Annotated in this window: 124 protein-coding genes, 3 tRNA genes and 1 pseudogene; 38 read left to right on the top strand and 90 right to left on the bottom strand. The window is 41.6% G+C overall.

Going from position 1 to position 180,456, the window contains the following annotated elements; translation table 11 throughout:
* Nucleotides 1–217 precede the first annotated feature (217 nt).
* The 9 genes from hisIE to NBH14_RS13895 all read right to left on the bottom strand — a co-directional run bounded on the left by hisIE (nt 218) and on the right by NBH14_RS13895 (nt 7,507).
* Complete coding sequence (gene hisIE, locus NBH14_RS13855; protein ID WP_007657448.1) at nt 218–814, bottom strand: bifunctional phosphoribosyl-AMP cyclohydrolase/phosphoribosyl-ATP diphosphatase HisIE; 597 nt, start codon at nt 812–814, stop codon at nt 218–220.
* A 13-nt stretch (nt 815–827) separates the two neighbouring features.
* Nucleotides 828–1,583 carry an imidazole glycerol phosphate synthase subunit HisF gene (hisF, locus tag NBH14_RS13860; protein WP_128134327.1) on the bottom strand — a complete coding sequence of 252 codons (756 nt, stop codon included), beginning with the start codon at nt 1,581–1,583 and terminating at the stop codon, nt 828–830.
* A gap of 20 nt (nt 1,584–1,603) precedes the next feature.
* Complete coding sequence (gene hisA, locus NBH14_RS13865) at nt 1,604–2,323, bottom strand: 1-(5-phosphoribosyl)-5-[(5-phosphoribosylamino)methylideneamino]imidazole-4-carboxamide isomerase (protein WP_128134326.1); 720 nt, start codon at nt 2,321–2,323, stop codon at nt 1,604–1,606.
* A 6-nt stretch (nt 2,324–2,329) separates the two neighbouring features.
* Nucleotides 2,330–2,920, bottom strand: coding sequence for an imidazole glycerol phosphate synthase subunit HisH (gene hisH / locus NBH14_RS13870; RefSeq protein WP_128134325.1), 591 nt, complete (start codon nt 2,918–2,920; stop codon nt 2,330–2,332).
* Nucleotides 2,921–3,132: 212 nt separating this feature from the next.
* A tRNA-Asp gene (locus NBH14_RS13875) sits at nt 3,133–3,209 on the bottom strand.
* 31 nt (nt 3,210–3,240) lie between these two features.
* Nucleotides 3,241–3,314: transfer RNA gene (locus tag NBH14_RS13880), tRNA-Asp, on the bottom strand.
* 181 nt (nt 3,315–3,495) lie between these two features.
* Complete coding sequence (locus NBH14_RS13885) at nt 3,496–4,533, bottom strand: NHL repeat-containing protein (RefSeq protein ID WP_128134324.1); 1,038 nt, start codon at nt 4,531–4,533, stop codon at nt 3,496–3,498.
* Between the two features lie 28 nt (nt 4,534–4,561).
* Nucleotides 4,562–6,640, bottom strand: a complete 2,079-nt coding sequence (locus NBH14_RS13890; RefSeq protein ID WP_186958912.1) for a hypothetical protein — start codon at nt 6,638–6,640, stop codon at nt 4,562–4,564.
* Nucleotides 6,641–6,754: 114 nt separating this feature from the next.
* Nucleotides 6,755–7,507: a GNAT family N-acetyltransferase gene (locus tag NBH14_RS13895; protein WP_186958913.1), complete on the bottom strand. Its 753-nt coding sequence runs from the start codon at nt 7,505–7,507 to the stop codon at nt 6,755–6,757.
* A gap of 145 nt (nt 7,508–7,652) precedes the next feature.
* Between NBH14_RS13895 and NBH14_RS13900 the strand changes: the two genes are divergently transcribed.
* The 5 genes from NBH14_RS13900 (at nt 7,653) to NBH14_RS13920 (ending at nt 13,765) form a co-directional block, all read left to right on the top strand.
* The gene (locus NBH14_RS13900; protein ID WP_186958914.1) at nt 7,653–10,103 is read left to right on the top strand and encodes an outer membrane beta-barrel protein; all 2,451 of its coding nucleotides are present in this window, start codon (nt 7,653–7,655) and stop codon (nt 10,101–10,103) included.
* Nucleotides 10,104–10,116: 13 nt separating this feature from the next.
* The gene (locus tag NBH14_RS13905) at nt 10,117–11,154 is read left to right on the top strand and encodes a sensor histidine kinase (protein ID WP_186958915.1); all 1,038 of its coding nucleotides are present in this window, start codon (nt 10,117–10,119) and stop codon (nt 11,152–11,154) included.
* A gap of 1 nt (nt 11,155) precedes the next feature.
* The gene (locus NBH14_RS13910) at nt 11,156–11,860 is read left to right on the top strand and encodes a LytR/AlgR family response regulator transcription factor (protein ID WP_186958916.1); all 705 of its coding nucleotides are present in this window, start codon (nt 11,156–11,158) and stop codon (nt 11,858–11,860) included.
* Nucleotides 11,861–12,735: 875 nt separating this feature from the next.
* Entirely contained in the window at nt 12,736–13,050 is a 315-nt protein-coding gene (trxA, locus tag NBH14_RS13915) for a thioredoxin (protein ID WP_472464446.1), read from the top strand.
* Between the two features lie 55 nt (nt 13,051–13,105).
* A complete protein-coding gene (locus NBH14_RS13920; protein ID WP_186958917.1) occupies nt 13,106–13,765 on the top strand; it encodes a suppressor of fused domain protein in 660 nt (219 codons plus the stop codon).
* 72 nt (nt 13,766–13,837) lie between these two features.
* Here NBH14_RS13920 and NBH14_RS13925 read toward each other — a convergent pair whose 3' ends face one another.
* From NBH14_RS13925 to NBH14_RS14020, 20 genes are all read right to left on the bottom strand, one after another.
* A complete protein-coding gene (locus tag NBH14_RS13925) occupies nt 13,838–14,602 on the bottom strand; it encodes a BFO_2992 family lipoprotein (RefSeq protein WP_186958918.1) in 765 nt (254 codons plus the stop codon).
* A 41-nt stretch (nt 14,603–14,643) separates the two neighbouring features.
* Nucleotides 14,644–15,900 (bottom strand): porin family protein, encoded by a 1,257-nt coding sequence (locus NBH14_RS13930; protein WP_186958919.1) that lies wholly within the window; start codon nt 15,898–15,900, stop codon nt 14,644–14,646.
* Nucleotides 15,901–15,909: 9 nt separating this feature from the next.
* Complete coding sequence (locus NBH14_RS13935) at nt 15,910–16,437, bottom strand: RNA polymerase sigma factor (protein ID WP_007657421.1); 528 nt, start codon at nt 16,435–16,437, stop codon at nt 15,910–15,912.
* A 187-nt stretch (nt 16,438–16,624) separates the two neighbouring features.
* Nucleotides 16,625–16,957, bottom strand: a complete 333-nt coding sequence (locus NBH14_RS13940) for a cation transporter (RefSeq protein ID WP_007657419.1) — start codon at nt 16,955–16,957, stop codon at nt 16,625–16,627.
* A gap of 37 nt (nt 16,958–16,994) precedes the next feature.
* Nucleotides 16,995–19,205 (bottom strand): TonB-dependent receptor, encoded by a 2,211-nt coding sequence (locus NBH14_RS13945; protein WP_186958920.1) that lies wholly within the window; start codon nt 19,203–19,205, stop codon nt 16,995–16,997.
* A 302-nt stretch (nt 19,206–19,507) separates the two neighbouring features.
* Nucleotides 19,508–19,945: a hypothetical protein gene (locus tag NBH14_RS13950; protein ID WP_186958921.1), complete on the bottom strand. Its 438-nt coding sequence runs from the start codon at nt 19,943–19,945 to the stop codon at nt 19,508–19,510.
* Between the two features lie 47 nt (nt 19,946–19,992).
* Nucleotides 19,993–21,471: a glycoside hydrolase family 10-like protein gene (locus NBH14_RS13955; RefSeq protein WP_186958922.1), complete on the bottom strand. Its 1,479-nt coding sequence runs from the start codon at nt 21,469–21,471 to the stop codon at nt 19,993–19,995.
* A gap of 42 nt (nt 21,472–21,513) precedes the next feature.
* Nucleotides 21,514–22,467, bottom strand: a complete 954-nt coding sequence (trxB, locus tag NBH14_RS13960) for a thioredoxin-disulfide reductase (RefSeq protein WP_007657412.1) — start codon at nt 22,465–22,467, stop codon at nt 21,514–21,516.
* Between the two features lie 54 nt (nt 22,468–22,521).
* Nucleotides 22,522–23,196, bottom strand: a complete 675-nt coding sequence (lolA1, locus tag NBH14_RS13965; RefSeq protein ID WP_186958923.1) for an outer membrane lipoprotein periplasmic chaperone LolA1 — start codon at nt 23,194–23,196, stop codon at nt 22,522–22,524.
* Nucleotides 23,197–23,220: 24 nt separating this feature from the next.
* Nucleotides 23,221–25,737: an FtsK/SpoIIIE family DNA translocase gene (locus tag NBH14_RS13970; RefSeq protein WP_186958924.1), complete on the bottom strand. Its 2,517-nt coding sequence runs from the start codon at nt 25,735–25,737 to the stop codon at nt 23,221–23,223.
* A gap of 207 nt (nt 25,738–25,944) precedes the next feature.
* A complete protein-coding gene (locus tag NBH14_RS13975; protein ID WP_186958925.1) occupies nt 25,945–27,396 on the bottom strand; it encodes a sulfatase family protein in 1,452 nt (483 codons plus the stop codon).
* A gap of 5 nt (nt 27,397–27,401) precedes the next feature.
* Nucleotides 27,402–29,108: a RagB/SusD family nutrient uptake outer membrane protein gene (locus tag NBH14_RS13980; RefSeq protein ID WP_186958926.1), complete on the bottom strand. Its 1,707-nt coding sequence runs from the start codon at nt 29,106–29,108 to the stop codon at nt 27,402–27,404.
* Between the two features lie 10 nt (nt 29,109–29,118).
* Entirely contained in the window at nt 29,119–32,532 is a 3,414-nt protein-coding gene (locus NBH14_RS13985) for a TonB-dependent receptor (RefSeq protein WP_186958927.1), read from the bottom strand.
* Between the two features lie 211 nt (nt 32,533–32,743).
* The gene (locus tag NBH14_RS13990; protein ID WP_186958928.1) at nt 32,744–33,727 is read right to left on the bottom strand and encodes a FecR family protein; all 984 of its coding nucleotides are present in this window, start codon (nt 33,725–33,727) and stop codon (nt 32,744–32,746) included.
* A 77-nt stretch (nt 33,728–33,804) separates the two neighbouring features.
* A complete protein-coding gene (locus NBH14_RS13995) occupies nt 33,805–34,356 on the bottom strand; it encodes an RNA polymerase sigma-70 factor (RefSeq protein WP_186958929.1) in 552 nt (183 codons plus the stop codon).
* A 280-nt stretch (nt 34,357–34,636) separates the two neighbouring features.
* A complete protein-coding gene (locus tag NBH14_RS14000; RefSeq protein ID WP_222622089.1) occupies nt 34,637–35,686 on the bottom strand; it encodes a mannonate dehydratase in 1,050 nt (349 codons plus the stop codon).
* 28 nt (nt 35,687–35,714) lie between these two features.
* Nucleotides 35,715–38,036, bottom strand: a complete 2,322-nt coding sequence (locus tag NBH14_RS14005; RefSeq protein WP_250817584.1) for a hypothetical protein — start codon at nt 38,034–38,036, stop codon at nt 35,715–35,717.
* A 293-nt stretch (nt 38,037–38,329) separates the two neighbouring features.
* Entirely contained in the window at nt 38,330–39,088 is a 759-nt protein-coding gene (locus tag NBH14_RS14010) for an SDR family NAD(P)-dependent oxidoreductase (RefSeq protein ID WP_186958931.1), read from the bottom strand.
* Nucleotides 39,089–39,118: 30 nt separating this feature from the next.
* Nucleotides 39,119–39,811 carry an RraA family protein gene (locus NBH14_RS14015; RefSeq protein ID WP_186958932.1) on the bottom strand — a complete coding sequence of 231 codons (693 nt, stop codon included), beginning with the start codon at nt 39,809–39,811 and terminating at the stop codon, nt 39,119–39,121.
* A gap of 24 nt (nt 39,812–39,835) precedes the next feature.
* Nucleotides 39,836–41,074 (bottom strand): NRAMP family divalent metal transporter, encoded by a 1,239-nt coding sequence (locus NBH14_RS14020; RefSeq protein WP_186958933.1) that lies wholly within the window; start codon nt 41,072–41,074, stop codon nt 39,836–39,838.
* Between the two features lie 139 nt (nt 41,075–41,213).
* Here NBH14_RS14020 and NBH14_RS28810 point away from each other — a divergent pair, with 139 nt between their 5' ends.
* Nucleotides 41,214–42,083 carry an AraC family transcriptional regulator gene (locus NBH14_RS28810; RefSeq protein ID WP_186958934.1) on the top strand — a complete coding sequence of 290 codons (870 nt, stop codon included), beginning with the start codon at nt 41,214–41,216 and terminating at the stop codon, nt 42,081–42,083.
* A 41-nt stretch (nt 42,084–42,124) separates the two neighbouring features.
* On the opposite strand, the gene NBH14_RS14030 is transcribed toward NBH14_RS28810, so the two are convergent.
* From NBH14_RS14030 to NBH14_RS14145, 24 genes are all read right to left on the bottom strand, one after another.
* Nucleotides 42,125–43,459, bottom strand: coding sequence for a hypothetical protein (locus NBH14_RS14030; protein ID WP_186958935.1), 1,335 nt, complete (start codon nt 43,457–43,459; stop codon nt 42,125–42,127).
* 28 nt (nt 43,460–43,487) lie between these two features.
* A complete protein-coding gene (locus tag NBH14_RS14035) occupies nt 43,488–45,878 on the bottom strand; it encodes a glycoside hydrolase family 88 protein (RefSeq protein ID WP_186958936.1) in 2,391 nt (796 codons plus the stop codon).
* 82 nt (nt 45,879–45,960) lie between these two features.
* Nucleotides 45,961–46,932: a DUF1735 domain-containing protein gene (locus tag NBH14_RS14040; RefSeq protein WP_186958937.1), complete on the bottom strand. Its 972-nt coding sequence runs from the start codon at nt 46,930–46,932 to the stop codon at nt 45,961–45,963.
* A 26-nt stretch (nt 46,933–46,958) separates the two neighbouring features.
* Entirely contained in the window at nt 46,959–48,779 is a 1,821-nt protein-coding gene (locus tag NBH14_RS14045; protein ID WP_186958938.1) for a RagB/SusD family nutrient uptake outer membrane protein, read from the bottom strand.
* A 13-nt stretch (nt 48,780–48,792) separates the two neighbouring features.
* Nucleotides 48,793–51,942, bottom strand: a complete 3,150-nt coding sequence (locus NBH14_RS14050; RefSeq protein ID WP_186958939.1) for a SusC/RagA family TonB-linked outer membrane protein — start codon at nt 51,940–51,942, stop codon at nt 48,793–48,795.
* Nucleotides 51,943–51,968: 26 nt separating this feature from the next.
* Nucleotides 51,969–53,819, bottom strand: coding sequence for a RagB/SusD family nutrient uptake outer membrane protein (locus NBH14_RS14055; protein WP_186958940.1), 1,851 nt, complete (start codon nt 53,817–53,819; stop codon nt 51,969–51,971).
* A 14-nt stretch (nt 53,820–53,833) separates the two neighbouring features.
* A complete protein-coding gene (locus tag NBH14_RS14060) occupies nt 53,834–57,271 on the bottom strand; it encodes a TonB-dependent receptor (protein WP_186958941.1) in 3,438 nt (1,145 codons plus the stop codon).
* A 147-nt stretch (nt 57,272–57,418) separates the two neighbouring features.
* Nucleotides 57,419–58,588, bottom strand: coding sequence for a FecR family protein (locus NBH14_RS14065; RefSeq protein WP_186958942.1), 1,170 nt, complete (start codon nt 58,586–58,588; stop codon nt 57,419–57,421).
* Between the two features lie 87 nt (nt 58,589–58,675).
* Nucleotides 58,676–59,263 (bottom strand): RNA polymerase sigma factor, encoded by a 588-nt coding sequence (locus NBH14_RS14070; RefSeq protein WP_046145180.1) that lies wholly within the window; start codon nt 59,261–59,263, stop codon nt 58,676–58,678.
* Between the two features lie 230 nt (nt 59,264–59,493).
* On the bottom strand, nt 59,494–59,886 hold the full coding sequence (locus NBH14_RS14075) for an A1S_2505 family phage non-structural protein (protein ID WP_186958943.1): 393 nt from the start codon (nt 59,884–59,886) through the stop codon (nt 59,494–59,496).
* Nucleotides 59,887–59,896: 10 nt separating this feature from the next.
* Nucleotides 59,897–60,205: a hypothetical protein gene (locus NBH14_RS14080; RefSeq protein WP_186958944.1), complete on the bottom strand. Its 309-nt coding sequence runs from the start codon at nt 60,203–60,205 to the stop codon at nt 59,897–59,899.
* A complete protein-coding gene (locus tag NBH14_RS14085; protein ID WP_186958945.1) occupies nt 60,202–60,678 on the bottom strand; it encodes a hypothetical protein in 477 nt (158 codons plus the stop codon). Before NBH14_RS14085 ends, NBH14_RS14080 begins: the two co-directional genes overlap by 4 nt.
* Before the next feature lie 122 nt (nt 60,679–60,800).
* Nucleotides 60,801–61,316, bottom strand: a complete 516-nt coding sequence (locus NBH14_RS14090) for a hypothetical protein (protein WP_186958946.1) — start codon at nt 61,314–61,316, stop codon at nt 60,801–60,803.
* Between the two features lie 49 nt (nt 61,317–61,365).
* Nucleotides 61,366–61,872, bottom strand: coding sequence for a hypothetical protein (locus NBH14_RS14095; RefSeq protein WP_186958947.1), 507 nt, complete (start codon nt 61,870–61,872; stop codon nt 61,366–61,368).
* A gap of 106 nt (nt 61,873–61,978) precedes the next feature.
* A complete protein-coding gene (locus tag NBH14_RS14100; RefSeq protein ID WP_186958948.1) occupies nt 61,979–62,593 on the bottom strand; it encodes a GIY-YIG nuclease family protein in 615 nt (204 codons plus the stop codon).
* Nucleotides 62,594–62,719: 126 nt separating this feature from the next.
* Nucleotides 62,720–63,250 (bottom strand): Imm26 family immunity protein, encoded by a 531-nt coding sequence (locus tag NBH14_RS14105; protein ID WP_186958949.1) that lies wholly within the window; start codon nt 63,248–63,250, stop codon nt 62,720–62,722.
* Between the two features lie 32 nt (nt 63,251–63,282).
* The gene (locus NBH14_RS14110) at nt 63,283–63,972 is read right to left on the bottom strand and encodes a hypothetical protein (protein ID WP_186958950.1); all 690 of its coding nucleotides are present in this window, start codon (nt 63,970–63,972) and stop codon (nt 63,283–63,285) included.
* 32 nt (nt 63,973–64,004) lie between these two features.
* Nucleotides 64,005–64,493, bottom strand: coding sequence for a hypothetical protein (locus NBH14_RS14115; RefSeq protein ID WP_186958951.1), 489 nt, complete (start codon nt 64,491–64,493; stop codon nt 64,005–64,007).
* Nucleotides 64,494–64,534: 41 nt separating this feature from the next.
* Nucleotides 64,535–70,501 (bottom strand): FG-GAP-like repeat-containing protein, encoded by a 5,967-nt coding sequence (locus tag NBH14_RS14120; RefSeq protein WP_186958952.1) that lies wholly within the window; start codon nt 70,499–70,501, stop codon nt 64,535–64,537.
* 32 nt (nt 70,502–70,533) lie between these two features.
* On the bottom strand, nt 70,534–71,010 hold the full coding sequence (locus tag NBH14_RS14125; protein WP_186958953.1) for a hypothetical protein: 477 nt from the start codon (nt 71,008–71,010) through the stop codon (nt 70,534–70,536).
* 7 nt (nt 71,011–71,017) lie between these two features.
* Nucleotides 71,018–72,181 (bottom strand): tail fiber domain-containing protein, encoded by a 1,164-nt coding sequence (locus NBH14_RS14130; protein WP_186958954.1) that lies wholly within the window; start codon nt 72,179–72,181, stop codon nt 71,018–71,020.
* Nucleotides 72,182–72,239: 58 nt separating this feature from the next.
* Nucleotides 72,240–72,656 (bottom strand): DUF3244 domain-containing protein, encoded by a 417-nt coding sequence (locus NBH14_RS14135; RefSeq protein WP_186958955.1) that lies wholly within the window; start codon nt 72,654–72,656, stop codon nt 72,240–72,242.
* Between the two features lie 144 nt (nt 72,657–72,800).
* Entirely contained in the window at nt 72,801–74,477 is a 1,677-nt protein-coding gene (locus NBH14_RS14140; protein ID WP_186958956.1) for a tetratricopeptide repeat protein, read from the bottom strand.
* Between the two features lie 3 nt (nt 74,478–74,480).
* Nucleotides 74,481–75,080, bottom strand: coding sequence for an HU family DNA-binding protein (locus NBH14_RS14145; protein ID WP_186958957.1), 600 nt, complete (start codon nt 75,078–75,080; stop codon nt 74,481–74,483).
* 378 nt (nt 75,081–75,458) lie between these two features.
* Between NBH14_RS14145 and NBH14_RS14150 the strand changes: the two genes are divergently transcribed.
* The 4 genes from NBH14_RS14150 to NBH14_RS14165 are packed head-to-tail and all read left to right on the top strand — an operon-like array spanning nt 75,459 to nt 79,178.
* The gene (locus NBH14_RS14150; RefSeq protein WP_186958958.1) at nt 75,459–76,004 is read left to right on the top strand and encodes a DUF5063 domain-containing protein; all 546 of its coding nucleotides are present in this window, start codon (nt 75,459–75,461) and stop codon (nt 76,002–76,004) included.
* Complete coding sequence (locus NBH14_RS14155; protein ID WP_007657374.1) at nt 76,001–76,585, top strand: 3'-5' exonuclease; 585 nt, start codon at nt 76,001–76,003, stop codon at nt 76,583–76,585. Before NBH14_RS14150 ends, NBH14_RS14155 begins: the two co-directional genes overlap by 4 nt.
* 2 nt (nt 76,586–76,587) lie before the next feature.
* Nucleotides 76,588–77,772: a class I SAM-dependent rRNA methyltransferase gene (locus NBH14_RS14160; protein ID WP_186958959.1), complete on the top strand. Its 1,185-nt coding sequence runs from the start codon at nt 76,588–76,590 to the stop codon at nt 77,770–77,772.
* Nucleotides 77,773–77,786: 14 nt separating this feature from the next.
* Nucleotides 77,787–79,178: a family 10 glycosylhydrolase gene (locus NBH14_RS14165; protein ID WP_186958960.1), complete on the top strand. Its 1,392-nt coding sequence runs from the start codon at nt 77,787–77,789 to the stop codon at nt 79,176–79,178.
* A 100-nt stretch (nt 79,179–79,278) separates the two neighbouring features.
* Here the strand turns inward: NBH14_RS14165 and NBH14_RS14170 are convergent, their stop codons facing one another.
* The 9 genes from NBH14_RS14170 to NBH14_RS14205 all read right to left on the bottom strand — a co-directional run bounded on the left by NBH14_RS14170 (nt 79,279) and on the right by NBH14_RS14205 (nt 92,408).
* Complete coding sequence (locus NBH14_RS14170; protein WP_186958961.1) at nt 79,279–80,613, bottom strand: NADP-specific glutamate dehydrogenase; 1,335 nt, start codon at nt 80,611–80,613, stop codon at nt 79,279–79,281.
* A gap of 162 nt (nt 80,614–80,775) precedes the next feature.
* Entirely contained in the window at nt 80,776–80,958 is a 183-nt protein-coding gene (locus NBH14_RS28815) for a hypothetical protein (protein ID WP_224263285.1), read from the bottom strand.
* A 13-nt stretch (nt 80,959–80,971) separates the two neighbouring features.
* Nucleotides 80,972–81,370 carry a putative signal transducing protein gene (locus NBH14_RS14175; RefSeq protein WP_186958962.1) on the bottom strand — a complete coding sequence of 133 codons (399 nt, stop codon included), beginning with the start codon at nt 81,368–81,370 and terminating at the stop codon, nt 80,972–80,974.
* A gap of 35 nt (nt 81,371–81,405) precedes the next feature.
* Nucleotides 81,406–82,779: a protoporphyrinogen oxidase gene (gene hemG / locus NBH14_RS14180; RefSeq protein WP_186958963.1), complete on the bottom strand. Its 1,374-nt coding sequence runs from the start codon at nt 82,777–82,779 to the stop codon at nt 81,406–81,408.
* Between the two features lies 1 nt (nt 82,780).
* Nucleotides 82,781–84,148, bottom strand: a complete 1,368-nt coding sequence (gene hemN, locus NBH14_RS14185) for an oxygen-independent coproporphyrinogen III oxidase (protein WP_186958964.1) — start codon at nt 84,146–84,148, stop codon at nt 82,781–82,783.
* A gap of 2 nt (nt 84,149–84,150) precedes the next feature.
* Nucleotides 84,151–85,356, bottom strand: a complete 1,206-nt coding sequence (locus NBH14_RS14190; RefSeq protein ID WP_186958965.1) for an MFS transporter — start codon at nt 85,354–85,356, stop codon at nt 84,151–84,153.
* A gap of 93 nt (nt 85,357–85,449) precedes the next feature.
* Nucleotides 85,450–87,522 (bottom strand): TonB-dependent receptor, encoded by a 2,073-nt coding sequence (locus NBH14_RS14195; protein WP_186958966.1) that lies wholly within the window; start codon nt 87,520–87,522, stop codon nt 85,450–85,452.
* Nucleotides 87,523–87,795: 273 nt separating this feature from the next.
* Nucleotides 87,796–90,117, bottom strand: coding sequence for a TonB-dependent receptor (locus NBH14_RS14200; protein WP_186958967.1), 2,322 nt, complete (start codon nt 90,115–90,117; stop codon nt 87,796–87,798).
* 419 nt (nt 90,118–90,536) lie between these two features.
* Entirely contained in the window at nt 90,537–92,408 is a 1,872-nt protein-coding gene (locus NBH14_RS14205; RefSeq protein ID WP_186958968.1) for an OTU domain-containing protein, read from the bottom strand.
* A gap of 304 nt (nt 92,409–92,712) precedes the next feature.
* Between NBH14_RS14205 and NBH14_RS14210 the strand changes: the two genes are divergently transcribed.
* Nucleotides 92,713–92,874: an AAA family ATPase gene (locus NBH14_RS14210; RefSeq protein WP_222622090.1), complete on the top strand. Its 162-nt coding sequence runs from the start codon at nt 92,713–92,715 to the stop codon at nt 92,872–92,874.
* A pseudogene (locus tag NBH14_RS14215) lies at nt 92,826–93,210 on the top strand (AAA family ATPase); the annotation flags it as partial. The gene NBH14_RS14210 and the pseudogene NBH14_RS14215, both read left to right, overlap by 49 nt.
* Nucleotides 93,211–93,317: 107 nt before the next feature.
* On the opposite strand, the gene NBH14_RS14220 reads toward NBH14_RS14215, so the two are convergent.
* The 12 genes from NBH14_RS14220 to NBH14_RS14275 form a co-directional block, all read right to left on the bottom strand.
* Nucleotides 93,318–93,902, bottom strand: a complete 585-nt coding sequence (locus NBH14_RS14220) for a LuxR C-terminal-related transcriptional regulator (RefSeq protein ID WP_129698312.1) — start codon at nt 93,900–93,902, stop codon at nt 93,318–93,320.
* A 9-nt stretch (nt 93,903–93,911) separates the two neighbouring features.
* A complete protein-coding gene (locus tag NBH14_RS14225; protein ID WP_186959017.1) occupies nt 93,912–94,601 on the bottom strand; it encodes a helix-turn-helix transcriptional regulator in 690 nt (229 codons plus the stop codon).
* A 24-nt stretch (nt 94,602–94,625) separates the two neighbouring features.
* Nucleotides 94,626–95,567, bottom strand: a complete 942-nt coding sequence (locus NBH14_RS14230; protein ID WP_186958969.1) for a sugar phosphate isomerase/epimerase family protein — start codon at nt 95,565–95,567, stop codon at nt 94,626–94,628.
* A gap of 4 nt (nt 95,568–95,571) precedes the next feature.
* A complete protein-coding gene (locus tag NBH14_RS14235) occupies nt 95,572–96,960 on the bottom strand; it encodes a Gfo/Idh/MocA family oxidoreductase (protein WP_186958970.1) in 1,389 nt (462 codons plus the stop codon).
* A 47-nt stretch (nt 96,961–97,007) separates the two neighbouring features.
* Entirely contained in the window at nt 97,008–98,591 is a 1,584-nt protein-coding gene (locus NBH14_RS14240) for an SUMF1/EgtB/PvdO family nonheme iron enzyme (protein ID WP_186958971.1), read from the bottom strand.
* A gap of 158 nt (nt 98,592–98,749) precedes the next feature.
* Nucleotides 98,750–101,848: a beta-galactosidase, LacZ type gene (gene lacZ / locus NBH14_RS14245; RefSeq protein WP_186958972.1), complete on the bottom strand. Its 3,099-nt coding sequence runs from the start codon at nt 101,846–101,848 to the stop codon at nt 98,750–98,752.
* A 30-nt stretch (nt 101,849–101,878) separates the two neighbouring features.
* On the bottom strand, nt 101,879–103,045 hold the full coding sequence (locus NBH14_RS14250) for a Gfo/Idh/MocA family protein (protein ID WP_128133740.1): 1,167 nt from the start codon (nt 103,043–103,045) through the stop codon (nt 101,879–101,881).
* Nucleotides 103,046–103,336: 291 nt separating this feature from the next.
* The gene (locus NBH14_RS14255; RefSeq protein ID WP_186958973.1) at nt 103,337–104,437 is read right to left on the bottom strand and encodes an iron-containing alcohol dehydrogenase; all 1,101 of its coding nucleotides are present in this window, start codon (nt 104,435–104,437) and stop codon (nt 103,337–103,339) included.
* 96 nt (nt 104,438–104,533) lie between these two features.
* A complete protein-coding gene (locus NBH14_RS14260; protein WP_186958974.1) occupies nt 104,534–105,232 on the bottom strand; it encodes a flavodoxin in 699 nt (232 codons plus the stop codon).
* Nucleotides 105,233–105,241: 9 nt separating this feature from the next.
* Nucleotides 105,242–106,912, bottom strand: coding sequence for an alpha/beta fold hydrolase (locus NBH14_RS14265; RefSeq protein WP_250817587.1), 1,671 nt, complete (start codon nt 106,910–106,912; stop codon nt 105,242–105,244).
* Nucleotides 106,913–107,465: 553 nt separating this feature from the next.
* Nucleotides 107,466–109,400 carry a RagB/SusD family nutrient uptake outer membrane protein gene (locus NBH14_RS14270; RefSeq protein ID WP_186958976.1) on the bottom strand — a complete coding sequence of 645 codons (1,935 nt, stop codon included), beginning with the start codon at nt 109,398–109,400 and terminating at the stop codon, nt 107,466–107,468.
* 12 nt (nt 109,401–109,412) lie between these two features.
* Nucleotides 109,413–112,460 carry a SusC/RagA family TonB-linked outer membrane protein gene (locus NBH14_RS14275; RefSeq protein ID WP_250817589.1) on the bottom strand — a complete coding sequence of 1,016 codons (3,048 nt, stop codon included), beginning with the start codon at nt 112,458–112,460 and terminating at the stop codon, nt 109,413–109,415.
* A 558-nt stretch (nt 112,461–113,018) separates the two neighbouring features.
* Here NBH14_RS14275 and NBH14_RS14280 point away from each other — a divergent pair.
* The gene (locus NBH14_RS14280) at nt 113,019–113,354 is read left to right on the top strand and encodes a helix-turn-helix domain-containing protein (RefSeq protein WP_186958978.1); all 336 of its coding nucleotides are present in this window, start codon (nt 113,019–113,021) and stop codon (nt 113,352–113,354) included.
* A gap of 99 nt (nt 113,355–113,453) precedes the next feature.
* Here NBH14_RS14280 and NBH14_RS14285 read toward each other — a convergent pair whose 3' ends face one another.
* Nucleotides 113,454–114,887, bottom strand: coding sequence for a CCA tRNA nucleotidyltransferase (locus NBH14_RS14285; protein ID WP_186958979.1), 1,434 nt, complete (start codon nt 114,885–114,887; stop codon nt 113,454–113,456).
* 79 nt (nt 114,888–114,966) lie between these two features.
* Here NBH14_RS14285 and NBH14_RS14290 point away from each other — a divergent pair, with 79 nt between their 5' ends.
* Nucleotides 114,967–115,803, top strand: coding sequence for a hypothetical protein (locus NBH14_RS14290; RefSeq protein ID WP_186958980.1), 837 nt, complete (start codon nt 114,967–114,969; stop codon nt 115,801–115,803).
* A gap of 75 nt (nt 115,804–115,878) precedes the next feature.
* Here NBH14_RS14290 and NBH14_RS14295 read toward each other — a convergent pair whose 3' ends face one another.
* On the bottom strand, nt 115,879–118,386 hold the full coding sequence (locus NBH14_RS14295; protein ID WP_186958981.1) for a DUF6383 domain-containing protein: 2,508 nt from the start codon (nt 118,384–118,386) through the stop codon (nt 115,879–115,881).
* A gap of 425 nt (nt 118,387–118,811) precedes the next feature.
* Between NBH14_RS14295 and NBH14_RS14300 the strand changes: the two genes are divergently transcribed.
* Together NBH14_RS14300 and NBH14_RS14305 are read left to right on the top strand one after the other, a co-directional pair.
* On the top strand, nt 118,812–120,242 hold the full coding sequence (locus NBH14_RS14300) for a RapZ C-terminal domain-containing protein (protein WP_122327163.1): 1,431 nt from the start codon (nt 118,812–118,814) through the stop codon (nt 120,240–120,242).
* Nucleotides 120,239–120,973 carry a nucleotidyltransferase family protein gene (locus tag NBH14_RS14305; RefSeq protein WP_128133745.1) on the top strand — a complete coding sequence of 245 codons (735 nt, stop codon included), beginning with the start codon at nt 120,239–120,241 and terminating at the stop codon, nt 120,971–120,973. The genes NBH14_RS14300 and NBH14_RS14305 overlap by 4 nt, the downstream gene beginning before the upstream one ends.
* Before the next feature lie 52 nt (nt 120,974–121,025).
* Here the strand turns inward: NBH14_RS14305 and NBH14_RS14310 are convergent, their stop codons facing one another.
* Entirely contained in the window at nt 121,026–121,610 is a 585-nt protein-coding gene (locus NBH14_RS14310) for an RNA polymerase sigma-70 factor (protein ID WP_186958982.1), read from the bottom strand.
* Nucleotides 121,611–121,791: 181 nt separating this feature from the next.
* Between NBH14_RS14310 and NBH14_RS14315 the strand changes: the two genes are divergently transcribed.
* The 8 genes from NBH14_RS14315 (at nt 121,792) to NBH14_RS14350 (ending at nt 134,215) form a co-directional block, all read left to right on the top strand.
* Nucleotides 121,792–122,808: a FecR family protein gene (locus tag NBH14_RS14315; protein WP_186958983.1), complete on the top strand. Its 1,017-nt coding sequence runs from the start codon at nt 121,792–121,794 to the stop codon at nt 122,806–122,808.
* 247 nt (nt 122,809–123,055) lie between these two features.
* Nucleotides 123,056–126,373, top strand: a complete 3,318-nt coding sequence (locus NBH14_RS14320) for a SusC/RagA family TonB-linked outer membrane protein (protein ID WP_186958984.1) — start codon at nt 123,056–123,058, stop codon at nt 126,371–126,373.
* 11 nt (nt 126,374–126,384) lie between these two features.
* Complete coding sequence (locus NBH14_RS14325; RefSeq protein WP_186958985.1) at nt 126,385–127,947, top strand: SusD/RagB family nutrient-binding outer membrane lipoprotein; 1,563 nt, start codon at nt 126,385–126,387, stop codon at nt 127,945–127,947.
* A 90-nt stretch (nt 127,948–128,037) separates the two neighbouring features.
* A complete protein-coding gene (locus tag NBH14_RS14330) occupies nt 128,038–129,069 on the top strand; it encodes an endonuclease/exonuclease/phosphatase family protein (protein ID WP_128133749.1) in 1,032 nt (343 codons plus the stop codon).
* Nucleotides 129,070–129,080: 11 nt separating this feature from the next.
* On the top strand, nt 129,081–131,126 hold the full coding sequence (locus tag NBH14_RS14335; protein ID WP_186958986.1) for a BNR-repeat neuraminidase N-terminal domain-containing protein: 2,046 nt from the start codon (nt 129,081–129,083) through the stop codon (nt 131,124–131,126).
* Nucleotides 131,127–131,149: 23 nt separating this feature from the next.
* Entirely contained in the window at nt 131,150–132,220 is a 1,071-nt protein-coding gene (locus tag NBH14_RS14340) for a metallophosphoesterase (protein WP_186958987.1), read from the top strand.
* Between the two features lie 83 nt (nt 132,221–132,303).
* Nucleotides 132,304–133,206 carry an alkaline phosphatase family protein gene (locus NBH14_RS14345; protein WP_186958988.1) on the top strand — a complete coding sequence of 301 codons (903 nt, stop codon included), beginning with the start codon at nt 132,304–132,306 and terminating at the stop codon, nt 133,204–133,206.
* 13 nt (nt 133,207–133,219) lie between these two features.
* Nucleotides 133,220–134,215, top strand: a complete 996-nt coding sequence (locus tag NBH14_RS14350) for a metallophosphoesterase family protein (protein WP_186958989.1) — start codon at nt 133,220–133,222, stop codon at nt 134,213–134,215.
* Nucleotides 134,216–134,253: 38 nt separating this feature from the next.
* On the opposite strand, the gene NBH14_RS14355 is transcribed toward NBH14_RS14350, so the two are convergent.
* Entirely contained in the window at nt 134,254–136,575 is a 2,322-nt protein-coding gene (locus NBH14_RS14355; protein ID WP_186958990.1) for a sensor histidine kinase, read from the bottom strand.
* A gap of 249 nt (nt 136,576–136,824) precedes the next feature.
* Nucleotides 136,825–139,782 (bottom strand): PEP/pyruvate-binding domain-containing protein, encoded by a 2,958-nt coding sequence (locus NBH14_RS14360; protein ID WP_186958991.1) that lies wholly within the window; start codon nt 139,780–139,782, stop codon nt 136,825–136,827.
* Between the two features lie 260 nt (nt 139,783–140,042).
* On the opposite strand from NBH14_RS14360, the gene gdhA reads away from it, so the two are divergent.
* On the top strand, nt 140,043–141,377 hold the full coding sequence (gene gdhA / locus NBH14_RS14365) for an NADP-specific glutamate dehydrogenase (protein ID WP_007657303.1): 1,335 nt from the start codon (nt 140,043–140,045) through the stop codon (nt 141,375–141,377).
* 64 nt (nt 141,378–141,441) lie between these two features.
* Nucleotides 141,442–141,924 carry a ferritin gene (locus NBH14_RS14370; RefSeq protein WP_186958992.1) on the top strand — a complete coding sequence of 161 codons (483 nt, stop codon included), beginning with the start codon at nt 141,442–141,444 and terminating at the stop codon, nt 141,922–141,924.
* 72 nt (nt 141,925–141,996) lie between these two features.
* On the opposite strand, the gene ruvC is transcribed toward NBH14_RS14370, so the two are convergent.
* Entirely contained in the window at nt 141,997–142,557 is a 561-nt protein-coding gene (gene ruvC / locus NBH14_RS14375) for a crossover junction endodeoxyribonuclease RuvC (RefSeq protein WP_186958993.1), read from the bottom strand.
* Complete coding sequence (locus NBH14_RS14380) at nt 142,554–142,868, bottom strand: DUF4286 family protein (RefSeq protein WP_007657297.1); 315 nt, start codon at nt 142,866–142,868, stop codon at nt 142,554–142,556. The genes ruvC and NBH14_RS14380 overlap by 4 nt, the downstream gene beginning before the upstream one ends.
* An 82-nt stretch (nt 142,869–142,950) precedes the next feature.
* Here NBH14_RS14380 and NBH14_RS14385 point away from each other — a divergent pair.
* From NBH14_RS14385 to NBH14_RS14430, 10 genes are all read left to right on the top strand, one after another.
* Nucleotides 142,951–143,024: transfer RNA gene (locus NBH14_RS14385), tRNA-Ala, on the top strand.
* Between the two features lie 105 nt (nt 143,025–143,129).
* The gene (locus NBH14_RS14390) at nt 143,130–143,696 is read left to right on the top strand and encodes an RNA polymerase sigma factor (RefSeq protein WP_128133761.1); all 567 of its coding nucleotides are present in this window, start codon (nt 143,130–143,132) and stop codon (nt 143,694–143,696) included.
* A complete protein-coding gene (locus tag NBH14_RS14395; protein WP_186958994.1) occupies nt 143,693–144,160 on the top strand; it encodes a hypothetical protein in 468 nt (155 codons plus the stop codon). The genes NBH14_RS14390 and NBH14_RS14395 overlap by 4 nt, the downstream gene beginning before the upstream one ends.
* 12 nt (nt 144,161–144,172) lie before the next feature.
* Nucleotides 144,173–145,273, top strand: a complete 1,101-nt coding sequence (locus tag NBH14_RS14400; protein WP_186958995.1) for a hypothetical protein — start codon at nt 144,173–144,175, stop codon at nt 145,271–145,273.
* A gap of 107 nt (nt 145,274–145,380) precedes the next feature.
* The gene (locus tag NBH14_RS14405; protein ID WP_250817591.1) at nt 145,381–145,950 is read left to right on the top strand and encodes an RNA polymerase sigma factor; all 570 of its coding nucleotides are present in this window, start codon (nt 145,381–145,383) and stop codon (nt 145,948–145,950) included.
* Between the two features lie 55 nt (nt 145,951–146,005).
* A complete protein-coding gene (locus tag NBH14_RS14410; protein ID WP_186958997.1) occupies nt 146,006–146,974 on the top strand; it encodes a FecR family protein in 969 nt (322 codons plus the stop codon).
* Nucleotides 146,975–147,159: 185 nt separating this feature from the next.
* Nucleotides 147,160–150,564 carry a SusC/RagA family TonB-linked outer membrane protein gene (locus NBH14_RS14415; protein WP_186958998.1) on the top strand — a complete coding sequence of 1,135 codons (3,405 nt, stop codon included), beginning with the start codon at nt 147,160–147,162 and terminating at the stop codon, nt 150,562–150,564.
* Nucleotides 150,565–150,575: 11 nt separating this feature from the next.
* On the top strand, nt 150,576–152,513 hold the full coding sequence (locus NBH14_RS14420; protein WP_186958999.1) for a RagB/SusD family nutrient uptake outer membrane protein: 1,938 nt from the start codon (nt 150,576–150,578) through the stop codon (nt 152,511–152,513).
* A gap of 93 nt (nt 152,514–152,606) precedes the next feature.
* Nucleotides 152,607–155,666, top strand: coding sequence for a glycosyl hydrolase (locus tag NBH14_RS14425; RefSeq protein ID WP_186959000.1), 3,060 nt, complete (start codon nt 152,607–152,609; stop codon nt 155,664–155,666).
* Between the two features lie 45 nt (nt 155,667–155,711).
* The gene (locus NBH14_RS14430) at nt 155,712–158,885 is read left to right on the top strand and encodes a glycosyl hydrolase (RefSeq protein ID WP_186959001.1); all 3,174 of its coding nucleotides are present in this window, start codon (nt 155,712–155,714) and stop codon (nt 158,883–158,885) included.
* Between the two features lie 99 nt (nt 158,886–158,984).
* On the opposite strand, the gene NBH14_RS14435 is transcribed toward NBH14_RS14430, so the two are convergent.
* A complete protein-coding gene (locus tag NBH14_RS14435) occupies nt 158,985–161,444 on the bottom strand; it encodes an alpha-L-rhamnosidase C-terminal domain-containing protein (RefSeq protein WP_186959002.1) in 2,460 nt (819 codons plus the stop codon).
* Between the two features lie 128 nt (nt 161,445–161,572).
* Here NBH14_RS14435 and NBH14_RS14440 point away from each other — a divergent pair, with 128 nt between their 5' ends.
* The gene (locus NBH14_RS14440) at nt 161,573–162,514 is read left to right on the top strand and encodes an AraC family transcriptional regulator (protein WP_186959003.1); all 942 of its coding nucleotides are present in this window, start codon (nt 161,573–161,575) and stop codon (nt 162,512–162,514) included.
* A gap of 27 nt (nt 162,515–162,541) precedes the next feature.
* Here the strand turns inward: NBH14_RS14440 and NBH14_RS14445 are convergent, their stop codons facing one another.
* The 8 genes from NBH14_RS14445 to NBH14_RS14480 form a co-directional block, all read right to left on the bottom strand.
* Nucleotides 162,542–163,612: a uroporphyrinogen decarboxylase family protein gene (locus NBH14_RS14445; protein WP_186959004.1), complete on the bottom strand. Its 1,071-nt coding sequence runs from the start codon at nt 163,610–163,612 to the stop codon at nt 162,542–162,544.
* A gap of 28 nt (nt 163,613–163,640) precedes the next feature.
* Nucleotides 163,641–164,351, bottom strand: a complete 711-nt coding sequence (locus NBH14_RS14450; RefSeq protein ID WP_186959005.1) for a vitamin B12 dependent-methionine synthase activation domain-containing protein — start codon at nt 164,349–164,351, stop codon at nt 163,641–163,643.
* A gap of 11 nt (nt 164,352–164,362) precedes the next feature.
* The gene (locus tag NBH14_RS14455; protein ID WP_186959006.1) at nt 164,363–165,364 is read right to left on the bottom strand and encodes a uroporphyrinogen decarboxylase family protein; all 1,002 of its coding nucleotides are present in this window, start codon (nt 165,362–165,364) and stop codon (nt 164,363–164,365) included.
* A gap of 11 nt (nt 165,365–165,375) precedes the next feature.
* Complete coding sequence (locus tag NBH14_RS14460) at nt 165,376–166,044, bottom strand: cobalamin B12-binding domain-containing protein (protein WP_186959007.1); 669 nt, start codon at nt 166,042–166,044, stop codon at nt 165,376–165,378.
* A 29-nt stretch (nt 166,045–166,073) separates the two neighbouring features.
* Nucleotides 166,074–168,566 (bottom strand): alpha-L-rhamnosidase-related protein, encoded by a 2,493-nt coding sequence (locus NBH14_RS14465; protein WP_186959008.1) that lies wholly within the window; start codon nt 168,564–168,566, stop codon nt 166,074–166,076.
* Between the two features lie 786 nt (nt 168,567–169,352).
* On the bottom strand, nt 169,353–170,939 hold the full coding sequence (locus NBH14_RS14470; protein WP_186959009.1) for a sulfatase family protein: 1,587 nt from the start codon (nt 170,937–170,939) through the stop codon (nt 169,353–169,355).
* 25 nt (nt 170,940–170,964) lie between these two features.
* A complete protein-coding gene (locus tag NBH14_RS14475) occupies nt 170,965–172,827 on the bottom strand; it encodes a RagB/SusD family nutrient uptake outer membrane protein (RefSeq protein WP_186959010.1) in 1,863 nt (620 codons plus the stop codon).
* 12 nt (nt 172,828–172,839) lie between these two features.
* Complete coding sequence (locus NBH14_RS14480; RefSeq protein WP_250817593.1) at nt 172,840–176,037, bottom strand: SusC/RagA family TonB-linked outer membrane protein; 3,198 nt, start codon at nt 176,035–176,037, stop codon at nt 172,840–172,842.
* 274 nt (nt 176,038–176,311) lie between these two features.
* Between NBH14_RS14480 and NBH14_RS14485 the strand changes: the two genes are divergently transcribed.
* Nucleotides 176,312–180,280, top strand: coding sequence for a hybrid sensor histidine kinase/response regulator transcription factor (locus NBH14_RS14485; protein WP_186959012.1), 3,969 nt, complete (start codon nt 176,312–176,314; stop codon nt 180,278–180,280).
* The last annotated feature ends 176 nt before the right edge of the window (nt 180,281–180,456 follow it).

The following is a 180,456-nucleotide window of genomic DNA, read 5'->3' on the forward strand; positions in this document are numbered from 1 at the left end:
TTGAAATTATGCAGAGCAATGCAATGTGTAGCTGAACTTCCACTACTATATCGTTACCTGCATCTTTATAAAAACACTTTTAATCGCTGATTTATAAAAGATTAAAACGAACTACACTCTTTTACAAGGTAAAAGAGGCATCGTGCAATATGACATTTTCATCGCGGCAGATTTCTACGCCATCCAGTCTGAGCAGTGTTGTATCTTCCATAGTAATTTATCCTTTATGTCTTTTCTTTAATTCGCGTGCCAGGTCTTCCAGACGAAGTCCTTTGCTGGTCAGTAATACGATCAGATGATAGATCAGGTCGGATGCCTCGTAGATAAAGCCGTCTTCCGTTCCGTTGGTCGCTTCGATCACAGTTTCAACCGCTTCCTCTCCCACTTTCTGGGCCATACGGTTCACACCTTTCAAAAACAGGGAGGTCGTATAAGAGCCTTCCGGCATTTCCTGGCGGCGCTGTTCGATAAAGTCCTGCAAATATTTCAGGAACATGATATCTTCCACATTCTTTTCGCCGAAGCAGGTATCAGCACCTGTATGGCAAACCGGACCAGCAGGATTGGCTTTGATCAGGATCGTATCATTGTCGCAATCCACCATCATGCTAACCACCTGCAAGGTGTTGCCGCTGGTTTCGCCTTTCATCCATAAACGGTTCTTTGTACGGCTGAAGAATGTCACCTTACCGGTTTCCTTTGTTTCTTCATAGGCTTCTTCATTCATAAAACCCAGCATCAATACTTTGTTGGTATTGTTATCCTGAACGATTGCCGGGATAAGTCCGCCCATTTTTTCAAAATCTAATTTCATCTTATTCTTGTAATTATATTCTTACATTGATTCCTTCCCTGTTCAGATACTGCTTCAGGTCGGCTATGCCGATTTCACCGAAATGAAATACGCTGGCAGCCAATGCCGCATCGGCCTTACCTGCCGCGAATGTATCACGGAAATGTTCCATCTTTCCGGCACCGCCCGATGCGATGACCGGGATATGCAGGTTGTCCGCCAGAGTCGATAACGCCTCGTTTGCATAACCGTCTTTCACACCATCGTGTGTCATGCTGGTAAACAGGATCTCTCCGGCTCCCAGGTTTTCGGCTTCGGCCGCCCACTGGAAAAGATGTTTCTCAGTCGGGATACGTCCGCCGTTCAGATAACAGATCCAGTCGCCATTCTCATAATTTGCATCGATGGCTACGACACAGACCTGGCTTCCGAAGTTCTTCGCGATCTCTTCGATCAACGAAGGGTTGCGCAGTGCCGCCGAGTTGATGGATACCTTATCGGCACCGGCACTCAACAGACGGTCTACGTCTTTCAATTCGTTAATACCGCCGCCCACAGTAAAAGGGATGCTGATATTTGCAGCTACTTTTTTGACCAGTTCGGTAAAGGTCTTGCGTCCTTCATGCGAAGCGGTTATATCCAGGTAGACAAGCTCGTCGGCTCCCTCCCGGCTGTATTGTGCTCCCAACTCCACAGGATCCCCTGCATCGCGGAAGTTTACAAAATTAATACCTTTTACTGTTTTTCCATCTTTGATATCCAGACAGGGCACTATTCTCTTGGCTAGCATACGTTGATTTCTCCTTTGTTTCACGTAAAACGAAGCAGATCTTTCAAATCGATCTTTCCTTCGTAGATGGCTTTGCCGAAAATTACCGCCGGTATTCCCGCCTCAGCCAGTTTTTCTATATCTTCAATCGAACTGACACCGCCGCTGGCTATGATATATATAAAAGGCAATGCTTCCCGTATTTCCTTATATAATCCGACAGCCGGTCCCTGCAACATTCCATCCCGGCTGATATCCGTACAGATCACTTTTGTGATTCCTTTGTCGTAATACCCCTCGATGAAAGGGATCAGTTCCTTATCAGTAGTTTCCTCCCACCCGCTGATAGCAATCTTTTTATCTTTCGCATCAGCGCCTAATATAATTTTTTCGCTTCCGAACTTGGTTATCCAGGAAGTAAAAACTTCCGGGTTCTTCACTGCGATACTTCCGCCGGTCACCATCTGCGCACCGCTTTCAAAAGCAATCTCCAGATCATCTTCCTGCTTCAGTCCGCCGCCGAAGTCTATCACCAAAGCGGTCCGTGTCGCCAGTCTTTCCAGCACACGGTAATTGATGATCCGCCCCTGACGGGCACCGTCCAGATCCACTACATGCAAACGACGGATGCCATGCGCTTCGAACATCTTCGCCACTTCCAGCGGATCTTCGTTGTACACCTTCTTGGTATCGTAATCGCCTTGCGTCAGGCGGACACATTTGCCATCTATCAAATCTATTGCAGGGATAAGCTCGATCATATTTTCTTACAGTTTTAGAAAGTTCCTCAGAATTACTTCACCGACCGAACCACTTTTCTCCGGATGGAACTGCGTTGCATAGAAGTTATCCTTATGCAGCGAAGCACTGAACGGTAATATATAATTAGTGGTAGCAGCCGTATATTCATTTACGGGTACATAATAACTATGTACGAAGTAAACAAATTTGTTCTCCAATTGTGCGGTAAATAAACCGTCTTTAACCTGAGTTATAGTATTCCATCCCATATGGGGCACCTTATCCTCATGACGGTGGGGAATGAACCGCTTTACTTCCGTGTCAAAAATCCCCAGGCACTCTGCATCTCCTTCCTCAGAATGACGACACATTAATTGCATACCCAGACAAATACCCAATACGGGTTGTTTCAGATCCCTGATAACAGCATCCAGTTTATGTTCCTGCAGATGAGCCATTGTCGTTTGTGCCTCCCCTACACCCGGGAAGATCACTTTATCTGCTTTACTTAATAGCTCCGGGTCCGCTGTTATCACAGGACTTACGCCCAATCGTTTCAGTGCATAATTCACTGAGTAGATATTTCCGGCATTATACTTAATAATGGCGACGTCCATTTTTCTTTCTCCGTTTTCTTTTTTATATTGAGTTGCAAAAGTAACAAATTATCATAACATATCACCGTATGGTTTATGAAAAGTTGCCAAACAGTGTAGATTTGTAACAAACCTGTTTTCTAAAGATGTAATTGGAAAATAAAAAAAGCCATAACACATGAAACACCAATATATAAAAAAAGTCTGCTAATCTAACGACTAACAGACTTTACTGGCGGTCCGGACGGGACTCGAACCCGCGACCCCATGCGTGACAGGCATGTATTCTAACCAGCTGAACTACCGAACCAAATAATAAAAAAAACATTATTCAAAAGAGGCGGTCCGGACGGGACTCGAACCCGCGACCCCATGCGTGACAGGCATGTATTCTAACCAACTGAACTACCGAACCTCTTCTTGGATAATCAATCTCTCTCGATTGCGGTGCAAAGGTAGATATTATTTTTAATTCTGCAATACTTTAAGCAAAAAAAATACACCAATATTTCAACCATACCTGATAGACAACAAATTAGAAAGCACATATTTTTAAGAAAATATCCACTAAACACATGCTTGTCACGCTTAGATACTTACTCGCGTATCTCTCCTTTATGCACAATCATTTTTACCAATGTCTGCATCGACTTATGTGTATCCGAAACCCACAACACCGAATCGTTCTGCGCATAAATACGAACAGGCAGTAAAAAAGAGTATCCTTTGATGGTCTTTATTTTTTTCACCCATTCACCTTGTTGGCTATCATATATATTGATAGCATCGTTATCGCCGGTTGCATACCAACGTTCGTTACACAAAGCAAGCGTCTTAGGTTTAAAATCGAGAGAAAGAGACAGTTCGTCCATATCAATGGAAGTTCCGTTTACCAAATCATCATTTACCAATGTCGGATCGAGCACACGTATTTTCTTTCCCTCATAATCTGTAAGCAGAATATTCCCTTCCGCATTGAACTGCATATAGTGGGGAGCAAAACCATTGTTACCCGGACTGTTATTTCCGGAAACTTGCCAATGACGGTTTATCTTCTGATAATTTTCTTGAGTAACATCCGACTCTTTATAAATACTGACCTTTCCGTTCTTGTCGCGTGCAAAGATAAGGCCATCTTTCACCGCAAGCGCTTGTGCCTGAAATACCGGACCACTCCATTTTCCATTCCCAATGCAAGTGACATAAGTCAGATCCGGTAGTTCGAACACATGAATGCGCGACTGCCGCTCAGCAACATATAATCGATTTCCTGCCGGAACAATAGCTTCGATCGAACTCCCGAAATTCTTTTCCTCATTGTCGAATTGCCATGATTTCACCACATCTAGCAATCGCCCCTCCTTTGTATTGAATACCAACAAACTGTTTCCTTCCTTTCCTATGTTAGCAATAAAAAGAGTATCTCCCAAATGTGCTACAGTATAAGGAGAGAAGTCTTCCAAGGCTTCCATTCCTAAAGTTTCCGCATTAACTAACTGTGCAGCCTCATAAGAATAATACCAATAACTATCATATTCGGGCGAACCCTCCTCCGGGTTCCCTATATCATCACTGCTGCACCGAATGGTCAGCATACCCAACAATACCAACCAGATATAAACATACATTTTCATATTCACTTTCATTTTTTATGGGATCAACTTAGTTTAATTCATTCATAGGGATTGCATAGATACACGCTCCGCTCTTTGTACGGTCTATAATAAACAAGGTATTACGGCGAATACAGAATTTTTCCGGGACCTGCAAGGTGACATCTCCAACAACCGTGTAATCTTTCAAGATTTCGCCTGTCACCGGATCGACTTCGCTAAACTTCTCCTTGCCGTTTGAACTAACAAACAACCGACCTTCATAAAAATCCAAGGCATAAGGAATATTTGCATACGTCAGCTGATCGACACGTTTAAACGTTACTCCTTCACGAATAACATCAGGAGTAAAGATATCTATGCGTTTGGACGGATGAGTGGAATACAACAGTCCGCTCTGTTCATCTACTGCCATTCCATAAGTACCGGCGGTTTCACCCAAATGTTCGGAACGGATATAGATACGCGGAGCCTTTTTCCCCGGTTCCAAAATTCGTTCTTCCACAATATCGATATAACGTTTATCATGAATCATAATCAGTCCCTTATAATATAGCACATCAAAAGCATGAACAGTCTGCGAAGGCCCTGTTCCCCAACTACCGGTACCGATACAAGTAATAAACTGATGGTCTGCCGCATCAAAAATCTCCGTTCGGCTACCCTCATGAGTAACGTAAATCTTTCCGTTAGCACGTGTAACCCCATTCGGTCGACCTGCAAATTTTTCCTGAGTATCCTCCCAGGTCCATTCTTTGATACTTTCCAAATGCTTCTTACCACCGTTTGCTATACTGAATACTTCCAGGCTATAGTTATTATCGGCATCATTCACGACATACAACGTATCACCATATGCAAACACATCTTTCGGACGGAAAGTAGCTGCTGTTGCTCCCGGTACATCTGAATAATCCAGCTTGAAAGTAACAGGTTCTCCATCGTTTCCCTCAGAAGTATTCTCTTCGCGTAACGGTGACAACCCACCATCGAGGGCATCCAGTTCCGGATCTTCAATAATATATTTAGAAGCTACATAGATATCGTCAAAATACCTGTTTTTACTCCGGCGGGTATGTAAGAAACGGCGAGAATAAACCGGCAGTTCTTTCTCCAGCGACAAATCTACATATACATTATTACACAAAGTAGGCCAGCCTGGTCCGGTTTGTTCGTATGTCATGTTTCCGGCATGGCCATATCCGACACAGTGTGCAAATTCGTGAAAGATAGTCTCCGTAATACTTTTATCGTCGGCATAATGCTCCAAATAACACACCTCATGCATACCGAAGGTAGTTCCTCCCCCCAGCCCCATGACTCCTGTCGTATATCCGAAAACCAGTCCTGCATGATTAAGCACTTTCGTCAACAAGGCGCTTTTGTCGATCTCCACCCTGTCATTGTTACTATGCAACGGTCCAAACTCATACAATGCTTTCTCGAACTTTTGCGAAGAGAACATATAACTCATGTTCAGCGCAATAGCTACAGCTTCACGTGTATGCGAAGCCTTCATTTTATATTTCCAGCTAGCCTGAGTGTCGCTATATCTGCCAAAAGCGATGCGCCATTTGCAACGAATAGATTGCAACCTGTCCCAATAAGGATCGTCAGACTCTACCGTGAAAGAAATGTTTTCTCCCGTCAGATACGGGTTTGCCATGATACGGATCTTTTTTCCGCTACGGGTATAAGCCGTCAAGTCTTGAGTGGCAAACGGAATACATACCCGAAGTTGCTGAAACGGCAGCACCTTTTCGAGCGACATAAACATGAACTCTTCATCATATCCATCAATAGTCGCCCAGATGGTTACGTTTTTCAACGCTCTGGGGCTATAAAAGCGGAGTTGGAAATTGTGATCGTCGTCCAATTGAATCTGCAACGGCTGAGTGACATAGAAACTGCGCTGGCTCGAATCGAAATAAATATCCGGCGATTCTTCATCGTTCAGCAAATAATACGTATTATCCTCATTATAGGCAGCTTCCGTCATCCTGACGGGCAATTCTTCAATTACAAGACCACCTTCATCGGGTAGGGATACTTCATCATCTTTACAGCCAACCAGCTGCAAAAGCATACCAGCCAACACAAACAGGCTAGCGGGAAATAATCTTTTCATCGTCTGTCTTTGTTTAGAATTAAATATAATACTCTTCCGAAAAAGGGTGCAAAATTAATTATTTTCGATGTGTTTTACCAGTATTCTTATTGCAAGGAAGTCAAAATTGTACTTTCATTTCTTAAGTATTCTCTCCAGGTGGGTAACGTCTTGTATTAAATTCACCGTTTCAAATTTTCCTTTATAAAACACAGCCCAGTTATTGAAAACACAAGGCAAATCTTTCGCTTTTTGTAATGTATCTACCAGAATCAATGATAGAGGAACATCATTCATTTCACAATATTGTTTAACAATCCCAATTTTTTGATCGATATAAGGACACTGCATATCATAATAAATTGTCAACTCCTTGCTTTCTATTTCCAGCTTTTTCGCATTTTGTGCAAACTTCGGCATTGTTCCGTCAAAAGAAAGTGCGAGCAATTCATATCCGTTATCGGTAGTATCGACCACCTCAAAGCCGAACTTTTTCGCAAATGACTGGTCGGAAAGCCAGGATTTTTGTTTTTCTGCCCCGAGCATACAAATACCGGATTTACCTTTTTCTTGGGCATCGGCAATGCAATACTCCATCAATGATTTTCCATATCCCTTCCCTTTGTAACTGCCCAAAGTCCATAAACAATAGAGGTAATAATAGTTATCCCCAATTATGGGAACCCAAGCTGTTTCCAAAGGAGCATATTCGATAAAAACCGTTGCCTTCGCATTTAACTTTCTAAAGACATGACCTTCACTTAGCCGGTCAGAAAGCCATTGACGCTTTGCCTCAACACCGGGATGGGGCTTTTTAGTACGGATAATGCAGCATAAATGCTCATCGGCAAGATTTTCTGTTGTTATGTTTATAAAATCAGTATCCATGTGTATCTTCGTTTCAATAGTGTAAATGTAGTGAACTTATATGAATTCTGCAATTCACCTCAAAAAACCAGCAATTCGTCAATCTTATTTGAAACCCGCTTTCCCACCCCATAGCTTTGCCGATAAATTATTAAACAACAAAAATATGAAGACGAGAAAGATCATTCAGATACTGCTTTTAGGGTTACTGGTTTATCCTTTATATGCACAGCAAACAGAAATCAAAGTTTCCGGTAAAGTGACAGATATCAATAATGAAACATTGGAGGGAGTAACCATCTTGCTTAAAAGTACTATTGACTCCGCCTATATTAGCGGAACCATCACAGACACTTGTGGAGTGTTTGTTCTTCCTAAGGTGAAACCGGATAAATACCTGTTGGAGTTTTCAATGCTGGGATATAAAAAGCAATACCTTACCATACAAACTAAAGAAAGCCGGCCCCTTCCTCCTGTCATAATGGAAGAGGATGCTCAACTACTTTCCGCTGTAACAATAACCGGTATGCGAAAACTGATGACGATGAAACCCGGTACGACCATTTTCGATATGGACGCCATGGTACTTGGCTCTCAGGGCAATGTGCTGGATGCATTAAGAAGTCTCCCGGGCGTAATGGTTAATGAAGATGGCAGTGTGATCCTGAACGGACAGACCGGCATTCAGGTGTTGGTCAATGGTAAAAGCACTTACCTGAGCGGAGACAAACTGGTCAATTATCTACGCTCAATGCCTGTTTCATCCATAAAAAATATCGATCTGATCACCAGCCCTTCCGCAAAATATGATGCTGCCGGCAAAACAGGGCTGATTGATATCCGAACACAAAAGGTTACCGTTGAAGGCTGGACCGCCCTGGCTAATACAAGCTACCAGCAATCAGCCGATGGCAAATGGAACGTCGGAGGACGCCTGACCTACCAAAAGAATAAACTCGGACTTTTCCTCGATTATTCTCATTACCAGGGGAAATATAAATCGACGCTGGATATCTTCCGCGAATACAATTTGCAAAATACAGCATCCTCTCCCATGATGAACATCAACCAGAATTCAAGAATGAAAGATCGTAATCAGGGAGACTGGGCCCGCCTGGGAATGAACTACGATATAAACGACAACTTCTCTTTTGAGGTATCCACCAACGGAACATTGTTCAATAAGCGCATACCCGGCAGCACCGATACATACATTCAAAAATCCGGCAGTCCTGTCGACTCCTCTCTTCATACCCAAAGCCAGACTTATACCAAACAACGGGCCATTTCCGGCGGCTTTCTTCTAAACTACAAAAACGACAAGGACCAGACAGCCGACCTTTCATTCGATTATCTGCTGCATAAGCATAAACAAACGCTTTCCATGTTGAACGAAATGCGAAACCCGGAAGAACAGATATTAAACAGAGACACATTAAAAGGAGATATGAGCAGTAACATACGCATGTATTCCGCACAAGCCAACTGGAGTATGCCTTTACCGGCAAAATTCAAGTTCTATTCCGGACTGAAGTTCACATGGGTAGATTTAGATAACAGTGCATTATATGCTAACCTGATGACCGGCCAGTGGCTTCCCGACAACAGCCTGAGTAACATGTATAAATATAATGAAAATATCAACGCCGCCTATATCCAGATAAACGGACAGGTTGGAAAATTCAACCTGGAAGCAGGTTTACGCCTGGAGCAAACCCGTATCAGCGGAACGCAATATTCACCGGACATAAACCTGAAAGACTCTTCCTATACGGACAACTATATCCACCTGTTTCCAACGCTGACCATACAATATAATATACCGGAAACATCCAACAGTATCTCCTTTTTATATAACAAAAGGATCATCCGTCCAAACTATGGCGACCTGAGTCCGTTCAATTATATATGGGATGATTATACACGTTCAACCGGTAACCCCGACCTGAAAGCCGAGCTCACGGATAATATAGAATTCGCTTATATTCACCAGAAATTATACCGGGCAACCCTGTTTTTCTCTTATACAAACGCCCCCATCATGCAAAATATAGAAGTTTCGGATGATAATGTGACTATCGTCTACCCGGAGAATTTCAAAAGTAACTCAAGAATAGGACTCCGGTTGGATGCTGGCGATCTGATACAAAAGAGATGGTGGCGAATAAGTGCCAATGCTACCCTGTTTTATAGTTTATACAAATGGAAAGAATCAGAAAAAACAATCGAAAAGAAACTGTTTACTCCCTCTGTTAGCATCAACAACCAGTTCATACTTCCGGCCGGATTGAATGCCGAAGTGTCGGGCTTCTATAACGGACGTATGGCTCTCGGACAAGCTACCGTCAATCCACACTGGTCTGTATCGATGGCTATACAGAAAAAGGTATGGGACGATAGGCTCACACTCCGTTTATATGCCAACGACGTGTTCCAAACGAACAGACAAGATCTTGACCTCGATCTGTCCGGAAATATCGGCAAGGCATCGACCAAACAGTTCAACGACTATCGCTGCATCGGAGTATCTGTCTCAATTAATTTAAAACAAGGCAAACAATCTAAAAAAAGTAACCGTGATACAAGCATAGATCAAAGTAAAAGAATAAATTTATAGTTTAAAATCAGATATGAAGATAAAATACAACTTCCTGAGTCCGTTGCTTATGACCATGCTGGCAATCTGCTGTTTGTGGATTGTCACCGACATGGCCTATGGTGTCCGTATGTGGGAACTCACTACATCGGCATGGTTCGACCGCATAAAAGCACTTGCCCTCATATTGATAAACATTGTTTTAGCCTCTCTGTTTTTCAAGCGTTTGGCAAACATCTTTTTCGACAGGAATAAAGAGAACAAGCTCTTTCCGAAAGTAATAGAATACTTCTTGGTTATCCTGTTTATCGTTATCACACTCAATATCAGCCTGTATATAATAATCATTTTCATCAATGAGACGACTTACCGCTGGGGAGAAGCTCTCTTGATCAATGCCACCGCCTTACCCATATTTCTTTTTTATTATACTTCGATCAGGAACAATATCCTGACCGGGCATTATACGGAAAAGATCATCCAATTGGAGAAGTTAAAGGTCGACCAACTGGAAACCGAGCTGAAGTTATTACGCTCGCAGTATCATCCGCATTTTCTATTTAATGCCCTGAATACCGTCTATTTTCAGATTGACGAAGAAAATGAGGCAGCCATCGAATCGATCGAACTACTTTCCGACCTGCTCCGTTACCAATTATATGATATAAATACGAAAGTAACGATCAAACAGGAAATCGATTACTTGCAGACTTACATACAATTTCAGCAGCTTCGCATGACGGATCGGCTGAAATTTGAATCTTCCTTCGATATGAATCTGAAAGAGCAGAAAATACATCCGCTACTGTTTCAGCCTTTATTGGAAAATGCCTTTAAATATGTAGGAGGAGATTACCTGATACAAGTTCAAATGCAACAAGAAGATTCAGCCATTCATTTTATGGCTAGAAACAGCATTATACCTGACACAGACAAAAAAGGAAGAACCGGTATAGGGATCGAGAACCTCCGAAAAAGATTAAATTTACTTTATCCCAATAAACACCGGTTAGATATTACAAACGACGGGACCTATTTCACCGTCAATTTATTCATCGACTTATCAGAATAATATGGAAATAAAATGCATAATAACAGACGACGAACCTATCGCCCGGAAAGGATTGAAGCGATACATCAACAAAGTTGATTTTCTGACAATAGCCGGAGAATGCGAGGATGCAGTACAACTCAATAACATGCTAAAGACTGTTCATGCAGATTTGCTTTTCTTGGACATCGAAATGCCTCATCTGTCAGGACTGGATCTTTTAGCCGATCTGCAAACCCCGCCCCACGTAATTATCACCTCAGCCTACGAGCAATATGCCTTGAAAGGATACGAGTTCGATGTTGTGGACTATCTACTGAAACCAATTCCATTTTCCCGCTTCCTGAAAGCGGTTAATAAAGTACATACAATGATAGAATCCGAATCGAAAAAAGAGGAGGATATATACATCTTTATAAAAACAGAGAAACTGCTAAAGAAAATCTATCTCAAAGAAATACTCTTCATCGAAAGCATGGAGAATTATATTATCATCCACACTCCTACCACCAAAGATACAGCCAGCATCCGGTTAAAATCCATACTCGACACACTCCCTGCAACTTCATTTATGCAGGTACACCGTTCATTCATAGTAAATCTTTCCCATATACAAGCTATTGAAGGAAATCAGTTAATTATCGGAGAACATAAAATACCCGTATCCCGCCCCATGCGTGAAGAGGTGTACAAGGCGATTATCAATAATCAGCTAATTACAAAATAGCTCGTTTAATAGAAATTTCATTAGCTCCCTCATGCGAGTTATGAAGCAAATCGACTTTTAAGATGAAAAAGATAACAGCTATATATTGTGCTAGCTTTGTGGAAAAAGACAGTACTGACAACTATATAAATAAAATCCGAAATACACTATCATACTATCATTTCTTGAGATAATCAATTATACAACAGACCATTACATTATGATAGTAAGCATTTTCAACTATCATTTATCTATCACTAAACTATCATACCCTGCTTAAAAAGCAGGGAAGACAGTATGCTATTTTAAGTAAGTATATAACTAATTTTCAGCAAGATAATGAAAACTATTGTTTGACACCCGGGTCTTGATATCATCGACACCCGGGTGTAGGCATCGTCAGGATGGGGGTGTAAAACCAGGTGAGACAGGCATCCTGGCAACAAAAAGTCTTTATCCGAGTGAAGTTAAATCATAGTTTTGGTATAAAAAGCTAGTAGGCCGACTAATGATAAGGTACCGTATACAGCAGTAATGAACAGCTTTTATAGTTAAAAAAGACTAACCGTCAGTTAAAACTCTGTTAAAATGACAGTTAAATGATAGATAAGTGATAGTTAAAAGCATCTACTATCATACATTAATCAACTGGAAAACAATATCATACACTAGAAAATGATAGTATGATAGTACATTTAATGAATTAAACCTAATGTATAAACTTTCACCCGACATTTACCTATAACGCAGTTTATTCATACAAAGTTAATAAAACTCACCTATTAAACACTCTTCACCTACCGATGTCTTTCGTCATAGCTCTACTACACTGACTAATGAACAACCACTACAAGGTAACTGTTATAAATGAAGACAAATAATTGTTTGTTGCAATCATAAATACTAGCAATATGGAAACTTTCAAAGATATCATACATGGAGATAAACCGGTTTTGGTTGACTTCTTTGCCACTTGGTGTGGTCCCTGTAAAGTAATGAGTCCGACTGTGGAAGCGTTAGGCAAGGAACTGGTCGGCCAGGCACGTATTCTGAAAATCGATGTCGATAAAAACGAAGCTGTCGCCAACCTGTACCGGATTCAGTCCGTTCCGACTTTAATTATTTTCAAAAAGGGTGAAATAGTCTGGCGTACTTCCGGAGTAATGGAAAAAGGAGTCCTTCTGGAACAAATCAAGAAGTTTATTGACTAAAATCTTTATTCCCGGAAACTATTTCTATCTTTGTTCATAACAAACACATACGGTTATGAACAAAGAAGAATATAAAAAATATGCAGAGGAACATGAAGACTGGGCTCCCGGATGGGATGCCATCGACAAATATTTCGAAAAACTTTATCCCGGACAAGAGCCGGAACATTTCGGCACCAACATCATTTCCAGAGCGATGATGGGTGGTGACGAGTATCTTGACGGATACAGTATCTACACCTCCCCCAACGGCTACAAACATCTTGTCACCTATGGCATGAGCGAATTATATTCCAACGAAGAAGCACTGGAAAACGAATTTAGTAAATGGGGATACGAGATGACCATAAAACTACCGGTCAAAACGAGTGAAGAATGTCAATGGGCCATCAGCATGATGAGCAACCTGGCTCGCTACACTTTTACTCAGGAACGTTGGTTCGAGCCACTGCAATTCATAGCAGGTAACGGACAATCCATTAATTGGGATGTCGAATCAGCCATTACAGCCTTACTGATTGTAAATGACACAGAAGTCCCCGGCGTAAATACAATCCACGGAAAACTGGACTTTATGCAGCTGGTTGGTATCACAGAACAGGAATTACAAGCAATAAAAACCGATCCGTCAAAAGCATCGGTATTAATAGAGTTAATGAGAAAGGATAATCCAATGCTCATTACAGATCTTACTCGTACTATAAATTACCTCTAAATATATACAAACAAAAAGGGATCGCCCTTTATTTATTAGACAATCCCTTTTTTATTATAATCGCAATCTTTTTTAATTAGTTTCTTTCAGTATCTGAGTTTGGAAAATCTGAGACTTACCCCATGTTGCAGCGGTTGTATCCTTATTAAACTCTTTGATATAGTTAATACGGATATTCAACGTCTCATTTCCTGCTGCTGTTTCTCTTGACTGTAAAGTTTTAAAATGACCATTTGTTTTAAACGCATAATAAAAAGCGTTATTACCTACGACACCTTTACCATCAGCATTCTTCACAACACGCAAAAAGAAATCATAAACACGTTTTCCATCTACGGTCTGAGGCTCTTGACTTGGATTATATTGCAAAATATATCGATTATCCTGATCTGTTGCTGATTTTTCATGACTTGAACCCAAAAACATAAAGTTTTTAAGAGTAAATGAATATTGAGTCCCGAACATGAGAGTTGCATCCAAAGCTGCTATCTCATTAGGCATTATATTTGCAGTATCAACGATATTATTAAATTCACCTTTCTCTAATTTATTTGTGACCACAGCATTAGAAACCGTTGCATATTTATTCGAACCATTATTCGCTGGATCATCAGAACTGTAAGTACTAGTAAAATAAATACAATCTTCTGGTTGATAATCTTTGAACACAGGAGAATATACAGGAGTATAATCATCTATATAAGCCACAGTTCTAAAATCATCCGAATAATCTATAACTCCAAAACCGTTTAAACTACTCTCATTATTACCATCCAAACAAGAGGTCAACAAAATAGTTGCTGCGGCAACCACCCCTAAAGATTTTAGCTTCTTCATTTTCTGTTTTTAATTTTTATGTTATTAGTATTTGTTTCTTATTAAAAGCCAAACCGGAAACCGGCCTGCAAATTTACATTAAATGGTTTTTCGGAACGGACAGTTTCAATCGAACTGCCATTATCGAAATAATAATCTGCCCCTACTTCTGCATAAAGGCTTACAAAACGAAGCAATGGATAGCTTACACCGGCACGGGCATTCACAGACCAAAACCATTCTTTCATACGAATATGATCAGCTTCCTTTTCGTATAATTCATTATGCATGTATTTTTTCGTAACCAATTTACCCGCCACATTCACTTCTGTCATGACTCCCGCTGCCGCATAAACCTGGAAACGTTTCCATTCAGCTATTCTATATGTCAAAGACAACGGAATACCTATAAAATGAAGTTTCTGACTCGTTTTATTATGGTATGCATCGGATGTTTCCCAGGAAGAAGATAATAAGGAATAATTCAAACCGGTTACTAAAGCAAACCGGTTATTTAAAGAATAACTCACTGACATCCCCAAAGAAACCGGTGTCTTATGTTTTACATTTGTCTTTCGCGCTGAATTCTCAAAATTAGCAGAATTCAAAAACAATAACTCCTGATCCGTAAGCGATGTATTCTTCAAAGCATATGTGTTCAGTGAATTACTTGTTCCGGCAGTCACACTTCCGCCTCCCATGCCAAATCCCCATCTGCGTGGAGATACTTCTTTCTCTTTCTTTCCGACAGGAGCCGCATCCGCTATCAACGAACGGGTATCATCAGCAGAACCCACTTCCGGATAATCCTGCACAACTTCTTCTGTTTCAACAACAGCAGTATCATCCGGTAGTGTTATAACTTCTGCATTCTCCTCCATATCATCATCTGAAGAAATAACGGCAGGTTCATTTTCAGCAACCTTTACAGTCGCCTTATATGTTGCCTGCATCACCGGCTGTTGCACTGCTGCAACCGGTGACACAGTAATTCTTTCCTCGACAGGCTGTACCTGAGTAACAGACGCTTCTGTCTCTTTTGCCAGTTCCGTCTCTATTTTCTTTGTTTCCTGTTCGATCTTTTCAGCCAAAGGAGTCGCTTCCTTCTCTGACTTGAATAAATAAACGCCACTTGTTATCATCAACAGCGAAACTACGGCTGCCGCAGCCCAGTAGCGTAATGTCCGGCGGAAAGGTACCGGCGCTTTTACCGGCAAACGATCGGCTATGGCCTCCCAGTCCCCCGGCATTGTATCCACCTCAAAATCCTGCAATTTCGAGCGGAACAAATCATCAAATGTATCTCTTTCCTTTTCCATTCTTTCCTCTTAATACAATGCGTTAATCCTCTTTTGTAACATCTGTTTGGCGCGCGTAAACTGTGAACGTGACGTACTCTCCGTTATATTCAACATGTCGCTGATCTCCTTATGCGAATACCCTTCAATTGCGAACAGGTTGAATACCGTACGGAAACCGGCAGGTAACTCCTGTACCAGCTGCATCAGTTCAGCCGCCGACATATTGGAGATAGCCGATGCATCCGGTTGGATCAGTTCAGCCGTATTATCCAGATCAGTCGATTCGCGCAGCACATCTGATTTACGCAAATATTCCAATGCACAATTTACAAAGATCTTTCGCATCCACCCCTCGAATGAGCCAATTCCCGAATAGGAGTCCATACTGGTAAAAACTTTGACGAATCCATCCTGCAGCAAATCACGAGCAGTCTCCCTGTCGTTCACATAACGCAGACAAACTCCCATCATTTTGCGGGAATACCTCTCGTAAAGCTCTTTCTGAGCCAGCCTGTCTCCCTTCCTACAACCATTTATCAGTTGTGTCTCATCCATTCAGTGTGTGCCTTCTCACCTCTTACGAGGCCGTACAAATATTATGATGTTATTCTCGTGCAAAACGCTGCATGTTTTACGAACTTTTTTTCATAAAAGAGGCGGACACATAGATCCGCCCCCTACAGGTATGCTTTGCAAAGATAAGATGTTCTAACGAATTTCCGTGTTAACGGATATAGACTGCTTACTTTTTTTTCGCAGGATCGACAGGACATCCGGCTCCATCGTCCACAGGCACAGCCTCCATACCGATCTTTTTAAAGGCTGATGCCAGTTTGGTTTTCGAGGTTTTATCCGGTTTGTAAGTGACAACTACCGTACGGGTAGTCAGGTCACATTTCATATCGGTCACTCCTTTTTCGAATGAGATATTCTTTTCTACTTTTTTCTGGCAATTGGCACATTCCATCCCTTCAACGAAGAAAGTAACGGTGTCTTTTTTCTTTTTTGCATCCTGTGCATAAACCGTAGAAAGAGTAAAAACGGCACAAATCAATGCTACTACTAACTGTTTCATAATGTATCTGTATTAATTGGTAAATATTTTCTGTTATTTAATCACGGCTGATGTTGAAACGCAGGCCGGCATATATCTTCCGTCCGTGAACCGGTCCCCAGACCATCGAACCGTCAAAATTGTCTCCCCGCGGATTTTCCGCATCTATGATCGGATGAGATTGCTTATAGTCAAACAAGTTCTCCGCGCCGATATAGACGGACCATCTGCGAAAATACTTTGTAATTTGCGCATTCACAACTGTATAGGCATTAAAGTTTGGCTTCCACAGCGGATTTGTCGCATCCGGTGTCGGCATCCGGCCTCCTCCGTTGAACTGCCCGGTCAAATCGAACTGCCATTTCTTCAGCGGGGTTTGATAAGATGCTGTTGCCAATGCTTTGTAATCGCTTACCAGCGGTTTCTTCAAACGCTGTGTCACACCCTCTGCATTCCGGTAATCGGTTTTAGCATCCGTATAACGGTAGGCGGCAGTCAGTGTAAACCCACGGAAGAAAGGATAGGTCGCTTCCACCTGGAAACTGTTTGAATAGGATTTACCGTCCAGGTTATAAAAACTGACGGCATGGGCATCGCTATCCATATCGACAACTACCTGTTTCAGGAAGTCGGTATAATACCATTCTCCAGTCAGCGTCAGTTCTTTTCCAAACAGAGGAATGTAGAATGACAAATTAACGCCAGTGTTCCAGGCTTCTTCCTGATCCAGATTATCCGCAATATTCATTTTACGGCTACTGGATAACAGAAAATTGTTTTCTGCAAGAATATTAGCCGTACGGAACCCCTTACCAGCAGAAGCACGGACATGAAACCAGTCGAACGGATTATATTTAATATGTACGCGAGGCGTAACAAAGAAATCATACAAAGAACTGTAATCTGCCCTGATGCCACCTAATAGTATAAGTTTATCATTCAGGTTGTAAGTATATTGTACATAGGCACCCGGAACAACTTCCGTACGGTCGAATACTTTACGCACATCATTCTGCAACAGGTTCTCGTTAAAACCGTCGTAGTTCATGCTCAAACCGGTACTCAGGCTATGGGCCGGAGAAAATTCCTTTTCATAGAGCAGACTCGCATAGACATTGTTCTGATATACATTATAAGGAGTACGGTCATACATGGACTTTTGTTCATGATAAGAACCGGACAGGATCAAGGCTACGCTCTCCACCTTTTCCTTATCGATGATATAAGCCTGTTTGGTATATAACTCCGCCCGGTTCGTATTTAACTGCACACGATACGGATCCGTAAAATCATGATGTTTGGTAGCCTGCCCTCCCGTACGGCTTTCGTGCAGATAACGAACTCCATACTGGGCTACATAGTTATCCAGTTTGTGATACCAGCGGTTCATCAGGTTGACCTGTTCTCTTAAAGGTGTATCCAGAAAACCGTCATCATTACCATCATGCTGTTTCTTATCATTCGAATAATGCACTAATAAACCGGTCGAAACCTTTTCATTGATACGCCAGGAGGCATCCGCATTTCCTTCGTAGCGTCCGGCATCACTACCGAACAGGTTTACAGAAAAAATATCAGCCGTAGGCGGTTTCTTAAATTCAACATTGATCTGCCCGGCTAATGCCTCGTATCCATTTTTTACAGAAGAGGTACCTTTGGATACCTGAATACTTTCCATCCATGCACCCGGAACATAATCCAAGCCGTATAAGGAAGCTGCTCCACGGAAATTCGGATAGTTTTCCGTCAGCATCTGCACATATGTTCCGGCCAATCCCAACAGCTTAATCTGGCGGGCTCCGGTAGCAGCATCGGCATAAGACACATCCACGGAAGGATTTGTCTCAAAACTTTCCGCCAGATTACAGCAGGCTGCACGGCAAAGTTCATCATAGGTGATCTTTTGAGTCTGCAACACACTGGTCCGCGAAGCGATTGTTCCTATTTTACGCTCGCTGATCACGACTTCCTCCAAGGCTACTTCGCCTTTCAGTTTTATAACCAGAGGCTCATCTGTATTCGTTACCGGCATGACAAACGTTTCATAACCGATATAACTTACGACCAGTTTGTTTGTACTTTTTCTTGTTTTCAGTTCAAATGCGCCGTCTACATCGGTAGTCGTGCCTTGCTGGGTCCCTTCCCAATAAACATTCGCTCCGATGATCGGCTGGTTGTTATCATCAAACACATGCCCTTTTACTTCCTCCGCCTGAGCAAAAACTGCGCAGAAAGTCAATATTATAATAAGATAGAGTTGTTTCAACATTACTTTATATTTTGATTCAGTAGATATTCCGGTAAAACCAGAATTGGGAGTTTCTATTATTATCAGATTTAAGCTAATTATAGTGACTGGTTGTAACTCGCTCCCCTCTTGAGAGGGGGAAGGGGGTGTGTCATATCCTCACCTATATAACCACCACAATCATAGCTACTTGGCAAATGAACCTGTAACAAAGCCTGTTTTATTGACTGGCTTTAACACACCCCCTACCCCCTCTCAAGAGGGGAGACAGGTACAACCAGTCACTATAAACCGATAACTCAATTATTTCTAATAAAGACCTGCTAAATCAAAAGTGTAGTCAATAAATTCAAATAAATACGGGGACAGACAATGGGTGGTCCATCCTGATTCTGTGCTATAAATTCTTTTATGGAAGGAACCGGCACGAGTGAGGCAAAGGAAGAGCCAAACGACAAGAGGTCGATCACTACCGGCTGTAATTCTACAATGGGGTTATTAAAACTGCTCCAGTCAAAACTGATGCGTTCCAGGTCACAACAGTCATCTTCACAACAACCGGAAGAACATGCGGATACTTCTGCCGCCTCATCACAACAGCCATGACCATGCACTTCACAGCAATTATCATTCAATAAAACTGCAACACCTTCCGTACGGCAATCGCCACAACAGTAGGTAATAAAGTTCACTCCGGCCCCTCCATAAAAAATAAGAGACGCCAGAAAAACGATAAACAAATATGTTACAGCTTTTTTCATTCAGCACAAAGATAGTGCTTTCGTAAATCCGCTCCTAATCGTTAATATTATTTAGTAAATCTGGAAAGGTAATAATACGTTTCCGGAGACGGCAGGCTCTCTATATGATAGCGGGTAGAGGCCGAGACACTGAAACTATATCCTCTTTCTTCATTCGGACCGACAGGCAAATACAGAACCGTATCCCTTATCCCTGTCGCCAGCATACATTTGGCCGATGCCGTATCGATCGAATCCGTTAATGAATAATAAACCGTATAGGTTAAATCCTCTTTTTCTTCCGACGGTTTCTGCCAGGATAATATCAATTCATCCCCTTCCCGGTCCACACGAATTTCACCCGGAGCAACAGGAACACGGTCATTCAGCCAGGTCAGCGGAAATAACTGAGCAGGATATTTATAATAATTATCTTTCAGTTCATTATACAGTCCTTTTGTATTATCCAGAACATTCTCACAACGGAAAAAAGTTGCACCGGCACCACCATAATAACGGCTGTAATCTATCTGGTCTGTGATATCATTTACCGTCCAGTCTGCCTCCGACTTATCCATCCGGTAAGCTCCCAAACCTGGAACAACCAAACGTCCGTTACAATTTTCCACCCAGTTATCCACAAAGGGGAAAAAGTTATCATGCAGGTAATACATCATCGGGACAATCATATCCTGCTTCCCTTTCTCCATCCACATTTTAGGGTCCTGGAAAACACTTTCGTACGCCGTCCATCCGGCATTAGGAACCCGTTCGATACGGTTGTATTTACCCAACGGCGAACTGCTGACCTGGACCCAGGGTTTTGCCAGCTTTACCCAGTCATAAATACGGTATACCATTTTATTGATATTCTCACGCCGCCAATCCGCCAAGCGGGTAGACTTGCCATACTTCTGATGAACTGCTTTATCCGGAAACGTCTTTGCCTGCTCCGGATAACGGATATAATCGAACTGGATACCATCGATATCATATCCGTTTACCAGCTCTTTCACCAGCGACAAAATATAATCGGCAGTCTCCGGCACCCCCGGATCAAGATACCATTCGCCATTATGACGCTTGCACAGTTTGGGTTTGCGCTTCACAACGGATAGTTTCCCCTGTTCCTTCACAGCCTTATCCGTACCAACAGGAAATGTCACAAACCAGGCATGGCATTCCATCCCCCGTTTGTGACATTCTTCTATTGCAAATGCCAGCGGATCATATCCGGGCATCGTTCCGTATTTTCCTGAGAAAGTTTTGGAAGCTGGTTCAATAGCCGAGCGATAAATAACATCCCCCCTCAGACGAACCTGCAAAAACACTGTATTGAAATTGGCATCAGCCAACTTATCCAGCATAGAACATAATTCCTGTTGCTGTGCTTTTCTTCCCGCTTCCGTTGTAGCCGGTTTCTTCGGCCAATCGAGACCATAGATGGTAGTCAGCCAAACCGCACGGATTTCGTGCTTCGGAGATTCAACCGCTCCAATCGCTTGAAGCAGGAAAAAGACCAGAAATAACAGGCAATACTTTCTCATTTCCACTTATTTATTGAGTGGCGCAAAGGTACTACTTTTTCGTTATTTTCCAATTTCGGATAAGTAGCGCTCCGCTTCTATAGCAGCCTGGCAACCAGTCCCGGCAGCTGTAATCGCCTGGCGATAATGCGGATCAGCCACATCGCCCGCAGCAAAAACTCCCGGAACTTTCGTGCGTGGCGTACCGGGTACGGTTTTGATATATCCCACTTCATCCGTATCGATCCACGGTTTGAAAATATCGGAATTCGGCTTATGTCCGATAGCCAGGAAGAAACCGTCAATAGCGATATCCACCTTTTCTTCATCCGATTCGCCCATGCGTTTTACCAGATGGGCACCTTCCACCCCGTTCTCACCAAACAGACCAATTGTATTATGTTCAAACAAAACCATAATATTCGGCGTGTTAAATACACGTTCCTGCATAACCTTCGAAGCACGCAGAAAAGGCTTACGGACAATCAGATAAACCTGTTTTGCCAATCCGGCCAGATAGATAGCCTCTTCACAAGCCGTATCACCGCCACCGACAACAGCCACCACTTTCTTGCGATAGAAGAAACCATCACAGGTTGCACAGGCAGATACACCCATTCCAGCATATTTATTCTCATCCGGAATACCCAGGTATTTAGCTGTTGCCCCGGTTGCAATAATTACCGTTTCCGCTTCAATAACCTTTTCCCCGTCAATCGTAATTTTGTATGGAGCAGCCGAAAGGTCTGTTTCCGTTGCAATACCAAAACGAATATCTGCACCGAAACGAAGCGCCTGCTGTTTCAGGTCTTCCATCAGTTCCGGACCGGTGATTCCTTCGGGATATCCCGGAAAATTTTCCACTTCTGTTGTTGTTGTAAGCTGACCGCCCGGCTGAATACCTTCATACAACACCGGAGACAAGTTTGCACGGGAAGCATAGATTGCTGCTGTATATCCTGCAGGACCGGAACCTATTATAAGGCAACGAACCTTTTCATTTATTGAATCGCTCATACTTTTTATGTTAATTGAATATTGATAATTGGCTGTTATTTCATCGCTTCTATTTTACCGGAGGTCTATCACCTCTGCATCCGGATATTCGCTTTCTTTAAAAACAAAAAAGTCATCCGGTTGGTTTATCCCTGTCTTCAATTGGCTGATATGAATCGTGTTGCTGACTCCGTTCTTCGTTTCGATCCTGATCGATGCAGGGAAATTGGAGAACTTTTCGATTTGCAACACGACTTTGATGATATCGCCTTTTTTCTTCGGTGTCAGTTCGATATCATAAGCTGTTTTTCCGTTCGACGCAGTGCTTTCCCCGATATACTTAGGAGTAAACCCTTTCTTATATACACGTAACAACAAAGCCGGATTGGTAAATTGTAATTCCTCTCCGCTCGGCGTGCTTACATTCACCTCATCATTCCGTTCCACATAAGTCCACTGGGTAGTCCCGTCGAACCAGGTAATCATGTCGGGAGTGACCAACGTAAATTTATCACCCTTCATATTGATCGTCCCTTCAAAACTTTCCGAGACTTTCTGTACATCCGAACGGGTATTCAGTTCAAAAGAGGCTGTAATACCATTCGAGTTTTCGTAAGCAGAAGCCGCTTTATCGAGGATAGATACCGGATTCTGAGCCTGGCTTATCACTCTTGTTCCAAAAAGAAGGCACAACAGAAATCCCACAAACGCGATTCCCCGCCATATTCTTATTTTTCTCTCTCTTTCCATAAACTACATTTACTAAAGGACATATTATTTCAGAGAATTCAGTAACTGTTCCAGATTATACTCATCCTGAATCAGGACCTGACGGGCCTTACTACCCTCAAACGGTCCGACGATTCCGGCTGCCTCCAACTGGTCCATCAAACGACCGGCACGGTTATAACCGATGGCAAACTTACGCTGGATCAGAGATGTTGAACCTTGCTGCTGAATCACAATCAGACGGGCAGCTTCATCAAACAACGGATCACGGTCTGACAGATCCACTGATCCCGGAGCCTTATCTTCACCCCCTTCACCTACATATTCAGGCAACAGGAAAGCAGTCGGATAACCGGCCTGACCGGAGATAAAATTGACGATTTGTTCCACTTCCGGAGTATCGACAAACGCACATTGCACACGATTTGTATCGCCACCCTGTGAGAACAGCAAGTCACCACGACCGATCAACTGATTGGCACCCGGTGCATCCAGAATCGTACGCGAATCGACCATCTGCATCACGCGGAATGCCATACGGGCCGGGAAGTTTGCCTTGATAATACCGGTAATGATATTAGTAGACGGACGCTGCGTTGCAATGATCATATGGATACCGACGGCACGTGCTTTCTGGGCAATACGGGCGATCGGTGTTTCAATCTCCTTACCGGCCTGCATGATCAAATCACCGAACTCGTCGATGATCACCACGATAAACGGCATAAATTTATGTCCCTTCTCCGGATTCAGATGGCGGGAAATAAATTTGGCATTATATTCCTTGATATTACGCACATGCGCTTTCATAAGCAATTCATAACGGTCATCCATTTCCTTACAAACGGAATTCAGCGTCATAATAACCTTTGTACAGTCCGTAATTACCGCTTTGTCCGCATCCGGCAATTTCGCCAGATAATGACGTTCCAGATCGGAATAGATACCAAACTCTACCATCTTCGGGTCGACCATGACAAACTTCAGTTCCGACGGATGCTTCCTATACAATAAAGAAGTAATCACGGCATTCAACCCGACGGACTTACCTTGCCCGGTAGCACCGGCCACCAGCAAGTGAGGCATCTTGCAAAGGTCGAACATAAAGATTTCGTTCGTAATCGTCTTACCCAGCACAACCGGCAGGTCATATTTCGATTCCTGGAATTTACGTGAAGCAACAACCGACTGCATGGATACGATCTGCGGATCCTTATTCGGCACCTCGATACCGATCGTACCTTTACCCGGCATCGGGGCTATGATACGGATACCCAAAGCCGACAGGTTCAGGGCAATATCGTCTTCCAGATTCTTAATTTTTGAAATACGGACCCCGGTATCGGGAATCACTTCATATAAGGTAATAGTCGGACCGACGGTTGCTTTGATAGAAGCAATGCTGATACCGAAACTTTCCAGCGTCTGCTTGATACGTTTCTGGTTAGCCATCTGTTCTTCCATATCGACCTGATGGTCGCTTACATCATATTTTTTCAGCAATTCGATCGGTGGATTACGGAAGTTGGACAAGTCTAGTTTCGGATCGTATTCACCCAACGAAGAAGCATCATACACTTCATCGTCTCCTGCCGGGACTTCCACCGTAAAACGAGGATCTCCGGGAAGATCTTCCGGATCATCAGGTTGATTTTCCGCATTCGGAGCATCATACACTTCTTCTTCCTGCGGCACTGTCACTTCAAAAGCATCATCATGGGAGATCGTTGAATAAACCTCTGTCTTCTTCCGGCTCTCTTCCTTGCGGGCTGTTTCTATCTCTTTTTCAGTATCGAAAACAAATTCTTCTGTTTCCGGGCGTTCGTCCGGCTGGTCTGTCACTACCTGATCTGCTACCTCTTCCTCATCATCTTCATTGATATCCTCTTCTTCCGATACTTCTTTTTTCTCCCTCTTCAAACGGTTCTTCAACCATCCGAAAGAAAGGACACTTTGCAAGAACGGTATCGTCCGTTTGCTGGAGAATATGGCGATGATCAGAAACACCCCCGCCAACAACAGTATCGTTCCGGGAATACCGACATTCGTGATCATCATCTCCGACAGGTAATATCCGTGCTGTCCTCCCAGATAAATGAAAGTATCTTCATATCCGCTGATAAAGACAAAGGCAAAAAACATAGATCCCCAAATCAGCATGGCTGCACAAAACAAAAACCGTTTCAACAGCGATACCCGGCGCAGGTTCATTAATTTAGCTCCTACCGACCCCAGGAAAAACAGAATCATAAAAGAAGATATCCCAAACCACCGGTTCATCAGCAGGTCTGCCAGGACAGCTCCCCGCACTCCCGTCCAGTTCTCTACAGAACCTCTGTTGGTCAGCAAGTCTGCCAACGGAACGTTTTCTATCTTACTCTGATCGGCCCCTCCCGTAAAGAAGAAAGAAATAAGAGCCAATCCTATATAAATGGTAATAATAGCTATCACCAACCCTGTAATGAAACGGGTACGTTCATTAGTGAAAAACATTTTCATCATTGCGAACTTCCCCGGTTCATTATTATTATTTTGTTTTGTTGTAGTTGCTTTCTTTGCCATATAAATCCTCGTGATATAAGGTCCGGACTAACTTTTCCGAACATGTTCTTACATATTTATAACTTGCAAATATACGGGATTATCTTCAGATTGCCACACAGAGATCAGAAAAATAAAAACCGTACGTTTTCTAATTTGACAACATAAATATTGTCCAAAGAAAACATACGGCTTCATTCTATAAAAGAATAAAAAAGAGATCAATGATCAATAGACATACAATTTAGAGGCTTCACTCCACGGCATTTTGCCGGGTTTTCCTATCCAGAAATGTTGATCCAGATTACAGAAGTCATTATTCTTTTTCATTTCTTCTTTCAAGACCCGTTTGTAAGCCTGCTTTTTGAATTCATATTTTGCATCGTATGCCAGATTCACCATTTCATCGGGATCCGCCTGCAAATTGAAAAGCTGTTCCGTAACGGTACCGTCTACATTGTAAATAATATATTTCCACCCATCTTTTACCAATGCACGCTGGAAACTACTATACGCCAGAAACAACTGGTCTCTATGTTTCCCTGAGCCATTCAGAACAGGAACTAAAGATTTCCCGGTCACAGACTCTGCCGGTGCGATCTTTAACAGATCACATAATGTAGGATAGATATCATACAAATAGCAATCCACATCTTTCCGGATTCCTTTTTCTGTCCCGGGTATCACCATCGCCATCGGAACACAGACACTATGTTCATACAGATTTTGTTTCCCCAGCAAGCCATGCCGACCGACAGCCAGTCCGTTATCGGACGCAAATACGATGATCGTGTTATCCAGTTCCCCTTTTTCTTTCAGGGTATTAAGAATACGTCCGATCTGGTAATCGACTTCACTGACCATTCCGTAATAATCAGCCAGATCTTTCTTTACCATTTCCTCCGTCCGCGGAAAAGGCAATAAAACCTCATCACGAATCTTTAACTCTCCGTTATCAAACGGATGTTGCGGCAAATAATTTACAGGCAACTCTATATCATCCGCCTTATAATCATGTCCGTAATCCGGATGCTGCATACGCGGATCATGGGGAGAAGTAAAAGCGACAAAAGCAAAGAAAGGTTTATCCTTTTTACTCCTCTTGTTCAGATACCCGACTGCCGCATCGGCAAACATCTCAGAAGAAAACTTTTCTCCGGTAAACGGCTGGTCATATTTACCTTCGGGATCATAGTGATTCAGACGGGGCGAAACATGGCCATTCGTTTCGTAGGAATGCATTCCTCCGAAAAAGATATTATCCCCCATAACAAACGAACGGTTAAACGATTTCTTATCCGCATGCCATTTCCCCGTGGCAAATGTTTCATAGCCGTTATTCCGTAATAATTCCGGTAATGTCACATGTTGTTCAGGGATCACGGCACCATCCCCGCTCACCTGATAAACACCCCGGCCAGTCATTATCATGGCACGGCTAGGCATTGACAATGCTCCTCCTAAAGAACCATTCGTATAGGTATGCATAAAAGAAACACCCTGATCGATAATTCCATCGATATTAGGCGAAACAACCTGATTATTACCATAGGCATGAATACAGGTTTTCTGCATATCATCTACCAATAGAAACAAAATGTTTTTTGCTTCTTTCCCTTTTGCCCACAGCGAACAACTTAATGAACTCAGAGCCGCAATAGAATAAAATACTTTTCTCATACTAATTACCAACCCGGATTTTGTTTTAAGTTCTTATTAATGACGAGTTCTTCAGTCGGAAGCGGGAAATAATAATGTTTTGCTTCATTGAAAGTCCTGCCGTTCGGTAAAATATTCCAATAAGGCAAAATAAAACCTTCACTATCCACATCTATATGCTTACCTATAACGACAGACGGATACTGGGACTGGACAAATTTCATTCCTCTGACCGTTTTCTCCAGCAACTTGCCGGCTTTCCATCTCATCAGGTCGTCATAACGCATATTTTCTAAAGCAAATTCCACGCGCCTTTCTCTTCTGATCTCATCGATCAGAACCGGTAAAGACGGAAAATCAGACATCGGATCCTTCACCAGCTGGTCGATCTTCATATCCGGCATACCTGCACGTTTACGCAACAGGTTGACAGACAAATCCAGATCAGCCTGCGTACATTCACCCAACTCCGCTTTTGCCTCCGCATAAACCAGCAGAGCTTCCGCATAACGAAATACCGGAGCATCCAAAATACCGTTCTGGTAACGTAAATACTCCGCCGGATCATCTACCCAGTATTTGATAATCTGGTAACCTGTTGGAATGTTAGAGGTAGAAATATTAGACCCCGGAATAGCCGGCTTCTTCGTATCTCTTTGTAAATCTTCACCCGGATAACAGATAGTCTGACACAAGCGGGGATCACGATGCAACATTTCAGCCTGAATGCTATCATGCCCTAGAAAATGTTCTTTGCAAAGAGATATAGGTTTACCGCATTCACAGAGATAAGCATCAATTAAAGATTTTGTTACGCTAAATCCAAGCGTAGACTCCCCTCCTTCTAAAAGGTTACTTGTTCTGTTACCCAATAATCCTTCTTCATAGACTTTATAATAAATCATTTCCGGGTTATCCTTCAAATCAAGAGAACAAAAAAGCGTACGATAATCAGATTCGGGATTACCGGTATCGTAGAGCCGGTAATTTCCCTCTTTCATCAAAATCTGGCTAGTTTCAACAGCTTCTTTCAGAAACTTTTCAGAGTTATCAATCTGATGATACTTTCTGAAAGTTCCTTCATGCAGACAGATCCTCGTCTTTAAAATCAGTGCAATATCCCTGTTGATGCGTCCTGCTACAGCTTTTTGTTTAGCCGGCAACTTATCTATTGCCCAATCAATGCAAGCCAATACCGAATCCACCACCTCAACCCGTGGATTCCTGGAAGCGAACAGCTCTTCCGACTCTGCTGTCAAATCTTTTGTTAACCAGGGTACATCTCCATACCGTTTCACTTTTTCAAAATAATCCCAGGCCTTAAAGAAATAGACTTCAGCAGCATATGCGTCTTTTTCTTCCTGATTAATCTCCGCCCGTTCATAACGAGCCAGAAAATAATTACACTTCCGGATGAATGTCCAATTCCATTCATTATCGTTAGAACTTTCCGGCACAATATGTTCTCCGGCAGCGACTTTGTCATAATCCTGAGGGGCCATGTTATCACTTTGATTATCCCCGGACAGCATCGGACTTTTTTCATGACCTGTGCCATGACCTTTAATATATGTATACAACCCATTACAATACAATTCCATATCCCGGGTGGAATTCCAGAAATTCTGGTCACTGATATCAGTTGTCGGATAACGATCCATAAAATCATCATTACAAGCAACCATCGTTGCCAACATGATGCTACCTGCAAGTAATATTTTAATTGATTTCATAATGTTTTAATTATAATGATAATTGTAAACCGAATAAAATTGAACGCTGAAGCGGATAAAACTCACCGACTTTCCCTACATTCGAACTTGAATTCTTATCATCTACATTTCCGATAAGTTCCGGATCGAAATTTCCTCTCATATTAGTGATCTCGAATAAGTTCTGGCCGGAAAAATAAATGCGGACTTTATTCAGCCGAACCTTTCTGGTTATATCTGTAGGGATCGTATATCCAATCGTGAAGTTCTTCAAACGTGCATAAGCCCCACTCTGCAAATAACGTGTCTGTGTTCTTACATTATATCCCATAGATGATGCTTTCCACATCGGATAAAAAGCTCCGGGATTATCTTCTCTCCAGGCATTTTTATACACTTCATACGTACCGACAGCATTGGCATTATTGATATGTCCCCAGAAGTAATTACCGATCGGAAAGAAATCACGTTTACCTACACCCTGAATAAATATATTACAGTCAAAACCTTTCCAGGCCAGATTGGCTGTAATACCAAACTGATAACGCGGAGTTGTATTACCAATCACCTTGGTATCACCCGGATTGTCAACCGTCTTATCCCCCCAATCAATCACTTTATCTCCATTTAAGTCAGCATAATGTGTATCGCCAGGTCCCCATTTATCACCATTACCCAATTTACTCTGATTAGCTGATGCAACAACTTCTTCTTTCGACTGGAAAATACCAACAGTTTCATATCCCCAAATCTCACCGATCTTTTTACCTACATAATAATCATCATACAATTTACTCGGATTATTATCAAATTTGGTGATTTCACTTTGGTAATCAGACAAAATAAGACCTAAATCATAAGAAAAACCATTTGCCAGCTGATCTCTCCAGTTGATCGACAATTCCCAACCGGTCGTTTTCATATCGGCATTGTTGCGTCTTGGCACATCCGTTCCCAAAACAGAGGGGAGTTTATCTCCTTCTGTCAGCATATTGATTGTTTTCCTGTTAAACCAATCAAAGCTTGCACTTAAACGGTCCAGAACCGTCACATCGATTCCAAGGTTCAACGATTTCACAGTTTCCCATGTCAGGTCTGAAGATACTAACCCCGGAGCCGCCACAGAAATAGGCAAAGAACCGTTAATGATAAAAGGAGTCTGCTGAGTCACTCCGAAGGTGGAAATATAGGGATAATAACCATTTACATTCTGATTACCCAGACTACCATAGTTAGCCCTTACCTTTAAATCGTTCAACCAGGATTGTGTCGATTCCATAAAAGATTCCGAAGAAATACGCCATCCTACAGAGAATGAAGGGAAGAAACCATAACGGGAGTTATGAGGAAATTTGGACGTTCCGTCATACCGGCCATTCATTTCAAACAAATATTTATTCATATAGTCATATTTCAAACGCATAAACATCCCGCGAATCGCCCAACTATATTCTTCATCTTTTGTTGTCACTTTTCCGGTTCCCAAACTGATCGAAGGAATATCACTTGAAACTAATTCTTCCTGTTTCGTGTAATCTTTCCGAAAACTTTCCCACTCCTGATTGAAGCCGGCCAACACTGTAATATTATGTTTTTCATTGATCGAAGTCAAATACTCACCATATATATTTGCTGCAAAATAATTGCTTCGTGAGTTTTGGGCAACAATAGAGGACGGAAAAGTCGCACTATTCTGGGTAGTCCAGGAATCACGGATATAATCAAATTCCTTTTGTACATCTTTTTGCCTGTCATTTGTGCCCCTGTAACTAAAATCACCTTTAATCTTCAGACCTTTTATAACATCCCATTCCGCATTTCCCATCAAGAGAGTCAAATCATTATTTGTTACATTTCTGGAACCGCTGGTCAGAAAATTATAAAAATGTTCTGTCGGAATCCCACCTCCAACCGGTGAATCATCAGGAGTTGTGATCGGGAACAGTATCTGCGGTTCACCACGTGTCATTTGTTCCCACCAATTTGTTCCTTTTGTCGAATAGGCATGGGGAGCATCATACACCGTATGCGTATAAGCAGCTTTAAAGCCTACACGAAAATTCGATGTCAAATCAGCAGATATATTACTCAGGAAATTATATCTTTTAAATACATCCGTCGCATCTTTAAACATACCTTCCTGATTCATGTAGCCGGCTGAAGCATAAAAACGAATGGCTTTGCTGCCACCGCTGATATTAACTGTATGTTTATGAGTGGGCGCCCACTTCTGAAGCATTTGTTTATAATTATTATTATTGGAGTTCCAGAAAATTTTACCATTTTCCATCATATGATAAACCGGATTATTCACCGGATCATTATAATAATCTTTCACCCATTGCACCTGTTCCGCCGAATATTTGTCCTTACCGGTATTATTGAATGAAGACTCATTCATTGCATCCATATAATCCGGAGCACTCAGCATATCAGGCAAATAAGTATGCGTATTCAGTTGGATACTCCCGGAATATTCAATCACGGGTTTACGATCTGTTTTCCCTTTCTTGGTCGTGATCAGAATTACTCCGAAAGCCCCGCGTGCACCATAGATTGCCGAAGAAGAAGCGTCTTTCAAAACCGATACACTTTCCACATCTTCCGGATTGACCATATTCATATTCATCTGAACACCGTCAACCATTACCAAAGGTGAACTTCCTTCCCCACTGATAGAAGCGAGACCGCGAATATTCATTTTTACCTCCGCATTAGGATCGCCTCCGTCAAAAGAGATATTCAGGTTTGGAACAACTCCCTGAAGCCCTTGTCCCAAATTCGTTATCGGGCGATTCTCCAAAACTTTGGAAGTTACCTGCGATACGGCTCCTGTCAAATTCACTTTCTTTTGTGTTCCATAACCCACAACAACCACTTCTTCCAGCGTCTCTGTATCCTCTTTCAATGTAATCGACAGATTTTGTTTGTTGCTTACGGGTACTTCCATCGTCGTATAACCGATATAAGAAACCACCAAAGTAGCATCCGTCGCAACATCAAGAATAAATTTTCCGTCCATATCCGTGATGATCCCGTTCATCGTTCCTTTTTCTACCACGTTGGCACCAATAATAGGCTCTCCACTCTGGTCAAGCACGACACCTTCCACTTTTTTCGTATTTTGTTTAACATGGGTAGCTTCTGCTTTTGACAATATGATATAATTATTTACAAACTCATATTTCAAACCATGTCCTTCCAGAGCTTCATCCAAGTATTCCGATACTTTAGCTTTCTTCTTTGTCAGTGACAAATCAAAATTTGAACGGACTCCGCTCGTACTATACACTACCAGATAATCCGTTTGTTTCTCAATCTCTTTAAACAACTCTTCGATAGAGAGTTTATTCGATTTTAATTCAATAATGGTATTTTGCGCTTCAGCTTTAGCTGCGAACAGCTGATACACACAAACAAACATAATAAATAAGGATATTTTCATAATTCTATATGCCTTTTTGAAGTTTTTTGGACACAAGAAATGCGTTAACAAAGGATTTATTTTCATATCTTTGTTTTGTTAAGTAAATACTATTTTTTTTGATCACAAATGGGTTTGCTTTTCGCTAAATCGGTAGGTACGCCAATACCTGCCGATTTTTTTAATTTGTCATGGGCTCATACATATTACATTTAAAGGTTAATACTTCTTTTTACTTGCTCAGAACGATCTGATTCAACTCATCATCTTTTTTAATATTAAATTTATGTATCCGCTGGATCAACCGGAGTATTTCCAGCACGCCATCCCTTTGACGGAACTTTCCGACATATTCATAATTTAATATTTCCGGGTCTTTCACAATTATTTTTACATCATAATATAATTCGAGTTTCTTTATGATGCTTCCTAACTTTTGCCTTTTAAATGTATAAATACCTTGGCGCCACAACAATTCATCCGGGTCCATGGTGGAAAGTTCCAATCTCTTTCCTTTCTGAACCAAATATTGCTCTGGAGAGAGTATAATTCCTTCCGACTCTGAAGAGGGGAAATAAGCTTTCACAGATCCTTGCTGAAGATAAACACCGGTATAGTCACTCCCCGGGTAACAGAACACATTGAACTGAGTACCCAAAGCCTTTACATCGATCGTTCCGGTAGAAACAATAAAAGGTACTTTTTCGTTTTTAGCCACATTGAAAAATCCTTCCCCCGATAAAAAAACCTTCCGTTCCTTTTCAAAAAAAGAAGGATAAGATAATTTCGAACCGGCATTCAGCCATACTTTCGTTCCGTCAGGTAACGTCAGTTCCGCACGCTGCCCGGCAGGGACAAGCAGTTCCTGCTGAAAAGCGATCAATTCTTTCTGTTCTGCCAGATTCCCCGAAAAATAGTAAGAGGCCAGCATCCATGCAGAAACAAAAGCAATTACAATGATCGCAGCATACCGGCTGAAAGATATCAGCATTACTTTCCGCTTTTGAGCATTAACCAGCTTTCTGAAACAAGCATAATTTATCCGACCCTGTTCCTTGTCCATCCGTTCGGGAGTCAATTCGAGCAAGCTATGTAAATGTTGATAATCTATTATCCGGGATTTCAGCACAGGGTCTTTGTAGGCTTCTTTCAGAAGCTGATCCTGTTCTTCTTTTGATAAATTTCCCTGACAATATTTTATTATTTTTTCATCCATCGTGTACGATTCTTTATATAGTAAACGAACAGGAAAAATAATCCCCCTAAATAAAATCAAACTTTTTTCTGTTTATCTCAATTTTCCCAGGAAGATAAAAGGAACAGGAGTAGCGGTAAGTGGTTTTTCAATTCCTCCCTCAACTTCTTATAGGCTATAGTCATTTGGCTTTCAATGGTTTTCACAGACACATTCAATTCTTCTGCTATTTCTTTCTGTTTTTTCCCTTCTATTTTACTCATTACAAAAATCTCCCGGCACCGTTCGGGTAACGTATCAAGTACTTTCTCTATGATGTCTTTTATATTGTCTTCAGAAAGGCCTTCCAGATTGAAAGCCTCCAATGAATCAAATTTCATACGGAAAGACAGATCGAACTCCTCCTGCATTTTAACAGCAGCTTCCTGTTCCATCAACCTCCGCCGTAAATAATCGATACATTTATTTTTCACAGAGGTAAATAAATAGGCAACCAGGTTTATATGGAAACCCAGCTCCTCCCTCTTTTGATAGAACTCCAAAAAAACATCCTGTGCGATATTTTCAGCCTCCTCATCAGAAAGGACATAGTCGCGTGCAAAATATTTGACACGCGAATACCATGTTATGTAAAAATTCTCAAAATCCATCAATCCATCCGATATCTCGTAACAAACTCCTTATCATAACAAAATTATGATAAAAACATTACATACACAACCCTCTATAGCTTTTTAGAAAATAAATTATTCGTCTTATCCGTCAGCCACTGGCTAGTAGATTTCTACAAAATGACACACTGATACAAAAATAAAATCGGACCAGTTTTATTGCATTGAAAACCAGTCCGATTTTTGTAATACCTAAATTAACAACAGTGTTTACTTTATATCTATATATAAGCAAACTAACACATAGAGTTCTTCTACTTCATATTAAAGCCTTTAAATATCCCATCGCATAAGCCATTCCTGCATGCCAGGGAGCATCACAAGCCATTAAAGGTGTATGGTCCGGAATAATAACACCCTCATAATTAATCTCATTCAATATTTTTATAATACGTTTCACATCCAAATCACCTTCATCAATAAAAGTTTCCCGATACATAGGCACTTTTCCTTTTACATTTCTTAAATGAATATATGCCAGTCGATTATCACGAGCATACATCTCAGTATATTCATAAATATTCCCTTCTGTCATCTCGGTTAAAGTTCCTAGACAATATTCAAAACAATTATTCGGACTTGGATTTATATCTCTTAAACGCCCATAGAGTGAAGGTTGAATTACCAGTCTTGGAGTATTCCGTAAAAAAGGGACAGGAGGATCATCCGGATGAGCAGCCAACCTTACACCTGCCTCTTCCGCAACCGGAAGAAGCTGATTCAAAAACCAACCTACTCTATTCCATAACTCTTCCGATGTACAAACTGGCTGCTGTTTATTTTCTTTATTCTCAGCATATCTCATATTCCATACAACACCATCCGGAAGCGGACTATTATCAATATCCTGCATTCCAACGGAAATCGCACCTCCGCGGGCAAATGGTCCCTCTATTCTACCCGTAACTCCCGCCAAAGAAAAATTATAGCCCATCACCGGAATGCCAACCTTTCCCATATTCCGAACGATCTGTTTCAAAAAATCCATCTGCGTATTTTTCAAAGGTCCGTCCAATAAAACATCATACCAATCATAGGGATTAAAATTTTCTATTCCATAAAAGATTAGGCCTTCTTCCTCTATTTCTTCTTTCAGCTTCTGTAATGACTCTACACTCCATATACTCCGATCTGACTGAACATCTCCCCAACCTGAGGAATCTCCCACAGGTTGGTTTGTGCCGGAATTACAATTTCCGAAATAATCGACCAGATGAACAATTATATGAGTAGCTCCACACTGACGTGCAAATGAATAATAAGCAGGATTCAACATATGTCTATACAATCCAAATCCTAAATGTATCATCTTCAATTGATATTTTATCGTTTATTTTTCAATTAATCTTTACTATACTCATCTGCTCCATCTTCATCTCTTTTTTAGGTAGAAGTTCAAGCCGGGACTTTTCATCTTGCAGATTAACTTTAAACCGGATTTGATTTTTCCCGTTCACAACTTCCGAAATGTATTCTAGTTTCGTTTTAATATCTTGTCCGGTAATATGAAAAATATCCAGTGGAACAAGATTTTCGGAAGAAAGGGTACTAATCAATATTTCATACTCACCGGATGGCAAGGTATGATTGAATATAGAAATCAAATTAAGCTCAATTGCTTTATCAAAAGATATATGATTTTCAGATTCACGAACATTTTCTCCTATTTCCTTTTTTCCCAACACACGCCATAAATCCTTTTTATCATCAATAAACCAGGTCAAATATCCGGCTCCCTGAGCTAATTCATCATGTTTCGTTCTGCCAAATCTGAAATTCACAGGAATCGTCCCTGCTTGCTGCTTCAAATCAAAAAAATGTGGATAATAACGTGTTCCCATTGAGAACACAATAGCCTTTTCCCCTATCGTTTTAGGACCATTTTTAATAGCTTTCGCATAAGATTCAATCACTTTCTCCGGTTCTGTCTGCAACATTTCTTTACCTGCTTCAAGAGTTTTATGTTGCTTGAGTAATTCATATGCTCTATTAAAATGTTTCTGATTTTTGAAAATTTCAATGTAGAAACGTTCCATATCTTTTGTATACTCAAACAAAGAGGGATTTTGACTGGTCACTTTTTTATCTACAGATTCCAACAAGGCCAGTCGTTCTTTTGCTTTTTCTATGATATCATCGCATGAACCAAATTCTTTAGTTATCAAATTAAATTCATTATGTCCCAAAAAAGAAGCTCCCGTCTCACGTCCGAACATCGGAGCTTCCGTACTCCATTTATAGAAATATTCATTCAATGCAAAGTTATCTGCCTTCCATTCATTTCGGACAAAACTTTTGATCGTTGTTTCCAAACTTTCATTCCGGCTATCCTTCCATATTTGTCTGCACAAATTTTTAAAAAACAAGTCATGAGGTGAATTAGTCCAATGAATAATACCAAATCCGGAAGCATTTTTTGTCTTTAATACATCAAAAAAACTTGCATAAGGACGATAAGAACGACCGATATACCGATGGTCATCGTGATGAGCCCACACTATAGGGATCAACTTACGTCTGTCACCTATTAAGGACAGTTGATGTTGGGTAAAGGGTTGGTTCAATACATAACTATAGTCCAAAGGAATAAAAGTAACGTCTTTCGGCATTGTATAATTAGCCACATTCACAAATTTCCAATGCCATGTTCCGAGCATAACTTCCACATCTCCGCGTCCCAGCTCTTTTAATGCTTTTTGATAAGCTTTGACCATTTTAGCCAAAGCAAATGCACTGGAGGTACGAACATCATTGGTAACCCGGCCTTCATTTCTTAGAAACTCTTCATACTCTCTACCCCATCTCTTAGGCATATTTGCCGGAGTTAAAGTTCGCCATGAAGAATTCTCTTCTCCACGTACCCATAAAGCGAGCTTATCAATCTCCGGATATAACGTAATCAAATCTGAAACCAGTTTCTTATAATAGCTATATCCTTCCGGTTCTTCCGGATTTACCAGCCATGCATCTTTCGCTTTAAAGCGAGCCCTTTCCGGCAAAGAAAGAACTATTTCCTGCGGACTAGCCGCTTTTGTATCACAATCTAATGCAAATATCACCTTCATACCATTCTTTTTAGCATCACGAAAAACATTCTGCATCAGTTGAATCGTAGCATCCACCCGCTGCTCGTCCGGAACTTTTGCCACATCAGCACCAAAAACCGGACCATCAAAAATATCTCCTTCGGGGAGTAAACGCACATCATTTACATGTTGTCCTCCCCAATCTCTACCGGAGCTAGAGGTATTCATATATCCTACCGGCTTTTTTATACCATTCATTTCAAACCGGAACATCGGGTTATTAGCATAAGCATGTACCATAATTGAATTATATCTCATTTTTGATGATTGCTCAATCCAACTTTGCCAATCCGAATAATTCCACCCGGTACATCCACTTAGGAAATTGTGCCAGTTAAAGACAATGCGATCTTCTACCAACGGGTTATCCTGACAATCCCATCCGGCATAATCAAGTTTCTCTTTCTTTAGAGGTTTAGTTTCGTGAGTAAGATAAAAACCATATCCTAACTTTTCTAAAAGTGCATATACTCCGTCAAGTGTAGAACGTGGATCCGAGCCAATAATAAATTTCTTCACGGAGTCATTTCCTTTCACTGAAGTGACGATAAACCCGCCATCCAAAGGTTTCACCACATTACTCAGATTAAAGTTTTCCCGTAACTGATCATAACTACCAACAACAATTTTCGGAGAATTTGATAACTGGTCGGTTGTTAGAAAACGGCGCTGGGGATATATGTCAGTCAGATACCGACACAACTCTTCGGCAGCCTTAACCTCCACTGGTTCACCATTCTTTGTATAATAAACAAAAACATCTTCTGTTGCTTTCAATGTCCCGATAAAAAAGAAAAAGCAATATAAGCTAAATAGAAATATTCTTGATTTCATTTTCCAATTATGATTTGAGGTTATAAACTAAATTAAAAACTATGCGACATACCGCCATCGACAGGCAGTATAACTCCTGTCACATAACTGGCCGCATCAGAACACAGAAATAATGCAGCTTTACCTATATCTTCCGGGAGCCCCCATCTGTCCAATAAAATACGCTGCTTCACTTTCTTTTCACGTTCCGGGAATTTCTTCATTATGTCAAGCATCATCTCGGACTCGATAAAACCCGGTGCAATCGCATTTACCCGTATTCCCTGCCGGGAAAGATCCGCTGTCAGTCCCAAGATTAAACCTTGTAATCCGGCCTTCGACGCAGCATAGGCGGTAACTCCATCCAATGCTACTAAGGCTGACATAGATGAAATCAATAAAATATTACCTGGTTGATTCCGACGAACGCAATGTCTGGCAAATTCTCTTGAAAAAGCAAAAACAGTATTCAGGTTCAACTCTATTACTTGGGCAAACTGCTCATCTGTAATATCAAGAACTTCCTTTTTTAAATGTCTCCCGGCATTATTAACCAATATATCAACTGGTGCAACCTCTTTTTCGATGGATGACAAAAGATTGTCAATAGAAGATAATTGAGTCGCATCATGCACAAAATAGTAAGCAGAATTACCTAATTTACAAACTGCTTCTTTGAGAATATTTTCTCTTCGACCAGTAATAACAACCTTTGCCCCAGCTTTAACAAACTGTTCAGCGATGCCTAATCCAATACCTGTCCCTCCACCGGTAATCAAAGCTGTTTTTCCTTTTAATGTAAATATACACATACTTCAATAAGTTAAGTTTATCATTTTAAATCACATCACTTTATATTTCCGGAAAGCATCGACAGTACTCATGCCTTCTTCCAATGCTTTCTTCACTTGATTTTCTTTTCTGGATTTTATAATTGCTCCTGAAAATGCTTCTTCCACCGCCTTGTCCGGTATAATTAGTACTCCATCCCGGTCTCCGAAAATCAAATCTCCCGGAGAAACCCTGATTCCTTCTATTTCTATAGACGTATAATAGTCTATTACTTTACCTCTAACTCCCTGATCTTGCGCATAAGAACCTATGGAAAATGTTGGGAATCCCAATTTAAGAATCTCATTTGTATCACGAGAGTATCCGTTAACCACTGCTCCTGCTCCTTTCAAAAACATAGCACGCGTACTCATCAATCCCCCCCATAAAGCGTAAGAAGGAGAAGAACCGGAACAAATATACACTTCATCTTTTTTCAAACTATCTAATGCCTCAAACATTAACCCAAATGGTTTTCTCATTAAATTTCCTCCATTTTTAGAAGACTTCTCTTCATATACATCAGCTTCCAAAACTGGCATTGCCCGCCCAATCGTTACCATTTGAGGTGATAAGGGTTTTATTGCAGCCGGTAGAAATTGATGAACCAACCCCATTTTATCCAGAATATCACCTACCAAAGCAGTAAACAACGTCTGCTTTGCTATGAGGAATAACTCCTCATCCGAGTCCCATAACTTCATGATTATATCTATTATAAATATATATTAAACAATATCTTTAATAAGACCGACAAGTCCTAACCCTCCGATAAATAATGTGAACAGAAAAACGATTCCTAGCAAGATATTATCTTTCAAATTATTTCTATCATCTTTCATTATTTTATTATTCATCAGATAATAAATACAGCCGACAGTTAACGGCAAAAGAACAGCCAAAAGTCCCTGGGACAGAAGCATTATAAATACAGGCTTCCAATGAAATACCGGAGTCAGCACACCTATAAAGGTTAAAAAAATCAATAAACACCGATTCTTTGTATTCTTCATATCAAAAATCACGGATTTATAATCGCTTACAACCCAGGGAATAACCATTATATTAGGAATATGAGAAGTTATACCCGCTGCCAGAATTCCTATAGACATAAAGACAATGGATGCCTCTCCCACAATCGGTTTTAATAATAATATCAGGTCGACAGCACTATTAACTGTTAAATCATTTACATACAAAGTTGCTGTTGCAGAAACCAATATCGCAGCACTAATTAAAAAAACTCCGATTGCACTTAACAGTGCATCTTTTTTCTGTTGCCTATAATAACTAAAATCCCAGTTTGCCTCTTTAACAAGACTACTCCTGATTATAAAAGCTATAGAGGAAACAGTCGTTCCCACCATACCGGCCATAATAAGAAAGGTTCCATTATCACTCCCGGCTATATCTTCGGGAATTGTAGGAATAAGCCCTTTGAAAAAAGTACTAGCTGGAGGAAAAGCATAAAAAAGATTCGCAACAAACGCAAAGAAAATAATAACTACAATCCCACTTAAAATACTTTTTATCTTTTCCGTTGTTCCCAATAAGAAAAATATAGCAACTAAAGAAGCCAGAACAAATCCCCAAACAGAGCTAGAGATCTTTCCTGTTCCCCAGGAAACGGACCATTCACTCAATACATCGCACATAATACCCATCAGTCCCATCAAAGCCGGAAAGATAATCAAACAAATTGCCCCGATAATAAAAAGAGACACCTTACGGCTTATATGCTTTTTGACTGCATAAAGAAAAGTTTCTCTCGTCACCATTGTGTATTTACTGAACACCGAAACCAAATAATAATAAATAACAGAAGACAACAATACAATCCATAGCAAAGAGCAACCATATAATGCTCCCGACTTTGACATCATCGTAACAGAACCTATCCCGACATTATAACTGACTAAAAACAAGCCGGGCAAAAATGACCGTAATAAACGAGAATACTTATTCATGGCTTAGAATTTTTTGTAAAAGTATATTGAAAAGAAACCTTTTTCAATACTATATTAATAAAAATGCACACTATATACATATAATAAAAAATAATCTTCTATTTTTGCTTATTGAACAGATAAAATAACAGTAAGATTTGTGAAAAGGCCTTCATTAATACGAATTAAACACTCGCTGGCAACCCTTGATGTTGCTAACGATGAAATACCTTTATTCTATAATCCGCTGCACTATCATCCGGAACTTGAATTAACTTTTGTCGAAAAAAGTTCAGGTACAAGAATCATTGGAGACAGTATTGAATCTTTTATGCCGGGTGATTTAGTGTTGGTCGGAGCCAACACACCTCATATCTGGAAAAATGAAGTCTGCTATGATCCGGAAGGCAACCCAATACCGGCAAAAGCCATAGTCATTAAATTTTTACCTGATTTCGCCGGAACATCGTTCTGGGAAATACCAGAAATGATACATGTAAAGCGACTCATCTATGAAACTTCCGTACAAGGAATAAAGATGGAAGGGAAATTGCAACATAATATAGAAAAGAAGATGAAAACAATGCTCCATGAGCCTTCTTCCAATCAGATCATTTGTCTGTTAGAAATTCTGTTATTGATATCGCAATCTAACGAATACCGGTTGCTGTCAAATCTACCCAACAATCAAAAAAACGATATCCGTATCAGTAAAATAATATCTTTTTTACAAACGAATTATCATAAAGAGATTGACTTAGAAACAATTTCCACCATTATTTTCATGCATAAAAACGCGATATGCCATTTTTTCAAAAAAAAGACCGGCAAAACAATTTTCGAAATATTACATGAGATCAGAATAAAAAGAGCATGTGATTTATTGATAAATACAACAGATCCTATCGAAGTTATCGGTTCAACGGTAGGATACTTCAGTCAGTCTCTCTTCAATCGAAAATTTAAAGAAATCTGTAAAATGTCTCCTACCGTCTATCGAAAGAACTGGATCAATGTAAATAACGAATAAAAAATAAATTCCGTTTTACACCAAAGAACGCTTGCACCCTACTAATTATGTAACCACCATCCTAAATATCCCCAGGCAATATGCGATCCAAACCATTCTTCCCGCGATGGAAATTTATCTTCCTTTATATCCTGATAATATTGCCCTGTAGTATCACGGTCAAGCATAGAGATCATTTCTTTGTTACGAGCTGTTGCCCATTCTATCGCTTTTACAGACGAACCACGATCCCAACCGAACAGAGATGCCATAATATCCATCAACCAATAATTAGCCTGCCTTTGTCCACCCCAATCATTTCCTTCCGGAAAATAAATCAAAGGAGAGGCTTTTCCGTCAGGAGTTTTCTGATACATTGTTCTGCCATTAAATAAACGCTCGGTTAAAGCGTGATAAACAATATCACCATTATACAAAGAAGACTGTAAAACCTTCTTTCCTGCCAGTTCATAAATCCACACATTTATTGCATTATGCATAAATGCCGACATATAATCGGGATGCATTATATTATGATTGATGACAGTTCCATCCGAATTCATATTACTGCCTTTCAATATCTTATTCAATTGTACACTGTCAATGACGGTTGTTTTCTCAACATCTTCAGGCATCGCATAAGCAGAAAGCTGTAATTCTATATTTTTCCGCATCCAACCATCATAATGATTATGTTCAGGCATCATCGCCGTAGCTATTGTCAAAATGTTTGAATTCCAGGCATTTTCTTCAGCCTTAGTATCCCCTTTTGAAAGTATCTTGCCGGTTATGTCCCGATAATAAGGAACCTTGTAATTTAGGAAACGATCCGCTTCATGCACCATCATACGACAAACCAACTCCTGATCCGATGCTGATAATTCATTCCATATAAACCATGCGCCTTCAGCTATTTGTGAAGCCCATAATGCACTCTGCCATTGATCTCCCCACCCTTCTTCTCCGATATTCGATTTATACCGATAAGCTACTGAGCGAATTAACTTGATAACAAATTCCGATGCCTTTTCCTCGGAAACATGAGTGACAGCAGAATCATACACATGTAATTTCAAACAAAGAGCCAAAGTAAAGATATGGTGGGAAACGGGACGAATAAAATGCTCCGTCTTCCCGCCAAAATCAAAATATTCCCCGGTTTGTTCTTGAAATCGTTTTATTTCACGAGACCATTTATTCAATGTATATTTATTATTCTGCCTCAACATATACTTCATATCATCCGAAACCTTCCCCTTCGGAGAGGGGCGGTTCCATATCTCCACTGATATCGGATGAACCTGTTTTCTTAAAAAAGACCCATCCTCAGCCGAAACTTTTTCCAGACAAAGCAATAAACAACAGGATATAGTCAAACAAATACTGATGTATCTCATTTTATCTTCTATTAATAACTTACAATTGTTATTCTGTCAATTTATACATTTCACAAGCAGCCATCAGAAAACCTCCGGTCCCATACACCTGTGTCATTCTTTTTTCGATTCTCTTCGGAGCCTGCCCTACCGGTTGTACCCAACAGACTTTTCCTTCCGTATCTACTGAAGCGACAAGCGCTTTCCAACCTTTTGTCACCACTGGTAAAAATTTATCTTTAGGCAGATATCCCTGATTTATACCATAAGCCAATGCATAAACAAACAATCCCGTACTACTCGTTTCCGGATCCGGATATGTTTCTATATCCAGCATACTTGTCCGCCAAAAACCATCTTCACACTGCAACTCAGCTACCCGGTCACTCATTTCACGGAATAATTGCAGATAATACGGACGATATTTTTTATCCCTTGCCGGTAAGGTTTTCAATATTTCAGCCAGGCCACCCATAACCCAACCATTACCACGCCCCCAGAAAACCTTCTTTCCGTTAGCCTCACGTTTATCCAGATAATTCCCATCACGGAAAAATAACTTCTCTTCTTTATCATATAAATGTTCGTAAGTCGCTTTGAATTCCTTATCGGCAAATTTCATAAACGCCCTATTGCCGGTAATCGCATACAGACGGGAATAAACTGCCGGAGCCATATATAAAGCGTCACACCACCACCAACGGTCACTTTTACCTTTCGATATATCGATATTTCCTTCTGGTTGGTGTTCGAGTACCCATTCCGCACGTGCCAATGTTGGAATTAACATATTGTCCTTCTTGTACTTTACATACATATCCAAATAAGCCTGAGCCACACAAATATCATCCGCATTATACATACGGTTACCTACCTGCCAATATTCTTTATTGAAGATATTCTCCAAATACTTAAAATATTTATTATCACCGCTCAATTCTGCCCAGTCGAACATTCCGTTATATAGAACTCCATTCCTCCAGCCACGGGCGACACCACTACTAAACGGCGCTGTTTTATAATCACGAAGCTGCCAATCCGCAACCTTAGCGGCAACTGTTTTAATCGCTTCTTTATTCAGGCCGCTATCGAATCCTTTCGCCTTTTGATTCACGCGGATAGCACTTTCATAAGACTTAAAGCCTGGATATTTATAATTATAAGCCCATAAGACATTCGGTTGATCACCGGAATAATTACGAACAACAAAAGGACGAATATTGTCACGTTCCGAATCCCGGGTTACCGCCTCTGTCTTCCATTTATCCTTTCCTCCAACAAATGTCCATTTCTCTATTTCAAATACATTATTAATGGGCCGCGAGGTATAAACAACCGAAGGATTCTGATGGTCCAGATAAACTCCTCCCGAATAATTCTCTTCGGTTTCCATATAATTTTTATTATTATAATCATTACGCATAAAACACTGAGCGGCATCCGTTATTTTATGATTCTCCCATTCTTTCCCATTCCAACGGGCATACCAATAAGAATGAGTACTTCTGGCATGAGAAAAACGGGCATAGACCAGGACCGGCTTCTCTTCCTGATCGAAAGCCACATCCCAAATCCAGGCCTTATCGAATGTTTTTGTTGCATCGTAAACTTTATCGGTCTGACTTGGCATCACGGGCTTATCAAAGCTATCCGAAATAATTTCGCCGTTTGCTTTAGTCAGTTTCCCTTTTTCATACATCATAAAATAAATCGAATTCGTTGCTCTATCACGAGGATGGGCATCTGTAAAAGCAAAGAAAATTTTATCTTTATGATTAGTCGTAACTTTCATATAAGGACGGCCACTCTCTCCAAAAATCGTATCATTGACTACAATCGTTACCGGATCACTCCAGGTTTTAAAATCATCTGTCGCTATAAAAGTCGGTTTAAAATTACGTCCTCTAAAGAAGAGATACGTCCGGTTATTTTCTGAAGAAAGCATTGCCGGATTGGAATAACAAACACCTAATTTCCCGGGCATATCAGGATCGACTTGCTGTAATTCATTCCATGATGATATATCGGCCGGATTTTTCGATATCGCATAATAAATGGGAGAATTCTTGGTTCCGCCGTGAGCAGAGAAAAAAATGGCAATTCGATTGTCAGGAAGTGCCATAACCGATGGATTCGCATGGTCATCGTAATCAAACTTATCTTTCAGTTTATACTGCCGTCTTTCCTGAGTTGCAGGATCATAACTAAAAGCCCAGATACTTCCCTCTTTATCTACAAATCCGCCAATCATCTTATCATTGACATAAATCGCACGGGGATCAGAAAACCAACACCAGGCACCATCATTTGTGATAAAGGCATAATCTTCAGCATAAGGAGGCGTGTCCCATTTATATTGTTGGGCATTCACACCTCCTGCTAATAAACAACACGCCAGAAAAGCCGTATTACAAACTTTTCGTACATTTCTTGTAATCATATAGTTTCTTGATATTAAATATTATAAAACAGTGTCTTTGCTTAAAGACACTGTTCTTATAAAAAAACACAAATTAAAAAATTCACTCATAGTTTCCCGGATTTTCATCCTGCCATTCATTCACTCCATCTCTTACACGGTTTCTGAATGTTAATGTATCCGTTACATAAGAGATAGTACCATCGCCATTATCGTATTTATACTTAAGGAATATTTTTCTATCCTGAAGCAGTTTGGCCTGATTAAAACGGGATTCTCCGTCCGGCAATACATTTATGTCAGAGGAAGAAGATTTTCCCACCGTAATAGTCCCGTCCGAATTTAAAGTCAACTTCATAGAACCTTTATCCGCATCATCTGCCAGACCGTTTGTCTCCAGTTCGAAAGGAGCGACTGTAGATAAAGTCCAGACTTTAGATTCCGGCTGTGGTATCTGGGTATAGTAAGCAACCGTATTCAACGTATTACCAACCGCATCCTTTACAACCCGAACTCCTCCATGCCAATAATTACCGAAAAGCATATTTTCATATTTCAATCCGATCACAGCATACCGCATGGGCTCTATGATAGAATCCGCATCAGCCGACTCTATATAAAAAGGTAATGCATAAGCTGCTTTCAATGTCTTCGGATCAGAAAGAAATTTAGCAGAATCCGCATAGACAGTAACTATTCCGCCATGTGAACCCTTACGAATCACCATCTCTTCCGAATTACTTAATGAATAATAATCTGCTGGCATAGGCAACAGTTCATTTACACCCGCGACAGAATTCTTTATATAATTCTGTCCGCTTTTCATCCGTGCCAAAGCATCCGGTGTCACCAGATCATTCTTTATCTGATAACGAACAACACGGTCCTTATTATTTTCCAAAACCCCGGCCAATACAGCCCCTACATCGATCTTCAACCCCTCGCCAACGACAAAAGTCCTGACATTCTCCTGATAAGGAAAATAAACCCCATCATAATCATAGTCTTTCACATATTCATCATAGCAAGAAGTCAAAGCCGCAGCCAATAATATAAAAACTCCTATCTTTTTCATGCTTTTATGTTTTTATTTAATTCATTTTACTGCCAGTTATCCCAGCCTTTATTCTGCTCCAATTTATCCATCCGTAAAATATCATCATAAGGCAACGGAAGATAAGGTGATGTATAAATTCTATTTTCTACAACATCCTTATCATAATCAAAAGTATTCTCCGCATTCTTCAAAATTTTTGCTTTATAGACAGGTTGATTCAACATTTCAATACTCCCATCTTTCGACCATCTCCTAAGATCATAAAAACGCATACCCTCGAAACAAGTTTCCAGACGCCGTTCATTCTGTATAAACTTTCTGAACTGATCTTTTCCCATTGTAGCTACCTCGTCCAGATAAGGATCATCGTCCGTATAAAGCTCTTTCCCATCATAAGTTTTTCTGGTACGCAAATATTTCATGGCCTCCTTTGCCGACAATCCGTCAATCGTATGATTAGGTCCTCCAATTTCATTAGCTGCTTCTGCGAAGTTCAGAACCATATGGGCCCAACGAATATAGAAACGGGAATGCGGCATCTTCTTTACAGTCGCATCACTCCAGTTTAGTCCCATATAAATATATTTCTTTATATGATAGTTCGTACGGCTGGTCGCTTTATTTCCTGCGGCATCTTTTCCCAATGCATCTTGATTTTCCCAACATTCAAAAGTATACATAGGCTTTGTCTCATTATTATCTCTGTTGGCTTTCGAATTATTATAAAAAATCACACTGTAAAAACGAGGGTCGCGATTGGCATACGGATTTTTCGGGTCATATAGTTTTGCTCCTTCCGGATGATCTTTCGGATAACCGTTCTTCATTGGAAAAGCATCCACCAGGTCCTGAGTAGCCCCTAGCGCACCATTTCCCTGGAAACCACCCGGATACAAAGCACGTTCCATTGCATCATTATTATTATCATAGCGAGAACCATAAACTATACCCGGAAAATTCGGATCAGTCCAATCAACTCTATTTACCGGATTAAATCCGTTTTTTACATTATCCACATTTAGTTTAAAGTCGATCACCTGTTTGGCATATATAGCTGCCTTCTCCCAACGTGTCATATCATTCTCCGGATTAAACAGCGGACTGGCATATGTAAGATACATTTGCGATTTGAGGGCAGTCATTGTGATACCGTCTAAACGGCCCCAATAACGAGAACCGGCATAAACCAGATCGCCCGCATTTTCCACTAAAAAATCGCGATGCGCGATCGGCAAATAAGCGTATGCGGAATCGCAATCACTCTCTATTTGTTTTACGCACGCGGCATACGTATCTCGTGCAAGGTTCACATCGTCCTCAAAAACATTTACCGGTTCGGTAATAATAGGGAACCCCAGCAACTCGCCACTCTTTATACCGATACCACCATAGCGACGAAGCAAATCCCACTGGAACCAGGCACGCAACCCAAAAGCTTCTCCCTGTAAACGATAACGTACCAGATCGTTAAAATGGGCATCTACCATAAAACGAGTATTAAACCCATGTTGATCTTTCAAGAATTTGTTGACTAAAGCGATACCTTTATAATCCTCTATCCAATAAGCCTCAAAAGGATCCTTTGACGGAGTTAAAGCTCCGGTAGCCAACTTTGCCATCGCATGTGTAGAGCTCGTTACTACCGCATCATCGGTCGCCCCATCCAGAAAAAAGCCATTATTATGGTTATAATTACGCTGCATATAGTCATAGCACTGTCCAACTAATCCTTGTACAGCATCCTGTCGCTCCCAAAAATCCTCTTCCGATAATCTGCCGTAAGGATAAGGATCCAGAAAATCCGCACAGGATGTGCTCATCATAACTACTACTGCAAAAAGACTTGTTTTTACTATATTTTTCATCTTACTCTTAATTTTAGAAGGTTAATTTGACTCCGCCCGTAAACGTTCTATTCAGCGGATAACGATCTATCCCCGAGGTTGCAGATTCAGGATCAATATCTTTTATTCCGGAAATTGTTGCCAAATTAGCACCGCGAACAAAGAAACGAGCCTTACGGATACCCATGAAAGCGGAGGCTGCCAAAGGTAGATTATAAGCTATTTCAATATTCTGAATTTTAAAATAATCACCTTTTTTCAACCAAAATGTAGATGCCTGATAATTGTTTTCCACTTTATAATATGTCTGCCGAGGTAACTTATCAGTACCCACATTCTCCACTAAATATTTTGAATAATTATTATCACCCCAACCGTTATGGAAATATTTGCTGGTCAAGGGAATATCAAAACCAGAACGGCCGTCTCCGATAATCGTTAACTCGATATTTTTATAAGCCAGATTAATATTCAATGCATAAAACAAACGAGGAGATGTATTCCCTATCTGTTTCATATCATTACCATCCACAACTCCGTCATTATTCAAATCTGCATATTTAAAATCTCCAGCTTTCAATTTTTCATCGAACAGTTGAGGTATTTTATTTGCTTCTTCATCCGAACTAAACCGTCCCTGATGAACCAATCCAAAATAAGCATCTGTCGGTTTTCCGATACGACTTTGGTATTCATTACGATAATCAGGTTGATCGAATTGGATGCGCTCAGTTCTCGGTAAAGTAGCCATCGCACCGATTGAATACCGGAAATCACCTATTTTATCTGTATATTTTGCAGAGAGTTCCGCTCCGTAATAACGCGTTTTATTAAAATTCACATAAGGTGTTGCCAGCAAACCGATAGCCAACGGATACCGGTTAGTCGGTTTCACCCATTCATTAGAACGAAGAGTATTATAATAACTAACACTGACAGACAATTTACGATCCAACATAAGAGCATCCAAACCGACACTAAACTCTTTACGTGTTTCCCAATTCAAATCAGGATTACCCAGTTTGTTATAGGTCGAACGGTAAATATTGTTATCCGTATTACTTCCAAACCACTGATTATTCGTATGAGGTCCAAATGCAGTTCCGGTATTATTCACTCCCCATTTATCTTCATACATGTAAAGCGTCGGATTCAATGACTGATAACCCAGTTCTCCATATTCAGCCCGCAATTTAAGAAAATCAATAAATTTCAAGTTTTTCATAAACTGCTCATCCGAGATGATCCAGCTGGCACCAACAGATGGGAAGAACTGATATTGATATGAACTTATCAAGCTCTGCGTTCCGGCAAAAGTAACAGCCGCTTGCAACGTATACTTATTATCATAGGTATAACTACCCGTCCAGTTCACATTCTGTTGACATAAAGGATTCTCTACCTGGTTACGCGTCAATTTAGAAATATGATAAGTCAATGCAGTGTTGATCCCATGTACTTCATTAAACAGGCGGTCATAAGAAAATGTCTGATAGCCGGAAAACTGCTGAAAATAATAATCATGCAATTTTGCCTGTCCGGACATTTCCGTCAAATCCCACACTTTTTCCAAAGTTACATCTGTTTTATCAGCATTCGGGGTGGCAATATAAGCTGCAAACTGTTCCGCCTTTCCGATACGGGTCAGGTTATAAGCATTAAACCCGACATACGTTCTGGATTTCAGCCCCTTAACCAAATGATTCATATCATAGTTCAAAGCTACATTAGCAGCGCCCAAACGCCCCGTTTCATTATAGTAACCATTATCTACCAAATGACCAATCGGATTTCTTTTAAAAGTGGAACTTACTCCATACCAAGGTAAACCCGATTCTTCATCAAAAGCCGCATATACAGGAAATGCATTGGGAGCAATTGTCGTCGCATCTTCTATAGCCGAATTAAATTCAAAAATATCCAGTTCCGCATCATCACTATTATCCTTCCCATAATCTTTATCATATCCATAGTTGGGAGAGCGGCGAATTGTCAGTCCTCCGAAAAATCCGAATTCCACATTAATAAAATCATTCACATTCATATCCAGATTGGCACGGGCGTTCAGCCGGTTATAATCTGCATTACTTCCAATCTTGAAATTATCACCTTCACCCGAATATCCCAGATAAGCATAATACTTAATAAAGTTATTACCACCCGAAGAAGATACATTTGCCCGTTGATAAGATTTCAGATCATTAAACATCATATCCTGATAGTTAACAGCCGGATATATTTTATCATACGGATCATTTCTATCATAACCGGCAAGTGCTGCGTCATCATACAAAGGAGACAAACCATCATTTATACGTGCCTGATTATTCAAGCGGGCATATTCTCCGGCTGTCGCCCATTTCGGGAAACGATCTACCGTGCTGACCCCGCCTTCTACATTTACATTCAATATCCGGTCATTAGCCTGTCCTTTTTTAGTCTTGATAAAAATAATTCCATTTGCTGCCCGCGGTCCGTACATTGCTTTACCAACCACATCTTTAACAAATGTAACCGTTTCTATTTCTGAAGGATCCAACTGCATTTCCGTAATATCAATCTGCATATCGTCTATGACATAAATCGGACTGAAACCACGCATATTAGCAGAAACTTTCGTCTTTACCCCGAACTGGCCGCGTGTTTCTTCCGCACTCGTACCGGTCGATCCTTCCCCTTCTGTTATCATTAATCCGGGAATCAGCCCAACCAACGCATTACGAAGATCATTGGAAGGATATTTTTCCAATTCCTTGCCTGTAATAACAATATAATCGCCCGTTGTATTCCTTTTAAAGTTATAGGTGTACGGTAACTGAATACGATCATCTTCCGAACGATAAAGTATGGAATGCTTTAAAACTACCGACGGATCATTATTCAATTGAGTCATTGAAGTAAATACTTTTTCAAATCCCGGTTTAGAAACAGAGATAAAATCGGTTGACTTCGCTTTTAGTTTATATTCACCACTCTGGTCTGTTATCCCATGGATAAATCCTTCACCAACTACTATTTCTGCATCAGAAACAGCCATATCAGCCTCATCCACTACTTGTATGGTGAGTTCTAACACTTTCGATTTTTCTTTTTCCTGGGCAGACAGATTACCATAGCCGGCCAGAAAAAGTAAAATCAGACCTACGCATTTTTTTATGACATATAGTCGTTTATATAGATTCATATATTTCTTCTTTTTTATGGTTCTTATCACCAAATTGGATTCAAACTGGTATCAAAGTTTTTCAATTTATAATAATCATCCGAATGGAACGGGAAATAATACATAGCATCGTGCCATCTGACCTGACGTCCTTCTTCCAACGGCTGCCGTGTATACTTGAATCCGGTAGGATATTCAGCACTTATCTGCACTTTCTCAATATCCATTCCATATAATTTTGTCGACATGATTACCGGAGCATCTTTCCAGCGTCGGATATCAAAGTAATGATGACCCTCACCGTATAATTCGATTGTACGTTCATTCTTAATATGCTTTCTGAACGTTTCCGTATCCTTCGTATAAATTGATTTAACCGGAACCATATCAACACGCTCTCTAATCAGGTTGATAGCATCTATGGCAGACATAGAAGCCCCTGGGGCTTTTCCGGACGGGCCATACGCTTCATTTGCTGCCTCGGCATAATTAAGATATAATTCAGTCAAACGAATCAACGGATCTGTCGTCAAAGTATTTACCTGATTCTGAACACTCATATCGCCAAAATATTTCCGGGTATAATACCCTGTATGACTAACACCGGCATAACTCTGATCTAAAAGTGTAGAATATTTAAATTTTCCATTATCATTCTCGTAATAGATATTTGCCTTATTTTTAACTTCTCCATCTGCCACTTTCGCCCATATTATATTTGCCTGATTGTAAATAACACAATGGTAAAAACGAGGATCACGACTTACATAAGGATCTTGTTCATTATAATGTCCTAATTTGATTGCCTCTTTTCTGTCCTCTTCCGTATTTAAAGGGTCTCCCCACTGTGTTTCAAACATATCCACAAAATTCTGTGTAGGATTTTCACCGGAGACGATTGTTTTCTTATTAGAGAATATTCCATTTTGTAATGCAGTCGGAGCATTTCCATAATTTTTATTTCCCGCATGCCAGGCCCATATCTGCTCATTAGTATATTTTACACCATACATATTATCCGTATACCTATCTCCGTCAATCAAGGCATACTGATATTTTTGTGCTAGTTGGATTGCCTCCCAACTGGCAACAGCTGCCTCCTCCCAATCTTTCGAACCATTCGCATTATTCAACGGACTTGCCGCATACAATAACACCCTGGCTTTCATCGCTTTTGCTGCCACCCCATTAGGTTTTTCCAAATCCGGATCATTCAAATGTCCCGGTTCCCCCGGTCCCGGATCGCGACGTATTTTTTCAGCTTTCTCGAAAGCGACAAAAGCTGAATCCATATCCAAAGCAACACACCTCAGACTTTCATTTTTGGAAAGACGTGGAATATCCCATTCATCATAAGCACCGATCGACTGATTTAGATATGGCATTGGGCCCCAATAACGATTTAACACAAAGTGTGCATATCCTCTTATAAAATAGGCCTGCCCTCTTAAATCTTCAATATCTTCAGGTGTTGCATCTTTAATCATATCAACTTTCTCCAATGCGATATTCGAGACCCGTATCACTTTAAACATAGCATCAAGAATAGGCCTTCTGGTTGCCGAAGTCTGATAAGTAAAATAATTTATATCTGTCCCCATTACACCACCTTTTATCCTTTGACCACCAAGTAAACGCCCATTATCTGCCAGTTCAGTTAATGCCTCTAACCCAAAGCGCTGATCCCAGTTAGCAATGCTCAGGGCATGTGCACATGTAATATTCTTATTCTCCTTACCTCCATAAACAGTATAAAAGAATTTCTTAAAATTAGCATGTTTACTAAACACATCTTCTTCTGACAAACCTGATTCCGGAGCTTTGTCTAAATAATCGGTACAAGAAAACTGTGTTGATAAAACAATTGCTGCAATAAATAATAATATGTATTTCTTCATATTGATTTAAGTTTTTAAAAAGCTACTTTCAAACCAACTTTATAAGTACTCATCTGAGGATAAAACCCACGAGCGAAATCTTTTCTTTCCGGATCACCTTCTAACAGACTCGTAATCGTAAAAAGATTATTTCCCGAAGCATATACGGTAACAGCAGAAATACCGACCCATTTCTTCAAATATTTCGGTTTTATGTTATATCCCAGATAAACCTCTTTCAACCGTATATAATCGGCTTTTCGCCAGAAACGATCTTTAATCTTTATGCCATATCCAGACCAAGCATCACCTCCACCCCAGGATAGCAAGGGAGGATTCCCTTGGCCCACATAATGTAAAGTCGAATGATTCGCATTTGGATTGGTCGGTGTCCAATAATCTAATTGAGACTCATGAACTCGGAGAGAGCCACTGGTAAACTCTGCCTCAAATGCTTCATTATACTCAACATACTTTCCGGAATTACCTTGGAATAAAATACTAAAATCAAAGTTTTTATAGGAAAATCCTCCGGATAAAGAAAAAGTTATCGGTGGATAAAGAGTTCCGTCAATTGCATATTTATCAGAAGTATTTATTTTTCCGTCTGCCATATAATCCAGAAATTTATAATCACCCACATTTATTTTATCAATAGTTGTCGGAGCGGGATTATTGTGAATATCATCGACAGACGTGTAATATCCGGAACCCGTTAATAAAGCCCCATCAAGTTGGGCTCCATAGGGTTTTCCGGCTGCCTTTTTATATTCCGGAGAATAAGGTAAATCATCTTTATCTATAATCCGGTTTTCATTGAAGCCGAAGATTCCTTTCAAATTATAACTCAATCCATACGAAGTCGTTTTATTAAACCCCAGTTCTACTTCCAGACCATGCTTTTTCATTGAACCTTTGTTTAATTGTTTAAACCCGTTATTACCAATCAACATGGTATTACTTTGAGGATTTAACAACATATGTGTTCTTTTTTCATCGAAAAAGTCAACTCCTACAGTTATCATATTATCTAAAAAAGCCATTTCAATACCCAAGTCTCTTTTTCTGGCCTCTTCCCACTGAGCATATATATTAGGTACTTTATCCTCGTAAATATAGTTTCCGTTAGCACTATATTCGCCAATGTAAAGCCATCGTTCACTAGCTGAATCACTACCTACTTTCCCATCAGAATAACGGAATTTCAATTTGTTCATCCAGGAGATATTATCTTTAAAGAACTTTTCTTCCGAAACAACCCAACCGACAGCACCGGAAGGGAAAAAACCAAAACGATTAGACGGAGCAAACCGTTCAGAACCAGTGTATCCAATATTAACCTCCAATAAATATCTTTTATCAAAGTTATAAGTAGCACGACCGACCCAGCTTTCATTGTAATAGGCAAAATCTGTTCCTGAATTTTTCTGATGACGGCTCATCAATGCCAGTGCCGTCACATTATGTTTTCCAAACGAACGTTTATAATCCAAAGAAAACTCATAATACAAATTACTGTAATAACCATCTTCCAAGTCACCCACATTGATATCCAACGGAGGCTGTGTCCAACTTTCATTTCCTTCGCCTTCTCTGAACCAGGGATTCATACCTGTCCCTATTTTATCAAAATTAAGCGTATACTGAGGAACTGACCAATTAGCTGTCAGAGATTTATTTTTATAATACGTACTTAATGACACTTTTGCCTGAACGGACAGTCCTTTCGTTACCATATCCAAATTCTGTTTAAGAATAAGATCGGTAAATAATTTAGAAGATGTATATTCATTAAATTTCCCCTGGTGAAGAGCGGAATAAGGATTTCCTCTTGCATCATTCTGTGCTGCCGCCAGGCGATCTCCGGACGCATCCGGATAATCCAGATCCGGAACCTGCTCCAAAACCCATGCCGGATAATAAGCTGGATATAATGTTGTACTAGCCTGATAAACCGGCCTCCAAGGATCTTCACCCGGCGTATTCTGTATACTGATATCTCCTCCGATATTAAAGGATAGAACAGTCGACTTTGTCAAATCAAAATCCAGATTTCCACGAAAATTAAAACGATCATACTTATATCTCGTATCGCAATAACCTTCATTCAAAGAATTAAAGAATGAACCTTGATGATAATATCCTAAAGAAGCGAAGTATTTCACAAAATTCGTACCGCCGCGTATGTTAAAATTGGCATTCGTTACTGGCGCAAAATCACGAGCCAGCACATCAAACCAATCGACATCCGGATAACGAATTGAATTCAAAGGGGTAGAAGGGTTCCTATACTCGTTAAGAACAGCTTGGGTAGTCAAGTCCTGAAAAGTCCCGGCATTCATCAATCCGACATTATACATACTCATTGTCGTATAAGAATCGATATGTTTAGGGATACGGGTTGGAAGTTCAATGCCGTAAGAGGCAGAAAAATCCAACTTGGGTTTAGATTCCACGCCGCGCTTAGTTGTTACCAAAATAACTCCATTAGCCCCTTTTGCACCGAAAACAGCTGTCGCCGATGCATCTTTCAAAACAGAAATCGTATTGATTTCATTCGGGTCGAGATCTGCAAAATCACGTTCCACTCCGTCCACCATAACCAAAGGTTTAGAGCTGTTCCAACTGGAAACACCACGAATAATAATATCATTCGTTGTCTGTCCCGGTTGACCAGATTGCTGCATAGTTAATACACCGGATAGTTTACCGGCAATTGCAGCAGTCACATCAGACACTCCAGATTGCACCAAACTCTTATTTCCAACCTGTGTGATCGCACCCACAACACTTTCTTTTTCTTGGACTCCGTATCCAACGATCACTACTTCTTCCAGATGTTCCGTATCCTCTACCAGTTCTACAGAGACATGATTCCTTCTACCCGGTTTTATCTCTACCGTTTTATATCCGATAAAAGAAACAACCAACGTACTGTTAGCAGGCACTTTCAATATAAATTTACCATCGACATCCGTTATTATACCCATTGTCGTTCCTTTAACCAACACATTGGCTCCGATAACAGGTACTCCTGTCTCATCCACCACAACACCCGTCAATTCAATCGGTTGTTGTTGTATGGAAGGAGCTACGGATCTATCCATTTTCTGTTTAATAATAACCTGCTTTTCGTTAATTTCAAAAGTCAGATTAGAATTTACAAAAAGAGGCTTTAAAATATCCTCTATAGAACCGGAGGTAGTCTTTAGAGTAACTTCTTTCTCCAACTCAGCTTTTATGTCTTCCGAATAAAAGAATATATACCCGGTCTTTTCCTTTATCGTTTTAAAGACATCCAACATGGTTGTTTTTCTAGCTTTAACTAGTTGTTCTATCGATACGAAAACATGATCCGTGTGAGCATGAATATTAGTAGCTCCTAATAATAGAACTACAATAAATCCCACACTTTCAAACATTTTAAGAAGAGAACGTAACCGATTTGTATTGTTACGACTTACTTTTTTCATACATTTGTATACATTTTAGGTTTTTCAATTTACTACTGGAAAATTTAAATTCAATCAAGCCTGGATAATTGCCGTTATCCGGGCTTATTCTTTACTGATTAACAATGACTCTCTTTACATTTTACATAGGCTTTTCATTTTTAGTTATTATTCAATTATAATAGTCTCCGATTCAAACCGATAAGTAAATTCATATAACAAAGATAGAGACTTCATCACCTGATTTACATCATCAAAAAGAATCAACTCACCACCACATCGCCTGCCGGCCACTGATGGATCACACTTTATCTCTACATTATAATAACGGCTCAACCGTTTCAATACTTCGGCAACTGTTTCTCCCTTAAACTGAAGAATTCCATCTTTCCATGAAGTGTAGTCGTACACATCGACTGGTACGACTTTATTCTTATGATCGTTCATCTCTAGTTTTTGATTAGGAATTAATTTTATTTCTTCATTCATCTCTGTTTTTACAGCGACCTGTCCTTTAACCAAAACGACAGACTGAAGTTCTTCATCAGAATAAGCAGAGACATTAAAACTCGTCCCCAGCACATTGACTGTAAATTTAGGAGTTTGCACATAAAAAGGTTTCGACTCGTCTCGGACCACCTCTATATAAATTTCACCCTGCACTTGAATCATTCGCTTTTCAGAAGCAAATGTCGAGGGGAAACGTAAAACAGATCCGGCATTAACCCATACTTTCGATCCGTCCGGCAATTGCAATGAGGAACGTTTTCCACGGGGAACGACTAAGGTATTGTAAACCATTTTTTCCTTCGGGTCCACCTTCGATTCTGATAAATAATTTTTCTGCCCTTTGGCATTCTGTACATAAACAGTTGAATCGTAAGCAATAATAGCATTATCTTCAATCTCAATTGTTTCCGCTCGATCTGTGATTAAAGTAACTTCCGTATGAACAGTATCGCTTACCGGGAGAACAGCCAAACTATCTTGACCGACAGATGAATCATGACTCATATAAACCGGAATCAAAAACAAAACTCCGATCAGGCAGGCTGCAACCAGTGCCCCATATAAATAAAGGTTATGTTGTTTTTTCTTTTGTGCATTATGGCTTCTATAAACCTTGTCCAATAATTCCTTTTGCTTTTCCCCCGATAAAGAATAATTGTTCAATTGTATTTTTTCAAAATCATGGCACGCTTCTTTATAAAGTTCCTGCTTATCAGGATGTTCCTTCAAATAGGCTTCCCAATATGCAGTAGATTCTTCATCCGACAACAGTCTGTTACGGACAAAGCGCTCATCTTGCCAAAAATCATTTTTTACTTTCTTTTTCATATAAGAAAACAAGTGTTGTTACTATTAAGACAACCTCACTCATTTTTTGCCCCCACAAAAATTCAAATAATTTAAAAAAATGATTTTTTATATCCAATCAGAAGGAAAGATTATCAAAAATAGCGGAATAACAGATGAGGTTGCCTCCTCACGCATATGTTCAATTCCCCTCGCCACCAACTTTCGTGCACCTTTCTGGGTCAGGTCTAACATATCTGCAATCTCATCATAGGAAAGTTTTTGCATATACCTTAAATAGATGGCTTCCCGTTGCCGATCCGTTAAAGTATCCAGCAGAGATTTTACTTTCTGTACTCTCATAGCAGCTTGTTCACGGTCTATCAGTTCATCCAGTAAATCGACCTCAACAACAAATAAATGTTCACACTGTTCTACGTCACTATATTCATAGGGGATTTTTAAGACATTTAAAAGTCTGTTCTTAAAACAAGTAAACAAAAAAGATTTTATATTTCTAACGCCTTCAAAAATTTTCGTATTAGATAACAATGACAGGAAAAGATCATGAAGAACATCATACAATTCATCGTCCGAAAGACCGAACCCTTTCCCATAAGCATACAAATTATTCACATAACAAGTATAAATATAGTCAAAACTCTCTCGATCTCCCTGAACTAATTTTTTTATAATATCTTCTTCAGCTACATTCATAAAAGCATTAATAGACTAACCTGTGTCTACCTCACCTGGTTAACTTCAGCTTCCAAATATAGCCATTTTTTTATTATATGCTTTTTTATTGAGCAAAAAGCATATAATACTTACCTCATAACAAACAAATACTCCATATGCAGTTCATACTTCCAATACAGATAGCCACAATTCGGAAAACGAGCACAACCAATGGTATATTATTTGTTTTTACTATGTTAATCAATCTACTAACTCATCAAAACCTTCCAAAACCTTTCCGGAAGATAAATGTTTCCGACCAAAATAGCCTCATTAAACAAAGGAGCAATTTCTTCCGGAAGAAAGCCAGCAATTCCACAACCGATTTCTGTTACCAGAAAAGTCATTTCCGGATGTTGCTTTGCAAAACAGATAAAATCCTTTACATAAGGATAGATTTTATCCACACCGCCATGCATCGTTGGTATAGCATACGTTTGTCCCTGTAAACCGATACCTTGTCCCCATACGGCTCCCCATTTACGATAAGCCAGGAGAGCGGCACCTCCACCATGAGCCCCAGCCAAATTACTTCCAAATACAAAAATCTCATCCGGCTTCAAGTCCTGTATCCGATTGTTTGTTATGCGCTGTTTATACATACTTTAATTATTAGGTCTGCTTTAACAATACATCCATATATTCATCACCTCCTAGATCTTTTGACTTACCTACCTTGTACCAAGCATTATTTACAATACCTGCCCGTAGAACTGTATGTGCATAAAATTCCACCTCATCTTTCACAATTTCATCACAAACAGGCTTATGATCCATCGGATAATGGGTTTTAAACACTCGAATCACAGAACTATTCAACATTTCCATATCATTTACAATATACTGGAAATATCTTTTAAATTTATCATCAATCTCTGCGCAAAAGACATTACCGATTTTTGTTACTATTCGTTTTTTCATATTAAATCAAGAAACATATCCAAATGACCTATATTATTCTCTATAATCAACTGTCGTTCGAATAAATTATCAAACCCCTTATCCTCTTTAAGCAAAAGATCGCTCCCCTTTTTAAAGATATTATCTTTAACTATAACATTTCCTTCAAACTGACAATCGAAAAAGCTAAAAAAACCATTAAAAAGATTTCTTTCCAAAACAAAATCTGTGATATTATGCCCTCCCATTTGATAATCAATATCAGAAAGAACAATATTATCAACAAAATTCAGTCCCCCTTCAAACCAACTTGAATGAATTACAAACTTATCAATTATACACTTAGAGATACAGACTTTCTTCGAAAATATCAAAGATGCAAAATTTATCTCATCTATAATTGAGTTAGATATAATAATCTCCTCACTATTATCTATCGAATTTAAATCAATCAAACGAGAAGAAACATTATTTATATTAATCACATCTTTCATTCATCATTATATAATCACCTAAATTCATATCAAACAAAGATTATACTTCCAAATAAATAGTTAGTACAATCTTTGTTTGACAATAAGTTTTTATTTAACCTCATCATATCTCCTTTTACAGATTAATATCCTGGAAATTTATTTGTATAATGTCCATATCTAAGCCTATCAACAATAGAAATATAAGACATTACCGGCCCCATCTCAACATGCCGATATTCTTCTGTAAGCCTTCCGATACGAACACTTGGCTCATTTATATGCCAAACATACCAGTTCTCTACCGGATCTACCCATTTTATATTTGTAGGAGAATCTCCCATACAGGCTTGTGCTATTCCAAACAGTACATCCATATATTCATCACCTCCTAGATCTTTTGACTTACCAACCTTGTACCAAGCATTATTTACAATACCTGCCCGCAGAACCGTATGTGCATAAAACTCAACTTCATCTTTGACAATATCATCAATGATCGGCTTATAGTCAATCGGATAATGTAATTTAAATACCCGTATCACAGAACTATTCAATTGCTCCATGTCATTTACAATATACTGAAAATATCTTTTACACTGATTATCAATATCCACACAAAAGACATCTCCTATTTTTGTTACTATTCGTTTTGCCATAATTTTTTCTACAAATAAAAAACATGCTTTTATGATTCATTTTGATATTCTATACTTTAAACGTATAATACCCATATCGCATACGATTTATTATCTCTATATAAGGCATTACACTATCTCTCTCTACATGCTGATATTTTTCAGTAAGCCTCCCAATGCGCACTCGTGGCTCATTTATATGACCAACATACCAATTTTCAGCAGGATCAACCCATTCTATTTCTGTAGGTGAATGAACTATACAATTTTGTGATATACCGAACAATACCCCCATATACTCGTCTTCCCCAATATTATTAGACTTACCGACTTTGTACCAAGCATTATTTACAATACCTACCCGCAAAACTGTATGCGCATAAAACTCAACTTCATCTTCAACAATTTCATCACAAACAGGCTTATGCTCCATCGGATAATGAGTTTTAAATACCCGTATCACAGAACTATTCAACATTTCCATATCATTTACGATATATTGAAAATATCTTTTATATTGATTATTAAACTCTACACAAAACACATCACCAATTTTTGTTATTATACGTTTTACCATATTGTTTACTTTCAATTATATTCACATCACTAATGTACAAATATAAGATTTACAAATAGGAATTCCTCAATATCATTAAACAATATAATTTTTTTTTGTCTTTGAACTATGGTTTTTTTATTTTATACTGTTCCCAATACCTAGGACTTATTGAATTTATTTTATTATATAACTGTCCTCCATCTTTCTGTAAACCAAATTTATTTATCAAATTTTGTTCCATTATCCGAGCATCCAATTTATTTAAAGATTTCTCTATTGGAATATATCGAAGAGTTCCTCTTTCTGTACCAGAATTGAAATGTTCATTAAACCTTATTTCAGGTTCTCTTTTAGTTATCCCCACATATCTAGTATTACCTTCTTTATCTAATCCTTGATATACCGAATATGTATTCTCGTCCTTAGACACAACTTTCCCCTCTCCTACATTATTTTTTATTGTAGAAGTTGTATTAGTTGGCATCAATCCACGATTTGTAGCTTTGCCAGTCCAAAAGTCACGTCCATGCTGTAACGCCTGGGCCCCTCCAATCAATCCACCAGATAATCCTCCGAAAATACCACCGGTTAGACCTCCCATTAGTCCACTCTGCAAAGCTCCACCAAATCGATCGCCATCCACCAAACCATTCCCTGTGTTTAACACAAAGCCACTTGTAGCACCACCAGCCGCACCGATGGTAGCCCCCGGTATAAATCCTGTGGACACAGCAGCCATTTGAGCTGCATTCTCTTACGACTTCCTGCCAAATCCCCCTTGGCGCTGGTCAATCCCCAACCGATGAGTTTAAGAAAAAATTAACACGTGACACAGTTTATTTTACAGACCTATCCCCCAACTTTTTCAAGTGGACTCATTTTTATATCCTTTATATTTGAATGTATACTGACCATATCGCATGCGATTGACAATATCCATATATGAAAGTACAGAACCTATTTCTATGTGTTGATATTTCTCTGTAAGTTTTCCTATCCGCCTAGTTGGCTCATTTATATGCCAAACATACCAATTTTCTGCAGGATCCACCCATTCTATTTTTGTAGGAGAATGAGCTATAAATTCTTGAGATGTACCAAACAAAATCTTTTGATATTCTTCACCTCCTATGTATTCTGATTTACCGACTTTATACCACGCTCCATATAAAATTCCAAATTTTAAAACTGTATGAGCATAAAATTCTATCTTATCTTTCACTATATTATCCATTATAGGCTTATAATCCATTGGATAATGAGTTTTGAACACACGAATCACAGAACTATTCAATTGCTCCATATCATTGACAATATACTGAAAATATCTTTTACATTGATTATCAATCTCTACACAAAAGACATCTCCTATTTTTGTTACTATTCGTTTTGCCATATTAGCAACTATTTTAACACAAAAAATGAATTTCACAATAAGATATGACCGGATCTCAATTTTGAAATCTTCACATCAGACATATTCTGGCTAATTTGCTCCATAAAAGCATCTCTATTTTCAATCTTTTCAAAAAGTTTCATACGCCAATCTATAACCTTGCCGTACTTCCACTCAAATAATTTAGGATTCCAGGTATCAGATATCCTCTCAATATCAGACTTTACACTTTTTATCATACACATATCATTCATATAAATAGATATGAATAATTTATATTCCAAAATCTTTGCTTGAGCAACTGGACTACTTTCAATTAATGCATCTCTAAATAATAATTTAAAAAATCTGAGAAGATCTTTTACATACACAGTTTCGTTTAATAAGACGCCTACTTGCATTTGCGTACATTTAAAAGCCTCAACAACATCCCTTTGCTCTGTTTTATAAGGGATATTAAACTGAATATCATTTTTGCCATGTATCTCAAAGAGAAATATTGGTTCATCCAAATTCTCTTTATTATCTTTTTTCCATAGAGGATAACAAACAAGTAACGGTCTGTATTTTTCACACCTTGGTAACCTTATTAATGATAACCCAATAAGAGCCAAGTCCAATTTCATTAATAAGACTGAAGGTGAATACATTGAAAGATTGGGAAAATATTTCCCCCAATCTTTCAATACTTCTTTTTTTTCATTTGATGAAACACTCCTCATCTACGAAACATTAAACAATTCATATTCAGTCATCAATATCCAGGATACTTACTCATATAATCCCCATACTTCAACCTATCAAGAATAGAAGTATAGGACATTACACCTCCTCTTTCCGCATGCTGATATTCCTTCGTCAACTTACCAACATAAACATGTGGCTCATTAATGTGCCAAACATACCATCTTTCAGATATCATTTCACCATTTCCTGCATCTGCAGACGATCGAAATAAGACTTTCGAAAAATCACCAAACTCTTTTGATGTACCAACCTTATACCAAGCATCATAAAGAACACCAAATTTCAAAATTGTATGTGCATAAAACTCAACTTCATCTTTGACAATATCATCAATGATTGGCTTATAGTCAATCGGATAATGTAATTTAAATACCCGTATCACAGAACTATTCAATTGCTCCATGTCATTTACAATATACTGAAAATATCTTTTACACTGATTATCAATCTCTACACAAAAGACATCTCCTATTTTTGTTACTATTCGTTTTGCCATCTTAATTAAAAGTTTAATCATCCGCATACAAATATAACGGATCAAGGTTTTTTAATATTGTATTGCTTCCAATATTTAGGACCTATTGAATTTATCTTATTATATAATACTCCTCCATCCTTTGACAAACCATATTTATTTATTAAATTTTGTTCTTGTATCCGGGCATCCATTTTATTTAGTTTTGTTGCATCATCAATCACATAATATTCCAAATTAGCCCTATCTGTTCCAGAACCCAAATGCTCACTAAACCTTATTTCAGGTTCTCTTTTAGTTATCCCCACATATCTAGTATTACCTTCTTTATCTAATCCTTGATATACCGAATATGTATTCTCGTCCTTAGACACAACTTTTCCCTCTCCTACATTATTTTTTATTGTAGAAGTTGTATTAGTTGGCATCAATCCACGATTTGTAGCTTTGCCAGTCCAAAAGTCACGTCCATGCTGTAACGCCTGGGCCCCTCCAATCAATCCACCAGATAATCCTCCGAAAATACCACCGGTTAGACCTCCCATTAGTCCACTCTGCAAAGCTCCACCAAATCGATCGCCATCCACCAAACCATTCCCTGTGTTTAACACAAAGCCACTTGTAGCACCACCAGCCGCACCGATGGTAGCCCCCGGTATAAATCCTGTGGACGCAGCAGCCATTTGAGCAGCAGTAACGCTCATCATTCCACCAAATCCTACGGCTGCCGCTACGCCTGCTGCTGCACCTGCTCCGGCAGCAACTCCTCCTACAACAAAATAACCGGTTCCTTTCCAAAAACCTTTCCAACCGCCAATAGCTTTTATTTCCTTCCAATGTGTTGCTACATTCGTTATCGCTCCAATTATCGCAGCTCCGCCAACAATAAACCAAAATAACTCCCCATCTTCATCCACATAAACCAATGGATTATTGAGACAATAACTATATCGGTTAAAGTTTTGTGAAAAATCAGGCATTTGTACAAACGGATCAGGAGACAGAAAACGTCCTATGGCCGGATCATATAGACGAGCATTCATATTTACCAAGCCGAATTGTAACAAATGTTCATGCCCGGTATAACCTCTACCTAAAAATAAGGTAGGTTCCTGCCCCGGCAAATAAGCAATTCGGGTAGCCGGATCACGTAAACGCCCCCAGGCGTCAAAACTATTTTCCTGCACGACAGCTCCACTACTGTTTATCACATGCGTTATGCTACCCAGATAATCACGGCAAATATAATACAATGCCCAAGAACTACCCTGTTTTACATAAGCTGCCGGAGCTGAATAAGCATCTCCTCCAATATACAATATTTGCTTATCCAATGTGCTCTTGTAGTCAGCTTCATAACGGTCACCTAAATAGTAGCGCTCTAGTTGTACATTCCCATTATATTTCAACTGCATTTTCTTACGACTTCCAGCCAAATCATAAATAAATGAGGCTTGATAACTATTCTCGGTAATAGTTGACGGGCGCTGAAAAGATGTATAACTCACCGACTGACTCCTCGGAGGAATTGCATTCTTTCGAGCAGCATCCACTTTTGATACTGCGTAAGGTTTATTGGGTGTATTATAATGAAAAAGATTGCCAACATCTTCCTTTTGAGTAATATTTCCTTTTATATCATACGCAACTACAGCACCAGCAAATTGTGTTAAACGGTTCAGATTATCATAAGTGAAATTTTCAGGTATTCCCCTTGTATTATCTGTACGAGTTGTGAGGTTTCCATTTGAACGATTGAAAGTATAAGTATCATTTTGTAATATCCGATTATTAGAGGCAGAAGTCGTTCTACCTGTCGGAATACCATACTCATCAAAAGAATAAGAGCGTGTTAATGGTCCTGTTACTACAGACACAGGCTGCCCCATATCATTCTCCTCTCTCAATTTCCAAACACTGGTTGAACCAAATTTCACTTCACTTTTATGCCCATTTGAATATACGTAAGATTCTGTACCGATAGCCCCAGTTTGCGATGTGAAATTAATGGAAGACAAATTTCCGGAGGAATATGAATAAGTCTTTTCCAACCACATTCCATCGGGACCATTATCTCTCTCTTTAGTGAGACGACCATACATACCGCTATCATATTGATACGTATGTGAGGTTCCATTAGTAGAAGTTACAGAACTCAATAAATCTTTTTCATAATTATACGTTGTTTTGAATTCATTCTGAAACTCCTTCGATATAATACGCCCATATGCATCATATAAATATATTTTTTTTCTATTGTCTGCATCGGTCTCTTCTTTCAAGTTTCCGGCTTCATCATAAGTAAAAGTTTTTCTACCTGCACTTGGATCAACAATCGCTTTCCTTCTGCCATATTCATCATATTCAAAAGCCGTTGTTATATCTCCTGGAGCCACAACACTTGAAAGTTGACCATCAGGACGCAGATTATAAGTTATTTTTCCAGCGGGGTCAGATACAGAGACCAATTCTCCCTTCGAATTATATTTTTGTTCCGAAGAAATGCCATTTTTAGTCAACGTTATGCTCGTACCGGAATAAGAATATGTATCTGATTTTCCTGAGGCATAAGCTAAACGTATCAATCGTCCATAATTATCATAATTATAAATATTCCATTTCGTTGCAGAACTTCCTTTAAACGGTAGAGAAACCTGAGAAATACGGCTGGCATTATCGTATTTCTTATCATATTTTCTTTCGGAACCATCAAATTCTATTATACTACTTCTTAGCTCTCGCTCAAAAGCATCATAAAATTTTTTCGTAACCAGACTACCAGGAGTACTCTCTGTCACACAATAAACGGCATTTGTCGGCGAATCACTCCATGTTAATATGGTAGTTGAAAATGTATTATCAGGAAAAATAGTTTTAACCAAATCCCCCATACTATCGTATTCATACGTTGTTGTTTTCTTTAAAGGGTCTGTGCTCAATTCGATTTGTCCCAGTGAATTATATCTCCACGTAGTCTCTAACAATAATGGATCTGTCTCCTTTGTTAAAAAAACTCCATCCGAAGAATACTCATATTTGGTTATCAACTCATTGGAAGAAGAATAATTTTTAATTGTTTTCTTTGTTATATTTCCAAATGTATCATATCCAAAAATATTCTCTAATACCTTCTTAGTCCCATCCGAAGTATATTCAATCGACTTTCCCAGCAAATATTTGTCATTATACTCAAATGTATGCTTTTCTATCCAACTATCACTTCCCCTTGTTATTCGCTTCGTTTGAGAAAGAGGCAAACCAAATATCCATACATTTTCCGTTCCACTATTCAAGTAAGTATTTGTTACTGTTTCTGTTAGATCATTACCATACTTAGTAATAACAGTTAATGGATTTCCCCAACTATCAGTAGACGTACAATCAACAGTTTTCACAGTACTTGTCAAATGATCCGTCTCCGTCAACTTTCTTATATAAGGAGTTACACGTTTATTCCCTTGGTATACATAAGAGTTTTCATAGACTGAAGTAGATACATTTGCTCCTGCTCTTGTTGTTACCTTTTGTTCTTGAATAAAAGGATAATAATATTCATTATAACCATAAAGAGTTGTTATCTTTCTATCTTTATTATAATTTTCCGCCTCAATACTACCAAATCCTAAAAAGCCTTTTCCCTGTAAATGAATCCGGGGATTTTTATAACGATAATATATATTCTCACTATATCCATTCGCATTCTGAACAACATTAGTGACTACATATAAAGGAACTCTATTACCTGATACCGGATAAGAATTATTATTGCTACTAGAACAAACACTCTCCTCTGTTATTGGAGCATATTGAAATGATATCTGTGCACCAAGTCCATTAGTGATTGTTTTTGTTAGTAAAGTCTGATTATCTGTAAAAGAATGAATTATATAACTATCCACATATCTCGCACAACAAAATTCCCCTCTACCGTCTCCATCAAAATCTTCAACTTGTAAAAGATAATTGTCATATTCATCAGGAACAAATATTTGGGAAGGTGTCAAAGATGTTGAATAATAAGCAGTAGTAAAATTTGCGCCGTTAAAAGTACCAACTTTCATCCTTACCGAATTGTTCACTACTTCCATATGGAATATATCAGACTTTCCGTCTCGATTGAAATCAGCCACTCTAACTTTTGCTTTAATATCAGCATTTAATATTTTTTGCTTAATAAATCCTTTTCCAGTGGAAAATAAGATAAATACATCATCAAAATTACCTGAAGTATAATTTTGAACTAAAATATCAGTATAACCATCACCATTAAAATCTCCAAAATACGGAAAATAATAATTTTTTACTTCAGGCGTATTAAAAGTACTTAACCGAACAAAAGTTCTCCCACTTAGTTCATACACCCAACCTCCAGAAGCATTCATTACAAGTATATTGGCTTTACCATTTCCGTTAAAATCACAGAGATATCTATTATTAGGATAATAGTTTTCAATATATTCACTGCCCCAATCATCAATACCCCCCGAAGCTATTTCCTTCCCATCACCATCAAAAACCTTCTGGTTATTAATAATCAATACCTCTTGTTTTCCATCACCATTAAAATCACCTACAATCGCCTCATTACTATCTGTATTAAATCCTTTGTAATCATATGTAAGCTTCTCTCCATCATACATATAATAATTATAACGATAAGTTCCGTTTAAAGCCTTAGATATATTAACAACATCTGCACATCCATCTCCATTCAGATCCGCTAAAAGAAAACCCTGAAACACTCCAGATGAAGACTGAATAGGAATAGTACACTTTTTAACAAAGTCTACACTTCCATAAACTTTCTGTGCTATAAATAAAGTAGCTACATCTGAAGTCGTATACGAATCTTTTTCCGGATATGAAAGAAAATCGGCCTTTCCATCTCCATTAAAATCTGCAAACAGGGGTTTATTCCCTTCCCTTTTTTGTGACAAACTTGAAAAATATTCATTCTGTTGAGCTTCACTACTCCCATAATTTATAACAGTTGAATTGTACTGTTTACTATTTTGCCCAACCTCTATCAATTCAATTAATTTAGAATAGAAACCATCATTCGTATAGTTAAATTGATACTGTCTGATCCTGGTTTGGCCTATATATGTAGAAATACTTTTCAGTATTTTATTATTATTTATCTGTACACCGGCAAAATATGTCTTTTGCTTATCGCTTCTTATTTCATAAGCAAATTCTAAACTGCGGTTTCCAGCATATTCGATCTTTGTAAGATAAAACTCACCATTGTTTACTATTTCATCATACTTATAATTTATTGTATTACCATTCTTATCTGTCACTTTTGATAATACCCAAAATAATGTACTTCCACTCGAAGCCTCTATGTTCGAATCAGAAGTGGAACCGAAAACTTTTGTCATTCCATCTTTTGTCCTAACCACAAAGCACAGAACTGAATTTACTACTTTATATGTAATTTCTGTAAATGGATCATATTCCATCCTATACTTGGCTCCATCTACAAGATTTTGTCCCGAAATCAATAGTAAACGTTGCCCATCAAGCATCAGATTATCGGAACTGGAGAGTTGAGGTGCTTCAGTTACATTATCATAATAATATGATTTACCACAACGAGATATTGCTGAAAATGCAGCCACATTCCATCCATACCCCATTAAACCATTAGCAAACTGGCTGTTATAATTAATTGAAACTGCTGGTTCTAATCCCGCTATTCCCTTTGGTACTTCTATTGGAATTACATAGTTGGCGCTACCAGTTTCTGTAATATCGACTGTGCCGACAATCGTTCCAACCTCTTTACTTTTATCTACAGAAAATGTAGCCACATTCGGTTGTTCCAACTCCTTATTGTCGTCTTTCGTACGGGAATCCAATAGTTCTTTAAGTGAAGAAGGCATCAACTCTGTTTCAATTCTTATCGTGTCCGATAATTTATTATCATAATTGCCTAAAGTATGGACTTTCAGATTCGTTTGTCCCAATATTTTTAATGCAACAAAAAGTAATACGATTGTTGATATACTTATTCTTTTCTTCATAACATGTCTTTTTAATCCCTGATTTACAAAAATTAATCTACATTAGACAATTTTACGGAATTTGCACTACGCATTTTTCTATTTCCAGAATTATCGTATCCATAATCGAAAGTCCATTGAGTTAACTCACTTTTTATATTCAAGAGGCCTCCTAGCTTCACTTCAAATAAACCATTTATCAAAATAGCATCCGGAGCAGATAGTGTTAAATCTCCGTTAGAGGATACTGTCACATTTTGTAATGTAAGAGTGTTACATCCTTGAACTGAAAGTTTTGAAGAAACCGTCTGGTTTTCAAAAGTATTAACACAGGAACTTGTAGCAAATACAGAGATGCTATCTGATTGTTGTTCTATTCTCACACTATCAGATACAAGCAGATCCGAAGTTCTATTTGATTCTTCTGCGATTTTAAAGCTTTTTGAATATACTGAATCTACAAAGTCAAACAAAAGGAAAAACATCATACATATTCTCATGTATGTATTAAGTATATTATATCTTTTCATAGCTAAATCAATTTACAAATTTCTTCAACGTATCCGCTTTCTGTCCATCCACAAACAAGGCATAGACAAACGTTCCGTAACCAATTTCGGTAGGATTAATTTCTACAATGTCATTAGCAACAGTCAGTGTAATTTTCTTTACCGCCCTTCCAGAGATATCGAACACCTGCAAATACGCATTACTAAAAGTAGACGGCAACGTATAAGAAACAGATGCACCGGCTCTATTATATAATTTTGCACCTTCTACCATATCTGGATTGTCAGTAGATGCTGAACGCAATGTAGATTTCGTTTCTACAGACAGTAAACTTTGTAACATCTCTATCTCATTTTGTTGTTCCTGGATAGTAAGTCGCATTTCGTTGATACTTTCAACCAATAAAGGAATAAAGCCAATATAATCAATAGATTTTACACCATCTTCATCCGTTTTAACCAATTCAGGCAATACTTTCTCTACATCTTGAGCCAAAAAACCTATTCTCTTACGAGATGCCTCTTCTGCTTCCTTGCGGTCAATCACATTTTGAAGCTGTTTGTCTCTGTTTGCTTTCTCAATGGAGGCTGCATCCATGGATGTTTGCATATCTGATGCATTTTCTTGTATACTTTGTTCCTCAGTAAACTTCAATTTATCAGGTTCACGATATTTGTTTATTTCGGAAAGCTTATAATTATAAGTCACCCCACTCACATGAGACAGAAGATCCAACGGATTTTGAAGCGACTGAACATTTTCTTTCAACCGGGCATCAGAAGTTATATCGACTCCGTTCACACGGAGATTTGTATTAAATACAAAATTACTGTTGGAAGCCGGATTATAATAAGCAATAATATTACTGGCCTGTCCGCCTCTGGTTAAATAGATACCGTTTTTACCATGCAACCACAGTTGATCAGAATCAGTAGTGCCATATTCTCCTATAAAAACATTCCAACCATTATATGGAAATTGTCCAAAATCACCAAATGTCAATTTCGAACCTGCTCGCATATCACCATAAGAACCAAAAATTTGCATAGTCGTCACATTTTGAGCATCTTCACCTTCTAATTTCAAGGTACCCACTTGCACACGGCCATTTTCCAATAATCTCAATTGAGCATTTGAGGTAAAACAAAGACAAGTAATCAAAAAGGTTAATAGGTAAATTTTCTTTTTCATATCAATATAATTTATTTATGTGATTTGTTATTTGTACAGTTATAATAGGAATGATTTATCACTTAATATTTATTAATCCGGACAATTCTTCACCCTCAACATTTTTTAATTTAATCGTATAATTTCCAGAACTAAAATCATTCAATCTTATAAGGGTTTGAGTTGATTTAGAAATAGACACTTTTTTCGAATATACAATAGACCCCTGTTCATTACTAAGAGAGATTTCTATTTCCCCCAATTCACATAAATAATAAATCATCAAAGTTTTATCTTCCTGAAAGACTTCAATCGGTTGGAAAACACTTCGTGTTGTAGGAGTAGACAAACTACCTTTCAAATATACTTTTGAAGAGCTTACAACATTACACAACTCATTACTACCGGATGCAAAAATCCGAGTTTGAATACAAGGGATAAAGGAATATCCTGCCGTTACTATCAAAATACCGAATAATGTTTTAGTCAAATTCATAAATTCACTCTTTATAAATTATTAATCATGGAGTAAATTTAGTCACTATTCACTATCACACTTCAGGCATATAACTTTTACCCAAGCGCAAACACAATAAAATCATTAATAATCAAGCAAATAACAAACCCAATATATAACTTTTCAATTATTAGTTAAAGGTCTATTTTTCAATCTCTCATCCAGAAAGTCACACAAATTAGCAAAAGGAGCAATACAGAGACTTTTACGTATAGCCGAACGCTTAGTATTAATTGTATTTATACTCAAGTTTAAAATAATTGCTATTTCCTCTGTTGAAAAGCCAGAATAAGTCAAACAAATAATCCGAAATTCGACTTCTTTCATTTGTGGATATAACTCTTTTAGTTTGATAAAAAATCCATTATGTAACTTATTCATTATGTCATATAAAATATCCCAGTTTAAAGTATTCTGACCATAGACAATTTCGTTAAATTTTTTTATCCAAAATTCATCTTTATGGGATTTTTCTTTATTCATATAAATTTCCAAACCGGACACCTTCTTTAAAACATTAAAATGTTTAAGTAAATAAGACATAAATGTTTTTTCGTTTTCATCATACTTTTCAGACATCCTTTTCAACTGCGATATTTTTTCTTCTAATTCCAATATTCGTTTTTTACGTTGTCTATACTTTCTAATTAAGAATAATATTACAACACCTATTAACAAAGAAACTGATACAAAACCAATAAAGATATTCGTCTTTTCTAATTTTAAACGAATATTATGTGAACGAACTTTTTCATAATCGTATTTTTTCTGAAGTTCAAGTAAACTCTTATCCAAATTTGTTTCGATTACCTGTAAAAGACTCTCAGCATACATTTTATGATATTCTAAAACTCCCGAATCTTTTTCCTGAAGTTCTGCCTTCTCTGAAAGGATTCGGTATAATTTGGCTCTTACATATATATCTTCTACACTATCTTTCTTCTGTACTAAATGATTCATATAAACATTTGCCGAATCTATCTGATGATTAGCCGTATATAGATCTAACAAAGACACGTATATTTTTATTTGATCATCTTGACTGAATGTATATTCCAATGCTTCTTTTAGAATTTGAATTGCTTTTGCTAAATCTCCTTTTTGAGCATACAATATACCTAAATTCTGCCTGACATTAGATTGTTCCCGATACAAACTCTCTCCATCAATCAGATGCAGACACTTCATATAATAATGTAAAGCACTATCCGGTTCCTCTAAATACTGAAAACAATCTCCAATTTGTATATAAGAAATTGCCTCATTTTTCAAAGACCCTGCAAGTCTGTTAAAAGCAGCAGATTCACGAAAACATTGTATCGCTCCTTCACAATCTAATTGATCCAGCAAAAAGACTCCGATCGCATTCCGAATCAGTCCTCTCAAACCATAATCATCGCATTTTTCCGCATACTCACCAGCCTCCAGAAAAAACCTCATCGCATTATTTTTGTCTCCACACTCTTTATAATAACAACCACAATAATATGATGACAAAGCAATATTATGATCATCTTTCTTTTTTAAATAATAATCCCGTACAGCAAGAATAGTCGAATCAGATGTTATATCTTGATAGGATTTATATTCTGCCTGAATTTTCAATAAAACATAACGATTGTATTCTTCTTTGTTCAAATCTTCCGGATAAAGGATTGCATTCAATATGGTCAAAGCACTATCCGGATCGGATTCAAGTAAAGATTCCGATTCGGAGAATATCATTTTATTTCTTTCCCGGTCACAAGAAAAACATAAAATCATTATAAACAAAAAGATAGGCAATAAACATATTTTCATATATTATTCTTCCTGCTTATCCGCCGCCAACAAATACATCACCTTATTCCGATAGCCTACCTTGACGAGTACGCCTTCCTCCACGAACTTCTTCAGATCTATTTCCGCCCGGTAACGGCTACAACCAAATTCTTTAGCATAAGCACGCGGAGTCACACTTTCCCAATGTTTCATGTATTTCAACAATTTATCTTTTAGTGTCTCCCAGTTATCAAGTATCTTTTTATCTTTTTCAAACTCCAAATCGATTTTCCTTAACTTTTTTCGTAGAGAAGTGGAACAACGGTAATTAATTCCATCTACGTAAACCGTTCCCTTGTTTCCGTTTTCTTTATTCGGAGTAGTTTTCAATGATGGCGAGAAATACCCCAGATCATCCAACTCGATATGGCAGCCGTCCTCCAGGGCCAGTTCGACCACCCAGGCAAATGAATCCAATACACTTTTGACTTCTGCCGACGACACAGCAGAACGTTCGCTTATCAACCTGCAAACTTTTTCCAGATTATAAGTTCCCCTGCTGATCGCACGGGCATGTGTCAACCGCATGCCTTTACGTCCATTCGGCTTCGGCGTGTAGTAAGCTTTAAATTTTATTGACATGGTATTATTTATTTGGTTACATACTCTTTTCATCTATATGCCTTACTAATTTGAATTAGTACGGCAGGTAATCAATGGTTGATAATCCTCGGCCGTTTGGCTCACAATTATCGACCGATTGGCACATAATTATCAACCAAACGGCCGACAATTATCAGCCGCTAAATCCATTAGCATCAAAGATACAACAGAAAGGGAGAAATTATCCTCCTGAACGCTTATATTTTATTGTTTCCCGCGTATTATCTTCAACACACATGAAAATTTTCTCATCGACATCCTCTTATTAGACCTTAATAAGAATTAATAATTCTGATTATCGCAATATATTTCTTACTTTTGCAAGTTAGAAATCATAGGTATACTATAAGAAGTAGCATGGAAAAGGAGAATAATCCCATATATGAACGCAATACGCTGGAGTTTGTAACTGTAGCGTTGGAATTTTGTACATTTGTTGAAACAGCCGGACAAAACGGCCTTTTTGATTTTATAGATAAAGGAATCAAGCTGTTACCTCTGCTCTATCTGAAAGCGACACTATTGCCGGAAGCGGAAGTGGACGATGAAGATGACGAACCGGAAATGACTGTTACGGAAGATATGTACGAAGCCGTGCGGACCCGTATTGCCGCCCTGCTGGGAGAAAAAGACTCTTACCTGGAGACATTTCATCCGGATATGCAATACAGCGACACGCCAATCGCTGCATTTATCTCGGAAAACCTGGCGGATGTTTACCAGGACACAGGAAATTTTGTTTCACTTTTCCGACAGGGAAATGAGGAAGTCATGCTTCAGGCTATTGCTTTATGCCGCGCCAATTTCCAGGAGTTCTGGGGACAGCAACTCTTAAATGCACTGAAAGCGCTTCACGCTATCCGTTACAGCGATGAAGAAATTATTGAAACGAACGAGGAATGATGACACAATATACACACACAATAACAAAAGAAGAGATATCACTTCTTGAAATAGAAGAATTTCCGGGACGGATCCTTGTTATCGACACCGAAAAGGATGCCGATAAAGCCGTCAGCTATTTAACCCAGTTCGAAGCGGTTGGCTTCGATACGGAAACACGTCCCAGTTTTAAAAAGGGGACACGCTATAAGATTTCGTTGATGCAGATTTCGACAGACGAGGCTTGCTTCCTGTTCCGGTTGAACAGAATCGGTATTCCGCAATCGCTTGAAGATTTTCTGGTTAACGATAAAATATTAAAAATCGGGTTATCCCTGCGCGATGATTTCGGTGCCATGCGGAAGCGGACGGATATCAAACCGGCTAACTTTCTGGATTTGCAGAATTATGTGGGACAGTTCGGCATCGAGGATGCCAGCCTGCAAAAGATCTATGCGATCCTTTTCGACAAGAAAATATCGAAAGGCCAGCGCCTGAGCAACTGGGAAGCTGATGTGCTGACCGAACAACAAAAGAAATATGCAGCCCTGGACGCCTGGGCTTGTCTGAAAATTTACAACCAATTGAATCAAGATAAATAAGAATGAACTATTGTAAAATCTTTCTCAAACCGAAAAAGGAAGAATCGTTGTTGCGCTTCCATCCGTGGGTGTTCTCCGGAGCTATCCAAAGCATTGAAGGGGATCCTGAAGAGGGCGACCTGGTAGAGGTGTACGGAACGAACCAGCGTTTTCTGGCTATCGGCCATTATCAGATAGGCAGCATCGCCGTACGTATCTTATCGTTCAAACCGATTACGATCGATGCAGATTTCTGGGTAGAACGTATCCGCGTGGCTTATGCTATTCGCCGCGAACTGGGACTGGCAGGTGTGGAAAACAATAATACTTTTCGCCTGATTCATGGGGAAGGAGATAATCTTCCGGGACTCGTTATCGACATGTATGCCCATACGGCTGTTATGCAGGCGCATTCAGTCGGTATGCATTATGCCCGCCACGAAATTGCCGAAGCGTTAAAAACGGTACTGGGAGATACTTTACAGAACATTTATTATAAATCGGAAGCGACTCTTCCTTATAAAGCCAATCTCGGCAGTGAGGACGGTTACCTGTATGGCGGAGAAGTAGAGGATATTGCGACAGAAAACGGACTGAAGTTCTGTGTGGACTGGCAGAAAGGACAAAAGACCGGTTTCTTTGTGGACCAGCGCGAAAACCGTTCTTTGCTGGAACGGTATGCCAAAGGTCATTCGGTGCTGAACATGTTTTGCTACACTGGTGGATTTTCGTTTTATGCGATGCGTGGCGGTGCCGAAGTGGTTCATTCGGTAGACAGTTCGGCCAAAGCGATTTCGCTGACAAATAAAAATGTGGAATTGAACTTCCCTGGCGACCTGCGACATAAAGCTTTTGCCGAAGATGCCTTCAAATATCTGGAAAAAATGGGAAGCAATTACGATCTGATCATTCTGGACCCACCGGCCTTTGCCAAGCATAAGAACGTGCTCCGCAATGCTTTGCAAGGATACCGTAAACTGAACGCGATCGCTTTTGAAAAGATTAAACCGGGAGGTATTTTATTTACTTTCTCCTGTTCGCAGGTTGTCAGTAAAGAGAATTTCCGTCTGGCCGTATTCAGCGCCGCAGCACAATCCGGACGTAGCGTCCGGATCCTGCATCAGCTGACGCAACCGGCCGATCACCCGGTAAACATCTATCATCCGGAAGGGGAATATCTGAAAGGACTTGTATTATATGTAGAATAAAAAACAGTACTATTATGAAACCACTAAGATTATCAATTTTGCTGCTTGCGCTTGCAAGCAGCCTGGTCACAGTATCCTGTACACAGCAAAAAGCCGAAAAGGCAACCGATTATCCGATGTTCTGGACCTGGATGGACTATCGTCCGGGAATGAATTTCGATTCGATCTGCACGGTTATGAATGAAGTGGGGATCGACGGGGTAATGCTGAACGCACCGACCCCGGATGATTACCGGGTTGCCATTCCGATAGCACACAAACACGGTATTGAAGTCTATGCCTGGCTGTGGACAATGAATACCGAACATGACCGTGACAAACTATTAAAGGAACATCCTGAATGGTTCAGTGTGAACCGTGAGGGGAAAAGCCTGGCGGACACGACCGCTTATGTGGGCTACTATAAATTCATGTGCCCGGCTTTACCGGAAGTGCGTGAACATATCAACAATAAAATTAAAGCCTATTGCGAAGTAGAAGGACTGAATGGTATTGCTATCGACTACCACCGTTTTGTCGACGTAGTCCTGCCTACCACTCTCTGGCCCAAATACGGTATCGTGCAGGATCGTGAATATCCTCAATGGGATTTCGGTTATCATCCGGCAATGATCGAGCTTTTCCAGGAGAAGTATGGTTATGATCCGCGCGAACAGGAAGATCCATCCCAAGATGAACAATGGTTACAGTTCCGTTGCGACCAGATCACCGAAGTGGCGAACATGATTGCCGAAACCGTGCACTCTTACGGAAAGAAAATGGCAGCTTCCCCCTTTCCTACTCCGGCAATGTCCAGAAAGATGGTTCGCCAGGACTGGGGCAAATGGAATCTGGATATTGTCTTCCCGATGGTGTACCACACATTCTATACCGGTGACGTAAGTTTCATTTCGGACTGTACGATCGACAATGTGAAACAAAAGAATCCGATGACAACTCTGTATTGCGGCATGACAGCCTCCAACGATTCAACGATGTTCCTTTGCATGGATGAAGCGCTGAACAACGGCGCCGAAGGGATTGCCATCTTCACGGTCAACGGCCTGCGTTCACCGGAAATACGGGCACAGTTCAAGGCATACACAGACAGCGTAAAAGAGCTTCGTAGCCAGTCAAAAATAAATCCGGCTGCCACCGGACGCACGACTGTCAATATCAATCCGTTCGAAAACACGGGTATTATGAAAGCGATCGATATGCGGATGAAGGAATATATCGGCTCGACAGAGACACTAAACTTAGATGAATACAAATTAACCGACCAATACGGTGCCACCAAATGCTATCAGGTTACTGACCGGAACAGTGGTCTTACTTTTGATGTCAACTTCTATTTTTATGGCAACGTTATTTCCGGATGGAGTGTCATCCCTGAAAAGACTTCTTATGAGAAGTTTCTCAAATAAAAGGTATATAAAGTAAAAAAGGGAGTTAAAAAAACTCCCCTTTTTACATGACCAAATAACCATAAAATGTTCATTTGGCAAAACTTATATTTTTTGCTGATTACAGGATACCCTGAGCCATCATAGCTTTTGCAACCTTCATGAAGCCGGCAACGTTAGCACCCTTCACGTAGTTTACAACGCCGTCAGACTGTGTACCGTATTTTACACATTGTTCGTGGATAGACTTCATGATGCCTTTCAGCTTTTCGTCTACTTCTTCTCTTGTCCAGCTCAGCTTCATTGCATTCTGAGTCATTTCCAGACCTGATACGGAAACACCACCGGCGTTAGCAGCCTTACCCGGAGCATACAGGATCTTAGCTTCCAGGAATGCATCGATAGCTTCCGGAGTAGAAGGCATATTTGCACCTTCCGATACAGCGAAACAACCGTTAGCCAACAGCGTCTTGGCATCGTCACCGTTCAATTCGTTCTGAGTTGCACTCGGCATGGCGATATCACATTTTTCACCCCAAGGACGGCCACCCTGAACATATTTGCAGCCATATTTTTCTGCATATTCGCGGATACGTCCACGATACAGGTTCTTCAATTCCATTATATAATCCAGTTTCTCACGGTCGATACCATCCGGATCATAGATATAACCGTCAGAGTCAGACATAGTAACCGGTTTAGCACCCAGTTCGATCAGTTTTTCAACCGTATACTGAGCTACGTTACCTGAACCTGAAACAGCAACCACTTTACCTTTAATGTCGATGTTACGAGTCTTCAACATTTCCAGCAGGAAGTAAACGTTACCGTAACCTGTTGCTTCCGGACGAATCAGTGAACCACCGAATTCGATACCTTTACCAGTAAATGTACCTGTATTTTCGCGGGCCAGCTTTTTGTACATACCATACATATAAGCTACTTCACGTCCGCCAACACCTATATCACCGGCAGGAACGTCTGTGTCCGGACCAATGTGACGCCACAATTCCATAACGAAAGCCTGGCAGAAACGCATGATTTCAGCATTTGATTTGCCACGCGGGCTGAAGTCGGCACCACCTTTACCACCACCCATCGGCAGTGTAGTCAATGAGTTCTTGAAAGTCTGTTCGAAAGCCAGGAACTTAAGGATCGATTGATTTACAGAAGCATGGAAACGGATACCGCCTTTGTACGGGCCGATCACGTTGTTATGCTGGATACGGTAACCCATGTTTGTCTGTACCTGTCCTTTATCGTCTACCCATGTTACACGGAATGAGAAAATACGATCAGGAATACAAAGACGTTCGATCAGGTTGCTCTTTTCAAACTCAGGATGTTCGTTATAGGCTTCTTCAATTGTGCCTAAAACTTCAGCCACTGCCTGATGATACTCGGGTTCGTTAGGAAATCTTCTCTTTAAGTTGTCTAAAACTTCATTTGCCTTCATAAGAACTGTTTATTTAGAATGTTATACCAATTTGCTAGTTAGCGTTCTTCTTTTAAGAACGTCGCAAAGGTAAGCCATTTTTTCAAACCGGCAAATATTTGAAAGAAAAAATGATAAAAAAATATCGAAATGATATTTTAAAGAGGCAAACGTGACTAAATGTCACTCATTTCTACGTTTTATGTTTTTATAGACAGGAACGAACACAATGATAGCGGACGCTACCAGGGCAAAAATCACATCAAAGGTTATCTTTTCACTGTAAACAAGCAGCATGTAGGCCAAAACACCCCATAAAAGAGTGAGACACACCGCCTGACTATTTGTTATCTTTCTACGGGCCATCGGTTACATTTTTTTAGTTAGACGAGATTTGTGATCCAAAAAAGATCAATAATACCAAAAACACAGCAATAATCACAAATAAGATGACAATTTGCTTCTCTAACGTGTAATTACGAAGAAAAGGGATATGACGGGCCCATCCGGCTACGACCCGTATCTGCTCAGCTTCTTCATCCTCCGCAGGAATGTCGTACCCGCCGGTTTCCATCACCTCCAACGCCCGGGGCACATCGCTTTCAAGCACCTCTACACGGGCACCGCCAACATCTATATAACCCGCCATCAACTGACTGCTATATTCGTTCCTCAAATAACATTCGATATCTTCCGACCTGAGCAAAGCGATCAGTGTCTGGGCCTCTGCCGGATATTGAAACCGGGCTATTTCGACCATTTTATCCGTATCATCCATGAATAGATCTTTTCTGCAAAGAAAGTGATTTTGACTTACATGAGCAAGTTTTCAGCAATACCAGTTGCCTGCCGGATACGGTCAGCCATGCCGATGCCACCTTTCATATTACCGGCCAGTATCAGTCCGGGATAACGTGCCTCCAGCTGATCGATCGTAGCGAAACGTTCGCCGCTGCTCAGGCCATACTGCGGTATTGCATGCTGGTGGCGGAAAATACGGATCATATCCGGTTGCACCTGAATCGGGAATTTCAGCATTGCATGAAATTCATGTGTGATCAGTCCCTTTAGTTCATCATCGCTTAAACGGGTCAGTTCCGTCCGCTTGACACCACCGATAAAAAAAGAAAAGAGGGCTCCTTCTTTCGGTGCACGATTATCGAAACAGGCAGCCGGGAAAAGAATCCCCAGCACATCTTTCTTTTCGCAGGAAGGGACCAGTCCGCCAAAAGCGTTAAAACGCAAGCTCCCGGTATTACGAATGCCGACACTCACCTGTACTACCGGAGCATATTGCAGGTTACTGATCTTATCCATATCTTCCCGGGGAATGAACGGCAGCAGATCAGGCAAGGTATAGGCACCGCTCGTTGTTACGACCTTATTGGCATGCATAAGTTGTTCTCCTTCGGAAGTCGTATAAGTTGCCAGCCAGCCTTTTTCAGACGGACGGACCGTCACGCCGGAAGCCGACAAGGTGATATTTCGGAAACCGATAGCATTCGCCATCGCTTTTGCCAGATTCTCCAAACCACCGGCAGCAGAGAAAACCTTTTTGGTTGCCAACCGGTCACGGGCTGTTTTGGGTTGCCGGGCTTTGGCAATCGTGCCTTTGATAAATCCTCCGTATTGCTGTTCCAGGTTATACAATTTAGGTAAAGCATAGCGGGTAATGAGTTTCAGCGGATCGCCGGCATAAACACCGGAGAGGAACGGGTCTACGGCATAATTCAGGAATGACTTTCCCAAACGGCGGGCAGCCAGTTCACCGACCGATTCATCCGGATTCGTACCTTTTGCCCGGAAAGGTTCGCCCAGGATACGGAATTTATCGCCGAGGGTAAACAATGGAGTTGTCACTGCACTAAGCAAGCCGGAAGGCAATGCACGGAAAGAGTTTCCTTTCCAGATCAGGCGGCGTTTGGCCTCTTCATGGGCTGTTTCCAATTGGCAGGCAGGCGACAAGGCTTCAAATAGTTCGGCTACTTCGGGATAGGATACTACTCCGGTATTCGGTCCGCTTTCAAAAACGAACCCGTCTTCACGGAACGTATGTATTTGCCCACCAACCCGGTTACTGCATTCCAGGACATGTACCTGTTTTCCCCCGCGGGTCAGTCGAAAGGCGGTAGTCAAACCGGTCAGCCCGGCTCCGATGACCAGAATATCCGTATTATGTTGTTCCATATCAGACAGGTTTTGAAAATGATTTATTGGAATGAAGCATCAGTTTATCCAGCGAAGCGGCAACGTTACGGACAAAGAGAGCTCCGCCGGAAGTCATACGGATATGATTGTCGTCATACTCGATCAGGCCGTCGGCAGCAAACTCATTCAGACGATTGTCATTATAGGCGGTTGCCGATTTTATCTCTTCCGCAGAAAGGGAGAAACGGGCTGCCATCTCCTGCCAGTCCAGGGAATAGTTGCACATCAGTGTTTCGATCACCTCACGGGTAATCTGTTCGTCCCGGCTCAACTCATATCCTTTCGATACGGCAAACGTATCGTTTTCGATCCGTTCCATATATTGATTAATATCCTTGCTGTTCTGGGTATAGGCAGTATTCAGCTGGCTGATTCCGGTCACACCGAAAGCATACACCTGTCCGGTTGTACGGCGGGTACAATAGCCCTGGAAGTTACGATGCAAGCGGCCGTTCTTCAACGCCGTATACAATTCATCGTCCTGCCGGACAAAATGGTCCAGACCGATCGTCTTGTAACCGGCTGTTGACAAAAGTTTCTTTGCCGATTCATACATGCGGCTTTTTTCTTCACTGGGCGGCAATCCGGCTTTTTCCAGAATAAGCTGCTGTTTGTTCACCCAAGGGACATGGGCATACGAAAATGTAACCAGGCGGTCGGGACACAGAACTGCCGCCCGCGTAATGGTTTCCGCAAAACTTTCGGCCGTCTGGAACGGCAAGCCATAGATAAAGTCCATATTGATGCGCGCCCCTTTGCTACGAAGAATCTGAAAGATCATCTCCGCCGGCAACAACGACGGGCGGCGGTTGACCGTCTTCAACACCTTTTCATTGAAATCCTGCACCCCGAGGCTGAACCGATTGAAACCCGCCTCCGTCAGCGACTGCCAAGACTCTTCATCCAGATATCCGGGATGGCACTCGACCGCTATTTCGGGCTGGTCGATCGTTTCAAAGCCTGCCAACAAATGTTCGTTCAGTTCTCTCAGATAATACACGGGCATGGATGTCGGACTTCCCCCGCCATAATGAATCTGGGAAATCTTACGTCCGGGAGCCAGCCGCGTCTTTACCAGTTCTATTTCCCTATGCAACGCTGAAAAATAACGTTCTATCACGCCTCGCTTCATCATCGGGAATGAATTACACCCGCAGTAATGGCAAAGATGGCGGCAGAACGGGATATGCACATAAAAAGAGATATGCTCGGGCCGTGCCGTATTGGAAGCCTCTATGGCCGACTCGTATTCCTTATTGGCAAACGCTTCCGTAAAATAATTTGCCGGCGGATAACTGGTGTATCTCGGCACCGGCACATTATATTTTTGTAATAAATCCTGTATCATAATTATACTGTTTCTTTCTCTTTCCTGAATACGATCAATATATAAACCAACGACAAGGCCGCCAGGCTGACTTCAAAGAAAAACAAGCCGTGGTAGCCGGTATGGTCGGCAATCTTTCCACTCAATATCGCCATCACCATCCCGCTCAGATGGGTTATGACCGTCTGTATCGTAAAATCCGTGCCTTCCCGTCCGGGACGTACACAATCCATCGCCGTTGTATAGACCACGATCGTCGCCATCCCATAGCTGCCCCAAAGCAGGGCGATGCCGGCATGCAACAGTCCGAGTGTCGGAGTGACATAAGACAGTCCGAGGAAATAAAGCGTGGCAAGCAGCACAAACACGGCAAACAGGATGCGTGCCCAATGCCGTCCGATGCGACGCACGATAAAGCCTCCGATAAAAGAAAAGATGAAACCGAAAGAGGTCCCTATCACACCGCTCATCACCCCGATCTCTTTCATCGAATATCCCAGATCGACCAGGTAGGGCTTCAACATCGCCAACGTACCGATCAGGCCGGAATAATAAAGGAAAAGGAAACCGATCTGTTTCCATATATTCTTTTGGGTAAAGAAGTAAAAGACATCTGCCTTCTTCGCCCGTTCATGCGTATCTTTCGGTGCAATCTCCAGTCCGCGGTTGAACAGTAACGGCAATAAAGCGACAATCACGAACAAGGCGACACAAGGCAACAGGCTGTTCCATCCCAGCTGTTTAAACAACAGCAGCAACACGCCTCCCCCAATCATCGAGCCGCCGAAACTGCCCATCGACTGCATGCTGTTCACCAGGCTTTTGTCTTTCCGGCTAAAGGAAAGGACAGCCAGCGCATCGGTCGCAATATCTTGGGTGGCAGAGGCTACGAACGATACGATGATCAGGGCGATAATGGTATAGAAATCCGTTTTAAAATCGAGGAAAGCGACGGCAAAGATCAGGACGGCATAGATCAGTTCGGACGAGAATATCCATCGTTTATAATCGCCCGTTGTCCGGGCATGGCGGTCCACCATCGGCGACCAGAGGAATTTCAGTATCCAGGGCAGCTTGATCAGTTGCAGCAAACCGATGGCAGATAAAGAAAAATTCTCCTGCCGCATCATTACCGGAATGACGGTAGAGAAAAAACTCATCGGAATGGTCTGCGCAATGTAGAGGCAGAAGAAGGTCCCGAGATTGAATATTTTATTTTTTTGTTCCATTCGTTTTCTTTGTAATATGGTATCCCACGTTGGGAAAGCATTTTTCATCCTTGTAAAGCCGTTTCCCAAGCTGCGAAAGCATTTTACACCCGATTAAAATGCCACCGCTACACTTCCTCCGATCGTGAAAGGGCGACCCGCTTGTGCCAGACCTTTTCCCATCTCAAAATAAAAAGCGGTATATTGCGTGTTGGTGATATTCTTAGCCCAGATCGCAAAGGTAGCAAATCCTTTCGTTGCAGAAACCTTTCCGTTCAATTGTCCGTAAAAAGGTTGGGAAACAACGTTATCTTCTTTCCAGTATATCCGGCCCGCACCGGTAAAGTTCGCACTGATCAGGATGCGGTCGATATGGGAGCATGGATTCGAAATGGTATAATCAGCCCCGGCAGAGAAGGTATGCGAAGGGACCAGCGGCAGATAATTGCCCGAATAGTCATACACCTTGTCTTTCTTCTTGTCTGTATAATCCTTGAATGTGGCATGGGTAAACCCGTAATTCAGCTGTACCATCAGTCCGTTGACCGGATTTCCCTGCAAACTGACTTCCACCCCTTTGCTTTCGCTCCGTCCCGCATTGTTCAGCATGGAACCTACCGTAAGCGACTGGCTGATCTGCTGGTTTTTCCAGTTGATCCAGAAAAAAGCGATCTCGGCACGCAGGCGGTTATCGAGGAAAGGATGCTTGCCTCCCACTTCATAATTCCAACTGGTCTCCGGTCGGAAAGATCGGTCTTCTTCCCGCTCGAAAGAGGTGTTGAAGCCACCGGTCTTATATCCTTTCGTTACAGTGGCGTAGATAATCCCGGAAGAGGGAAACATATATTGTAAGGCAAATTTAGGTGTAACCTGACTGAATTTTAGTTTGCTGTAAAAGGCATCCAACTCCTTACTCTCCTCCTCCGTATCTTTGAAGCTAAGATAATCGGTAGAAGCACGTTCGTAATCATAACGTATGCCGATCGTTGCAGAAAGGCCGTCGACCAGCAGGTCATCGAAGGTAGACTGATGATAAAAGGCTATTCCGTAGGTGGGTGTGTCGTACAACTTACGCGAACTGTAGGCAGCCGACAGATAATCCATTATCACCGTGTTATCTATTCCCTGCCAGAAACCGAAGGCGCCGAACAGCCATTTATACCGCCCGTCTGTCGTCGATTTTATATTAAACTCTTCCGAAAACATCTTCTGTTTCTGATCCTGTTTGGCAAAATAAATACTTGCCGGAGAAAAGTCCTGGTCGATCCCCTGATGATCCGACAGGTACTGGAAAGCCGTTTTGCTGCTGAGACTGTATCCCGTACCTTTATATTCCACCGTCAGGCCGGTGGTAGACATGGCCCGTTTATAAAAACTGTAATCGTTGTAGTTGACATCGCCCGGCCGGTGTGTCACCGAATCGCAGACGGCATATGGATAACCTCCTTGTCTGGAATTGTCATACGAACTCATCAAGCCGAGCGACAACCGTTCCGTCGGCTGCCATTCCAACCGGATACGTCCGGAGCCGCTTTTCAGGTCATCCGCTTTCTTGTCGGTAAACAGATTGGTAAAATATCCGTCATTCCTGTTATAATTGGCGGAAAGGGAGTAGCCGAACTTCTCCCCTATTTTCGCATAGCGGGAAAGGGCATACTCGCGGGCACCGTAAGTACCGTTAGAGATCGAAGCATTCGTTCCCTGAAACTTCAAGGGGGATTTGGTATAGACATTGATGATTCCCCCCATCGTATTGCGTCCGTATAGAGTTCCCTGCGGGCCACGCAACACTTCGACACGATCGATCTCTGCAAAATCGAAATCGAACGCTGACTTTTCAAAATAAGGGATACCGTCCACATAAAGCCCGACGGAAGGCGCATTGATCTTCGAACCGATCCCACGGATATACACAGGCGAAGTCAGCTTCGACCCATAATCAGGCATAAACAGGTTCGGAATAAAGGAACTGAACTCCTTAATTCCTGTAATATTCTTGTTTTGTATGGCTGTGCCGGTAACGGAGGAAGCCGACAGCGGTTCCAGGCGCAAATCCCTGTTTTGTTTAAACGACCGGACAACTACCTCGTTTAGTTCCACCTGACGAACTTTCGTTGTATCCAGGTCGTCCGCTTTGACCGGGAAAACAGAGAGTAATAAACAACAGAATAAAAACAATGCCTTCATATTTGTTATTTTAGAAATAATAGAACCTGTCAATAGTTGTATGGACCCGAAGGGTTCAATTGTGAATAGCCCCCGGTGAAGCCGGGGGATCCCGATATATGCCGGATGGTGCGTCCCTGGAAGGGGCGAATAATACGCTGTGATTGAACCCTTTCAGGGCTCATCGGCTGGATGCCATTCCCAATCCCCCGGCTTCACCGGGGGCTATCCACAGTTAGTCCTTTCAGGACAAGCAACGACACTTAACTAGTTCAATCCTGATAAATACTGAATTTAAAACGTTACAGCCACTTCCGCCCCGATCTGGAAAGGTTTGCCTTTTTGTATAAATGAATTATCGAATGATTCGAAATAAAATGCCTGGTAGTCAGTGTCAGTCATATTGCGGCTCCATATATTCAGGTTCACAATTCCCTTACGTACTCCCACTTTGCCATTCAACACACCGTAAAAGTCCTGACTGATATCGTTCTTTTCGGTCCAGAAGATCTTCCCGGCTCCGGCATACTGGACGGAAGCGGTAAACTGGTCGAGCCAACTGTTCCGCAACAGTTTGGTATAGTTCAATCCCAGACTGACGGTGTGGCGCGGAGTGTACGGGATGAAGTTATCCTTGTAATTTATCTCCGTTTCGTTTTTATCCAACGTCTTATAATCGCGGAAAGTAGCACGGGTGAAACCATAATTCAAATCAGCCGTCAGACCCTCGGCAATACGGCTGCGAAGGCTTACCTCCACCCCATAACTGTCGGCCTTGCCTCCATTGGTGATCATACGTCCGCTTCCCCCTTTGGCAAATGTCGTCAACTGGATATCCTGAATATCCATATAAAAAAGCGTCAGTTCGGCATGCAGACGGTCCTTGATCAATTCGCTGCGGATGCCCATTTCATAATTCCAGCTGTGCTCCGGTTTATAGGCAGCCACTTCTTCCACCTCTGCCGGCTTCTTTGCCTGGTTGGGCATAAACTTCGACATCAGGTCATACCGGGCATACTCCTGCACCAGGTCACCAAACATCTGCACATTGTAGCCTCCCGTCTTATATCCTTTGGCAACCGACACATACGTAAACGTACCCGGCGAACATTGATACCTCACTGATACCTTAGGCAGCACCTGCAAAAAGTCCTGCGATGTTTTACCTTCCAATCTTGTCTCGACAGGCAGAACACCCATTGGACGTCCTCCCATAGATACACCTATCTTCATACTATCTACCGAAGAGTCGTAATTCAGCTTTGCCTTTTCATAATCCAGCCGGATACCTGCCGTTACAGACAACCCGTCCGTAAATAAGTTGTTATAAGTGGACTGGTGGAAGACAGCAAAACCGAATGTCGGCGTTTCAAAATATCCAGGGAAATAAATCTGATTCTTATCATCACCGTATACGGTCAATTGCGGAGCCTTGGGATAAGTAACCAACATCTCATCAAAGGCTTTCTGCAAGACATCTTTCAGACCATCCTCCTTAAACATCACCGGGCCATCTGTTTTCAGGCTATTATAAAAGCCGTATGCACCGAAGCTCCATTGATAATTCTTCTGGTGATTCGACCGGATCGCCACCTCTTCACTCCAGGCATATTGCTTTTGTTTCTGGTTCAGTGTAAAAATAGACTTCTCCGTATAATCCTGGTCCATCTTCATATCGTCTTTCAGATACTGGTAGGCGGTAGTAGAGGACAGTAGGAATTTGTCCGTTTTCCACTCATAATAAATACTGTTATTCAGCATCCGCCGCCAATAGGTGCTGGGATCATTTATGCGTACAGGTTCCACCTTTCCTGTCTCCCTGTTATATTGTCCGTAAGGGAAAGCACCCTGGTCGACATAATCATAATTGAATGCATATTGCAGTTTCATTGCCGGATTGATCAGCCAATCCAGTTTAAAGCGTCCTCCGGCAGACTTCTCCTTATCTGCCTTCGTATCGGAATATTCGTTCATGAAAAAACCGTCATTCCTGTCGTAGTAACCGCTAAGGGAAATACCTACGTGCTCGCTCAGTTTTCGATAATGGGACGCTTTGATCTTAGAGGCACCATAGTTGCCCGTCGACATCGAAAACTTCGTTCCCTGATAATTGAAGGGTGACAATGTATAAATATTCACAATCCCTCCCATCGCATTACGGCCGTACAAAGTACCCTGCGGACCACGCAACACTTCCATGCGCTGTATATCATTCAATTCAAAATCAAAGGTACTCTTATCCAGATACGGCACATTATCGACATAAAGTCCGATCGACTGTCCGCTGCTTCGTGCACCGATACCGCGGATATAGATAGCCGAAGTCATTTTGGAGCCGTAATCCGGCATATACAGGTTGGGAACAAACGAACTGATATCTTTCAACGCATCGATCTGACGTCCTGATATCGCTTGGGGGGAAAGGATGGAAACAGAACCGGGCAATAACCGTAAGTCATTCGTTTCCTTTGTAGAAGATGTTATAATGACCTCATCGATATTATACGTCTTGATGGTGTCATTTTCATTCACATTCACTTTTACTTCATCAGCCATCAACGGTTGTAATCCAAAGACAGCCCCTGCAACCAGAACAAACAAGTAGCGTTGTTTCATCGTATTTTCACTATTAGTAATTACGATTGCAAAGGAACAGGAAAGAAACAAGGCGATCAATCACTAGATGTAGTGATTTTAACAAAGAGGCAGCTCTATCATCCTGGGCTAGACCAAGGAGCTCATACTTAACTAAGTTACTTTCGTGGCATCGCCAATAAACACAGTGATCAATACTAAACGAGGCGATTTACGCAGGACGTCATGCAGCCGTCGGTCATATTGTTACTGCAATCTTCCACATCAGTGATATACATCACGTCAGTTTTTCGCCTTCTATGACGATTTCTGTCTTTGCGATCTTTTCGCGAATTCCTTTATCCTGGATAATAGAGATGTATCACAAACTTTGTCTATTATTAAGTTTATCTAAACCATTTTGAAATCCGCCTTCTTCAGTATATAATTGAATAGGTCTGCTATTGTGTATGGTATCGACCGGTAACTCTACGCCAATGATCATGAGTTTTGTAAAGAACAATAGATTCATTCTCCCATACCTCATCCGGTATTTCATCAATTCTCCGACTCTCACCTTCCTCATAACAAAACATAGTCCCATTTTCGTCTATCACATACACGATTTGATGACCCAATCGAGTAAATGCCAAAATTTCCATATCCCCACCCCATGTACCTTGGAATGCCATAAGTTTATGATAGGCTTCAATGGGAATATTCTGTTTATGAATTGCTTCAACCGACAGATCTCTAAGTTCGGGATAGAGGCTGTTTTCTAACATACCCATAAGGTTGGCATCTACAAATCCTTTCTGTACCAAACCCGCCTCTTGTTCTTCTATTACTATCTCCTGACGCAATTTTAAGAATACCTCAGGATCTGAAGAAGCCGAAAGGGCACGGAACAAACAATCACCACCTCCTCCGTAATCTACTATAATCCAATTCTTTTCTGCTACATATTGGGCTTCGGGTATCATTTTTCTTTCGGGATCTGACGCTGCCGGCATATCGAGCCTCCGGAGTTCTTCAGGAGTAAGGTCCGGCACATCCGGATATACTTGTTCGTCTTCATCAGCGGATTGAAGCATTGATCGTATCTCAGAGGCAATGACTGAGACAACGGAAATTTCATCTTCGGATTGGGGTATTTCTGGCGGAACCTGCGTTACAGGTTGGGATTCTTTTGACGGAGTGGCATCAGGTGTTTGTTTCTCTGGTTGCGGAATGTCAGATTCGGCAGATATCGTTTTGTCGGTAGCTTTTTCCGAGTCATTCACATCAGCCTTCACAAAATCTATTTTTTTCTTTTCCAGAAATGTTATCTTTCCATTGATATTATAAGCTAAAACACCTATTTGCGGTATATCAATCAGACTCATTAAATTTTCAACGCATTTTTTGCTTTTCGTCGGATTGTTGCTGGAAGGCAATGAAAAGCTGAATTTTGCATCGCCATGGTCTTCCGATTTTATTCCAACCTTTTCTCCCGTCTTGTCCTTTGCTTCGTTTTCTGAAAAATTACTTGAATGCTCTACATCCAAAAGAACTTTAGACATTGATTTTATATTATAAGCGATCTTAGAAGGGAAGCCTATGAGATTCGGGGAGAACAAATTTGCTTCCCGACCTCTCTTTATGGGGAATTCAACCAACACTTTGATCGGAACATCAGAACTTTTTAAATATAAATATTCTACTGCCTCTTTAAAATCGCCCAAATGATTTTTCAACGATGATGGCTTCCCTTTCAACCCTTCCCATTCAGCCAAAGACATCGTTCTGTAAATGCATAGCTGATCTTCTGCCAGTTCTTCTTTCGTTGCCTGTCTTCTTGGTACAACTGATTTTCCTTCTTTCTCTAACAATTTCCTATCCCATCCGCTTTTAGTTAGATATTGTTGATGCAAGGTCTGGGGTTCAGGAGCAAATCTAATATGCCGTATATCAAAAGCTAACGTTTGTTCAAACCGGGTCCTATCATATTCTCCCGGCTTAAGATCCTGAAGACTCTGGCTAATATAACCAATGCAATCGTCTTCAGAACATTCATACTTTTTCATGATTTGTGCAATAAAAGCCATTCTCTCTTTGGCTGGTAGATCCTTCACTTTCTTTAGGTTTTCCTGTGCTCTTTTTTTCTTCTCCCCTTTTTCTATCTTCTCTTTCAGTATTCGGTCATGCTCAGATTTAGGACTATTATCCACATGAGTTGGTTCTTCCTTTTGTGTTTGACCTTTGGCCTTATCTTTGGGTTTCCCTTTTTGGGACGAGACACTTCTACCTTGTGTTCCACCCGGCTTTCTTTCTTTTGCTTTTTTTTTGCCCATAGCAGTAAATACTATTTTACAATTACCCAAAGCTAAAGATTGTAGAATGATTATGCAATTTATTTCCACAAACGACAGGCATTGTTTGCAAACGACATTACTTTGCCAATAACCGACATAATCTTATACCGCAGAGGAAGTAGGTATTGGTAGAAAAAATATGGCTGGCGACTTGGCACGGAGAACTTGCTACATATATAATGTATAAGGATGACAGTGCTTGTATCCCGGATTCGGTGAAAAGGCATATTATTAGGAATAATTCTCAACCTTTGTGAAAGTATCATTTTCAATCAGGTTAATTATGACACAGCTTTATCCCATCGGCATACAGAACTTCGAGAAAATCAGAAAGGATGGTTTTCTTTATATTGATAAAACGGAATTGATCTACCAATTGGTCAAGACAGGCAGTTATATTTCGTGCCCGACAGTCCAGGAATATATAATCCGTTCAGTCTGTTAAATACATTCAAGTACATGCAATTCGGAAGTTACTGATTTGAAACAGGTACGCCAACTTATTTGGTTATGTTGCTTAAACGTTCCAACTACAATCTCTATAACATGGCTCATACGGAAACCGACGCAGACGTGTTAAACAGTATTGACTCGACTTCTACGAACCCAATACCAGTTATCTATCAGAGCGGATACCAGACTATCAAAGATTATGATCGTCTCTTTGGTATTTTACCGGCTAGGATTTCCCAACCGCGAAGAGGAAGATGGATTTATGAAATTCCTGTTACCTTTTTATGCCAATACGGACAAGGTGGATTCACCTTTCCAGAAGAGAAAGGTTATGCACATCCCTTCGCCAGCGACACCCGCAAATTATTCAAAATAGGCACGAACTTCAGTAACAAAACACGGAATATAGAGACGTGGAAGGTGGTGGAAGGAAACTTATAACTCAATATCATCCCCCGAAATAATTCCGTTCATGATGGCATAGAATGTTAAACCTGAGACGGTCTTGATGCCTAGTTTGGCTGTGATATTCTTGCGATGGGTCAGGACAGTGTTCAGGCTGATATTCAGTTTGTCGGCAATCTCCTTATTCGTGATACCTTTGACGATCAGTTGGAGGACGTCGGTCTCGCGGGAAGAAAGGTCCTTGCTATTTTCACCGACTGTGTAAGCGGAACTGTCGCTGGTAAACAGTTGCTGCAATTGCTCGATGATAATCTCCTGCGATGCCTTGATGGTTATATGGTTGGTGGTGGAAATACCGCCGATGCCCTCTCCCCCATCGATCAGTACCGTGGTTTTGCTACGGCGGGGAAGGAAAAAGTCGGCGTTCAACACCATGATGTCCGGAGAGGTAAAATAATAATCGAACGCATCGTTGCCACCTGCCGCATTAAAAATCTCGAACGCAGGGAAATAGCAGACCTCAACCGGAGGAAAGTAGTCGGTCAGCAGACTCTGAAGACCTATACTTTGTAGAGTGTCGGGTAAGATTATTGCTATTTGTTTGTTCCGGTGCATCGACAGGGGTTATTTACATAATTTCTCCATGGCAGAGACCATCGGAGTCAGGATACGGTAACGGATACGGTTATGCTGCTTGATATCTTTTTCAAGGCTGCTGATCCCAAAGATCACGGCATAACACAGATTCTCGTTGTAATCGCCGGAAAGATGCTTGATCATGATGCCTTTCAGGTCGGACAACAATGCTTCTATAGCATCTTCCGAACGCTGCTCGTCGCCCAGATGGAGTGCCTCTTTTTCATCGGAATTACAGCCCCCTTTTATTTTTTCACTCAACGCCAGACAGTAAGGGAACCATTCCTTATCATCATGTTCGATGCGTGCCGTAAGCTCTTCCTTGAAAGAGGAGAAGAATTTGCCGATCAAGTTCAACGTATTGTTTCCCGGTGTGCTCATAGAGATGAAAGAAGTAAGGTGCCGCTCTATGTTCGGCAACTGGTAACGCTGGTAGTAAAGATTAGTCTTGGTCAGGTAATCGATAATCTGTGTCGTATGGAATGTCTGTAACTTCCTTTCCGGGAAGTATTCCTCGTTCAGGAACGTGTTGATTACAGTCAGCAGGAAATCGGTATCCAACTGATATTCGTCACAGATCGTCTTCACCGATTTATCGCCCAACCCGAGGCGGATACCGAACCGGTTGATTACAGGAATGAGTGAGGGATGTTCTTCCACCACCTCACTCATTTGCATATTTGGATATACTAAAGGCATAATTTATGCTTCTTCCCATTGTTTGCGCAAGAGTTCTACCGCGGCAGGGACAACGATATTACGATCGCCCTGGCATCCGCACTCGAAACTTACGTATTTGTCATAACCCAGCATCTTCAGGCCCTTAAAGCCGTCTACGTAGTTATCTGCTTCCCCGTCTTCACCCGGCATGCTGCGACGTTTGCGGCTTGCCACGTGTACGTGCTGCAAATAGTCTCCACCTGAGATAAAGGCTCCCATATCGGACGTTTCTTCCCAGGTCATATGCCAGAAGTCACCCATGCAACGTACTCCCGGATTGTTGATATCCCGGCATACGGAAGCGGCGTCAGCCACCTGGCGCATATAGAAACATTCTTTACGGTTCAAAGGTTCAAAGATCACGGTCGTTCCGTTCTGAGCGGCATGGTTTCCCATTTCGGTGAACTGCTCGCACAGGAAGTCGCGGGTTTCCTGATTATGAGGAAGCGCCGGTACCTGCCCGTTGAAAGCCGGAACGATGATAACCCCTGTCGATCCCAGTTCGCCGGCTGCGGTGATAATCTCTTTCATCGTATCCATACATTTCTGACGGATAGCCGGATCAGTAGAGAGGATAAAACCTTCAAACCCTGCACAAATGGCACTGACTTTGATATCACGACCGCTCAGGGCTTCTTTGATTTCCTTTACACGGTCTTTCAGTCCGCGGCCTCCCGGTTCAAAACCGACAATACCCAGCTTTTCCATATAGTCCAGCTTCTGGTTCAGGTTTTCACCCGGAGCGATGCCTTCCTGGAAAGAGAGGTTCAGTTTCGCCTTGGTGTTGCAGCAAGACTTCGTTTCCGGACATTTCTCATCCGAAGAAGCCTTCGATGCACAGGATGCCAACGTGCCGGTACTTACGGCTGCTATCGCAGCACCAGACAAGGTTGTTCTTAAAAAGTTTCTTCTGTTTAATGTCATATCTTTATTTATTTTGATCACGAGGTTTTCCCGGAACCGGAACAGTAAATGTGCTCATATCCATCTTACCCAGATTCAGGTCTTTCGGAGTATAATCCAACGGAGAAGCAGTCATAGCATCCCAGGTCGTCTCAGCACCGGAATAAGCCGATTCACGTCCCATAATAGCTGCCATATTCGATATTGCTGTTTCGGAAGCCTGCTGAAGCGGTTTGTTACCACGGATACTATTGATCCAGTTTACATGCTCCAAGGTATACGGGTCGGTCTGTTTGAAGTTTGCTTTTTCTGCTTCATAATCGTATTTCCATACCACATTACCGGCAAGGTCTTTGATCTCCATCGTAGAACTGTCCCATGAACCTTTGGATCCCTGAATAAATTCACTTACATTACTAACGCAACCATCTATCTGGCGGCACATACTGTGCATATGAATACCGTTCTCCATGGTAAAGTCGATACTGAAGTTATCATACTGGTCACCGGTAATACGACGCTGGCGAGAACCGAAGCCCACAGCTTTAACCGGTTTCAAACCGCTGAACCAGGTAAACACATCGATGTTATGCACATGCTGTTCAACAATATGATCACCCGACAGCCATTTCCAGTTCACCCAGTCCTTGATCATATATTCGCAATCATTCCATTCTTTCTGACGTTCACGGAACCACAGCATACTTTGATTCCAGTAAACAGTACCACCTGTAATCTCTCCGATCATTCCTTCCATGATCTTTTTATAAGATTCTACATAAGAACGCTGGTGGTGACGTTGCGTTCCGGTAATCACACGCAAATTCTTTGCTTCCGCCTGTTTAGCTGTAGCCATGATCGTACGATAACCAACCGGATCCACGCAGATCGGTTTTTCAAGGAATGAATGTTTCCCTTTTTCTGTCGCATACTGGAAATGTACCGGACGGAACACGGGAGGAGTCGCAATGATCACAACATCCACGCCACTGTCTATTACTTGTTTATATGCATCCAGACCTGCAAAGCGTTTGTCGGCAGGAATATCTATATTCTTATCTTTTTTCAGCTTACCGGCCAGTTCGTCAACTCTTTCCTGGAAAGTATCACCCAACGCAACAATAGTCACGCCATTTGCTGCATTCAGGAAGTTGAAAGCGGCACCGGAACCACGTCCGCCACAACCGATAACACCGGCTTTCAGCTCTTTCCCGTCGGTTGCCAGATCCGGCAATTCCGGAATATAATAAGTGCCCGGTTCTTTCAGCGGTTTCAAAGCAGCGGCTTTTTCTCCCCCGCCGCATGAAGTCAGAACCACACTTGCTGCACTACCTGTACCGATTGCACCCAGTGCACCGGCCATCGCTGAACTTTTTAAAAATGATCTTCTACTGATACTGTTTTCCTTTTTCATGATATAGCAAATTTAAAGAATTGATATAATTTTTACACTAGTCTACTTTATTGAATGGATGAATCCGGCTCGCATACCACACGGAAGCCAATGCCACGTATGTCAGAGTACCACCAGATACTTTTAGGTTGCTGCGGGTCGGTCTTTAACCACGCTTCATGTTTGGTATAGTCGCGGGCTGCCGAACGAAGGTCTGCCGCGTCAGAAGTATAATTACCTCCGCGCACTACCCATTCCGTTCCTTCGGTTACCAACGGATTCGTAACAGACTCGCCCCCCTTGTTATAGGCTTCGGGATCATACTTGTCTGCACAATATTCCATGACGTTACCCAACATATTCTTTAATCCGAACGGATTGGCTTTCACCAGCTCCGGTTCCTGTGTCTTATTCTTACTGTTCTTGCTGTAAATGACAAACGAGCTGATACTGTCGGTTTTTGCATCAAAGAACTTACGCCAGAATCCCTGATCGGAGAAGTCTTTCGGGCTGCCGCTGAAGAAGTAAGGAGTTTCCGTACCTCCGCGGGCTGCATATTCCCATTCGGCTTCGGTCGGCAGACGGTATTTCTTGCCGGTCTTCTTTGATAACCACTGGCAGAATGTTTCAGCTGCATAATGTGTCATTGTGATAGCCGGACGATCGCCGCCACCCCATCCCTGGTCGGGGAATCCGAACGGAGGTGTCGGACCGGAAATAGCATCCACATCCGGATTGCTGTTATTCGCATAAACCGTTTCAGGAGGAGTACGTCCCTCGCTCATCGTATTTCCATAGAACGACCAGTACTGGTCCCAGGTAACTTCCACCTCAGCCATAAAGAACGGGCTGACCGTTACATTGCGTACAGGTGCTTCGTCCGGTTTATGGAACGGTTCCTTGCTGGTACTACCCATTTTGAACGTACCGCCCGGCACGGCAACCATTTTAAAAGACACCGGTGTTCCGGGTATCTGTTCTATATAATCGGCAAAACTTGTTACCTGTGCAGGTTCCTTGAAATAAAGACTTGTATCGACCGCCGAAGATCCGGAAGCCACGCCAGGAATTCCTGTCAACTTGGAATGGTTGTAGTTGGGATTATAATGCCCGGCATCCAGGTGACAACTGATACACTGCAAGTCCAGTTTCTTTTCATTTTCATCATAATAAAGGTGTGCTGTAATACCGTCGTTCGTAATTCCTTCCGGAAACAAATTCTGGTGACATTCTTTACATGATTCGTTCGGGATATATTTAACGGCATGATCCAGTTCTGACTTCACATCCCAGTCAAAATCGGCACTGTCTTTGGTCATAAAAGACCAGACATCTTTTAAGCCCAGTTTTGCTTTTGCCGTATAATGGTTCCAGGTATCGTTTTTAGGCGGAAGGTGGCAGTCCACGCAATGCACTTTCACACCACTACCGTTATTTACGTGCTTGGATAGTTTCCAGCTGCCTTCCACATGCGGATGCACATGACACATCATACAGGATTCGTCACTGGAAAAATAAACGGAAGTATTATAAGCCAGAATCATTACCCCGGCACCAAAAATTACGCCCAAAAGAAGCATAAAGGTCTTTCCTTTAAAAAAATTCTTCTTCAGGCCTGATGAGTATCGATTAGAATTCTTGTTAGTAGCCATCTGTTTTTATGGTATTCAATATTTACACTTAGTCTGAGAATTAGATTTAAAAATCGGCAATAAAAGTAGCATTTTCCTTAATATAAAGAAAGCATAACCCACCTATTTAACGTAATAAGTAAGCAGATTATGCTTTTTTTAATTATTTTCAGTATCCCTTAAAGATTTGACTGTACCGGCGTCATAATGAAAGTAAATTCATAATCACCGTAAGGCAAACGATATTGCTCCAAAGGCAATGCGCCCCAGCTGTTCACACATCCCAGCCCCATCTGTACCTTGTCGATACAAAGGTTGGTATAGTCTGCTTTCGGGACTAATTCTGAATGTCTCTGGTCTTTCTGCACACCGTCGTCCAGTGATTCGATCGAGTAGTTCAATGCAGAAGCAGAGAAAGGAGCCTCGGCAACAAACATCAGACCGTTGCCACCCTTGTTTGTCTGTTTCCACCAGCGGATATCCGTTTTTGTACCGGTTTCCTGCGGACGGATATAAGAGTAGAATTGCTCATCCACTGTCTGGCAGAATTTACCCAGATCGGTCACATTGTTACGGTCTGAATAGTTTTCCCACGGACCACGGCCATAATATTTGATCAATGCCATTTCTTTCGGCATCTGCATCTGCATACCGAAACGGAACATATCCGATACTTTAGCCGACTTGTCGGCAATCATCTTCTGTGTTACTTTTACGGCACCTTCATTATTAATGGTATAAGAAACGGACAACTTAGCCGATACGGCTTCCATTGTATATTCAGCATTTACTATCGCCTGGCCGTTTTCCATCTTATTTGTCAAAGAGGTCAGTTTCAGTCCCGGCTTTTTCCATACTGCATATCTGTTCTGCAAACCGGCTCCCATATCGTTATCGGTCGGGGCACGCCAGAAGTTTGGAGTCAGCTTACCACCTTCATCGATCAAAGCCTGGCCTTTTACATCATATTTGCAAAGGAATCCGTCGTGTTTATTGAACTCGATACGGAAGTTTTCACCTGTAACGATCAGATAGTTGTAATCGTTTTCTGTGATTACCGGAGTTACCGTGGCAACATTTACTTTTTCAACATTTGCCAGTTTCAATTCCGGAGCCTTATACGGGCGGACAACCAACTGATTTTTAGCAACCGTATATCCCGCCGGAAGCATTGTTTCCGCTTTTTTCAGTTTGAATGCGACATTCAACAGCAATTCCTTGCATTTGCAGATTCCGTCCGTAGTATAACTCAACTTTACAGATTTGGTCTGTTGCGGAGCCACTTCCAGATCTTTGACCATGCCTGTCTGAACCACTTCGCCGTCAGCCAGCAATTCCCATTCTGCATAATAACCGCTCAAATCACGGAAGAAGTTCTCGTTATAAACATTCACGACACCGCTTGCCAGGTCCGAAGGAGTTACCCAGATCGACTGGTAAATATGTCCGACCTCATGCATATGAGGATTAGGCTTACGGTCCGGACTGATCAAACCATTGTCCAGGAAGTTATTATCAGATGCATCGTAGCGGTTAAAGTCGCCACCGTATCCATAATATTCCACACCTTCCTTATTTTTCATACGCAATGACTGATCCACAAAGTCCCAGATGAAACCACCCTGATATTTCGGATATTTACGGACAAGATCCCAGTATTCCTTGAATCCCCCCTGTGAATTACCCATTGCATGCGCATACTCGCACTGGATAAGCGGTTTGTCGACATTACTATTACAATAGTCTTCACAACCTTTATACCCCAGATACATCGGGCAATAGATATCGGTAAATTCATTCTTTCCTGCCTGCTCATACTGAACGGCACGGCTCTTATCTTCATTCTTGATCCAGGTGTAACATGCTTCAAAGTTCGGTCCGAAACCGGCTTCATTACCCAATGACCAGAAAATAATAGACGGATGGTTGAAACCACGTTGTACATTACGCTGGTTACGTTCCATATGTGCTTTTGCATATGCCGGATTCTTAGCCAAGGTTTGTTCGCCATACCCCATACCGTGAGATTCCACATTAGCCTCGGCTACGACATAAATACCGTATTCGTCACACAAATCATACCACAGGTTTGCATCCGGATAATGACAAGTACGAACCGCATTAAGGTTGTATTCCTTCATCACCTTGATGTCCTGTAACATACGTTCACGGGAAACCACATATCCGCCGTCCGGATCCATTTCATGACGGTCTGCTCCCTTGAACAATACCGGCTGTCCGTTAACCAGGATCTGGCTATTTTTCAGTTCTATCTTACGGAAGCCAACTTTCACCGGGATAACTTCCAGTTCTTTATTGCCTTCTTTCAGCGTAGCGACCAGTGTATACAGGTTAGGCGTTTCAGCCGTCCATTTCAACGGATTGGAAACAGCGATATCCGCAGACACTCTGCCTGAGCCTTTCAGCGTAGTTGTTGCAACTGAATTACCTTGTTTATCCAACAATTTCACATCCACAACGCCACTACCTTTCAGGTTAACGCTTACATTTAATGTTGCATCCTTATACTGTGCATCCAGATCCGGAGTTACGCGGATATCCTGGATATATTTAGGATTACGGGTATACAGATAACAATCACGTCCGACACCGCACAGACGCAGAAAATCCTGGTCTTCCAGATACGTACCGTCGCACCAGCGGAATGTCTGGAATGCAATCAGGTTCTTGCCGGGTTTCAGGTATTTGGTCAGATTGAATTCCGCTTCGAGTTTGCTGTCTTCGCTATACCCTACATACTGCCCGTTTACCCAAAGATACATATTGGATGTTACCGAACCGAAATGAGCAAATATTTCTTTTCCTTTCCAGTCTGCCGGAATAACGATTTCTTTACGGTATGAACCGACATGGTTATTTTCTACCGGCACTTCCGGCGGATTATTCCTGAACTGATTTCTCCAGGCATATCCCACATTCACATAAATAGGATCACCGAAACCATTCAATTCCCAAATACCGGGAACGGGCATATTCGCCCAACCTTTATCATTAAATCCTACTTGATAAAAATCTGTCGGACGGGCATCGGCATCCTTCACCCAGTTAAATTTCCAGGTCCCGTTCAAAGTCATAAAATTGACTGACGATTCTTTGCATCCCTTCAACGCCGCATCCTCTGTTTCAAACGCAAAGTAGTTGGTATGCATCGGGGCACGGTTAACTTCATTTACGTTTGGATCTTTCCACTCATTTTTTTGAGCAAATGCTGTCACTCCCAGCAAGGAACAACAGCAAGCTAACATTTTTAATTTCATTCCTATAATTGATTTACTAATGTGCGATCATCAATCCACCCACTTCTGCCACTTTACATTTTCATTATACCCGGCTTCCACCATCGTTTCAATGAACTGCATGCCTCTTACGCCGTCATAAACAGTCGGGAAGTCCAGACATTCCTCACATGGCTTCTCTCCTTTCTTGATACTCATGACAGTATGGGCAAAGTTCCTGTAAATATTGGCAAAAGCTTCGATGAAACCTTCCGGATGGCCACCCGGAGTACGGGTATTCATTTTGGCCATATCACCGATAAAGCCGTTATTTCCCATACGGATCACTTCTGTCGGTTTATTCGACCATTTAGCATATAAAGTATTCGGTTCTTGCTGCTGCCATTCCAAACCACCTTTATCTCCGTAAATACGGATCCGAATATTATTTTCTTCTCCGACAGCAACCTGCGATGCGGTTAAAGTTCCGACCACACCGTTCTCATAACGAAGGAATGCTGCGCCATCATCATCGATCGGACGTCCGGGCACAAAGGCATTCAGGTCGGCACAAACTTCCAGCACCTTCAAACCAGTTATATATTCACTCAGATGCCAGGCATGAGTACCGATATCTCCGATACAACCGGCTTTTCCGGAGCGTTTCGGGTCTGTACGCCATCCGGCGTTATTGCCCCCCTGTAGTTCGATCCGGTCGGAAAGCCATCCCTGGAGATATTCCACATAGACACGGCGGAGCGTCCCCAGTTCACCTCTGGCGATACGTTCTTTGGCTTCTTTTACTGCCGGATAGGCAGAATATACATGGGTCAGAGCCAGAATCAGTCCTGTTTCTTCCACTTTCTTCTGAAGTTGTTTGGCTTCTTCCAGCGAGAAGGTCATCGGTTTGTCCACTACAACATGGAATCCTCTTTCCAAAGCCATCATAGCCGGTTCAAAATGCCAGCGGTTAGGTGTCACGATAGTCACAAAATCCATCCGTTCACCTTCCGGCAACGTCATTTCATGCTCGAACATTTCCTGATAAGTACTGTAAATGCGGTCTTCCGGCAAGTAATAAGACAGACCGGAACTCTTAGAAATTTCAGGGTCTACACTAAAACATCCGCATACAAGTTCGATCTGATTGTCCATAAAAGCCGCACGACGATGGATTGCACCGATAAAGGCGTCACTTCCACCGCCTACCATGCCCATTCTTAATTTTCTGTGTTTCATGATACTATTATTTTTACAATTACGAATTGAGACCCTAAAGATAGGATTTATTTCGTTATATAGACAAATGATAAATCCGATTTAATGCAAATCGCTCAACAAAAGCCTGAATAAAGTACCGTCTATACCCTAATACAAAGACAGTACTTTATAAAAAAAGAACTTGTAACTTATTTAATTTTCATAACCTGGATTTTGAATTAAATTGGGGATAGCTTTCAATCTGACAACTTTGAGAACCCCTCCAGTCCGAATATTAAAAACCGCCAATAAAAAGTGGTGTCATCATAATTATTTGCGAATTAACCCATTCATCATTTCAAAGATTTCATTTTCGTCGAGTTCCGTATCACAAGGGATACAACCGACTTGTTCGCGGCTAATCGTAGCATCGTAATACATATCCACCCCGAAATCGGAAAACAGTTCTACCAATTTTCTCGAAGATTCCTCTATGGACGAGTCGAAACCGAATGCGTCGAAATAGTATTTTCTGATATCCTCTGCATGATGCCTTCCCATTGCGTCGAGGAATCTCGGAAAGACGGATGTCAGACTCCTGCGATATGAACTGCCGAATAGTTTTTCCGGGAGAAATTCCAATTCGTAAATGTCGTATGCGTAAGTCTCCTCTTTTCCTATTCCCATTCTGGATGAAGTGGAAAGAGAAGCACCCATCATGATGACTCCCCTCGCATCGAGGTCATTCGGATTCTTCTGCAAAATTTTTGTTGCTTCGAGTACATTTCTGATGTAGGAGATTCCCGCATCATACGACATTCTGTTTTTGTCGCCTAAAATACACGCCGACAGTTGAACTAGTGTAACAAGTCCCGTATAGGTAGTCATCTCTTTATCCAAAGTCAGGGAATATTTGGGACAAAGGATGGCATAGTCGGCCGGTATGCCGTATGCCGTCCCGAAATCATCTGTTCTTGAATCGACAGATACAGCCCCAAGTCCGTTCTCGGAACCACTGGAAGGATAAGTTGGTATTAACACAAGCGGAAGTCGTTTCAGACCGTAAGAAGGTTTCCCTTTCAGGTAATCCCATAAATCGGATTCATGGTAAAAGCCGAAAGCCATCAATTTGGCACTATCCATCACACTTGCACCTCCGGCTCCGACAATCATGGTCACTCCGTTGGACTTTGCAAACTGAATACCCTCCTGTATTTTGGAAAACTCCCTTGAAGAATCTCCATATTCAACAAAAGGAATATCGACATCGGTCAATGTTCGAATAATATCATCGTAGCATCCGTTCCGTTTTACGGAGCCACTACCGTAAACGAACATCACTTTATGCCCTTTAGTCACTTCTGCGATAGTCTTCCGTATGTCATTACGAAAGAGAAGTTTTGTATCATTTCTAAAAATAAAATCTTTCATTATAATATTTCTTGTTTAAGTTATTCTACCCAAAAGTTGATTCGCTGCATGAAAGTGTTCCCCGCACGTAGCATAAACTCGGCGGGCTAATATGTCCTACATGATTCCGATTCTTTTCAGCCAGTTCAACACATTTGGTTTCGCTTCGCTGACACGATCACGGGAAATTGCGTAACCATCCAATACGGAAGCTTTAGGCTCCAGTTCGCGGATTGTCTTGATGGCACCCGAGAAGCGGCTACCGCCGTGCGTGCAGAACGGAATAACAGTCTTACCACCAAAATCATATTCGTCGAAGAACGAGTAGAGCGGCATCGGCATATCGTACCACCAGTTCGGAAATCCGACGAAGACTACATCGTAATCATTCAGATTTTTAATGTGTGTAGCCAGCTTCGGACGGGCATTGTTGTCGATCTCAGCCTTTGCCGCATCAATCAATGCCTTGTGTGATCCGGGATAGGAGTGTACGGTCTTTATCTCGAAAAGGTCGCTTCCCGTAGCTTCACTGATAACGGATGCAATGTATTGCGTATTCCCCATTATTTTACCATTGGAGACAAGGCGACTGGCTCCGGAAGAGGCATCCACGTCATCCGTTTCGGGAACGGAGAAATAAACTACCAAAGCCTTCCCTTTAGTACTTTGAGGGGTTGATTTTACTTGTTGTTCGGATAAGGATTGCACCTGATTTGCATTCTCCGATACGATTTCGTTTCCAGCAGCCCTGCAATAGGCCGTTATCGTGCAGGCAATGACTGCCAGTACACTCACTGTTATAATTCCTTTTTTCATATTGAATAGTTATTTTAGATATTGTTTGAAGAAAGCGTCCAGTTTCGGAAGCGTGACTTTCAAATAGTCCGGCTGGTCATATAAATCCACGTGCGTTGCTCCGGGTACGACAAACAGTTCTTTCGGCTCGGCAGCTTTCTCGTATGCGTCTTCAGAAAAATATTTTGATACGGCATTTTCTCCCACAATGAAAAGTAAAGGACGCGGCGATATGGTCTCGATTTGTGCGAACGGGAAGAAGTTCATCATCGGTGCAAGACTCGTGTAGGAGCAATAACCCGTAGAATTGGGATGCTGACCACGCTGCGGATTATCGTAATAATCGAGAAAGTCAATAGCAAACTTCGGTGTGTTCTCATCCACTTTTTCAGGTAGGGCACGAATATCCTTACGTGCAGCTCCCCCGTATTCCGCCGTGCGCTGACGACCGATTTCATCAAGAATAGCCATACGCTGTTCGTAGGTCTGCGAATCACCTACACCTTGACGGCGGGCACGCCCCATATCGTACATACTGATGGTGGCTAGTGCCTTAATTCGATGATCTATCTGCGTTGCACTGACAGAGTAGCATCCTCCGCCACAGATACCGATCACACCTATCTTGTCGGCATCAATAGCCGGATGGTTCGTGAGGAAATCGACCGCCGCACTGAAATCTTCCACCCGTACTTCGGGCGATTCGATGCGACGCGGATAACCGCCACTCTCACCATAATAGGACGCATCGAAAGCCAATGTCACATAGCCGAGTTCTGCCAGTTTGCGGGCATGAAGTCCCGAAGTCTGTTCCTTGACACCACCGAAAGGATGACCGACAATGATGGCGGCATATTTCTTTGCAGAATCATAATTTGCAGGGAAATAAAGATCGCCGACCACATCAATCAGAAAACGGTTGTGGAACGTCACCTTCTGTTTCTTCACGCCATTCTCCACTGCCACAATCGAAGTTTCCGGGTCGACGATTAATCCTTTACTTTGCAACAATTCGTTCAATACTTGTTTGCCACTATCGGCTTCGCTGCGTCCGATGTTTTTTTCGACAACAGCCAGTACACCGCGTAACTCACCCGGCGTTATTCCCACATTCAGTGCGATACCCATGTGCCCTTTCAGCATCGGTTCCACACCTTTACCCAAAGAAGCGATTATGGCAACGGTCGTCAGCTCTCGTTCAGCGTATGTAAGCACATCCCGCTCGAAAAGATCAGCAAAGAGATGTTCTTTAAGGAATACCTCGATTTCCGGAGCCAATACAGCATAATCGGCTTTCGGGGTGTCTGCCGGAATACCCGATATTTCTGCAAGAATATCACGTCCGCGTTCGTACTTGCTGCGGGTATCAGTTATCGGCGACACTTCGCGTCCCCGGTTATCTTCGATACCTTTTGCCTTACGTTCATCAAGTACCGCAACCAATGTTTGCAGTCCACGCAGAGCACGCGGAAAACCGCAATAGGCGTAGGCGTGTACCATTACTTCTTTAAGTTCACTGACGGTCATACCGTCATTCAGCCCGTCGATAAGGACGGCTTTCAATTTGTCGAGGTCTCCCGTACTCGTAAGGGCTGCGACCTCTGCAATGTGTCGTCGTTTACTGTCCATAGCTTGTTCTGCTTTCGGTGTTTGGGAAGCTACAATTCCGCATCCGAAGAAAACACCGAGTAGCGTTGTCATAATTTTCAACTTTATTTTCCTAATCTCTATCATTTTATTTATCTGTTTTACCTGATGCAAAATTAGGCTGGAATTTTCGCCTCGACCGGTCATGAATTACGGTTTGAAGGATAATTTTTACTGTTTTGTTGTTCACTGACTGCAAAAACGTACACAGTAATTGAGTAGCAATTCGATATGCGAGGGATGGAAAAAGATCGGATCCGGCTTATTGAATAATAAAACCGGATCCAATTAATTATATTATATTCTGTAACTATTTATACTTAAAGAAATTATCCCCCAACGGGCTTCAATCCCATCTTTGCAGCCCGTTCCAGCATAAACTGTTTAGCTGCCTCATATTCATTAGGAATTATGCCATCCAGAAATCCATCCGTTCACCTTCCGGTAACGTCATTTACCTATCATCTCCGACAATACAGTTGATTGACAGTAAGAATGGTCACGGTGAAAGGTGAATGGTACAAGAGTTATTAAAAATGGATCGGTAGCTATTTTCTATGGCTGCCAACCCATTGGATAACCGATGCCTACCTTATAAAAACCAGTACTACTTAAACCCGGGGTTCTGCTCCAAGGCCGGATTACGCAATGTCTCTTCCAGTTTGATTGGAGCAAAATACATTTTGTTATCCCATTTACGCTTCTCTATATAGTTCAGATTGAGGACAGTCCAGGTATAATCATATACCTCTTCATCATGTACATAAGGTAAAGTCGCCATCTTACCGGGTTTCAGACGACCTACGATAGTAATACCCGTCAACTTCTTGCTACCCGCTTCCGGAGCGATCATCCAGCGGCGTACATCATAATAACGTGATTCCTCGTAAGCCAACTCTACACGACGCTCCCGCCGCAGGAATTCACGTAAGTCGTTTTGGTTGAATGCCTGTCCACGAACCGCCAAAGTAGCTTTTGTGTCCGGGCGACCGATACGACTACGGAGAGCATCCAGATAAGTGACTGCTTCATCCAACTTGTTCAACTCAAGACTTGCTTCAGCCGCAATCAGATACATTTCGGCCAAACGGATATACGGCATCGGATTGGTCTGGAAATTATGTTCGGTCGCAGAGACTGTGCCATCTATTAATTTCTTCTCCAGATAACCTGTATACGTACCATTCCAGTTTTCGATATTCGACATGCGGGAATCTACCCCCACCATACCGTTAAAGGACTGCGTTTTGATCGGATTATTCTCATCATCCACAGATTGTATGGCATCGACTTTTGAACCACCGCTACTCAATTCGTAATAACCGAACTGCAGATTACCCAGCGGGGTGGCATCGAACACGGCTCCATCGGCAGCTCTGGGACGCCCCCACTCTGCGCCGTCATAACCGATTGTAGCATAGAAGCGCGGTTCACGGTTTGTATACGGATTCACAGTCGTTTCTTCACCGGGTTTCAGCAGTGCGTCAGGAAGTTTTCCGTCTTCCACCTCGAATGCCATAACCAAATCATGTGTCGGAGCAGTTCCTGCCCAGTTATGATATCCGTTCGGCCCATGCAGCAAAGCGACACGGTTGCGAACCCAGTTATCGGCATTCTGATCTTTGTTTACATACTGTTTTGCCCAGATTGTTTCCTCATTATTTGTAATAATGATATTGTGGAAGTTGTTTGCTATATCCTTAATAGTAGCTGCATTACAATCGACCAACGAATAAGGGCCGTTATTAATCACCTCTTTAGCGGCATCCAAAGCTTGTTGATACAAAGCCTGACGGTCGCCGGTGTATTGATTACATGCCAATGTATTAACAGAACGATCCGCGAACAACGGACTGGCTACATGCAACAATACACGGGCCTTTAAAGCTTTGGCAGCCCCTTTCGTTGCACGACCTAAGTTCGCACCCGACTGCTCTTCGGGCAATAAGCTAACAGCCTGCTCGATATCTTTCAGGATAAAATCCATAACATCTGCTACATCAGCACGCGGCAAGCTCAACTCGGAAGCCTCTTCAATAGAATACACCTTATCTACAATAGGCACACCACCGAAGCCACGAAGCAATTCCGTATAGATATATGCCCGAAGGAAATAGATCTCCCCTTTCAGGACATTCAGGTCTACACCGGTTTTCTCAGGTACATTATCGATATTTTCCAATACCAGATTGGCACGGTAGATACCTTTATACTGTTTACTCCACTTGAACGGACAGTCATCACGATCATAAGCCCCCAGGTTACTTGGGGAAACTGTTGCTTCATTGATATCACGGCATCCATACACATGTGTAAAGAAAGCATCGTCCGACCATGCAGAAGTATTCACCTCTTGTGCGATGTCGCATACATACGAGTAGACATCATTGACAACCGATTTAGTCAAATCTGCATCTGCCCAAACGGCTGTTTCATCATATTGGTCTTCCGGTGTCAGATCCATGAAGTCAGAACAGGAGCTGAGTGAAAGTGTCAGCCCGGCGACTGCCGAGAGGCAAATATATTTTAGTTTCGTTTTCATAATAATTACGTTTTAAAATGTTGCTTGAACTCCGAAGTTGATAATTTTTCTCAATGGATAACCACCGATACTGCCATCACGCTGTTCCGGGTCGGCATCCTTTACACCATCGATAGTAAACAGGTTACTACCGTTTGCATAAAGGCGCAAATTGGAAAAACCTACTTTCTTCAACCCCTCGAAACGGAAGGTATAACCAAGTTCGGCATTCTTCAGACGCAGATAATCGGCGTTTCTCAGGAAGTAAGTATTATCATTGTTTATCCAGTACTGGTTTTCACGATCCCAGGCACGCGGCCCTTCCGAATTGGGATTTTCCGGTGTCCAACGTTTTTCATAATCGCTCTTCAGGTAGTTCCCGACCAAGCCCGACCAGGTTTCGATGTACACCTGAGCACCCGTTGCACCTTGGAATAACAACATAACATCCCAGCCTTTCCATTTAGCAGTCAGTGTCAACCCGGCAACGAATCGCGGCTCCTGATTCTTTCCCGGACGGACACGGTCAAGACCATCAATCTTGCCATCCCCGTTCATATCTTTAAAGCGGATATCACCCGGAACAGTATTGTCTGAATATAACAATCCCTTTGCCCTTGCCTCATCTACTTCCGCCTGATTGCGGAAAATACCATCCGAGACATAGTACAGTAGGTTACGGCTACCTACCGGCCGGCCAGTTGAAAACTGATACTCCGGTACATTCTGTACTTCATCCCAGAAAGTAATCTGGTTTCTGGCATAAGTCATGTTCAGAGCCACTCCATATTCTACCTGACCGATCTTATCCTGCCAGCTGACCAAAGATTCGAAACCACGGTTTTTCATTTCACCCAGGTTTTCACGAGGCAGGGTGATACCGGTAATTTCCGACAACGACGCATTACGTGAGATCAACATGTTCGTACGTTTATGGTAGAAAATATCCGTTTCCCAACTTAAGCGATTCTGTAAGAATTTAAGATCTAAACCGACATTATAAGTTGTACCGACTTCCCATGTAATATTCGGATTCGGAGTACGGCTTGGATACAAACGTTTGTTCTCAATACCGCCAAATGTCGTACCGGCATTGTTGAATGCATAAGTCGTCAGATATTGGATGGAATGGTCGTAGTTACCATCTGAATCCACAAGGGCGTCATTACCGGTTTGTGAGACAGAACCGCGCAACTTAAAATAGTCGATAAAACGGATATTATCTTTCCACCATCCTTCTTCGGAAGCACGCCATGCCAAGGAAACGCCGGGGAAGAAACCGTAACGTTCATCTTTCGGGAAGCGATAGGAACCATCCACACGCCAAACGAACTCAAATAAATAACGTTCCAGATAGTTGTAAGACACACGACCGAAGTAATTCAGACGAGTTTCTTTCCAGGAATAGCCATTCGCCATTTGCCCTTCTTCACCACCGAGGTTCAATTCCGGTTTGCTGTCGGAAATGAAACCCTGACGATAAGCCAATGTTTCTTCATATTGTTTCTTCTGACCTTCCATACCGAATGTTACACCAACTGTATGTTGTCCGAATGTGCGGTTGTAGTCGATCAAGCCGTTGAGCATCCAGCCGAGTTGTTCGGTGTGTTTGCGTTCCAGTGTCGGTGCATCGATCCACTGTTTCGAAGCGCTCAACCCTTCACTGCTTTCGTTCACGCCATCCCATGAATACAGATAAACCGGTTTCTGCATTTTTCTACGATTCATGAAATGGATATCATAAGAAGCATTACCACGCAAAGTAAGACCTTCGATCCAGGGAACTTTGACGTTGATAGAAAAGTTGTTCTGGATATACTGGTTTTTGTAATGGTCGAAACCTGCAAGATCAGTACTGGTTACTGCCGGATTATCACCACGCTCGATAGCCGGCCCCGGTTCACCTGTCGGCCACCAGGCCGGTTGATCCGGACGGGTACGCCGTGCGCTACCGAAGATATCACCGGCTCCTTTTGCCGGATATTTGGTATCTTCCAAACGGGCCGTTGTTCCAACCTGGAAATCTACATATTGACTGGTCTTGATATCCAGATTCGCACGCAAACTATACTGGTCGTAGCGGTTGGCTGAGTTTTTGTAGAGTCCATCCTCACCGTTGGCACCGAAATTAACATAGTACTTAATTTTGTCCGTACCACCGGATACACCTATATCAGCCCGATACAAAGGAGAAGCGGGTTTAACAATTTCACCGAACCAGTCGGTATCCGGATATTTCCAGGGATCAGCATGTGTGCGGAAGCCTTCGATCTGCTCATCAGAAAAAGAGCCCGGAAGCACTTCGTTCAACATGGTCGCATATTCATAGGAGTTTGTCATTTCCGGCAGGCGGGTTGGCTTCGAGAAACCGGCACTTGCATTAAATGAAACAACCGGCTTACCTTCTTTACCACGCTTGGTCGTAATCAGAACAACACCGTTAGCAGCACGGGCACCATAGATAGCAGCAGCGGCATCCTTCAAAACAGAGATAGATTCAATTTCTGTCGGATTCAAACGGTTCATACCGCCATCACGGTCGGGCACACCATCGATTACTACCAGCGGATCATTACTTCCCAGCGAGTTAGTACCACGTATACGGATTGTTGTTCCGCCACCACCCGGTTCGTCTGCTGTCTGAAAACCGATAACACCCGGCATACGACCAACCATACCATTCGATAAGTTTGTTGTTGGTGATGCTTTCAGTTCTTCACCGGATACGCTGGCTACAGACCCCGTAACAGTTACTTTCTTCTGTACCCCGTAACCTACTACTACCACCTCTTCCAATTTCTGAGTGTCTTCTTTTAATGTTACATTGATCGATGATTGATTACCGACAGCTATTTCCTGTGTTTGGTATCCGATATAAGAAAAGAGAAGCGTAGCATTGGCCGGTACTTCCAATTGGTATTTACCATCCATATCGGTAATAATACCGATCGTGGTTCCTTTCACAGAGACATTTACACCGATAAGGGGTTCACCTGAGGCGTCGAAAACAGTACCCCTGATATTTTTCTGTTGTGCAAATGCAGTCGTTGTGAATAGTGCAAAAAGCAATAAGGTTAACATTCTGAATAAATTGCTTTTAGCTAGACATTTTCCTGAATGTACATCTAAAAAAGATTCTTTCATTTCCTTCTGTTATTAAATGAATATAAGGTTAAAAAACACAATGGATATGACTACATATCCGAATAGAAAACATTGGAATTAAAAATTCATAATCATAGGCAAGCAATATTAAAATGAATACTAGTGAATTATATAAACTTAAATTTTATCTTCTCCATTACTTAACAAAGTGCAATCTTTATTACAGAGAAACAACTGGCATATATCTTGAAAACCGTATTACTAAAGAAAACAGCCCCCTTCATACACATACCGGACACCTCATTTACCAAACAAGCATAACCTTCTATACATCAACATAATCTTCAGACAAATTAGGTTAACTATTAGACTTAATAGCAAAATGTTTCAAAATGGGAACACAAGATCTATTAAGAGAATTAAGAAAATCACAGCAGCAAAGATATTACATTTTGTTATATTAGCAAACACAAGTGCAATTTTTTATTACAAATATCATTTATTTATTCAAACCACAAACACTAAATTGCTTACATGAACGATATACTAAGGAATATAGATACAATTCGCAGAAACAAAGGATATTCGCAAGAATATTTAGCTAGTCAGATCGGCTTGAAACAAGCCGGGTTAAGTCTTATTATGTCAGGAGAGCGGGAACTTAAATACAACACATTATTACAAATTGCAAACGCCCTACAAGAATCAGTAATAAACATTATTGCATATCCGGATAAATATGTTCTGAGCAAGGAAAGTAATATATCAACAGAAACAGTATTACAAATCAAACTGGACAACGATAAAAAAGAGCAGGTGCTAAAAATCGTTTTCGGAGATGAAGCAGCAGAATTGCTAAAAGGAAAGTGATATTTTTATCTATTGAAAAGATCGGATCCGGCTTATTGAATAATAAAACCGGATCCAATTAATTATATTATATTCTGTAACTATTTATACTTAAAGAAATTATCCCCCAACGGGCTTCAATCCCATCTTTGCAGCCCGCTCCAGCATAAATTGTTTAGCTGCCTCATATTCATTAGGAATTATGCCATCCAGAATAGCATTCTTGATCGCTTCTTTTATGACGCCTACCGGCTGTGAAGGAGGCAGGGAGAATGTCTCCATAATTTCCTCACCGGAGACAGGAGGCTGGAAATTACGCACCCGGTCTTTCTCTTCTATTTCTGCCAGCTTCTCACGAACCAACCGGAAGTTATTCAGAAAACGGCGGACTTTTTCCGGATTCTTGCTAGTGATATCCGCTTCACAAAGTTTCATCAAGTCATCGATATCGTCACCGGCATCGAACAACAAACGACGGATGGCAGAATCTGTCACTTCATCGTCTGCCAAAGCTATGGGACGCATATGAAGAGTTACCATTTTCTGCACATACTTCATTTTCTCATTCATCGGCAACTTCATCCGACGGAAAATACCCGGCAGCATACGCTCGCCGATAAAATTATGATTGTGAAACGTCCATCCCAGACGAGGATCAAAGCGTTTGGTTGCCGGTTTTCCTATATCATGGAAAATCGCACTCCAACGAAGCCACAGATTATCCGTTGTTTTACTCAAACGGTCCAAGACCATTAAGGTATGGGCAAAATTATCCTTATGGCCGATGCCTTCTTTTGTTTCCACTCCTTTCAGAGCACACAGTTCCGGAAAAATCAGCTGCAACAATCCACTCTTATCAAGCAATTCAAAACCGATGGAGGGTTTCGGTGAAAGGACGATCTTGTTCAATTCATCCACAATCCGTTCTTTGGATATAATGGAGATGCGTTCCTTATTGCGCTCAATCGCATCAAATGTATCGGGATGAATAAAAAATCCCAACTGTGAAGCGAACCGGACTGCACGCATCATACGCAACGGGTCATCACTGAATGTAATATCAGGATCGAGTGGCGTACGGATAATCAGATTATCCATGTCATCCAATCCTCCAAAAGGATCGACCAGCTCCCCATAACGTTCTTTATTCAGACATAAAGCCAGTGCATTAATCGTAAAATCGCGCCGGTTCTGATCATCCTCCAAAGTCCCGTCTTCCACAATCGGCTTCCGGCTATCGCGATTATACGACTCCTTCCGGGCTCCGACAAACTCGATCTCAAGGTCGCCTGATTTCACCTGCGCCGTTCCGAAATTCTTGAATACGGACAAATGCGTCTTTTTCCCCAACTTGCCGGCAACAGCTTTTGCCAACTCTATCCCGCTACCTACTGCAACAACATCAATATCTTTTGATGGACGGTATAAAAAAATATCTCTGACGTAACCGCCAATCACATAAGCCTCAACACCTAATTCGTCTGCGGCCTCTGAAATTATGTGGAACGGTTTTGCCGATATATGATTTAAAATATCTTCCTGTTCTATATACATTCGCTTTATTTATCTCACTCATTGAGACTGCAAAGATAAAAAATATATCTTTGCAGACAGAACGATTAAGATAAACAACATGAAGAAGTCTGTAATATGTATCGCATTGGCAGCCGTAACTCTGGCTGCATGCAATAATACGGAGAAAGAAGCCCGGGCCCGGTTGAACAATGCAAAAAGTATGTACGAACGAAACGAGCTCTTCGCTGCAAAAAGCGAAATAGACTCTGTCCGTGCACTCTATCCGAAAGAATTCAAAGTATTGAAAGAAGGACTTTCCCTGATGCGTATGGTCGAGATGAAAGAGGCGGAACGGAATATCGCTTTTTGCGACAGCCTTATTCCCATCAAGACAGAAGAAGCGGAAGGACTGAAAAAGGGATTCGTTTTTGAAAAAGACAGCGTCTACGAAGAGATCGGTAATTATATATGGAAACAGCAGACAGTGGAGCGGAATGTGCAACGCTGTTATATCCGCAGCGGGGTCAACGAAAAGGGCGAGATTTATCTTGCCAGTGTTTTCTACGGTGGCGCACCGATCAACCATACAGGCATTAAGGTCAGTACGAAAGACGGCCAGTTTGCCGAAACAGCCGCAATCCCGTACGACGGCGGAGTAAACTACCGTTTTAAAGATCTGGGAAAAACAACTGAAGTCGTCACCTACAAAGGCGAAAAAGGACTCGATGCTGCCAAGTTCATTTCTACAAACGTAAAAGAACGTGTCAAAGCCGAGTACACAGGTGGTAAACCCTATACATTATATATAGCTGACGGGGATAAAAAAGCGATTGCCGCGACTTTTGAACTGGCTACAGTATTAAGCGATCTGGAAAATCTTCAGAAAGAGAAAGAAAAAGCAACCAAGCGAATTGCTTATTTGAAAAGCAAATTGGAAAGTAATACAGAAGAATAAACGGTCTGATTTTCTCCATAAAAAATCCGGTTCCCAATTGAATATGAGAACCGGATTTTTATTTGATTATCTTTTTTACTTCACGATCACCTTATAAGCCTTGTCACCTTCAACAGACACAATCACAACGCCTCTTGCTGTCTGAACAGTTACATAATCAGATGAAACCATTTGAGTTCCAATCTTCTGTCCCAGTATGTTAGAGATAGTGATTCTCTTTCCACCAGCATTGCGAATACTAAATTCACCAACACCGCCAATAATCTGAACAGCAGTCGGAGCTTCGATTTCCTCGTTTGCTACAGGAGCCGGAGCATTTTCCACTTCGAATACAGCAGTCGGGACTTCCTGCATTACTGCAAAACCATTCGTTACACCAATATAAGGTTTGCCATTTTTACTCAGTTCACTCTGGTTTTCCAAATAATAACCACCTCCTTCTACCGTCTTGAAAGCAAAGAGGGCAGGGCTATTCTTCATTGTCTTGATCGTATCATTATACATAAATACAGCACGACCTCCCAATGTATCCTTAGCTGCCAGATAATAGCGGTTATCATCTGCTCCATTCGTATTTACCATACCGGAAGAGATGTAATACAGATGCTTACCATCAACCAACTCTGTAGCCTGTTCTACCCAAAGACTAAAATTATCTTTTTCATATCCCGCTTTTGTTATCTCATTTCCTTCAATACGAGTCTCAGCCAGGAATGTATTCGGATTCATTACCAACGAATTATTGTTATAAACAAGACGTTTATGGCCATTTGCAAATGAAGCGTATTCAGGAGCATCTATTGACGAGAAATTCACATAGGCTACATCTTTTGTCAACTGCAGGCAAGCAGCATTGAGATTCACTCCAACATACAAACCGCCATCAGTCTTCAGGGCATAACTCTGACGCGTATGGTCAGAAATAAACTGGAAAGAAACGGCAGGATCAGTTGTTGAAAATTTCAGACTATCGCTCTGTTTAGCTACTTTACCTGGATTATACAAAGCTCTTAACTCATAGGAGATGACGGATATTTCATCACCTAACTGTCTGGCTCCTGCTACTACATTAGTATCGACAGGTATCAATTTAAAGATAGCTTCATTTTCTGTTGTCTTTGCTATTACCTGCAAAATAGAGTCATTTGTATAGATATACATATCACCGACCCCGGAAGTTCCGGAAATCGGATTGAGCAAGAAACCTTTATCTACCAGTTCCTGTTCAGTCAGAGCCAAAGAACCCAGGTATTTATCAGTCAAATCAGCAGCGAGCTCTATAACTGTTATAGAATCATTACCAAAAAGATAAGTATCTTTTTGGCCCTTTACTTCAAAAATCTCCTGATTCATGATCAACGCTGAATTAGATTCACGATCTACAACAGAGTATTTGCCGCCATTAGCTTTAATATACCATTGTCCTCTGGGTACTTCTTTATACGGAATAGTATCTCCGCCCATAAAAGAATTTGCAGAAACATAATATTTGCCTCCGTTAACACCCTTACTTGCACTTTTCAGTGCGTAGACACCCGTTCCACCAGGAATCGTGGCATGTGAACCTTTTGTTAATGCTATAGAAGGTGCTGCACCCTGATATTCTCCTTTTTCATCAGGCAGTGACACCGTTAGAATATTCTTATTATCCACACCTGCAACCACAACCTTGGCGATCTTCCCCACTAAAGGACTTTCTGCTGCCACCGGAGTCTCTGCCACAAACATGGAGAGCGAATCATTCTTTAAATCTATTACAAATTTAAATTGCTGCCATGCTGCATTCGGCTTCTGAACCGTACGTGTAGAATCTAATGAAAATTTATAACCAAATGCATCTTTTGCTCCGGCAATTGATGTTTTTAATGTATCAACGCCAAAATATTTAACTACACCATTCGGATAAGATTCATCGCCTTTTACTTGCAAAGTAACATATCCTTCTTTATCTGTAGCAACTACATCTTTTGCCAACAGGTCTTTCCCTTCAAAAATGTTTCCTTCGTAAGTATCACCAAACTTCAACCGGAAGGTCTGGAAACCTGCTCCCAATTGTTTCGCTGTCAAAACAAATTCAGGAGATGGTATCTCAACTTTAAAAGGAGAACCTTCCTCATTATCTACTAAGGAAAGACCTTCTTCTGTAACCGATAAAGATAAATATGTACTTCCACCATAATAAGCTTTCAAATCACTGCCATCAGTGAACACCCATCTCTTCACCCCACTGATGCTCGTATTCAATACGGGAACAAGTTTCTCTCCCGGAGCAAAAGCCAGATATTGCAGTGTTGCTTTATTTCTAATCAAATAAGTATTAATCCCTAACTCTGTTTGCTTATCTACGATCTGCCATAAAGCAGAGTCGATAACAGATTTCGTCGCATTCTCAGTAACAAACTCACTGTAAGGTTTCACAATCACAGAATCCGATTTATTTCCATCCAGAGATAAACACTTATCGCCCACCTTCAAATAATAAAAATCGTCTGTAGCACCCAGCTTTACCGGTTCTTCTGCATTCATCGTAAAAGAACCCATAGTCATCAACGCCACAGCCAATAAAGTAGATTTTTTATTCATATATTATTTCACTTTTGATTTACATATTAACCCATACTAAGTACAAAGATAGAATATTTTAAATCCGAAATTACCATAACAAACGCTAATAATCAAGTATATTGTACAAAAGAGACGACTTTTCATGCGAAATCATACTGATATTACGTATCTTAGTACCCTTACTCTTCTCATATTTCTCCCTTTCTATTTAGCGGCTGATAATTGTCAGCCGTTTGGTTGATGGTTATGAACCAATCGGCCGATAATTATGAGCCAATCGGTTCACAATTATCAACCATTGATTACATAGGCATGTAATTCTATTTAGTACGTATAGTAATTCCACAGACATCAGTACAAAAAGCAAATACAATTGCAAATGTTTTTGAGAAGTTTCCTTCCCTAACAAAAAAGGCTTACCTTAGTGCCGTAATTCAAAAAACATGGTAACAGAAGAATTAAAAAGACTCTACTACGAATATACCGGTTCACAGGCCGAAGATATTACAGAACTACCTTCATCCGGTTCTAACCGCCGGTATTTCAGAATATCCGGCCCGAAAACATTAATAGGGGTCAGCGGCTCTTCCCAGGAGGAGAACAAAGCATTTATTTATATGTCCGGATTTTTCAGGGGAAAAGGTATTTCCGTCCCGGAAGTGCATTTTTATTCGGACGATTATTCTTTTTATTTGCAGGAAGACCTGGGCGATACCATGCTTTTCAATGCCATAGAAAAAGGACGCAAAAGCTGTGTATTCGATGAAGAGGAACGCCGGTTGTTACACAAAACAATCACGCAACTTCCTTCTATCCAATATGCCGGCGCCGAAGGATTCGAGTATGAGAACTGTTATCCTCAACCGGAATTCAACCAACGTTCTATTCTCTGGGACCTGAATTACTTCAAATATTGCTTTCTGAAAGCGACGGGGATGGAGTTTCAGGAAGACCGCCTGGAAGATGATTTCCAGAAAATGAGCGATGTATTGCTTCAGGACACCTCTCCCACTTTCCTTTATCGGGATTTCCAGTCACGCAACGTCATGATCAAAGATGGCGAACCCTGGTTCATTGATTTCCAAGGAGGACGAAAAGGTCCGGTCTATTACGACGTAGCCTCTTTCCTTTGGCAGGCTAAAGCCAATTACCCGGAAGATTTGAGAAACGAATTGCTTGCCGATTATCTGCAAGCATTACGAAAATATACAGATGTAGACGAAGAACATTTCTTCTGCCAGCTACGTCATTTCGTGTTGTTCCGCACTCTGCAGGTGCTGGGTGCCTACGGTTTCAGGGGATACTTTGAAAAGAAACCGCATTTTATCCAAAGCGTACCTTTCGCCATCAACAATCTGCGGCAGTTATTAAAGAATGATTATCCGGAATATCCGTACCTGTGCGCCGTTCTGAGAGAACTGACCGGCCTGACGCAGTTCAGGGACGACATACAAAAACGGATGCTGGAAGTCAAGATCGTCAGCTTTGCCTACAAAAAAGGAATACCGAACGATCCGAGCGGAAACGGCGGTGGTTTCGTATTCGATTGCCGGGCCATCAACAACCCGGGAAAATATGAACGATACAACCATTTTACGGGACTGGACGAGCCAGTGATCCACTTCCTGGAAGAAGACGGGGAGATCACGCAATTCCTGGAACATGTATATACGATCGTGGATGCTTCGGTGAAACGTTATCTGGACCGCGGTTTCACGAATCTGATGATCTCTTTCGGTTGTACCGGCGGACAACATCGTTCTGTCTATTCGGCACAACATCTGGCAGAGCATCTGCATGCCAAATTCGGAGTAAAAGTAGACCTGACCCACAGGGAACAAAATATAGAACAAATCTTTGACGCAATATTATGAAAGCTATGATTTTTGCAGCCGGTATGGGGACCCGCCTCAAACCGATGACTGACAATACACCAAAAGCATTGATACCAATAAATGGAAGACCAATGTTGGAACATGTAATTCTGAAGCTGAAGGATGCAGGGTTTCATCAGATCGTTATCAACGTTCACCACCTGGGAGACCAGATCATCGATTTCCTGGCAGCCAACAACAACTTCGGAGTTCAGATCCATATCTCCGATGAACGGGATTACCTGCTCGACACGGGAGGCGGAATAAAAAAAGCGGCCAAATTCCTTCAGGGAAACGAACCGTTTCTGGTACACAATGTCGATATCATGTCGAATGTCGATCTGAAAAAGTTATACAATTGCCACTTGGAAACAGATCCGATCGCCACTTTACTGGTCAGCAAGCGCAATACATCGCGTTATCTCCTGTTCAACAAAGAGAGCCGGTTGTGTGGCTGGAGAAATCATGAAACCGGAGAAGTAAAATCTTATTATCCGGATTTCGATCCCAAACAATATAATGAATACGCTTTCAGCGGTATCCATGTATTATCGCCGAAAATATTCGACTGGATGGAAGAATGGACGGGCAAATTCTCGATCATCAATTTCTATCTGGCCATCTGTGCTAAAACAAATATCCATGCCTATGCAGCCGAAAACTTACAGTTGCTGGATATAGGCAAGCCGGAGGCTTTGGCAAAAGCGGAAGAATGGATGAAAGGTTTATAATACGAGGATAAAGACAATAATACATCAGGATGGCTTTAGCCGGAAATGTCTTTCAGACAATTCTGACTAAGGCCATTAATAATGGCAGATAGTCTTTCAACTCGACGCGCAAAAGTTTCAATGCCTGTTGAATACGGTAATCGACCGTTTTAGATGAAACATTCAGTTTCTGTGCTATCTCATTATAAGTCATATTCTGGAAGCGATTCATTTCAAAAGCCTCCCGATAACTTTCCGGCAAACGTGACAAAGCTGCTTCAATATTCCTCGTCAACTCCTCAACCACGTAGAAGTCCGGATCTTCATACTGTGACTGCCAATCTGCATACAACGTATTTACAATCTGTTGTTTCAGTTCATTCCGATTGATCAGGGTCAGACATCTGTTCTTTACAGCTTTAAATAGATAACTCTTCGGGGAGGATTCGATAACCTGCATGCTACTGTTTTCCCAAAACCAAACCATCACATCTTGTACGATCTCCTGACCGTCATCTACATTTACAAATTGTTTGGCATATGCACACAAAAGAGGATAATAACGCATAAACAATACATCGAATGCTTTCACATCGCCTGCTTGAATCCTTTGAAAAAGAATCTCATCGTTTGTGTTGTCTGTAGTAGTTGAAAGCATATTAAGACCTATAATGTATTAAATTCCAGTGATACTAATGTGAGTCTGTGCAAAAATAACATTTTTCAACATATCAACCTATTACAACACGATTAACTTTTTCAAAAAAAATATCACAAAAAAATGCTTTTTCGTTTAGGAGGTTTTCCCGCTCATTAGTCTTAATTATAAAAGAGACAAAATGGATACACAAAAAAACATAGACGAACATATGCTTCTGGACTACTTTTCAGGTTCACTATCCGCTACTCAAAAACAAGAAGTAGAAGAATGGCTGAACCAATCTGAGGAAAACAGAAAAATAGCTCGTGACATTCAATATATTTATTTAGCAACCGACACACTTCAGACGATAAAAGGAATAAACTCCGACCAGGCTCTTGTCCAGGTAAAGAAAAGGATCATTAAGCCCGGAAAAAAACATTACTTTGTCTGGCTTCAAAGAATCGCTGCTATATTGGTTTTACCTTTACTAATCAGCACACTTTATTTTGCTCTCAAAGAAGATCCGGTTGAATACATTGAAATCAGGACAAATCCGGGTATGGTGGCTAAAGTCGATCTGCCAGACAAAAGTAAAGTATGGCTAAACTCCCAATCTTACTTGAAGTATCCACAAAAATTTACAGGAGATACGCGTTATGTAGAAATTAACGGGGAAGCCTACTTCTCCATCCAAAAGGATAAAACCAAAAAATTTATAGTAAATACACCTTTTGATATAAAAGCAGAAGTATTAGGCACAGAATTTAATATTGAAGCCTATAAGAGGAAAAATCAAGTAACTACAACTTTGGTCTCTGGTTCAGTTAGACTTTCATTCCTAAATAAGGACAACAAAGAAGAATCTGTAATAATGAAACCTGATGAGGAAATTTCATATAACATTAAAAGTAAAAAGATTGAACTTCATACATCCTATATTCCAACACAAATAGCCTGGAAAGATGGATTGGTTATTTTAAGAAACACACCATTTGAAGAAGTTCTAAAAATATTGAGTAAACGATTCAATACAAACTTCATCGTAAAGAACGACCTATTGTATAACAATTCGTTTACCGGAACGTTTAGTGGACAACATCTCCATCTGATACTTGAACATTTTCGCTTATCTACTGATATTCAATACAAATTCATTGATCCGGATATCAGTCAGAATAAAATATCCGAAAAGACAATTGTCGAATTATATTAATTTTTTGTATAACCTAAATTAAATACAGCATGAAAACAAAGAAGCCTCCTTAGAAAAAACATACGGGAAAATATTGGCGTATTTCCCCGTATGAAAAACAACTGTAAGCTTGTTTGGCGACAAGCTCCAGCAAATGAATTTTTTTAACTCTAAAATCACTTACAAATCTATGACAAATTATTTTAGCATCCAACATTTCAGGATGGTGAATTCATCGTTTATTGTCCTGAAAAAAATACCATTATGTATGAGACTCACCGCAATAATGTTATTTGTATGCATCGGACTGGCATATGCCTCCGAAAGTTACAGTCAATCTACAACACTAACTCTGAACGTTAACAAGAAAACGGTACAAGAGGTCCTGGATGAAATCGAGAAACAATCTGAGTTTCACTTCTTCTATAACAACAAACAGGTAAATACGAATCGTGTTGTTTCTATTAAAAGTAAAAAAAAGGATGTATTCAACGTTCTTGAACAATTATTCAATGGAACGGATATCAGTTATAAGGTTTTGGATAAAAGCATTATCCTCTCCCCCAAAGAGATGCTGATGAGTGCTGTCGTACAGCAATCCATAAAAAATATATCCGGTACTATTACCGATAGTAATGGCGAACCGATCATCGGAGCAAATGTATTGGAGAAAGGATCTACAAACGGTACCGTAACCGATATCAACGGCAAATTTAGTTTATCCGTACCCAATAAATCGACATTGGTAATCTCCTATATCGGATATGTATCCAAAGCTATTGTCGTAGGAAACCAGACAGTCTTCAACATACAATTGACAGAAGACACTCAAAACTTAAATGAAGTAGTTGTAACAGCGTTAGGTATCAAACGTGAAGAAAAAGCTTTGGGATATGCGGTTCAAAAAGTAGATGCGAAAGCATTAACCTCAGCAAAAAGTATCGATGTCGGAACTTCATTAACCGGAAAAGTGGCAGGTTTAAATGTTAAGAACAGTACCGAATTCAATGAAGCTCCCTCTTTGAAATTAAGAGGAGAAACTCCCATATTGATCATCGACGGTATCCCATATGGAAATATGACATTGAACGAAATTGCACCTGACGATATCGAATCCATTGATGTCTTAAAAGGTGCCACCGCTTCTGCTTTATACGGAGCACGCGGTACAACCGGTGCGATCATGATCACTACCAAGAGAGGTTCACAAAATGAAGGTATCAATGTAGAGATCAACAGTAACACAATGTTTTTCGCAGGATATCTGGCATTCCCAGAAGTACAATCATCTTATAGTAGAGGCTACGGCGGAAAATACAACAGCGATTATGTATGGGGAGACAAATTGGATATCGGAAGAACGGCTATTCAATACGACCCGGAAACATTCGAGTGGAGAGAAATGGAGTTAACATCCAAAGGAAAAAATAACTTTAAAAACTTCCTCCAATTCAGTGCGATTACAAACAACAATGTCAGTGTCTCGCAAAAAGGAAAGTACGGCTCGTTCAGAACATCATTGACCCACGTGTTCAACAAGGGACAATATCCTAACCAAAAACTGAACAAAATAACTTATACTGCCGGAGGTGAAATGAGTTACAAAAATTTCAAACTGGAAGGATCAGCGTCATACAACAAACGTGTGTCATCAAACGACAACGGTTCCGGTTATAGCGGCAGCTATATTTATGACATGGTAATTTGGGGTGGTACGGAATATGATGTACGCGATTATAAAAATTATTGGGTTGAAGGTAGAGAAAATGAACAGCAAAACTGGTACGATAATAGCTGGTATGACAATCCGTGGTTTAAAGCCAACGAGGTTGTCGATGCTTATGATACTGATATATTGAATGTGTATATGAATTCGTCCTATGAAATTACTCCTTGGCTAAAAGCCATGTTAAGAGGCGGATTGGACTTTTATTCCAAGAAAAATGAATGGAGAAATGCGAAAAGTGCCAATTATGCATGGGATAAAAACGGATTCTTCGGTATCAGTCGCACTTCCGGTTACAGTATCAATACAGACGCCATGTTAATGGCAGACAAGACATGGGGAAAACTAAATATGAATGTATTAGCCGGTGGTAATATTTATTTCTATTCGGATGACAAAATGAGAAGCACCACCTCCGGCGGTCTGACTATTCCCGGATTTTATTCTCTAAAAGCCAGCGTCGATCCTATCGATGCCAGCAGTGAATTAAAAAGGAAAAGAGTGAACAGCCTATATGGTAAATTGTCATTATCATGGGCCAGTACCTATTTCCTTGATGTTACCGGACGTAACGACTGGTCATCCACATTATCCAAAGAGACACGGTCTTACTTCTATCCTTCCGTCGCCGGAAGTGTGGTATTATCAGAGATCATCACTTTACCCGAAGCTTGGAATTTCTGGAAGATAAGAGGTTCATGGACAACCTCCAAACAGGATGCAGGCGTCTATGACAACAATAATGTTTACTCTGTCTCTACGAATGTTTGGGACGGACTTGGTACCGCTTCTTATCCTTCATCTCTAATCGGAGGTAATGTACATCCAAAAAAATCAATGGTATATGAAGTCGGAACAGCCGCAAACTTCTTTAATAATAGATTATATGCAGACTTTGCATATTTCAGAAAACTTGAATCGGACTTCATTATTTCCGGAGGTATAAGTTCAGCAACAGGTTTCAGTTCTGTGCAAGTCAACTTTAAAGAAGAAAGATTGAGAAACGGTTATGAATTAACGATAGGGGGAAGTCCTATAAAAAACAAAGATTTCCAGTGGGACATCCTTACAAACTGGGGACATGATAAATATTCTTACTTCAAAATCGACCCAGATTATTCAACTAAAAAACCCTGGGTAAAAAAAGGAGAAAGCTGGGATTGGTTCGACATCTACGACTGGGACAGAGATCCAGACGGAAATATTATACATAACGGAGGTATTCCGGTAAAACAAAACTTCAAGACCAAAGTAGGAAACCTGACACCTGACCTGGTTTGGGGTATTACTAATACTTTCAAATATAAAAACTTTACACTTAACTTCACTATTGACGGACGTATTGGTGGCATGTCATATTCACGTACCCACCAAATGTTATGGAACTCCGGAGCACATAAAGATTCTGACAATCAATGGCGATATGAAGAAGTGGTCAATGGAAACAAAACATTCATCGGAGAAGGTGTAAAAGTGGTATCCGGTAGTGTAGAACGTGATCCAGATGGAAATATCATCAGTGACACCCGCGTGTTCGCTCCTAATGATGTTGTTGTATCTTATGAAGCATATATTTCAAAATATCACGATTCAACAAGCCGCCCCAGTCGTCAGAATGTATTGGATGAAACATTTTTCAAACTAAGAAATCTGACATTTACTTATGACATACCTCAATTGTGGTGTGGAAAAATAGGAATGAAATCAGCATCAGTCAGTCTTACAGGTCAGAATTTATTTTTATGGGCAAAAGAATACAAATATGCAGACCCTGACAAAGGAGGAGACAGCAGTGGTTATGAAAGTTTGAATTCACCTTCTCAACGATACATCGGTTTTAACATAAAAGCAAACTTCTAAAGGTAAAATATATGAAAACAATGAAATATATAAAGCAATCTTTATTTGCTTTCAGTGCAATAGGAATATCTATGATCTGGAATGGATGTACATCATCTTTTGATGATCTGAATACCAATCCTGACGCCACAACAAAAGTTACTCCGGCACTACTTGCCACTAAAGTGATACTGGATCATGTAAAATCTGCAAGTAGCGACAATAATGAATTCATGTGCAAACGCATGTTCTGGGGAGAACAAATGGATAATTATCAATACAATCGTGTGGAAAAAGGGAGCTTCAGCGCCATACAGGGACTTACCAATGCACAGAAAATGGTTGAATTAGCCTCTGAATCCAATAAAGATGCTTATACCGGACTCTATTATTACTTAAAAGGTTGGGCATTTTACCGGACAACAATGGATATGGGAGACATTCCCTATAGTGAAGCGCTTCAAGTCAATGAGTTCAGATATCCTAAATATGATGAACAAAAAGAGGTATTCAAAGGAATACTCAATGATCTGGAACAGGCTGACAGTCATTTTGCCAAAGCGACGGAAGGTATCAGTGGTGATCCGTTTTACAACGGTGATCCTGCTAAATGGAGAAAAGCAACCAATGTGCTCCGCCTGAAAGTATTGATGGCTTTACAGAAAAGAGCGGATGACACACCTGAATTACAGATCAAAGAAAAATTTTCACAAATTGTAAAAGAAGGAAATCTTTTTGAAGGAAATGATGACAACCTCCAGGTTACTTATTCCAATAAGGATGGTCAGAAAAATCCTTTTCATCAGGATATAACAAGAAGTATCAATGTGTATGCAGGAACAACCACTTTGATCGATCCGCTGAAAAAGTACAAAGATTATCGGTTATTCTCTTATTTTGCCCCAATGCAGGCTCTGACAGATCCAACATATCTGCCGAAAGGCGAAACCTTGTTGGAAAAAAATGATTGGAATGCGTATCAGGGAGTTGAAGCCGCAGGATTATTCAACACGGAACAAAAAAAGATCTCTAACAAAATGCATTGCCGCCCCAACGATATTTATCGCACAGATTATGTCGGAGTACCTTCTATACGATTGGGATATGCTGATATGAATTTTGTATTGGCTGAAGCTGCTGAAAAAGGATGGATTAGCGGTTCTGCTCAAAATTATTATGAAAAAGGTATCCGCGCCTCTTTTGAATTCGTTCGCACAACGGTTTCTTCTCCTGAATATAATCAAGGAATGATCATCACCGATGAATACATTTCCCAATATATAAAAGGGGAAGATGTAACTTATAAAACAAATGGGACATCACTCGACCGGCTTAAACAAATATGGATGCAAGCATTCTTAGCTTCTTATTTCCACCTTGCTTGGGACTCTTATTATGATTACAGACGTACAGGTTATCCGGAATTACCGATCAACCCGGAAACAAACTTGAATGACGACAAATATAAAATACCAGTAAGATGGTTATATCCTGAATCTGAGACAAACTACAATAAAGAACAACTGATCAATGCTGTTAACCGCCAATGGGGAGGTTCCGAGGATGTAAACAAAATTATGTGGATAATTAAATAATCAATTTATATTACTACTTTTGATGTACTCTTTGAATATAGACCGCTCTATCTTTCATAGAGTACATCTTTATTATACACTTTGAATATCATGAAAAAATATAATTTTACACTTCTAATTCTATTGATTTGTTCTTGTACGCTTTATGGAAAAAGTAAAGAGCTGACTGTTCTGCAAATGAATATCTGGCAGGAAGGTACGATGGTGGATGGTGGGTTCGATGCCATAGCAGACGAAGTCAGCCGGTTGTCTCCGGATATTGTCCTGTTCAGTGAAGTAAGAAACTACCACGGTAAACAATTTATTCCGCGCATTTTGCAGGCATTAAAAGATAGAGGTGTTAATTATTACGGCGAAACCAGTACTTTGGATGTCGGTATCCTTTCCAAATACAAAATACAGGAACAACGGCCGAATTATCCTCTCAAAAATGATGCAGGGTCAGTTCTCAAAGCCCGTATCGAAATCGAAGGGCAAACCATTGTTGTCTATTCCGCCCATTTGGATTATACGCATTATGCCTGTTATCTGCCACGCGGATACAGTGGCGTTACCTGGAAAAAACTGGACGCACCGGTTCTTGACTCCCGGGAAATAGAAAAGGCCAATAATGAATCCCTACGGGATGAAGCTATCCGGGGAGTAATCGAAGATGTCGAAAATGAAAAAGGGAATATCATCCTCCTGGGAGGAGACTTCAATGAACCGTCCCATCTGGATTGGAAGGAAAACACAAAAGACCTGTGGGATCACAATGGAACGGTCGTACGCTGGGATTGTTCTGTCCTTCTAGAGGAAAACGGGTTTAAAGATGCTTATCGTGAAGTATATCCTGATCCTGTGACACATCCCGGTTTCACGTTTCCATCAGACAATCCCGATGTCGATGTAAAAAAACTGGCCTGGGCTCCGGAAGCCGATGAAAGAGACCGTATCGATTTTATCTATTTCAAACCTAACAAAAAATTAAAGTTAATAGATGCCGCCGTGGTAGGTCCCCGGAAATCTATAATCCGAGGTGAACGCGCTGAAGAAAACAGCAAGGACAAATTTATACAACCTACCGGAACATGGCCAACAGATCATAAAGCAGTCCTGGCGACCTTCAAACTAAAACATTAAAATAAAATACCATGAAATACATATTCACTCTTTTATTTATCAGCCTTTTTACAAATTTATCTTTTATACACGCCTCAAACGATAATCTTGCCCTTCACCTGGACGGGCAAGATAACAATGTCCGTACCGGTATCGGCATCCTGAAAGACTCATGGACACTGGAGACTTGGATCAAAGGTGATGATAATTCATGGAAAGATCTTGAAGTTATCTTCGGGGGAGGAGAATACAGCCTGTTGAATATAGCGGATTATCTGCCGCTTGTTATCGAGAATGGCAGGCTGCATAACACATGGGCCGATTTATGGTCGGAGGATGTATTGGATGACCAGTGGCATCATGTGGCATTAAGTTGTGACGGGGTTGTCACCAAGCTGTATCTGGATGGAGAAGTTGTCGACAGTAAAACGACTGCCATATCCGTATTGCCTGGAGCAATTGGAGTAAATGAAGGTGAACCGACAACGTTCGGCGGGTTAATGGACGAAGTCCGCATATGGAACTCGGCAGTATCAACCGAAACATTAAAAGAGTGGATGGGGAAACCGCTTGAACCGACTCATCCCCAGTTTGGCACGCTGGTTGCCTACTATAACTTCGATGACGGTATCGAAGATGTTTCAACCAACTGGGTGGGAAAAGGAGATCTTGGATACCATCTAAGAAACGGCAGAAACAAATACAACAGTTCTGTTCCACTGGCCTATACCGTAGTAAACGATAACCCCAAATTCATAAAACCGGATAAACAGCAGGAATTATTCAACGCAGTCGTTATCGATAGCGAATGGGATGTCGACCAGGGAAGCCAGGATGATCAGGTCCTTAAATTAAGAATAGCTGTTACCGGAAGCCAGACCCCGTTACGCCTGACAGAACTTTCTCTTGATTTATCTGAAACAACTGCTTTATCCGATATAAACAGTCTTCACGTATATTATACGGGAAAAACCGCCCGATCAGGAGTCAAAACCGAATTATTCGGTAAAGGAGAAAAGCCTCAAAAGAAAATGACTTTTAAAGATGAACAGGGTGTCGTAACACTGACTCCTGGTATCAATTATTTACTGGTCACAGCCGATATAGCACAAAAAGCCATCACCGGTAACAAAATAAAAATATCCGTACCTTCTTTCAAACTGGGAAAAACCGGATATACTCCGGAAGTTAGTGACGGTATCATTGAAAAAAGAATCACGGAAAGCAGCAAAAACAATCCCAACATCGTGAAAGTCCTGCAATGGAACATCTGGCACGGAGGTGTTCATGTCGGAAATGACGGACTCAGCCGGGTTATAGATCTCGTAAAGGCATCCAATGCCGATATTGTTACCATGCAGGAAGGCTACGGAGGTCAGCAACGGATCAAAGACTCACTGGGATATTATATGCAAACACCTTCCCTGAAAGACAATCTGGTTCTCTTCAGCCGTTATCCTATAACTGAAGTTATACCGACAAAGAAGAGTTTCAACTCCAACCCCGTGAAACTAACATTACCCGGCAACCGACAACTATTAGTTAACGCCTGCTGGTTACGTTATGCTTATAACCCGGAATATTCCTGCAATTACCCCAATATAGGACATAACACTTCGGTTTGGGTGGCAGAAGATGCCCTACGCGGTTTGGCAGATATGCAACATATTATGGAAAAGGATACGAAACCTTATCTGACGGATGACGATACTCCCATTATTATCGGAGGTGACTTTAACTCTTGCAGCCATCTGGACTGGACCCAGGCAGCTGCCCCCATACATTTCGGATATGGTCCCGTACCTTTCCCTATCTCGCAGTATATGCTGGACGAAGGATTTAAAGACAGCTTCCGTGAAATCAATTCGGATGAAGTAGCCCGTCCGGAAGGGACATTTGCCGTTATTTACGGACAACTCCAGGTCAGCCGTATTGACTTTCTCTATTACAAAGGAAAGAATATCAAAGCTGTTTCTTCCAAAATAGTAAAAACAGCACCGGAGATCGATGATGTCTGGGCCTCCGATCATGCCGCTGTCCTGACTGTCTTTGAAATAATATCACCATCCGAGAAATAACTACAATTTAAAACTAAATACACATGAAAAAAGGACTTCTTTTATTCGCCGCCGGCCTATTCAACCTGGCAACAATTACCGCACAGGTTCAGCCTGTGCAGCCCAAATTAACGGACGACAAATCATTTTCCATGATCCTGTTGCCGGACCCGCAGAGTTACACGAAATTCGATGTAAACCAGCCTTTATTCGAACTGATGACCGCGTGGACGGCAAACAATAAGGAGAGACTGAATATCGAAGCAGTGCTCTGTACCGGAGATTTGGTGGAGCAGAACGAAATCCGTATCCCCGACGGAGTGAACGGAAACCAAACCAGCGAAGAACAATGGAAAGCAGCTTCACAAGCCTTTGCCCGACTGGATAATAAACTGCCTTATGTTGTCTGTACAGGAAACCATGATTACGGATACGAAAAGGCGGAAAACCGTTTATGCCGGCTACCGGAATATTTCCCGTCAGAAAGAAACTCCTGCTGGAGAAACTCACTGGTCGAAGTAGGAAACAACTATCAGGGAATCCCGACACTCGAAAATGCTGCTTATGAATTCAATACGGAAACATGGGGCAAAATCCTGGTGATCTCTTTAGAGTTTGCCCCACGTGACGAAGCTATCGAATGGGCAAAAGCAGTTACGGAGAAACCCAAATATACCGATCATAAAGTGATCCTCCTGACTCACTCCTATCTGACCGCCGAAGGAAAACGGCGCCTGAAAGAGAACTATAAAATATCTCCGGCAAACTATGGGGAAGCCATCTGGCAAAAGCTGGTCTACCCGTCCAAAAACATCTGCATGGTCATTTGTGGACATGAATGTGAAATTGCTCCGCATAAAGATAATGTAGGTTTCAGTATCGAAAAGAATGCAACCGGCAAAGATATTCCGCAGATGATGTTCAACGCCCAGACGGCTGACGGTTTCTGGCATGGCAACGGAGGTGACGGCTGGTTACGGATTATGGAGTTTATGCCTGACGGACAGACGATCAAGATAAAAACATTCTCTCCCCTCTTCGCTATCTCCCCGACAACGGCTGATAAATCCTGGAGGACCGAGTCGTACGATCAATTCGATATTACTATAAAATAATGATAAAAGAACTTATGATAATTGGGTATTCGAGCCAATTATACATACCTTTGGTGAACTAATACAAAATTTAAACACATATCATGAAACAAAGAAATTTATTACTTATTCTGGTTTTAGCCATCGTTACAATCAGTTCGGCTTTTGCAGCCAAACCAAAAGCCAAACACGTAATCTGGATCGGCCTCGATGGCTGGGGTGCTTATAGTGTGGAAAAAGCAGAGATGCCCGTCACCAAGCAATTTATGAAAGACGGTTCTTATACCTTGAAAAAACGTTCCGTATTACCTTCTTCCAGTGCAGTGAACTGGGCTTCCATGTTTATGGGTGCAGGTCCTGAGATTCACGGATATACCGAATGGGGATCACGGACTCCGGAGCTTCCTTCACGCGAACTGAACCAGCACGGCATCTTCCCGACAGTATTCCAGCTATACCGTGACGCCGACCCGAAAGCGGAGATCGGTTGTATCTATGACTGGGACGGCATCAAATATCTGGTAGACACATTGTCACTCAGCTATCACGCACAAGGTCCTGATTATAACACAAACCCGACAGCACTGACAGAAATAGCCGTTAAATATATCACAGAGAAAAAGCCGAATCTGTGCGCTGTTATCTTCGACAATCCGGACCATATCGGTCATGCAGACGGTCATGATACTCCTTCTTACTACGCCAAGCTGAAAGAACTGGACGGCTATATCGGACAGATCGTTGAAGCAGTAAAAAAAGCCGGCATAATGGATGAAACTATTTTTGTTATCACAGCCGACCACGGTGGTATCAACAAAGGACATGGCGGCAAGACAATGCAGGAGATGGAAACTCCGTTCATCATTGCAGGAAAGAACGTAAAGAAAGGCTATTGCTTTGACGACATCAGCATGATGCAGTTCGACTGTGCTTCCACACTGGCTAAATTATTAGGTCTGACTCAGCCTCAGGTATGGATCGGACGTCCGATGCCGGTATTCAAATAAATAAGAGAAAACAATGAAACAGTTATTTATAAGTGCATTATTCCTGTTGGGTGGCCTGTTGAACGGTAACGCCCAACAGCCGTCACTGAAGTTCAATAAAGACGGAAAGTTCAAGATCGTCCAGTTTACTGACGTACATTATATATATGAGAATCCTAAATCGGCCATTTCGATTGAAAGGATCAATGAAGTGCTGGATGCAGAAAAACCGGACCTGGTTCTTTTCACCGGCGATGTGATCTACGGGAAACCAGCCGAAGAAGGCATGCGGAAAGTCTTAAAACTGGCTTCCGACCGTAAGATTCCTTTTGGAATGACATTCGGTAATCACGACAACGAACAGGGCCTGACACGCACCGAATTGTTCGACATCATTAAAACGATCCCCTACAACCTGACAGATTCTGTAAAAGGTGTATCGGGAGCAAGCAATTATATCCTACCGGTCAAATCATCGGATGGAAGTAAGGATGCTACCATCCTTTATTGCATGGACTCACATTCATACTCCCAGATCAATGGCATCGGCGGATACGATTATATCAAATTCGACCAGATCCAATGGTATCGTGAGAACAGTGCCAAATACACCAAACAGAACGGAGGTACCCCGATTCCTTCACTGGCTTTCTTCCATATCGCTCTGCCGGAATACAACCAGGCGGCTTCCGATGAAACAGCCATTCTGGTAGGAACACGTAAGGAAAAGGCTTGCGCTCCGCAACTCAACTCCGGACTGTTCGCTTCCATGAAAGAAATGGGCGATATACAAGGAGTATTCGTTGGTCACGACCACGACGATGATTATGCCGTTTACTGGAAAGGTATCCTGCTGGCTTACGGCCGCTATACCGGTGGCAACACTGTTTACAACAACCTGACAAATGGCGCCCGTGTGATTGAAATGACGGAAGGTGAGAATGGTTTCAAAACCTGGATACGCCTGAAAGATAATGAGATCATCAACAAGGTGAATTACCCGTCAGACTTCATTAAGAAGAAAGACTGACCGGTCTACATTATATTATACAACAAAGCCCTCTCCGCTCAAAGCTGTGAGGGCTTTGTTATGAAGCAAGGGAACCACGCCCAGAAAGTTGATCCGGCACCCAGTACGGAAGTGAAACCGACTTCGCCTCCGGTCGATTCAACAATCGCTTTGGAAATAGTCAGGCCGAGACCTGTCCCCTGTGCAAACTCATTCAGTTTTTCAAACCGCGCAAAAACCTTGTCATGCTTTTCTTCCGGAATACCGATCCCCGTATCTTCAACATATATCCGGAAACCATCTTCCTTGACAGAATATCCCATTTTTACATATCCGGTCCGTGTACATTTTATCGCATTGGTCAGGAAATTCATCCATACCTGTTTCAGACGGTTCCGATCCAGAAACACACAACAATCAGGACTGGAGGTATCCAGGATAAACTCAACCGCCGGGTTGGTTATCTTCGGATGGATGGTAGCATAGAGTTCGCTGCACACTTTAGCCAAGTTAAAAGTCTCATCCTTCCGTTCGACAATACCCGATTCTATCTTCGACAGATCGAGAATATCATTGATTAACCGCAGCAGCAGCTCATTGTTGGACTGAATTATATTTACATATTCCTCTTTCTCTTCCACGTCATCACAACTCAAAAGCAATTCCGAAAAACCGACTATGGCATTCAGGGGCGTCCGTATCTCATGACTCATATTGGCGAGAAAAGCTGATTTGAGCCGGTCGGACAACTCTGCCTTTTCCTTTAGTTCCTTCAGTTCCTGAATCATCTTCTCCCACTTCGTATTATTGATCGTTATACCGGTATAACGGGTGACACGTCCGTCTCTGTCTCTCTCGATCTGGATGCCGGTAACCAGCAAGGTTTGCCACTCGTCATCCCACTTCGTCTTCGAACGGTATTTCAAATTGAAGTCTTTATCAATTCCCCGACGCATATGGTCAATATACCCGCGAACAACTTCAAGATCCTCCGGATGAGTTGCCATAATATATTCTTCCGGAGAAATCGTTTTCTCGGAATGATAGTCGTTTACCGGATCATTGAATGCCCTAAACCGGTCGTTCTTTACATCAAAATCCCAGTAAGACATACCGACCGTCCTAAAAGAAAGTTCGATCCTGCTATTCCTGTCTTTCAGTTCCCGGTTGAGTTTCTGCAGCTTGGGTATATTCTGCCGGAAGCCGGTAAACCGCACGATATTCCCGTTTTCATCCTTCTCGAAAGGAACACCTATGAAATCACTATATTGCCAGACCTCATCGCGTTTCGTCCGTATGCGGCAAGTGAAATTGATCGTATCATCTTCACCATCCAGCATCGGTTGCATAGCCTGCCGAAAATCCGAACGATCTTCGGGATGGATGACTTCCATATACTCATCCAGGTCCAACAACCGACTGCTTTCATAGTCGTTGACCGGGTCGTTATAGGATTCGAATTTCTGCGTCCGCACGTCAAAGTCCCAGTGGACGATATTACTGACCTTCATCGCCAGTTCACGCTTGGCAATCAGATCCTGCGTTTTTTTCGCCAACAGAATCTTTTCCGTTATATCCAGTTGTGTACCGACGATTTGCAATTTACCTAAATGTGCAGAAGAGAGCCGCATCCTGCTTTCATAATAACGGTATTGCTTCTCCTGTTCATTATAAAAGCGCAGCGTCATTTGTCCGTACTGAACTTCCTTACTGATCAATTGGAAAAAAAGCCGGCGCAACGGATCACGGTCCTGGGGATGCAACACACTCAGCAGCTCCTCCATTGGCATATTATCTGTGGCGACAACATCTCCGTACAACGGATCGAAGGATTCCTTATCCACATCATACACCCAGGATGACATATGAGCTGCATCCATTGCCATTTCCAGATTCTTCTTAGTCTCTTCCGTACGAAACTCAACCTCTTTTACATCCGTTACATCATTGGAAAGTAATATGTGCCCGATAATAGTTCCCCGTTTACTCCTCACAGGAACTACCTGGACTTTATAAATCATTGTATTTTTATTATTGGACGAATAGTAGGCCTTGTTATTTATCCGGTCGAAGTCATATTCAAACTCCAGGATAATATCCTTCCCCAACCTTATTTTAGCCTCCAGTGCATCATCAACATAAGGACTATTGAAAAGATTTACTTTATTGATAACAGTCGCCTTGTCATCCACTCCATACATTCGCAAAGCACTGTCATTTATACTGCGCAGGACTCCGTTTGCATCATAAATCTCAATACTTATCGGTAAACTTGCATAAATACTCTCCGTGAACAGGAATTGATCTTGTATTAATCGGGATATTTCCCCATCAGAAGAAATATCCTTATTCCCACCGGATTCCACTTCGCACTGTTCCATTTGTTCCCTTTTTATCCGCCCAAATACTCAACATGTCCACCTGATGCAGCCATACGACATACAAGTTTTAGTTTTCATGCGTTATCTTACTTTTGCAAATGTAAAACAATAAAGTAAGACTAAAAAAAGATCAACCGAAATAAATCATGAGAAACAAAAGGTTTTTTATGCGCAACCAGACAATGATACCGCTTAGTCTCTCTGCCAAACAAAAACGGAGCCTTATATCAAAGCTCCGCCTTTTATTTATTATTCCGGTTTCAACACCACACCCAAACTCTTCTTTCCGTCCATCTTAATGACGATTGGCTTGTCGAAATGGATATGCCGCAGATATTCGGTATCCTCGACAGCCGGCAAGGCATTCAGATACTCCTCGTCAAACCAGCCGTCTCCCTTAAACGGGTTGATGGTGAAATATCCGACACCGAAGGATGTCAGGTTCTGGAAGAAATGCGTTCCCTGGCTTGGGTCGACACGATAATTTTCCAAACCACACTCCACGATTACACGGGCATTACTGATATGCGGCCACTTCACCGGAATCCCCAGCCAATGGTCACTGCTTCCCCAACGTCCGGGACCGACCAGCACGTAATTCTTCTCTTCTTCCGTAAAACGACGGTTCAGTTTTTCTATTTCATAGGCTATCAACTGGTTGTTCGACGAGTTGAAAGCACCGCTCTTTACATAGATAATATCCTGCACATCCGTCACGATGCCATGACCGAGCACGCTGGTGGACGAAAGGATCGTTTCTTCATTGCTGACTTGCGTCAGGTCTTCATCCATAATTTCCTTATTATCGACGATCGGACGAATTTGAAGGAGATAGAAAGTTGCCTTGTCGTGGTTGTTCGGATCGACATTTACCGCAAACTCTATTTCAACAGGACGTCCCATCTCGGCCTGCCCGATGCGAAGTAACTCATCCAACGTCTTCGCCAGAGGGAAAACGTCGTGTTGGAGAATATTTACGAACGACAGGATTTTACGACCACCGGGATAATAACCGTCACGGATAATCTGATCATACGGATCGTAAGTGGAAACAATATATTTCAGAGAACCGTCCGCATCGGCTTCCTTCAATCCTAATCGTTGCAGGTTAAACGAATCATCGATAGAGAACTGTTCCGCCAGGTTCTTCAGGTCGAGTGCATAGAAACGGGTTTGCGTCTCACGGAGGGCAAAATCCATCGTACTCATCTGCAAGATATTGTGCGGATGACGGGGAGAGAAACGCAACGTCTGTCCGCCATCTACGATATATTTACCCAGACCGAGGGCAATATTGGCAATTCCGTCTTCCGCCTTTTCATTACCGATCGGGTAGAAATTCAGCGAACGGGCCACGCCGGAGATAGTCGGGTAGAAATGATCGTTGTAACGGTTTCCCACCACTTCCTGCAAAACGATCGCCATCTTTTCCTGGTCGATCAGGTTGGATGTAGCAGTCATATATCCCTTACTGTCACGGTAAAAGACAGATGCATAAACCGCCTTGATCGCATCGCTCAGCAGGCGGAGCATTTCATATTTATCTTCCAACCGGGGAATCATATAGGTAGAATAAATCCCGGCGAACGGTTGATAATGCGAATCTTCCAGCAAACTGGACGAACGGACGGCTATCGGGCTTTTCACCACATCGAAAAAAGCCATCAAGTCATCGATCAAACTGGCCGGCAGACTGGCACGGAGGAAGTATTTCAGTATCGTTTCGTCATCCGCATCACTCAAGGCGACGGGCAGAAGTTCGTTTGTCTCCATGAACTCATCGAAGATATCCGTACAGATCACAACGGTCTTCGGAATATTCGTGTTAAAGTTCTCCGTCTCCAGTTTGGGATAACGCTTGACCATCGCGCCCATAAAAGCCAGTCCTCTACCCTTTCCTCCCAACGAACCGTCACCGATACGAGCAAAGTTACTGTATTCGTCGAAACGGTCTTTCTGATAAATAGCCACGACACCGGAATTTTTCATGCGCCGGTACTGCACAATCAGGTCGAATATCAGCTTACGTGCTTCATCCATATCCTTATAATCGCTTACATCGACCCGCTTCAACACTTCTGCCGGCGGAAACATGGCACGCGAATAAAAGAAACGGGAGAAATGGTTGCGCGAAAGGTGATAGACCAGCGAATCGTCGGGAATCTGATACACTTTCTTTTGCAAGTCCTTCAAATCTTTGATACGCATAATCTCTTCCTTCGTCTGCGGATTCAGGATTACAAAATCGCCGAACCCGAAACGTTGCATGATCTTCTTACGCAAATCCTGCGGGTAACTTTTCGAATTCTTATCGATAAACGAGGCTCCCAACTCTTTGGCATATACTTTATTGCTCGACTCGGACGATTCCAGCACAAAAGGAATGATCAATCCGGTCTTGCGGACATACTGCCCAAACTTATATCCGGCATAGGGGTCTTTCACCCCGTCGTGCATAAAGCTCATATCCGAAACGATACCGAGCATATTATCCCGGTATTGATTAAAAATACGGACAGCCTCTTCATAAGTACGGGCTAGCTTAATTTTGGGACGACCACGCATCCGGAGGGTTTGCTGGTGACCGTTCAACGCTTCCTTCGCAAACATCTGGCTCTGTTCCAATACGAATTTATACAGATGGGGCAAAGCAGACGAATAGAAACGGATGGAGTCTTCCACCAGCAAGATGATCTGTACCCCGACACTTGCCGTATCATCGGGTGCATTCATCTTATCCTCGATCAGTTTGATAATAGCCAACAGCAGCTCGGCATTGCCCAACCAACTGAATACGTAATCTATCGCACTCAAGTCTTCATTGGCAATACGTTTGGAGACCTCTTTCGAGAAAGGCGTGAGCACCACGATCGGGATATTCGGATAATGTATCTTTATCTCCTTTGCCGCCGCAAAAATATCACGGTTATCCATATTCGGCATGCAGATGATTAATTCGAAATTACGATCTTTTAGTTCGGCAAGCGCCTCTTCTTCCGTTGTCACCTGAGTAAAACGGGGAGGATAACGCAGGCTGAGTGAAGTATATTCATTGAATATCTGTTCATCTACCCGTCCGTCGTCTTCCAGCATAAAGGCGTCGTATTTTGTAGCGATAAGCAGTACATTATATATACGCTTATTCATTAGATTGGCGAATGATGTGTCTTTAAACACAAGGTTCTGAAAGTCCGGTATTCCGCTCATAATGATTTCATAGAATTATATGCGCCCAAAAATAAGGAAAAATATGCTAGGTAGGTTACATAATCATATCCCAATCACCACAAATAACCGAAAAACTTCAAACGAACAACCTCTTTCAGAAACTCTGCCTCCTCTCTCTATTCCAAAATATGCATCAAAAACATAAATTTCACTATCAAAAAGTAAGCAAAACACTTGGTCATTCCATAGGATTCGCTACATTTGCCTACACATTGTTATTCCTAAAAGCAAGAAACGCTATGAAGACAGAAGTTATTTTATCTGCACTGGAAGCAAAGCACCCGGGTGAAAAAGAGTACTTGCAGGCCGTGAAAGAAGTTCTTTTATCAATAGAAGAGGTTTATAACCAGCATCCAGAGTTCGAGAAAGCCAAAATCATCGAACGGTTGGTTGAACCCGAACGCATTTTTACTTTCCGTGTACCTTGGGTAGACGATAAAGGTGAAGTGCAAGTTAATTTAGGATATCGCGTACAATTTAATAATGCGATTGGCCCGTATAAGGGAGGAATCCGTTTCCACCCGTCGGTAAACTTATCTATCCTGAAGTTCCTGGGCTTCGAGCAAACGTTCAAAAATGCGCTGACAACCCTGCCGATGGGCGGCGGTAAAGGTGGGTCCGATTTTGCACCCCGTGGCAAGAGCGACGCAGAAATCATGCGTTTCTGCCAGGCTTTTATCATGGAACTGTGGCGTAACCTAGGACCGGACCGCGATGTTCCGGCAGGCGACATTGGCGTTGGCGGACGTGAAGTCGGTTATATGTATGGCATGTACAAGAAACTGGCTCGCGAAAACACCGGTACTTTTACAGGTAAAGGCATGGAGTTCGGAGGTTCGATCCTTCGTCCGGAAGCAACCGGATACGGTGCTTTATATTTCGTACATCAAATGCTTGAAACTCACGGCATAGATATAAAAGGTAAGACAGTTGCCGTTTCCGGCTTCGGAAATGTAGCCTGGGGAGCAACGAAGAAAGCGACCGAATTGGGAGCCAAAGTCGTAACCATCTCCGGTCCGGACGGATATGTTTATGATCCGGACGGTATTTCGGGTGATAAAATCGAATACATGCTGGAACTGCGTAACAGTGGCAACGATATCGTGGCTCCTTATGCCGACGAATATCCCAACGCCACTTTCTATCCCGGCAAGAAACCCTGGGAACAGAAAGTGGATATCGCCCTACCCTGCGCCACACAGAACGAACTGGATGCCGATGATGCCCGCAAGCTGATCGAGAACAAAACGTTATGCGTTGCCGAAGTTTCCAACATGGGATGCACGGCCGAAGCAGTCGACCTGTTTATCGAACACAAACAACTATTTGCTCCGGGCAAAGCGGTTAATGCCGGCGGCGTAGCTACTTCTGGACTGGAAATGACACAGAATGCCATGCATATCTCCTGGACTGCCGATGAAGTGGATGCCAGATTGCATCAGATCATGGGCGCTATTCACGAACAATGTGTCGCCCACGGTAAAGACGGTAATTATGTGAACTATGTGAAAGGTGCCAACATTGCCGGCTTCATGAAAGTTGCCAAAGCCATGATGGCACAAGGTATTGTATAAAATAGTCTGGCACACTTTTTGTGACCAATTTTATACAAATACAACTCAATAAAAGTAAAATATTATGATCTTAAGTAAGAACTTATCAAAAGCTTTCAATGAACAGGTAGAAGCTGAAATGTGGTCTTCAAACCTGTACCTGTCAATGTCGATCTATTTCCAGAAAGCAGGACTGAACGGTTGTGCACACTGGATGCGGAAACAGGCTGAAGAAGAGATGGAACATGCCCACAAAATGATCGATTTCGCTATCGACCGCGGTGGCGACATCGTCATCAATCAGATCAATGTCGTTCCGACTGCATGGGGTACTCCACTGGAAGTATTCGAACATGTCTACAAACACGAAGTACATGTATCAGAACTGATTGACAAGATGGTCGATATTGCAGAAGCAGACAACGATCATGCAGCCAAAGACTTTTTATACGGTTTCGTTCGCGAACAGGTAGAAGAAGAATCGACAGCAAAAGCAATCGTCGACAAGTTGAAGCTGTACGGCGAACATCATGCCATCCTTCTGGATCATGAACTTGGCAAAAGATAATTTCTTTTCTCAATAAAGAAACTCCAGCTCCTGTTAACCAAGGGCCGGAGTTTTTTATGCGGTATGTTCTGCTTACTTCCGTACTTTACCGGGGTTCTTTGCCATGAAATCTTTCCATCCGCTATATTTCTTTTCCGATATCGGATTATTAGTCTGGAAATAATGACAAACAGCGGCTGCCAATCCGTCGGTTGCATCCAGCTGGGGCAACATCGACTCCTGAGGGATATGCAGGAAACGTTGCAACATTCCCGCCACCTGTTCTTTGGCTGCATTTCCGTTACCGGTAATAGACATCTTGATCTTCAACGGTGCATATTCGAAGATAGGAATTTCGCGTTCCAATGCTGCTGCCATAGCAACACCTTGCGCCCTTCCCAGCTTCAACATACTCTGTACGTTCTTCCCGAAGAACGGTGCTTCGATTGCCAATTCGTCAGGGTGATACTGGTCGATAAGGGCCAGTACCCGTTCGAATATCTTTTTCAAACGCAAGTAATGGTCCTCGTACTTATTCAGTTGAAGAACGCCCATAGCTTCGAGCTTCGGTTTATTCCCTTCAATCTTCAGAATGCCGTATCCCATCACGATTGTTCCGGGGTCAATACCCAATATGACACGGTCTTTCGTCATGACTCCAGGTCTATTTCCTCCAATAAGGTACTGAAACCCACCAGCTTTGTTCCGAAACGGTTCACTAGCTCCTGTTGCAGGTCACGACCTTCGGACTGCATCCAATATTCCAGCGTTTCCGGATTCTTTACATGGAACTGAACCGAATAGCTGGTTGCATCCTCCGTCTCGTCCTGTAAAATACGACGCAGATAAGGTGTCCGCAGAAATCCGCTAGCTGCCGCACGGGGTATATAACTCTTTTTCAGATATTCAATACACTCGGCAAGGATATCATTCTCTATATTAAATGTTGTATTATAAACGATCATATTCTTTTTCTCTAAATTTCTTACACAAAGATAGTGCTAATATCAGGAAAAACTCTATATTTGCACTCGAAAATAAAACAACGGGGGATTAGCTCATCTGGCTAGAGCGTTAGACTGGCAGTCTAAAGGTGATCGGTTCGAGTCCGATATTCTCCACACAAAGGCAAAGAGGTTCACTTCAGAGGTGAGCCTCTTTTTTTATTTAAAATAATTCGACCATCTCCCCTTTTTTACGTATCATATTATAAACGGACAAGAAGTATGATGAATGAAGAAGAAATACAAGTACTAATAGATAAAAGCAAAAAGCAGGACATGACCGCTTTTGCCCTATTAGTCACAGAATACCGGCAACTTGTATTCCGACTGGCATTTCGCTTACTCTGTAATGAAGAAGAGGCTAGAGATATGGTACAGGAAACATTTATAAAAGTTTGGTTGAATCTTGACAAGTATAACCGGGAATACCGCTTCTCAACCTGGCTCTATAAAATTACCGGAAACATTTGTTGCGACCGCCTGCGCTTTCTGCAACATACCCCTTCGGGAAACATGCAAGGACCATCTGTCGATAACCTCCCCTTATCTTCTGAAGAAAACATGGAACAAAGTCTTATAAACAAAGACTTAAAGAACCTGATACTCCGGTTCACCGAGGAACTCACCCCAAAACAAAAACTAGTGTTCACCCTAAGGGAAGTAGAGGGCCTTGAAGTATCCGAAGTAGAAGCTATCACCGGTATGTCTGCCGAAAAGATAAAAAGCAATCTTTACCAGGCACGCAAACAGATACGAATGAAAATAAATCAGATGGAGAACAACCTATGAAAAGAGAAGATGAAACATACGGAAAATGGCTGGACAAACTAAAAAATACCGAACCAGTCTTGAATGCTCCGGAAGAGCTGACAAATGATATTTTGAACAAAATAAAAACCTTACCTTCCGGAACGTCCCTTCTGAAAGAAGCAAAAGGGAAAAGTAAAACAAACAGGATATTACTATCGGTCAGCAAAATATCCGGTATTGCAGCAGCTCTCCTGCTTTGTTTTCTGATCAGCGAAACCATTTTCTTTTCACAAGACAAGCAGTACCCGAAACAATCTTATGCGAATAACGCTATCTGGCAAGGGAAAGCCTACTCCCTACCCGATAGTTGGAGCCCAGAAAGTAGCTTACTCGAAAAAAGCCGCTATCTATCCGAACAATGGAAGGAATATAAAGAAGAACTATCAAAAAGAAAAGCCTCCTTCCTGTCCAAGAGAATTTCTGTAGAAACCATCATTCACTAAAACGAACAAAAGATGAAAACAAAAGGATATATATCAATCATTTCAGGACTGCTTTTTATGGCCTCCTGTTCTTCCAATCACCGGATAGTGACACAAATTTATCCGGACGGACAAATTGATCGTGAAGTATATGCACACGGAGACTCCGCTTTTATGGCGGGCGACGGCTCACACTCTCCTTTCCTGTTCTCCATCCAGGACTGGCAACAGATTCCTTTGAATCCCAGTATTCCTTTTGTAATCTTAGGAAAGAAAAACGACTCATTCGGTAAAGAGGAGCAATTGAATGTAAAAGTCAAACGCACATGGAATATATGGAATACCCCTCTCCGGCTCACTCCTGAAAAGAAATGGATGGAGCCATTAGCCGTTCCGCAGGAAAAGCTGGAAAAACATTTCAGATGGTTTTATACCTATTATACATTCACCTGCAACTACCGTCAAATTGAAGAAAGAGGCCCTATCCCCCTTGAACATTACCTGAACAAGCAAGAACAAGAACTGCTCTTTCAGGGCGACCTAACTCGAACACGGGGTATGAACGGACTTGAGCTAAACGATAAGCTGAATGACTTGACAGATCGTTTCGTGAAATGGTATAATGAGAGTTTGTTTGAAATCCGCTTTGAAACTATTGAGGAATGGGAAGCTAAGTCCGGTAATAAAACCTTTATCTCAAGGCTGAAAGCAGACAAAGAAGCCATCAAAAAATCAGCCATGAGTAAAGGAGAAGATACAGACCTGGATTCGATAGATATATATCAGCTACTCGACACTTTCTACCAGACGAACTATTTCTCCACTGCATATCAGCAGAAAGACAAAGACCAGATAAACCGGTTATTTGAAGAGAAATGCCGTCCGATAGAGTTATTCAACCACCAGATAAAATACGAACTTAATATGCCGGGCCAGTTGATAACAACCAATACCACGCTACACGAAGGAGAAACTCCTTATTGGAAGATAGACGCCTACCGGCTATTACCTGGTGATTATACTTTGGAAGCCCAATCGCGTGTAGCCAATATCTGGGCATTTATTGTCACGGGGCTACTTGGGATACTGGCTATCGGTGGAATGATATATGGGAAAAAGCAAAAAGAAAAGTGATCTTTATTATTATTAAATACATTTATAAATAAAGATTTTATGTAAGTTTGCAGCGTAAAAAAGGACAGATATCGAGATTAATCTAATTGAGTATTTTGGAAAAACAAATGCAAGATAATGAGCCACAGCTTATCCTGTCATTGAAAAACGGCTCTTACAAAGCTTTTGAGAGGATATATCAGATGTACGCAAAACGTTTATTTGCGTATAGCCTGCAATTCACAAAATCTCAGGAAGAATCAGAAGAAATTGTACAGGATGTATTTATGAGGCTTTGGACAAACCGAGCGAAGATACGACAGGAAGATACACTCCGTTCTCTCCTTTTCATTATGACAAAACATTATCTCATTAATGCATTCCGTACTAAAATCAATCAACCGGAATATGAAGAGTATATTCAGTACGTAAATGAACACTCGGTAGATGATGCCTCATACCAGCTAGAATATCAGGAATTTGTAGCAAAGTTTCGTGCCATATTGAAAACACTGCCTGAAACACAACAAAAAGTAATTACCTTGTCTAAAATAGAACAATTCTCAAATAAAGAAATAGCAGACAAACTATCACTGAGTGAACAAACGGTAAAAAACCAGCTTTCCCTTGGACTTAAAAGCCTTAAAGAGAAATTGGGAAGCCTTGGAATATATCTTGTGTTATTATTTATTAATTAAATCGGTTTAATTAGTACGAATCAGATAATTGTTTGTCTATAACATACAGAATAGAATGAATAACTTGATAAAGAAATACAGAATAAATGAATTGAGTCCTGAAGATCTATCGGAACTTAAAAGAAGTACCAATGCGATGGATAATCAGGACCTGGAGAGACTGATCCTTGACGACTGGCTACATGAGGAGATCGATACTTCTTCTGTAGATGACAAACTGTTGCAGAAAATAAAAAGCAAAATCGATCAGGGAGTTAAACCCCAAAGTAACCGCTTTTCCCTGATTCTTCGCTGGACACAGTTGGCCGCAGCTGTCCTATTACCAGTCTTTGTAATACTAAGTTTCTACTTGTATCATGAAAATACGACTTTATTATCTAATGAGATTGTAGTGGAAACGGGACAGGGTGAACGTGCCAGTGTTACACTGCCGGACGGAAGTATAGCTTCACTCAATTCAGAATCCAGGCTTGTCTATCTTCCTAAAGATTACAATAAAAAAGAACGAAATATTCACTTTGGAGGAGAAGGTTATTTTCAAGTCAAGCATAATATGGATATACCTTTCTTTATTAATGCACAAGGACTTCAGGTAAAAGTGCTGGGTACTAAATTCAACCTGTTGGTAAGAAAAACAGACCGGACAGCCGAATTGGCATTGGAAGAAGGGCGTGTTTCGTTGCTGTCTACCCATACAAACAAACAGGTCATTTTAAATAAGAACCAAAAGGCGATTCTGGATTATGCCACCGGAAATATAACAGTCGTATATGACGAACATATAAAGGACATATCAGCCTGGAGGCGTGGTGACATGGTATTCCGCAACACACCCCTGTCGCAGGTTATTCGTACTATTGAAGTAAATTATAATGTACGTATAAAAATAGAAAGCGAAGACTATCTAAACGATCCCTTCACCAGCACTCTGCCTGTCACCAATCTGAATGAAGTACTTGAAGTGCTTGAACACTCATATCATTTAAGAGCTGTTATCAACGGTAAAGAAATCTATCTGAAATAAAATCTGAAATCATTAAAGTCAATATCGAACCGCTTTCTAAAAGGAAGCGGTTTTTTTAATACCCGGATACTCATTTTATGTTCTTTAGCATATATTTTCTTCGGTACTAAATGAAACAGACCCTGTCATTACTATTGATAACGATTCTTTAGGAACCATTAAGTTTAATTCTAAAAACTATTAAAATGAACAAACATTTAAGATTAAGGATGTTAACCTTGTTTTCGTTACTATTCTTTTTTTCTGTTTCTCTCTTTGCACAAGAAAAGCTAGTAACGATACATTTGGAAAATGTTTCTCTAAGAGAAATATTCTCTGCTATTGAAAAGCAAACTACTTATCGCTTTTCTTATCGAAACGTGGTGATAGATGCAACAAAAGACATCACCATTTCCCAAACAAAAGTTCCTGTATCTTCCGTACTCAACGAAGCATTAGCAGGAAAAAACCTGGAGTACAATATTGTATCTTCCAAATCCATTGTTATTTCCGACAAACCTAAGAAAACAGCCTCCGACCAGAAAGAAATTTCCGGTATTATTAAAGATAGCAACGGAGAACCGGTTACCGGTGCTACGATCATAGAAAAAGGAACGAGCAATGGAGCCATATCCGATATGGATGGCCATTTTTCTCTCAAGGTTGCAGAGAACGGAATACTACAGATTTCTTATGTCGGTTATGTAGAGCAAACAATTCCTACTAACAACCAAACCATCTTTAACATCATCCTGAAAGAAGATTCCCGATTGCTTGACGAAGTCGTTGTAGTCGGATATGGTAGCATGAAAAAGAAAGATTTAACCGGAGCTATCACCCACGTGGATGCACAAAAACTAGTCAATGAAAGGCCTACTACAGTACAGGATATTCTCCGCGGCACAGCCCCAGGCTTAATCGTTGAGCCTTCATCCAGTGACGCTAAAGAAGGTCCCGGCTTTCTTATCCGAGGGAAACGTTCTCTAAAAGGAGGAACATCACCGCTAATTGTCTTAAACGGAGTGCCATTCAACGGAGACCTTTCAGAAATCAATCCTATGGATATTGAATCAGTCGATGTCTTAAAGGATGCTTCATCAGCCGCTATTTACGGAGCGAAATCGGCCAACGGAGTTGTTATCATAACAACCAAGAAAGGTAGAGGAGAAAAACCTACTGTACAGTTTGACGGGAGTGTTGGATTTGCGACAATGGGAGTTAGCCGTAAATATTACGAACCTGATGAATATCTGCAATATCGGTCGGATTATGCAACCAGCAGTAACGGATTCGAGAATAAAGGATACTACAGCAAACCGACAGCAGAGAATCTAAAGAAATATAACTTAACCGAAGAACAATGGCGTAACCATGATGCAATTGGTCAGGGCTCTACTAATATGGAAGATGTATGGTTGCAACGTATTGGCTTAGGGGATGTTGAGCGTCGTAATTATTTTGCCAATACCCCATATGACTGGTATGACGCAACCTGGCAGACAGGATTACGACAGAACTACAATGTCAGTCTTTCCGGACAAACGTCCCGAGTAAACTATTACTGGTCACTAGGCTATCAAGACAATGAAGGTAATCAGGTAGGAGACCGGTTCAAAAACTATAGAACAAACTTACGTATAGATGCTAAAGCGACCGACTTTCTGGAAGTAGGAGCAAATCTGATTTTACAGAGTCGCGATGAGGGATTCCAAAAAGTAGACTGGGAAGAAATGTGTAAAAACTCTCCTTATTCTACCCCTTATTATGAAGATGGCTCCCTGAATCCCTGGCCTATGGGAGAAGGTCATCAGGCACCTGGCACAAATAGTTTTTATAACTTATCCATGTCATCCAAAAGTGCAGGAACACAGACTGTCAATAGTAATTTCTTTGCAAAACTTACTTTACCGTTCAATATCACTTATCAATTTACTTTTGCCCCCCGCTATAGCTGGGCACAAGACAGAAACTGGAGTAGTTCTGAAAGTGTTTTCGATACTACACACGGCTCTGCTACCAGAGCAAGTTCACGTTCTATTGTTTGGACATTAGATAATATAATAAAATGGAACTATACATTTGCTCAAAAGCATTTAGTCGATGTAACATTGTTACAAAGCGCAGAGCAAAGTCAGTACTGGAGCGAATCTATGACCGGCAAACAGTTCTCTCCCACCGATATATTGGAATGGCATAATATGCAAAGCGCAAATGAGAAGACATTCAGTTCAAACGATGAAAAATACACAGGAGATGCCCTGATGGCACGTTTGTTCTACTCTTATGATAATCGTTATATGTTTACCGCTTCCGTACGTCGGGATGGATTTTCAGCCTTCGGACGTTCCAATCCACGTGCTACCTTCCCTTCATTAGCTCTGGCCTGGAATTTTTCCAATGAAAGCTTTTTTAATTGGGATCCTATGAGCAATGGTAAACTTCGTATTTCCTGGGGTAAAAACGGTAACCGCGATATTGGTATTTATCAGGCATTATCCCAGCTGACCACCGGTAGCGGTATCAGTAAATACTCATATGCCACTTCTGCCGGAACATTATATGAACTTTCAACTCTACAAATTGAGCGTATGGCCAATAATGATTTAAAATGGGAAAGTACAGCATCATGGAATGTCGGACTCGATTTCGGGTTCCTCAATAACCGTATCAATGGAAGTCTGGAATGGTATTATATGCCGACGACAGACTTATTGATGGACCGCACACTCCCTAATATCAGCGGTTATAGTTCTGTTGTAACAAATTTAGGAAAGGTCGTAAACAGTGGTTTTGAAATATCATTACATTCTGTGAATATTGATAATGAAAATTTCAGTTGGAACACTTCATTTAATTTATCTCACAATAAAAACCGCATTAAACATTTATATTATACTTATGAAGACGTCTTAGATCAAAATGGAAATATAGTCGGTTCAAAAGAAGTTGATGATATAAACAAAAGCTGGTTTATCGACAAACCCATGGGGACTATCTGGGATATTGAAATGATAGGAATCTGGCAGGAAAATGAAGCGGAAGAAGCTGCCAAATATGGACAAAAACCAGGCGATGCCAAGGCACGGGATGTAAATAATGACTACCGGATATCTCAGGATGATAATGTATTTTTAGGACAAACAGATCCGAAAGTCAGATTATCTCTCAGAAATGATTTCGTCTTGTTTAAAGACTTCGACATATCTTTCAACCTGTACTCTTATCTGGGACACAAAGCTGCAACAACGGATTATTTAAACTATTTTGATTTTAAAGGAGATTATTTGAATACTCCGGTACGGAATTATTGGACCCCTGAAAATCAGTCCAACTCTTACGCACGTCTAAAGTCTACACTTCCTTCAAATGTCTCCCCTAAAAAAATAATCAGCAGAGACTTTATCCGTCTGGAAAATATATCTGTCGGATATAGAGTTCCGAAAAAAATAACAACTTTATTACGCACCCAGGATATCAGGGTATATGCAACGATCCGTAACGTAGCGATATGGGCATTCTCGAAAGAATGGTCAAAAGCCAATTATTGGGATGTTGAAACAACAGGCTCTATGCCCCGGACATATACATTAGGTGCAAGTATAACATTTTAATCCATTTTATTATGAAAAATAATCTATTCAAATCAGTTTCTCTTACGCTCGTTTTATCGACATTAGCTTCTTGTTCCGAAAGTTGGCTGGATCCGGAACCTCTGTCTTTTTATGAGCCTAATATTACATTTTCAACAGTCGAAGGTCTTGAAGGTGCATTAACCCGTTGCAGAAGTGATATGCTTTATTATTTTCTGGGTTCCAATGGAACTGCCGTATCAACCGAATTAATTTTCTCTGATGTAGCAGTATCTGCAATCTCAGATTTAAGTGGTTCACAAAATTTTACTTCAGATATTACTCCAACATCTAACAATCTTTTTATTGGAACCAACCTGTCCAATGCATTTTGGACTAGTGGAGTATCCGGAAGCAGTTTTGCCAATGCAGTCATATCACGTCTTCCCGAACTGGATTTGGACGAGACTACTAAAAACCAGATGCTTTCCAGAGCTTATTTTCACCGTGCATGGCGTTACTATCATCTTACTTTCCAGTTTGGAGACATTCCTTTCGTTTCGAAAGAAATAACCACTCCCAAACTGGATTTCCGCTCAGTAAAGATGGAAGTGATTATTGAAAAAATGATCAAAGACTTAGAGTTTGCGGTAGAAAACATCCCGGAAAGGGACGATTGGGGAAAAGAGAACAAAGGAACCTGTCTGATGTTGCTCACCAAGTATTATCTGGCTGCAGGCGAATTTGAAAAAGCCCTTAATGCCGCAAACACACTGATAAATAATTGTGGTTATGAATTGATGGAAGAGCCGTTCGGCACGTTTGAAAATCCTTTCCCGGATGTTCGTCCGATGACGAGAAATGTCTTATGGGATTTGCACAGGCCTGTCAATAAATCTATTTCGGCCAATAAAGAAAGTATTATGACCATCATCAGCCGTTATGAGAATCAGGACAGTAGGGTTCCTACAATGTTTTTATACAACTTCACCCCATTCTGGAGTATGACCGATGTTAACAGAGGAATCTTAACCCCAAGCAAAAAAAATATCGGAATAGGCCGACAGGCCGGCACAGCTGAGTTTATGGCACAATATCCTGATTATATAGACCAAAGAGCTGTATGCGGACGAGGTGAATGTTTCATAAGACCAACTTACTTTGCTGAAAAAAGTATGTGGACAGACGAGAATGACCTTCGACATGACAGGAAAACAGGAAACTGGATGGCTATGGAGGATTTGAAGTATAACAACGTAAATCTGTTGGGTACTGATGATGAAAAATATTATTTAAAACCTCTTCAGAAATATGCAGATGACGGAACATTATTGTGTAAAGATACTATACGTTGCTGGTACGGTTATCCTTATTACAAATTATGGGTAGATGATGTTGACCGGGATGTTGCCAATGGATATAAAGGTGTCGATTATCAGGGAGGCCCTGGTGATACGTACCTATATAGGTTAGCAGAAGCATACTTGCTGAGGGCTGAAGCTTACTATTGGCTGAACGATTATGCAAAAGCAGCAGAAGATGTGAACAGGATCAGAAAACGTGCTCATTGTACTACATTCTTTAGTGCAGCCGATATGAACGGTCTGGATGGTATGGATATCATTATGGACGAAAGAGCCCGTGAATTGATGTACGAAGAATTCCGCCATGTAGAACTGGTGCGTGTTTCATATATTAAGGCAAATAAAGAAGGGACATACCAGTCTCCCAAAAGCCTGGCTGACGAAAGCAGTAACAGTTACTGGTGGCACCGTATCGTAAAGTACAATAATTACTATAACAAAGGTATAACTACTTTACACGGCGATGAATATAAAATTGCTAAACATAATATATTCTGGCCTATTACACAAGGAAATATTGATCCTAATTTATATGGTCGCATAAACCAGAATTACGGATATGCAGGTTATGAGAAAAATGAACCGCCAATCAGTTCTCTTGAAGAATTAGAGGCATCCGGTCAGTAAAACTCATCGTATGAAATATAGTGCTCACTACAACTCAGTGGGCACTATTTGATAAGAATCAATCTTACTCACGAATCAAAAGGAAATACATCCATGAATATATCAAAGAAAAACACGTTCCTGGTTACAACATGCAGCCTATTGATTTCTTCGATGGCAGTAGCTCAGGATAAAAGAGAAAAAGACATTCAGCCTGAATGGTTAAAAAAATACAGTGACAAGGAAATTTATAACATGTTTGAAAATCCGCCCATGTTCTATGCCCCTCATACCTTTTGGTTTTGGGACGATGTGATCAGAGACGAACAGACGGCAGCCTCAATGGCCGAAGAGATGGCTAAACAAAAATTAAATCCCGGATATGCACATCCTCGTTCCGGATTTGATAATGCGGTAACAGCACTTCCTGTCGAACAATACCTTGCCGAACCCTGGTTCAATAGCTTTAGTAACGCACTGCAAAATGCAAAGGATAACGGATTAACACTCGGATACTGTGATGATTATAATTGGCCAAGCGGCCAAGTAGCAGGTAAGGTTTTGCAAAAACACCCGGAACTGGAAGCAACTTATCTTGCTCCAAAACGTTATTATGTAAAAGGGAAAACAGAGGTAAAATACGACTCGATAAACTTCGCTGTTGCCGGAAAAATGGTTAACAACCAGCTCGACGCCTCATCACTACGGATTATCGGTGAAGGAAGTAATATCAAATGGACAGCTCCTTCGGGGGACTGGATGATCTACACATACACAATAAAAAAACATCCGGGGATTGATGGCGGAAAGGTAAATTATCTGGACCCGAAATTAATGGAAGTATTTATTCCTTTAGTCCATGAACAATACGACAAACATTTCAAAAAGGACATGGGGCATAGCATTCCAGGAGTATTCGTTGATAATGAAGGCGATTACGGATGGAAAATGGCCTGGTCCGAACATTTGGCAATCCAATATCAGAATAAAAAGAAACGTGATATAAGAACATGGTTGCCTTTATTAACCGAAAAAGACAAAGACGGCTTATTTGTAGTGGCCCGATGTGACTGGTTCGATGTTGTATCGGATGTATATAATGAATGTTATTTCGAACCATTGGTCAAGTGGCTGAAGGAACGTAATATGTATTATATTTCTAATTTGTGGGAAGAGTCATTACAACTCCAGACAATCGCTGTCGGTGATTTGATGAAAACAACACGCTGTGTAACAATGCCCGGTAACGACTGCCTGGAAATGAAATCTCAGGATGTACATGATTTCAAAGAAATACAATCCGTTGCAGAATTTGAAGACCGTCCTTTTATGAGCGAAATCATGGGAGTGGCCGGATGGATACAATCTCCGGAAATGATGAAAATGACAATAAATTCCGTTACTTCATTCGGGGTTAATCATGTTGTTCCTCATGGTATTTACATGAACAGACAATTGGAAACAGTACCTTTTCCCAGTGACTGGTTCACTGAAAATCCCTATTGGAACTATCTACACCAATGGACTGATTTTGCCAGACGAGCAGCCTTCATAACCCGGCAAAGCAACCTGGTTGCAGACGTTCTGCTGGTTCACCCTATTGAAACCGCCTGGTCTTTTTCAGAAAACTATTTCTCAGAAGAAAAGGGTGTACAGAATGCACCGTGGGACCCGCGCGTCATTGAAACGGACCAAGTCTATTCGGATGCTATGAGAAAGATGAATCAGGAAAATATTGACTTCCTGATAGCCGACAAACATTACTTATCGAAAAGTACAATACAAAACACCGGCAAAAGCACAACAATAACGATCAACAACCATGATTTTAAGGTAATCGTACTTCCTACAACTTATATTATACCTCAGTCATCATTCAAAAAAATCGTTGAATTCGCCAAACAGGGAGGGTTAGTTGTTTTATTGGGTGAATTACCTCAGGGTTCTCCCGAAAAAGGATTAAACGATAAAACAATTATAGCCCAGGCAAAAACATTAAAACAGTTTCCGAACGTTATCAATTTAGCATCTGATAAAAACAAAATGGAGGCAATGATCACCGTCTTAAACGAAAAGATGGCACCTCAGATACGTCTTAAAAACTCAGGTAGATTATATACGGCTCAAAGAAAGGCCGGTAATACTAATTTATACTGGTTTGCAAACAATACCGATACATTAAAACATTTCACCGCATGGCTTAGAGATGGAAAAGGAGTTGCTGAAATATGGGATTGTGAGACAGGTCAGAAAAAGATTATTCCATCGACAACAGAGAACGGATATCAGAAAGTATCCCTGACATTGAATCCGTTTGAAGCTTATTGGCTGGCTTTTAATCCGGATAAAACAAATTCAAGAGAAGTGAAACCGGATATCACCACCAAAGAAAGAATAATCGATACCACATGGGAAATTAGTTATCCAAATGAAAACACTATTTATAAAACAACGGCAAAAGTATTATATTCAGATAGCCGGTTGAAAGAAAATGAGTTTTTACGATTAGGATATGATGACTCGAACTGGAAATATTATTCCCGCCAAGACGAAAATAATATTAAAAGCATCTATGGTTATTGGAGAATGAATATTCCGGTAGGTACAAAATCAGTTGTAGTTCCATCCTATATGTTGGGAAAAGAAATCTGGCTGAATGATAAAAAGATAAAGGTAACGGATTCTTTAATCAACCTGGCTCCGGAATCAAAATTACTATCGTTTGTAATAAACCGGAAGGAAGAAAAAATAACTGTTGCTCCTTTTAAATTTACAGTTGGTATGAAAGAGAATCAAAAACTGACTTCGTGGTACACTTATGGACTTCAACAATATTCCGGATTTTTAGAATATGAAACTTCAATTACGATAGACGATACGTCTTCAAATGTTTTTATTGATTTAGGCGAAGTAAAATATATGGCCGAAGTTTTTGTCAATGATCAACCAGTTGGAGCCCGTTTATGGCCTCCTTTCAAATTTGACATTTCTAACACATTAAAACAGGGAGAGAATAAAATCAGGATAAAAATAGGAAACCTGATAGCCAATAAAATGTGGATGAAAGAGGATATGGGAAAACTCCGTACCTGGGGTTGGAAAGGAATACCGGATCTAAACCAATGTAATGCGGGGCTATTCGGACCTGTCAAATTGATTTTCACATCCAAATAAGTACCATCAGAGACTATCTTTTAATCAAATACAAAAGTAATCAGAATGAGAAATGTATTTTTTATCTTACTAATATTACTGACAAACATCTTCTTCAATGCGTGTAAAGAGAAAAACGATACCACCTTTGAAGAAGCATTCGATAATCCACCCGAGTCCACAAAACCCTGGGTGTACTGGTACTGGATCAGTGATAATATATCGAAAGAAGGTATTACACGGGATTTGGAAACGATGGCTGAAGTAGGTATCGGTGAAGCGCTCATCGGTAACGTTGTCGACCCGGGAAATCCCTGGGGGAAAGTGAAAGTCCTCAGCGAAGAATGGTGGAGTTGTGTCGAACATGCTATCAAAGAAGCCGACAGGCTGGGGATCAAAGTCGGCATGTTCAACGGACCGGGATGGAGTATGTCCGGAGGTCCCTGGGTAAAACCCGAAGAGGCGATGCGTTATCTCACATCTTCTGAGACCAGAGTCACAGGAGGCAAAAAAATCGAGATTCAACTGGAGCAACCGGCCGACTTCTTTCAGCAGGTATCCGTACAGGCTTTTCCTGTTCCTAAAAATGATAATGGACATATAACAGCTGACATTGCCGAAATACACGCCGACCAGGCAGAAGTAAGGGCCATGTTCGACGGGAACAGGAAAACCGCATTCAAAGCCGATAAATATCCTGTCATCATCGACATCCACACTAAAGAACCCTATACGGCACGAAGCATTGAATTCGTACCGGTGGAAAGTGGTATCGGAGCAAACTTCAAATTACAAGTCAAACAAAAGGATGGCAATTACAAAACCATAGCCCACCGCGATGTTGCCCGTACAAGGCTGGATGCCAATATGGGCGGGATGACATTCGGACCTGCCACAGAAAGTTTCGAGGCTGTTACGGCTTCCGATTTCCGAATAATCATAGACGGTTATTATGGCGGCCATATCGGAGAAATTGAAATATCGGGAGCTGCCAGATTATCCCATTTTGTGGAAAAACAGTTAGGCCGCTTAAGTGATATTCCACAAGTTAAAGCAGATACATATATGTGGGACAAGCCGGCTGAACCGGAAAATGAAGAATTGAAAATAAGTGCCGACGCGATCATAGATATCACCGGCAATGTAGATGAAAAAGGCGTTTTAAGATGGGACGCTCCGGAAGGAGAATGGATCGTTTTACGAACGGGAATGGCCCTTACCGGTACACAGAATGCTCCGGCATCTCCTGAAAGTACCGGTTATGAAATAGATAAAATGAGTAAAGCGGCAGCTTCAGGACATTTCGATGCTTATGTCGGTGAAATTATCCGCCGTATTCCGCCCGAAAAGCGTAAAGGTTTCAGGCATGTTGTTGCAGACAGTTACGAACAAGGTTCGGAAACATGGACAGAAGGTTTCGGCGAACTGTTTGAAAAAGAATACGGATACAGTCCTTATCCATGGATGCCGGTATTGACCGGGCGTATCGTCGAAAGCGCCGATCGTTCCGACCGTTTTTTGTGGGATCTGCGCCGGTTGGTTGCAGACCGTATTGCCATAGACTATGTCGGAGGACTTCGTGAAAAATGTGAAGAGAACGGCTTACGTCTTTGGTTGGAAAACTATGGACACTGGGGATTTCCTGCCGAATTCTTAAATTATGGCGGGGCTAGCCACGATGTCGGCGGAGAGTTCTGGATCAGTGATCCCAGCCTGGGAGCTGTTGAATGTCGCTGTGCTTCATCGGCTGCCAATACCTATGGGAAACCTTTTACTTCTGCTGAAGCATTCACCTCTTCCTGGTCATTCAACCTGACACCGCGGGATATGAAGAAAATGGGCGACTGGTCCTGGACAGAAGGAATAAACCATTTTGTTTTACATGTGTATATACACCAGGCTTACGAACAAAAACCGGGTATTAATGCATGGTTCGGTATGGATTTTAACCGCCACAGCAACTGGTTCCCGCACTCAGGCTCCTATTTCGACTATATACGCAGATCGACCGCTATTTTACAAACAGGAAAACATGTGGCAGATGTAGCTTATTTTATCGGGGAAGACGCACCGAAAATGACAGGAGAAAAAAATCCGTCTCTCCCTCACGGCTATGATTATGATTTCATTAACAGTGAAGTATTACATAAATATGCAGACGTAAAAGACGGTAGATTGATTTTGAAATCCGGCATGTCCTACAGGCTGCTTGTTTTACCCAATCAACAGACCATGCGTCCGGAAATGCTGGAAAAGATTGCTGAACTGGTTAAAAACGGATTAGTGGTTCTGGGTCCTAAGCCTCTGTCCTCTCCCAGCGGTAAAGATTATCCGGCAGCGGATAACAGGGTTGTTTCCTTAGCGGATGAATTATGGGGGGACAGTGAAAATGTGCACAAATATGGTAAAGGAATGGTCCTTTCCAATATGGATATCAACCAGGCGGCGGAATTATTGAAGCTGAAACCGGATATGGTCATGCCGGAAGGGTTCTTGTTCACGCACAGAAGTACAGGCAATTCGGATGCTTACTTTATTACCAATCAGAAAGACGATAAAAACAAAGGCGAGTTCGGTTTCAGAATAACCGGAAAACAGCCTGAACTATGGAATACTGTCACCGGAGAAAAGCGCGACCTGTACGAGTTCAGGGAAGAGAACGGTTTTACCTATATTCCCCTTGAATTCGACAAGTCTGATTCCTGGTTTATCATATTCCGCAAAGGGATAGAAAAGAAAATAGACAGACCAAACTTCCCTGAAAAAACGACTGTGCAAACACTTAAAGGGGACTGGAAAGTAACATTCGAAGCAGCAAACGATACCATTGAAAGTATCATTATGCCGGAATTAAAAGACTTGACAACCTTTGACGAACCTTCTATTAAATATTTCACGGGAGTAGCGACATATTCAAACGAATTTGAATACCCGGAAGAACCGACATCCCCCGTATGGATAGATTTGGGAGAGGTAGAAGCGATGGCTCAGGTTACGATTAACGGACACAGGCTCCCCTATCTCTGGAGATATCCTTATTCCGTAGAAATCTCTGATTTACTTATGAAAGGCACCAATAAGATTGAAGTGGATGTTGTAAACACATGGTGGAACCGTCTTGTAGGTGACAAACAACCCAACAGTAAACAGCATACATCTGCTACCGTCTGCAGATGGAATGCCGATAGTAAACTGTTACCGGCCGGATTGGTGGGACCTGTTACTTTAAAAAAGGAATAATCAACCCTTCCTGAAAAGACCTTTTCAGATCTTGCTTCATAAAAAAACTACGGTCTCTCAATGAAACCGTAGTTTTTTTATTTTAATCCAATCCTGCCATTAATCCAGGAACAATGCCGAACAAGCAGCATTTGCCCCCCGCACCTGACAAATACGGACACGTACCGGTTGATTGACTTCAAATGTCACATAACGTCCCATTCCGTAATTGCGGACCATATGGACCGGAGATAAAATACGTTTATTCTGCAAATCAAACAGTTCGATCGCGCTCCGCCGTCCGTTATAATCCCAATCTACAAAGTAAAGGGATATTTTATACGGTTTATCGTGCCGGTAATCCACATCTATTGTTATCGTCTGACGACAAACCTGCGGATCAAAGGTCGTTATAGCTCCTAAACTACGGCTTTCATCATTTTCAATATTGGAGACCAATGCCCGTTTGTCAGAAGCCGTATTCATATAGCTAGAATTTTCTTCTCGCTGGCAAATGATACTTTGACATTGCTTCGGCAGCTTAGTCCGGTGTGCACCTTCCTCGTCGTAATTGAACAAAATATATCCTTTCGAACCATATACTCCTTTCCAGTTACCCTGAGTCAAAGTATCTTCCTTTACCGTCGAAGCCGGATAACAGTACTTGAGTTCTTCTTCAACCACCGGGCTTTCAGCAGGACGGTCATAAGAAAAGCTGAATGTATGCGATCCTTCATTCAAAACAGGCAAATAAACGTGAGTGGCGTTCTTCTTTTCCGGCTGTATCGTTTGTCCGTCCATTTTGATTTCTATATTTGCAGCTCCCATAAGAGGTATAGCCAAGCGCCCTGTTGTTCCGACAGGAACAGACAAAGATCCTTTTCCTTCCTTTACATCCATATAAACCTGTATTTTCCCATGAGGAGTAGGAACAGCCCCGTCGATACGGGTCAATCCGGTAGTCAGATGGGGACAAACGGTAAAAGTTTTAAATCCCGGAACCTCCGGTTTTACACCTAAAACTTCTTCACTCAACCATTTCGCTACACCGGCACTCCAGGGATGAGTAAAACTGGTATATCCGCACTGGTTATTGACCGGAGCATCATTATCCGCTAATTTACAGAGATTCCATGAAGGACGGAATACTTCAAAAAATGTTGTCGCTCCATAACGTAACTGTCCTCCCCAGCAATCATCAATCGTATTCATCGCTTCTCCATAACGCCCCAAACGAGCCAATGCATTGATTACAAAATACTGGTTGAAAGGAGAATAGGAAACACGCTGCAAGCGATCGCTAAAGACATTATTCCATAAAGAAGCGACCTCCTCAGGAGAAACGACACCTGCATTCACTGCATCAGAAGCGGCAAATATATCCAACCCTTCCTGCCAGTCCGGACTACACTGCAATTGCTGTTGCTTTTCATCGGCATACGTTTCATATTTCCGGGACAGATCCTGCCGGCCACAATCATTCATCGCCTTTGCAAACCTCTTCCAGGTCTGAATAGATAACATTTTATATGCCGTATGTGTCTCTTTACAGTTCGGATTCTCAAAACCAGCCCCTAACCGCTCATCCCATCCGTAAAAAGAGACCGAAGGACTTTGTTCATAATGCTGATAAGCGATATCCAGTTTATTGCAGGCATTATTACATAAAGAATCCAAAAGAGACTGATCTCCGGTATACTGGTAATAATCCAGTAAGCTCTGTACCCAATAAAGAGAATAACTCAGGATACCATTAAACTGTTCCGCCGTATAAAGAATGTTCTTACGGACAAAATCATAATTACCAAAAGCAACAAGAGCGGCAGCCTGTGAAGTGTGTGCATCACCGGTCCACGAATGACGGTCACTCCGTTCCATCAGAATGGCACCGAAATAATCTTTCAGCAAATTGAGCCGGACAGTATAGGCGGCAGTGTACCAGATACGGTTCAACTGTTCGTCGTTACTGTTGAAACTACCTTCATAATTAGTCGGTTTCGTCTGGCAGACCAACCGGACATTCCGTATCCTGAATTTCTTAGACACATCTTTCAAATGTATCCAGGCAAAACGTACACCTTCATACAATTGTTTATTCAACTCTAAACGATACGTTTTACCATATTGCTTAGGCACAGCCGTCTTTACCGGATGCTCGGAACCCAGATTGAAAACAGCCGGCTCATTGAACTCGCTGATACTGCATTCGACAGTAGCCGGCATATCATCACATTCAAATTCCAGCCAACCGGCATTGACCTGACCGAAATCAAACATGATATTACATGCTCCGGTAATTGTTAAGTCCGAATGACCTTTTACCGTCATATTCATCGGTTCATCACATGTAACAGAAACCGGTTTCCGTGTGTACACTTCCAGATCATCGTCGGCATCCGGACTTTTCCACCGGTAATTGACCAATGGGTCCGGCGAGCAAGTGATCTTCTCTCCTGTCGGAACACCCTTCAAAGGTGGATACGGCGACTTCTTCAAGTCTTTTCCTTCCGGACTAGCAGCCAGTACGAACAACGGTGTCAGTAATAATATTTTCGTAAACAGAATCAAGTTTTTAGACATAACTACAATTTTAACTTATAAATAACTATTTAACGCAATCCGAAGATAGTACAATCATAACAAACATGGATATCTTGCCATTGTAATATGATTTATATATATTTGTACAAAGTTCATTGCATCTGAATATGAAAAACAAAAATCTTTTCAAATACCTCGTCAGTAGCGAAAGAGATTTACTCTGGGGATTGATCGTTGACAATGTAGGTCAGGCAGAAATCGGCAAAGACTATAAAATCTATCCGCCCAAAGTAGGACATCCCACAGATTATTACTTTACTCCCCAAAACGGACGTATACTCGATAATTACCAGCTCATTTACATTTCTAAAGGGAAAGGGACTTACTTCACTTCTCCCGATGAAAGTATTCCGATAACAGCCGGAGATATGCTGATAATACCTCCCTATACATGGCATAGCTACTATCCGGACAAAAAAACCGGATGGCAGGAATACTGGATAGGCATGCGTGGTCCTCATCTGGATGCAAGGTTCAAAAACGGCTTCTTCGGAACAAACCGGTTAGTTTATAAAGTCGGGTTGCGCGAAGATATCATCCAGTTATTCAACCAGGCCATAGACTTCGCTTTCTCCGAGCAAGCCACTTACCAGCAAACACTGGCCGGGATTGGCAACCTCATCCTGGGAATGGCTATCTATTATGACTGCAACCAACATTTCACAAATGATGTCGTTATCCAGCAAATCAACCAGGCCCGTATAATCATGAGGGAAAATTTCCTTACAGGAATATCCCCTAAAGATGTCGCTCAACAGATCAATATGGGATACTCCTGGTTCAGGAAACTATTCAAAGAATATACGAATGTCTCGCCGGCTCGTTTTATATTAGAATTAAAACTACAGAAAGCCAAAAGCCTCCTGCTCAACTCCTCCCTGAGTGTCAAAGAGATATCCTATATGGTCGGCTATGAAGATGCAACTTATTTTACCGCACTTTTCAAAAAATATGCCGGATTCACTCCTTTAGCTTACAGGGAACAGCTTTCTTCAAACCAACTACAGCATGTTTCCGATTCAGAAAATGACGGGAAGACAGCTCCTTAAACACCGTATCAGACCTTATAACAAAACTTATTCTTGCTTGTATGTTTTCACCGTATCTATCATTGCCAGAATGTTTTCCACCGGTGTTCCTGCCTGTGCATTATGACATGAACAACAGATATAACCACCGTCCTTTCCTAACGTTTCAAGGCATTTCCGGGTTTCATCGATCACCTCACCGACTGTCCCCATCGGTAAGATACGTTGATTCTCGACTCCCCCGTGAAAAATAAGATCTTTCCCGTATTGCTGTTTCAGATTAGCCCTGTCCATACCCGGACAAACATGCTGTATCGGATTCAGAATATCTATACCGCACTCGATCAATCCCGGTATCAAAGGAAGAACTGCACCATCCGTATGATACAATACCTTCTTGCCATAACTATGGATAAGGTCGCACCAGTTCTTCAGCCTGTGCTTGAAATGCGTCTCCCACGAATCCAGGGAAATCAGCATACTATCCTGCATTCCCATATCATCACTGATAAATACAATATCGAGCTCATCGTTCAATTCTGTCAGCATCCGTTCCAGCATGACGGTTTGAATGGCGTCGATACGCTCTACCGTCGCATCCAGGAAGTCCGGATTTGCCAACGTATCCATCAGGGCATTTTCCAATCCGCGCATCTGGCAATAAATCTCAAAATGAGATATCCAGGGACCTATCGTTGCGAAATTCCAGGAACGTGCTTCTTTTGCCAATGCCTTCGCTCCTGCATAATCAAATTTATCCGGGTCAGGCCAGGAATGATAACCGGCCAGCTGGGACGGATCCATATAATCGGCAATCGGCGGATTGATATATTCCTGGTAAGTCGCCAGGCCAGCCTTTACCATCCGGGTCGGAACACCCCACATCGTTATCTCCCCGCTATCGTTCGGGTCGAAGAAACGTCCTCCGTAACCGGGAAATATCCAGACTATTTTATCTATTCCCAACTTATTATAAACAGCCATTTCATCTTGTAATGAAGTATATTTCCGGAGTGAATCAAGTACTTCGGGTGTACACCAGAGGTCGACGGGCGGACGATCGACAGGCTGACGGTTTATTGTTGCCCAAATACGTTCTTTGGGAGTCATATTATCCATATCTGTTAACAGTTTATTTATTGCTTGTTCAATGTTGATTATTCTTATTTTTTACCTTCCGGTAAATACAGGTGAGATTGTTGCAGATATCACAGGAATAACTACTTTTCCGCACATTCCTGCCGATGCCGATAATACCGCTTACCGATTTGATCGGGACCATCAGGCAACTGGCTGAAAGTGAGATCTCACATGTATGAGCCGGTACTAATGAGAAAAGCTGCTTCTGATCGTCGACAGGCCAGTTGCAATAACCGGGACTGTACCGATTGGTTATTTTCATTCCTTCCGACTGTACTTGCTTCTCCAGTTCAGACTGAATAAAATCCATAGACTTTTCAACAACGACACTTCCCATCGTATCCACGATATACCCTTTCAGATACTCACCTTCTTTATTGTACTTTCCGGAATAATCCGAAAACCCCTGTCCGGCCGTACAGATAAAAACGGCGATCTTTTCTGCCCCCTCCATCAGCCGGCAGATTTTACGGGATGTTTTTATAGTCTGTCCCGCTATCCGTATCTCTCCTGTTTCCGGAAACCGTTCTATGTCCTCAAAAACGGTATAGCCTCCCCGTATATCTGAGATTACAGGGAGTTGCTCAAAAACCTCCGTTACCTCGCACACTACCGGATTATCCGGAGAACGGTCTTCTTCATGCAGCATTTCCAGCAGATCATCCGGAAGAATACCTGTTTCCCGAATTGTCGGACTATAATAACTAAATGCAGCCATCAAAACGTCATTTACATGCTACGATTAAAAGCTGATAAAGCATTATAATAGGCCCGGATATTTTCTTCCGGTACGCAAGGAGGCACATCACAGCCGGTCGACAATACAAAATTCGGGTACTCTGCCGTCTGTTCCAATAATAAGGTTACCTCTTTCTCGATCTCTTCCGGTGACATCATACGGAGCACTCCTACCGGATCGATATTCCCCATGACCAACGTATCCCCCGGACATTGTTTCAAAACTTCCGTCATCGATATGGCATTACCGAAATGATAGGCTTTCGCTCCGGTGGATATCATGGCGTCTGTACATTGACCGGTATTACCGCAATTATGTAGGATTACCATGAACGAATCGTCCTGTACTTTGTCGATGATATTTTTTACATATACCGAAGAGAACTGTAAACAATCTTCGTTCGATAACAATCCGGCTGCCGGTTCGGCAATTATAACCCCGGAGCATCCCGTCCGCTTCAATTCCATACAATAGTTTTCTATAAAACAGGTACATTTATCGAGCAGCAGAGCTATAGCTTCCGGTTCCAGATAACAAGCGACCATGATCTCCGACATGCCATATAATCTTCCGGCAAGAGAGAAAGGACCGATAGCCCCGGCAAACACCGGTTTATCCGTGATCATCCCGACCGCCATTTTATTAGCCAGTATATACTCAGGTATCCTGCCGGATGACAAAGAGGGTATCTGCAATCCTTCTATACTTTCCGAATCGACCAGGCTTCCCAGAATATGCGGCATATCATTTTCAGGGAATGCGATGGAACTCCCAAACGCTTCCGCTTCTACTGTCAGGTCCATGATCACGGTAGCCGCCTTCGACGGATACATCTTACTCAGTTCATAGATTGCCTGTGCATGTTTCTCTCCGCTCTGAACAGCATCTTTCACGGTTGCCCCTATCATCTCGATGCCGGGATGGGTCATAATCGGCATAGTACAACGTTCGCGTACATTTATAATATCACTGATCCAATTATCTACGTTCATACCATTCTTTTTTATGCAACCAGCTTATCCAATATCTCCACCAATGCCTGCGGTTCGTCCGTATAATAATCGGCGCCGATCTTTTGGGCGAACTCATTGTTCAACGGTGCACCTCCCACACAGGTGATGACTTCGGGAAATTCCGACTTGATCTGCTTGTTGATTTTTTCCATATTGACCATCGTTGTCGTCAGCAAGGCTGACATTCCTACAAATGCACCCGGATTCATCTTTATGGCATCGATAAACTTCTCGGCAGGAACATCCACGCCTAAATCTATTACCTCATATCCGTTTCCTTCGGCAATCATACTCACCAGGTTCTTCCCGATATCATGCAAATCGCCTTCCACCGTACCGATGATCAGCTTCCCTTTCCGTTTGACGGAACCATCCATAAAATACTTCTTCAGATGTGCCATCGCCCCACTCATGGCTTTGGCACTCATCAAGACCTGGGGTACGAAGACTTTGTTTTCACGGAATTTCACTCCGATACGTCCCATACCGACAATCAGGCCTTTTGAGAGGACATCAGTAGGTGCAACACCCTCTTCCAAAGCCTGCATAGTAAGTTCGTCGGCACCCAACTGCCCTTTCATGCTTGGCGGATAGGGAGATTTTTGATTTATTTTCCCGTTTTCCACACATAATGCGATTTGTTCTAAAATGTCGTTCATAGTTTTTGTTGTTAGAATGTTCAATAATTTTATTTGCCGTATAATCTTACTCTCACTGTTCCTTTACAAGGATAAGTAAAGGAAGCTTTGCCATCTTCCCCGACTTCTACAGGAGTCGTTTTACCCTGGATGGCTAATTTGTATTTTAAAGCCGGATTCAATCCTTCAATAATAAACCGGTAATTGTCCGCCGTATTCATTTCCCACGAAATATCATTTCCGGAACATTGTTTCAAGGTTACACCCACCGGTGAAGACGACTCACCAAAGACTTTCAACACTGTTTTTTCTTCATTGTGCGGATAGACAACCAAACCGCCTTCCCGGAAAGAGGCTCCGAAAGCATCACGGCTTTTAACAGAGAAACGGTCTGTCTGCATCTCATAATCATCGACACTCAAACGGATGCGATAGTCTGTATCCCGTAACGTATAATTAAATTCCGTTCCGTTAAGTATCTCAGACAGGTTAGGTTCTAGTCCCATCCTGTTCCATTTCGGACGTATCCCGTAAATGTCGCGATAAAGAGCCGTCACACTTGTACAGATACCCGCCAAAATATCGGAACCCTGTCCCTCCTGTGTCTTACGGCTATACCGCTGGGAAGAGAGTCCGTCTTTTTTATATTGCGCCAGGATGTTACGGATATATTTTAAAGCAATGTGCTTGTCGTAACCGACATAAGCCCTGACTCCCAGATATCCCCAGGTCGGGAAGATATCCCCGTTCTCATAAGTTGGGAAAGGCCAGTTCCCTGCTGATACTTCCTCTCTTTTAAAGGAGTCGAAACAAAGCGGCCAGTGAAACAGATTCTCGGCAACCGTTCTTTTCTCAATCTGTTCTAGTACCTGGGCGATCCGTCTTTTATCATCACATAAACCGAAGGCGATCACGGCGAAGTTGACCGGAGTAACCAGGTTATCCCCATGTACGGAACCGTCTTTATCCCTCCAATAAACGTATTGCTTTTTCTCCGGCGACCAGAAACCGCCATCATGGATCGACTTGTTGAAGTTATCTTTCAGCTTCTGTGCCACTGCCGTATAATAATCAGCCTTTGCCTTATCTCCCAAAACCCGTTCACAGCCGGCCCACAGATTAAGGGCTTCATACATCTGGGCATTTACAAACGCATTCTCGAAGCTAGCCCAGACGATATCCAGCCAATCGCTTGCCCTCTCTTCTTTTATAGAGTTATTCATCATCTCAAAAATGCCGTTGCCATTCGAATCCCTTCTGATCAACCAATCCAGTGCCTTCTCGCAACCTGCTTTATGAGATTTCAGCCATTCGATATCACCACACAAGTCAAATTGTTCCGCCGTGTTAATCACATGGCCGGTCTGCGAATCTATCGTGTATCCCCATCTTGCTTCATAATATCCGGTTTTATAATTGAATGTTCCCGGCATCTGATCTTCATCCGCATTATGCCACCGGGAAAGGACACGTCCGTCGGCTGTTATCGCATAATCCCTCTCACTGTCTAAGGTTGCGGACATATTTTTTACATAATTGCCGTCATTCAAGGCCATTCCTATCTGGGCAAAGAAAGGCTCATGCAAACATTTCCAGTTGGTAGTCCATCCGTTTGCTCCTACAATCGTATTATCCACCACCCCGTATCTGCCGGTCGTATTCATCAACTCACGAACCGCTTCCGCATCTATGCCGGGCAGGTTTCCTCTTGAATAGGCAACTGCATAATCGACATATTCCATTTCCAGCGTCATGTTTACATCGCCTTTCTGAACATTAAAAGGGACAAACACATCTGATCGCTGATGGACAAAGCGGTTCAGATTATACCGGGGTTCCAATTCTTCATCTGTCACAAAATGAGTACAGACAAACTCTTTCTTATCACTCTGCGAATATTTTGCCGCCAGCTGTCTCCCATCCGATTTTGCTTTGATACGCAATGCATTTCCCGTATCCGGATTCCAGAAAGTAACACCTCCGGTATGTACGCCATACGTATCATTCACCTCTCTCAAATATTTACACCAGACCATTCCTCCGTTATCCAGGATTCCTCCCTTCCAGACGGCTAAGTCTGCAAAATTCCATTGAGGGAAAGCCATCTCTTCCAGCTTTGCCAAGTTACTGTATTTCCGGTTGATATTCCATATGATCTTGTCACCATTCAGGTCAAAGCTCCATGATTCATTTACACTTATCGAATGATCTCCATAAATGATATTCTTTATAAGTATCTTATTTCCGGACTCTTCCACCTTAATTCCATCCTGACCGGAACAGGAGGTAAAGGAACCTCCCCTGGTTCTGAAACCTGTATAAACACCCGATTCAGACAATACATTTTTACCTTTTACTTTTAACTGCGTTATTTTACAACCAACCGAATAGTCGAGTTGAAGAACCAGCTTTTGACCGGGATCGGAGATAGTTATTTTTTTCAGTGCCGGGTCATGAGGCACATTATTATTCAGGGCATAAGAATCAAAAGTAAACATACATATCCCCAAAAAGACAAAGGTCACCAGTAATCTCATATTCATGAATTATGCGAATTAAGTTAGTAATTAAAAACATTGGTATTAAATTTCAAGAACAAAGGTCCGTATATATTTTTCTTTGGAACATGAGGATTTGTTCTTTATACATGACAGAATGATACAATTATCGACATATTCTCTCAACAAAAGTTTTACAAAATAAATCCTTCATTCCTTCATCTATATGATAGATTGTTGGTTATCTTTGCGTTACTACTGATAAATAATGAACAAAATGAAGGAAACGCTTTTTAATCCCTGATTTTTTAGCTAATAATTGATAGCTTCCAATACCATAAAAAGGTAAATATCTACCGGAAGATTATCTGTCAGCATATCTTATTCTAATACAGAACCAGTGAGCCCTTAGTCCTGATATGCTTTCTTCTTTCTTGTTTTTCAATTATCTGACACTTGTTTGCCATCTGTCGAACGCTTATCGCACAACTATCAAACAAGCGTTCGACGGATGACAAACAACAACGCATATATAACCTTCAGAATAGTAGGCTATTAGAAGAACTCTAATTATCTATTACCGGACTCCTACTTCTTTTCTACCTGTTAACAAAGCTATTTCCTTCATCTTGTTCATTATTTATCAGTAGTAACATTAAGATAACCAACAATATATCATATAGATGAAGGATTTATTTTGATAAACTTTTATTGAGATGTTTAAGCGAATAAAACATTTATACGATATATATAAAAGAACCCCTGAAGCCTTTTTGTTCGACTCCAGGGGTTCAACTCTCCACATCTCCTTTACCTATTTCACTTATTCTGTTAGCTTTTCTTTGCTAATTCCGATTCGATAGGATCGTTATATTGTTTCTGCAATTTATGCAGTTCGTCCATCAACTGTTTGGTGATTTCTTCCGTACCGGGTTTATTATAAATGTTATTCATTTCCATCGGGTCGTTTTGCAGGTCGTAAAGTTCCCATACGTCGATGTCATTATAGAAATGCATTAATTTATAACGGTCTGTACGTACGCCATAATGACGTTTTACCATGTGTTCGGCCGGGAACTCATAATAATGGTAATACAAGGAAGTACGCCAGTCTTTCGGATGCTCGCCTTTCAGCAACGGCAGGTAAGAATCACCCTGGATATCTGCAGGAACCGGAGCGCCTGCCAGTTCGAGGAAGGTAGCGGCATGGTCGATATTCTGAACCATTTCAGGAATATCACCCTTTATGCCACCCGGATAGCGAACCAACATCGGTGTGCGGAAAGATTCTTCATACATAAAACGTTTGTCAAACCAACCGTGTTCACCCATATAGAATCCCTGATCGGAAGTATAGACGATAATCGTATTATCCAGCAGATCGTTCTTTTCCAGATAATCCAATACACGGCCTACATTACGGTCTACCGAATGGATGACACGGATATAATCATGCATATACTGCTGGTATTTCCATTCTGCCAAAGCCTTGCCGGAAAGTTTCTTTTCCTTGAACTCTTTGATGATCGGATCGTAATGCTTGTCCCAGGCGGCTTTCTGTTCCGGAGTCATCCGGTTGTACATATTACGTCCGGCTTTTTCCAATCCCGGATTGGAGTGGATTTCGTTTTCTTTATCAGCCAGTTTCAGGTCATACACCAGATCCATGTCTTTAATGATATTCATTTCCTGCTGCGAAGCGGCAATACGACCTTCATACTTGTCGTAGAAAGTTTCCGGTATCGGGAAAACAACATCCTTATACAATTCCAGATCGCAAGTATCCGGCATCCAGGTACGGTGCGGTGCCTTATGATGCAGAAGCAGGCAGAACGGTTTGTTCTTATCCCTTTTCTGGTCCATCCAGTCGATAGCCAGATCGGTTGTTATATTGGTGGCGTATCCTTCTATTTGTTTCTTTTCTCCGTTATCGATAAAATAAGGATTGTAATAATCGCCCTGTCCTATCAATATGTTCCAGTAATCGAACCCGGTTGGTTCGGATGTCAGGTGCCATTTACCGACAATAGCGGTCTGGTAACCGGCTTGCTTCAATAGTTTCGGGAACGTCTGTTGTCCGCCGTCGAATGTTTTCGTGTTGTCGGTAAAGCCGTTTGCATGGCTATGCTTACCGGTCAGCAGACAGGCACGGCTGGGACCACTCAACGAGTTGGCAACGAAACTATTAGTAAAACGGACTCCCTCTTTAGCGATACGGTCGATGTTCGGAGTCTCGATGAACCGATGATCGTACGCACTGATTGTCTGAAACGAATGATCATCACACATAATGTAGAGGATATTCATCGGCTTTTTAGCCTCCTCTGCCCCTGCTTTTTTCTCTTTGCAGGAAGGCAGCGATGCTAACACCGCTGCTCCCGTTAATGAGAATAATACTTTAGACCTAATGTTCTTCATATTCTATATACTTGTATAAATTAGATTACCATCCCGGGTTCTGTTCCCATTTACCTCCTGTCAAAGACAACATACGAGGTTGAATAGGCAACAAATAGTCGCGGCCTACATTAAACTGCCATCCCTGCTCATAACCAGCCGGATTACTGGGCACAACGTAACGAAGTGCGTCACCCGGTTTACCTGTCAGGAAGAGATTGTTTCCGGAAGCCTGGTCGTAAACCAACTTACCGCCAAATGCGGGATGGTTTTCCAGGTTACTTCCAGTAAATAAGGCACCTTTCGGCCATTTGCCAACGATCAGTTCTTCGGCAGCAGCCCAACGAAGAATATCTTCCAGACGACGGCCTTCACAGGCTTTCTCGATACGACGTTCACGGCGGACAGCCTGAATATATTTATCCAGATGACGGAACGGATAATCAGCCTCCTGATTATACTCCCGATCAAAATCTACGGCAGGCATGCCAACACGGTCACGTAACGGTTGCAAAGCTACAATTATTTTCTGAGAATTGGCCGCTCCGTCCAACTCGGCTAACGCTTCGGCATAATTTAACAGGATATCGGCGTAGCGGAACTGGATTGCCGGGGTTGCTCCTTTGAATTCGGCATCCAGACTACCTGTGTAGTCTATTTGCACATATTTCAACAGTGAATACCCAGTCATATTCTGGTTATAGGCAGACGAACCGATCAGCGGCGGAACCACATAATAAGGAGGCGTATCATCCGGACGCAATTGCTGTCCCGGCGTACAGATTGTCTGTGCCAGACGCGGGTCACGGACACCAGACAACAGTTCGTTTCCAAACACTTTCTTTGCTTCCGTACGTGCAGAACCGACAAAAGGTTTACCGTCTATTGTCAGGTAATCATCTATCAGTGAAGCTGTGACACCGACACCGCCGCCGCCCTGGTTCAGGTAACGGTTCACATTGTTACCAACCTGGTCGCCGTCATACATCTTAAACCAAAGGACTTCCGGGTTACCGGACAGGTCTGTTGTCTGGAACATCTTACGATAATCATCCTGCATATTTCCCGTTGTATAGATTCTCCATACACCACGATCCATGACTTCTTTCGCCGCATTGGCTGCGACAGTGAAATAATTCTTTATTTTTTCGTCCGTGACAGCAGGGTCAAAGAACTTATCGCCTTTTGCCTTATGATATTTCTCCCAGGTTCCTTCAAAGAGAGCCACATCGCTCTTCAGGGCACGGGCCACATCTTTATGGACACGCATGGAAGCACTGTTGTTCTGTTCTCCCAGATAAGAAATAGCCTTATCCAGATCAGCCAGAATGCTATCCGCTACAACGGTACGACTGTCGCGGGGTAACCGCATCTCTTCCTCATTCGGGTCAAGCGGGGTACTCACCCAAGTCAATGGTCCATAGTCCACAAACATTTTGTAATAATACCACGCACGGAAATAATAGGCCTCACCGACATACTGGTTATAATCGGGAGAACCTTGTTCCACGCAATTGCCCAGATTACACAGTAAAAAGTTTAAATTACGGATAGCCGTATAATTAGTCAGCTTGGAAGCACCGCTCAATGTGGTTTCACCAGCCAGACGGGAACTTACCGAACTGGCCGACATATTATCACTATGCGTGTCATAACCGGCAATGCCACTTCCGCCACCGGCACCAAAATCATGTACACGCAAACCGTCACCAAAACTTACTTTTATTTTATCATCTCCATATTTCGGATTTCCTGTCTGGTAAAACTGGTCCAGATAATTTCTCATTTCACCTGTACTGCTGAAAGGCTGCGCAGTCGAAAGTACGCCTTCCGGCATTTTATCCATATCAAAGCAGGATGTAAGGCTGAAAGCCAGGATCATGCCTAAAAATATATTTCTTTTTTTCATAAGATCTTCAAATTATAAGTTAACAACCAAACCCACGGATACTACACGATTCATCGGATAGTTCTTACCACCCTCACTGGTGTAGTCATTCTTTGTGTAGATCGCTTCCGGATCAAACATTCCCTTCAACTTCGTAAAGGTCAGCAGGTTTTCACCAGAGAAGAATACCTGAACTTTCTGCATACCGACCTTATTCGTCCAGATTGCAGGAAGATCGTAGCTGACTGTCAGGTTCTTCAGGCGGCAATAAGCGCCACTCTGAATATACCGGTCGCTGGTAGTCATTGTTTTGTTGCTGAACGGAGTAACGCCGCCTGCCGTATGGATATAAGGCTTCGGATAATAAGCACCCGGATTCGATTCACTCCAGAAATCCAGATGTTCCTTAAACACAGTTACCTGTGCATAGGGACCGCTTCCCCAGAAGTAAGCGCCTGTTCCCGGATCCCAATCACGTTTGCCAACTCCTTGGAACATCATGCTCAGGCTGATGCCTTTCCAACTGATAGAACCGTTAACTGTGTACTGATAGCGCGGGGTCGTATTACCGATCACTGTCATATCTCCCATATCATTCAACGTATTGGTCCCGTTATTGATCTTATTATCATTATTCAGGTCGCGATATTTCACATCACCCGGAGTCCAGGGCTTACCACTGATAAATGACAGGTCATACTTTTCATTATAAGCATCTGCTTCTTCCTGTGTCTGGATCAGACCATCGGCACGATATCCCCAGATCTCACCGACCTTTTTACCGGTATACCAGTTTTCTTTCGGATTCGTTCCGGTCGGGTTCGCATATTCCGTTACTTCTGAAGTTGCATCCGACAATGAACCACCGATCGTATACTGAATATCACTACCTATCTGTCCGCGATAATTCAGGGCAAGCTCCCAACCGCGGTTTCTCATCCGTGCATTATTGGTCTTAGGGGCATCTGCTCCGAAGATATCCGGGAAGTCGACGCCGGGACCTAACATATCCTTTGTATCACGCTGGAAAACATCGAGTGTACCGGTCAAAGAGTTTCCTAAGAATCCAAAGTCGAGACCGATATTCTTACTTTCCACCTTTTCCCAGGTAGTAGTCGGATTCACAACACCCGGAGCCCGTGTAAAGATATGGCGTCCGTCAGAGAAAATATAATTGCCCAACTTATTATTCAATTCCATTGTTGCGGCAAAAGTATATAAGGCGGCACCGGCCTGGTTACCCAGCAAACCATAGGAAGCACGCAGTTTCAGGTTTGACAGTACATCAGTCACAGAGCTCATGAATTGTTCGCGGGTAATGTTCCATCCCAAAGAGACGGAAGGGAAGAATCCCCAACGGTTGCCGGAAGCAAAACGGGAAGAACCGTCGTAACGTCCGTTCAGCTCAACCAGATAACGTCCGTCATAATCATAATTGATACGTCCGAAGAAACCGCGGGTAGCCCAACCGTTACGGGTATCGATGACAGTCTTGTCGCCGGTTCCCATACCGACATTCGGATTGCTGGTCGAATACAGGCCGGTAATGGAGTTCTTCATCAGACTGAACTCATAATCTTCTTCCTGAAAACCAGCCATTACTGTAAAGTTGTGCTTTTCAGCCAAGCTGAAAAGGTAATTTGTGTACAAATTGATCGACTGATAACGTGTACGGTCATAGCTGCGGGTAAATTTACCGTCGGGAGACATACCTAATTCCGAGCGAACACCTTTTGAAGTACTGACACCGTCGGCACCATAAATAAGCGGGCTGACATTCAGCGCTTCATATTCTTTATTACCTAATTTATAGGTATAGTCGAAGAATATAAACCAGTTCTTAACAGGTTGAATATCCAACCCGGCAGTGATATTCATATTATCACGCTGTGTATTTGTATAGGTTCCGCTCTGCAGATAAGGGATCATTGTCAGTTCCGTGAAATGGCCGTTCGGGTCGACCGGAGAAACCGTAGGACGGAAACGAGCCAGTGAATGATAGAAACCTTCGCTGATACCACCGTCACCAAACGGAGTATTCTGGTCGGAATGCATAAATTTGGTATTCACTTTCAACTTCATCCAGCTAGTCAGCTGCGAAGTAACATTGGCTGCAAAATTGTACCGTTTATAATCCATATCGGCATAACGGAGGATTCCGTCTTCCGAATAGTAACCACCTGAAATATAATATTGTGCAGCCTTACCACCACCGCTCAGGCTGATATTATGATTCTGTTTAAACGCCCAGTTCTTATAATGCAAATCAAAATAATTCACATTACCGACACCAGACTCCGAGTTTTCGAAAGCCGGGTTCATATTGGAATTGGCAGGCAGTTCGAACCACGGATCGACACTACTCGGATCATTAATATACTGCTGTAACAAAGCTAGTTTCTCATCGCTGTACAAACGCGGAGAACCGGCATTGGTTACACCGGCATTCCAGTACTGTGCAAAATCATACGAATTGACCATATCCGGCAGAACAGTCGGCGTACTCCAACCGACCGTACCCTGGTAGTTGATACGCATTTTACCTTCTTCCCCCTTCTTTGTCGTGACAAGAATCACACCGTAAGCGGCACGTGCACCGTAGATGGCACAAGCAGCCGCATCCTTTAATACGGATATATTTTCAATATCACTGGGGTTTACATCGGTGAGGCTCATTTCCACACCATCGACCAAGACGTAAGGGGCCGCATTATTATCCAGGTTACCTTGTCCACGTAATGTCAAAGTACCGGCTCCACCCGGACGGCCACCATCGGAATTGCTTACCAGCAAACCCGGAACCATCCCTTGCAAACTCTGTACGGCATCGGCAACAGGACGACGTTCCAGCACATCTCCCTTAACGGAAGATACGGAACCGGTCAGATTCACTTTCTTCTGTACGCCATAACCGACAACGACTACTTCATTAATATCAACCGCATCACTAAGCATTTTAATTGTCAAATCCTTCATACCTTCCTTTACCAGGATTTCCTGAGGGATCAGACCAATATAAGATATTAATAATGTTTGTCCGGGTGATACCGAGATAGAAAAACGACCATCGGCATCGGCAATCGTACCGTTCTGTGAATCTTTCACCTGAACAGCTGCTCCGGCCAAAGGTTCGGAGGTTGCCTCTTCGAGGATAACCCCCGTTACTGTCTGCTGAGCAAAACCTGCCAAGCAAAACAACATCAGTAAGAATGTTAGAAAAGATTTTTTCATAAAACAATAAATTTAGTAAACAACATAATTTAATTCTCAAGACAGGTAAGTTTTTTCAAATTTACCTATATCCAATAACATCGAATTAACCCTATTTCATAAGCACGCTCTGTTTAGTTAATATTTGCAAAGGCAAAGTTGCACTTTCCGGCACATACCGATGTCAATAATCGTACTTTTCATGTCAAAAACCATCCCAAAGTTCTGTTTACACTGAATGTTTTCTATTTTAGATCAGTTTTATTACATTTGCACTTATTAGAAATAAAGTACGATGAGAAGCATCCCTATTATAAAATTATTACAATTCCTGTTTTTGTTTTTCTTCTGTATAGGATATACAAAAGGAGCACCTCCCAGCTATTTCTTCCAGCAGCTGAATCTGGACAAAGGTTTATCGCAAACAACAGTGAATTGTATCCTGGCAGACAATAAAGGATTGATCTGGATCGGGACGGCCTCCGGATTGAGTTGTTTCGACCGTTACGATATGAAAAGTTATTTCCATGAGAAAGACAACCCCTATTCCCTACCGGGAAATACGATCTATTTCATCGCGGAAGATTCATTGAACAATATCTGGGTTTCTACCAACAACGGATTAACCTTATACGATAAAAGCAGCGACTCATTCCGCCCTGTCAAATTCGAAGATAAGATAATCACAACAAATTCATTCCATACATTCTCCGGCTCCATCCTTTTCACTGCGGATGAAGGACTATATATCTATGACGGCAAGAGTCGGGCCTTTCGCAAAAGGCCGGTCGTTCAAAAAGATTCATCCGGTTTCGTACCTTATTATATACGTCCCTGGGACAAGGACGAAGTCTTGCTCATCTCACGCAGGAACGGTATCCTCAAATACAACCCGGTTACCGATCAGATTACCCCTACCGATTATCCGATCCTGGCGGGAGACTTGAATGCGGTTTATCTGGACAGCAAGAAAAGGCTTTATCTTTCTTCCTATAATAAAGGCTTCGTTTGTTACGCCCCGGATGGGAAAGAGCTTTACCATATCCATACGGGAAATTCCAGATTGAATAATAATCTGGTTCTTGACTTTCTGGAAATAAACAATAAACTCTGGATAACGACTGATGGCGGAGGAATCAATATTATGGATATGGATAACCCTTCCGACATCACGGCTATTGTCCATACACCAGGAGACAAGAATACGCTCCCCGTAAATTCCGTCAAATGCATCTATAAAGACAAACAGGATAATATCTGGGTAGGGACAGTCAGAGGCGGTATGATCGGTATCAAAGAAGTTTTCATGAAAACATATACGGATGTTCCGCGCAGCAATACCAACGGATTGAGCGATATATCAGTCATCAGTATCCACGAAGACAAACGGGGACGCTTGTGGCTGGGGACAGACGGAGGCGGTATCAACCAATACGATCCTTATACCGATACCTTCAAACATTATCCATCCACTTACGGAGATAAAGTCGTATCCATTACTGATTATTCAGACTCTGAATTGCTCGTTTCCTTATATACCAAAGGTATGTATCTCTTTAATAAAGAAACAGGAAACTACCACCGCCCCTTCTATCTGATCGACGAAGCCACGACTGTCGACCAGTTTCACGGAGGAAATGCCTCACTGGCTTATAGGGTTACCGAAGAATGGGCTTATTTTCTGGGTAAAAATGCAGTCAGCCATAGTTTCCGGACCGGGAAGTTCTCTTTCCTGAAGATAGACGGGAAGAAGCTGGCCGTAGGTCCGATGAAAATGGTTTGTGCCGACGATAAATCGGCCTTTATCATCCAAAGCAACAATCTGTATGAAGTATATCACGGCAGCGACACACTACATATCCTCCTCAGCATCGGAGGACATGAAGCGATCAAAGCGGTAGCACGCGACAAGAACGGTATTTTCTGGATCGGAACGGAGTATGGTTTCGGTTATTTCGATTCTAACACAAAGGAATTTACCAAGATTGAAACCAAACTGTTCAACAGTGTCTCTACCTTGCTACTGGACGAACAGGAACGTCTTTGGATCGGTGCCCGCAATATGTTATTCTCATACGATCTCAAAAAGAAACGTTTCGCCTCCTGGGGAGAATCGGACGGTTATACGACGAATGAGTTCATCTATAAATACCAGGTTTCGTCTATCTCCGATTACATCTATCTGGGTGGCGCCTCCGGATTGCTGCGTATCAATAAAAACATATCGACCAAAGAAGAGCCACTGCCCGAAGTCAGGCTGATGGACGTGTTACTGAACGGGAACTCCTGTATCGACCAGCTGGAAAACGGTCATAACCGGATAACGATTCCCCATACACACAGTTCCATCGAAATAAAGGTGATCTCGATGGAAAAAGATGTGTTCCGCAGCAAACTATACCGTTATATGATTAACGGGACCGATCAACAATACACCGAAACATACAACCATATCCTTTCACTGCGCATGCTGGCTCCGGGCGACTACTCCATCCTGGTGTCCTGTAATTCGAAAAGCGGAGAATGGAGCGAACCGGTCGAAGTACTTCATATCACGGTAACACCTCCCTGGTATCAACGCCCCTACGTCTTTGTCATTTTCATCATCCTGTTAATCCTCTTTCTTTTCTGGTCCGAACGCATAGCGAGACGGCGCAGAAACCGGAAAATGAAATGGCAGATGAAAGAGCACACCAATAAGATGAATGAGGAAAAGGTACGCTTTCTCATCAACATCAGCCATGAACTGCGTACCCCGCTAACACTGATTTACGCACCTCTGAAAAGGATACTCGACAAAAACAGCTGGAATGAACCGGAAAATCTGAAAGGACAATTATCCGGCATATACAAACAGGTGCTGGATATGCGGAACACCATCAATATGGTATTGGATATGAGCAGCCTGAAGGAGGCGAAGAATACGTTGCACAAAACGCCCCATCAACTGAACGAATGGATCATTTCCGTCGCCAAAGATTTTGAAAGCGAACTGGAAGCCCGCCATATCCGGATAGACTACCAACTGGATGAACATATCGGACAAGTTTCGTTCGACGGTCCCAAATGTACGACCGTCTTATCGAACCTATTAATGAATGCGCTGAAGTTCAGCCCTTCGGACACGACGATCACCGTATCCAGCGAATTACTGGATGGTAAAGTCCGGGTAAGCGTAGCCGACCAGGGAATCGGTCTGGGCAATCTCGATGCCAATAAACTCTTTACCCGCTACTATCAGGGTAACCACAACCAGTCGGGAAGCGGGATAGGACTCTCTTTCTCCAAAGTACTGATAGAAAGGCACAAAGGAACGATCGGCGCCATGAACAATGAAGACTGCGGAGCCACTTTCTTCTTTGAATTGCCACTCGATGCCGAGAATGAAAACATAGAAAAAGAAAACCGGCAAGACATATTGTTCCCGGTTGAAACACCATCCGAAGCGGAGACATTCTCTACAAACCATTATTCTATCATCATCGTAGAAGACAAGAAGGAATTAAGTTCGTTCCTGAAAGAATCCTTACAGGAATCATTCAAAAATGTCTATGTGGCAGGCGACGGAGAAGAGGCCATTGAAATAATTAACCAGAAGCATCCGGACATCATCGTCAGCGACATTATGATGCCGAAGATGAACGGTTATGAATTGTGTAAAAAGATAAAGGAAGATATGGCAACCAGCCATATTCCTGTTATACTCTTAACTGCCAGGGGTGATCTGGACAGCACGACAATGGGATACAAACTGGGAGCGGACGCTTATCTGGCAAAACCTTTCGATATGGAATTATTACTGGCAGTCATCAGCAACCAGCTAAAAAACAGGGAAGCGATCAGGCAGAAATATAAAGAAAGCCATTTACTTCCTCCGGAAGCAACCCCTTCACAGACAAACAATCTGGACGAGGAGTTCATGCTGAAACTGAACAAGCTGATTTACGACAACCTTTCATCGCGTGAACTCGATGTCAAGTTCCTTACCACGCAGATGGGAATGAGCCGTACGCCGCTTTATGCCAAGCTGAAGGCCTTAACCAATATGGGGGTTAACGATTATATCAATATGATCCGCATAGATAAAGCCTGCCAGCTACTGGTTGGCTCTTCCATGAATATCACAGAGATATCCGAAACTGTAGGATTCGAGTATCCCCGCCATTTCAGCACACTGTTCAAACAGCTCAAAGGCATGCCGCCGTCGCAATACAGGAATAGTAAGGCTACAACAAAAGAATGCAATAGCGAAAGAGAAGATTAGATTCGATATTTGACAAATATGAACTATCCGATTATTGACCGGTTGTACCTAACTCCCCTCTTGAGAGACTGTGTAAAAACTAGTCTTTGAAAAAGTTCTTTGAAATTTTGTTAAGTAGTAGAAAGAAATTAACTTCGGCTATTCAAAAGCATGAGTTATGAACTATCGCGAGTTAT

It is taken from the genome of Parabacteroides caecihominis (assembly GCF_023656785.1).
GTDB lineage: Bacteria > Bacteroidota > Bacteroidia > Bacteroidales > Tannerellaceae > Parabacteroides > Parabacteroides segnis.

Bases quoted from the DNA above. Each gene is read 5' to 3' on its own strand.
- hisIE (WP_007657448.1), bottom strand. From the start codon at position 814: ATGAAATTAGATTTTGAAAAAATGGGCGGACTTATCCCGGCAATCGTT.
- hisF (WP_128134327.1), bottom strand. From the start codon at position 1,583: ATGCTAGCCAAGAGAATAGTGCCCTGTCTGGATATCAAAGATGGAAAA.
- hisA (WP_128134326.1), bottom strand. From the start codon at position 2,323: ATGATCGAGCTTATCCCTGCAATAGATTTGATAGATGGCAAATGTGTC.
- hisH (WP_128134325.1), bottom strand. From the start codon at position 2,920: ATGGACGTCGCCATTATTAAGTATAATGCCGGAAATATCTACTCAGTG.
- NBH14_RS13885 (WP_128134324.1), bottom strand. From the start codon at position 4,533: ATGAAAATGTATGTTTATATCTGGTTGGTATTGTTGGGTATGCTGACC.
- NBH14_RS13890 (WP_186958912.1), bottom strand. From the start codon at position 6,640: ATGAAAAGATTATTTCCCGCTAGCCTGTTTGTGTTGGCTGGTATGCTT.
- NBH14_RS13895 (WP_186958913.1), bottom strand. From the start codon at position 7,507: ATGGATACTGATTTTATAAACATAACAACAGAAAATCTTGCCGATGAG.
- NBH14_RS13900 (WP_186958914.1), top strand. From the start codon at position 7,653: ATGAAGACGAGAAAGATCATTCAGATACTGCTTTTAGGGTTACTGGTT.
- NBH14_RS13905 (WP_186958915.1), top strand. From the start codon at position 10,117: ATGAAGATAAAATACAACTTCCTGAGTCCGTTGCTTATGACCATGCTG.
- NBH14_RS13910 (WP_186958916.1), top strand. From the start codon at position 11,156: ATGGAAATAAAATGCATAATAACAGACGACGAACCTATCGCCCGGAAA.
- NBH14_RS13920 (WP_186958917.1), top strand. From the start codon at position 13,106: ATGAACAAAGAAGAATATAAAAAATATGCAGAGGAACATGAAGACTGG.
- NBH14_RS13925 (WP_186958918.1), bottom strand. From the start codon at position 14,602: ATGAAGAAGCTAAAATCTTTAGGGGTGGTTGCCGCAGCAACTATTTTG.
- NBH14_RS13930 (WP_186958919.1), bottom strand. From the start codon at position 15,900: ATGGAAAAGGAAAGAGATACATTTGATGATTTGTTCCGCTCGAAATTG.
- NBH14_RS13935 (WP_007657421.1), bottom strand. From the start codon at position 16,437: ATGGATGAGACACAACTGATAAATGGTTGTAGGAAGGGAGACAGGCTG.
- NBH14_RS13940 (WP_007657419.1), bottom strand. From the start codon at position 16,957: ATGAAACAGTTAGTAGTAGCATTGATTTGTGCCGTTTTTACTCTTTCT.
- NBH14_RS13945 (WP_186958920.1), bottom strand. From the start codon at position 19,205: ATGTTGAAACAACTCTATCTTATTATAATATTGACTTTCTGCGCAGTT.
- NBH14_RS13950 (WP_186958921.1), bottom strand. From the start codon at position 19,945: ATGAAAAAAGCTGTAACATATTTGTTTATCGTTTTTCTGGCGTCTCTT.
- NBH14_RS13955 (WP_186958922.1), bottom strand. From the start codon at position 21,471: ATGAGAAAGTATTGCCTGTTATTTCTGGTCTTTTTCCTGCTTCAAGCG.
- trxB (WP_007657412.1), bottom strand. From the start codon at position 22,467: ATGAGCGATTCAATAAATGAAAAGGTTCGTTGCCTTATAATAGGTTCC.
- lolA1 (WP_186958923.1), bottom strand. From the start codon at position 23,196: ATGGAAAGAGAGAGAAAAATAAGAATATGGCGGGGAATCGCGTTTGTG.
- NBH14_RS13970 (WP_186958924.1), bottom strand. From the start codon at position 25,737: ATGGCAAAGAAAGCAACTACAACAAAACAAAATAATAATAATGAACCG.
- NBH14_RS13975 (WP_186958925.1), bottom strand. From the start codon at position 27,396: ATGAGAAAAGTATTTTATTCTATTGCGGCTCTGAGTTCATTAAGTTGT.
- NBH14_RS13980 (WP_186958926.1), bottom strand. From the start codon at position 29,108: ATGAAATCAATTAAAATATTACTTGCAGGTAGCATCATGTTGGCAACG.
- NBH14_RS13985 (WP_186958927.1), bottom strand. From the start codon at position 32,532: ATGAAAATATCCTTATTTATTATGTTTGTTTGTGTGTATCAGCTGTTC.
- NBH14_RS13990 (WP_186958928.1), bottom strand. From the start codon at position 33,727: ATGGATGAAAAAATAATAAAATATTGTCAGGGAAATTTATCAAAAGAA.
- NBH14_RS13995 (WP_186958929.1), bottom strand. From the start codon at position 34,356: ATGGATTTTGAGAATTTTTACATAACATGGTATTCGCGTGTCAAATAT.
- NBH14_RS14000 (WP_222622089.1), bottom strand. From the start codon at position 35,686: ATGATACATTTAGGATTTGGATTGTATAGACATATGTTGAATCCTGCT.
- NBH14_RS14010 (WP_186958931.1), bottom strand. From the start codon at position 39,088: ATGTGTATATTTACATTAAAAGGAAAAACAGCTTTGATTACCGGTGGA.
- NBH14_RS14015 (WP_186958932.1), bottom strand. From the start codon at position 39,811: ATGAAGTTATGGGACTCGGATGAGGAGTTATTCCTCATAGCAAAGCAG.
- NBH14_RS14020 (WP_186958933.1), bottom strand. From the start codon at position 41,074: ATGAATAAGTATTCTCGTTTATTACGGTCATTTTTGCCCGGCTTGTTT.
- NBH14_RS14030 (WP_186958935.1), bottom strand. From the start codon at position 43,459: ATGAGATACATCAGTATTTGTTTGACTATATCCTGTTGTTTATTGCTT.
- NBH14_RS14035 (WP_186958936.1), bottom strand. From the start codon at position 45,878: ATGATTACAAGAAATGTACGAAAAGTTTGTAATACGGCTTTTCTGGCG.
- NBH14_RS14040 (WP_186958937.1), bottom strand. From the start codon at position 46,932: ATGAAAAAGATAGGAGTTTTTATATTATTGGCTGCGGCTTTGACTTCT.
- NBH14_RS14045 (WP_186958938.1), bottom strand. From the start codon at position 48,779: ATGAAAAATATAGTAAAAACAAGTCTTTTTGCAGTAGTAGTTATGATG.
- NBH14_RS14050 (WP_186958939.1), bottom strand. From the start codon at position 51,942: ATGAATCTATATAAACGACTATATGTCATAAAAAAATGCGTAGGTCTG.
- NBH14_RS14055 (WP_186958940.1), bottom strand. From the start codon at position 53,819: ATGAAGAAATACATATTATTATTTATTGCAGCAATTGTTTTATCAACA.
- NBH14_RS14060 (WP_186958941.1), bottom strand. From the start codon at position 57,271: ATGAAAAAAGTAAGTCGTAACAATACAAATCGGTTACGTTCTCTTCTT.
- NBH14_RS14065 (WP_186958942.1), bottom strand. From the start codon at position 58,588: ATGAAAAAGAAAGTAAAAAATGATTTTTGGCAAGATGAGCGCTTTGTC.
- NBH14_RS14070 (WP_046145180.1), bottom strand. From the start codon at position 59,263: ATGAATGTAGCTGAAGAAGATATTATAAAAAAATTAGTTCAGGGAGAT.
- NBH14_RS14075 (WP_186958943.1), bottom strand. From the start codon at position 59,886: ATGTATAAACAGCGCATAACAAACAATCGGATACAGGACTTGAAGCCG.
- NBH14_RS14080 (WP_186958944.1), bottom strand. From the start codon at position 60,205: ATGAAAAAACGAATAGTAACAAAAATCGGTAATGTCTTTTGCGCAGAG.
- NBH14_RS14085 (WP_186958945.1), bottom strand. From the start codon at position 60,678: ATGAAAGATGTGATTAATATAAATAATGTTTCTTCTCGTTTGATTGAT.
- NBH14_RS14090 (WP_186958946.1), bottom strand. From the start codon at position 61,316: ATGGCAAAACGAATAGTAACAAAAATAGGAGATGTCTTTTGTGTGGAT.
- NBH14_RS14095 (WP_186958947.1), bottom strand. From the start codon at position 61,872: ATGGTAAAACGTATAATAACAAAAATTGGTGATGTGTTTTGTGTAGAG.
- NBH14_RS14100 (WP_186958948.1), bottom strand. From the start codon at position 62,593: ATGGCTGCTGTGTCCACAGGATTTATACCGGGGGCTACCATCGGTGCG.
- NBH14_RS14105 (WP_186958949.1), bottom strand. From the start codon at position 63,250: ATGGCAAAACGAATAGTAACAAAAATAGGAGATGTCTTTTGTGTAGAG.
- NBH14_RS14110 (WP_186958950.1), bottom strand. From the start codon at position 63,972: ATGAGGAGTGTTTCATCAAATGAAAAAAAAGAAGTATTGAAAGATTGG.
- NBH14_RS14115 (WP_186958951.1), bottom strand. From the start codon at position 64,493: ATGGCAAAACGAATAGTAACAAAAATAGGAGATGTCTTTTGTGTAGAG.
- NBH14_RS14120 (WP_186958952.1), bottom strand. From the start codon at position 70,501: ATGAAGAAAAGAATAAGTATATCAACAATCGTATTACTTTTTGTTGCA.
- NBH14_RS14125 (WP_186958953.1), bottom strand. From the start codon at position 71,010: ATGAAAAGATATAATATACTTAATACATACATGAGAATATGTATGATG.
- NBH14_RS14130 (WP_186958954.1), bottom strand. From the start codon at position 72,181: ATGAAAAAGAAAATTTACCTATTAACCTTTTTGATTACTTGTCTTTGT.
- NBH14_RS14135 (WP_186958955.1), bottom strand. From the start codon at position 72,656: ATGAATTTGACTAAAACATTATTCGGTATTTTGATAGTAACGGCAGGA.
- NBH14_RS14140 (WP_186958956.1), bottom strand. From the start codon at position 74,477: ATGAAAATATGTTTATTGCCTATCTTTTTGTTTATAATGATTTTATGT.
- NBH14_RS14145 (WP_186958957.1), bottom strand. From the start codon at position 75,080: ATGTCAATAAAATTTAAAGCTTACTACACGCCGAAGCCGAATGGACGT.
- NBH14_RS14150 (WP_186958958.1), top strand. From the start codon at position 75,459: ATGGAAAAGGAGAATAATCCCATATATGAACGCAATACGCTGGAGTTT.
- NBH14_RS14155 (WP_007657374.1), top strand. From the start codon at position 76,001: ATGATGACACAATATACACACACAATAACAAAAGAAGAGATATCACTT.
- NBH14_RS14160 (WP_186958959.1), top strand. From the start codon at position 76,588: ATGAACTATTGTAAAATCTTTCTCAAACCGAAAAAGGAAGAATCGTTG.
- NBH14_RS14165 (WP_186958960.1), top strand. From the start codon at position 77,787: ATGAAACCACTAAGATTATCAATTTTGCTGCTTGCGCTTGCAAGCAGC.
- NBH14_RS14170 (WP_186958961.1), bottom strand. From the start codon at position 80,613: ATGAAGGCAAATGAAGTTTTAGACAACTTAAAGAGAAGATTTCCTAAC.
- NBH14_RS28815 (WP_224263285.1), bottom strand. From the start codon at position 80,958: ATGGCCCGTAGAAAGATAACAAATAGTCAGGCGGTGTGTCTCACTCTT.
- NBH14_RS14175 (WP_186958962.1), bottom strand. From the start codon at position 81,370: ATGGATGATACGGATAAAATGGTCGAAATAGCCCGGTTTCAATATCCG.
- hemG (WP_186958963.1), bottom strand. From the start codon at position 82,779: ATGGAACAACATAATACGGATATTCTGGTCATCGGAGCCGGGCTGACC.
- hemN (WP_186958964.1), bottom strand. From the start codon at position 84,148: ATGATACAGGATTTATTACAAAAATATAATGTGCCGGTGCCGAGATAC.
- NBH14_RS14190 (WP_186958965.1), bottom strand. From the start codon at position 85,356: ATGGAACAAAAAAATAAAATATTCAATCTCGGGACCTTCTTCTGCCTC.
- NBH14_RS14195 (WP_186958966.1), bottom strand. From the start codon at position 87,522: ATGAAGGCATTGTTTTTATTCTGTTGTTTATTACTCTCTGTTTTCCCG.
- NBH14_RS14200 (WP_186958967.1), bottom strand. From the start codon at position 90,117: ATGAAACAACGCTACTTGTTTGTTCTGGTTGCAGGGGCTGTCTTTGGA.
- NBH14_RS14205 (WP_186958968.1), bottom strand. From the start codon at position 92,408: ATGGGCAAAAAAAAAGCAAAAGAAAGAAAGCCGGGTGGAACACAAGGT.
- NBH14_RS14210 (WP_222622090.1), top strand. From the start codon at position 92,713: ATGACACAGCTTTATCCCATCGGCATACAGAACTTCGAGAAAATCAGA.
- NBH14_RS14220 (WP_129698312.1), bottom strand. From the start codon at position 93,902: ATGCACCGGAACAAACAAATAGCAATAATCTTACCCGACACTCTACAA.
- NBH14_RS14225 (WP_186959017.1), bottom strand. From the start codon at position 94,601: ATGCAAATGAGTGAGGTGGTGGAAGAACATCCCTCACTCATTCCTGTA.
- NBH14_RS14230 (WP_186958969.1), bottom strand. From the start codon at position 95,567: ATGACATTAAACAGAAGAAACTTTTTAAGAACAACCTTGTCTGGTGCT.
- NBH14_RS14235 (WP_186958970.1), bottom strand. From the start codon at position 96,960: ATGAAAAAGGAAAACAGTATCAGTAGAAGATCATTTTTAAAAAGTTCA.
- NBH14_RS14240 (WP_186958971.1), bottom strand. From the start codon at position 98,591: ATGGCTACTAACAAGAATTCTAATCGATACTCATCAGGCCTGAAGAAG.
- lacZ (WP_186958972.1), bottom strand. From the start codon at position 101,848: ATGAAATTAAAAATGTTAGCTTGCTGTTGTTCCTTGCTGGGAGTGACA.
- NBH14_RS14250 (WP_128133740.1), bottom strand. From the start codon at position 103,045: ATGAAACACAGAAAATTAAGAATGGGCATGGTAGGCGGTGGAAGTGAC.
- NBH14_RS14255 (WP_186958973.1), bottom strand. From the start codon at position 104,437: ATGAAAGATTTTATTTTTAGAAATGATACAAAACTTCTCTTTCGTAAT.
- NBH14_RS14260 (WP_186958974.1), bottom strand. From the start codon at position 105,232: ATGAAAAAAGGAATTATAACAGTGAGTGTACTGGCAGTCATTGCCTGC.
- NBH14_RS14265 (WP_250817587.1), bottom strand. From the start codon at position 106,912: ATGACAACGCTACTCGGTGTTTTCTTCGGATGCGGAATTGTAGCTTCC.
- NBH14_RS14270 (WP_186958976.1), bottom strand. From the start codon at position 109,400: ATGAAAACGAAACTAAAATATATTTGCCTCTCGGCAGTCGCCGGGCTG.
- NBH14_RS14275 (WP_250817589.1), bottom strand. From the start codon at position 112,460: ATGTTAACCTTATTGCTTTTTGCACTATTCACAACGACTGCATTTGCA.
- NBH14_RS14280 (WP_186958978.1), top strand. From the start codon at position 113,019: ATGAACGATATACTAAGGAATATAGATACAATTCGCAGAAACAAAGGA.
- NBH14_RS14285 (WP_186958979.1), bottom strand. From the start codon at position 114,887: ATGTATATAGAACAGGAAGATATTTTAAATCATATATCGGCAAAACCG.
- NBH14_RS14290 (WP_186958980.1), top strand. From the start codon at position 114,967: ATGAAGAAGTCTGTAATATGTATCGCATTGGCAGCCGTAACTCTGGCT.
- NBH14_RS14295 (WP_186958981.1), bottom strand. From the start codon at position 118,386: ATGAATAAAAAATCTACTTTATTGGCTGTGGCGTTGATGACTATGGGT.
- NBH14_RS14300 (WP_122327163.1), top strand. From the start codon at position 118,812: ATGGTAACAGAAGAATTAAAAAGACTCTACTACGAATATACCGGTTCA.
- NBH14_RS14305 (WP_128133745.1), top strand. From the start codon at position 120,239: ATGAAAGCTATGATTTTTGCAGCCGGTATGGGGACCCGCCTCAAACCG.
- NBH14_RS14310 (WP_186958982.1), bottom strand. From the start codon at position 121,610: ATGCTTTCAACTACTACAGACAACACAAACGATGAGATTCTTTTTCAA.
- NBH14_RS14315 (WP_186958983.1), top strand. From the start codon at position 121,792: ATGGATACACAAAAAAACATAGACGAACATATGCTTCTGGACTACTTT.
- NBH14_RS14320 (WP_186958984.1), top strand. From the start codon at position 123,056: ATGAGACTCACCGCAATAATGTTATTTGTATGCATCGGACTGGCATAT.
- NBH14_RS14325 (WP_186958985.1), top strand. From the start codon at position 126,385: ATGAAAACAATGAAATATATAAAGCAATCTTTATTTGCTTTCAGTGCA.
- NBH14_RS14330 (WP_128133749.1), top strand. From the start codon at position 128,038: ATGAAAAAATATAATTTTACACTTCTAATTCTATTGATTTGTTCTTGT.
- NBH14_RS14335 (WP_186958986.1), top strand. From the start codon at position 129,081: ATGAAATACATATTCACTCTTTTATTTATCAGCCTTTTTACAAATTTA.
- NBH14_RS14340 (WP_186958987.1), top strand. From the start codon at position 131,150: ATGAAAAAAGGACTTCTTTTATTCGCCGCCGGCCTATTCAACCTGGCA.
- NBH14_RS14345 (WP_186958988.1), top strand. From the start codon at position 132,304: ATGAAACAAAGAAATTTATTACTTATTCTGGTTTTAGCCATCGTTACA.
- NBH14_RS14350 (WP_186958989.1), top strand. From the start codon at position 133,220: ATGAAACAGTTATTTATAAGTGCATTATTCCTGTTGGGTGGCCTGTTG.
- NBH14_RS14355 (WP_186958990.1), bottom strand. From the start codon at position 136,575: ATGGAACAGTGCGAAGTGGAATCCGGTGGGAATAAGGATATTTCTTCT.
- NBH14_RS14360 (WP_186958991.1), bottom strand. From the start codon at position 139,782: ATGAGCGGAATACCGGACTTTCAGAACCTTGTGTTTAAAGACACATCA.
- gdhA (WP_007657303.1), top strand. From the start codon at position 140,043: ATGAAGACAGAAGTTATTTTATCTGCACTGGAAGCAAAGCACCCGGGT.
- NBH14_RS14370 (WP_186958992.1), top strand. From the start codon at position 141,442: ATGATCTTAAGTAAGAACTTATCAAAAGCTTTCAATGAACAGGTAGAA.
- ruvC (WP_186958993.1), bottom strand. From the start codon at position 142,557: ATGACGAAAGACCGTGTCATATTGGGTATTGACCCCGGAACAATCGTG.
- NBH14_RS14380 (WP_007657297.1), bottom strand. From the start codon at position 142,868: ATGATCGTTTATAATACAACATTTAATATAGAGAATGATATCCTTGCC.
- NBH14_RS14390 (WP_128133761.1), top strand. From the start codon at position 143,130: ATGATGAATGAAGAAGAAATACAAGTACTAATAGATAAAAGCAAAAAG.
- NBH14_RS14395 (WP_186958994.1), top strand. From the start codon at position 143,693: ATGAAAAGAGAAGATGAAACATACGGAAAATGGCTGGACAAACTAAAA.
- NBH14_RS14400 (WP_186958995.1), top strand. From the start codon at position 144,173: ATGAAAACAAAAGGATATATATCAATCATTTCAGGACTGCTTTTTATG.
- NBH14_RS14405 (WP_250817591.1), top strand. From the start codon at position 145,381: ATGCAAGATAATGAGCCACAGCTTATCCTGTCATTGAAAAACGGCTCT.
- NBH14_RS14410 (WP_186958997.1), top strand. From the start codon at position 146,006: ATGAATAACTTGATAAAGAAATACAGAATAAATGAATTGAGTCCTGAA.
- NBH14_RS14415 (WP_186958998.1), top strand. From the start codon at position 147,160: ATGAACAAACATTTAAGATTAAGGATGTTAACCTTGTTTTCGTTACTA.
- NBH14_RS14420 (WP_186958999.1), top strand. From the start codon at position 150,576: ATGAAAAATAATCTATTCAAATCAGTTTCTCTTACGCTCGTTTTATCG.
- NBH14_RS14425 (WP_186959000.1), top strand. From the start codon at position 152,607: ATGAATATATCAAAGAAAAACACGTTCCTGGTTACAACATGCAGCCTA.
- NBH14_RS14430 (WP_186959001.1), top strand. From the start codon at position 155,712: ATGAGAAATGTATTTTTTATCTTACTAATATTACTGACAAACATCTTC.
- NBH14_RS14435 (WP_186959002.1), bottom strand. From the start codon at position 161,444: ATGTCTAAAAACTTGATTCTGTTTACGAAAATATTATTACTGACACCG.
- NBH14_RS14440 (WP_186959003.1), top strand. From the start codon at position 161,573: ATGAAAAACAAAAATCTTTTCAAATACCTCGTCAGTAGCGAAAGAGAT.
- NBH14_RS14445 (WP_186959004.1), bottom strand. From the start codon at position 163,612: ATGGATAATATGACTCCCAAAGAACGTATTTGGGCAACAATAAACCGT.
- NBH14_RS14450 (WP_186959005.1), bottom strand. From the start codon at position 164,351: ATGGCTGCATTTAGTTATTATAGTCCGACAATTCGGGAAACAGGTATT.
- NBH14_RS14455 (WP_186959006.1), bottom strand. From the start codon at position 165,364: ATGAACGTAGATAATTGGATCAGTGATATTATAAATGTACGCGAACGT.
- NBH14_RS14460 (WP_186959007.1), bottom strand. From the start codon at position 166,044: ATGAACGACATTTTAGAACAAATCGCATTATGTGTGGAAAACGGGAAA.
- NBH14_RS14465 (WP_186959008.1), bottom strand. From the start codon at position 168,566: ATGAATATGAGATTACTGGTGACCTTTGTCTTTTTGGGGATATGTATG.
- NBH14_RS14470 (WP_186959009.1), bottom strand. From the start codon at position 170,939: ATGAAGAACATTAGGTCTAAAGTATTATTCTCATTAACGGGAGCAGCG.
- NBH14_RS14475 (WP_186959010.1), bottom strand. From the start codon at position 172,827: ATGAAAAAAAGAAATATATTTTTAGGCATGATCCTGGCTTTCAGCCTT.
- NBH14_RS14480 (WP_250817593.1), bottom strand. From the start codon at position 176,037: ATGAAAAAATCTTTTCTAACATTCTTACTGATGTTGTTTTGCTTGGCA.
- NBH14_RS14485 (WP_186959012.1), top strand. From the start codon at position 176,312: ATGAGAAGCATCCCTATTATAAAATTATTACAATTCCTGTTTTTGTTT.